Below are 230,686 nucleotides of genomic sequence, written 5' to 3'. Positions count from 1 at the left end.
TGACCGCGACGCGCTACGGGGCCTGGCCTCGGAGCATCCCGCGTTGGGGGATGTCGAGATCCTGGAGCTGGTCAAGGAAGCCTCGTGGCGAGGTTGCATCATGGCCGGGGCAACGCTTGCCGCGTCTTGCGGCTTGGCCAGGAGCGAACACGAAGAAATCGGCGCATGGCTGCAGACGCAGTCTTCAACCTGGGCCGAGGAAGGTAATCGGGCGCTGGAGGAAGGGCGCCTGCGGGACGCGGCCGAGCGCATCTGCGCGCACCGTCTGCTTAATCCCGACGCGCTGGCGGGTGCGCGGGCGCAGCGCGCGTTTGAGCGCGCAATGCGCCTGGGCGTTCGCGCCGCGCTGGTGGCGGGTAATCACAAGGAAGTGATGGACCTGACCAACCTGGCCATCGACACCAATGTGGACTTTCCCGAACTGCACGCCATGCGCGGCCGCGCTGCGGATGCGCTGGGGGACCAGGAAACCGCCATGCGACACCTGGAGCAGGCGGCGGCCGGCGAATCTGCGCCATTCAGCGCCAAGCTGTACTTCGCGCGGGTTGCCTTCAAAGGTGGCTGGTTCGGTGAAGCCATCGATGCGTACCAAGACGTGCTGGCCCATTCGTCCGCAGACCAGAATGCAAGAGACGAGGCGGAACGCCAGCTCGGCAGGCTGGGCCCGCGAGCTATCCGAGGCGCGCGCCAGATTCTGTCCCAAGGGGACCATCAGGCAGCCTGGAACGTGCTGGATCGCGTGGCGCAGTCGTGGCCCGAAATGCCGGAAGTGAGTCACGAAAAGCGGCGCATTCTGGCCTATCTGTACGCCGAAGCGCGCGCGCTGGAGTCGTCAAGCACGTCCGAGCGCCTGGCCCTGGGCGAGCGCATCGTGAACCTCGTGCCCGATGACCCCATCGGCCTGCGTCTGGCCGCAGTGGGCGCCATGCGGCTGCACCGCTTCGAGCAGGCCCTGGCGTATTGGAAAAAACTCCAGGAACATTCCGAGAATCCGGCGCAGTTCGACAATTACATAGAACGCTGCCAGGCATGGATCGAGAAGCTCAGCCGGAGGAAGGCGGCATGAGCCCACCACTGAGTACCGAGCCAGTGGACACCAGATCCGATCTTCAACAAGTTCAAGCCCAGCTGGAGGAAATCGTTACAGCGTCGGGGCGTGTACAAGCTGCACAGGAAAATCTGCTTCGGGCGAAGGTGCTGGCCGGAAATTTCCCGGACGACTCGAAGGTCCGCTTCCTGCTACTTCGGTTACAAGAATCGGCAGGCCTGAACGAGGGCATGGCCGATCAATGGGCGGCCTTGCTGCAAGATTGCCCGGACGATCTGAAGATCGTCCGCTATTGCGCCATGCGCCTGGTGAAGGAGCGTCGCCTCGAAGAGGCCATGTCGCTGGTCGATCACCATCTGCCCGAGTCAAACGATACCGAGCGCATGTTCGCGCGCGCAAAACTGTTGAGCGACATCCGGGCGCACGAACAGTCCGACGCGTTGTTCCGCCGGTTGATCTGGCAATCTACGGATCGAAATATGCGTGCCGAGTTTGCCAAGCGCCTGCGCAAGCGTGGCCTGTTGGCTGACGCGTTCGAGGTGATAGCGCCGGTCGCCAAACATTTGGCGCCGGGCAGCAAGGCGGCCGAACTGGCCCAGGGGCTGGCACGCGACTACGCGTTCTACCAGCGCTTCGAATCCGAAGATGCACTGGCGGGAAAAGACGTCCGGATCTTGTCGATGAAGCATGCGATCCTGCACTTTCGCGACAGGAAAATCGCCGAACATGCGCCGGACAAGTCCGTCTCCGTGGCGCTGGTTACCGGCAGCCTGGGTCCCGGCGGCGCCGAACGGCAACTGACGCGCCTGGCCGGCGAACTGACCCGCATGGCCGAGTCTTCCGACCAGCAGCCTACCGACATCTTCATGCGGCCCAGGAAGGTTGAAGTGCTGGTCAAGCAGCACACCGAACCGACCGGTACGCCCAAGAAACAGGACAATTTTTTCCTTCCCGTCCTGGTCAAGGCGCAGATTCCGGTCACGGAGATCAACCGCTTGCCGGCCGTCTCAGTGGCTCACCAGACCGTTCCGGAAGGAAACCTGGCTCGTCTTCTGGAGCACTTGCCACCGCCCGTCCATTATGGCGTGACACGCCTGGCCCCGGTGCTGCGGGCCAACCCGTTCGATGTGGTGAGCTTGTGGCAGGACGGCACCTGCCTGTTCGGCGCGCTGGCGGCGTTGCTGGCGGGCGCTCCGACCATCCACCTGGTGTTCCGCGGCTTGCCGCCGAATATCCGGAAGGATCGCTTCCGCGCCGAATATCCCGAGCTGTACCAGGCCCTGGCCCAGGTACCGGGGGTGGTCTTCGTCAGCAACAGCCGCAAGGCCGCAGAGGCGTACTCGGATTGGCTGGACATTCCCATCATGCGCTTTCACATCCTGTACAACGGTGTGCCTGACCTGGCGACCGACGCGTCGGTCGCCGACAAGGAAAAGTGGAAAGCCTTCCACGCCAGCACGGACGACGCCACGGAAACGATAGGGGGCGTATTCCGGCTTGAACCGGACAAGCGGCCGCAGCTGTGGATCAAGCTGGCCGCGCTGTACCTGAAAGAGCGTCCGCAGGCGCGTTTTGTCATCGTGGGCGATGGACGCCTGCGCGAGAACATCGAGGCGCTGGCGCACGAGCTGAATGTGACAGACCGGCTATTGCTGGTCGGCTTGTCGAACCATGTCGGGTATTGGTATTCGCAGATGGACGCCAGCGTGCTGCTGTCGCGCTACGAAGGCTTGCCGAACGTGCTGATCGAGGCTCAGTTGCTGGGCGTTCCGGTGATCTCCACGCCAGCTGGCGGCGCGGGCGAGTGCTTCGTGGAGAACGAGACTGGCCATCTGCTCAGCGACGTCGATCATCCGGATCTGCACGAGGCGTGCGAGAAGGTCACGTCGATGGTGGACAAGGGGTGCAGCAACGAGGACCTGAAGGTGCATAGCCGCCGCAGGGCGCAGACGCTGTTTTCACTGGAAGCAATGATCACCAAGTTCTTGAGTCTGTGTCTGCCTGCTGTATCCGGGAACGATGATCGCATCGATCTTGCACCCGTGGGCCTGTTGCAAGCGTGATTGGCGATTGCTTTTTTTCAAGTTGCTGAAGCTGAAGGATCTTATGCAAATAAAAGTCCCGGCCCTGAATTCTCGGCGCCATTCGACCCTGGCGATGCTGCTGCTTGCCGCACTGACCCTCGCGGGTTGCCAGCTTCCGCGGTCCGGTCCCATGCTTAGTGAAATGACGGCGGCGCACGATGACAAGGACGTCATCGTGATGCCCGTGACGCGCGAACTCGCACAAGACAGCCGAGTGCCCGAGGTGGCCGATTTTCCCGAGCGCTACCGCGACCTTACGCAAGCGGGCTTCGACAGCCTGGTGCCCGGCGACGGCATCAACGTAAAGGTGTGGGAGCGCGGTGGCCTGGGTGTGTTCGGGGCGGATCCGGCCGGGGCGAGCGACCTGGGCAACCAGGAAGTCGATCGTTCCGGCCATGTCTCGTTCCCCATCCTCGGCAAATTCCGCGCCGAGGGCCTGACTCTGGGACAGCTGCATGACGCCGTGGTGGCGCGTCTGAGCAAGTTGGTGGTCGGCGCCGACGTCAGCGTGACGCGTGCTGCTACGCGCGGGCAGATGGTGACGGTGCAGGGCAACCTGACCAAGCCTGGTATGTATCCCATCACGCAGACCTCCCAGTACCTGAGCAGCGCGTTGGCGCAGGCGGCGCCGGTGCAGGAGAACCCCGAGCAATTGATCATCAGCCTGCGCCGCGACAAGCAGGTGGCGTCGGTGCGCTTGTCGGATATTTACCGCAACCAGAACAACGACATCCTTTTGAGGTCGGGCGATGTCATTACTGTCTATGACTCCAAGCAGTTCCTGACTGTGCTGGGCGCTGCCGGCACTCAAGGGCGCGTGGCCATCAGCAAGCGCAATTACACCGTGCTGGATGCGCTGGCCGATTCCAGGGGCCTGGACGATAAGCTGGCGGATCCGCGTTCGGTGTTCCTGTTCACGCCCGCGAAGGCCGGGGCGGAAGGCAAGCCTGACCTGCTGCCCGTGGTCTACCAGTTTGACCTCACCCGTCCGGAGCAGGTGGCGCTGGCGCGCGAATTCACGGTGCGCGAAGGCCAGGCGATCTACATTTCGGACGCACCGTTCACGCAGGTGCAGAAGGTCCTGTCGGCCTTCCGCTTCACGATGAGCGCCGGTTTCAGCGCCACGAAGGCCATCGACAGCGATTCGGGAGCCAGTTCGTCCGTCCTGAGCCAATAGCCTGCCGATGAGCAACGAGGATCGGATCAAAGGCTGGCGATCGCGCCGTCAAGCCGGTAACTACACGGTAGGATCCGGCGTCGCGGCATGGCGGCTGGATCCGGCCACGCTATTCGAGGCCAAGGCCACGCCGGGCGTGCTGCTCAAGCCCCTGCTCGCCCGCTTGCAGGGAGAGCCGCACGATTCCGTGGCGGCCCGGCGGGCGGTGTACGAGGCGGTGCAGGCGGAGCTTGAGGCGGAGATTGCACGCAGCGCTGTCGACGAGAACCTGGCCGATTTTTCACGACGGCGCTTGCGCGTCATCGTGCGTCTCCTGGAGCAGGACATCCGCGCGGACGTGGCGGTATTCGCGCCGGGCTACTTGCCGGCCAAGCTGGTGGCCGAGGACGAGCGCCTTGCAGCGGCGCATGCGCGGCGCGCGGAGCGGCGCAAGCAGGACGAGGCGCGGGAAGCGCGGCGCCATGCGTCTCGCAACGACATTGCGCTGGAAATCGAGGTGGCCCGGGACGAAGAGGACGACCTGGCGATCCTGCGGGACCGCCTGCGCGGCTTGCACGAAGGGCACCCGCCGGACATGGCGGGCAGGTTCCAGCCTGTCGGGCGCACGCTGATGGCGATGTTCATCTACCAGTTGCACGTAATGCATGGCGAGAGCCGCATTGCACTGGTGTGGGCGCTGGTCGGCCCGGTGGTGCTGCTGACCTTGATTTCCTCGCTGTATATCCTGATGGGCATGCATTTCATCCTGGGCATGGATGTGCAGACATTCGCGCTGTTGGGAGCGACGACCTGGATTATGTTCAGGCAGATCGTCTTCCGCAGCAGCACGGCCTATGTCTCGGCCCGCGGCCTGCTGAACTTCCAGGGCGTCACGCCGTTGATGTGCGCCCTGGCGCAGTCGCTTATCTATGTATCGGTATATCTGGTGGTGTTTGCGGTATTGATCAGCGCTGGCCACGCGCTAGGCTTCGTAACGTTGCCGATAAGCTGGCCCGGCTCCATTCTTTTCGTCGTTCTGATGGGGTGTTGCGCTGCGGCGATGGGGGTGCTGTTCGGGTCGATCGCGACCTTCTGGCCCTTCTTTCTTCGGCTCGCGCCGATTATTGAACGGTTCCTGCAGATCTTCGCGGCCGTCTTTTTCGTATCGGAACAGTTGCCTGAACACTTACGCCCCTGGATGCTCTGGTCGCCGTTCGCGCATGGCATGCAGCTGCTGCGTTCGGCTTACTTCGAGGCCTACCAATCGACCGATGCCAGCCTCGGCTATTTCCTGACCTCGTTGGTATTCCTGATGATGGTCGCCCTGATCGGCGAGCGCCTGGCTCGCCCCAATGTCCAGCCGATGTGAGCCAGGACTTTTGCGGAGGCTACTTTTTTGATCCAACTCAATGGCGTTACCGACGAGCCCTATGCCTTCGGCAGCAGGCAAGCACTGCTGGCCGACGCCAATCTCGATATCCCGGTGGGGCGCTACGCCTTGCTGTCGTCCGCGCCGGAAATGCATCGCCAGTTGGTGGACATACTGTGCTGCCTGCGTCCGCCGCGCCAGGGCTTCGTCAAACACGATTCCAGCGTATCGTGGGCAATCGGCCGGCAAGGCTTCATCCGCGGCAAGGCGACCGGCCTGAGCATGATCGATTTCGTCAGCGACATATACGAGATCAATGCCGATGCGACGCACGAGCTGGTCGCGGACCTGGTCAGCGATCCCAAAGGTCTGGCCAAGCCCATGGAGCATTGGCCGCTGTACGCGCGGCAGGAGTTTTCGTTCGCTCTGGCGCTGGCGCCGGCGTTCGATGTCTACGTGATCGAAGGGAGTATTCCTTTCGAGCCTTGCCGCTTCACCCGTCTCTGGCTCGCCCTGTTCGAAGAACGGCTGGTGGGTCGGACACTTATTTTCTCCAGTTACCGCCAGAATCAGTTGGCGGACTATTGCATTAAAGGCTTGATCTATGAACGAAGCGCGCTCCGCATCGACGACGACCTCGACCAGTGCCTCAGCAGGTTCCCCCCAAGAAGATCACGGGGCGACTCCGGCACACGGGATGACGGCCTCGGGGGCGGCTTCGACGAGGGCCAGCTCGGGTTCTGAAAAGGAATCGGAGATCGAACGTCGAAGCCGCGAGCGGCAGGCCTCGCTGCGCGAGCGTCGCCGCCATCGCTGGATCAACGCGCTTATCGTCATTGCGCCGGTGGCGCTCACCCTGGTCTACGTGTGTTTCCTGGCCACGCCGCGCTATGAGGCGGAGTCGCGGTTTTTTGTGCAGTCGGCGTCCGGCCAGCAAGGCGGCGCGGGTGGGGCCGCCAGCCTGATCACCACTGGAAACTCGGGCGGCATGCTTGGTGGATTCGTGGACGGGTGGGCAGTCGCCGACTTCGTGAAATCGCGCGACAGTATGCAGCAACTGGACAAGAAGGTCGGTCTGCGCGGCTATCTGACCAACACTGGATGGGACCCGCTTAATCGTCTTTCCGAAGATTCCAGCGAGGACGACCTGTATCGCGCCTACCAGAAGTCCGTGCACATCTCGTTCAATGCGTTGGAGCAGATTGATGTGCTGCGGGTCAGCGCGTTCTCCTCGGAAGACGCGGCCATGCTATCTGCGGCGCTGATCGGCCTGACCGAGGAGTTCGTGAGCTCCATGAACGAAAAGGGCGTTGCCGACAAACTGAAGGTAAGCAAGGAGTCGGTCAGGCTGGCGGAACAGAAGGCGCTCGCGGCCCGCGACGCGCTCACGACCTGGCGCACGGAGCATGGAAACATCGATCCCGCTGCCACGGTGTCGATGCTGTTGAATCTGTCCAGCCAGTTGGAAGGGGAGCTCAGCACTGCGCAGGTGAGGCTGGACAAGATCCGGGCCCTGGGAAACAAAGAGCACTTCATGCTCGAGCCGGCCGAGATGCAAGTCGCCGCCCTGAACAAGCGGCTCGCGTCCGTACGCTATCGGTTAAGCGGGGACAGCAATGCGGAAGCCAAGCAGCTTAAAGCTTACGAGGCGCTGCGCAATGCCCAGGTGTTCGCCGATTCCAACCTGACCCTGGCTCAGCAATCCTACCAACACGCCATGACGGAGGCTTTAGGCTTGCAGCGGTATCTATCCATTATTGCGCAACCGGTACCCACCGATCGGCCCAGCAGCCCGCGAACGGGGCTCCTGTTGTTACAGGCACTGGCGCTGGGTTTTGCGCTGATGTTCATCGCTCGTGTGGCGATGGCTTTGTTGAGGGGGCTGCGTCATGGTTGACACACCTGGCGAAAGCCGTCGGCCGGTGGCCGGCACCGATGCGCAGGACGCCACCGCCCGCTTGCGCGAAATCATCGCGGAGATCCGGGGCGCGGCCGACCCCGAGGGCGGCATGGCGGCGCTCGAACCGGCGTTGCGGCAGGCCAAGGACGGCTGGCGCGATGTCCGGCGATTGCTGGTTTCGCCCTTCGTTCGCGAGGGCCGCCTCGGACCCGCGATCGCCGGGCTGGGCGTGCTGATTGCCGTCTATCCGTCGCGCGTCGACGATCGCCGCCTGCTCGCCAGTCTTCTCGGGCGCATGGGGCAGTGGGATAGGGCGATTGCCGAGTCGGATGCTGCCGCGGGTATCGAGCCCGGCGCTGCGGCGCTGCATGCCGTGCGGATTCAATTGCGCATGCAGGGGGGGCGGGTGGCCGAGGCGGCCGAAGTCGCCCGCGCGACCCTTGCCCTGGCCCAAAGCGAGCCAGGCGAAGCGTACCCCTGGATGATGGCTTTCGTGCGCAACGGCAATGCGGCCGAGGCGGCAGGCATCGCTGCGGCGCTGGATCCGGACAAGCTGCCAAATGAGCGCGTGGCCGCGATGGCCGTGCGTGCCCTGATGGAGGACGGCCGCATTATGGCAGCGATCCGGTTTGGCGACACCGCGGTGCGCGCGGGCCACGATTGCGCGGCGCTCCGTTCCTCGCTAGGGCTGTCGCATCTGCGGCGCGGCACGGAAGACGATCGCAAGGTACTTGCGGTCGCGCATTTCGAAGCAGGCTTGCAGGCGGCGCCGGAGGACGTCAGGCTGTTGACGCTTTATGGGGAAACCCTGCTGCGCGCGGGCCGCTACAAAGAAGCCGAGCCGCCGCTGGCGCGAGCCCTCGAACTGGCGCCGGACCTGGAGCAGGCGCGCGGCCTGTATGCCCGCGCCTTGCGCTACACCCAGCACTATGGCGATGCGGCCGATCAGCTGATGAAACTGGTCAAGAAGTCTCCGGACAAGCTGCTGTGGCAGCGGGCCGCCATCGGGGCGCTATCGCAGGCGGGTCGCAAGGAAGAGGCCGAGGCGCTGTTCGCGCGATACGTCGCCACACGTGGCGATCGGCTTCCGGACACGTTCCGGGAAGCCATGGCCCGTATGGAGGAAAATCTGGACACCGCGCCCATTCCGCAGGCGCGTCTGGATTGGGCCTGGTCGTTGCGCGGCGACACGTCCATCCACCGGGCGACCTGGGAGCGGCGGGCGCGCTGGGGTCATATGGTCGATCATCTGCTGTTCGACTGGCTCGAATGCCGCGAAGAACGCGCCGAAGAGGCCATGCAGCTGCTGGGCGAACTCGATACCGGCGAGCGCTTCTTTGCTCCGCTGCTGGCGGCGGGGCGCGGAGTTGTGGTCGCCACGGCGCACGTAGGCCCCATGTACGCCGGGTTGCTGGCCCTGGAGCTATTGGGCATTCCATCGCGCTGGTTGGCGACGGCGCCGAGCATCGCCCAGAGCGGGTATGCCGCCGCGCTGATTTCGACCGCAGACCAGACCGAAGCCCAGGTCGCCAAGGCCTGCATGCGTGCGATCCACTCGGGCTACGTACTGTGCCTGGCCATCGATGGCGCAGCCAACCCCGCCGCTCCGCGCACGACCTTCGAAGGCCAGAGCGTTACATACTCCAGCTTCGCGTCCCATTTGGCGCATCGTCTGGGCGTGCCGTCGGTCTTCTACGCGCCGCGCTGGGAGAGCGGTCGCGTGGCCTATACGTTGGAGATGCTGCCGGCGGCCAATCCGGGCGAGGATGCTCAAGCTTATTCGTTGCGCTGGCAGAAGGCGTATTTCGAACGGCTTCGGGAACACCTGGCCAGTCAGCCGGAGAACCTGCGCCTGAGCGGCGGCATCTGGCGCCATGTGGCGTCCGCGGATCGGTCCGCGCAGGAATAGGGAGCGGCTTAGGTGTTTGCACGGAACATGGCCATGACCTGGCTGCTGGTGCTTGCCGCGCTGTATGGCGGCCCAGCGACAGCGGGCGAGCGTTGCGCGGCGCCGGATGAAGATTGCTCATTCGTTGCCGCGTTGCTGCAACAGCGCGAGGGCTATGGTGCCAAGGCCACAGGCGGGCTGGGCGGCAGGTTCGTCGAGGTGACCTCGGACCATGACGCGGGGCCCGGCACCTTGCGTGCCGCGCTGGAGCAGGCCCGCGAAGGGCCGACGTGGATACGCTTCGCCTCCGACATGACTGTGGTCCTGGATTCGCAATTGCGTGTGCCGTCCAACACGACAATAGACGGACGCGGCAAACGGGTGACCTTGATCGATGACGGGCTGGGCGTATATGGAAGCCGCAACGTCATCCTGACGCATCTGACGATAGACGGGCGCCTGAACCGACTTACGCAAGCCGTGAATGTGGCCAACGGCAGTCGCGACGTATGGGTTGATCACATGGACCTGTCGCGGATGTCGGACCGCCTGCTCAATGTGAAAAACGGTTCGACCGACGTGACGATCTCGTGGACCAAGTTCCACAACTCGAACAAGGTCATGCTGCTGAACAACATTACCTCGAAGAACCTGTTTCACAACTATGAGCGCGATTCGATCGCTCGCGTGACGCTGCACCACAACTATTTTTTCAACACAGTGCAGCGGAACCCGAGGGCGCAGTTCGGCACCTTCCACCTGTTCAACAACTTGGTGGAGAACTGGGATTTCTACGGCATGAGCTTCAGCCTGGAGGCCAAAGCCCTGGTTGAAGGCAACATCTTCAAGAACGACTCCCAGCGCAAGTGCACGGAGCCTGCGTTCTTTCCTACGGTGCACGGCATCGATGTGAATTACTGCCGCTATATCTCCATCGCGCCAGAACGCAGTGCGCTGGGTAACGGCGAATCCGATCGCAAGGCCTACGAGCAACGGAAGTCGCAGTATGGCTATACCCGCGACTACAAAGCCTTTCTGCGGGTGAAAGACAACCAGTATCTTGGCGACGCGAAGCCAGTGCTGCAGGACTACCGCCCCGAATTGGCTCCTACGCCTCCGTACTGCTACGGGTATGAGAAGCCGACGCAGGACCTCGTCGACAAGATACGAAAGTTTGCGGGCAACCCGCCTGTGGAAGCCCCGCTACCGGCACCGCGTGACGGAAATAACCGACAGCGAGACAGTGGGTCAAGCCAGAAACGAGTTGGGCCGGGCGGGAATAGCCGCGTGCTTTCGGAAGGTGGGAGACATGCACGAGATCCCCGAAGACGACGACGCCATCTATCTGACATGGGGCGAAAAACACAAGCTCTCTGCTGGCGAAGTTTGGTTTATTCGGGGTGAGGAATTAGAAGCAGCGGAGAACGGCGCCGAGACGGCTTCCGCGATCTTTTGTGAATATGAGCAACATGCCGCTGCCCGTGTTCTGAAGGTCGTTACCGCCGATCCGCCCAAGCGCCAAAGCGCCACCGTGCTGTTCTCGGCCTTGCGGGGTCCAAGGGAGTACGGGGTAGTCACCAGCCCCGGGCTGGAAGCCAAGGCTTTGGAACAATTCGGCGAAATGCAGCTTCAGCGCCGCGCCAATTACTTCCTGGAGTGGCTGCAGATCGGACGCAAGCATTACGGCAAGACCGAAGCCGATGTCCAAGGATGCGCTGACGCAATCCAGGAAGCCAAACAAAGGCGAACGGACGATGCGGCCCGGAATCATCGGCTATTGAGAATAGCGGCAATCGAGTGTGAAGGCCGCTACCTTTTGATGGGCAATCCGGCTTGATCCTCAGATTCAGGCGCTTCCATTCGGCTTGCATGGCATATACAATATGGCATATACAAACGAGGTGACGCCATGACTACTCCCGTACCTTCTTCGAGATCTCGTGAGGCCAAGCTATTTCGAAATAACCGCAGCCAAGCTGTCCGCATTCCAGCCGAATTTGAACTGCCCGGCGATCGGGTGCTGATCCATCGTGAAGGAGCGAGGCTTATTATCGAGCCCGTATCCGGGCCAAGCAACATACTCGAGCTGCTGGCCGAATGGAAGAACGATGAGCCGCTCGGGCCAGAAGACTGGTTTCCTGAAATCTCAGACATGCCTGCGGCGCCGGAGGATATTTTGTGAACGGCTATTTGCTGGACACCAATATCCTCAGTGATCTGTTGCGCAATCCTGACGGCCTGGCGGCCCACCAAATACAGCGAGTCGGTCACCATGCGGTCTGTACCAGTATCGTCGTTGCCGCTGAGATGCGCTACGGGTGCGCCAAAAAGGGGTCCCCCAAGTTGCTGGCCAAGGTGCGGAGCTTGCTCGATACGCTGCCTGTGCTGCCTCTCGATCTACCGGTCGACGCGGCGTACGGGAGCATCCGGACTGAACTGGAAGCCGCAGGGCAGCCTATCGGCGCCAACGACCTGTTGATCGCTGCACACGCCCATACGCTAGGCCTAACACTTGTGACCGGCAACACCCGGGAGTTCGACCGTATTCGGGGGCTTGTCGTGGAAAATTGGTTGGTGTGAGCCGGCAGTAATCAGCCCAGCCGCCACTTCCATGCGATCAACACCACGGGCACGCCAAGCGCGGCCCATGACACCGCATCGTGCCATCCGTCGCCCACCAGGGCGGCGATCAAACCTACCGATGTAATTGCTGCTATGAGCAACGGGGCCAGCCACATCTGACGCATGTTGGTGTGTGAACGGTAGCTGTCCTCGGCTTTGGCGTGTTGCTTCATGCGCTCGCTTCCCATGCTTCGATAGTTCGGCCAGGGGCCTTACGGCGGCGTGCCAGCCACAGGTATAAGCCGCTGCCCAGCAAGATAATGGTGATGATGTCCAACACGGCCCACAGCACCTTCATGGGCAAGCCACCGTAGTCGCCAAAGTGCAGCGGCTCCGATATCAACAAGCCGGTCATGTACCAAGGCAGAGGACGGTTATCCGTTACTTGCAGCGTTCGCGCATCCACCAGCACGGGCTTCAACAGGCGAGATGTCAGCGGCTCGGTACCGCGCATGAAGACGGCATAGTGGTGCGGGCTGGACAAACCCGATCCGGGATACGCCACAAAACCCAGTTGCATGTTGGGTTCCAACTGCTGGGCCGCTTGTACGGCCTGCTCAAGCGAACCGGGCTGCGTAACCGGAGGCTGGCCGGCGTAAGGAGCTACCATTTCGGCCATTTGGTCGGCGCGCCATGCACCAACGATTAGGTCCGCCCAGGTAGTGATCATGCCCGTGGCGCCCACCGTGCCTATCCATACCAGGGTGACGATGCCCAATAAGTTGTGCAGATCCAGCCATTTCAGCCGCGTGGCCCGATCGCGACGCACCTCGCCGAAGCGCAGCCGCCGCATGAAAGGGGCATAGAGCACGACGCCCGATACGATGGCGGCCAGCAGCAAGAAAGCCATCAGGCCCAGGAATAGCTTGCCCGGCAGGCCTAGAAAGAGGTCGGTATGTAGCCGCAGCATGAAGGCCATGAAAGGGCTGCGTTGAGCCGAGGGGTCCAGCACTTGTCCGGTGTAATAGTCCACCGTCACTGTCTTGCGCGGGCCGCCGCCTGCCACCGTATCGGCCATGTTTACATACCAGAACCCATCGTCTGTAATGTCGCCGACGAACATCACGGACTTGTCAGGGGCTTCGGCTTTTGCGGCCGCGATGACCTGATCCATATTCGCCAGGGGCAGACCGGCTTCAGCGCTTGTGTGTTGAACACCATCGGTCAGGAAATGCTCGATCTCGTGCTCGAAGATCAGAGGCAGGCCGGTAAGGCACAGCATCAGGAGAAAAATCGTACTGATCAGGCTGGTCCATTTATGTACAAAGGACCACTTGCGCAAGGCTCCCGTCGACAACATTGTTAAGCCCCAGCCTGCGTCAGGGCGGCAGTGGCATACGACGCGGTAGGGCGTAAAGCAGCGGCTGAATCGAGGGACAAAAGACAGGTCATGGGCGTTTCCGAAAACGGGATGTGGAGCAGGAAAGTCGGGGCAAAATCTTATTGATAATGGTATTGAGAACGATTACTATCACCGTGCTTTGCGAAATTATACATAGATCAAGCAGGCACGCACGCAGTTTCTTTCAACCCGGCTTCCTACTTTTAAGAGTGATTTCATGTCCTACCGCCCCCTGTCTCGCCCGCCCATGCTGCGCCCCTTAGCGGCTGCCTTGCTGATCGCGTCTGGTGGGGGTGCGATGGCGCAGTCCGCGCCGCCGGCTACGGAACTGCCCGCAGTGGTGGTTCAAGGAAGCCGCGCTGGAGATCTGGAACCGGTTTACGCGGGCGGGCAAGTGGCGCGTGGCGGCGGCCTGGGTTTGCTGGGCACGGCAGATGTCATGGATACGCCGTTCAGCACGGTAAATTACACATCGGAACTGATAGAAGACATCCAGGCGCGTACGCTGGCCGACATCATTACCAATGATGCATCGGTGCGCACGACGACGTCGACTGGTGGGTTCGGAGAGGACTTCCAGATTCGCGGATTCAGTGTCGGAACCGGAGATGTGGGGATGAATGGGCTGTATGGCTTGTTGTCCGCCAACCGCCTGCCCCTGGAGTTTGTTGAGCGCGTCGAAGTTCTTAAAGGGCCCGGTACACTGATGCGTGGCATCCCGCCCAATGGGAGTATAGGCGGCAGCATCAACGTCGTAACCAAGCGCGCTCATGACGAGCCGCTAACCCGCTTGACGACCACCTACACCACCAAGGCCAATGTGGGTACCCACCTGGATGTGGGCAGGCGGTTTGGCGAGAACAACGAATGGGGCATACGCTTTAACGGTGTAGTGCGTGGCGGCGAGGCCTCGATTAATGATGGCCGCCAGGACTTGGGGCTGGGCGCGCTGGCTCTGGACTTCCGGGGGCAACGCCTGAGGTGGTCTCTGGATGCAATATATCAGGACGATGAGGTCGAGAATTTCCGGTCTCAGATCGGGTTCGCACCCAACATTACAGAGATCCCCACAGCACCGGATGGGCGCATCGCTTTCTATCCGGGCACGACACTGACACAGCGTGACAAGACGATAGCTTCAAGGCTGGAATACGACCTGACCGACAATCTTACGGGGCATGTTGCCTTGGGTTATCGGGATAACGTTGTGCGCCAGGTGTTCCCCATCTCGGTCAATCCGGCCACGTTGGCGCGTCGCGGGGTGGATGCCGACGGAAATTTCGGCGTCATGAATTCATATTACGACTCGTACTCCGAAACGCTTAGCAGCGACGTCGGGCTACAGGCGCGGTTTGACACCGGTACCGTTGGGCACGCACTTTCCGTCGGAGTGACACGCATGAGCCAAGAAGCCGGCAACGCCTACTCGCCGGGTACGACGGCCGTGTCATCAAATATCTACGACCCGTCACCGCTCCCTGCGAATGCATCTGTGCGCAACAGCATGAGGCGCGCGTCGGAAACGACATTGGACAGCATCGCTATTGCCGATACGCTGTCCTTTGCCCAAGACACTGTGTTGCTAACCCTGGGTGCGCGTAAGCAGACCGTAAAAACCGAGAGCTACAGCACGGGCACAGGCGCAAAAACTGGCAGCTACAAGGCAGACGCGGTCTCCCCGCTTGCCGGGATTGTGATCAAGCCGGTGGACAATGTCTCGGTATACGGCAATTTCACAGAGGGCTTGACGCCCGGACGGGTTGTAGGCCCTGGGTACGCCAATAGCGGCGAGGTACTCAGTCCTTACAAATCCAAGCAGTACGAGGCCGGTGTCAAAGTGGATTGGGGCAGCGTGACTACTAGCGCGGCAATCTTCCAGGTGGCGCGGCCTTCTGCTCAGGAAGATGGGGACTTCTACGGTTACTCGGGAGAGCAGCGCAACCGTGGGCTGGAGCTCAGCGCCTATGGCGAATTGCAGCCTGGTTTGCGTCTGATGGCCAGCGCCGCGTTCACGCAAGGTACGCTGACCAAAACGCAGGATGGCATTAACGACGGCAACAGGGCCCCGGGCGTACCGAGCCGGACATTCAACCTGGGCCTGGACTGGGATACACCCTGGGTGGAGGGGCTGAGTCTTAACGGGCGTGCTTCACACACCTCGTCCACCTATATTAGCGATGCCAACACGCTCAGCTTGCCAGCCGTCACAACTTTCGATGTAGGCGCCCGCTACCGGACCAAGGTCGCAGGAAAAAATGTAGTCCTGCGCGCCAACATCGATAATCTGACGGATAAAAAGTACTGGCTGGCCAGCGGTTCGTTCGCCACCAATGCTGCCGGCCGCAGCGTCATGTTGTCTGCCTCTGTCGACTTCTAGCACTGGGCATCGCCAGCGTCAGCGATTAACATGGGGTATTTGCCATGCACCCCGAAGATCTTGAACTGCTGGTGACGCGCATCATGCCCTTTGGCAAGTACCAGGGGCGTTTGATGGCCGACCTGCCCGGCCATTACTTGAACTGGTTCGCTCGCAACGGCTTTCCGAAGGGCGAAATCGGTCGCCTCCTGGCATTGATGCAAGAGCTGGATCATAATGGTTTGCGGCCCTTGTTGACGCCGCTGCGGCGATCCGCAACGAGCCGCGAAGACGATAGCAAGCCATAAGGAGAACATCCATGTTCAAGTATCTGAAGCCATTATTGCTGGGCATATGGCTGGCGATGTTCGCCGCTCCTGCGGCTGCGATCGAGGTGGGCGACATGGCCCCAGACTTTGAGCTGCCCGGCTCTGATGGCAAGGTGCATCGCCTGGCCGATTACCGCGGCAAGCAGGCGGTGGTGCTGGCCTGGTTTCCCAAGGCCTATACCTCGGGCTGCACCATCGAGTGCAAGTCGCTGGCCGAAAACGGCCACCTGATACGCGAGTTCGACGTCGCTTACTTTATGGCCAGCGTTGACCCGCTGGCAGACAACGAAGGCTTCGCAGCGGAGACCAAGGCTGACTTTCCCTTGCTTAGCGACGAAGACAAATCTGCAGCGAAAGCCTATGGGGTGCTGGGCATGTTGGGGGTGGCCAAGCGCCACACCATTTATATCGGCGAGGACGGCCGGGTGCTGAAAATAGATGCCAGCGTCAAGCCCGAGACTTCTGCCGAAGATATGGCCGCGACGCTGGCCGAACTGGGCGTCAGACGTCGTGCCCAGGCTGGCGCACTACCCTGATTGTTCCGCTGTCACCGCCGCCGCAAAAGAACTGGCCATGGCCACCCGATTCCAGCCCGGATACCCCCAACCCTGATGGCATATCCATGGGAACCTTACGTTGGCGTGGCGGGGGCGAGCACTTCTTGCGGATCGGGCTTGCCGTGCATGCACATCAGGGTTTGTTGGCCGATGGCCACCAGGGTACGCTTGCCGTCGGCTATGCCGAACACTTCCATTTGGCAGATCGTAAGGCTGCGCCCGGATCGCACAACCTTCCCGATGGCCTCAAGGAGTTCTCCTTGGGCCGGTGCCACCAGGTTGATCTTGAACTCGATCGTCAATACCGAGCTGTCATCCGGAAATAGGGTGTAGCCAGCATAGCCGCCCGCCGAATCGGCGATCGCGCTGGTTGCTCCGGCATGAAAGAAACCATGCTGCTGCGTGAGCTCTGAACGATAGGGCAGCCGTATTGTGACCAAGCCAGACTCGACCAGATGCAGTTCAGCGCCCAGGTGGCGCATCAGGCCCTGGCGAGCGAAGCTCGCGCGTACACGGGCTTCGCTTGCTGGATTCAGTATGCGGTCGGAACCGTGCTTCGGCATGGCGCTATACCGCTAGGCCACTGGCACGGGTTGAACGATGGCATCCAGTGCTGTTGCAAGGTGCTTGACCGTCCGGTCGACATTATGCAGCTTGTCCAGGCCGAAAAGGCCTATGCGAAACGTCTTGAAGTCGTCGCCTTCGTCGCATTGCAGGGGTACGCCAGCTGCCGCTTGCAGTCCGGCTTCGACGAATTTTTTGCCGGAGTGCAGCCCGGGATCGTCGGTGTAGCTTACGACCACGCCGGGGGCTTCGTAGCCGGGCGCGGCAACGCTTTGGAAGCCTCTTTCCTGCAACAGGGCTCGCACCTTGGTGCCCAGCTCTTGCTGCTCGGCGCGAACTTTCTCGAAGCCATAGTCTTTGGTTTCTTGCATCACGTTACGCAGCACGGTAAGACTGTCGGTCGGCATGGTGGCGTGGTAGCCGAAGCCGCCTGCCTCGTAGGCCTCCATGATTTGCAGCCATTTGCGTAAGTCGCAGGCAAAGCTTGTGCTGATCGTGGCGTCTATTTGCTTTCTGCCCTGGGCACCCAGCATGACCAGGCCGCAACAAGCCGGGCCGCTCCAGCCCTTTTGAGGAGCAGTGATCAGCACGTCAACACCAATGGCCTGCATATCGACCCAGATGGTGCCGGATGCGATGCAATCGAGTACAAACAGGCCACCGTGGGCATGCACGGCATCGGCGACCTGCCGCATATAGTCGTCGGGCAACATAATGCCGGCTGCCGTTTCCACGTGTGCGGCGAACACGACATCAGGCTTGCTTGCTTCAATCTCGGCGACGACCTCGTCTATGGGAGGGGGAGCGAATGGCGCTTGGCGGCCTGCTTGTATCGGTCGGGCCTTCAGCACTGTGGCGCTGGCGGGGATGGAGCCCATCTCGAAAATCTGTGTCCACCGATAGCTGAACCATCCGGTTCGGATCACCAGGCATTTTTTGTTGGTGGCAAACTGCCGCGCGACGGCTTCCATGCCGAAGGTCCCGCTGCCGGGTACAACGATGGCAGACTGTGCGCGGTATACATGCTTCAGGGTGCTGGAGATATCTCGCATGACGCCCTGGAAATTCTGCGACATATGGTTGACGGCACGATCGGTGTAGACCACCGAGTATTCGAGCAGCCCGTTGGGGTCGACGTCGGGTAGTAGGCTAGGCAAGATCTTCTCCAGGAGTGGTTACGGATCACTTAATCATAAGCGCAGTCGGGCGTAACGGATAGAGGCTGCGGCGGGCGAATGTCGCTGCGCACGGGTTGCCACCTCTGTATCTCGCGTGGGGATTCCAGTAAATCGGGAAGCGCCCGCCAGAAGGCCTGTCGGTATTCGCGATGTATCTGGACCTCGGCCAGGTCTTTCTCGTCCGTCCAGGTTTCGTACAGCATATAGCGATAGTCAGACGAAGGATCACGATGCAGGAAAGCGTTGGCAAATGTCGCTTCGTTGCGCATGGCGTCCAACAACGGTTCGAGCAAGCCCAGGAACTCGTCCTGTTGTCCGGGGCGGACGGTAAAAGTGATGACATAAGCTACAAGGCCTGAGCTGGAGTCAAGATGCATGATGGATGTCCTTGCAAAAGGGGTAGAAGGGATCGACGCGATGACCGACTTTGACGCTTTTTCGATCTGGCGTCGATTACCTGAGAGGTAATGCGGATGCTCACGCACTGCTATGCTTTCAATATGGATACTGTTCGGCGTCCCCTCGGGGCTCTCTTGCGTACCTGGCGCAACAGGCGTCGGCTTAGTCAGCTTGACCTTGCGCTGGAGGCTGGGATGTCGGCGCGCCATTTGAGTTTTATCGAGACGGGTCGCGCCCGGCCAAGTCGCGAAATGCTGTTGCGCCTGGCAGACTGCCTGCAAATTCCACCTCGGCCATGTAATGACGTATTGTTGGCCGCGGGATACGCGCCACGCTTTGCCGAGCGGCCATTGACCGACCCCGACATGCAATCGCTGGGGGCGTCGGTTCAGCTTTTGCTGGACGCCCACGATCCGTATCCCGCCCTGGCGGTCGACGGAAAATGGAATCTCGTCTTTGCCAATAAGGCCGTGGCGCCGCTACTGGCGGGTGTGTCGCCAAAGCTGCTCTCCCCACCCGTCAATGTATTGCGCTTAAGCTTGCACCCCGAAGGCATGGCCCCGCACATAGAGAACTTGTCTGAATGGCGTGCCAATGTATTGCTACGCTTGCAGCGCCAGGCAGAGGCCTCTGCCGACGAGTATCTGGATGACTTGCTTCGGGAACTGACCAGCTACCCAAGCCCGCGCGAAGCTCCCGAGGGCAGCCATGCTGTGGGACACAGCCCCATTGCCACGCCCTTACGCCTGCGTACTGAGTCGGGCAGTTTGGCCTTCCTCAGTACGACTATGGTTTTCGATTACCCGCTCGACATCAACGTGTCCGAGCTCTTGATCGAAGTGTTTCTGCCGGCCGATGCGGCGACGGCAGCGGCGCTGGCCCAGACTGCGGCTGGCCGATGATTACTCCGCTTTCTGCTTCTGGTTCAGGGCCTGTGCCATTTCAAGGTGGTGGCGCAGTGACGGCAACATGTCTTGCGCAAAGTCGCGAACGTCCGGGTCTTGAGCGTTGGCGGCAGCGGTTTCAAACTGCTGGATCGTTGCGGTATGGGCGGCAACACCAATGCGATCCACATACATCTTGTTGAAGGCGTTGCCCGACAGCAAGCTCAGGCTCTTCAGTTCGGTGCGCTGCACGATGGACGGCTCCATCGGTGGCACATAGCTTTTACGTTTGGCCAGAGCCGAGAGCTTCTCGCTCGCGCGGGTGTGTTCCCGGATCATGTTGGCGGCAAAGTCCAGTACGTCCTGGCTCGTTGCCTTTTCCTGGGCCATGCGACTGCCCTCGATCTCGGCATAATTGCCTTGGGCGGCGTTTTCCAAAAAGGTCTGGTCTGCCGCCGACAGCGGCGAATTGGCCTGGGGTGTGGAACATCCGGCCAGCGTAATCATGCTGGCGGCCAAGGAAATCAATAAGGTGGAGCGATAGCGGTTCATGGAAGGTCTCCCGGGGTGGCGTGGGTAGTGATCAGCCCCATAGCTAGCATGCGTCATGCCTGCTGTATGATTCTGAATCGTCAGCACCCGGCTGCGAGCCTCACTACGCCTTGCCATGAACGCCCCGGAAGAACGCGCACAGCCACTTTCATCAACGCCGCCCAGCCCCAGTCTCGCCGCCATGATTCTGCTTGGGCTCAGTCTGATGCTGATCGCTTTCAATCTGCGCCCGCTATTTGCCAGCCTTTCGGTACTGTTGCCGGACATCATAGGGTCCACCAGCCTGAGTTCTGCGGGGGCGGGCTACCTGACCACCTTGCCAGTACTGTGTCTGGGCTTGTTTGCGCCATTGGCTCCCAGGATCTCGCAGCGGGTGGGGCCGGAGCGCACTTTGCTCGCTGTCCTGTTTTTCCTGACTGTGGGGACGGCGATGCGGGGTATGGGCGGGATGGCCGCCTTATTCATAGGTTCGGCCCTGGCCGGCGCCGCCATTGCGACCGGCAATGTACTGCTGCCCAGTGTGGTCAAGCGCGACTTCCCGCATCAGGCCGCGCTGATGACGGGCTTGTACACCATGGCCCTCTGCGGGGGAGCTGCTTCGGCAGCGGCATTCACCCTGCCCATTGCTCATTTCTTTGATGACTCCTGGGCCGCCGGACTGGTTGTCTGGGCCTTGCCTGCAGCGCTGGTGTTGCTGATCTGGGCGCCGCAGTCCTTGCGTAGCGCGCATGGGTCTAGCCAGGTGAGGCGCAATGTGACGGGTCTGTGGCGCGATCCATTGGCATGGCAGGTAACGCTTTTCATGGGGCTGCAGTCGGCATTGGCTTATTGCCTCATGGGCTGGCTGGCGCCGATACTGCGCGAACGCGGTCTGGAGGGCGTAGAGGCCGGCCTGGTCGTATCGGTGTCCATTATGGTGCAGGTGGTCACATGCCTGCTGGTACCGCCGTTGGCGGTTCGATGTCGCAATCAAAGCCTGTTCAATGCCGCGCTTGCGCTGACCGCCGCCAGCGCCCTTATTGGCCTGTTGTTCGCGCCGGTATCCACGGTCTGGATCTGGGCTGTTTTGCAGGGCATAGGCCAAGGTGGCTTGTTTGCGATTGCGATGACTGTCATTGTCTTGCGTTCGCCTGATTCACATGTGGCTGCTCACTTGTCGGGCATGGCTCAAGGCGTGGGCTACGTGCTGGCTGCGCTGGGGCCCTTGCTGGTCGGTGTCCTGCATAGTCTCACGGGTAGCTTTGCTTCGTCGGGCTGGCTGTTCGCTGCTCTGGGTACGGGCGCGGCCATCAGCGGCTGGGGTGCGGGACGGACCATGTATGTGAAGGCCCGGAGCGAGGAAATCGGCTCGGCGGGCAGGCGCGCCTAAGCCGGTCAGCCTATGCTGCCCACGCCGCGCGCCATTAAAACGGCGCAAAGCACCAGGGCTGCTGTCAGCGCTATTTCGATATGAAGCACCCGTCGCAGACCGCGGATTTTTTCTGGTGGCGTAATGGGCGCCTGGCCCTTCTTGAGTGCACTGCGCCACGACAGGAATTCCTTGGTGGGCCCTGCGGACAACACACCGATGGCAATGAACAATGCAAGCTTTGCCAGAAAAGGAAGGTTGGTGAAATAGTACGCGGCCCCTTTCTCGAAGAAGAATACGCGTAGCAAGCCAACGAACAACACCGCGGCGGCCGATACGCCGAACATCAGGTCTGCAAGCAGTAAGCGTCGTGCGATCGTGGTGCTTAGCTTTTCCTTCAGCAAGACGAACTCGATGGCCAGGGCCGAGACCAAAGTAAATGCAGCGACATGATGCAAAAATGCAAAAAGGGAGCTCATGGTCGGTGTCTCGTACTTAATGAATGGCTGTCCTACAAAAAGCAAGGATGCCGCAACATCCAGCGCAAGTAAAGCAAGTTTACGTGTATCCCCGGCGACTCGAAAAGCGTACAATGAACCTCACAAGACAACAGGCACCTGGCGGCCAATTTTTTTGCTCATGGCTATAGCCGTACGCTATCGCTGGTATTGTATTAATCAATTTTACAAATGATGGCGTGGTGCCTATACTGATTACGTGTTCAATTTCTTTAACCACCACAAGGAAACGCAATGTCCCTGATTAACACCACAATCAAACCATTCAAAGCAACCGCCTACCACAATGGCAAGTTTGTTGACGTCAGCAATGAATCCATTGCCGGCAAATGGTCGATCTTCGTTTTCTACCCCGCCGACTTCACGTTCGTGTGCCCCACCGAACTGGAAGATCTGGCCGAGCAGTATGCTGAATTCCAAAAGATCGGCGCTGAGATCTACAGCGTTTCGACCGACACCCATTTCTCGCACAAAGCCTGGCACGACACTTCAGAAGCCATCGGTAAAGTGCAGTACCCCATGATTGCCGATCCTACCCAGGTGCTGGCCCGCAACTTCGAAGTTCTGATCGAAGAAGAAGGCATGGCGCTGCGCGGTACTTTCGTTGTCAATCCCGAAGGCCAGATCAAGGTCATGGAAGTGCACGACAACGGTATCGGTCGCGTTGCGTCCGAGCTGCTGCGCAAGGTAAAGGCTGCTCAGTACATTGCCGCCCACCCCGGCGAAGTATGCCCAGCCAAATGGGAAGAAGGCGCGAAAACCCTGACTCCTTCGCTGGACTTGGTCGGCAAGATCTAAGCATCATCTGCTTGCGATAAGCAGGTAAGTACTCATCCCGCCGCGTGTGGCCACGAGCCGGCGCGCGGCGCTTTCCGAAAATCCTCTTATCAATGAAGGTAGATAGCCATGCTGGATGCAACTTTGAAAACGCAATTGAACTCCTATATGGAAATGCTCAGGCAGCCGATCGAGATCGTTGCCTATTTGGACGACAGCCAAAAATCGACAGAGCTGCGCGATCTGCTGCGCGAAATCGATGGCATGTCGGACAAGATCACCCTGAGCGAGCGTGATGACGACAACCAGCGCAAGCCTTCATTCAGCATCAATCGCAGCGGGACCGATATCAGCGTGCAGTTCGCGGGCATTCCCATGGGGCACGAGTTCACCTCATTGGTCCTGGCACTGCTGCAGGTAGGCGGCCATCCTATCAAGCTGGATGAGACCGTGATTGAACAGATTCGTAATCTTGATGGCGATTACGCCTTCGAGACCTATTTTTCGCTGTCATGCCAGAACTGCCCGGATGTGGTTCAGGCGCTTAATACGATGTCCATCATCAACCCGCGTATCCGCCACGTGGCGATTGACGGGGCCCTGTATCAGGACGAGGTCGACGCACGCCAGATCATGTCGGTGCCCACCATGTTTCTGAACGGCGACGTCTTCGGCCAGGGGCGCTCCAGCGTGGAAGAGATCCTGGCCAGGCTGGACACCGGCGCGGCCGATCGCAAGGCGCAAGAGCTCAACGCCAAAGATCCTTACGACGTCCTTATTGTGGGCGGCGGGCCGGCAGGCGCAGCAGCTGCGGTTTACGCGGCCCGCAAGGGTATCCGTACCGGCGTGGTGGCCGAGCGTTTTGGTGGCCAGGTGCTCGACACCATGGCCATCGAGAACTTCATTTCCGTCAAGGAAACCGATGGCCCCAAGTTCGCAGCGGCGCTCGAGCAACACGTGCAGGCTTATGACGTAGACATCATGAACCTGCAGCAGGCCACTGAACTGGTTCCTGGCAAGCTGACCGAAATCAAGCTGGCCAACGGTGGGTCGCTGAAGGCGCGTACGGTCATATTGGCCACGGGTGCCCGCTGGCGCGAAATCAATGTGCCGGGCGAGCGCCAGTATCGCAACAACGGCGTGGCTTATTGCCCGCATTGCGACGGTCCATTGTTTAAGGGCAAGCGGGTCGCGGTCATTGGCGGCGGCAACTCGGGTGTTGAGGCCGCCATCGACCTGGCAGGCCTGGTCAAGCATGTAACGCTTATCGAGTATGGCAGCGCCTTGCGGGCTGACGCCGTTTTGCAGCGTAAGCTCAACTCTATGCCCAACGTCACCATCATCACTTCGGCCCAAACCACCGAGATCAATGGCGACGGCAAGAAGGTAAGCAGCCTGACCTATCAAGATCGTGCGGACAAGGAAATCCACACCATCGAGCTGGAAGGGGTGTTTGTGCAGATCGGCCTGGTGCCTAATACCGAGTGGCTGAAGGGTGGGGCGGTAGCCCTGTCCAAGCACGGCGAAATCGAAATAGACGCGCGGGGCCAAACCTCCGTGCCGGGTGTTTTCGCCGCGGGGGACTGCACGACCGTGCCCTACAAGCAGATCGTGATTTCTGCCGGCGATGGTGCCAAGGCAGCCTTAAGCGCCTTCGATCACCTGATCCGTACGTCGGTGTCCGAAGTCGAAGAGGCGGTCAGTCAAGCCGAGACAGCCGCAGCCTAACTCGATTTTTGGGGCCATTTGATGGGGCCGGGTTTTGCAATCGCACGCGCGATTGCAAAACCCGGCCCCGTTTGTTGGTGGCTCCCGTCATACAATCTAGCTCTCGTATAACAGCATGCAGGAAACAATATGCCGGAAAAAATCAGAGTTGGCATTGCCGGATACGGCAATCTGGGCCGTGGCGTGGAAGCCGCTATCGGCCAGAATCCAGACATGATGCTGGCGGGTGTCTTTACCCGTCGCGATCCCTCGCAATTGCAATTGCTGGACAGCGCTGTACCCGTGCATCCCTTGGATGGCATTGCCAACTTCAGGGACGAGATCGATGTACTTATCTTATGCGGCGGCTCGCGCGAAGATCTGCCGCAGCAGGGGCCGGCACTGGCGGCCATGTTCAATACCGTCGACAGCTTCGACACCCACGCCAAGATTCCTGCCTATTTCGACGCCGTCGACCAGGCGGCGGAGCCCAGCGGTCATACGGCGATTATTTCGGTGGGCTGGGACCCAGGCCTGTTTTCGCTAAACCGCTTGCTGGGTGAAGCAGTGTTGCCCGAAGGGCAGACTTACACATTTTGGGGCAAGGGCTTAAGCCAGGGTCATTCTGATGCCGTACGCCGTGTGCCAGGTGTAGCGGCCGCGGTGCAATACACCATTCCCGTACCCCAAGCCATCGAACGCGTGCGTAGCGGCTCGCTGCCCAGTTTGTCTACCCGCGAAAAGCATACGCGCGAATGCCATGTGGTGTTGGCTGAAGGCGCGGACGCGCAGTCCGTGAGGGAAGCCATCATCAGCATGCCTGACTATTTCGCGGATTACGACACGACCGTCAATTTCATTACCGCCGAGGAACTGCGCGAGCGCCATGCTGCAATGCCGCATGGCGGCTTTGTGATCCGCAGCGGGCAGACCGGCGCGAGCAACACCCAGGTGGTGGAATACGCTCTGAAGCTGGACAGCAACCCCGAATTCACCTCCAGCGTCCTGGTCTGCTATGCCCGCGCGGCATGGCGTCTGAATCGGCAGGGCATCACGGGCGCCAAAACGGTTTACGACGTTGCCCCCGGCCTGCTGTCCAGAAAAACACCACAGGAGCTTCGAAAAGAACTGCTTTAATGGCTGCAGGCAGTTGCTTGCGGTTTGTCGCGATCGCACCCGGGATCGCGGCTTGCTTCTCCCATAGGTCGGCCTCGCCGTGGTGCGACGCCATGGCAACCCAGGAGCAACGAACGTGCCTCGTTATGCAAAAATAATTCTATGGGCAGGCGCTGGGCTGGTGCTATTGATTGCGCTGGCGTTTGCTGTGTTGGCCACTTTTGACTGGAACAGCGCCAAGCCCTGGGTCAATCGCCAGGCAAGCGAACTGGCCGGGCGCCCGGTGGCCGTAAATGGTGATCTTGAAATCGACTGGCGCGATGCCGGCGCCGAAAGGGGCTGGAAGGGCTGGGTGCCGTGGCCCTACATCACGGCAAGTGATGTCACCGTGGGCAATCCCGAAGGCAGCCCAGCCGCTCGCGAGATGGCCCGAGTTTCGCGCTTGTCCGCCTTGATCAATCCCGTGGCATTGCTGGACCATACCGTGCAGATCGCGAGCCTGGAGATCGAGAAGGCCGACATACTGTTGCAGCGGGAGGCCGATGGCGCGGCCAACTGGACGTTCAAGAAAGACGAAGACGAAAACAAACAGCCCTCCAAGTGGGTGGTAGACCTGCAGGAGATCTCCTTGCAGAGCGTGCATGCCCAAGTGGTGGACGCTGCCAGCAAGCTCGATATGACCGCTGATCTGGACACCCTGGAAGATACCGACGGAGAGGGCTACGGCATCGGATGGAAGGCGTCTGGGTCCTATAACGACGCTGATGTCAGCGGGGAGGGCAAGACGGGCGGAATCTTATCGCTGCGCGAGGGCAGCGATCCCTTCCCGGTGCGTGGTAGCGTCAATGTCGGCACAACGACGATAGGGCTGGAGGGTTCGGTTACTCGTCCCCAGGCCCTGGCTTCACTGGACGTGCGCCTCAAGCTGGCCGGTGAGACCATGGCCGACCTTTTCCCCATTCTGGGCATCGCCCTGCCGAACACGCCGCCCTACAGCACCGAGGGTCGACTTATCGCCATGCTGGAGGGCGAAGACGACACGTGGCGTTATGAAGAGTTCAAGGGCATCGTCGGCAAAAGCGACCTGAACGGGACGCTGGTTTTTCATGCACGCGAGCCCAGGTCGCTATTGACCGGAGAAGTCGAGTCGAAATTGCTGCGGTTCGAAGATCTTGGGCCCCTGGTCGGCGCTGACACCAGTGATGTCAAATCGTCCAAAGATAAAGAGGTGAAGCAACCCTCAGGCAAGGCCCTGCCCGTTGAGCCCATCAATACTGAGCCTTGGGGCGCCATGGACGCCGATGTGAAGTTCAAGGGCCTGAAAATTGTCCGCGGCAAGGATCTGCCCCTGGACCACATCGAGGCGCACGTAAAGATGGCCAATAGCATACTGACGTTCACCCCCCTGAACTTCGGCGTGGCGGGCGGCACGCTGGCCAATACCATTACGCTTGATGGTAGCGGCCAGAAGATCAAGGCCCGGCTTAACACCGCGGCCCGCCACCTCAAGCTCAAGCAACTGTTCCCCGGGGCAGAGTCCATGGACGCCAGCTTTGGTGAGCTGCATGGCGATATCGAGCTCTCCGCCGAAGGAGGATCCATAGCAGAATTGCTGGGACGCTCCAATGGCGAGTTGAAGGCATTGGTCAGCCGCGGCACCATCAGCCAGTTCCTGCTTGAGGCGGCAGGGCTTAACGTCGCCAACATGGTGTTGGTCAAACTGTTTGGCGACGAACAAATCGTGCTCAATTGCCTGGCGGCCGACTTCAACGTTAAAAATGGCGTCATGACGGCCCAGGCCTTCAGGATGGAGACGGCCGATGCGGTCGTGGACATAACCGGAACCATCAATCTGGCCAAAGAGACACTGGACCTGGATATCAAGCCGGCAAACAAGACGGTCCGCATCTTTACCTTGCGGTCACCGCTCTATGCTCGCGGGTCGTTCAAGAATCCCGATGTAGGGGTGCAGACCGGGCCCCTGGCTGCCCGGGCGGGCGCTGCAATATTACTGGGCGTGGTTGCCACGCCCTTTGCTGCCCTGGTGCCTTTGCTTAACGTCGGCACAGACGAATCAGCCGGGTGCGCCACGCTCGAAGCAGCTGCAAAGGAAGACCCCAAGGCACCGCCGCCTGGCCAGGAGAAGAAAGCATCAGACGAGTCTGCTGCCGAAAAGGCAGCTGCCAGGGGCGACGACGAAAAAGAGAAGAAAAAGGACACAGCGACGAACGACGCGCCGGCTACGAATAAGCCGGGTGCAGTCAGTCTGGAACCCCAGCCTCATGTGTCCGAGCAGGAGAACTGGCCCGCTGCAAAGGCCCAGCCTTAACTTTCGTAGCGTCGGACGATGGCAAGAATGAACAAGGCCGCCAAGGTCGTGACGACGGCAGTCGCCTCGCGCCCCATGCCGGCCGCGATACCGATGCCCGCCGCCACCCAGATGCTGGCGGCCGTGGTCAAGCCCTTGACTTCGGGATCGCCACTTAGCTTGATGATGGCGCCGGCACCCAGGAAGCCGATGCCGGCAATGACGCCTTGAATGACGCGGCTCATGTCGGCGGCTTCAATGCCGCTTTGCAGCGGCACCAGTACAAAAATTGCCGCGCCGAGCGACACCAGCATATGTGTGCGCAGTCCGGCCGATTTGCCCTTGAGTTCACGCTCGTAGCCGATGGCTGCACCCAATAGTATGGCCATGGCCAAACGGGTTACTAGCCGTGTAGCTTCCGCAGCATCCGGGATGTCGGAGAACTCCTGGATCAGGGTATTCCAGATGATGCTTGCTGTTTCAGCCATGACGTCCTTATTGTCGCGTGAAGCTGCGGTTAGAATAGCAGCCAACCGAAACAACCGGCAATCAGTTTGACTCGCCTCGCGCTGAACCACATCACCAAACAGTACCCTGCCGTTGTGGCGAACGACGGGGTGAGTCTGGTCGTGCAGCCCGGAGAGATCCACGCCGTACTCGGCGAGAACGGGGCCGGCAAGTCCACGCTGATGAAAGTCATCTATGGCGTGATCCGCCCTGATGCCGGGTCCATCGCCTGGAATGGTCAACCCGTAACCATTGCAAGCCCTGCCATGGCGCGGCAGATGGGCATCGGCATGGTGTTCCAGCATTTTTCCCTGTTCGACACCCTGACGGTTGCCGAAAACATCGCATTGGGCTTGCCCAGCGGTACGCGCATCGACGAGCTCGAGCGGCGCATCGCCGACACGGCTGCCCAGTACGGCCTGGACCTCGAACCGCAACGCCACGTCCATACCTTATCGGTGGGTGAATGCCAGCGGGTAGAGATCGTCAGGGCGCTGTTGGGCAAGCCGCAGTTGCTGATACTGGACGAGCCAACCTCGGTCTTGACGCCGCAGGCGGTGGGCAAATTGTTCGATACCTTACGGCAACTGGCGGCTGAGGGCTGCAGTATTTTGTACATCAGCCACAAGCTGGACGAGATCCGTTCCCTCTGCCATACCTGCACCGTAATGCGGGGTGGCAAAGTCACCGGGGTCTGCGACCCGCGCGTCGAAACCGAAGCCAGTCTGTCGCGGCTCATGATAGGCGCCGAGCCGCCCGCCATTGATCACCAAGAGAAGCAAGCCGGCTCGGCCGTGCTGTCTGTGCGGCGACTGTCGCTACCGCGCGCGCATCCCTTTGCCACCGAATTGACGGACATCAGCTTCGATGTGCATGCCGGCGAGATCCTTGGCGTGGCTGGTATCTCGGGTAACGGGCAGCAGGAGTTGCTTGCCGTGCTATCCGGCGAAGATACGCGAGCACCGGCTGCTACGGTGGCATTGGATGACGCTGCGATAGGGCGCCGATCGGCAGCCTGGCGGCGCGCGCAGGGCCTGGCCTTCGTGCCCGAAGAGCGCCTGGGGCGCGGGGCGGTCCCCGAACTGACGCTGGCGCAAAACATATTGCTATCGCATCAGGGAAGCAGCGTGGTCAGCCGCGGTTTCATCCGCCAGCGGGCAACCGTGCAGCTGGCGGCCGGCATCATCAAGCGCTTCAACGTCAAGGCTGCTGGCCCGGGAGCGATAGCGTCCAGTTTGTCTGGCGGCAATTTGCAAAAGTACATTATTGGCCGCGAGGTGGCGCGTCAGCCCCGCGTGCTGCTGGTGGCCCAGCCCACATGGGGCGTCGATGTGGGTGCGGCGGCCCAGATCCGCACAGAGCTCCTGGCCTTGCGCGACGCCGGCTGCGCAGTGCTGGTCATTTCCGAAGAGCTCGACGAGCTGTTTGAAATCGCTGATCGCCTGGTCGTCATCGCCAAAGGTAAGGTGTCGCCGCCCATCAAGACCTCAGAAGCCGACCTTAACCTTATCGGGCGCTGGATGAGCGGGCTATGGCCGTCCGACCACAACGCAACGCAGAGTCGGGAGCCGATGCATGATTAAGCTGGAGCCGCGCGCGCAGCCTTCGGTGTGGATGTCATGGCTATCGCCCGTGTTTGCGGTGGCGCTTACTATGATGTGCGGCGTGGTGCTGTTTGTGGCCGTGGGCAAAGATCCACTGGCCAGCCTGGCGGTGTTTTTTCTTGAACCCATCAAAGACATGCACGGCTGGGCCGAGGTGGGCGTCAAGGTGGCGCCGCTGCTGCTGATATCGGTCGGCCTGGCCATGTGCTTTCGAGCCAACATTTTCAACATCGGCGCCGAAGGGCAGTTGGTCCTGGGCTCGATTGCCGCAGGGGCCGTTGTCTTGCAATTGGATGATGGCACTAACGGAGGCGCAGGCATGATTGCGCTGGCCTTGCTGGCGGGCGCCTGCGGCGGCATGTTGTGGGCTGCCATCGTTGCCTGGTTGCGCGACAGCTACAACGCCAACGAGATACTGGTTTCGCTGATGCTGGTCTATGTGGCGCAACTGCTCTTGAGTTATCTGGTGCACGGCATCTTGATGGATCCGGATGGCTTCGGCTTTCCGCAGTCGCAGTTGTTCTCTGATGGATTTTTGCTTCCCATGGTGCTGCCCGGCACGCGTCTGCATCTGGGCATCGTCCTGGCCGTAGCTGCGGCCTTGTTGGGGTGGCTGTATCTTTCGCGCAGCTTTGCAGGGTTCAAGCTGCAGGTCGGCGGGATGGCGCCGCTGGCGGCCCGCTACGCCGGCTTTTCGTCGCGCCGGTCTTTATGGACCTGTATGCTGATGTCCGGCGGCCTGGCCGGTCTGGCGGGTGCTTGCGAGGTGATGGGTCCCATCGGACAACTGACGCCGTCGGTATCGCCGGGTTACGGCTTTGCAGCCATTATCGTGGCCTTTGTGGGCCGCCTGCATCCCGTGGGCGTGATCTTTTCAAGCTTCATCATGGCCCTGCTTTATATCGGCGGCGAACTCTCGCAAAGCCGGTTGGGCATGCCCAGCGCGATTACCGGCATCTTTCAGGGGATACTGCTGTTTTCGCTGCTGGCCTGCGATGTGTTGATCCATAACCGACTGCGCTGGAGAAAGTAATGGAAGCCCTGGCACCGCTGCTTGCTTCAGCCATCAACGCGGGTACACCCCTGATGCTCGCCGCCCTTGGCTTGCTGGTAAACGAGAAGTCCGGCGTCATCAACCTGGGGTCCGAAGGCATGATGCTGGTCGCAGCGGTGGTCGGCTTCGCGATCTCCATCCACACCGGCAACGTGGCCCTGGGCTTTGCAGCAGGTGCACTGGCGGGCATGGTACTGGCGGGCTTTTTTGCCTGGCTGACCGTGTGGCTGGGCGCCAATCAGGTCGCCACCGGCTTGGCCCTGTCGCTTTTTGGCGTGGGGGCCTCGGCTTATATCGGCATCAGCTACGTGGGTGAAACCCTGCAAGCCGGCAAGTTCGGCATTCCCGTCTTGCAAGACATACCCTTTATTGGCGAGGCGCTTTTCCGGCATCATCCCATGGTGTACGTGTCGCTATTGCTCTGCGGCGGCATCGCCTGGTTCCTGACCCGCACACGACCGGGGCTGGTGCTGCGTGCCGTGGGCGAATCGCCTGCCTCGGCGCATTCGCTGGGGTATAACGTGCGCCGCATCCGCTTGGCCGCCTTGCTGTTCGGTGGCGCTTGTTGCGGCCTGGCGGGCGCATTCATGTCATTGGTCTATACGCCCATGTGGGTGGAAGGCATGGTCGCCGGGCGCGGGTGGATCGCACTGGCGCTGACCACTTTCGCCACCTGGCGCCCGGCACGCGTGCTGATAGGTGCTTATTTGTTTGGCGGAATCACCATTCTTTCCTATCATATGCAAGCGCTGGGTGTACCGATAGCCTCCCAGCTCTTATCCATGCTGCCGTATCTGGCCACCATACTGGTGCTGGTCCTGATTTCTCGAAACGCCAACTGGATCCGGCTTAATATGCCGGCGTCATTGGGGAAAAACTTCAACCCGAACCTCTAAGGAATATCATGTCTTCAACATTCATGCGCAAAGCGTTGTGGGCGGCGGCCCTGGTGCCGGCATTGACCCTGGCTGCGGGAACAGCCGCAGCGGCCGAGAAAGAACCACTCAAGATCGGTTTTGTTTATGTCAGCCCCATCGGCGAAGCCGGCTGGACCTGGCAGCAAGACATAGGTCGCAAGGAAATGGAGCAATCCCTGGGCGACAAGGTCAAGAGCACTTACGTCGAAGACGTCCCCGAAGGAGCCGACGCCGAGCGTGTCATCCGCGACCTGGCGCAGCAAGGCAACAAGCTGATCTTCACGACGTCCTTCGGTTATATGAACCCGACGCTTAAAGTGGCGAAGCAGTTTCCCGATGTGAAGTTCGTGCATTCCACCGGGTACAAGACAGCGCCCAACGTGGCCACGACCAATTCGCGTTTCTATGAAGCCCGCTACCTTGCCGGCATCCTGGCGGGCAAGATGACCAAGTCCAATGTGGCCGGTTATGTTGGCGCCTTCCCCATCCCCGAGGTGTTGCAGGGCATTAACGCTTTCACGCGTGGCATGCGCAGCGTCAACCCGCAAGCCGAGGTCCGTGTCATTTGGGTCAACAGCTGGTTCGATCCGGGTAAAGAGCGCGACGCTGCACTGGCGCTAATGGGCCAGGGGGCAGATATCGTCACCCATCATACTGACTCGACCGCCACCGTCCAGGCTGCGCAAGAGCAAGGCAAGTATGCCGTTGCCTATCACTCGGACATGAGCAAGTTCGGTCCCCAGGCGCAACTGGCGGCGGTTACCCATCATTGGGGCAAGTACTTCACCAAGTCGGCCCAAAGCGTGTTGGACGGCACCTGGAAGTCCGACAGCACATGGGGCGGTATCAAGGAAGGCATGGCGGCCATAGAGGGATTCGGGCCCGCCGTACCGGATGACGTCAAGCAATTGGTGTTGGACAAGCAAGCCGAAATCGTTGCAGGAACCTTGTCGCCCTTTGGCGCGCCGGTTACTGACAACGAAGGCAAAGTACGCCTGGAGTCCGGCGCGCTGGACGATGACGGCCTGAACAAGATGAACTATTACGTTCAGGGCGTTGCAGGCAAGCTGCCCACCAAGTAAAGCAATGTGCCGGCCCTGCACACTGGGTGTGCAGGGCTATGGCCTGTTAGCGGCCAAAGAAAGGGTAGCTGGGATCGTTAAAGCCCGGGGTGGAAGCATGCCCCGGTGCTACCAGACCATTTACCAGCGCTTCTTCCTCAGCGCTTACCTGTACTTCCAACGCAGGGTAGTAGTCTTCCAGCTGTGCCAGGGTACGTGGCCCGGCAATGACCGCGCTGACATGGCGGTTGGCAAGCACCCAGGCGGTGGCGAAATGCGCCAGCTTGATGCCGCGCTGCTCGCAATGCGCCTGCAAGGTTTGCGCAATCTGCAGCGACTCTTCCCTGAACTCGGTTTCCATCATGCGCTTGTCGTTGCGCCCCGCACGCGAGTCGGCGGAGGGGGCGCGCCCCGGTTGATACTTGCCGGTCAGTACGCCGCGTGCGATGGGGCTATAGGGCACGACCCCGAGGCCGTAATGGGCGCAGGCCGGAAGGATTTCCACCTCGGGTCCACGGTTAAGCAAGTTGTAGTACGGCTGGCAAACAATGGGTTGCGGTACATTCAATTGCTGGCATAGACGCATGATCTCGGCAATGCGCCAGCCCCGAAAATTGGACAGGCCGTAAGCCCGTATCTTGCCGTCCCGTATCAGATCGCCCAAGCTGCGCACGGCTTCTTCAAGGTTCTCTTGGTGGAAGTCGCGATGCAGATACAGGATGTCGATGTGTTCAGTAGCGAGGCGCTGCAGGCTGACCTCGACCTCTCGTATCATCCAGTGCCGCGAATAATGAGACTGATTCGGTGCCTTCGACATGGCGTTGCCTAATTTGGTGGCAAGTACCCAGTCGTGGCGCTTTGCCGCAATCAGCCGGCCTACCATTTGTTCCGACGCGCCCTTGCCGTAGACGTCGGCAGTGTCGATGAAGTTGATGCCATGGTCGGCGGCCGAATCGACAATGCGGGCGGCTTCGGCCTGGTCGGTTTGATCGCCGAACATCATCGAGCCCAGGCACAGGGCCGAAACTTGTAAATTGCTGTTTCCCAGTCGTCGGTATTGCATGATTCTCCTTGCGGCGTTTTGATCGTGGCAGCATAAACGATTTAACTGTGCTTAATGCGGCTGCGATGCATCCAGCGCAGGGTAAGCAGGACGGCAACCACAGTCAGACCGGTGGCCAAACCTATCCAGATGCCCGGCCCGCCCCAGCCCAAGATAAATGCCATGAAGGCGCCCGCGGGCACGCCCAGGCCCCAATAGCCCAGCGCTGCCAGTACCATGGGCGCCCGGGTGTCATGCAGGCCACGCAGCATGCCGGCCGCCACGGCCTGGGCGCCGTCGGCCAGTTGGAAGAGGGCAGCCAGCGCCAGAAATTGGACAGCCATGGCAATAACGGGCGCGTTTGAAGGCAAGGAGACGTCCAGAAACAAGCCAATCAAGGTAAGCGGCGCCAGCCACAAGCACAGTGCGGCGATAGCCATGAAGCCGACTCCCATGGCGTAGGATGCCCAGCCGGCGCGCCGCACATCGTGCCACTGGCCGCGGCCCGCTGCACGCCCGACCCTGATGGTGGCAACCTGCCCAAAACCCAGCGGCACCATGAAGGTGATCGTCACAATCTGCATGGCAATCGCATGCGCGGCGAGCTCGGTCGTGCCCAGCATACCCATCAACATGACCGCGGCGTAGAACACCAAGGTTTCCAGCGTGAAGGTAATGGCGATGGGGATGCCCAGGCGCCACAGCTCGGCCAGCCGTCGCAGGTCCACTTGCCAGAAGCGTCCCAGTAAATGGTAGCGTCGGAACCGCTTGTTGCGGCTGAGCAGCAGGGCCAGGCCTGCGAACATCAGCACGCTGGATGCTGTGCTGGCGATACCCGCGCCGGCGAGTCCCATTGCCGGGAAACCCCAGTTACCCAGGATAAGCAGCCATCCTGCCATGGCGTTGAAAGCAATCGCTGCCCCGGCCACAATCAAGGTCCAGGCCGGCTGCTCCATGGCGGCGAGAAAAGAGCGCAGCACGATGTAGCCCAGGTAGGGCAGCAGCGCCCATTGCAGCGTGCGCATCAGCTCGATTGCGCGGGCGGCCATGGCGGGATCTTGCCCCATTGCCACCAGTATGGCTTCGGCCTGCCAAAGGATGAGCCATACTGGGATGCAGATCAGCACGCTGGTCCAGAGGCCTTGGCGAACCGTGCGCCGTACCTCACGGACCGCGTGCCGGCGCCTGCCCAGCACGGTGGCCAACATCGGTATGGTCGCCGACACCAGGCCCAGACTGAAGATCATGAAGGTGTGGTAAAGACTGATGGACAGCGATGCTGCAGCCAGTTCCTCGGCACCCAGCCGGCCTATGTAAATCAGGTCTGTAGTCAGCAGCGCGATCTGCGCCAGATTGGTCAGGATCAACGGCCAGCCCAGGCGCAGCGACGCGCGCAACTCAGTTAGCCATATTTGGGTCCGCTTGTTTCTGGTGATCGCTTGCGGCATGTACAAGTGTCCGTCAATGGCGTCGATCGACGTGCTGGGTGCGCTTTAGGTTTCAGCTTCTGCGCGGCAAGGACCATGTACTGATGGCTTGCGCGACAGGTTCGCCGCCTGCAGCCGGAACCAGCAGCACTTCACCCGCCGCCATGCGACCGGTCTTCAGTATGCGTGCATGGGCGAGCACGCCACCAGGCGGCGTCTTGCGCAGGAAATTCATGGTGAGGCTGGCGGTGACCGCTTCGGCATTACCGGTGGCACCGACAATGGCGGCGTAAAGAGCCAGGTCGGCGAGCCCCATCAGCATCGGTCCGGCAATTGTGCCACCCAGTCGTTGATGTTCGCTGCGTTCGGGCAGCTTCAAGGTTGCGGTGCCATGGCCGATTTCAAGGATGTCGATCTCAAGGATAGCGGCAAAGGGATGATGGCCCTCCAGCAGGCGTTTGAAGTCAGCGACAGTCGTTTTTGGAGCGGGGTCGGGCATGATGGGACTGATGGATGGCATAACGGTCATCGAAGGAATGGAAGCATGGTCATAGTACACTTGCGCCCATGAGCAGGCACAGGAATAAGTCGTTTTCAGCAGGCGCGCGGCGTTCTTTCGCCGTGGTGCTGATGTTGCTGTTCCTGCTGCGTGCTTTCATTCCCATGGGATACATGCCAGCCCACGCTGCGGGCAACGGCGCCTTGCTGACCATGACGCTCTGCGTCAAGGGTTTGCCTTCAGGCGTGATCAAGACCTTGGCGTTGGACAGCAGCAACCAGCAAGCCGAGCCGCCGGCATTGCAGTGCGCGTTTGGCGCCGCCACTGACCAGTCCATCTTGCTGTTGGCTGCAATGGGCTTGGTCATTGCTCTGTTCTATGTGGCAGGTCGACTTTTACTGCGGCGGGCGCCGCCGGGGCTGCGTTATGTCTTGCTTGGCCCCCCCATAGGATCTCGCGCGCCGCCGCCCAACCCATCCCCCAGCCAGTTTGTTTTCTAATTAGCAAAATCTACAGGGATAGGTCATGAATAAACTAATCGTAGCAGCCATGCTAAGCCTTGGCGGTGCCGCCTTCTCGTGCTTCGCCCATGGAACCCACCAGCACACCCAAGCACCGGCGGATGCCGAGGTATCGAGCACGCTGAAAGTCAGCGGCTGCTGGATACGCTCGTTACCGGCGCCCGCGCCATCGGCCGGATACTTCATCATTGAGAATTCGGGCAAGACCGATGCCAAGCTGCAGTCAGCGGCATCGGCCACTTACGGCATGGTGATGTTGCACCAGACCACCCACAAAGACGGCATGAGCCGCATGTCGGAAACCCACGATGTGGCGATTCCGGCGCAGGGCCGGCTTGAGTTCAAACCGGGTGGCTATCATGCCATGCTCGAGCAGCCCCACGCTGCACCGGCCATAGGAAGCCAGGTCGCCATCGATTTCTTTTTCGACACCGGCGAGAAGGCCATGGCTCAGTGCGAGGTCAAGCCCGCCAATACGCAGGCTCATTAGGCAAAGCTTGCAAACGTCGCCCTCAGGATGCGCCATCCGGCGCTCCTGAGCGCTCGTCAGTCCAGCTTCGGCTCTGTCGGGCCCGTGCTCGCCAGGAACTCAGCCACGACGCGGTTGAACATTACCGGATTGGCCAAATTCATGCCATGCGCGGCCATCGGAATGGTGACGCGGGTGGCGCCCGGCAGGGCTGCCTGCAGAGCGTCCAGCCGGCTGTGATACCGAGCGGGGCTTTGTTCACCGCCTATCAGCAGCAGGGGGCAAGCCAGCTTGGCCATCTGCGCAAGATCTACCGGCTGCGGTGCTTCATGAACCTGCGAAACCAGGGTGTAGGCATTGTCGCGAACCATGGACTTGAACCAGCCCACCATTTTGCGCCAGGTGCCTGTCCCGTTGACGGTGTCAACAAAGGTGGCCAGCGCTTCCTCGACTTCTCCCGCTACCAGCCGATCCACGATCGACGCTTGAAACGACGTATGCAGTGCTTCGCCCCTAAGGGCGAAACCCGGGTCAGCCAGTGTCAAGCTGCGGATCCGCTCAGGCACACGGCAAGCTAACTCTACTGCCACCTGCGCCCCGCGGGAATGCCCCAACACATGGACCGGTCTGTCGCCAGCAATTTCATTAATGAAGGCAATGAGATCCTGTGCGTGCCGGGTAATACTGAACGACGGGTCTTCCTCTTTGATGGCATCCGGCCAGTAGCCCCGCAGGCTGGGCGCTACCGTGCGTATCTGCTGGGACAAGGCGGGCAGTTGCCAACGCCAATAGCGGTAGTCGCACAAAGATCCGTGGATCAGCAGCAGGATGTCGCCGGTGCCTGCCTCGGTGTAGTGCAATGGGGAATCGGTGGAGCGGGAAACGAATGCGGGAAGTGTTGCGGTGGAAGGCATAAAGTCGGATTAAAGTTGCATAAGATCATCGACCAGCACATTGGGGTAGCCCAGGCTGCAGGTCTCTACGCGAGCACGCACCGAAAAGGCCGTGCCGAGATAGTTGGGGGTAATCACGGTAAGGGGGTCGCCGCTGGCGATCAGGCGGCCCTGATGTAGCAACAAGGCTGTGTCGGCATAACGCAGTGCGATGTTCAAGTCGTGCACGACCAACACGATCAGCAGCTCGCTGTCGGCGGCCAGGCGCTTGAGCAACTGCATGGCATGGTGCTGATAGTTCAGGTCCAGTGAAGCCAGTGGTTCGTCCAGCAGCAGTACCGCCGGCTCATGAACCAGGGCCTGGGCCAAGCCGACCAATTGCTGCTGCCCGCCCGAAAGCTCATCGAGATAGCGCGCACCCAATGCCGCGATGCCCAGGCTGGAAAGAACAGCCTCGGCTTTGTCCAGCGCCTGGGGGGTGCGCGTGGCAGCGCGCGCATTCAAGGCCACCAGCATGGCTTCGATGACGGTCAGGTGGATGGCCTCGGGCAGGTGTTGGGGCAGGTAGCGCAATACCTCTGCACGGGCATGTGCGGGCAGGGCACCGAGATTTCGGTCGCCCAAGCGCAATACGTCGGCATGCGCGGTGACAAGCCCGGCCAGGCTCTTGAGCAAGGTTGACTTACCGCTGCCGTTCGGGCCCAGCAAAGCCACAAGTTGCCCCGCCGCCAGATCCGGCAGGCTGAGGTCTTCCAGCACCTGGCGGCGGCCCAGTCGGCACGACAGGCCATGCACTTGCAGCAATTCAGTAGGGGTGGGGGTTGCCATGAGTTTTACTGTAGCCTGCCGCGCATCAATGCCATGACAAAAAACGGAATGCCGACCAGCGTTGTGACGATACCCACGGGGATTACCGCGTTGCTGCTCAGCAGTTTTGCCACCACCGAAGCGGCGATCAGGATGGCGCTACCTATGCACGCACTGGCAGGCAGATACCACCGGTGGTCTTCGCCCCATAGTCTGCGAGCAATATGGGGCGCTATCAAGCCTATGAAACCAATGATGCCCACCAGGGCAACGGCAAGTGAGGCGAGGATGCTGACGCGTATGAGCGATGCCCGCCGGACCTTGCGCGGGTCGACACCGAAACTGGCCGCGCGGTCATCGCCGAAACGCAAGGCAGTCAGCCGCCACGCGTTGCTGATGGAAAATGGCAAGACCAGCACGAGGGCGATTGTCATCAAGCCCACACCGGGCCAGTCGCTGCGCTGCAGACTGCCCATCATCCAGAAGACTAGGTCTTGCAAGGCGCCGGCGTTGGCAGTGAGCTGAACCAGGGAAAGCAAGGCATTGAAAGTAAAGACCAGGGCGATGCCAAAAAGAACGATTCCCGCCATGCCGACTCGCGCCCGCCTGGCAACGGCATCCAGCAGCACGGAGCAGAGAAATGCCAGAATGAAGGCGTTGAAGGCCAACACATAGCGTGCGGGAATAAAACTGGGCTGCCAATCGAAAATCAGCGTGATGGCGGCGCCCAAGGCTGCAGCCGAAGATACGCCCAGCGTAAACGGGCTGGCCAGCGGGTTGTTGAGGACAGTTTGCATCTCTGCCCCCGCTACCCCCAGGGCGGCCCCCACCAGCACCGCCATCAGGGCCTGGGGCAGGCGTAGCTGCCACACTATCGTATGGAGGGTGGCGCTTGCGGCAGCAGGGTCGGCGAAATATGTCCACAGTGCCGCCCAGCCTATCTGGGCCGGGCCCATGGCAAGATCGACGGCCAGCAGGGCCAGCACCGAGGCGAACAGCAGCGACAGGAACAAGCCGCGCCGGCGCGATGCCAGCCGGTAAGCAGCGGCCGCGCTGCTGGCCGTAGCCGCCATTACAGTAGCTTCAGGCGGCTCGTAGCGGTTTCAGCGGCCGAAGTCTGGGGATATTCTTTCACGATGCGCTGCAGGCTTGCCTTGGCGCCAGCCATGTCGTTGACCTCGATCTGGCTTGCGGCAATGACCAGCAGGGCGTCCGGTGCGCGAGGATCGGTCGGGTTAGCCTGGACCATCTCTTTCAAGCCCTGGATGGCGCCCTTGAAATCTTTGCTGGCGTAGCGGCTGCTGCCTTGATAAAAGCGAGCCTCCGGGGCCAGTTGGCTGTTGGGATAGGCTTCCAGGAATGCAGCGAAGCTGGACGCCGCTTCTTTGTACTTGCCGCTACGGAACAAGCCCATGGGCCCCTCATAGGCGGCTTGCTCTTGCGGATCAGCAACCTGGGGGGTAGCGCCGCCGGACTGGTCCTGGCTGGAGCGCTGTGCAAGATCTGCCTGCCAGTTCAGCTTCTCGATCTGGCCGCGCATGCTGGCCATTTCGTGCCGAAGGGATTCCAGCTGATCGGCAAGTTGCAGGCGGGCTTGCCGGTTTTGCTCGGTAGTCTGGCGCAACTGTTCGCGCAACTCGAGGATGGCGCGGCGCGCCTCGTCGTCGGTGAATGCCTGGGCCGGGGCGACCATGCCCGCTGATAACGACAGGGCAACAAGCAGCACCAAGGTACGCAACGGGGTAGGGATTAGGCTCATTTTTGGTTCCGTTCAAATGAAAACGCCGCGGCGGAATGCCGCCACGGCGTTACAGCGACATGCGATCAGACATTATTGCTGATAGACGATATCCGCGCGACGGTTTTCGGCGTAGTCGGCTTCAGTACTGCCTGTAGCCTTGGGACGTTCTTTACCGAAGCTGATGGTTTCGATCTGGCTAGAGTTTACGCCCAGAAGCGTCATCATGCGAGATACGGCGTCTGAACGGCGCTGGCCCAATGCCAGGTTGTATTCAGAGCCGCCCCGTGCGTCGGCGTGGCCTTCGACACGCACGTTTTGCTGGGCATGGCTGGCCAGGTAGGACGCATGCATTTCGACCAGGCTGCGATACTGTTCAGGAACCGTATAGCTGTCGAACTCGAAGTAAACCGAACGCTGTTGGGCGAGCGGGCTTTGAGGGTTGAACGGGTCCATGATCTGCCCGGAGCTTGCAGAATCGGCGCCTGTGCCAGAGCCGCTGGTCGCGGACTGGTCCAATGGTACCGAGCTACAAGCAGCCAGGCTGGCTGCAAATACGGCGATGGTGAGGCTTCTTGCGATGCGCGAGCTCATTCTTAAGTTCCTTTGAAAAAGAGTCACACTGAAAATAATCAATTAGTAAATGGTCCCCACGTAGGTTCGCGTACCGTGCCGTTTAGAGCTGAGAGCGTTTGGCGCACCCGACCGTCTGTCGAGGTGACCGCTAGAACGCTACGGCCCCCTTGTACGGAACTGTAGAGAATCTGCATTCCGTTTGGTGCAAAACTTGGTGACTCGTCATCGGGCCCTGCGGTAAGCAGCTGTTCTGATCCTGACCCCATGTTTTGTATTGCAATACGGAAAGCACCATTTCTACGTGTAACGTACACCAGGTTGTTTCCGTCTGGCGAGAGGGCCGGTGAGATATTGTAACTTCCGTTAAAGGTAAGTCGCTGCGCATCGCCACCGTTTACCGGCACCCTATAGATATGTGGGCTGCCGCCGCGATCGCTGGTAAATACCAGAGATCCGCCATCTGGCGTATAGACCGGTTCGGTGTCGATCAGGGGCGAGCGCATCACGCGTCGCAGGCCCGATCCATCCGCATTGATGGTGTAGATCTGCGAGATGCCATCACGCGAGAGCACGATGGCCAGGCTCTGGCCATTTGGCGCCCATGCTGGTGCACTATTGTTGCCCTTGTAGTTCGCCAAGGGCACGCGCTGACCGGTAGCCAGCGTTTGTACATACACCACAGGCTTGCCGGTTTCGAAGCTCACGTAGGCCAGCCGCTGGCCATCGGGTGACCATGCCGGGGAAATAATCGAGTGCTTCGATCGCAACATTACTTGAGGATTTTGTCCGTCAGCATCTGCAATTTGTAACTCATAGCTGTTGCCGGTCTGCAACACATAGGCCAGGCGCGTTGAAAACACACCGCGTACGCCGGTAATTTTTTCGTAGATGCGATCGGCTATTTGGTGTGAAATTCGACGTAGTTCTTTCTCGGTGCCATTGAAAGCCACCCCATCAAGCTGAGTCTTGCGCACCGAGTCGACCAGACGGTAACTGACGCTGTACTGGCCACCCGACTGGGTGATCGAACCATAAGCCAGGTAATCAGCGCCACGGCTGCGCCATTCGTCGAAAGACACCGTGCTTTCGGTATTAAGGCTGGCACCGGTAGCATTCACCAGCCGGAATTGGCCGGAGCGGGTCAGGTCGGCGCGGATAACCTCAGCGACTGCCTGGCCTTGTGGGTCGCCCGAAAAATCGGCGATGGCGATGGGGTATTGCGTAGCGCCGACGCCGGAGATATCTACGCGCAATTGGGCCTGGACCGGATTGACGGCAAGAGCGCCCGCAGCTAGCACGAGTAGCCCCAAGGCCCACGTCCGCCACCGGGACGAGGTGGTTTGTACTGGAGTGACGGCTGTCATATCTACTATCTCCTGTTAGTCGTACATTCGGTAGTCACCCTCGATATGCGAGGGATATTTGCCCGATGGGGGTTGGGGGAAGGGAGAGCATCCGAGAATGCCTTTCCTGACCGCCTCATCGAAGCGGGGGTTGCCTGAAGACCGTCTGACATCGACGTTCTCGACCATACCGTCGGACTTGAGCTGTACCCTGTATTGTACTGTCGGGTTGGCTGATCCTTGTCGTGGCGGCACGTTATAAATGACCTTGGGTCGTACGCAGGCGCGAACCTGGGCGGCGTAGCCACTGCTGTCACCACCGCCGCCGGATTGATTGCGGTCAGCCGTGCCGCCAGGAAGTCCCGCAGCGCCCAGCGCATCGCTGCGCATGGCATCACGCAGCGCTTCCCGTTTGGCAGCCGCAGCCTTCTCGGCCGCAGCCTTCTTGGCGGCTGCTTCCTTGGCTTGCTTCTCGGCAGCGGCTTTCTTCTCGGCAGCGGCTTTCTGTGCGGCTTCTTGCGCTTTCGTCTCTGCGGCAGCTTTTTCAGCAGCGGCGGCTTTTTGGGCTGCAGCCTTCTCGGCAGCGGCTTTCTCTGCCGCCGCAGCTTTCGCCGCTGCGGCTTTCTCTGCTTCAGCTTTCTCCGCGGCTTCCTGAGCGGCAGCTTTTTCGGCCGCTGCCTTCTCAGCGGCGGCTTTCTCAGCTGCGGCTTTCTCAGCGGCCTTCTTCTTTTCTGCTTCTTCGCGGGCTTTCTGCTCGGCAGCCAGGCGGGCTTCTTTCTCAGCCGCCAGGCGCTTCTGTTCAGCTTCGCGAGCCGCCGCTACGCGCTCGGCCTCGGCCTTCTCGGCGGCGGCTTTCTCTGCGGCAGCCAAGGCGGCCTGTTGCTCTTTCTTCTCACGCTCTTTGCGCGCCTCTTCGATCGCGATATCGGGATCGATCTCCGGCTCGGGCTCGGGCAGCGGTTCGGCTTGCGGCTGGGGAGGCGTAGGCTCGGGTTCGGGAGCAGGTGGCGGTGGGGGCGGTGGCGGAGGTGTTTCGGGCTCCGGCTCCGGTGTGGGCTCGGGTTCCGGTTCTGGAGGCGTTTCGGCCTCGTCAGGCGTGTCGGGTTCAGTCGTGGGCTCGGCGGCCGTTGGGGTGGTGCCGTCCGCCCAGAGTTCTACCTGCACGGGATTCGGATTTTGTGGCGACGATACAAAGCCAAGCAGCATGAAGATCAACAAGGCGGCGTGTATGCCCACGGCATAGCCCAGCGCACGGCGTTCGTCGCGCTGCTCGGGCGTATGGGCATCAGCACCCTGTCGGTTCTTGTATCGCTGTTTCATTTTTTCCATCAAGGGGAACGATCGCAACATAGACCGCCGATCGTTCCTATTTTTCTACGGGTTTGGGCGCGGCCGACTGATCGACGAGCAAGCCCAGCCGCTGGATGCCGCTGGCGCGCAACTCGTCCATGACCTTCATCACGGTTTCGTAGGGGACGCGTCCGTCAGCCGCAATGATCACGGGGGTGTCGGCGGTAATGCGCGACCTGACCTCGGTGACCAAGCTTGCGCTGTTGATCTCAGCGAAGTCTTCGCCCGCGTCGCGCACCCGCAGCGAAATGGCGCCATCCTGTTCGATCTGGACTTCAACCGGCTTGGCCTGAATCTCGTTTGCGCTTCCGACCGTGGGCAGTTCGATCAGACCCGGGGTGATCATTGGGGCCGTGACCATGAAGATCACCAGCAACACCAGCATGACATCGATGTAGGGCACGACGTTGATGTCGTTCTTGAGGCGACGGCTGCGGCTGCTGCCGCGTGCTGATGGCATTAGCGCACCTGCCGCTGCAAGATGTTGAGGAACTCGTCGATGAAGCTGTCGAAGCGAATCGACAGTCGGTCGATCTCGTTGGTGTAGCGGTTATAGGCGACGACGGCGGGTATGGCGGCGAACAAGCCGATAGCCGTAGCGATCAGGGCTTCGGCAATGCCGGGGGCTACCGCAGCCAGGGTGGCTTGCTGCATGGACGACAAGCCAATGAAAGCGTGCATGATGCCCCACACCGTGCCCAGCAAACCAATATAGGGGCTGACGGATCCGGCCGACGCCAGGAAGTTCAGGTGAGCTTCCAGGGTGTCCATTTCGCGCTGGTAGGCTGCTCGCATGGCACGGCGAGGGCCGTCAAGCAGCGCGTCTCCGCCTCCGCCATTGGCGCGCCGCGCCTTCACGAATTCAGTCATGCCGGCATCGAAAATGCGAGCCAGCGCACCATGCTCGGCGCGGCGCGTGGCGACTGCCTGTTGCAGCACGGAAAGGTCGCCGCCTGCCCAGAAGTCGTCCTCGAATCGCCGAGTTTGTTCGTTGGCGCGCTTAAGGGCCGCCCGCTTGCTGAAAATATAGGTCCACGACAAAATCGAGATGCCCAGCAATATGAGCATGACCGCTTGTACGGGGATACTTGCATGGATCAGTAAGGTAAGCAACGATAGGTCGCTAGCGGCTTGCATGGTTAGTTCTTGGCCTTCTGCAGTAGGGTTCGGAGTTCAGTCGTTAGTGGGGCTGGACGTAAAGTACTGGCATCAACGCAACACACTTGGATATCGCTTCCGCACAACAGTTCCCCGTCGCGCTTGGCGAATTGCCTGAAGTTGATGGAGGCGGGGCCCACACGAACGATGGTGCTGTGTATGGCAAGCAGGTCATCCAGTCGGGCCGGTTTGCGGTATTGTATTTCAACGTTCTTGACAACAAATATGCGGCCTTCTTGTGCTGCCAGTGCAGATTGATTCACACCCAGGCGACGCAGCCATTCCGTCCGGCCTCTCTCGAAGAACTTCAGGTAGTTGGCGTAGTACATGACGCCGCCCGCGTCGGTGTCCTCGTAATATACGCGAATATCCAGAGTGGAGAACTGACTGGCTGCTTCCATGCGCATGTCTTTGGTTAAGTCGTGTGACATCCGCCTTATAGCGCTTCCAGACGTTGCAGCGCTACGGCTGCCGCTTGGGCCACATCGACCTTGTCGGCTTCGGGCTGGCGGCGTGTCTGGATCTCGACCACATTATCCTTAAGCCCACGGTCCCCGATCGTGATGCGCAGCGGCACACCGATCAGTTCCCAGTCTGCGAACATGATGCCTGGTCGGGTATCGCGATCATCCAGCATGACCTCGACCCCTTGCGCGCTCAGTTGGTCGTATAGCGCTTGGGCGGCGTTGCGAACTGTTTCACTTTTGTGCCAACCCATGGGACAGATGACGACTTCGAACGGTGCGATGGCGCGAGGCCAGACGATGCCCTTGTCGTCATGATTTTGCTCGATGGCTGCCGCAGCGATCCGGCTGATTCCAATCCCGTAGCAACCCATTTGCAGCATCGCCGGCTTGCCGTCGGTTTCCAGGAAGGTGGCGCCGAGCGCGCGCGAATACTTGTCGCCCAGGAAGAAAACGTGGCCGACCTCAATGCCCCGCTGTATGGCCAACCGGCCGCCCTGCGGATCGGGGTCGCCTGCGACCACATTACGCAAATCGGCCGATTGCGGCTCAGGCAGATCGCGGCCCCAGTTCACGCCGGTGTAGTGGAAGCCCTCTTGGTTGGCACCGCAGATGAAGTCGCTCATGTTGGCCACTGTGTGGTCCGCAATGATGTTCACCGGGCCGGGCGGGCTTATAGGGCCCAAGTAGCCGGGCACGCAGCCGAAGGTGTCTTGTATTTCGGTTTCCGTCGCAAAACGGTAGCCGTTCTCGAAACCAGGCAGCTTGCCGGTTTTAACTTCGTTCAGGTCGTGATCACCGCGCAGCAGCAGTAACCAGATCGTGGCCGGCTTGGCGGCGTCAGCATCTTCGGTTGCCAGAACGATGGACTTGACCGTATCCGCCAAAGGACGGCCCAGTTGTTCGGCGACGATTTCGCATTTGGGCGCTGCGGGTGTCGCGGCCTTGACCAGTTCGGCGGTGGGGGCCGCCCGTTGGGCAATGAGGCAGGGCGCCGCAGCCAGCTCGATGTTGGCCGCATACTGCGATTGCGGGTTGTACACGATCAGGTCTTCGCCGGTATCGGCAATAACCTGGAACTCGTGGCTGCGGGAGCCGCCGATGGCGCCGGTATCGGCCGCGACCGCGCGAAACTCGAGCCCCAACCGCTGGAAAATGCGCATATAGGCGTCATACATGGTGTCGTAACTGGCTTGTGCCGAGGCCTCGTCGCGGTCAAACGAGTAGGCGTCCTTCATGGTGAACTCACGGCCACGCATCAGCCCGAAGCGCGGGCGGCGCTCGTCCCGAAACTTGGTCTGGATATGATAGAAATTCAAGGGAAGCTGCCGCCAGCTATGAATTTCGTTGCGCGCGATGTCGGTGATCACTTCTTCCGAAGTGGGCTGCAGCACGAAATCACGTTGATGCCTGTCTTTCATGCGCAGCAATTCGGCGCCGTATTGTTCCCAGCGACCCGATTCCACCCACAGTTCGGCCGGTTGCACCACCGGCATCAGCAGCTCGATGGCGCCGGCACGATTCATTTCTTCGCGCACTACCGCTTCTATCTTGCGCAACACCCGCAGGCCCAGCGGCATATAGCTGTAGATGCCGCCGGCCACCTTGCGTATCATGCCGGCCCGCGTCATAAGCTGGTGGCTCTTGATTTCGGCTTCCGCCGGTGCTTCTTTCAGGGTGTTGATGTGATACTTGCTTGCATACATGGTGGGGATCTCGACAGATACGTATAATCAGCGTAATTGTATTGAATTCGCTTTGGGGTGGCCTATGTTAGACCGTGAAGGCTACCGTCCTAATGTCGGCATTATCCTCGTAAACCAAAAAAACGAGGTTTTCTGGGGTAAACGGATACGGGAGCACGCTTGGCAATTTCCGCAAGGGGGCATCAAGTACGGAGAAAGCCCCGTTCAAGCCATGTACCGCGAGCTGCACGAAGAGGTGGGCTTGCGGCCCGAACATGTTCGTATATTAGGGCGGACGCGCGACTGGCTGCGTTATAACGTACCGAACAACTTTATTCGGCGCGATTCACGCGGTCACTATAAAGGGCAGAAACAAATCTGGTTTCTGCTCCGAATGATAGGGCGCGATTCAGACGTCAGTCTGCGTGCTACGCATAGCCCCGAGTTCGACGCCTGGCGCTGGAGCCAGTATTGGGTGCCGCTGGATGCCGTCATCGAATTCAAGCGCGAGGTATACACGCTTGCGCTGAACGAACTCGCCGTTATTCTGTTCAAGCGCGGTCAAGAAACCCGTTACTTGCGACAGCGCGTGCAAAGCCAGCGCTCGCTGCCTGCAGCGGAGCCCAAGGGCCATGCGCGTACTGTTGGTTGAAGACGAGCAAGAAATGGCCGCCTGGCTAGAGCGCGCACTCGCCCAAAGCGGGTTCGTGCCGCATCATGCGCCCGATGCCCGTAGTGCCGAGCACCTGCTTTCGCGCAATGACTACGACGCCGTCATTATGGACCTGCGCCTGCCCGACAAGCACGGGCTGGTATTGCTGCGTGAAATGCGCTCGCGCGGCGATGTGACGCCCGTGCTCATACTGACGGCGCAGGGCGCCTTGCAGGATCGCGTGCGGGGGCTCAACCTGGGCGCCGACGACTTTCTCAGCAAGCCCTTTGCGCTGGAAGAGCTCGAGGCAAGGTTGGCCGCCTTGGTGCGACGCAGTCGCGGGCACCAATCGCCTCGCCTGGTTTGCGGCTCGCTCGAGTACGACGATGAAAGCCGCCTGTTTACGCTAGGGGGCGATCTCTTGCATCTCACGCCGCGTGAACATGCTGCGCTGGCGGTTCTCATTGGGCGTAGCGGCATGCCGGTAGAGAAAAGCCACTTGTTCAATCGGGTGTTTGATCACGATAGTGAAGCCAACGTTGATGCCATCGAAGTCGTGCTGCACCGCTTACGCAAGAAGCTGGCGGGCAGCGATGTGCATATTGTGACGGTGCGGGGAATGGGCTACATGCTAGAAAGCGTTACTGAAGAAACCTGATACATGAGCCGCACACAGCAGAACCCACGCGGAAGCATCCGCCATTGGCTCTTGGCTTTGCTTATACCGGGCACGATTGCTTTGTTGGTATACGACAGTCGCAACGACTATCTGGCGCTGACGGCAGTCACCCAGGAAGCCTATGACAGCGCGCTGCTTGAGCCAGCCAAGGTGCTCGAAACCAGTGTGGCATTCAATGAAGACGGCACCTTGCGCATCGACCCGCCGTTTTATGCCCAGGTGATGCTCGAGTCGCGGGCAGGCAGCCGCAAGTATTTTCGGGTGGAAGAGATTTCCCCCATGGTGCTCAGCCTGGCTGGGGCGCGCACCAAGGGCCTGACAGGGCAGACGCTGCTTGGCATGCGCGGTCTGCCGCGTCCGGAAGTGCTCGCCGACAACGAGGGCGTGCCCGTTTTCTACAATACCTTGTTCAGCAACGACGAGGTCCGTATGGTCGCCGTCTGGCGCGACCTGCACTTTCAGGGCACGCATCGCCAGGTGCTGATCATGGTGGGCGAAAGTCTGGACATGCGTCTTCGTACGCAACAGCAGGCCTGGCGCCAGGGCCTGTTCCGCGATGCCCGCATGCTGTTGCTGGTGGTGTTGCTGGTATGGTTCAGCGTGCAATGGGCATTGCGCCCGCTAGGCGAGCTGCGCCGCGAGATCAAGACGCGCAAGGTGGACGACTTGACGCCTCTGGATGCCGACCAGGTCCCGCGCGAGGTGGCTCCGCTGGTAGAGGCTGTGAATCACCACATCGATTTGTATCGTCGTGTGCTCGACAAGCAGGCGCAGTTCCTGGCCGATGCGTCGCATCAGTTGCGCACCCCTTTGGCGATTATGCGCACACAGGCGCAGTATGCCAGGCGAGAGCCCGACACCGACAGAATGCGCGAAACCCTGGACGCCATCATCAAGCAGTTGGGACAGACCTCGCGCTTGACTGAGCAATTACTGTCTTTGGCGCACGCCAGCCGCAAAGACGCTGCGGCACGAACCGAGATCGATCTTAACGCCCTGGCTCGCGAGGTCGTGCTGCAATACTTGCCGCTGGCGCGCGAACGTCACCAAGACCTGGGCTGGCTCGATACAACAGAGGGCGGTCAGGATGGTGACGACGCAGACGAAGGCCCCATCTGGGTGTTGGGAAACGAAGCCGAGCTGCACGAGTCCATTGCCAACCTAATCCATAACGCCATCAATCATTCGGGCACCGCTTCCATCATCACGGTGTCGGCGGGCATACGCGAGGGTTACGCCTATGTCAGTGTGTCCGATAACGGCGTGGGCCTGGATCCGTCTTTACGAGAAAGCGTCTTCATGCGCTTCGATCGTGGCGCGCGCCGCGGTCACACGGTCAGTCGGGGCGGCTCTGGATTGGGTCTGGCGATTGCACTGGCTTACGCCGAACGCAATCGCGGCACCATTGCCCTGGGCGACGGCGACCCGTCGCCGGGTGGCACAGGATTATGCGCCACCCTGAAGCTCCCGGCCATCCAGCCGGCTGCGGCTTAACTGCGCAAGCGTTTGATCAGGCTGGAGGTATCCCAGCGGTTGCCACCCATTTGCTGGACATCGGCGTAGAACTGATCGACCAGCGCGGTGACCGGGACGCGGGCTCCGTTGCGCCGTGCCTCCGAAAGTACGAGGCCCAGGTCTTTGCGCATCCAATCTACGGCAAAGCCGAAATCGAATTTGTCCTCGATCATGGTGGACCCGCGATTTTCCATTTGCCAGCTTTGTGCAGCGCCCTTGCTGATCACCTCAAGCACTTGCTTCATGTCGAGTTTGGCCGCCTGGCCGAAGGCGATGGCCTCGGACAGACCTTGTACCAGTCCGGCGATACATATCTGATTGACCATCTTGGCCAACTGGCCGGAGCCGGATTCACCCAGTAGCGTCACAGCCTGGGCAAAGTGATAGGCCAGGGGCTGGATGGTGTCGAACTGCGAGCGGTCGCCGCCGCACATGACAGTCAGTTTGCCATTGACGGCACCCGCCTGGCCGCCTGACACCGGGGCATCGATGAAACCGACGCCTTGCTGTTTGGCTTGCTGATAAAGTTCGCGTGCGATTTCCGCCGATGCGGTGGTGTGGTCCACGAATATCGCACCGGAGGCCATGCCGGCCAATGCGCCGTTCTCGCCCAGCACGACGCTGCGCAGGTCTTCGTCGTTACCGACGCAGCAAAACACGATACCAGCGTTGGCGGCCGCTTCCTTAGGGGTGCGCGCAGCTTTACCGCCGAACTCTGCGGCCCATGCTTCGGCCTTGCTGAATGTACGGTTGTAGACCGTGACCTTGTGTCCGGCCTTGGCCAAGTGGCCCGCCATGGGGAAGCCCATGACTCCCAGACCCAGAAAGGCGACTTCTGTTGAGGGGTGGTTATCGTAGGGCCTGGCATTGATGGAAGGCATTTTTTTTGGTCTCCGAAATTAATTATGGGGTGCTTGGCACCCCATAAGATTAACTCATTCAACCTTCCTCTACGAAGGTCTCGTCTCGCTTCTTCTTGATGGACGGCAAGGCAACGATGACGACCAATGCCGCTGCCACGACCAGCAAGGACAGCGATAGCGGCCGGGTTACGAAGGTTGTGTAGTCGCCCCGTGCCAACAACAGTGCGCGGCGGAAGTTCTCTTCCATCATGGGCCCAAGAACCAGACCGAGCAGCAAGGGCGCACCTTCACATTTGAGCTTGGCCCAGATGTAGCCAATGAGACCGAAGGCGGCGGTCATCCAGATGTCGAAGACGTTGTAGTTCAGGGAATAGACACCGATGGTGCAGAACACAAGAATGGCTGGAAACAGAATGCGGTAGGGCACTTTCAGCAACTTGATCCACAAGCCGACCAGCGGCAGGTTCAGCACGACCAGCATCAGGTTGCCGACCCACATCGATACGATCAGGCCCCAGAACAGATCGGGGTGGCTGGTCATCACCTGCGGACCGGGCTGGATATTATGGATGGTCATCGCGCCTATCATCAGCGCCGTCACGGCGTTGCCCGGTATGCCCAATGTAAGCAGGGGGATAAACGAGGTCTGTGCGGCGGCGTTGTTGGCGGACTCAGGTCCGGCCAGCCCGGCCGGGTGCCCCTTGCCAAAGCGTTCAGGGTTTTTGGAAAGTTTCTTTTCCAGCGTATACGAGGCAAACGACGACAGTACGGCGCCGCCACCTGGCAAGATGCCCAGAGCCGAACCCAAGGCAGTGCCGCGCACGCAGGCGGGCCAGGCTTCCTTGAATTCCTGTTTGTTCGGGTACAGGCTTCCGACCTTGCCCGTGATGTCGACGCGCTGGTCCTTGAGTTCCAGGTTGGTCATGATTTCGGCGAAACCAAACACGCCCATGGCAACGACAGCGAAGTCGATGCCATCTTGCAATTCGGGGATGCCGAAGTCATAACGAGCGACGCCCGAGTTGACGTCAGTGCCGACCATGCCGAACAGCAAGCCCAGCAAGATCATGCAGATCGCCTTGGGCAGCGAGCCCGAAGCCAATACGACCGCCCCGATCAAGCCTAATATCATTAGCGAGAAATACTCTGCCGGTCCGAACTTGAAGGCGACTTCGGCCAGCGGAGGCGCAAAGCCGGCCAACAGGACCGTGGCAACGCAACCGGCAAAGAAAGAACCGATGGCAGCGATGGCCAGCGCTGCGCCGGCTCGGCCATTGCGAGCCATCTGATGGCCGTCCAGTACGGTCACCACCGCAGAGGTTTCCCCCGGTAGCGCCACCAGAATGGCCGTGGTTGAGCCACCGTACTGCGCGCCATAATAAATACCGGCAAGCATGATCAGGCCCGCCACCGGTGGCAGCACATAAGTAATGGGCAGCAGCATCGCGATGGTGGGTACCGGGCCGATGCCGGGCAGTACACCGATCAGGGTGCCCAGCAGGCATCCCAACAAACAATAGGCGATATTTTCGTAGGACAGGGCAACAGAGAACCCTAGTGCCAGGTGATCTAACAATTCCATTTGGGGTTCCTTTAATTGCCGATGAAGCTAGGCCACAGCGGGAAGATAAGCCCCAAGCCTTTGATGAACGCCAGCCAAACAAACACGACCAGAGCCGTGGCGGTCGGTATGGCGATCTTCCAACTGAACTGGTGGCTGGCCATGCTGCTGAGAACCACCAGCAAAAATACAGAGATATAAACACCCAGGTAATTGAAAGCCAGGCCGCACAGCGCGACCGATCCGATCACGATGCCGGTAATCTTCCAGTCGAAGCGCTCCATTTCGACCTCTTCCGCCTTGCGTGAAAAAGCGCCTAGCGTCACTGTGGCGCCTAGCACTGCCAACAGCACCCCCAGCCAAAAGGGGAAATAGCCAGGTCCCATACGGGCCGATGTGCCCATGGAGTAGCTGGTTGCGCCCAGGGCGAAACCGACGCCCAGGGCGACGAACATAATGCCGGACCAGAAGTCCTGTTTGTTTCGAATTTGCATGTTGGTGTAGTCTCCAGACTGCAATTAAAGCTGATGCCAAACTACCAAAGGTGAAGCATGGTAATGGACGGCGACATGGCTGGAAACCCAGGATACCCCGCAAAACTCTAGGGTTTACCCTGGATTGGGGCAGATTTCGCCAGGCAGTCATGTAGCTTGCGCCATAAGTAGGCGGATTGAAAGAACATTGAAAGCCGTTGGAAAGGGTGGTGAAAGGTTATGATAGCGTTTCACTTTTTGCTAACCCGTTCACGGTTGGATGGTTTACGATAACGCCCATGTTGCAAGATCTCGATTCCCTAGCCGCCCGTATCAGCCAAATGGTGAAGTTCACTCGTCAGCTGCAAGACGAGCGTTCGACCATGCAGGCGCGCGTCCGTACGCTGGAGCAAGAGCGCGACGCGCTGCGCGACCAGTTGCAGCGGCGCGAGGCCGACTATTCGTCCGTGTCCGATCGCATCGCTGCGCACGAGGCCGAGCTGCAGTCTCTGCATGCACAGGCTCGCGCCACTCAGGCTACACTTGAAACAGACGTCGACCGCTACAAGACCGAGTGCGAAACCGTAAAACACAGGCTCGCGGCAACGCAGTCAGATGCCTCGCACTTGCGGCTGGTGGCCGACAAGGCAAAGAACCAGATTGATTCAATTTTAATGCGCCTGCCCGGCGCACCTCGGGAGTAAGCACCATGGAACGTGTCGACGTATCCATACTCGGGCGTGATTATTCATTAGCTTGCCTGCCGACGGAGAAAGAAGCATTGCTGGCGGCGGTGCGTCATGTAGACCAGCGCATGTTGGGCATCAAGGGCTCGGGCAAAGTCTCCAGCAACGAACGCATTGCCGTCATGGCTGCAATCCAGATCGCCGGAGAGCTCCTGTCCATGCGGGCTCCGGACGGCCCACTCGGTAATGTTGCGCTTGGCGATTTCAAGCGTAAAATTGATGACATGAACGACATGCTAGATCAATTGGCTGGCTCCGTCGCTCCGATCCAAAGGTAGGTATACTCCTTCATTTTCCGGATACGCCTTATGGCGTGTTCCACAGTTAGTCCCTGCCGTGTTCGTGACTTGGCCATACATTCCTTGAACCAATGCTTATGGCATACAGGTTGCTGGATTGACAAGTAGGCGTGACTGCCATTTTTATGGTGTTCCCGAAGCTTGACTGAAGGCGACCACCTTGGACCTCAGGTTCCAGGATGCCGGCCTAGACGGCACAGGCGGGGCAATTTCCAGAAAAGCTCGTCTTCGGACGAGCTTTTCCTTTATGAGCGACGAATATGATTCTCTCCTTGACGGTTCGTAAATATTTCTTATCCGTGGCGTTGATGGCGGTGTCAGGCGCCGTGGCCCTGCCGGCGTACGCGCAAGAAGCGCAACACAAAAAGCAGCAGTGGCCGCAAGCCAGTCTGCAGGCCGAAGCATCCGCCGAGGTGGTGCAAGATACGGTGCGCATCACGCTGGCTTCCGAGCTTAGCGACAGTTCACAAGCCGCAGTGGCCAATGTGCTCAGTAAAACGCTGGAAGACGTCATGATCGACGCCAAGGGTCATAACAAGATCAAGGTCAGTAGCGGCAACTACCGGATCTGGCCCATGAACGACCAGGATGGCAAGATCTCCAACTGGCGCGGGCGCGCTGAAATCGTCTTGGAGTCGCAAGATTTTGCGGCCGCTTCGCGTCTGGCGTCTGATCTGAACGAGCGCATGCCGATCGCCAACCTGCAGTTCTCGGTGTCGCCCAAGGCGCGCGCCGAAAAAGAGGCGGCATTGCTGACCCAGGCGGCGCAAGCCTTCCGCGATCGTGCACAAGCCCTGGCGCAAGCCTTTGGTTACGCCGGCTATGCCATCAAGGAAATCAATCTGGGCGGATCGGGTGCGCGTTATGAATCGGCGCCACGCATGTTGGCGATGTCAGCCAAGGCTGATGTACCGCTGGAAGCCGGTACCGAGACAGTCAGCGTGTCGGTGCAGGGTTCGATTTTCTTGAACTCAACACAAAAATAAGTATGCCGGCCGCGATCATGGGCAAGGATAGTAATTGGCCCATGGTAAGCCCGCCTGCAAGCAGGCCGAGGTAGTAGTCCGGTTCTCGGGTGTATTCGACCAGGAACCGGAAGACACCATATCCAGCCAGGAAGACAGCGCTGACCTGGCCCGTGCGGCGCGGCTTGCGTGCAAACCACCACACCAGCGCGAACAGCGCGAAGCCTTCCAGCCCCATCTCGTAAAGTTGCGAGGGATGGCGTGCCAGCCCGTCACCGCTTTGCGGAAAGACCATCGCCCACGGCACATCGGTCGGACGGCCCCAGAGTTCGCCATTTATAAAGTTGCCCAGTCGTCCCGCACCCAGGCCCAGCGGAATAAGCGGTGCTATGAAGTCTCCGACCTCCAGCAGCGACTTGTTGCGCTTACGCGCGAAGAGCATCAGGACGACGATGACACCGACCAATCCGCCGTGGAAAGACATGCCGCCTTCCCACAGGTAAAGGACCTCTAGCGGTTTGTGCAGGTAGTCGCCCGGCTTATAGAACAGCACATAGCCAAGCCGGCCGCCAATGACCACGCCCAGGACACAATAGAAGATCAGGTCTTCAAGGTCGCGCAACGTCAGATCCGTTTTGCCGTGGGCGATGCGCCATCGTCCCAGGATCCACACCAGTGCAAACCCAATCAGATACATCAGCCCATACCAGTGGATGGCGATAGGGCCTATCTGCAAGGCGACGGGATCGATTTGAGGATACTGAAGCATACGTAGTATTGTCCTGTTTGAATATCGCCGATAATACCGCGATACGCATTCACCCGGCCCGATGCGCGGGCCGATTCACCGTACGCAGGCAGGTGCAGTTCATGGTTTTTAGAAGGTATGCTGGGGTTTTCGTCGTGAGTAGTATCGTTGCAGTTGCCGCGCCGGCCGCCGCCCAGAGCGGTACCACCGGGCAGCAATTGGCCAGCTCAAAGAATTGTCTGGCTTGTCATCAGATAGACAGCAAGCGGGTCGGCCCCGCCTTCAATGTCATTGCGCAACGCTTTGTCAATCAGGACGGAGCCGCCGACTATCTGGCAGCGACGATACGCAGCGGGGGCCGTGGCCGGTGGGGTGCCGTTCCCATGCCTGCACAACCGCAAGTCAGCCCCGACGAGGCACAGCAACTGGCGGCCTGGATACTTTCACTTGCCGCCGATGCATCAAGTGCGGACTAACAAGGAGCGACAATGAACGAAATTGCAGTTTTGGGTGGTGGGTGCTTCTGGTGCACCGAATCCGTGTTTTTGTCGGTTCGTGGGGTCAGCGAGGTCACCTCCGGGTATAGCGGCGGCCATGTCGAGAACCCCAGCTACGAACAGGTGTGCGCCAAAAATACCGGGCACATCGAAGTCGTGCGTGTGGTGTTCGACCCCGCCGTTATCGATTACGAAGCCATACTCGAAATATTCTTCGGTACCCATGATCCCACCACGCTTGATAGGCAAGGCGGGGATGTTGGCCCGCAGTATGCGTCTGCCATTTTCTGCCAGTCGGCAGAGCAAAAAGCCATTGCAGAAAAGGTTATCGCGGGCGTGGAGGCCGAACTGGGCGAGAAGGTCGTAACCAAGGTACTGGACGCCGAACGCTTTTGGCCGGCAGAGCAATACCATCACGATTACTACACCCGCAACCCCAATCAAGGATATTGCCAGGTGGTGATTTCACCCAAGCTGTCCAAGTTTCGCCAGCGTTTCGCGCAATATTTGCGTGCCTAGGTTTGCTGTTGGGCAACGCGCGTCGTTGCCCAACTGCCGCGGTCGGTCAGTCGCGCCAACGCCGCGACGATAGCCAGCGTCACCGCAACACGCCCGACCAGCACCACCCACACGTCGGCACCCAACGCCATCAGCAGCAAGGTGTCCTCGATCAGCGAGTGTGACAAGGACAGCCACGACAGGGCCAGGAAACGTGTGCGTGGAGAAAAGTTCTGCTTTTCCGACTCTTCAATAATCAAGGCCCCGCCATAGGTCAGGCCCAACAGTACGCCCACGGTCGTAACCGGCGCGACCTGCGCATTCAGGCCTGATATCCGCAGCAAAGGCATCAGCGCTGCCGTAATGCGGCGCGTGATGCCCAGGCGATCCAGGGCGTCCAGTGCAAGTACCAGCACCAGAATAATGACGAAGGTCAGGACCAGGGAAAAGGCGGTGGCTTGTATCCAGGCAAAATAGCCGGTGTCGCCGCTGCCCGACATCATGGAAGATCCCCGCAGCCATTCAAATGACAAGGGTTCGGACAGGGTGCCGGTCCAATGGCAGATCCACGCTACGGCGCCGCCATACACAATAGCCGTGCCTATGCGTAGCGCCGCTGTCACGCCGAAGCTGGCACCTGCGCGTCGCACGATGGCTTGCTCCACCGGAATGGCATGGGCAAATAGCATCATTGCGCACAAGGCGCTGACCTGTGCGACGGTCATCTCGAAGGTGGGGGCCAGGGTGCTAAGCGAAGCAATGCCGCCGTAGATGCCGGTCAGCAGGGTGGTTGCCCAGATGATGCCGGCCTCCGGCGGTAGATGCAGCAGAGCCATTGCAGGCGCGATCAGACGGCCGATAAGATCGACCAGACCCAACTCCTGGCCGATCTGTACAATCACCATGACCGGCAGCATGACCTTGGTCACGGTGATGAACAGCCGCCAACTACGCTTGATCAGCGCTACTACGTATCCCAGCATCATGCTTCCCAATGGTTGTATGTGCCGGAGATTTTATCGGTTTCCCGATGGCGAGGTAAGCAGGCCGACAAGCACTGTGGTTTATTCAACCGTCTTGAGTACGCCCCGACGCATTTGGTCCAGTTCGATGGACTCGAACAAGGCTTTGAAGTTGCCTTCGCCGAAGCCATCATTGCCCTTGCGCTGGATGATCTCGAAGAAGATGGGGCCGATCTGGTTTTCGGTAAAGATCTGCAGCAGCAGGCCGCCTTCGGCTGCGCCGTCCAGCAGAATCTTGTTCTTCTGCAAGCGATCGACGTCTTCGCCATGATTCGGCAGGCGGCGATCAAGCAGCTCGTAATAGGTGTCTGGAGTGTCCAGAAACTTCAGTCCGGTGCCGCGCAGTTGCTCGACCGTCTTGTGGATGTCTTCGGTGGCCAGCGCAATATGCTGAATGCCTTCGCCGCGGTACAGATCCAGATACTCTTGAATTTGCCCTTTCTCGTCCGTGCCTTCTTCGTTGATCGGAATGCGGATGTTGCCGCAAGGCGAAGTCATGGCCTTGGATTTCACGCCGGTGACTTTGCCTTCAATGTCGAAATAACGAACTTCGCGGAAATTGAACAAGCGCTCATAGAACTCCGCCCATTCGTCCATGCGGCCTTTATGCACGTTGTGCGTCAGGTGGTCCACGATGGTCAGCCCGGCGCCCACGTGATGCAGGTCATCGTGTGCAGTTTCAACACTGAGCGGCTCGAAGTCGACGTCGTAGATGCTGATGTCGCCGATACCACCGTGGCCGGCCTTGCCTTGCCAGCGGTCCACCAGATAAATCAATGAGTCACCTATGCCTTTGATGGCGGGAATGTTCAGTTCCATGGGGCCGCTACCCGAGTCGAAGCCCCAAGCGCCCAACTCCAGCGCGCGCTTGTATGCCTTGGCCGCATCGTCCACGCGAAATGCGATGGCACAGATGGACGGCCCGTGCAGACGCGCGAAGCGTTGCGCGAACGAGTCGGGTTCGGCGTTGATCAGGAAGTTGATGCCGCCTTGGCGATAAAGCGTGACGTTCTTATTGCGGTGTTTCGCGATGGGCTTGAAGCCCAGGGTCTCGAATACTTTGCCCAGGGCGATGGGATCGGGCGCGGTGTATTCAATAAATTCGAAGCCGGCGGTGCCCATGGGATTTTCCCATGGCGTAGTGGTGGTCGGTGTCGTGTTCATGTTCTGGAACTCCATAAGAGTGTTGCGTACGGATGTCGTATGGAGAGATTTTAAGAAATATTGGATGGCAGGCGATTGCTAAAGTAGCTGATTGTTTGCCGGATTGGGCAATATAATTGCTTCGATTGTTTATCTAAGGGTGGTTTATGGCACAAAATGACTTGGACCGGGTGGATCGGCAAATTTTAATGGAGTTGCAGCGCAATGGACGCCTTAGCAATCAAGATCTGGCCGACAAGGTGGCGCTGTCTCCCAGCCCCTGCCTGCGACGTGTGCGCCGACTGGAGGAGGAGGGCTATATAGATAGCTATGTGGCTTTGGTTAATCCGGACAAGGTGGGGCTTAAGTTGCTGGCTTATGTGACGATCCGGCTGAACAAGGTGTTCCGGGCCAGTCATTCGCCAGTGTCGGATTTCGCGCGCGATGTACAAAGCTGGCCGGAGGTGGTGGAGTGTTATGCGATGTCCGGAGATATGGATTATCTGCTGCGGGTGCAAGTGGAGGACTTGACGCAGTTTTCGCGGTTCGCGATGGATAAGCTGATGCAGCATCCAGCTGTGGTTGACATGCGGTCAAGTTTTACGCTGCAAAGGATTAAGGAGACGACGGAGATTTCTGTCTAATCGTAGATGGCTCTCTTATGTGCTCGGGATCCAGCTTTTGGCCGCGTGCGTGCACTTGTTGAGCCTGGCCATATCGCAATTCTGATGTTCACTGCGATGGGCCTGGTAGCCCGAACTTGTGATGCGTTCTTCGTCAATGCGGCTTTGCTATTACGATGCGCTGTTCCTATTGCGTTGCGTTGCTCCTATTGCGATTCGCTGCTTCTATTGCGCGCGGCGCGGCGTGGGGGCACGGGCTGGGCTAGACGGTCACGGCCCCGGCTTGCGCCGTGGCAAACCTTGCGTCAGGGCCACGGCGGGGCGCCTGCGGAACTCGCAACGTCGGGGCAGTGCCCCGACACCCGTGTTGCTCGGACACCCGCAGGCTTGCCTCCCCGCCGCAGCCCTGCCACAAGGCGTGCCCTAAAGCCGCCCAGCCCGTGCCCCCACGCCACACCGCGAGTCTGTAGTGATTGTGACGGCGTGGGTAGCCTTCTGACTGGAGCGGCTAGGGCGTCGGTGTGTCTTCCCTCTATATATAGGTAACGTATAGATATAGGTAGCGTGGAGATATAGGCCAGCGTGACGGCGCTGCGTCGTTTATAGCGGGGACCTTTGATAGCCAGGCAGGCATTATCAAAACGAGTAGCGAAGCAGCGAGGGTGAATGCCTTTGAGGCCCCGGCTTCTCGAGATTGCAGCGACATTGGAAGGAGAGGAGGGGCGGCCAATGCAGGGTCAGGCTCGTGGCCGCGCCATTCTGGCACTTCTTAGCCATATTCCGCGGCTGGCGGCGCTTTGCTGTCTTGGGACGGGCGCCAAAGTAATCCGTATTGCCTGCATGGACCCTTTATATATGGCCTCTCAGTATCCGCCTTCGCTATATCGGAGCGATGCAGGACGGAGATGATATATAGAGAGGGCAGCGCCCAACGGCATGGGGAAAGAATGCGAAATCCCCCAACGCGCCAGCTTATCCCTATCGGTCCGCCCTATGAATAGTCCAGGCCCGAGGTGTGGGGCAGCGGTTGCGCGATTTGTCGGCCCCGCCGCGGGTCGGCGCTGCACGGGGAGGCAAGCCTGCGGCTGTTCGACCAACGCGGGTGTCGGGGCACTGCCCCGACGTTGGAAGTTCCGCAGGCGCCCCGTGCAGCGTTGACCCGCGGGCAGCCCTGGCGCAAGCCAGGGCCGGGGTCGATGAGCGCAACCGCTGCCCCACACCTCAGGCAGGGTTTACTGCACAGTACGTGGCAATAAGATTCAAACACCAGCGCGACAAGCGCTTTATAGCGGCGCCTTAATCGTTAACAGCCTCTTCGCCCAGGTAAAAAGCGTGCTTTCCCATGGAATTTAGCCCCGCCGCCAAACTATTTTCACCTCGCCCAAAAAAACATTCCACCAGTATTTCAACAGCTTATCTGTCTAGCCGTCATCAGCGCGTCACAAAACCGTGCTTTTGCCCGCAAAGCGAGTTGCACGGCCTAAAAACCCTGTGCTATAGTTCTGTTCTTCGCAGCACACGCGACTGGGGTTAACCCTAGTTAGCAACCGGCACTAAGGCTTTGAAAATAAAGCAGTTTTACCGGGCAAGTGGGTTGCAAGGGCAGTAAAACAGGTAGCGAAAAACTTCTCGGATTATGGTATGATTTCGGTCTTGCCAAAAAACGGCAAGGTAGAGGACAAAGCAGCGGCGCTTTAAGGTAGTTTTTAAAGCGCGCTGGCAGCAAGGGTGAGGGTAGTGTGAAGTTTGTGGCGTTAAGCCCGACCGAACCACCCCAACTTGACAGGCCAGAAAAACTGCTTCATAATCTCGCTTCTTTGCTCGAGGCACACACGGCCAGCCACACGCTGCCAGGTGGGTTAGCCGAGCAGGCAGTAGTACAGAATTTAGTACCCGAGGGGTTGTTCGCACAAAACGCCTCACACGCTCTTTAACAATTTAACAGCCGATAAGTGTGGGCGCTTGGAATGAGTGTGCAGCCTTCTCACGAGGGTTCGCCAAAATTATCAAGTGCTCGCACATTGAAAAAGTAAAGGTTTGAAGTAATTTAAACCGGTCTTTTTCTTTGAGCAGACGCGACGTATGACCTGCCGGGTTCTTAGGAGCTCGGTTTGGAAATTACGATTTATACAGAGATTGAACTGAAGAGTTTGATCCTGGCTCAGATTGAACGCTAGCGGGATGCTTTACACATGCAAGTCGAACGGCAGCGCGGGTCTTCGGACCTGGCGGCGAGTGGCGAACGGGTGAGTAATATATCGGAACGTGCCCAGTAGCGGGGGATAACTACGCGAAAGCGTGGCTAATACCGCATACGCCCTACGGGGGAAAGGGGGGGATCGCAAGACCTCTCACTATTGGAGCGGCCGATATCGGATTAGCTAGTTGGTGAGGTAAAGGCTCACCAAGGCTGCGATCCGTAGCTGGTTTGAGAGGACGACCAGCCACACTGGGACTGAGACACGGCCCAGACTCCTACGGGAGGCAGCAGTGGGGAATTTTGGACAATGGGGGAAACCCTGATCCAGCCATCCCGCGTGTGCGATGAAGGCCTTCGGGTTGTAAAGCACTTTTGGCAGGGAAGAAACGGCGCCGGATAATACCTGGCGCAACTGACGGTACCTGCAGAATAAGCACCGGCTAACTACGTGCCAGCAGCCGCGGTAATACGTAGGGTGCAAGCGTTAATCGGAATTACTGGGCGTAAAGCGTGCGCAGGCGGTTCGGAAAGAAAGATGTGAAATCCCAGAGCTTAACTTTGGAACTGCATTTTTAACTGCCGAGCTAGAGTATGTCAGAGGGGGGTAGAATTCCACGTGTAGCAGTGAAATGCGTAGAGATGTGGAGGAATACCGATGGCGAAGGCAGCCCCCTGGGATAATACTGACGCTCATGCACGAAAGCGTGGGGAGCAAACAGGATTAGATACCCTGGTAGTCCACGCCCTAAACGATGTCAACTAGCTGTTGGGGCCTTCGGGCCTTAGTAGCGCAGCTAACGCGTGAAGTTGACCGCCTGGGGAGTACGGTCGCAAGATTAAAACTCAAAGGAATTGACGGGGACCCGCACAAGCGGTGGATGATGTGGATTAATTCGATGCAACGCGAAAAACCTTACCTACCCTTGACATGTCTGGAAGCTTTAAGAGATTAAAGTGTGCTCGCAAGAGAACCGGAACACAGGTGCTGCATGGCTGTCGTCAGCTCGTGTCGTGAGATGTTGGGTTAAGTCCCGCAACGAGCGCAACCCTTGTCATTAGTTGCTACGAAAGGGCACTCTAATGAGACTGCCGGTGACAAACCGGAGGAAGGTGGGGATGACGTCAAGTCCTCATGGCCCTTATGGGTAGGGCTTCACACGTCATACAATGGTCGGGACAGAGGGTCGCCAACCCGCAAGGGGGAGCCAATCCCAGAAACCCGATCGTAGTCCGGATTGCAGGCTGCAACTCGCCTGCATGAAGTCGGAATCGCTAGTAATCGCGGATCAGAATGTCGCGGTGAATACGTTCCCGGGTCTTGTACACACCGCCCGTCACACCATGGGAGTGGGTTTTACCAGAAGTAGTTAGCCTAACCGCAAGGAGGGCGATTACCACGGTAGGATTCATGACTGGGGTGAAGTCGTAACAAGGTAGCCGTATCGGAAGGTGCGGCTGGATCACCTCCTTTCAGAGCGAAGCACACGAAGCGAAAGCGTCCACACTTATTGGCTGTTTGATTAGAAAGAGTAAGCCACGACAAGGTTACGGGTCATGCTGCAGGGCATGGCGCGCACACTGGGTCAGTAGCTCAGTCGGTTAGAGCACCGTCTTGATAAGGCGGGGGTCGTTGGTTCGATTCCAACTTGACCCACCAGTACGGTTTTTATCGGTGCGGGGGATTAGCTCAGCTGGGAGAGCACCTGCTTTGCAAGCAGGGGGTCGTCGGTTCGATCCCGTCATCCTCCACCAAGCTTCTTTTAGGTATTAAAAGGAAGGCGCGGTCCGAGCGTGCGGGTTGGACGAAAGCAGCAGCGGTGCACTTGTCGGCTGGATGGAGTTAACGAACAGGGCTTTGGGCTCTGGCGCGCACACACAGTGCGTACCGGAAGTCAGAGCGCTGCTCGTTAAGTCTACGGATTTAATGGTTTTACTCGTTCTTTAACAATCTGGAAGAAGCACAACGAAGTAATTTATGGATGGTGCCGCGCCTTCAGAAGCGCTGCACCAGTAAGTAAAGTACGGGTTGTGATTGCATTATTAAATTAGTTCAAGTAGTTCTCAAAAGCGGGTCATGCGGGTAGCAGTATCGCACGCGTGACACGAGCTTTGAAAGCGATGAACGGCACAACACACGCTAAACTCAAGTGTTTCTATAACCTATAAAGTTATAGGATCAAGCGACTAAGTGCACATGGTGGATGCCTTGGCGATCACAGGCGATGAAGGACGTTGTAGCCTGCGAAAAGCTGCGGGGAGCTGGCAAACAAGCTTTGATCCGCAGATATCCGAATGGGGAAACCCACGCCCGCAAGGGCGTATCCCGCACTGAATACATAGGTGCGTGGAGGCGAACCGGGTGAACTGAAACATCTCAGTAGCTCGAGGAAAAGAAATCAACCGAGATTCCGATAGTAGCGGCGAGCGAACTCGGATCAGCCTTGACGTTTTAGCACGTACGATAATCGAACGCGATGGAAAGCGCGGCCATAGCAGGTGATAGCCCTGTAGATGAAATCGTGCGTGTGGAACTAGGCGTCAGACAAGTAGGGCGGGACACGTGAAATCCTGTCTGAACATGGGGGGACCATCCTCCAAGGCTAAATACTCGTGATCGACCGATAGTGAACCAGTACCGTGAGGGAAAGGCGAAAAGAACCCCGGAAGGGGAGTGAAATAGATCCTGAAACCGTGTGCATACAAACAGTAGGAGCGGGCTTGTCCCGTGACTGCGTACCTTTTGTATAATGGGTCAGCGACTTACATTCAGTGGCAAGCTTAACCGAATAGGGAAGGCGCAGCGAAAGCGAGTCCGAATAGGGCGATTTAGTCGCTGGGTGTAGACCCGAAACCAAGCGATCTATCCATGGCCAGGTTGAAGGCACGGTAACACGTGCTGGAGGACCGAACCCACTAATGTTGAAAAATTAGGGGATGAGCTGTGGATAGGGGTGAAAGGCTAAACAAGCTTGGAAATAGCTGGTTCTCTCCGAAAACTATTTAGGTAGTGCCTCACGTATTGCTGCCGGGGGTAGAGCACTGTTATAGCTAGGGGGTCATGGCGACTTACCAACCTATGGCAAACTCCGAATACCGGCAAGTATGAGCGTGGGAGACAGAGCACCGGGTGCTAACGTCCGGACTCAAGAGGGAAACAACCCAGACCGCCAGCTAAGGTCCCTAACTATGGCTAAGTGGGAAACGAAGTGGGAAGGCATAGACAGTCAGGAGGTTGGCTTAGAAGCAGCCATCCTTTAAAGAAAGCGTAATAGCTCACTGATCGAGTCGTCCTGCGCGGAAGATGTAACGGGGCTAAGCCATAGACCGAAGCTGCGGGTGTGTATCTTGATTGATATACGCGGTAGGAGAGCGTTCTGTAAGCCTGCGAAGGTGTCTTGTAAAGGATGCTGGAGGTATCAGAAGTGCGAATGCTGACATGAGTAGCGATAAAGGGGGTGAAAAGCCCCCTCGCCGTAAGTCCAAGGTTTCCTGCGCAACGTTCATCGGCGCAGGGTGAGTCGGCCCCTAAGGCGAGGCAGAGATGCGTAGCTGATGGGAAGCTGGTTAATATTCCAGCACCGTCGTGAAATGCGATGGGGGGACGGATTGCGGAAAGTCATCGGGGTGTTGGATGTCCCCGTTGTTGCACTATAGAAGGCGCCCAGGCAAATCCGGGCGCGTAATTCAAGGGTGTGACTGGATAGGACTTCGGTCCTAAACTGATCCGAAGCAGTTCCAAGAAAAGCCTCTAAGCTTCAGTTTCACGAGACCGTACCGCAAACCGACACAGGTGGACGGGATGAATATTCCAAGGCGCTTGAGAGAACTCAGGAGAAGGAACTCGGCAAATTAATACCGTAACTTCGGGAGAAGGTATACCCCGGTAGTGTGAAGGGCCCGCGCCCTGAGCATGAAGGGGTCGCAGAGAATCGGTGGCTGCGACTGTTTATTAAAAACACAGCACTCTGCTAAGACGAAAGTCGACGTATAGGGTGTGACGCCTGCCCGGTGCCGGAAGGTTAAGTGATGGGGTGCAAGCTCTTGATCGAAGCCCCGGTAAACGGCGGCCGTAACTATAACGGTCCTAAGGTAGCGAAATTCCTTGTCGGGTAAGTTCCGACCTGCACGAATGGCGTAACGATGGCCACACTGTCTCCTCCTGAGACTCAGCGAAGTTGAAGTGGTTGTGATGATGCAATCTACCCGCGGCTAGACGGAAAGACCCCATGAACCTTTACTGTAGCTTTGCATTGGACTGTGAACCGGCCTGTGTAGGATAGGTGGGAGGCGTTGAAAGTGAGTCGCTAGATTCGCTGGAGCCAACCTTGAAATACCACCCTGGTCTGTTTGCGGTTCTAACCTTGGCCCGTTATCCGGGTTGGGGACAGTGCATGGTGGGCAGTTTGACTGGGGCGGTCTCCTCCTAAAGCGTAACGGAGGAGTTCGAAGGTACGCTAGGTACGGTCGGAAATCGTGCTGATAGTGCAATGGCATAAGCGTGCTTGACTGTGAGACTGACACGTCGAACAGGTGCGAAAGCAGGACATAGTGATCCGGTGGTTCTGAATGGAAGGGCCATCGCTCAACGGATAAAAGGTACTCTGGGGATAACAGGCTGATACCGCCCAAGAGTTCATATCGACGGCGGTGTTTGGCACCTCGATGTCGGCTCATCTCATCCTGGGGCTGTAGCCGGTCCCAAGGGTATGGCTGTTCGCCATTTAAAGAGGTACGTGAGCTGGGTTTAAAACGTCGTGAGACAGTTTGGTCCCTATCTGCCGTGGGCGTTGGATACTTGACGGAGCCTGCTCCTAGTACGAGAGGACCGGAGTGGACGTACCGCTGGTGTATCGGTTGTCATGCCAATGGCATTGCCGAGTAGCTATGTACGGAAGAGATAACCGCTGAAGGCATCTAAGCGGGAAACTCGTCTGAAGATTAGGTATCCCGGGGGCTAGACCCCCCTGAAGGGTCGTTCGAGACCAGGACGTTGATAGGCTGGGTGTGTAAGTGCAGTAATGTACGTAGCTAACCAGTACTAATTGCCCGTGCGGCTTGATCCTATAACCTTGTAGGTTATGCGTTTCAAGTGTCGTTCAAACAAATTGATGTAACAATCGCGAACCCGTACCCAACACACAAATCCATACGTTACACCCCTGGCGGTCAGCCCAACGGCTGGCACGCGAAGGCGCGGTGTGCTTCTTCTTAAGATTGGCCTTAGGGCCAGGCTGGCAACAGCTTGGCCACAAGGCAAACCAGTTACGCTTGACGACCATAGCAAGGTGGTCCCACGCCTTCCCATCCCGAACAGGACCGTGAAACGCCTTCGCGCCGATGATAGTGGACGTACGTCTGTGAAAGTAGGTCATCGTCAGGCTCTTATACCCCAAACCCCCATCCGCTCACCGCGGGTGGGGGTTTGTCTTTGGGCGACGGGTTTAGCGCCTGCCCCCGCTAGCGCCCCGGTCTCGAGTAAAATACGCGCTTGGCGTTGTAACGCCCGCTTTTTTCTTACTATTGTTTCCGGAGGTTAGTATGACCCAGGCATATCCGCCAGAAGGCGGCACGGGCATGTCGATGCGCAATTTAACGCATCTAATTTATGGCCTATTTGCATTGGGCCTGCTTAGTGCCGGCTTCTTTGGCATTGCCACCATTGCTGCCATTGTTCTGGCTTATCTTAAACGCGGCGAAGCAGCCGGCACCATATACGCCGGCCATTTCGACTGGGTGATCAAGACGTTCTGGTGGGGCCTGCTGTGGGTCGTCCTAAGCGGCCTGGCGACCTTTATTTTTATCGGCTGGATCACCGGCGTTATTGCACTGGTCTGGATCGTGTATCGTCTGATCAAGGGTTGGTTGGCCCTGGCGTCCGGACAGCCGCCTATTGCCGAGTACTGATAGTTGCCCATAAAAAAACGCTGCCGTTAATCGTGCAGCGTTTTTCTTTGGGGCGGGTATAAGTCGTGGTGCTTACTTCAGGTGGCCGCTGACCAATTTGGTAAGCTCGAACATCGATACCTGCTCTTTGCCGAACAAGGGGCGCAGCTTGTCGTCTGCGTTGATATTGCGACGGTTTTTAGGGTCTTGCAGATCGTGCTTCTTGATGTAGTCCCAGATTTTCTTGGTGACTTCCGTGCGTGGGACGGCCTCGGGCCCGATAATGGCAGCTAAGGTAGCGCTAGGGGTAAGTGGCTTCATGAACGCCGCGTTGGGTTTGCGGGCGGGTTTCTCGGTTGTTGCCATAGAATAGGGCTCCTAACTGATAGTTGAAAAAACGCTTCTCCAGCAGCATAACGTGAGAATCCTCTAAAGACAAAGTAATTTGTGCACAAGAATATGTCGGGGAAATGCCGATAGCCGCAGGAGCCTTTAGCTGATGTATGCCAAAAACGTATTTGAAAAGATCAGTCTTTTCCATAGTGACCTGACCGCCCTACGGCAGGATCTGCACGCGCATCCCGAACTGGGCTTCCAAGAGCACAGAACGTCCGACATCGTCGCCAAGGCATTAACGGCCCTGGGCTACCAAGTGCATCGCAAAATCGGTAAGACGGGCGTTGTAGGGCTATTGGATGGGCAGCGCAACGATAGCGGGCGGTCCATAGGGCTGCGTGCCGACATGGATGCCTTGCCTATTCTCGAGCAAGGGGCCGTGCCCTACGCTTCCACCAATGTGGGTGTCATGCATGCCTGCGGGCATGATGGTCACACGACCGTCTTGTTGGGTGCTGCACGCTACTTGGCAGAAACACGTAATTTCAATGGTCGCGTCGTGCTGATTTTTCAGCCGGCCGAAGAAGGGCTGGGCGGCGCCCAGGCCATGTTGGATGACGGATTGTTCGACCGTTTTCCCTGCGACGCGATCTATGGCCTGCATAACTGGCCCGGGCTGCCGCCCGGCGTCATCGGTGTGAACCCAGGGCCCATGATGGCGGCGGCCGACCACTTCGAGATCCATATCGAGGGTCGCGGCGGGCATGGTGCACATGCTTATCAAACGAATGACCCGGTCGTTATTGCGGCGCAGTTGATCACCGCCTTGCAGACTATTGTTTCTCGGAATGTGCCGGCGCCCGAGTCGGCTGTCGTTACGGTGGCGGCCGTCAATGCCGGAAACCTGCAAGCCATGAATGTCATACCGCGAGACGCCCGTATGGTGGGCACGGTGCGCACATTCAGCCCTGTGGTGCAAGAACAAGTCATTCAGCGCATGCAGGAAGTGGTGGATGGGATCGCCGCCGCCTTCAAGGCCAAGATCACGCTTCGTTATCATCGGCTGTTTCCGGCCACAGTCAATACGCCCGAGCATGCGCACTTTGTGGCTGATGTGGCTACCGAACTGTTCGGTGCCGACCGGGTGGTGGCCAACCTTACGCCCTCGATGGGCTCGGAAGACTTCTCTTTCATGCTGCAGCAAAGACCAGGCGCTTATTTTCGCTTGGGCCAGGGCGGAGCCGAGCACGGCTGCGTGTTGCATAATGCAGCCTTCGATTTCAATGACGCAGTCATACCCGTGGGTAGCGCCATGTTCTGCCGGCTGGTAGAGCGCAGCATGCCTATGGCAGACGCCGTCTGATTGCACCAGGGGCCTTATGCAGACCGCTACAGACACGCTTACGATTATCCGACCCGACGACTGGCACGTGCATTTGCGCGATGGCGCTGTGATGGCCTCGGTCGTCGCCGATACGGCACGCCAGTTTGCGCGCGCCATCATCATGCCCAATATCCGGCCTCCGGTAACCACTACAGAATTGGCCCAGGCTTATCGTCAGCGCATTATGACGTCGCTGGAGCAAGCGGGTATCGCCCAGGAAAGCTTCACACCCTTAATGACGCTGTACCTCACCGACAACACCAGTGCCGACGAAGTCGTCCGCGCCAGCCAGTCGGGTATCGTGCATGGCATCAAGCTGTACCCCGCCGGCGCCACCACCAATTCCGATGCGGGTGTCACAGACCTGCTCGGACGCTGCACGCCCGCGCTCGAGGCCATGGAGCGTGTTGGCATGCCCTTGCTGGTCCATGGCGAGGTAACCGATCCGGCGGTAGATCTATTTGATCGTGAGGCCGTGTTTATCGATCGCGTCATGCTGCCCTTGCGCCGCGCCTTCCCCGGGTTAAAGGTTGTGTTCGAGCACCTGACCACCCGGGATGGCGTCGACTACGTGCGGGATGCCGACGGCCCGATCGCCGCCACCATCACTGCGCATCATTTGTTGTACAACCGCAATGCGTTGTTCCTGGGCGGTGTGCGTCCGCACTGGTATTGCTTGCCGGTGCTCAAGCGAGAAACTCACCGCCTTGCTTTGGTCGAGGCTGCTACAGGTGACAGTCCGCGATTTTTTCTAGGCACCGACAGTGCGCCGCATCCGCGCGGTCTCAAAGAGCACGCCTGCGGCTGTGCGGGCTGCTATACCGCCTTGCACGCCATGGAGCTCTATGCCACGGCATTCGATGCCGCCGGCCGCCTGGACAGGCTAGAGGCCTTTGCCAGCCTGAACGGCCCTGCCTTTTACGGCTTGCCGGTCAACACGGGAAAGCTGGTGTTGCAACGTGCCGAATATTCAATACCGGCCGAGCTACCGATGGCCGATACCACGGTGGTTCCGCTGGCGGCCGGAGAGTCCCTGGGCTGGGCGGTGCAGGCTTAAGGCTAGTCGCCGGCCTGTGCGCGGCCCTAGCGCGCAGCTTGCGGCGCTAGCCCGCGCTGCCTTGTTTTTCGTCCAGGGCTTCCCAGCGCGCGAATAGTGTCGTCATCTGGCTTTCGATTTCTTGCAGTTGCGTATTGATGGTGTCGATTTCCTCGGGGGCATCGCGATACAGGCTGCCATCTGCCAGGCGCGCGGTCAGTTCAGCTTGCTTGGCCTCCAATTGCGCAATGGTCTCGGGTATTTCGGCCAGCTCGCGCGCTTCCCATGAGGTGATGCGTGAGGCTTTTGGCGCCGGTGCCGCAGCCACTGCAGGTGGCGGAGCAGCAACCGGCTTGGTGCCTGGCTTGGCGGTATCCTGATCCGAGGGCTCGGGCCGTTGAGCCAGCCACTCGTCGTAGCCGCCGACATACTCCTGCCAGTGCCCATCGCCTTCAAACGCGATGGTTTGCGTGATGACGTTGTTCAGGAACTCGCGATCGTGGCTCACGAGCAATACGGTGCCAGGGTAGTCCTGCAGCAGCTCTTCGAGCAGTTCCAGGGTTTCGATATCAAGATCGTTGGTGGGCTCGTCCAGAACCAGGACGTTGGTTGGGCGAGCGAACATGCGAGCCAGTACGAGGCGCGCGCGTTCGCCGCCAGACAAGCTTTTTACCGGCGAATTCGCCCGAGCCGGCGGGAAAAGAAAATCTTCCAGATAGCTCATGACGTGTTTGCGCTGGTTGCCGATTTCTATCCACTCGCTGCCCGGGTTGATGGTATCGGCCAGGGTGGCCGACTCGTCCAGTTGTGCGCGCATCTGGTCGAAGTAGCCCACGGTAAGATTCACGCCCAGGCGCACCTGGCCGCTGTCCGGCTTGAGCTGCCCAAGTATGATCTTGAGCAATGTCGTCTTGCCCGCGCCGTTCGGACCGATAAGCCCGATGCGATCCTTGCGCATCAGCATGGTCGAGAAGTCGCGGACGATGACCTTGTCACCAAAGCTGTGCGAGACATTCTCGAGCTCTGCCACCAGCTTGCCCGAGCGTTGGCCTTCCGCCACGGCCAGGTTGACGCTGCCTTGCCGCTCGCGTCGTGCCGATCTTTCGCGGCGCAGTTGCTCCAGCCGCCGGACCCGTCCTTCGTTGCGCGTGCGCCGGGCTTCGACGCCCTGGCGTATCCATGCTTCTTCCTGTGCCAGCACCTTGTCGAACTTGGCGTTCTGCTGCTTCTCGGCTTGCAGCCATTCGGCCTTGCGCTCTTGCCACTGGGTGAAATTACCGGGGAAGCTGAACAGCTTGCCGCGGTCCAGCTCGACAATACGTGTGGACACGGCATCCAGGAAGCGCCTGTCGTGGGTGATGATGACCACGCTGCAACGGGCGTTGAGCAGCAGGCTTTCCAGCCAAGCGATGCCGATGAAATCCAGATGGTTGGTGGGTTCGTCCAGGAGCAGCAAGTCGGGTTGGTCTGCCAGTGCGCGGGCCAGTGCCACGCGCTTGCGTGTGCCGCCCGAAAGCTTGGCGATCCGCGCGTCGGGCTCCAGGCCCAACTGCTCGATCAGTGCATCGGTTCGCGATGGACGTAGCCAGTCTTCGCTTTCGGAGATGTCGCCGCATATGGTCTCGAATACGGTCAGGTCCTCATCGAGCTCGGGCTCTTGCTCGACCGTGGCCGTCGTCAAGCCGCCCAGGCGCATGATGTCGCCGTCGTCGGGTTGGTTGCGTCCATCCAGCAAGCGCAGTAATGAAGACTTGCCGGCGCCATTGCGGCCGATCAGGCCGATGCGTTCGCCTGGCTGGATTGCCAGGTCGGCGTGGTCGAGCAAGGGGTGGTGCCCATAGGCCAACTGCACGTTGGTAAGGGTAATAAGAGTATTGGCTGCCATAAAACGAATTCAGTTCTTCAGTCGGTGTAAGCCCCTATTGTCGCAGGTTACAATGCAGCGGTGAGGCAGGTCGGGCAATCGCGGTGCCAGTCATCGAGGAAGGTCCGGACTCCACAGAGCGGGGTAGCGGCTAACGGCCGTCCAGCAAGCGGGCACAGCAATGTGTTCGTAAGCTGAGGAACAGGGCCACAGAGACGAGTCTGCGGCGCGGGCATGTTCACACATGCACCGACACGGCCATCTCCGTGTTGCGTAGTCGGGAAACCGGCTGCGGCGCGGCAGGGTGAAACGCGGCAACCTCTACCCGGAGCAACATCAAATAGGCATGCGCTTGGCTTTCGGGCCAGACGGGCGGCTCGTTCGAGCATGCGGGTAGATGGCTAGAGCCCGGCAGTAATGCCGGGCCCAGAGGAATGATTGCCCGCCGGGTCTCCCGGCGTACAGAATCCGGCCTATAGACCTGTCTCACCTTAATTCCTTCTACACCGACCGGCATGGTCAGCAAATGCAAACACCCCATTCCACGCCGGGGCCTGTTTTGCGTGACAAAGGACTTGCAGTTGCACGTCCAATTTCTTGATTTACTTACGTATTTTTCCTGGACCGCTTCCGCAAAACCGCGCTAAGTGCTTGTTGTAATTGAAAAAATTGCAACTTTGCGCTTGACCTGCGCTAATCCATACCTTAGAGTGGGGAAAAGTAGGTTTTTGTGCAAAAAAGTGGGGAAGAATAGTGTTTCAAGGGTGTAGTGCTCTCACGTTGGATGCCAAGGGGCGGATTTCGATTCCGACCCGGCACCGTGACGCCCTGCTTTCCCAGGTGGAAGGGCGTTTGACGCTCACCCGCCACCCCGATGGTTGTCTCCTGGTGTACCCCCGTGCAGTGTGGGAAAAGAAGCGCGAACAGATCGCCAACTTCCCGATGTCAGCCCGCCCGCTGCAACGACTGCTGCTGGGTAACGCACTGGATGTGGATATGGACGGCTCCGGCCGGATCCTGGTTTCGCCCGAACTGCGCTCGGCCGCCAGCCTGACCCGCGAGGTCATGCTGCTGGGCATGGGCAGTCATTTCGAGCTTTGGGATTCCGCCGAATGGGCGCGACGCGAGGCTGAAGACCTGGCCAAGGGCATGCCCGAGGTTCTGGCAGAGTTTTCCTTCTGAACCCGACTATGGAGTTTTCACACCGATCCGTGCTGTTGGAGCCAACAGTCCATGCATTGCTTGATCCTGCTTTCGGACGTAAGGGTAAGCCCGCGCAAGATGCGCCTGCCGCTGACCGTCGCGCTGGTGTGTTCGTCGATGGAACCTTCGGGCGAGGAGGGCACAGTGGTCGTTTGCTGGAGCTTCTTGCACCGCAAGGCAGGTTGGTGGTTTTTGATAAGGATCCCGAAGCAGTCGCCGTCGCGAACGCTTTGCGGCAGCAGGATGCTCGCGTCACGGTAGTGCATGCCGGCTTTGGATCCATGCCGGAGCAACTGCAGCAATTGGGAATCGACAAGGTCGACGGTGTGATGCTGGATCTGGGCATGTCGTCGCCCCAGATTGATGATGCCAGTCGAGGTTTTTCGTTCATGCGGGAAGGCCCGCTGGACATGCGTATGGATACGAGCAGCGGACAGACCGCTGCACAGTGGCTGGCAGAAGTCAGCTTGGAAGAGTTAAGGGAGGTCATAGCAAAATATGGCGAAGAACGGTTTGCTTTCCAGATTGCAAAGGCGGTTGTTGCTCGCCGCGAATCCAGGCCGCTGCGTACAACGCTCGACCTCGCCGAGCTCGTCGCCAGTGTCGTCCGTACGCGCGAAAAGGGCCAACATCCGGCCACTCGTACCTTTCAAGCTATACGGATTTACCTCAATCAGGAACTCGAAGAACTCGCGCTCGCCCTCGAGGCAGTTCTAAAGGTTCTGGCTCCCGGAGGGCGCTTGGCGGTGATCAGCTTCCATTCTCTAGAAGACCGCATGGTCAAGCAATGCATCGCGGCGGCCGCCAGGCCGGCAGCGGTGCATGCGCGCCTGCCGATCTACGAGAAGGACATGCCGCAGCCCATACTTAACTCGCTCGGGCGGGTCTTGCCGACCGATGCTGAAGCGAGAGAGAACGTGCGCGCACGCTCGGCCGTGCTGCGCGTTGCCGAGCGCACCGCCACGCCCTTGCCGCCAGACCAGGGCGCCTCGTTCGTCAAGGCGATGAAGTTGGTGGCGCACACGTCACCCGGCAAACAGAAGGGGCGGGCCCGATGAGCCGCCTCAGTATTCTGTTTGCCGCGCTGCTGATGATTTCGGCGCTTTCCCTGGTGACCGCGCGCTTCCAGTCGCGCCAATTGTTCGTACAACTGGACCAGCTTGAAGACAAGGCGCGCGACCTCGATACGGATTGGCGGCGCCTGCAGTTGGAGCGTGCCGAACTGGCTCGCAACGCGCGCATCGACGCCGTGGCGCGTGATGAGCTCAAGATGGTCAACGCGACGCCGGATCGGACCATTTATATCCAGGGGGTGGCTCCCACCGCGAGCGGCCAGGCAGCGGTGGAGGGCCGGCCATGAAGCGCGTACGGTTCTACGACAGCCCGGTGCTGGATGTGCAAATGCCGCTATGGCGCTCGCGCCTGGTGCTTATTCTGTTGTTGATGGGCTTTTGCGCGCTGGCCGTCAAGGCCTTGATTCTGCAGGGTCTGACTACCGAGTTTTTGCAGCAGCAGGGCGAGCGTCGCTACGAGCGTACGCTGGTGCTGCCGGCGACCCGGGGCAAGATCTTCGATCGTAGTGGTTCGGTCGTACTGGCCTCCAGCGTGCCGGTACGCGCCATCTGGGCCATTCCTGAAGACGCACGCAACGCGTCCGAAGACCAGTTAAGCAAGTTGGCAGGCCTGCTTGGAATGTCCGTCAAGTCTATTAAAAGTCGGCTGGTCGATGAGGACAAATCCTTTGTCTATGTGAAGCGCCAGGTCTCGATGGACGTTGCCGAGCAGATCAAGGACCTTAAGGTTCCGGGCTTCCATCAGCAGGCCGAGATGCGCAGGTTCTACCCGGAAGGCGAGATGGCCGCGCACATCATCGGCTTTACCAATATAGAAGACCGTGGTCTGGAAGGTGTCGAGCTCGCCTTCAATGAAGAGCTGTCCGGCACGCCCGGATCGCGTCGCGTCATCAAGGACCGGCTGGGCCGTGTCGTCGAAGATGTGCAGGCCATCATCCCGCCGGTCAATGGCAAGGACTTGAAGTTGTCGATCGATGCCGGGCTGCAGTTCGATACCTTCACGGCGCTCAGCAAGGCATTGGCCGAGCACAAGGCGAAGTCGGGCGCCGCCATCGTCATTGATGTGCATACGGGCGAGGTGCTGGCACTGGTCAACTTGCCCACTTACGACCCCAATGACCGCAGCGATCGCAAGGGCCCGGCACTGCGTAATCGAGCAATGACGGACACCTTCGAGCCGGGTTCGATCATGAAGCCGTTCACGGTCGGGCTGGCACTGGACATTGGGCGCGTTACCCCCTCCACCATGTTCGATACGGGCAACGGCCATTATCGTTATCAGGGCTCGACGATTTCCGACGTCAGCCGTAACGGGATGCTTAACGTAGCGGGCATACTCAGGCGCTCCAGCAATATTGGCATGACCAAGCTGTCGGAGTTGCTTACCTCGGAAGAGATGTGGACCAAGTTCACCGAGCTGGGCTTTGGCCGTGCGCCGCAAGCGAACTTCCCCGGCGTGGCTTCTGGCAAGCTGCGTCCCTGGGACCGATGGCGGCCCATCGAGCGGGCCACCATGGCTTACGGCTATGGCTTGTCGGTTTCCCTATTGCAGATGGCTCACGCCTATACGGCTTTCGCGCGCAATGGCGATATGGTGTCGCTTACCTTGCTCAAGCGCGAAGGCAAGCCCACCAGCGTCCAGGTGTATACGCCCAAGGTTGCCGGCCAGGTGCGCGCCATGCTGGAAGCGGCCGCAGGACCTGACGGAGCAAAGCTTGCGCAGGTGCAGGGTTACCGCGTGGCCGGTAAAAGCGGCACGGCACGAAAAATTGTTGATGGCAAGTACAGCACTTCACTCTATCGCGGGTCCTTTGTGGGATTTGCGCCGGTATCAGACCCGCGCGTCGTTGTCGCGATCACGATCGATGAGCCGCACTCCGAGCATTACTACGGCGGCCGCATCGCAGCGCCCGTCTTTGCCAATATCGTAGCCAGCACCTTGCGGCGCATGGGCGTCCAGCCCGATGCGCCCATCGAGTCGCTGGTGGCGGTTGGGCCGGACCGGGAGAAGAGAGAATGAGCGCCGCGGATATCGTCGCCTGGCTGAGCCGGCATGTGGCCGATAGTGCGCACTTGTGCATGGACACGCGCCAGCTCCAGGCTGGCGATGTGTTTTTTGCTTGCCCCGGACTAAGCAGCGATGGGCGCAGTTACATGGAACAGGCTGTGGCGCTGGGTGCCGCAGCGATCGTCGCTGAAGCTGATGCCGGCCGGAATTTTTCCGAGATGAAAGTGCCCGTGCTGCAGGTGCCCGCGCTTGCGTCCCTTTTGGGCGCCGTCGGGCATCTTTGGTATAAGGCCCCCTCGGCCGACATGACGATCGTGGCGGTCACGGGCACCAATGGCAAGACCACGTGCGTGCAGTGGTTGGCTGCCGCTCTGGCTGCCGAGGCGGTGCCCTGCGGAACGATAGGGACGCTGGGCGTTTTTCTGCCTGATGGCCAGGCCCTGGGCGGCATGCTGACCACACCCGATGTCTTGACGGTGCACCGCAGTCTGGCCGCGATGCGCCAGGCCGGCGCGCATGTCGTGGCTCTGGAGGCCTCGTCCATCGGATTGGACCAGGGTCGGCTGGACGGCGTCATGGTCGACATTGCCGGCTTTACCAATCTGACGCACGATCATCTCGACTATCACCACACGCTGGACGCCTACAAGGCCGCAAAATTTGCACTTTTCCAGCGTGCCGGCTTGCGCCGCGCCATCATCAACGCGGACGATAGCGCAGGCGCCGAGCTGCTGGCCAGCCTGCCACCGACATTGGCTGTTTCTTATTCCTGTCAGGCGTCTTCAAGTGCTGACTTGCAGGCCCTGGACGTGCACACGGGATCGTACGGTTTGGTTTTCAATCTGCGGGCGTCCGATGGCACCGCGCAACTGCTAACCCGCCTGATTGCCGAGCATAATGTCTCCAACCTGTTATTGGTTGCGGGTGTATTGCACGAACTGGGCTGGGATCTGCACAAGGTGGTTCGTACCTTGGCCACCTTGCAATCGGTTGAAGGACGCCTCCAGATCATCGAGTCGGCCACTCGCCGTCCCGGCGAGGCTCCTTTGCCTTTGGTCGTGGTGGATTACGCCCATACGCCTGATGCCCTCGAAAGGGCGTTGCAGGCCTTGCGTACGACTGCCACGGTACGGGGCGGAAAAATCATTTGCGTATTTGGCTGCGGCGGCAACCGCGATCATGCCAAGCGTCCCATCATGGGGCGCATCGCGGCCGAGTTCGCCGACACGGTGGTGCTGACAACGGACAACCCGCGCATGGAAACCCCGCGGGAGATCATTGTCGGGATCGTGGCGGGCATGCCGGCTGTTCCGGCCATCGAGCCGGATCGCGCACTGGCGATCCTTGCTGCTGTGTGGCAGGCCGAACCGCAGGACGTCGTTCTGATTGCCGGCAAAGGCCATGAGACTTATCAAGAGGTCCAAGGTGTGCGTGCCGTTTTTGATGATCGGCAGTGGGCGGGCCTTGCCCTGACCTGGCTCGGTTGTGCGGGAGTTTCGACGGACTCGCGCACGCTGGCTGCCAACGAGCTTTTTGTGGCTTTGCGCGGCGAGTCCTTTGACGGACATGCGTATCTTGCCAAGGTGCAACAGGCCAGTGCCTGCGCCGCAGTGGTCGAGCAGGCTGATGCCGCTGTCGTCTTGCCGCAGTTTGTGGTGGGCGACACCCAGCAAGCCTTGATACGCATGGGGACGGCCTGGCGTCGCCGCTATTCGCTGCCTGTTATCGCTGTTACCGGCAGCAATGGGAAAACCACAACCAAGGAAATGATCGCGTCCATTCTGCGCCAGGGCGTGGGCGAGGCCGCCAGCCTGGCGACGCGTGGCAACCTGAACAACCACATTGGTGTGCCGCTAACAGTGTTGCGCCTGCGGGACAGCCATCGTGCTGCCGTCGTCGAGCTGGGCATGAACCATCCGGGCGAAATCGCCTTGCTCGCCGACATTGCGCAGGCCACGGTAGCGCTGGTCAATAATGCCCAACGCGAACACCAGGAATTCATGCACACCGTCGAGGCCGTCGCTCACGAGAATGGCGCTGTCATTTCCGCCTTGCCGCAAGATGGCGTGGCAGTGTTTCCGGGCGACGACACCTATACCGCGCTGTGGTCCGAAATGGCCGGCAACCGTCGTGTCTTGCGCTTCGGTTTCCAGCCCGACTTCGAAGTGTATGCGGACCAGATTCAGGCCGAGACCGCCAGGACGGTATTTCAGGTGCACACGCCGATGGGATCTGGCGCAGTCGCGCTGGCCGTACCCGGCTCGCACAATCTGCGTAATGCGCTTGCCGCTGCCGCTTGCTGCGTAGCCGCCGGCCTGCCGCTGTCGGCCATCATCAGCGGACTGGAAGCTTTCAATCCGGTGGCGGGCCGCATGCAGCCCCGCGCGCTGAGCGGTGGCTACCAGCTTATTGACGACACCTATAACGCCAACCCCGACTCGGTACGTGCCGCCATAGATGTGCTGGCGAGCTTGCCGGCTCCGCGGGTACTGGTATTGGGAGACATGGGCGAAATCGGCGCGAACAGCCACGCCATGCATGCCGAGGTCGGGGCGTATGCACGCGAGCGCGGTATCGAGGCCTTGCTGGCTTTCGGCCCGGCTTGCGCACATGCCGCCCAGGCATTCGGCCCGGCGGCCTGCGCCTTTGATTCCATCGAGGCGCTGTCCGCCAACCTGGCCACGCGCATGCCGGCAAACATACTCGTCAAGGGCTCGCGCAGCACGCGCATGGAACGGGTCATCAAGGCGCTGGACACAACATCAATAAACCACGAAGAAGGGGCTGGCCATGCTACTTGAGCTTGCGCGTTGGCTGTCAGAATCGCACATACGCGCTTTTAGCGTGTTCGAGTACATCACCTTCCGCGCCGTACTGGCTTGCGGGACGGCCCTACTCATAGGCTTGTTTGCAGGCCCTTCGGTCATCCGCAAGCTGACCGAATTGAAGATAGGCCAGGCGGTGCGCGCCTACGGACCTGAGTCGCATCTGCAAAAGAACGGCACACCGACCATGGGCGGCGCCCTGATCCTGATTTCGATCGGCGTGAGCACCCTGATGTGGGCGGACTGGACCAACCGGTTTGTTTGGGTGGTGTTGCTGGTGACCTTCGGCTTCGGTTGGATAGGCTGGGCCGATGATTACAGAAAGGTGGTTCACCGCGACCCGGAAGGCATGTCGTCCAGGCGTAAGTTCTTTTGGCAGGCCCTGATAGGCATTGTTGCCGCGGTGTATCTCAGCTTTGCCGTATCTGCGCCTGCCACGGCTGACCTGTGGCCGTTGTTTCGCGATTGGGTGCTTAGCGGCTTTACCATGCCACTGCCTACGCGCGCCGACCTCATCGTGCCCTTTTTCAAGTCTGTAAGCTACCCCCTGGGCGTGTTCGGCTTTGTGGCGCTGACCTGGCTGGTGATTGTGGGGTCCAGCAACGCGGTGAACCTGACCGATGGCCTGGACGGCCTGGCGATCATGCCGACCGTCATGGTGGGCAGCGCCTTGGGTATCTTCGCTTACGTTGTCGGACGCGTCGACTATTCCAAATACTTGTTGTTCCCCTATATACCCGGGGCGTCCGAGCTGATGGTGCTTTGCGCGGCCATCGCCGGGGCCGGGCTGGCCTTCCTGTGGTTCAACGCCTACCCCGCTCAGGTATTCATGGGCGATGTCGGCGCCCTGGCTCTGGGTGGCGCATTGGGCACGATTGCAGTGATTGTTCGCCAGGAGATCGTGCTGTTCATCATGGGCGGCGTGTTCGTGGTCGAAACCCTTTCGGTGATGATCCAGGTGGTCTGGTTCAAGTACACCAAGAGACGATACGGGGAAGGCCGGCGGATATTCCGCATGGCGCCCTTGCATCACCATTTTGAAGTGACCGGCTGGAAGGAAACCCAGGTGGTCGTACGGTTCTGGATCATCAGCATGATGCTGGTGCTTATCGGTTTGGCGAGCTTGAAGTTGCGATGAAAAAATTGTCTTTCCCCTCCTTGCGCACGGATGGCCTGACCCTGATCCTGGGTCTGGGTGAGACCGGTGCAGCGGCGGCGCTATGGTGCGCGCAGCACGGGGCCAGCTTGCGTGTGCTCGACACCCGCCAGCAGCCGGGGGGATTGTTGGCCTTGCAAGCCGAGCTGGACACCACGATGGTCGACTACCGCCTGGGGCCAGAAGCCTTTACCGAAGCGGCGCTGGCTCAGGTTCACACCATTGTGCTCAGCCCAGGCCTATCGCCACTGGCCGAGCCGGTGAAGTCGCTCCTGGCGCTGGCGGCAACGCGCGAAATAGAAGTGCTCGGCGAAGTCGAGTTGTTCGCGCGGGCGCTTGCCGATCTGTCGACGCAAGGCTATACGCCTCGAGTGCTTGCTGTAACAGGCACCAATGGCAAAACAACGGTAACCGCGATGGCGCGCCAGTTGGTAGAGGCCAGCGGGCTGACCGCCCGGGCTGCCGGCAATATTGGTCCGGCGGCGCTGAGCGCACTGCGCGATGCGCTGGCAGCCGATGCCTTGCCGGATGTGTGGGTGCTGGAGCTATCCAGCTTCCAACTGGAAACCCTGAGTTCGCTGGCGGCAGACGCTGCAGTCGTACTTAATATCTCGCAGGACCATCTGGACTGGCACGGCGACCTGCAGGCTTATGTGCAGGCCAAGGCGCGCTTGTTAAGCATGACGCGCCTTGCCATCGTCAATCGTGACGATCCGCTGGTCGCCGGCATGGTGTCTGCCCTGTCCGCCTTGAACGTGCGCAGCTTTGGTCGCGGCGCACCAGTGCTTGAAGGCGATCTGGGCCTGGATAACGGCAACGGCATGTTGTGGCTTGCTGCGGCCGAGAACTCGGATTTTGACCTGCCGCCGCCAACCAGCAAGCGCAAGAAAGCGGCGGAGCCGCTGCCGCGGGCCGAGGGTCGCATCAGCCGTCTGATGCCCATGGATGTATTGCGCATTCGCGGCCTGCATAACGCACTGAATGCCTTGGCAGCCTTGGCGCTGGCGCGCGCACTTGGGCTGGGTTGGGCAAGCATGCTGACGGCGCTGGGTGAGTATCGCGGCGAGCCGCATCGCACCTACTTTGTCAGAAATATTGGCGGCGTCGATTTCGTCGACGACAGTAAAGGAACCAACGTAGGCGCTACGGTAGCTGCCCTGGATGGCATGGGTGCGCGTACCGTGCTGATCGCCGGCGGCCTGGGCAAGGGCCAGGACTTCACGCCGCTGTGCAAGGCCGTGCGCGAGCATGCCCGCGCAGTGATACTGATCGGCCAGGACGCAGCGCAGATCGAAGCGGCACTGGCGCCCTCCGGCGTAGCCGTCCAGCATGCCGCCTCCATGCAAGCGGCTGTCAATGCCGCCCTGGCTGTGGCGCAGGCCGGCGATACCGTGCTCTTGTCACCCGCCTGCGCGAGCATGGATATGTTCAAGAACTATGTTCATCGCGGCGAGTGCTTCATAGAGCAGGTCAACGAACTGGCGCTAAGCCGCGGGGAGGTCGCATGAGCTTATTCGCCGACCTGACATCCGGAGTGAACGCCGTGCGCCCGGGCCGCACGTCCATGCCCAGCATAGACATCTCCATGCTGGTTGCGACAAGCACATTGGTGTTGTTCGGCTTGTTGATGGTGTATTCGGCCTCCATCGCGTTGGCCGATGGGCCCCGTTACGAAAGCTACGGCCGCTTTTACTTCGTGTTGCGGCATGCCGTGTTCATACTTATCGGAACGTTTGCCGCCTTGTGCGCGGCAAGCATCCCCATGAGGGTGTGGCAGAAGCTTGCTGTGCCGCTGTTCCTGGCCTGCCTGGTATTGCTGCTGATTGTGTTGATCCCCAGCATAGGCAGGGAAGTGAACGGCGCAAGGCGTTGGCTGCCGCTGGGGCCGGTCAACTTCCAGCCGTCGGAGCTGATGAAGATAGGGGTATTGCTGTATGCCGCCGACTATACCGTGCGCAAGCAGCAGCATATGCACGACTTCGGCAGGGGCTTCCTGCCGATGGCATGCGCACTGGCAGTCGTAGGGCTGGTGTTGTTGATGGAGCCCGATCTGGGCGCCTTCATGGTGATAGTCGCCATTGCGGTTGGCATCCTGTTTATCGGCGGCATCAACGGCAAGCTCTTCTCTGTTCTGCTGTCGTTTCTGGTGGGCAGCTTTTTGCTCCTGATCTGGCTGTCTCCGTGGCGTCGCGAGCGCCTGTTCGTTTATCTGGACCCCTGGAATCCGGACAACGCCTACGGTAGCGCCTACCAATTGTCCCATTCCCTGATTGCCTTGGGTCGAGGCGAATGGTTTGGGGTGGGGCTGGGCGCCAGTATCGAAAAACTGCATTACTTGCCTGAAGCGCATACCGATTTCATCGTGGCGGTGATCGGCGAGGAGCTCGGCTTTGTGGGGCTGGCCTGCCTGATAGCCCTATTTACCTTTGTGGTTTGGCGCGGCTTTGAGATCGGCCGCCAGGCCATCGCCATGGAGCGCATATTCAATGGCCTGGTAGCGCAAGGAGTCGCACTGTGGTTCGGGGTTCAGGCTTTCATCAATATGGGTGTGTGCCTGGGCTTGTTGCCAACGAAAGGTCTGACCTTGCCGATGGTCAGCTACGGCGGCACCGGGATCGTAATGAATCTGGTTGCCATGGCCTTGCTGTTCCGTGTTGATTTCGAGAACCGCAACCTGATGCGAGGCAAGCGCACATGACGACCAAGACCTTGCTGATCATGGCTGGCGGAACGGGTGGGCACATCATGCCCGGCCTGGCGGTTGCGCACGAGATGCAGTCGCGCGGATGGCGCGTGCTGTGGCTGGGTCACCCTGATCGCATGGAAGGGCGGCTGGTGCCACCCCAGGGGATAGACCTGCTGCCGGTGCACTTTACGGGCCTGCGGGGCAAGGGTGTCGCTGCGCTGATAAAGCTGCCGTTAACCTTGACCCGAGCCTGCGTGCAGGCCGGTCGTCACTTTGCCCGGGTGCGGCCGGATGTTGTGCTGGGCATGGGCGGCTACGTTGCTTTTCCTGGCGGGCTCATGGCCGCGCTACGTCGCGTGCCTTTGGTAATACACGAACAAAACGCAGTTGCGGGCACAGCGAACCGCTGGCTGGCCAAGCTGGCCAGCAAGGTACTGGTAGGCTTTCCCGGCGCCTTGCCTGGGGCGGTGATGGTTGGCAATCCGGTACGGCATACCATCGCGCAGGTCAGTCCCGCTGCAGAGCGCTACGCGTCCAGGGAAGGCCCTTTGAGGGTGCTGGTCGTGGGCGGCAGCCTGGGTGCCGCTGCGCTGAACAGCGTGTTGCCGCAGGCATTAGCCCAACTGGCCGAAGCCGAGCGCCCCTTGGTTACGCACCAGGCTGGCGAGCAGCACCTGGCAACACTGCGCGCCAGCTACGAGTCGCACGGTGTTCAGGCGGTATGCCACGCTTTTATCGACGATATGGCCAAGGCCTTGTCGGATGCCGACCTCGTGATTTGCCGGGCAGGCGCCATGACCGTCGCCGAAGTCGCTGCCGTTGGCGTGGCTGCGCTTTTCGTGCCACTGCCGCATGCCATAGACGACCATCAAACTGCCAATGCCCGCTATCTGAGCGAATGCCAGGGGGCCTGGCTGCAGAAGCAGCCGGCCTTCACGGCCGAGTGGCTAAGCGGCTGGTTGCGCAGCGTAACGCGTAAAGAACTTGCCCAGGTGGCGGTGCACGCGCATGAGCACGCCAGCCTGAACTCGACGGCCCTGATCGCCGATGCATGTGAACAACTAACAAGGAGTCAGGCGTGAAGCACCGGATACAGAGCATCCATTTCGTGGGCATAGGCGGCTCGGGGATGAGTGGCATTGCAGAGGTATTGCTGAACCTGGGTTACTCCATCAGCGGTTCCGATATCCAGGATTCAGCCGTCACACGCCGTCTGGCAAGCCTGGGCGCGCGCATCGCCATCGGTCATAGCGCCGAGCACGTGAAAGGTATGGGCGCCATTGTGACGTCTACGGCTGTATCGGCCGACAACCCCGAAGTGCTCGCCGCCCGGGCTGCGCGTATTCCGGTAGTGCCTCGTGCCCTGATGCTGGCCGAACTGATGCGCCTGAAGCGCGGCATTGCTGTGGCCGGCACGCATGGCAAGACGACGACCACCAGCCTGGTGGCCAGTGTGCTGGCTGCCGGCGATCTGGACCCCACTTTCGTGATCGGTGGCCGCTTGACTTCTGCGGGCGCCAACGCGCGCTTGGGCCAGGGCGAATTCATTGTGGTCGAGGCGGACGAGTCGGACGCGTCCTTCCTCAACCTGTTGCCCGTCATGGCCATCGTGACGAATATCGATGTGGATCACATGGATACCTACGGGCACGATGTGGCCAAGCTGAAAAGCGCCTTTATCGAGTTTACGCAGCGGTTGCCGTTTTATGGGTCCGCCGTGTTGTGCAGCGACGATGCCAATGTGCGTGAGATCATTCCTTTCGTGTCGCGGCCGGTCACGACATATGGAATTACCAGCGACGCGCAGGTGCGCGCGCACAACGTTCGCGCGGATGGCACGGTGATGCACTTCGACGTCGAACGCCAGGGCGCCACAGGGGCCTTGCCGGCCATGTCCGTCGTCCTGAATTTGCCCGGCCATCACAATGTGCTCAATGCGCTTGCGGCGATTGCCGTCGCCACCGAGCTTGGCGTGGCAGACAGCGCCATCAGCGGCGCACTGAACGCGTTTCGCGGTGTGGGTCGGCGCTTCACACAGGTGGGCGATTTTGCCGTCGCGGCGCAACGTGGAGGCGGAACCTTCACCGTCATTGACGACTACGGCCATCATCCGGTCGAGATGGCTGCCACCCTGTCTGCAGCGCGGGGCGCCTGGCCGGATCGCCGTATCGTGCTGGCCTTTCAACCGCACCGCTACACCCGCACCCGCGATTGCTTCGAAGACTTTGTGCATGTGCTTGGACGCGCCGATGCCGTACTGCTGACTGATGTGTATGCAGCAGGCGAGCAGCCGCTGGTTGCGGCGGACGGCCGGGCGCTGGCGCGCGCCCTGCGCGTGGCCGGCAAGGTCGAGCCGGTGTTCGTGCAAGACGTCGCCGATCTGCCTCAGGCCATCCGGGATTTTGCACAGGACGGCGACGTGATCGTGGTGATGGGCGCAGGCTCGATCAGCCGCGTCCCGGCCCAATTGGGAGTAACAGTATGACTATGAACTTCGGCCGGGTCGGCGTGTTGTACGGCGGACGCTCCGCCGAGCGTGAAGTGTCCTTGATGTCGGGGCAGGGCGTACACGAGGCCCTGCGCGGCCAGGGCATCGACGCCCACCTGTTCGACACCGGCCGCTATACGCTGGTTGATCTGATCAATGCGGGTTTTGATCGGGTGTTCATTGCCCTGCACGGGCGCCATGGCGAGGACGGTACCTTGCAGGGAGCTCTCGAATTATTGGGCTTGCCCTATACGGGTAGTGGCCCACTGGCTTCCAGCCTGGCGATGGACAAGATCATGACCAAGAAGGTTTGGTTGCACGAAGGCTTGCCCACCCCCGCGTACGCGGTACTGACCGCGGATTCGGATCTGGACAAGGTAGCCGCGCAGCTGGGCTTGCCGCTGATCATCAAGCCGCCGCATGAGGGGTCCACGCTGGGTGTGACCAAGGTGCAGGCTTTGCCTGAATTGCGCGAGGCCTACGAGCTGGCTGCCCGCTACGATGCGCAGGTGCTTGCAGAGCAGTTCATCAACGGGCGCGAGTTGACTGTGCCTGTGCTGGGGGCTGGCAAGAGCGTGCGCGCCTTGCCGGTTATCGAGATCGTTGCTCCGGGTGGCAACTACGACTACGAGCACAAGTATGTGTCCAACGACACCCAATACATATGTCCCGCCGATCTGGATGCGGCGCTGACCGAACAATTGCTGCGCATCGCCGAACAATCCTATGTGACCTTGGGCTGCGAGGGCTGGGGCCGTGCGGACTTCATGCTTGATCAAAGCGGTCGCCCCTGGTTGCTGGAGATGAACACGTCGCCCGGCATGACCAGCCATTCGTTGGTGCCCATGGGGGCGGCAGCCGCCGGCATGAGCTACGCCGAGCTGTGTGTTGCCATTTTGTCCACTGCATCCTGCAAGGTGCAGGCGCCACCGTCCAAATAAGGAGCCCTTTGTGTTGACCGACCCCCGACTAACCAATCTGATCGCGAACGCGCTGGCATTGCTGGCTGTGGCGTCTATGGTTGCGGGCGTCGTGGTCTGGATTGCACAGCGGCCTTACTTTGCCATCACCGAAATGCAGATCGGTTCCATGCAGGGCGAACACCTGAACTTCGTCTCCACGGCAACGGTCAGCGCAACGATAGCGGGGCGGGTGCAGGCCAATTTCTTCTCTGTGTCGCTGGATGACACCCGCGACCTGATCGAGACCGTGCCCTGGGTGCGCCATGCGCGTGTACGCCGCGTGTGGCCCGATACCCTGAAGGTGCAGATCGAAGAGCAGCAACCATTGGCGCTGTGGAATGAGAACCAGATGATCAACACCTGGGGCGAGGCATTCTCGGCCAACCAGGGTGAACTTGCCGATGACGCGGTGCTGCCCCAACTGAACGGGCCGGCCAGCTCTGAACGCCTGGTGGTGCAGCGCTATGCCGAACTGGCCCGGTGGTTTGCGCCGCTGCAACTACGGGTGCAGCAAGTGACGCTTAGTCCCCGCTATGCGTGGGAGGTCCATTTGTCCAATGGCGTGCACCTTAGCCTGGGGCGCGACCCGGCCGCCGATGTAGCCGATCCGCATGGGCGTTCGGGAGCCCTGCCGTTTGCCTCGCGCATTGAACGCTTTGTCCAGGCCTGGCCCACACTGGCCCAGCGGCTGGATGGCCAGCCGATAAGCAGTGCCGATTTACGTTATGCCAACGGTTTTGCAATCACCCTGGCCCCTGTTTCCAATACCTCTACGAAGTAAAAAGACTATGACTCGTGACATCAAGGACCTGATCGTTGCACTCGATATCGGCACCAGTAAAGTGGTGGCCGTGGTGGCGGAAATTTTGCCTGAAGGCCGTTTCGAGGTACTGGGCCTGGGACAGCATGAATCCCAGGGCATGCGCAAAGGGGTGGTGGTCAATATCGAATCCACCGTCAACTCCATACAGCGGGCCCTCGAAGAAGCCGAGCTGATGGCCGACTGCAAGATCCGCGAGGTCTACACCGGCATTGCAGGCAGCCACATCACCAGCTTCAACTCCAGCGGCATGGTCGCCGTCAAAGACAAGGAAGTCACCGCCACCGATGTGGCCCGCGTGATCGAGACGGCCAAGGCGGTAAATATTCCTACCGATCAGCAAGTGCTGCACGTGTTGACCCAGGAGTTCATTGTCGACTCCCAGGAAGATATCCGCGAGCCCATCGGCATGAGCGGCCTGCGCCTGGAGGTCCGTGTGCATATCGTGACGGGCGCCGTCAGTGCGGCGCAGAACATCGTCAAGTGCGTGCGGCGCTGCGGCCTGGAAGTGCAAGATCTTATCCTTCAACCCCTGGCTTCCAGCCTTGCCTGCCTGACATCCGACGAAAAGGAGTTGGGCGTGGTGTTGGTCGACGTGGGCGGTGGCACGACAGACATCGCCATCTTTACCGGAGGCGCCATACGCCACACGGCTGTTGTGCCCATCGCGGGCGACCAGATCACCAGCGACATTGCGGCCATGTTGCGTACGCCCACGCCGGATGCCGAAGAGATCAAGCTGCGCTTTGGCATTGCCAAGCAAGTGCTGGCCAATGCCGACGAGCACATCGAAGTGCCGGGCTTGGGTGATCGTCCCAACCGGCAGGTCAAGCGCCAGGCTCTGGGTGCCGTCATCGAGCCCCGTATTGAAGAACTCTTTACTTTTGTGCAGCAGATCGTCCGCGAGTCGGGTTACGAAGATTTGTTGGCATCCGGGGTCGTGCTCACGGGCGGCACCTCGCTGATGCCCGGCATCGTCGAGCTGGCGGAAGACGTCTTCCTCAAGCCGGTGCGGGTTGCCGTTCCGGCTTACGAGGGCAGCTTGGCCGATGTCATGCACAATCCACGATTTTCCACAGTGATGGGCTTGCTGGCCGAAGCCCGTTTGCAGCGTGCCAGGGGGCGCAAGGTGGCCCAGCAGAAGGGCAGTTTCCGAACTCTGCTGGCACGCATGAAAGAGTGGTTCATGAATTAGGGCGCAACACAGCCCTGATGAACAGGCGGGACAAGCCTGTTCCGGAGGAGCTTCAAACCAGGTGCGAGCAGCATCGTTGGCATTTCTTTTGAAGCCGTTCCGAACAATAAGCAGTACTGGGGAATTTTAGTTTTTTAGTTTTTTGGATATGTGAGGGAGTCAATCATGATGAATTTTGAAATGCTCGATACCAGCAGCAACGGTACCGTAATCAAAGTAGTGGGAGTGGGCGGCGCGGGTGGTAACGCGGTGTCCCATATGATCCGTTCCGGCGTGAGCGGCGTAGAGTTCATTTGCGCCAATACTGACGCGCAGGCACTGGCAACCAGCGAAGCGCCGGTTCAGATCCGTCTGGGCCGCACGGGTCTGGGCGCAGGCGCCCGTCCGGAGCAAGGACGTGCAGCTGCGGAAACCGCCAGGGAGGAAATCCGGGCAGCCCTGACAGGTGCCAACATGGTGTTCATTACCGCCGGCATGGGCGGCGGCACAGGTACGGGTGCAGGTCCGGTGGTCGCGGAAGTGGCCAAAGAGCTGGGCATTCTTACTGTAGGGGTGGTCACCAAACCCTTTGCATTCGAAGGCGCCAAACGCCTGAAGATGGCCGAGGAGGGGATATCCGAGCTGTCCAAGCACGTGCATTCCTTGATTGTCGTTCTGAACGAAAACCTGTATGACCTGATGGACGAAGACGCTACACAGGAAGATTGCTTCAAATCGGCCGACGACGTCTTGCACAACGCTTGCGCCGGCATCGCCGAAATCATCAATGTCGAGGGCAACGTCAACGTCGACTTCGAGGACGTCAAGACCATTATGGGCGAGCAGGGTCAGGCCATGATGGGCACGTCGATCGCGGCGGGTCAGGATCGTGCCAAGGTGGCCGCCGAGCGCGCTATCGCCTGCCCATTGCTGGAAGGAGTCGATCTGCACGGTGCACGTGGCATGCTGGTCAACATCACAGCCAGCCGCACGCTGAAAATGCGCGAAACGCGCGAGATCATGGATACCATTCGCAGCTACGCCGCCGACGAAGCAACCATCGTCTTCGGTACGGCCTACGATGAGTCCATGGGCGAGAACCTGCGCGTGACTGTTGTCGCAACTGGCCTTGGCCGCGCTGCTGCCACGCGTCCGCAGTTGGTACAGAACACCGCCCAGGAGCTGCGCACCGGTACTGACAATATGTCCGCCATGGGTGGATACGAATACGGCAACAGCGAAGTACCTGCTGTGATCCGTAATCCACGCAGCCAGGCTTCGGCCCAGGTGCGTGCCCTGGAAACCGCCGGTATGGATCACTTCGACATCCCGGCTTTCTTGCGCAAGCAGGCGGACTGACAGCCCAGCAATATTAATAAATAAAGCCTCTCACATGCCTGGCCGGTGTCATGCCCCGGCGGGCCCGGTCGCGCGATTCCCTCTTTCCCCAGGGAGGCGCGCGGCCGCGTTTTGTCGGCATGCAGGCGAGCAGATTGAAGCGCCTTGAAATACAAATTTTTAGTGGTAAACCCTCCACTCGGTTACACTGTTACCTTCTTTCCTGAAGCGAGATCCATCACTATGCATGGGCCGCGTTAAATATTTATGTTACGTCAGCGCACAATACAAAAAGCCATCAGTACCAAAGGGGTGGGCCTGCATTCGGGTCGACGGGTCGAGATCACTTTGCGACCGGCCGCGCCCAATACGGGTATTGTGTTTCATCGCGTTGACCTTCCCGAAGTTGTCGATCTTCCCGCGCGGGCCGATCAGGTGGGCAATACCCGCATGGCCTCAGTGTTGCAGCAGGGCGATGTGCGCGTTTCTACTGTAGAGCACCTGATGTCTGCCCTGGCCGGTCTGGGTATCGATAACCTGCACGTCGACCTTACCGCCGAAGAAGTCCCCATCATGGACGGCAGCGCCGGTACTTTCATATATTTGCTTCGTTCCGCAGGGCTGGAAGAGCAATCTGCGCCCAAGCAGTTCCTGCGCGTCCTGAAAACCATCGAAGTCCAAGAGGGCGAGGGCTCTGACCTGAAATGGGCCCGTCTTGAACCGTACGACGGCTTTGCCCTGTCGTTTGCGATCGACTTTCATCACCCGGCCATCGACTCCACGGCCAATTTCGCCGAGGTCGATTTCGCCACAGACTCGTACGTCAAGACGATCGCACGCGCGCGCACTTTCGGTTTCGTCAGCGAAGTCGAAGCCTTGCGTGCAGCGGGTCTTGCGCGTGGGGGCAGCCTGGACAACGCCATCGTGATGGACGAGTATCGGGTACTTAACACCGACGGCTTGCGCTACGACGACGAATTCGTCAAACACAAGATCCTCGACGCCATTGGCGACCTTTACCTTATTGGCAAGCCCTTGGTGGCGCGCTACGTGGCGTGCAAGTCGGGACACGGCCTGAACAACCAGTTGGCCAGGGCGCTACTGGCGCAGCAAGATGCCTGGGAGCTCATCACCTACGAGTCCACCGCGACCGCTCCCAAGGCTTTCACCCACGAGTGGAAGTTCGCCTGACTCCCCGGCTTGTTGGGGGCATCTGACGCCTATTTTCGGTGGTGCCCCAGCAATCGTTCGATGGCATCCGTAAGCGGCCCCGGCCGCAAGGACCGCTGCAGGTCCTCGAAGGCCTGCAATGCGGTTTCGTCCAGCGGCACGACCTCCCTGGACGATGTTTTTGTCTGGCTTTGTAACAACCCGGCTTGAACCCTGACACTGACTTCGGTAACGTTCCATCCGTCCTCGCTCAGGGCCCGCGCAATGCGCGGTGCCAGTTGCCGCAGTTTGGATGCGTGCGCCGCGCCGGGAACCGCCAGGGTTATTTGCTGTCTGTCTATACGGGCCACCTTGCAAACCTGCGCCAGCGCAGGGGGCAGCAAGCCCTTGGTGGCCTGCTCCATTGCCAGCATGTTCTGCGCGGTTTGCAGCACCTGAGCGCCTTGCTGATCACTACCCAGCCACGCGAGCGCCAATACGGCGGGGGCGGCGTCGCTTTGTGATCGTCGAGCAGCGGGTTTAGACATGCCTAGTATTTTTCAATGAAGTTTTAGTGAGATTTTGACTATGAGCAACGGTAACGTTGATTCTAACGCCAGAGGGTTCCGGACCGTGACCATCGCCCTTGCGGCGATCCTCGCCCTGGGGGCTTCGGCGGCCGCAGGAGCCTGGATGCAGTCACAGCTTAACAGGCAGCCGGTACTGTCGCCCGATCAAGAGCACGCGATCGCAGAACAGGTATCGCGAGACTCCACCTATGTGCGTCACAACGTGAACTTGCTGGCGAGCAAAGTGGGCGACCTGCAGGCTAAGCTCATTGCCATGGACAGCCTCAGCAAGCGCGTGGCAGAGGTCGCCGGCGTGTCTTATACCGATCCGGAGATCCATGCCAGCCTGGAGGAAGGCTCGGCGCCTGTCATGGACTACATTACCGCCGAAGAGGGCGCTGGCTGGTCGGCCGAGGGGCTGGGGCGCCAACTCGATGCCCTGACTCAGCAGATTTCCGAGCAGAAAGACTGGTTGGCCATGCTTGATCTGGTATTGACCAAACGCGTGGGCGTGCAAGCCGGCCTGCCCACCCTCATGCCGGTCAGCTATCCATTTCTGAGTTCGTCCTTCGGCTGGCGGCGCAATCCGGTTACCGGGCGCCATGCCATGCACGAGGGGCTGGATTTCGCGGCCCCCAAGGGTACCCCCATACATGCTTCCTCGGGCGGCGTCGTCACCGAGGCCCGCTATGTGCCCGGCTACGGCAAGATGGTCGAAATCAACCATGGCAACGGCCTGGTTACGCGCTATGCGCACGCGTCTTCCATTAATGTGAAGCAAGGAGATCTGATCGAGAAGGGGCAGATGATTGCTCGGGTCGGGTCTTCCGGCCGCTCAACCGGCGCCCACCTGCATTTCGAGGTGCGTATTGCCGGGCACCCCCTGGATCCGCGGCTGTTCCTTGCACAGGCCGGGGGCAATGAGCAATTGATCGCAAGCGCCATGCAAGAGACCGATACTGCCCAGACTCAGGTGCGTTAAACTGTATCGTTTTCCTGCGGATCAACCGCCAACCACAACGACAAGCATGACGATCCGGCGCGCAAGCGCAGGGGCCGCATCGACGACAAAAGAATGGTTTCTTTGCTAAAAAAGATTATTGGCAGCCGTAACGACCGCATACTGAAGCAGTTTCGCAAGCAGGTTGTGCAGATCAACGCGCTGGAAGCCGGCATGGCGGAACTTTCCGATCAGGAGCTTACCGCCAAAACGTCGGCCTTCCGAGAGCGCGTAGCGCAAGGCCAGTCACTGGACCAACTGTTGCCGGAAGCCTTCGCGGTAGTTCGCGAGGCCAGCAAGCGGGTATTCGGGATGCGGCACTTCGACGTGCAGCTACTGGGTGCAATCGCGCTGCACAATGGCAAGATCGCTGAAATGCGCACGGGTGAGGGCAAGACGCTCATGGCGACACTTGCTGTGTACCTGAATGCCTTGGCCGGTAAGGGCGTCCATGTTGTTACGGTCAACGACTATCTGGCACGGCGCGATGCCGAATGGATGGGTCGTCTGTATAACTTCCTGGGCATGAGCGTGGGTGTGGTCGTCCCCCAGCAAGAGAACGAAGAGAAGCGCGCCGCCTACACGGCGGACATCACCTACGGTACGAATAACGAATACGGCTTCGACTACCTGCGCGACAACATGGAGTACCGACCGGAAGACCGCCGTCAGCGTCCCTTGTTTTACGCCATTGTCGACGAAGTGGACTCCATCCTGATCGACGAAGCGCGCACGCCGCTGATCATTTCCGGGCAAGCCGAAGACAACACCGAACTGTACCTGGGCATGAATGCCGTGCCGCCCATGCTTACGCGCATGCCATCCGAACCCAAGCCGCACGAGCCCGAGCCCGAAGGAGACTTCTGGGTCGACGAGAAAGGCCAGCAAGTGCACTTGTCGGAAGCCGGCCAGATCAAGTCCGAACAGATCCTCGTCAAGGTCGGTTTGCTGCCCGAAGGCGAATCCCTTTACGATCCGCGTCATATCTCGCTGGTGCACCATCTGATGGTGGCGCTGCGTGCGCACAATCTGTTCTTCCGTGATCAACAGTATGTGGTCCAGGACAACGAAGTTGTCATTGTCGACGAGTTCACTGGCCGCCTGATGGCAGGCCGACGCTGGTCCGACGGTCTGCACCAGGCAGTGGAGGCGAAAGAAGGCGTAAAGATCCAGAACGAGAACCAGACGCTGGCATCCATTACCTTCCAGAACTATTTCCGCATGTACGAGAAGCTGGCCGGCATGACCGGCACGGCCGATACGGAAGCCTACGAGTTTCAGGAAATTTATCAGCTTGAAACGGTCATCATCCCGACCAACCGTCCCATGGCGCGGGACGACCAGAACGACCAGGTCTTCAAGACCGATGTCGAAAAATACAACGCCATTCTTGCAGACATCAAAGACTGCCACGAGCGTGGGCAGCCGGTGTTGGTGGGAACCACCAGCATCGAGAACTCCGAACTGCTCTCCGGCTTGCTGAACAAGTCCGGCCTGAAGCACGAAGTCCTGAATGCCAAGCAACATGCGCGCGAGGCCGAGATCGTTGCCGAGGCCGGCAAGCCCGGCCACATCACCATCGCCACGAATATGGCGGGTCGGGGAACCGACATCGTGCTGGGCGGCAGCGTTGAAAAGCAAGTGGACATCATCCGCGCCGACGACGCTATTTCGGCGGACGAAAAAGAGCGGCGCATTGCGATCATCAAGAGCGAATGGGCGCCTGCCAACGCCGCAGTGAAGGCGGCAGGCGGTTTACGCATCATCGGCACAGAGCGGCACGAATCGCGCCGTATCGACAACCAGTTGCGTGGCCGGGCCGGCCGCCAGGGCGATCCGGGCTCGTCGCGTTTCTATCTGTCGCTGGAAGACTCCCTGATGCGCATTTTTGCGGGCGACCGCGTGCGTTCCATCATGGAGCGACTGCGCCTGCCCGAGGGCGAGCCCATCGAGGCCAAGATGGTATCGCGCTCTATCGAGTCGGCACAGCGCAAGGTGGAAGGCCGCAACTTCGACATACGCAAGCAATTGCTCGAGTATGACGACGTTGCCAACGACCAGCGCAAGGTGCTTTACTCGCAACGCAACGAAGTATTGGAATCGACCGATGTGTCGGCGACCATCGCCGGCTTGCGCGATGCTGCCATTACCGAGCAGTTCCGGGCTTATGTCCCCGAAGAGACCATGGAAGAGCAGTGGGACGTTCCCGCGTTGCAAAATGCGCTCGAGTCCGAGTGGCAGCTATCGTTGCAACTGGTCGACATGCTCGAGCAAGAGCCCAACCTTACCGACGACGATCTGCTTGAGCGCGTGCTGGCCGAAGCGGCCCGCGTATACCAGGCCAAGGTCGATATGGTGGGCAAGGAAGGCTGGGCGCCATTCGAGCGCTCCATGTTGCTTCAGTCCATCGACACGCATTGGCGCAGCCACTTGTCGGCGCTGGACCACCTGCGCCAGGGCATACACCTGCGCGGCTACGCCCAGAAAGATCCCAAGCAAGAATACAAGCGCGAGGCTTTCGAGCTGTTCTCCGACATGCTCGATCGCATACGCAACGAAGTTGTGCGGGTCTTGATGACGGTGCGCATTCAGTCGCCCGAGCAGGTCGAAGTAGAAGAATCCGAACCCCGGCTCGATAACGTCACTTATCACCACTCTGACTACGACGCTGCACTCAGCGGAGAGGACCCCGGGCTGGATCAACAGCCGGCGGCCAAGGCGCAGGTGCCTGCGGGCGCTGTACCCAAGGTGGGACGCAACGAGCCTTGTCCTTGTGGCAGCGGCAAGAAGTACAAGCACTGCCACGGCAAGCTGGCCTGACGGCCGGGCTTGCCGCCGCCTAGACCAGGAATATCGTCGCCAGGCCCAGGAACACGAAAAAGCCTAAAGAGTCGGTGGCAAAGGTCAGCAGCACCGAGGACCCTATTGCGGGGTCTTTGCCGAAACGGTCGCGCAGCATGGGGATCAGCACCCCCAGTGCTGCGCCGATCAGCATATTGCAAATCATGGCCGCCATCATGACGGCGGCAATCGCCACCGATCCGGATATCGCCCAGGCAAAGCAGGCCGCCACCAGGCTGCCGCATACGCCTACCAGAAACGTGACGGTCATCTCGCGCTTTACCAATTGCCATGAGTTCGAGCCCGTCACGCGGCCTACCGCCAGCGCGCGTATGATCATGGTCATGGTCTGATTGCCAGAGTTACCGGCTATGCCTGCTACGATGGACATCAGAAACGCCAGGATCACAATGTGGCTGACGGTGTCCTCGAAGCGCGACGCAACAAACGCGGCCGTTGATGCCGTGCACAGGTTGACCAGCAACCATGGCGCGCGGTTACGCAAGGCGTCCGCGACAGGCGCGAAAATGTCTTCTTCCTGCAAGCCGGCGCGCGACAGTGCTTGCTCTTGCGAGTCTTCCTGGATCACGTCCACGACCTCGGCGATGGTGACTCGACCGATCAGCCGGCCCTGATCATCAATGACGGGTGCCGACACCAGATCGTAGCGTTCGAAGGCGCCCGCAGCATCCGCGTCGGAGTCCAGCGGATTAAGTGTCAGGTAGTCGGTCACCATGACATCGGACACCAGGACGTCCGGTTCGCGTACGAGCAGCGTGGTCAGCGGCAACGAGCCCTGCAGCTTGTCATCGCGATCGACGACAAAGATCTGATCGGTGTGGTCAGGCAGCTCGTGCAGGCGGCGCAGATAGCGCAGTACGACCTCCAGCGAGACATCTTCCCGCACGCGGACCATCTCGAAGTCCATGATGGCGCCGACGGTGTCCTCGGGATAGCCCATGGCTTCGATAAGCTGGGCGCGCTCGGCGTCCGTCAAGCCTTTTTGAACTTCCGCAATCACGTCGGCCGGCAGGTCAGCAGCCAGGTCGGCGATCTCGTCGGCGTCCATGGTGCCGGTCGCGGCGATCAGGTCCTGGTGGTCCATGGACTCGATCAGGGATTCACGCGCCCAGTCGTCGACCTCGAGCAGCACGTCGGCGTCGTGCTCCGCGCTGACTAATTGCCAGACTGCCTGACGTTCCTGGACAGGAAGCGACTCCAGGATGAAAGCGATGTCGGCGGGATGCAGATCGTTGACGATCGCCTTGATCTCGTTCTCGTGCTGACGATGCAGCAAGCCTTCGAGCAAATTGGACTTGTCGTCGTCCTCGTACTGTCGCTGCGCAAGCGTTTCCACGACCTCTTGGCGCTTGAGTATGCTCTGCAGGCGTTGCAGTGCCATCTGCGCGTCCTCGGGATCGAGCCGGCGCGGAATGGTAATGGGCACGCTTTCAGCCTGCACTTCGGAATCCGTCATACGCAAAACCTTGGGTTAGGCTGGTGGAAGGGGGCGGCGCTTGCGATCCTCGTCGGTAGCGACGTAGGTCAGTATGGCTTCAGTAACCTTGACGACTTCCAGTTCCATGCGTTGGCGTTCGGCATAGACTTCTACGGAAACCGTCACTGAGGTGGTGCCGATCTTGATGATCTCGGCGTAAAAGCTTAGCAAGTCCCCGACAAAGACGGGCTGCTTGAACGTGAAGGAGTTGACTGCGACCGTGGCGACCCGGCCGGCGGCGCGACGGGTGGCCGGGATCGAGCCGGCGATATCCACCTGAGCCATGATCCAGCCGCCGAATACGTCGCCATGTATGTTCGAGTCGGCCGGCTGCGGCATGACGCGCAGCACGGCGTGGCGCTCTGGGGGTGGCAGGACGGTGTAGGTGCTGGTCTCGCTCAAGTGCGGCTCCGGTAAGGGCTAATGAACCGCGGTTCAGCTATGGGACGAGGTCAGCCATTGTTTGGCTAGCTCGACCCAGTACGTTGCACCCAGCGGGATCAGGTTGTCGTTGAAATCGTAGCTGCCATTATGGAGCATGCAAGGTCCCGTGCCATGGCCTTCGCTGCGATGGCCTCCCAGGCCGTTGCCTATCCAGACATAACAGCCTGGTTTCTCGCGCAGCATGAAGGCGAAGTCTTCCGCGCCCATGGAGGGCGGGATGCCGCGATCGACGTTCTCGGCCCCCACAATGCCATTGAGCACCTGGGCGCAGAAATCGGCCTCTTTTTCGTGATTGATGGTGGGCGGGTAGTTGCGCTGGAAGGAGAACTCGGCCTTGCAGTTCAGTGCCTGGCTGGTGTGTTCGGTGATTTCGGCCATCCGGGTTTCTATCAGGTCGAGCGTCTCGTCGGTGAACGTGCGCACCGTGCCTCGTATGATGGCGTCGTTGGGGATGACGTTGTCGGCCGACCCGGTATGAATTTGGGTAATGCTGAGCACCGCGGGTTGCAGCGGATTGCGATCACGCGTGATGATGGTTTGCAGCGATTGCGCCAATTGCACTGCGGCCATGACCGGGTCAACGCCCAGGTGCGGCATGGCGCCGTGCGCACCCTTGCCCTCCAGGCGGATGTGAAAGGTGTTACTGGATGCCATGACGGGGCCGGCCACCACGCCGAAGCTGCCTTCGGCCATGCCCGGCCAGTTATGCATCCCGAATACGGCATCCATGGGAAACAGCGAGAACAGGCCGTCGTCTATCATCGCCTTGGCGCCGCCGTGTCCTTCTTCGGCCGGCTGGAAGATAACGTAGACGGTACCTTCGAAATCGCGGTGTTCGGCAAGGTAGCGGGCGGCTGCCAGCAACATGGCGGTATGCCCATCATGCCCACAGGCGTGCATCTTGCCTTCGTGCTTGCTGGCGTGGCCAAAAGTATTGGCCTCTTGCATGGGCAGGGCATCCATATCGGCCCGCAACCCTACGGCACGGCCATTTTGCGTCTTGCCCTCGATGGTACCGACGACCCCGGTGATGCCCAGGCCGCGATGTACGGGGATGCCCCAGGACTCGAGCTTCTGTGCCACGACGTCGGCGGTGCGGACTTCCTCATAGGCCAGTTCCGGATGAGTATGCAGGTCGCGTCGTATGGCGACAATCTCGGGGGCCCAACCAACAATAGCGTCTGCCAGCTTCATGTTTGCTTATCCCGTGTAAGGTGTGGCTGTATCATCGCGTCCAGTGCCGGTGCCGTGTGCAGGTTGCCGGCGTAGACGTACCCTTTGATAGGCCAGGGATCGCGATGATGGATGTCTTCGCAAATGCCGCCCGCTTCGCGGACAATGACGGTACCCGCAGCGACGTCCCATGGCGCCAGGCCCATTTCCCAATAGCCATCGTAGCGGCCGCAAGCTACCCATGCCAAGTCCAATGCCGCGGCGCCCAGGCGGCGTACGCCCCGAGTGACGTTGATGGCGTGGTGCAAGGTGGGCATGTATTGTTCGGAAAACGAAAAATCACGAAACGGAAAGCCCGTGGCGACGACGGATTCAGCCAGCGTTTCGGTAGGCGAACAATGAATGCGCCGCTCGTTAAGCCAGGCACCCACGCCCAGCATGCCGGTGAACAGCTCTTCGCGATTGGGGTCGTAAATGACGCCGATGACGGGCGTGTCATGTTCAAGCGGCGTGTCGCCTGCGACGATGGTGCCGGCATGCGCAATCAAGGCGATAGACACGGCGTACTGCGGAATGCCATGCAGGAAATTAGTGGTGCCGTCCAGAGGATCGATATACCAGGTGGCCAGCCCCGATGTGTTGCCGCCGCTTTCTTCGGCGACGATGCCCAGGTCTGGACAACGCTCGCGCAGGATTTGTATGACGGCCTCTTCGGCTTCCCGGTCGGCTTGCGACACCAGGTCGTTACGCATTTTGGTGTCTATGACCAGCTCGGCCCTATTGTGCGAGTAGGCTTGTAAAATAGCAGCAGCTGCGTGAGCGGCGGTTACGGCTGCATCCAGGCAGTCGCTTAGAGGAAGGCGGTTGGATTGCATACAGTCAGGGCCTCAGATCAAACAAGAGCGTCGCTCGCTCATACACGCATCATTGTACGTGATGGTTTTGCATGTCCAGCAACTACCAGCCACTGACGCCGGCCACGGTTGCCTTCAATGAACAAGGGGTGCCGGTGCACCCACACTACGGCGATGTCTATCATCCGCCGTGGGGTGCGCTCGAGCAGGCCGCGCGGGTTTTTCTGCGCGGCAACGGCCTGCCGCAGCGCTGGCAGGGCCGGGATACTTTCACGGTGTGCGAAACCGGCTTCGGGCTCGGGCATAACTTTTTGGCCTTGTGGCAGTCCTGGCGCACCGACCCACAACGATGCCGTCATTTGCACGTGGTGTCATTCGAGGCGCACCCCTTCAACCGAGGCGATCTCGCGCAATTACTGGGGCGCCTGACCGGGGCCGAGTGCGGCCTTGCCGATCAACTGATTCAGGCCTGGCCCCCATTGCTGCCCGGCCTGCACCGGCTGGAGTTCGAGGGCGGGCACTTGACGCTTACGCTGGCATTTGGGCAGATCGAGCGCCTGGCCAGGCAAGTGACGGCTCGCGTCGACGCATTCTTCCTGGATGGCTTCGCGCCCCGGGTCAACCCGCAGATGTGGTCGCGCTCGCTGTTTGGCCAACTGGTGCGTATTGCCAGTGTCGGCGCCACTGCAGCAAGTTGGTGTTGCGCCGGTGAGGTTCGGCGATCGCTGCGAGATGCTGGCTTTCTCGTCTCGAAAGCCGCGGGCTACGGCGGCAAACGGGAGATCATGGTGGCCACCCTACGCCCGGGCTTGGGTCGTCCCGTTGTCGATACCCGCCGCCGCGATCCCGTCATGATCGTCGGTGGCGGCATCGCGGCTGCTGGTGTCGCGCAAGCGCTGTCGCTGCGTGGCCATGCCGTCACTGTGCTTGACCCCGTATTCACTGCGGGACTGGGGGCGGCTCAGCGCGGTCATATCGCTGTGGCGCTCAGCCCGGTCATCAGCCGGGGCGACGACCTGAGGGCGCGGCTGGCCCGTGCCGGGGTGTCGCGCGCGCTGCAGCGCTGGCAAGGGCTCACAGGGCGGGCGCGCCCCTGGCGTTGCGGCACGCTGCAGCTTGCCACGACGCAGGCCGACGCTCTTGAACAGCAACGAGCATTAAAAGAGCTTGCTTTCCCTTCGGACTGGGTGAAGTGGCTGGACGCAGAGGCGGCGGCACAGCAGGCTGGCGTCCCGCTTTCCAGGGGTGGATTGTGGTTCGCAGACGGGCAGCGGGCGCAGCCCGAACGCTTGCTGGAGGCCTTGTTTACGCTGCCAGAGGTATACTGTATAGGGAAAGCGGTCGCAAGGCTGGGTCAAACCGACACCGGCGACTGGGCGGCGTTCGACGCTCAGGGGTCATTGCTGGCGACGGCGACTCAGCTTGTGCTTGCCAATTCGTCGGCCGTTTCTTCACTGCTGGCAACGCTTACGCAGCCGGTAAGTTTACCGAAAGTGGCAGCGATGCGCCGTATTGCAGGCCAGGTCGCTTATTTCCAGGGCGGCAAGGCCGGGGAGGCCCACAGCGTTGTTGCGGGCAACGGATATTGGTTGCCTGCAGTGACCGGACTATGTACCGCAGGCAGCACATATTTGCCGGATGCGGAGGCCAGTCGCTTAAGCGAGAAGGCCTTGGCCCAGATCGCACAGCAGGCGAGCGCGCTGTTGGGGCTGGCGCAACAGGATCTCGGCGCAAGGCCGGGCAACAATAAGGGGTGGGCCGGATGGCGCGCCGCAGTAAGCGACCGTCTGCCTGTCATTGGACGTATTGACGGCTACCCCGGTTTATGGCTTGCTAGCGGATATGGATCGCGTGGCCTTACCTGGTCTGCCTTGGCGGGCGACGTGATCGCGGCAGAGCTGCGGGGCGAGCCGGCCATTCTGGAACGTGAATTGCTGCGAAAAATTGCTCCTCGATAAGAGCAGCAACCCAAACAGGAGGTAATACTAGCCGTGCGATTTTATTTTATAGCTCAAATCCGTCAGAATAATGACTTTTGAATGCTTTTTGGGCCTAAGCCCCGAGGATTGCGCTGTGCCGCCCAAGTCTGACCTTGCTCACGTGACGCAACTAGCTTCCCTTAATTTCCTGGCCTCCAAGGCAACGCGGGCCGAGTTCTCGCTCGGGGACGCCGGCCTGCAGCTGCACATCGAACCGCACGCGCCTGGCGTTTACCGACTGCGTGCCGGGCTACCGGCGGCCTTGCTTCCCGAAAAGCCATCGGCGCGCGCCAAGGCTCACGCCGAGATGCTGCTCGCCCGCGAAGAGCCTATCAGCGAGCTCTTTGTCAGCTCGATCGCGGACGGCACCCAGGACGGATGGCGGCTCGAGCAAGGCGACACGGTGCTCGAACTATCGCATTCACCTCTGCAGTTTGCGGTGTACCGCAACGAAGACTGCGTCATGCAGACTCGCCTCGGTTCGACGCTGGCGCATGGCTCTGACGGTCAGGGCAACGCGTGGCAGTTCGATATCGAACTGGATGGCGACGATGCGCTGCACGGAGCAGGCCTGAGCGACGGCGAACTCGACCGCCGCGGTACCGAGATCATTTCGGACGTGCCGACCGATCGTGCGCTGCCGCTGCTCTGGAGCACCAAAGGTTGGGGTGTTTATGCCAGCAGCGTAGATCGAATTCAACACGACATTGGCCGTAGCGATGCAGACCTTTACCGTTTGACCGTACAAGGCGATGTGCTCGATCTGTTCCTGTTTGTCGGCGAGCCGGCTGAAATCCTTAATCAATACACGGCTCTTACGGGTCGTGCCGGCCAGCCCGGGCTATGGCCCATGGGTGTCTGGCTCGATCAGGCACCCGGTCAGTCGGTGGACGAAACGCTGGCGATCGTACGTCGGTTCCGAGAACAGCAGTGGGGCCTGGATGTAGTGCAATTGGCCCAACCCGCGCCGTTTGGCTTTCAGGCCGACAAACCTGCGTTTGAATGGAATGCTGACCGCGTCCCCGATCCGCGCCAGCTCATTACACAGTTTCAAGAGGCCAACATCCAACTTGTGGCCCCATCTTTCCCCGGCGTCCTGGCTGGCACTGAACTCTTCGACGAATGGGAAGATCGAGGCTGGCTACTGATCGACGACGACGGCAACGCGCTGGCATTGCCAGGTTGCGAAGCCAGCGGCGGCCGTCCATTCGGTTTGCTGGACCTGACCAACAAGGATGTTTATAAGCTGTGGTCCGAACGGCATCGTCAATTATTCGACGATGGGTTGGGCGGCCCCACCTGCGATGCGCAGTTCGATATTCCCGACGGCATTACCGCCCGGGGCGGAGAATCCGGCGCGGTGCTGCGCACGGTTTACCCGATGCTGGCACGCCAGGCCTTGTTCGACGCGGTGGCGGGCCACAAGACGCCACAGGAAGGCATAGTCTGTAGCGCCGATCTCTTTCCTTCGGTGCAGCGTTTTGCCTGGCAAACCGGCCCGCAAACCGGCAACGACTGGCAGGCGCTCGAGCACACATTGCGTACTGCCTTGTCGCTGGGCGATAGCGGTGTTCCGTTCCAGGCACATAGCCTGGGCTCGGCCGCTCACTCCACGGCCGGCATGACGCCCGAGCTGTATATCCGCTGGCTGGCCATGTCGGTGTTCTCGGCCAACTTCAGCTTTCAGTCGCTACCCGCATTGTTGCCTGATGCCTTCGATGCCGAAACGCGCGAACTGGTTCGCCATTGGCTGCAGTGGCGCTATCGACTTATTCCGTACGTGCTGGGTATTATTGAAGATGCGGTCCGCAGCGGCCAGCCGGTTCAGCGTTCGATGGCCCTGGCGTTCCCGAATGATCCGGTGGCGCAAGTCTGGGACACCCAGTATCTGTTGGGCCCGGCCTTGCTGGTGGCGCCGCCGTTGCGCCCGGGCAAGCAGGTGCAGGTTTACCTGCCCGAGGGCGACGCCTGGTGGGACTTGAACACCGGCTGGCGCTACGAAGGCGGCACAACCTGGACGATCGAGGCTGGCCTGGACACGCTACCTGTATTTGGCCGCGAAGGCCATATGCTGTGCCTGGGACCAACGGCGCAACATTCCGGCGAGTTCAATTCTGCCCGCATTCTTGATGAAGTCTGGATGTTCGGCATGCCCGAACACAGCCCTGTGGTCATGCGCAACAAAATACGCGTGATGCAGATGCAGGGGTCCAGTTACATCAAGGGTCTGGAAGGCTTGCGCATACTTCCATCCGAGGGGTTGGAAGTGAAACGCCGGGGCGCTGAAGTCAGGATATCTCGGGCGCGCTAGACGCCAACATCAATAGTCAGTTCTGCGTTAAAGAAGGGGTTTTCGTTAACCCCTTCTTTCGCATAGCCGCGCGGATTGCAGACTACTCGGGTGCCCTTGACTGAATAGTCGTAGCTGTCATGAGTATGACCGTGTATCCACAGGACGACGCGATCGCCTCCCATCAGGTGCTCGCTATCCGACACAAAACAGGTGTTGATCAAAGAGCCCTCGAACCGGGGATGTATGCTTTTGGTTGATGGCGCATGGTGGGTGATGACCACGGTAGGCCCGTCGAAAGGCGTGTTCAGGCTGTCGTCCAGCCATGCACAATTACGCTGGAATAGGGTTTCGAGTTCGTTCGGCGACAGGCAGGCGCTGGGGTCCTGGTCTGATTGAATACGAACGAAATCCCGGATAAATTTCAGGGCCTCGGCGATCGCCTGCTCGCGCTGCGGGCCCTTACCGTAAAGATTGAAATCGTTCCACAAGGTGCTGCCCAGAAACCGGACGCCGCCTATGACCACCTGTTGGTTGTCAAGAACCTGGATAGGTGTTTCGCGCGCGTAGTGGCGCATTTGGGCGACGGTATTACGGATGCTGCTGCCGTAGAACTCGTGGTTGCCAGGTACATAAAGCACCGGTTTGTCGAAGCCCGAGGCCCACGCCGCGGCTTGCTGTGGCCGACTGATATCGCCGGCCAATACAACAATGTCTGCGTCGGTTTGCGGTAGCGCTAAGCCGCCTTGACCCAGATGTAAATCGGAAAGGATATTAAGTCGCAGGCGCTTGGATGAGGGCATAGGCTGATTTGACAGCCTTTTTAATTGGCGTCATAATCTCGTTCTTCGGTTGGGTCGTTAGCTCAGTTGGTAGAGCACCGGACTTTTAATCCGTTGGTCGCGCGTTCGAGCCGCGCACGACCCACCAGCCGAGATATCAAGCCAGCCTTATAAATATTATGAGGCTGGTTTTTTATTGCGGCCAGCAATCTTGGCGCGCCCGATTGTTTTAACATAACTTGCCGTAAGCGGCCAGCTTCCCGCACGCGCCGTATATTTTCATATAGCTTAAAACCATTAGGGGCCGGCAATTTCGGGCTAGTGGTTATGTTAAATTGTGACGCTGCCTAGTCTGCGGGGTTCAACTTGATCCGCCTTAAAAACATCCATAAAACCTATCACTCGCCCGGCCGCGTTTCGCATGCGCTGGCGGGGGTGGACCTGCACATTCGGCAGGGCGAGGTTTTCGGGATCATAGGGCGGTCGGGCGCAGGCAAGAGCACCCTGATACGCATGCTGAACCTGCTCGAGCACCCCACGCAGGGCGAAGTATGGGTAGGTGGACAGAACATTACCGCGATGTCGGACGCCCAGCTGCGCCGCTTTCGGCATGGCGTCGGTATGGTGTTCCAGCATTTCAACTTGCTGCGGTCCCGCACTGTTCTGGATAATGTGTGTTTTCCATTACGCCTGACCGGCATGGCCAGGCGCGAGCAATTGCAGCGCGCCTACGAAGTGTTGGAGCTGGTCGGTTTGACCGACCATGCCGCCAAGTACCCCCGGCAATTGTCCGGCGGCCAACAGCAGCGCGTAGGCATTGCGCGTGCCTTGGCGAACCGCCCCGAGCTGCTGCTCTGCGACGAAGCCACCTCTGCCCTTGATCCCGAAACCACCCAATCCATATTACGGCTATTGCTGGATATCAATAGCCGTTTGGGCATCACCATCGTGCTGATTACGCATGGCATGGATGTGATACGCAGTGTCTGCGACCGTGTGGCCGTGATCGACGCCGGCTTTCTTGTAGAGGTTGGCGATGTTCTGGACGTTTTCCTGCACCCTACTCATCCGGTTACCCAATCGCTATTGTCTGAAAGCGGGGTGGACGCGGAAGGATGGCGCAGCATGGCAGAAGGCATAGAAGGCAAACTGATACGCCTGAGCTTTCGCGGTGACGCCACCGTCCAGCCCATGCTTAGCCGGGCCAGCCGCGAACTGGCTCTGGACTTGAGCATACTGCAGGGCGCTGTCGGCCGAATCAAGGACACGCCCTACGGCCAGTTGGTCATTGCGGTCAATGGCGATGTACAGGCTCAGGAGCAACTGGCCGGACTGCTGGCGGGCGAAGGCGTAGAGTGCGAGGTGCTGCGGCCATGATCTTTGCCAACATGGATTGGCCCTTAATCGGCATCGCCACGCTGGACACCCTGCTGATGACGGGCTTTGCGCTGGTGTTCACTGTCATTATCGGCTTGCCGCTGGGCATAGTGTTGTTCCTTACCAGCAAGAACCAGATGCTGGATAACGGGCCGGTGTACCAGGTACTGTCTTTTGTGGTGAACGTGCTGCGCTCCGTGCCGTTTATCATCCTTCTTATTGTCATGATCCCGCTGACTCGCGTGCTCGCGGGCACTTCGCTGGGTGTGCAGGGGGCGATTCCCCCCTTGGTCGTCAGTGCCGCGCCGTTTTTTGCCCGTCTGGTCGAGAATGTGCTGCGCGAACTCGATCCCGGGGTGTCTGAAGCGTGTCGCGCGATGGGGGCAAATTCGCGCCAGACCGTACTGATGGCGCTGGTGCCCGAGGCAACGACCGGTATCGTGGCCGCAATCATCGTGACGGCCATTGCCCTGGTCGGCTATTCGGCGATGTCGGGCGTCATTGGCGGCGGCGGCCTGGGTGACCTTGCACTGCGTTTTGGGTATCAGCGCTATCAGACCGATGTGATGGTCGTGACCGTTGTCATTCTTGTTGTGATGGTTCAGATTTTGCAGGTATTTGGCGATCGGCTGGTTGCCCGCTTGAACCGTAAATAACCTTATCAAGGAGTCTTACATGCTATTGAAAAAAATTGCGCCCGCGTTGGCTGTTGGCGTTGCACTGTTGTTTGGCGCTGCCGCGGCGCAGGCCGCCACACTAAGTGTTGCGGCCACCCCCGTGCCACACGCCGAGTTGCTCGAATTCGTGAAGCCCGCGCTTGCCAAGGACGGCATCGAGCTGGACATCAAGGTGTTTACGGATTACGTGCAGCCCAACCAGCAGGTGGCAGACGGCCATATCGACGTCAATTTCTTTCAGCACCAGCCTTATCTGGATTCGTTCAATAAAGAGCGCGGCACCAAGTTGGTGACGGTTGGGCTGGTACACGTCGAGCCCTTCGGCGCCTACTCGTCCAAGATTAAAGATATCAAGGACCTGAAGGATGGTGCCCTGGTCGCCCTGCCTAACGATCCTTCCAACGGTGCACGCGCCTTGTTGTTGCTGCAAAAGGAAGGCTTGATCAAGTTGAAGGACCCCACGAATATCCTGGCCACGTCGCGCGATATTTCCGAGAACCCCAAGAAGCTTAAGTTCAAAGAGCTGGAAGCCGCCACGCTGCCCCGCATCCTGCCTGACGTCGATCTGGCATTGATCAACACCAACTATGCCCTGGAAGCTGGTCTGAACCCTGTCAAGGATGCCTTGTTCATTGAGGGCGCCGAGTCCCCCTACGCGAATATTATCGTCACGGACGAATCGCGCAAGGACGATGCATCCATCGCCAGCCTGGTCAAAGCCTTGAATACGCCCGAGGTGAAAAAATTCATTGAAGAGCAGTACAAGGGTGCGATTGTTCCTGCTTTCTAAGCGGGCTCCTGGCATTCTGGCGTCATGAGAAAGCGGCTTAGGGCCGCTTTTTTTCGGTTACCATACGTGTTTTACCAGCTGCCACAAGCGGCGCCATTGAAGATGCTCGCACCTGGAGCGCCAGCAAACAAGGAGTCCCATCATGTTCAAAAACAAAATCAAGGCCGCATTGGCCGGTTTGACACTGGCCATGGCATTGCCTGCGGCAACGACCGCTCTCGCGCAAGACAAGCAACTGCTGGTCGCGACCGACACGGCTTTCGTGCCTTTCGAGTTCAAGCAGGACGGCAAGTACACCGGCTTCGATATCGAACTGTGGGAAGCCATCGCCAAAGAGGCAGGCTTCAAATACGAACTGCGCCCGATGGACTTCAATGGCATTATTCCGGGCCTGCAAACGCGCAATATCGATGCAGCCCTCGCGGGCATCACCATACGCGATGATCGCAAGCAAGTTATTGACTTCTCCGATCCTTACTACGAAAGCGGTCTTGCCATTCTGGTAAACAAGGACAACAACGACATCAAGACGGCCAAGGATCTGGAAGGCAAGATGGTGGCGGTCAAGATCGGGACGGCAACGGTCGACTACCTGAAAGATAACGTGCCCGACGCCAAGCTAAAGCTGTTCCCCAATATCGACAACGCTTTTCTTGAGCTGGCCACAGGCCGTGTCGACGCGGTGGTACACGACACGCCCAACCTTCAGTACTTTGCCAAGACGGGCGGCGAAGGCCGCGTGAAGGTCGTCGGCTCGCTCAAAAGCGGCGATTACTACGGCATCGGCTTCCCCAAAGGAAGCGAGCTGGTTCCGGCAGTCAACGAGGCCTTGAAGACGCTCAAGTCTAACGGTACCTACGACGCGCTGTATACCAAATGGTTTGGTGCCAAGGTCGAATAGGCCTCAGTCCAGTCCAAACGGCGATCAGGTGCACAGGCACTGGATCGCCGTTTTCTTTTTGTCGGCTCTCATCAGTGCCTGATGACCCGCTCCATTTTTGAAGGCGATCAACGTGACATTTGAATGGTCAGTCATTTGGGCCGCCATGCCCAGCCTGCTTGAAGGCGCCAAGATGACGGTGCAGATTACCTTGCTGGGCTTGATCGGCGGTACGATCATCGGTTTCCTGACAGGTGTCATTACCACCTACGTCAAGGTGCTGGTCACCTGGAAGACCACGGCGATCGCCGTAGCCACGCTGGTGGCGCTGTATACCTTGGGCAGTCTGGCGTCATGGGTTGGCGGCCGCTACCTGGGCGCGGTACCCGATTGGGCATGGCTGGCCCTGCAGGTATTGATCGCGATTGCCGTATTGTGGCGCTTCGCGGCGTATATTCCTGTTGCCTTGTCTTTCCTGGCGCAGGTCTACATCTTGGTCATACGCGGCACGCCCATCGTCGTTCAGGTCATGTTTATTTATTTTGCCTTGCCGCTCATCGCGGGCTGGCGTATCGACGCAGTGATGGCGGCTATCTTTACGCTGGTCATTAATTCGGGCGCCTATATTGCCGAGATCGTGCGCGGCGCCTTGCTATCTGTGCCCAAGGGGCTGAAGGAAGCGGGCCAGGCCATGGGCTTGCCCTTCTACAAGATACTGACTTTCATCATCGGCCCGGTGGCCTTGCGCCGAATGATTCCGGCCATGGGCAATCAATGCATCATCAGCCTGAAAGACTCGTCCTTGTTCATTGTGATCGGCGTAGCCGAACTGACCCGTCAGGGCCAGGAGATCATCGCCAGTAATTTCCGTTCGGTCGAAATCTGGGGCGCCGTTGCCGTGCTGTACCTGATACTTACCGGCATCATTGCCCTGACACTGAAATTCGTCGAACACAGGACGCAAATCGTATGAGCATTGTTGAATTCAAAAAAGTCGTCAAGCGGTTTGGCGCAAGCACCGTACTGGACGAAATCGATCTTACGATCGACAAGGGAGAAGTGGTTGTTATTGTTGGCCCGTCCGGGTCCGGCAAGTCTACCTTGCTGCGTTGTATCAACGTACTCGAGACCATCGAAAGCGGCGACATCGTCGTCAATGGATTAAGCGTGCGTGGCAGTGGCGCCGAGGTGCGCGAGCTGCGCCGCGAGGCAGGTATGGTGTTCCAGCAGTTCAACCTGTTTCCTCAGCTTACCGCGCTTGAAAACGTCATGTTCGGACCTGTGCACACGCGTGGAACAGCCCGCAGCCAGGCTCGTGAAGAGGCCCGGGCCTTGCTCGACAAGGTAGGTCTGGCCGAGAAAACCGACAACTATCCGGGGCAGTTGTCGGGTGGTCAGCAACAGCGTGTGGCAATAGCGCGCGCGCTGGCCATTCGTCCGCAACTGATGTTGTTCGACGAGCCCACGTCGGCGCTTGATCCCGAGCTCAGGCACGAAGTGCTGAAGGTGATGCAGGACGTGGCCGAAGAGGGCATGACGATGATCGTGGTCACGCACGAAATGGAGTTCGCCCGCAAAGTCGGTACCCGGCTGTTGTTCATTGACCAGGGCAAGATCTCTGAAGACGGACCTCCCAACGAGTTGCTGAGCAATCCGCCCAGCCAGCGCCTGCGCGACTTTCTACAGCACGTCTCTTGAACGATAGAAGTTGATCAGCCCGCGACGCGTATGGTGCGGGTGGCCACCACCTTGTCGGACCCATCGCGCATGATCTGGATGGTGACCTGGCGCGGCGTGAAGCCTTCAGGCAGCGGCAGGGCGCCCCTGGCATGGGTGTAGCGTTCCAGCGAAATATCGAACTCGGGCAGGTCAATATTGCCGGAACGGCGATTGGCGTGGCGCCCCGCTACGACCAGCTTGACCTTGCCGGTGAAGCGATCCGTCTTGCCTTCGTCCTGCATGATAAGGATGGCGTAGTTCAGGGTGTCGGCTTCGGCGTCAAAAGAGGCAGCCCGTATGCCGGGGGATGTTCCCCTGGGATCGGCGGGCATGGCCGCCGCAAATAACTCTACATCTTTCGCCAGCGTTTCGACCTGGGCTTTCGCTTGCTCGAGTCCAGCGGACTGGTCGTTCAGTCGTGCGCGAAGATCAGTCAGTTCGCGGCCCTGGCGGTTCAGGTCCGATTGCAGTCGCTGTCTGTCCATGTTGACGCTGTTCAGGTCGTAGTGCAGTTGTTCGGACTGCTCTACAGTCAGGCGCACCGGACCGTAACTCTTTTGCAGGAAAAGCAGGCCGCCGGCGCCCAGGACCACGCCGGCCAGCATAAGCACCAGCCATCGCGGAATGCGGCGCTGACGGCGCGTTGTGCCATATGCCGTGGGCTTGAAGACGTGGCGTTTGTTGGAACCGAACATGAGCTATCCTGTATTGCAGGCGTGACCGCGTTATAAGGGTCAACACCGAAAAACCCTAAAGCATAGACCCCTAAGGCGTCGCCGTCAGCGATTGGAGGCCTTGGTTTCTCCTTGCAGGGTTTTGAAACGTTTGTATCAAATGCACACGCGACAGTGTAGCTGCGATCCGGCTTACGAGTGCGCGCCAAGTGCCGCATCCAACTCGGCCAGGCGCTGGGGCGTGCCTACGTCTACCCATAGGCCCGCATGATGCGCCCCAATGACTCGACCGGCCTGCATTGCAGCACGAAGCAATGGAGCCAGCGGTGCTGGCTTACCGGCAGCGAGTCCGGCAAACAAGGACGGCTGGTACAGGCCGATGCCTGCAAAAGTATAGGTCGCAGCGTCGGCAGCAGCCAAGTCATATATGCGGCCCGTTCCATCCATGGCAAAGTCGCCAGCAGGGTTATGGCTGGGGTTGTCGACCAACAGCAGCCAGGCCTGGGCGCTCGCCCGTTGCATGGCTGCAAGCGCCGCCTTGGCTTGGGTCGGGTCCCAATCGCACCATACGTCGCCATTTACGACAAGAAAGGGCTGCTCGTCAAAAAAAGGCAGCGCCTTGACGATGCCGCCGGCGGTCTCGAGCGCCTCGGTTTCGGGCGAGTAGGTGATGTGGGCGCCGTACCGGCTGCCGTCTCCCAAAGCCTCTTCTATTTTGGCGCCCAGCCAGGCGTGGTTGACGATCAAGTGCTTGATGCCGGCCGCTACCAGGCGCTCGACTTGCCATTGGATCAAGGACTTTCCGCCTACCGGCAGCAGGGGCTTGGGCAAGGTGTCTGTAAGCGGCCGCATGCGTTCGCCGCGGCCGGCCGCAAGTATCATGGCCCGCATCAGAAGGTATAGCCTGTGATGATTTGTCGATTCTCGATCTTGTCGATCAGGCGTAGCAGCTTGCCAAAAGCGACGTAGCGGCTGGCAACCTGCCTGACATAGGCGCTGACCCGTGGCAGATGATCCAGGTAATGGTGTTTGCCATCGCGATGGGAAAGCCGGGCAAACACGCCCAAGATACGCAGGTTGCGCTGCAAGCCCATCCATTCGTAGGCGCGGTGGAAGCTTGCGAAGTCCTCCGGTACCGGCAGGCCGGTTGCCTTGGCGGCCTCCCAGTAGCGTATGGCCCAGTCCAGTTGCTGCGGTTCTTCCCAGGTGGTGCGCGCGTCCATGACCAGCGACGCTATGTCGTAAGCGATGGGCCCACACAGGGCGTCCTGGTAATCGATGATGCCGGGGTCCGCGTCGTCCGAGCCCACCATCAGGTTGGGCGAATGAAAGTCCCGGTGCACCAGCACGGTAGGCTGCTTGACATTGTCGTCCACCAGCAAGGCAAAGGCGTCCTGCATGACAGCGCGATCGGCATCGGTAAGTTGGACGCCGCAGTGGCGGTCCACATACCATACGGGGAAGACCTCGAGCTCTGCATGCAGCCGGGCGGCATCGTACTGCGGCAGATCGTTGCAGGAAGCATGCTGCAAACGCACCAGGGCACCCAGGGCTTCCCGGTAGAGCCTTTGCAAACGCAGGTCGGAAAGCCCCGCCGTGATGGCTTGAAAATAGGTCTGCTCGCCCAGGTCGGAAAGCAGCAGGAAGCCATCCTGACGGTTCTCGGCGTGGATGGCCGGAACCCGCAGGCCCGCCTGCTGCAGAAGCTTGCTTACATGCAAGAATGGCCCGCAATCTTCGCGGTCGGGCGGGGCGTCCATGACGATCAGGGTAGTGGTGCCGGCCTGGACGCGAAAATAGCGGCGGAAGCTCGCGTCGGCGGAAGCGGGCTGCAGCGTATCAAGTGCAAGTTGATGCTGGCTGGCAATGCCCTGCAGCCACTTGCGCAGCAGGACGAGTCGGTTATCGCTGGAGTTCAAAGTCGGTTCCATGGTAGAAGGTGTGGGGCCGGCAAAGGTCAAGCCGAAGGTTTTACCGCGCTTGGGCTGGCTTCTCTATAATACCGGGTCGCCAATCGATACGGTTTGGCAGCTGTGCCAAAATATAGTCTGTTTTCAGGAGACAGTTACTCGTGCGTTCGGTTTGGTGGGCAGTACTTTTCGCTGTGGGCGGTGCATCGGCAGTGCAGGCGCAGCAGCCTGACGCGCCGGCCCGGGCACGCGCGCCTGTCGCCGAACTTCGCGTGGCGCCGAATCTGCAAATACATCGCAACGTCAACGAAGACGATATGTCGGCTTTTTTGGTGGCCGACAAGATGGAAACCGACGAGAACGACAAAATCATCCTGACTGGCTCGGCCCAGGTGCGCCGTATCGATTCCATCGTCAAGGGCGATCATATCGACTACGAGCGTTCGACCGGTCAGGTTCACGTACGCGGCAACGGGCTCATTCTGCGCGACGCCAGCGTCATCAAGGGGCCCAAGCTTACTTATAACGTCGACAGTGAAACCGGTCAGATCAGTGACCCGAATTTCTGGCTGGGCGCCACAGGCGGTGCGGGCACCGCTACGCAGGCCGATATCTACAGCCGCGACCACATGCGCTTAAGCGACGTGACTTATTCGGGCTGCCCTTGCCCCGATCCATCGTGGTATATCGAATCGCCGCAGGTGGATCTGCATTTCGACGACAACGAGGGGATTGCTCGGCACGGCGTGCTGTATTTCAAGGACGTGCCCATTCTGTATTCACCCTGGCTAAGCTTCCCGATCAAGAAAGAGCGCAAGTCAGGCTTCTTGCTACCCACTTACGGAACATCAAGCTCGGGCGGCTTCGAGCTGACCTTGCCCTACTACTTCAATATCGCGCCCAATTACGACGCGACCATCACGCCGCGCTATATGGCCAAGCGCGGCATGCAGTTGGGCGCAGAGTTCCGTTATCTGGGCGAAGGCTATTCGGGCCAGGTGTATGGCACCTACCTGACCAATGATCAGGTGGCAGATCGCAAGCGCTGGTACTACGCCTTCCAGCATGCGCACAGCCTGGGGGGCGGGGTGAATGCCTCCTTCGATATTCGGCGCGTATCCGACGACGACTATTTTCGGGATTTCTCTTCATTCGGCCTGAACGAAGCCAGCTACACCTACTTGCCCAGCAGCGCCGGCCTGACCTGGAGCGGTGCCAAGTATTTCAGCACGTCGTTGTATGCATACTCGTACCAAACCCTGCAAGATCGCACGTCGTCGTATCTGCTGCCGCAGTACGACAAGTTGCCAGAGCTTTACGTTCGGGGTGCACGTTACAACTGGGGCGGCTTCGATGTGCAGTCGGACAACTACGCAACACGCTTCGTGATGCCCAAGTTCAAGTACAACACGCACGACTATCCTGGTCCGGTTGGTCTTGAGCCATACCAATCGTATGACGGGACCCGGTTCAGCTCGTATACCTCGGTAGCCTATCCCATTGTCAGGGCCGGATGGTATGTCACACCCAAGGTCGGCGTGCACATGAGCCAGTACAACATGGACTGGCATGGTTTTTCGCAGCCTTTCGTTGCCGCAACCGGGCCGCAATCGAAGACACAGTCGCGCGTGCTGCCGATTATGTCCCTGGATACCGGCATGACTTTTGAGCGCGACGCCAGCCTGTTCGGCAACGACAGCATCCAGACGCTGGAGCCACGTCTTTATTATTTGCGTGTTCCCTATCGCGATCAGTCCGAGCTGCCGATATTCGACACGTATTATGCAGACTTCAACTTTGCGCAAGCTTTCGACGAGAACGTCTTCAGCGGCGGATGGGACCGCATTGCCGATGCGGATCAGCTTACTGTGGGCCTGACCACCCGCTGGCTGGACGCCGGTTCGGGGTTCGAGCGTCTGTCGCTGTCAGCCGCCCAGCGCATTTATTTTCGAGACCAACTCGTCACCTTGTATCCCGGCGACAAAGGGCGTACCGACACGAAGTCTGACTACCTGGTCGGCGCCGCGGCGGCCCTTACCGATACCTTGAGCGTACGATTTGGCGCGCAGTTCAATCCCGAGTCCAGGGACAGAAACCGCATGACGGCCGGATTCCGATGGGTGCCCAAGCGGCTGGCCACGATATCGGCGTCATATCGCTACAAGCGCGACCCGGTTCAAATCACCGACCCCTTCGTCGTATATGGCCCCGGCTATATCGACAACAGCCAAGAGCAAGTCTCTGTAGCCAGTCAATGGCCGTTGACGAATAAAATATATGCGCTGGGGCGCTACGATTACTCCCTGCAGGAAAAACGCGGAACGCAGTCCATTTTGGGGCTGGAGTACCGTGGCGACTGCTGCTGGACGGCTCGGGTAGTCATGCAGCGCTACGCGGTTTCTCGCGAAAAGGCCAACACTGCCATGTTCTTCCAGTTAGAGCTTTCCGGCCTCGGTTCGCTGGGCACCGACCCCATGCGCTTGTTGCGTGAGCGGATTTCCGGTTACGAAACCATCACTCCACCAGTACCCGAAAAAACCACCTTCGAGAGGTATGAATAATGCGTAGTCTGCATGCTAAGCGCTGGCTTGTGCTCGCTCTGATGGGCGTCGCCGGCATCTTGTCAGTCGGCGCAGCACTGGCCGCGACGCCGGCCACCCCGGCCCCGGCGCCTGCGTCGCAGCAATTTGTCGACGGCATCGCCGCTGTCGTCAACAAGCAGGTCATTACCCTGCAGCAGGTCAATACTCAGGCGCAAGAAGCGCAGGAGCAGTTGCGCCGCCAGAACATACCACTGCCCGACTACAGTGTGCTGCAAAAGCAGGTGCTGCAACGGATGATCACCGAAGAGCTTCAGCGCCAGGAGGCCGAGCGACTGGGCATCAGGGTGTCGGACGCCCAACTGCAGCAGGCGGTGTTGACCATTGCCCAGCGCAATCGCCTCAATGTCGATCAATTGCGCCAGGAAATCGAAAAGTCCGGCGTCAACTGGGATACCTATCTGAGCAATGTGCGTCAGGAAGTGCGCATGGATATGTTGCGCCAGCGCACTGTGGACAGCACCATCAATATTTCCGATGCCGAGATCGATTCATTCCTGAAAAGCCAGGGCCGGCAGATGAATGCGGCGCCGGCTGTCGCACCCCCGGCAGCTCCTGTGCCGGCGCAGCAGAGTGGTCCGCAGGTACTTGGGCTGGCCCAGATACTCGTTACGGTACCCGAAGGCTCGACTGCTGCTACGGTGCAGGAACTGCGTCAAAAGGCCGAGGGCCTGCTGGCGCGCGTACGGGGCGGGGCTGACTTCGCCGGCGTTGCGGCTTCCTCGTCCGACGGGCCCCGCGCTCTTGAGGGCGGCGAACTCGGCGTACGTCCGGTCGAAGGCTGGCCCGACTTGTTCGTCAATGCCACGCGCGATCTGCAGGCAGGCGAGATCAGCGATATTGTCCAAAGCGGCAACGGTTTTCATATCCTGAAGGTGCTCACCCGTGGTCAGCCGGCGCAAGGCCAGCCTGCAGCCAACCGGCCGCTGGACATCCGCCAGCAAGCTCCTGCGCAAGCACAAGGCCCCATGATGGTGACCCAGACCCATGCACGGCACATACTCGTCAAGACCACGCAAGTGATGTCCGACGACAAAGCGCGGACCCGTCTCGAGCAGTTGCGCCAGCGACTGGTCAACGGCGAAAGCTTCGAGGACTTGGCCAAGCGATATTCCGAAGACGTCTCGGCGCCACAGGGCGGAGACCTGGGCTGGCTGACGCCCGGAGAGACCGTACCGGCCTTCGAGCAAGCCATGAACGCCCTGCAGCCCAGCCAGATCAGCGAGCCGATCAAGTCGCAGTTTGGATGGCATCTGATCCAGGTGCTCGAGCGCCGTACCAAGAACATGGAAGAAGAGTTCAAGCGCATGCAGGCGCGCCAAATGCTGTTCGAGCGACGCGTCGAGCCGGCCTATGAAGACTGGCTGAGCCAGTTGCGCGGCGGGGCCTATATCGACAATCGCCTGGATCCGCAATCGAACCGTAATCAACGCTGATATGGCCCATCAGGCCCGTAAACGCTTTGGACAGCACTTCCTGGTCGATGAAGGAGTCATCGAGGCCATTGTGCGCGGTATCGCGCCACGGCCTGATGACGCCATGATCGAGATCGGTCCGGGTCTGTCGGCATTGACGGCACCGTTGATGCGGGCGCTCGATCATCTGACTGTGGTCGAGATCGACCGCGACCTGGCCGCCGGCCTGCGCCGGCGTTACCCGGAAGACCGACTGACCGTATTGCAGGCAGACGCCCTGACGGTGGACTTTGCCGCCCTGGGCCAGAACCTGCGCATCGTCGGCAATCTGCCCTACAACATATCCAGCCCGCTATTGTTTCACCTGATCGGCTGTGCCGAACAGGTGCAGGACCAGCACTTCATGCTGCAGCGCGAAGTCATAGACCGCATGGTGGCGGCGCCGTCGTCGGGCGATTACGGCCGCTTGTCCGTCATGCTGCAGTCGCGGTACCGGATGGACAAGCTGTTCGATGTATCACCCGAGGCCTTCGACCCGCCGCCGCGTGTGGTCTCGGCCGTAGTGCGTATGGTGCCCTTGCCTGATAGTCGCTTGAAGCCGAAAAGCCACAAGGCCTTCGAGCAGCTGGTCGCGCGCGCGTTTGCGCAGCGGCGCAAGATGTTGCGCCGGGGTCTTGCCGACTGGTCGGCATTGATTGATTGGGATGGTCTGGGCATTGCGCCCACAGCCCGGGCGGAAGCCTTAAGCGTGGCGCAGTTCATCGCCTTGAGCGACCACCTGCTGGCTGCAGGCGTGCTGTCGGCATAGCTGGACCGTACTACCCGAAGAACCAGTAGCACACGCCGATGGCGGCAATGACGCCGGCCAGGTCGGCAAGCAGCGCGCAGCCCACCGCGTGGCGGGCCCGCTGGATGCCCACAGCCCCGAAGTACACCGCCAACACATAGAAGGTGGTTTCTGTGCTGCCTTGTACCGTCGCCGCTGCCAGCGCAGGAAAGCTGTCGACACCGAAATGCTGCATGGTTTCGATCAGCATGGCGCGGGCGGCACTGCCAGAAAACGGCTTGACCAGCGCGGTGGGTAGCGCGTCGACAAAGCGGGTATCCATGCCTACGCCACTTATGGCCCAGCGCAGTCCCTCCAGGGCCACATCCAGAGCACCCGAGGCGCGCAATACGCCGATGGCACAGAGCATGGCGACCAGATAGGGCAAGAGGTTCTTCGAAATGTCGAAGCCCTCGCGCGCGCCCTCGATAAAGCACTCGTAAACGGGCAGCTTCTTGTACACCCCTACGGCAAGAAAGCACATGATGATGCCAAAGAGTGTCAGGTTGCCCATCACGGAAGAGGTGGCGGCCAGGGTCGCGCTGCTCATCGTGGCCAGCAAGCCCATGAAGCTGCCCAGGATCAGGACGAGGCCGCCCAGCCAGGCCAGGACGACCGGATCGTGCAGCTTGATTCTTTGCATGAAGGCCACCGCCAGCAGGCCGACGAAAGACGAGGCGCTGGTTGCCAGCAGGATAGGCAGAAAGATAAGGGCCGGATCGGCGGCGCCTTGCTGGGCGCGGTACATGAATATCGTGACAGGCAGCAGTGTCAGTGAGGACGCGTTCAGGACAAGAAAGAGGATCTGGGCGTTGCTCGCGGATTTGGGATCAGGGTTCAGGGTTTGCAACTCGCGCATGGCGCGCAGGCCTATTGGGGTGGCGGCGTTATCCAGGCCCAGTCCGTTGGCCGCGAAGTTCAGTGTGATCAGGCCCAGGGCAGGGTGGCCTGGCGGTACTTCGGGCATCAGCCTGCAAAGCAGCGGCGTCAGCAGGCGGCTGAGGCGATCGATCAGTCCGGCAGTCTCGGCAATGCGCAAAAATCCCAGCCACAGCGTCAAGGTGCCGAACAGCAATATCATCAGTTGGACCGACAGTTCCGCCATGTCGAACAAGCTGAGGACGATGCGCGCAAAGACCTCTGCGTCCTGCAGTACCACCCACTGGTACAGGCCGGAAACTGCGGCCACGGCAAAGAAAGCAAACCAAAGTGTATTGAGCATGGAGCGTCGCGAAAGGCGTTGATCGTCAGTGCATGATTGTCGCAGAGTATGCCTGTCAGGAGTGGCCGGACCGTCTTGTGCTATTCAGGCGTTGCACTTTCAGGGGATAATCAGTACTAAGCAACAATGCACAGTAAGGGAGCATCATGAACTGGAGAGCCTGGCGTCGTCAGTGGCTGACAGAGCCTTTATACCGGATGGCGCTGGACGCCATGCCGCGGCTATCGTCCACCGAGCAAGAGGCCATCGAGGCCGGTGACGTTTGGTGGGATGCCCAACTGTTCTCCGGCAAGCCCGATTGGAACGTCTTGCTGGACACGCCGCCCGTGGCCTTGACCAATGCCGAGCAGGCTTTCCTGGATGGCCCGGTGGCGCAACTGTGTCGCATGCTGAACGATTGGCAAATATCGTGGCAGGACGGCGATCTATCACCCGAGGTATGGGCATTCCTGAAGCAGGAAGGTTTCTTTGGCATGATCATCCCGACCGAGTACGGCGGGCTGGGGTTCTCCGCCTATGCCCATTCTGAAGTCGTACGCCAGATTTCGGTGCGTTCTGCGACGGCCGCCGTCACCGTCATGGTGCCCAACTCGTTGGGCCCCGGCGAGCTTCTGATGCAGTTTGGTACGCAGGCGCAGCGCGATTACTGGTTGCCTCGACTGGCCCGAGGGCAAGAAGTGCCCTGCTTTGGGCTTACCAGCCCCGAAGCGGGTTCTGATGCGGCGTCCATGGTAGACACCGGTGTGGTCTGCCATCGCGAGATCGATGGGGTAGTCACCCTGGGCATACTGCTTAATTGGCGCAAGCGCTACATCACGCTTAGTCCGGTCGCGACCGTGCTGGGCCTGGCGTTCAAACTATACGACCCGGACGGCCTGATAGGCACAGAGCCCGAACCCGGCATCTCGGTGGCCCTGGTGCCAACGAATTTACCTGGCGTGCAGACGGGTCGTCGGCACCTGCCATCCATGCAGGCATTCCAGAACGGCCCCACAGAGGGTAAAGACGTATTCGTACCGCTGGATGCGCTCATCGGCGGCGTCGAGCAGGCAGGCAAAGGCTGGCAGATGCTCATGAGCGCGCTTGCGGCCGGGCGCGGAATATCCCTGCCTTCGCTTTCCGCCGCCGCGTGCACCTTTACCGCGCATACTTCCGGCGCTTATGCGCGTGTGCGTACCCAGTTTGGCATTCCTATCGGCAAGTTCGAGGGAGTGCAGGAAAAACTGGGCCGACTGGCAGCCAATGCCTATGTGGTCGAGGCGGCACGACGCTATACCTGCGCGGGCCTGGCGCTGGGCTACAAACCCGCTGTGGTGTCGGCCATCATGAAGCTGCACGCCACCGAGCGCATGAGGCAGTCAGTCAATGATGCCATGGACATCCATGCCGGCAAGGCCGTCATCGACGGACCCTCCAACTACCTGGGCAATCTGTATCGCGCAATCCCGGTCGCCATTACCGTGGAAGGCGCCAATATCCTGACGCGCAACCTGATTGTGTTCGGCCAGGGGGCGATCCGCGCCCATCCTTATCTCATGCAGGAAGTCCTCGCGCTGGCGAATCCCGACCAGACAGCAGGCGAAGATGCCTTCGATGCGGTCATCTGGCGGCATCTGGCCCACAGCACCCGGAATATGCTGCGTGCCACGGGCCAGGCCTGGACAGCCGGGCTGTTCGCCTCCGTGCCGCGCGGGGCGGGTGCTGCCGCCAAGTACTACCGGCGGCTGTCACGTTATGCTGCCGGCTTTGCCTTGGTTTCCGAAGTTGCCCTGTTGACCCTGGGTGGATCACTGAAGCGCAAAGAGATGCTGTCGGCCCGACTGGGCGACATCCTGGCCGAATTATTCCTGGTGTCTGCAGTGCTCAAACGCTGGCATGACGAGGGACGTCATGAGTCCGACCTGCCCCTGGTGCGATGGTGTGCCCTGCAAGGCTATGCCACGATCGAAAAGCGCATGGACGAAGTCTTGCTGAATTTCCCGTCGCAGGCGCTTGCCGTGGTGCTGCGGGCGCTGCTGTTGCCCCCGGGTACGCGAGCAGGCATGCCGCCAGACAAGCTCACCGCGGCATGCGCCAACATACTGCTAGAACCCTCCGATACCCGCGATCGCCTGGTGGGCGCGGTATGGGAAGGCCATGATAGCCGCAGCGTCGAGCAACTGGAGCGCGCCTTTGGCCTGGTGGTTCATGCCCAGCCGCTGCTCGATCGTATCCGCAACGCGGGCTTGAAGGACTGGCGATTGGCGCATGCCAAGGGCGCCATCACCGACGAGCAGGCAAAGATGCTGGAAGCCGTCGAGGCTGCGGTGGCCGAAGTCATCGAGGTGGACGATTTTGCGCCGGGCGAATTTGCACGCCACCCGGCACAGGCGGACGGCCCGGTTTAGTCTTGCCGGTCCTTACGCTGTATCAGCTCGATCTTATAGCCGTCCGGGTCTTCCACGAATGCAATGACAGTCTGTCCATGCTTCATGGGGCCCGCCTCGCGCGTGACATTGCCGCCTTTTTCCTTGATGCGGGCACAGGCGTCGTAGGCGTTTTCGACTTCCAGCGCGATATGGCCATAGCCGTTGCCCAGGTCATAGGAAGAGGTGTCCCAGTTATGGGTCAGCTCGATGGCCGCGCCTTCGCTTTCGTCCTGATAGCCGACGAAAGCCAGCGTGAACTTACCGTCGGGGTAGTCTTTCCGGCGCAGCAGTTTCATGCCGAGCACGTCGGTGTAGAAGGCCAGCGAGCGATCCAGATCGCCCACGCGTAACATGGTGTGGAGTAAACGCATCTTGGTTTCCTAAAAAGCGTGGTTTCAGATCAGCGGCAGCGAGCCCGGATCGTGCTTGCGCAGCGCATCGCGCGCGCGTTCGAAGCCGGGCAAGATACGCTCGAGCTCGCGCCAGAATTCCTTGCTGTGATTCATCTGGCGCAAATGAGCGACCTCGTGCGCAACGACGTAGTCGATGATGTCATGCTCAAAGTGTATCAGCCGCCAGTTCAGCATAATGTTTCCATCCGAACTGCACGAGCCCCAACGGGTGGCGGCTGACGAGAGTCGCCAGCGCCGGATGCGCAGGTCATTCTGCTCGAGGAAGTAGTGCAGGCGCTGCTCGAACCATGCTTGTGCCTGCTGTTGCAGCCAGGTATGTACGGTGTCCCGAACCCGGTGCCGATCGGCGTCGGCCGGCAAGGCCAGGCGCAAGGCGTCGCCGTCTTGCGGCGCGTACGGCTGCCCCTCGAACACGGCTGTTTGCTGTGCGCCATCCAGCAGCAATGAGATGCGCTTTCCCAGATACGGCACGCTGCCGCCATGCTGCCATAAGGTGTCAGCCGTGGCCAGATGCGTTTGGCGCTCCTGACGTGCCCGCAGCTTGCGCAAAATCCACGCCGCTTTCTCGATGACGGCGGAGTCTATGTGGCCTAGCGTCACCCAGGTCGGGGCGGTGACTTGCAAGCCGTCGTCGTTGACCATCAGGCCTATGCTTTTCCTGCGCGAGCGCTGCAAGACGTAGCCGATGACCTGCTGCGGAGCCTGCACCTCCCGCCAGCGTGCATTGGCCGGCAAGCTCGGTGGGCGCGGCGTGGGCGTTGCTTCAGAGACGGGGTGCAATAAAGCTACGGGCGGGGGCGCCTGGCGGCTCGCCGGCGCCGGGTTGTCCGGAAACAGATCCAATTGTTCAGTCAGGTCCATAGCGTTCGGGATTCAGCACGCGCATTTCCGCTTCTATCCAGTCTCGGACGCGCGCATTGACCGCTTCGGCGCTTTCGCCATTCGGATGAATCAGGGGACCGATCGAGACGGTGATCAGGCCGGGCTTCTTGATGAAAGCTTTGCGGCGCCAGCATTCGCCGGCGTTGTGGGCCACGGGAATAATCGGCGTATCGGTGCGGGTGGCAAGCAGGGCACCCCCCATTTTGTAGCGCCCCGCCTTGCCGGGTGCGATGCGGGTGCCTTCGGGAAACAATATCGGCCAGCGACCGGCGTCGATGCGCTGCCGGCCCACCCGCACAACCTGCTCGAAGGCGTCTCGTCCTTTGGACCGGTCTATGGGTATCATGCGCAACAGTGCCAGGCCCCAGCCAAAAAAGGGCACCCAATGGAGCTCTCTTTTATAGACGAAGCATAGTTCGCGCGGCATGTAGGCCGGGAAAAACAAGGTCTCCCAGGCAGACTGGTGCTTGGACAGCAGGATGGCAGGGCCGTCCGGCAGGTTTTCTGCGCCTTTCAGCTGCCATCGGATGCCCAAAATGACTTTGGCGCCCCAGACGGCCAGCCTGGGCCAGCCCACCGTCAGCCGGTAACGCCAGCGCAGCGGCAGGGGCGACCACAACACGCAGGCGAAGGCGTAGGGAATGACCGTGATGATGAGGAAAAGCTGATAAAGCGTCGCACGCAGCACGGCCATCACGAGTCCCCGGCCAGCCATTGGTCGACGATTGCGGCCAGGTCGGCAGCCATGCGCGTGCCGGCGGGCAAATCGCCGTTGTCCCAGGTTTTTCGCCCGTTGCCCGTCATGACGAGCCAGGGGTGGCAACCGGCGTCGGCAGCGGCCTGCAGGTCGCGCAAAGAGTCGCCAACGGCGGGTACGCCTGTCAGGTCGATATCGTAGCGGCGGGCGATATCGCGGAACATGCCGGGCTTGGGCTTGCGACAATCACAGGCATCATCAGGGCCATGAGGGCAAACAAAAATGGCATCTATCATGCCGCCGGCCTGAATGACTTCGCGGCGCAGCTTTGCATGGATGGCGTTGAGCCCATCCATGTCGAACAGGCCGCGAGCGATGCCTGACTGGTTGCTGGCAATGACCACGCGCCAATTTGCCTGTGACAGTCGGGCGATGGCGTCCAGGCTGCCTGGCAGGGCCACCCATTCGTCGGGGTGCTTGACGAAGGCGGCGCTGTCCTGATTGATGACGCCGTCGCGATCCAGTATGACAAGTTTCACTGCGCCAGCCTCGATATGTCGGCAACTTGGTTCATGACCTGATGCAGGCTGTTCAGCAGCGCAAGCCGGTTGGCCCGTACTGCGGGGTCCTCTGCCATGACCATGACATCGTTGAAAAAAGCGTCGACGGCGTCTCGCGCCTGCGCCATGGTGGCCAGGCTGCCGACGAAGTCTCCGTTGGCAAACTGCTGGCGGGCCTGCGGCTCGAGCCGTCCCATGACATCGGCCAGCGCCTGTTCCGCCGGTTCGTGCAATTGTGCCAGATCGACCTGCGTCGGCACGTCATCGGCTTTCTTGAGCAGATTGCCTATGCGCTTGTTGGCCGCGGCGAGGCTGGCTGCTTCCGGCTGCTTGGCAAAGTGCTCGCACGCGCGTATGCGTTCGTGCACCTGATGCAAGGGCGGCTCAAGCGCCAGTACGGCGTCGACGACACTGCGGTCGTGGTCGTTGGCCAACTGGTTGCGATAGCGTTCGAAAATGAAGGCCTGCACCTGCGTTGCCGTGTCTGCTGCCAGCGTGCCCGGCGCATAAAGCCCCGCAGTAAAGGCCAGCAGTTCGTTCAGGCCCAGCGAAAGGCTGTTGCTGACCTTCAGATAAGCGCCTTCGCGCAACTGCTCGTAGGCGTTGATCAGCCCGAGCGCGGCGCGCCGCATGCCATAGGGGTCGCGTTCGCCGGTGGGAACCAGGCCTATGCCCCAGATGCCAACAAGGGTCTCGCAGCGCTCGGCCATGAACAGGACAGCGGAAGTCAGGGTATCGGCCTGGACGGGAGCGTCCAGCCGGATGCGGTACTGTGTTTTCAGGGCTTGGACAACGTCCGGGTGTTCGCCATCGGCGGCGGCGTAATAGGCGCCCATGACACCCTGCAGCTCTGGAAACTCGGCCACCATGTTGGTACCCAGGTCGGCCTTGGCCAGCAAGGCTGCCCGTTCGCACTTGCCTGCATCAGCGCCCAGCTGGCCTGCGATATAGGCGGCGATTTTCTGTACGCGGGCCACGCGCTCCAGCTGCGTACCGAGCTTGTTATGGTAGATGCTGGTTGCGAGAGCGGGAACGCGCTCGGCCAGCGGCAGCTTGCGATCGGTTTCAAAGAAGAACTGTGCGTCGGCCAGCCGGGGGCGGACCACCCGCTGATTGCCTTCGATGATGTTGACCGGATCGTCGACCTGCATATTGCTGACAATCAGGAAGCGATGCGTCAGCCGACCCATGCCCGGCTCGAACAGCGGAAAGTACTTCTGATTCAGGCGCATGGTAAGGATGAGGCATTCCGGCGGAACCCGCAGGAACGCTTGCTCAAATTCGCCAAGATAGACGCAGGGGAACTCGACCAGGGCAGTGACCTCGTCCAGCAATGCGTGCACTTCGGGATCATCGCCTATCGTTGCATCCAGCGCGGCTGCCTGGGCATGCAGCGCTTGCTCGATCAACTGTCGCCGGGCACTGAACGAAGCCACGACCTTGCCTTCGTCTTGCAGTTGCTGTGCGTACGTATCGGGCGAAGTAATGACTAGCGGGTGGGCGCACATGAAGCGATGTCCCAGGGTCGTGCGTCCGGCCGGCAAACCGAGCGCCTGCACGTCGATGATGTCTGAGCCCCAAAGCGCCATCAGTTGGTGGGCGGGGCGCACGAACTTCACACTCGTCCGGCCATCGGCCAATTGGTATTTCATGACCTTCGGAATGGGCAGGTGGCCAATGGCGTAGTCCAGCGCCTCTTGCAAGCCCTGGGTCAGCGTGCTGCCGCTGGTCAAGCCGCGGGCGTAGAGGTAGTCTTGCTTGCCGTCTGACTCATGGACGAGATCGTCTGCAGTCAGGTGGCCCAGACCTTTGGCTGTCAACTTCTTGGACAGCGCCGGGCTGATCTGGCCATCTTCGGTCAAGCCGATCTTGGCAGGCATCAGTTTTTCGGTATAAGCCTGCTCTGGCGCCAGCCCCAGTACCGCATCAAGATGCACGGCCAGCCGCCGGGGTGTGGCGAAATCGCGCACGGCGCAGTCAGTGGCCAGCAGGTGGTGGGCAGCCAGCGTTTTGCGTATGCCCTCGGCAAAAGCCAGGCCGAGTTTTTGCAGGGCTTTGGGAGGAAGCTCTTCGGTAAGCAGTTCTATAAGCAGCGGTTGCGGGGTCTGGTCCATCATAGGACTGCCTCCGCGTCGCCGGTTTGCACGAGCATGGGGAATCCTAGTTTCTCGCGGGAATCGTAATAGGCTTGCGCGACGGCGCGCGACAGATTGCGTATGCGGCCGATGTAGGCCGCTCTTTCCGTTACGCTGATGGCGTTTCTGGCGTCCAGCATATTGAAGGTATGGGCCGCCTTTAGCGTAGCTTCGTAGGCGGGCAGAGCCAGCGGCACATCGATCAGGCGCTTGGCCTCGCCTTCGTAGTCGTTAAAGTGGGCAAACAACATCTTGGTGTCGGCATGCTCGAAGTTATAGGTGGACTGCTCTACTTCATTCTGGTGGAAGACGTCGCGGTAGAGTATTTTTTGGCCATTGTCCGATTGGGTCCAGACCAGGTCGTAAACGCTTTGCACGTCTTGCAGGTACATGGCCAAGCGCTCCAGGCCATAGGTGATCTCTCCCATGGTGGGCGTGCAGTCCAGGCCGCCTACTTGTTGGAAGTAAGTGAACTGCGTGACTTCCATGCCATTGAGCCAAACTTCCCAGCCCAGTCCCCAGGCGCCTAGGGTCGGGTTTTCCCAGTCGTCCTCGACAAAGCGAATGTCATGCACCAGGGGGTCGATGCCCAAGGCCTTGAGGGACCCTATATACAAGTCGATGATGTCGGGCGGCGCGGGTTTCAGGACGACCTGGTACTGATAGTAGTGCTGCAGCCGGTTGGGGTTGTTGCCGTAGCGACCGTCCTTGGGACGGCGCGAAGGCTGTACATAGGCGGCTCGCCATGGCTCGGGTCCGATGGCGCGCAGGAAGGTGGCGGTGTGCGAGGTGCCCGCGCCGACCTCCATGTCGTAGGGCTGGAGCAGCGCGCAGCCTTGTCGGTCCCAATACTGTTGTAGGGTTAAAATTATTTGCTGAAATGTGAGCATGTACGATGGCCAGTAAAGCGAAAAGCCGCAAAGTCCTGGATTTTAACCGGTTCGCGCCAGCACTAGGGCAGCCTGGCGTGACCGCCTGAACGATCATGCTTCATTTGGTCGTATGATGATAGGTTCTCGACCTCAAAAACGCGCGGCCCTGGCGCCGCCTTTTCTTTAGGAAGGCTTGGATGTCTGATCTCGTAAAAGTCGAGGTAATCGACCGCACGCAAATCATTACCGTGAATCGTCCGCAGGCTCGCAATGCGATCAATTATGAAACCGCCCACGAGCTGGCTGCGGCCTTTGATCGACTGGATGCCAATGACGACGTAGTCGTAGGCATACTGACTGGCGCCGGCAATACGTTCTCGTCAGGTATGGACCTGAAGGCTTTCGCGCTTAACGGGCAGCGTCCGTTAGTGGAGGGCCGAGGCTTTGCCGGGCTTTGTGAGCGTGCGCCTCGTAAACCCATGATAGCCGCCGTGGAAGGCTATGCCCTGGCCGGCGGCTTCGAGATGGCTCTGGCCTGCGACCTGATCGTGGCCGCCGACAACGCCAACTTTGGCCTGCCCGAGGTCAAGCGCGGCATCGTGGCCGGCTCGGGCGGCATGTTGCGCCTGCCCAGCAGGATGCCCTATCACCTGGCCATGGAAGTCGTGCTTACCGGCGAGATGCTGCCGGCGGCACGCGCCCATGCACACGGCTTGGTCAACCGCCTGGTAGAGCCCGGCAAGGCGCTCGACGTTGCGCTGGAACTGGCGCGCATCATTGCGGCCAACGGGCCCTTGGCTGTACAAACAGCCAAGAAGGTCGTGACCGAATCGCGCGACTGGCGTCAGGCCGATATGTTCGACCTCCAACGTCCCCGCGTTGCGCACATCTTCACGTCAGCCGACGCCAAGGAAGGCGCCACTGCCTTTGCAGAGAAGCGCGCTCCAGTGTGGCGCGGCAAGTAAGCACGCCATCAGCCTTTTTTTGATAGCCCAAGCACATGACAACCATAATCAAAGAAGACGACCTCATTCAGTCGATAGCCGACGCGGTCCAGTTCATCAGTTTTTATCATCCGGCCGATTACATACGCCATCTGGCGCGTGCGTACGAGCGAGAGGAAAGCCCTGCCGCCAAGGACGCCATTGCACAGATCCTGACCAACTCCCGGATGTGCGCCGAAGGCCACCGCCCCATTTGCCAGGACACCGGCGTCGTCAACGTCTTCCTGAAGGTCGGCATGGACGTGCGTTTCGATACGCGGCGCAGCATGCAGGAAGTCTGCGACGAAGGCGTGCGCAGGGGCTACCTTGATCCGGACAACCCCTTGCGGGCCTCCATCCTTGCCGATCCTCTCTTCACGCGGAAAAACACGCGCGACAACACACCCTGTATTGTCAGTGTGGAGCTGGTTGCGGGCGACAAGGTCGATGTTCAGGTGGCGGCCAAAGGCGGCGGCTCCGAAAACAAGGCCAAGTTCGCGATGCTCAATCCGAGCGATTCGCTGGTCGATTGGGTGCTCAAGACGGTGCCCCTGATGGGTGCGGGCTGGTGCCCGCCCGGCATGCTGGGCATAGGCGTGGGTGGCACGGCCGAAAAAGCCATGCTGATGGCCAAGCAGTCGCTGATGGAAGACATCGATATGTACGAACTGTTGCAGCGCGGGCCACAAAACAAACTCGAAGAATTGCGTATCGACCTTTACCACAAGGTCAATGCCTTGGGCATAGGCGCGCAGGGCCTGGGCGGCTTGACCACGGTGCTGGACGTCAAGATCCATACCTTCCCGACGCATGCGGCATCCAAGCCGGTAGCGATGATCCCCAACTGCGCCGCCACACGCCACGTGCATTTCGAACTGGACGGCAGCGGACCGGTGCAACTTACGCCGCCTTCGCTGGCGGACTGGCCCGATGTGCATTGGGCGCCCGACTACAACAAGTCGCAGCAGGTCGACCTGAACACGCTGACCAAAGAGCAGGTGGCAAGCTGGAAGCCTGGCCAAACACTATTGCTGTCGGGCAAGATGCTTACGGGTCGCGACGCGGCGCATAAGCGCATTCAGGAAATGCTCGAGCGTGGCGAAACGCTGCCCGTCGACTTCACCAACCGCGTCATCTACTACGTGGGCCCAGTCGACCCCGTCCGCGATGAAGTCGTCGGCCCGGCCGGCCCCACGACCGCCACTCGCATGGACCAGTTCACCGACATGATGTTGGCCCGGACCGGCCTCATCTCCATGATAGGCAAAGCCGAGCGTGGCCCCGTGGCGATCGAATCCATCCGCCGACACCAGTCGGCTTACCTGATGGCCGTGGGCGGCTCTGCTTATTTGGTTTCCAAGGCCATACGCAACGCGCGCGTTGTGGGTTTCGAAGACCTGGGCATGGAGGCAATTTACGAGTTCGATGTCAAGGACATGCCGGTAACCGTGGCGGTCGATTCCAGCGGCGTATCGGTACACCAGACCGGACCCGCGCAGTGGCAAGCACGCATTGCCGATATACCGTTGGTTCCCGTGTAAGTACTGTCCGCAAGCCCGGTTTGGCGTCGCCAAACTTGCCCTTATCAAAATACGAATTCATTTATTTCGCATTAACAGGCAAGCTATATGCTGATTTACCTTAGCGGACCCGGGAAAGAGGACATGAGTATTACAGACCTAGAGTCATGGATAGGGCGCAAAGAGCATTGCGACGACAACATCGACGAGGGGCATATACAAAAGATGGCGCTTAGTCTGGACACTCCCGCTCCTGTGGCGGGAGACGCGCTGCCGGCGTTGTGGCAGTGGGGCTTGTTCATTAATGCGCTACCTTATCGAGAACTGGGCGATGACGGACATCCCAGGCGTGGCGGCGGCTTCCTGCCGCCAGCGGACGACCGCAATCGCATGTGGGCCGGCGGCCGCGTAGAGTTCCTGCGACCGATGCGCGTCGGCGTGAAGGGCCACCGCGAGTCCACCATCGCATCGATCACCGAGAAAGACGGGCGCACCGGCAAGCTGTTGTTTGTTACCGTCAAGCACGAATACTCCCAGAACGACACCGTTTGCGTGTCTGAAGAGCAGGACATCGTCTACCGCGAACCCAGCCCGCCCAAGCTGGAAGGTAGCCTGATAGCGCCGCATGCACAATGGTCCGAAGTAGTGGTGCCTGATCCGGTCATGCTGTTTCGCTATTCCGCCGTGACCTTCAATGGGCACCGTATCCATTACGACCAGTCTTATGCGACCCAGTCCGAAGGCTATCCCGGGCTCGTCGTCCATGGACCCATGATAGCCACGCTGATGTGCCGCGCCTTTACCAATGCGCATCCCGACAAGATCATCACTTTCCTGTCGTATCGGGGCTTGCGTCCGCTGATTTCCCCGCGACCGTTTCATGTGGCTGGCGCGCTCAGCGGCAAAGGCAGCGCTCAACTATGGGCTGAACAGGGCGGCACACTGGCCCATCAGGCCGATATCAGGTTCAAGTCATGACCATCACATCTTCTCCATCTCAGTCCGGCGATGCAGCCACTCGTGCTGGCGCACCGCGTCCGCTGGACGGTATTACTGTCGTTAGCCTGGAACACGCCATCGCCGCGCCTTTCTGCACCCGCCAGTTGGCAGACATGGGTGCTCGCGTCATCAAGGTCGAACGCCCCGGCGTAGGGGACTTTGCTCGCGGCTACGACGAGCGCGTCAAGGGGCTGGCCTCGCACTTCGTCTGGACCAACCGCTCCAAGGAAAGCCTCACGCTGGATCTGAAGCACCCCGATGCTGCAGTCATTCTGGGCCAGTTGCTGGGTCAGGCCGACGTGCTGGTCCAGAATCTCGCCCCGGGGGCTGCAGCGCGCCTGGGCCTGTCTTACGATGCCCTGCGTGAAGCCCATCCACGCCTTATTGTTTGCGATATTTCCGGTTATGGCGAAGGCGGACCTTATCAAGATAAGAAAGCCTACGACTTGCTCATACAGAGCGAGAGCGGTTTCCTGTCGGTAACGGGCAATCCCGACAGTCCGGCCAAGGCGGGCTGTTCCATTTCGGACATTGCGGCCGGCATGTATGCCTATAGCAGCATTCTTTCCGCCCTGATGCTGCGCGAACGTACCGGCGTGGGCAGCAGGTTGGATGTATCGATGCTGGAAAGCATGGTCGAGTGGATGGGTTTTCCCTTGTATTACGCCTTCGATGGCGCGGCGCCGCCACCGCGCGCCGGCGCTTCGCACGCCACGATTTATCCCTACGGACCTTTCCCGGTCGGCGACGGCAGCGAGGTCATGCTGGGTCTGCAAAACGAACGCGAATGGGCAGCCTTTTGCCGCACTGTCCTGCAGCAGCCCGAGCTCGCCGAAGATGGCCGCTTTGCATCCAACACACTGCGGGTGAAAAACAAGGAGGCATTGCGGGTGCTGATTGTCACGACATTTGCCAGCCTGTCGCGCTCGCAGGTCATCGACCGCCTCGAAGCCGCCAGCATCGCCAATGCGGGGGTCAACACCATGCACGACGTCTGGAATCACCCCCAGCTTGCGCAGCGTGATCGATGGCGGCAGGTGGACAGCGCCGCCGGACCTATCCCGGCGCTTATTCCTCCGGCTACCAGCTCGGCATTCGAGGCACGCATGGACGCCATCCCGGCGCTGGGCGAGAACTCCCGACATATTCTTGCCGAATTAGGCTATACCGACGCGCAAATAAGTATTTTCAGCGACGAGGGCGTTATCTAATGCAGCCCACACTGCGCAGCGCACTGTTTGTACCGGCCACACGCCCCGAACGCTATGCCAAGGCATTGGCTGCCGGCGCCGACATCGTCATCATCGATCTGGAAGACGCCGTTGCACCGTCCTTGAAGGCCGAGGCGCGGCGGCACATCGATGACTTCGCGGCGCAATTCCCGCAGGCGAGATTCCTGGTGCGTGTCAATGACGCCACCACTTCATGGTTTGACGACGATCTGGCGCTATGTGCGCAGCATACGGGCATCGTGGGCCTGATGCTGCCCAAGGCCGAGTCGGCCGAACAGATCAAACGTGCTGCCAGCATCGGCAAGCCCGTGGTCCCCATTATTGAAAGCGCCCGGGGCGTACTCGATCTGTCTTCCATCGCTGCGGCGCAGGGCGTCGATCGCCTGTCCTTCGGCGCGCTGGATCTCATGCTGCAGTTGGGAACCCGGCCCGACACCACCGGTGCCAGCCTGATGCTGGACCACATACGCTGCCAGATATTGCTGCACAGCGCCGCCCATGGGCTGGCTGCGGCACTCGACGGCGTGTACCCAGACTTCTCCGATGCCCAGGGCCTGACCGCGATCGCGACGCAAGTACGCGATATGGGCTTTGGCGGCATGCTGTGCATACATCCGGCGCAGTTGGCCGCTGTGCATGCCGTGTTCGCTCCCACACCCGCCGAATTGGACTGGGCGGAGCGGGTTGTGGCGCATGCCGATGAAAGCGGCACTGCGGCTTTTCAAGTGGATGGCAAGATGGTCGATGCGCCGGTCATCGCACGGGCGCGTCGGCTGCTCAGCGCTCAGTAATCGTCCAAGGGCGATACTTGCTGGTCCTGGCAGGCGGATAGCAGCACGGAAAGTTCTCCCTGCGCCAGTCGCAAGTCAGGCGCCAGATCGGCCAACGGCCTGAGCACAAAGGCACGTAAATGCATGCGGGGATGCGGCACGGTCAGTTCGCTGTCATCAATCGCCTGCTCGCCGAACAACAGCAGATCCAGGTCCAGCGTACGCGGTGCATGGCGATAAGGCCGCAAACGGCCGTGCCGGTCTTCGATGCCTTGCAGCATGCGCAGCAAGGCATGAGCGTTCAATGAGGTGGTGATGGCGGCGACGGCATTGACGTAGTCCGGTCCGCCGGCATCCACAGGCGAGCTGCGATACAAACGCGACAGGCGAAGCTTGTGCACGCCAGCGGTTGCGGCCAGTTCTGCAGCGGCTTGTTGCAGGCTTTCCCGGGCATTGCCCAGGTTGGCCCCCAAGCCAACATAAGCCTGAATCACGCCGGTCGGACGGCCGCCTTGTTGGCGGGACGCTTGCGCGGGCGGCGGCGCTTGCCTGTCGTAGACCGGCCCCGGTTCTCAGACTGATAGGCTTCGATCATCTCGGCGCGGTCCGCGTCGGCCGCATCGGCAAGATCCATCCACCACTGGGCCTGGACGCTATCCACTTCGCGAGCCTCGGCCCGTAATTGCAGAAAGTCCACTGCGGCGCGGAACCGTGGCTGTTCCAGCATGCGCCAGATGGATTTCGCGTTGGCATGTTCAAAGCGCGCCTGCATGAACCAGATTTCGCGCATATCGGCCTGGAAGCGGCGTTGTATGGCGAGCTTGCGGGTTTGCTCTTCCACCACCGAGTCGGCGGCGCTCATCAGGGCCTGTGCGGTGTGCTCGCCCGCCGCGCGGTTCTCTTGCCAGCGCTTGTTTACCAGCTTCCAGAGCAGGGCGGCAAAAAGAAAGCTGGGGCTGACGGTCTTGCCGGCGCGCACACGCGCGTCGGTTCGAGCAAGGGCGAGCTCGACGAACTCTTCGCCGCCTTCTTCTGCGAAGATCAGGTCGATCAGTGGCAGCATGCCGTGGTGCAGGCCCACGGACTGCATTTGACGCAGGCAGTCCATGGCGTGGCCGCAGGTAAGCAGCTTGAGCATTTCGTCGAACAGACGCGAGGCGGGTACGTTTTCGATCAGTGACGACATGCGTGCGATGGGCTCGCGTGTGGCCGGGTCGATGGTGCCGTCCAGCTTCGCGGCAAAGCGCAGCGCTCGCAACATGCGCACCGGATCTTCCCGGTACCGTTTTTCGGGGTCGCCTATCATGCGCACCACGCGCTTCTTCAGGTCTGCCACCCCCCGGTGGTAGTCGATGACTTCCTCGTTGATGGGGTCGTAATACAAGGCGTTGAGGGCGAAGTCGCGACGCGCGGCATCTTCTTCCTGCGTGCCGAAGAGGTTGTCGCGCAGGATGCGGCCGTGCTCGTCGGTATCTTCGTCGGCGCTTGCGTTGGCGCGAAAGGTAGAGGTTTCTATTATCTCTTGGCCGAACACCACATGGACCAACTGGAACCGCTTGCCGATGATGCGGGCGCGGCGAAACAGGGGCTTGACCTGGTTGGGCGTGGCATTGGTTGCCACATCGAAGTCCTTCGGGACCAGGCCGACAATCAGGTCGCGTACGGCACCGCCCACGATGTAGGCGTCAAAGCCTTCGTGGCGCAGCACTTCGCACACTTTGATCGCATGCCGCGACACATTGCGACGGTCAATACCGTGCTTGTCGCGGGATAAACGTTCTGGCCCCCGCTGGGGCGCCGAGAATAAACGACTGACAAAGTTTTTTATTGTGTCTTTAAGCATGGGGTATTTTATGACTTTGCATCGTGCATGTCCTTGAACAAGTCAAGAATCTTCCATCCACGCTCTTGCGCGATACTGCGCAGCACCGGGCTGGGGTTGGTCGCAATGGGGTGGCTGACCACTTCCAGCAGTGGCAGGTCGTTGGGCGAATCGCTGTAAAAGTAGGTGGTCTCGAAGTCCGAGAACTGACGGCCCATGGTTTCCAGCCAGTCATTGACACGTGTGATCTTGCCTGCCTGGAAGCTGGGAACCCCCTGTATGCGTCCTGTATAGCGGCCCTTGTCCATTTCGGCAATGGTGGCAATCAAATGCGGTATGCCGAAAGCGCGGGCGATCGGTGCCGCCACAAAGTCGTTGGTGGCCGTCACGATGGCGCACAGGTCACCGCGTTCCATGTGCTCCTGCACCAGGTTCTCGGCTATGGGCTGGATGGCAGGGCGCACGACTTCGGCCATGTAGGCTTCGTGCCACTGCGCCAACTCTACGGCTTCGGCGCGGCTTAGCAGGCCCAGCATGAATTCTGCGGACTGCTCGGCGGTCAACTGGCCAGCGTTGTAGCGTTCCATCAGTTCGTTGTTGCGGCGCTGCGCTTCGGCGGGATCTCCGGCCCTGCCGGTGCGGGCCAGGAAGTCCGCCCATTGGTAGTCGCTGTCCAGCGGCAATAGTGTGTGATCGAGGTCGAACAGGGCCAATCGGGTAGGCTTCATAAGGTATCGGATTCGTTATCAGGCCGGCCACTGGCCAGCAATTCTTTTAATAAGGGAAGGGTAATGGCGCGGTGCTTCTCTAGTGAATAGCGATCCAGCGCGTCCACCAGTGCGCTCAGGTGGCTCATGTCGCGTGCATAGTGCGTCAATACCCAGTTAATGACCTCAGGCGACAGTTGCAGGCCCCGGTCAGACGCTTGCCGGCGCAAGGCCTGCGCGCGGTCCGCATCAGAAAGCATCTGTAGCCGGAACACGAGGTCCCAGCCCAGGCGAGTGCGCAGGTCTTCACGCAGGGGCATGGCCATGGGTGCGCGGTCGCCGGCGACGATCAGTGCGAAAGCAGCCGGTGCGCTGGCCAGCTCGCGCCAGCGATTGTACAGGCTGAACAGCGCCGCCTGCCCGTCAGGGCTCAGGCGTTGCACGTCGTCGATGGCAATAAGCCGATAAGGCTGGCTGTCGGCGGCCGCTATCGACTTCAGCTCGGAAGGCAGGCCATCAGGCCCAAAATAGTAGGCGTCCGGTAGGCCGGCCAGGGCTTTCAGCAGGTGGGAGCGCCCCGCGCCGTCGGGGCCCCATAGGTAGATTGCCCTGCCAGGCTCGCAGTGGCGCAGCGCGTCGACGGCTGCCGCATTATCGCCCGACACGAAGTTGTCCAGTGTCGGAGGCGGGTAGGGCAGGACGTCGAGAATCAATTGTTGAGTCATGGTGTTTGCGGCATCAGGGCGCAAGAGCGGCGTTCATCGTAAAATCGACCCTGCTTGTTCATCCAACCCGCAATTCTTGCACATCCCACGGCATTTCTCATGACAAACAAACATTCCGCTACTCTCACCTACCGCGACGCAGGGGTCGACATCGATGCCGGCGAAGCGTTGGTCGACCGCATCAAGCCCCTTGCAGCCAAGACGATGCGGCCTGGCGTGATGGCCGGCATAGGTGGTTTCGGTGCGCTGTTCCAGGTGCCTGCTCATTTGAAGGAACCCGTTCTTGTTTCGGGAACGGACGGCGTGGGTACCAAATTGCGCCTGGCTTTCGATTGGAAACGCCACGACACGGTGGGCATCGATCTGGTCGCCATGAGCGTCAACGATATTCTGGTGCAAGGTGCAGAGCCCTTGTTCTTCCTTGATTATTTCGCTTGCGGCAAGCTGTCGGTCGATACGGCGGCCAGCGTTGTGGGCGGCATAGCCAAGGGGTGCGAGCTCGCAGGCTGCGCCCTGATCGGCGGCGAAACTGCCGAGATGCCGGGCATGTATCCCGACGGCGAGTACGACCTTGCCGGCTTCGCGGTCGGGGCGGTCGAGAAGGCGCGCATCATCGACGGTAAATCGATCACCCAAGGAGACGTCGTGCTGGGCCTGGCTTCCAGCGGCGCTCATTCCAATGGCTATTCGTTGTTGCGCAAGATCCTTACGCACGCCAACGCCAGGCCGGGCCAGGAGCTCGATGGCCGCCCGTTGGAAGACGTCGTCATGGAACCCACGCGCATTTACGTCAAATCGGTGCTGGCAGCGCTGGCCGAGCACGGCCCGGCCATCAAGGGCCTGGCCCACATCACGGGCGGCGGCCTGCTGGACAACATACCGCGCATCTTGCAGCCCGAATGGTGCGCACGCCTGCACCGCGATGCCTGGACCATGCCGGCGCTGTTTACCTGGCTGCAGGAAAACGGTGGCGTGGCCGACGCGGAAATGCATCGGGTGTTCAATTGCGGTATTGGCATGGTCATGGTGGTGGCCGCGCAGCAGGCCGACGCGGTGGTAGCCACCCTGCAAGCGCATGGCGAAGCAGTCAGTCGTTTAGGCGAAATCGTTGCGCGCGACGCGCCCGACGCGCCCCAAACGGTCATTCTCTAGGCGGGTCGGCCGCCCATATGGCGGCTGCCGCATCGACGACCAGTCCGGCGACATTTGGCGCCAGGCAATCGATCACCACGCGATCAGGTTCAGACCGCAACCAGGTCAGTTGACGTTTGGCCAACTGGCGCGTGGCCGCGATGGCTTGCTCTATGGCCAGATCTTTGGAAACTGCGCCGTCCAGGTAGTCCCATAGCTGCCGGTAGCCCACGCAGCGCACCGATGGCAGGCCCGGGTGCAAGTCGCCGCGGGCATACAAGGCTTGCACTTCCTGGACCAAGCCGGCTGCGATCATTTGCTGATAGCGCTGCTTGATGCGGGCGTGCAGGGCCAGTCGGTCCGAGGGTTCCAGGCTGACAGTCTGAAAGCGCAGGCCACCCGCCTGCCGGTGCCGGGTATCTTGCAGCCAGTCCGACATGGGCCGACCGCTGACGCGATAGATTTCGATGGCCCTCTGCAGCCGTTGGCTGTCATTGGGCGCCAGCCTTGCCGCTGTTGCGGGGTCGTAGGCCTGGAGCTGGCTGTGCAGGGCGGGCCATCCCAGCACGGCCGCCTCGGCTTCGATGGCTGCTCGCACGGCGACATCCGCTACAGGCAAGGCGTTCAGGCCTTCCCGCAAAGCCTTGTAGTACAGCATGGTCCCGCCGCACAGTACCGGTAACTTGCCGCGAGCTTGTATTTGCGCGATCAGGCCGCTGGCATCACGCTCGAACTCGGCGGCGGAGTAAGTTTGCGCCGGGTCGCGGATATCAAGCAAATGATGGGGCATTTGTTGTTGCTCATCCGGCGTGGGCTTGGCGGTTCCGATGTCCATGTCGCGATAGATGGTGGCGGAATCCACATTGATGATTTCTATCGGCCAGCGCTGCGCCAGCGCAAGAGTCGCCGCGCTTTTTCCTGCTGCCGTCGGACCGGCCAGACACAGAATCGGGCTGCTCATTGGCCGCGCATGAACAGCTTGTCCAGGTCTCCGATTTTCCATTGCATCCAGGTCGGTCGGCCATGGTTGCATTGATCCGCCCGTTCAGTCTGCTCCATCTTGCGCAACAGGCCGTTCATCTCTTCCAGCGTGAGGCGGCGGTTGGCACGTACGGAGCCATGGCAAGCCATGGTCGAGAGCAACTCGTTGCGCTGTTCGGTCAGCCGGGGCGACACGCCCACGCTTGCCAAATCCCGCAGCACGTTACGCGCCAGCGACTCGATGTCGCCGCCCGCAAGCAATGCCGGTACGGCGCGCACCGCGACAGAGGCTGGCCCCGCCGCACGCAGGTCCAGTCCAAGCTCGTCAAGCGTGGATGCGTGTTCGTCGATCAGTGCCACGTCTTTTTCGCTGACGCTGAACACCACGGGTACGAGGAGCTCTTGGCGCGGAAGGCTTTGGCGATCCATCGCCAGCTTGAGCTGTTCGTACATCACACGCTCATGTGCCGCGTGCATATCCACCAGAACCAGGCCAGCCTGGTTCTGCGCCAGAATATAAATGCCGTGCAACTGGCCCAGCGCCATACCCAGCGGGAATTCGGAGCTCGCGGGGGCAGTCGGGGCCGCGTCGCCGATGGGATCGCCAGCCTCCAGCGGCCGGTAAAGTGTTTGCCATGTCGCGCCGGCGCCGGAATCAGGACGATGGTCGCGCAGGCGGAACGCTTGCTGGTGTTGTGGCGTCGGGAAAAACGGCTGCGGCGCGTAGCCGGGGTATGTCGCAGCAGACGCTTGCGCCGCATACTCCACATCGTTCGCGGGAGCACCCAAGGCGGCGCCCGTACCATCGGCATAGGGCATGGGCGGAGCAGCCTGTTCAGGGCTGGGGGCATGTCCGCCTGCGGCGGCCAGCGTGTGGCCCAGGGTCTGGCTTACGAAGCGATGCAGGGCGCCGCTATCGCGAAAGCGCACCTCGCTCTTGGCGGGATGCACATTGACATCGACGGTAGAGGGGTCGACCAAGAGGAACAGGACGTAGGCCGCCTGCCTATCGCCATGCAGCACATCGGCGTAGGCCTGGCGTATGGCATGGGAGACCGTGCGGTCCTTGACGTAGCGGCCATTGACATACAGGTACTGCCTGTCGGCGCGGCTGCGCGCATGCGTCGGGCGGGTAATGACGCCATGCAGCGAGACCAAGCCCTGCTCTCTGTTGACCTCCAGGCCTTGTTCAATAAATTCCACGCCCAACACGTCGCGAACGCGTTGGCCGATGTCGGCGGCCCGCCAGTTGCGCTGCGCCTTGTCGTTGTGGAACAGTCGGAAAGCGATGTGCGGATGCGCCAAGGCGATGCGCTCGAGGGCATCAACGCAATGACCATACTCCGTGTTCTCGGCTCGCAGGAACTTGCGGCGAGCCGGCACATCGTCAAATAGCTGGCGGACGTCGATGGTGGTTCCTACCGAGCCGGATGCCGGCACGGGCTGGCTGCTGCCGGGCTGAATCTGCCAAGCGTGGGGCGCGGTTGCGGTTCGGGACGTCAGTGTCAGTCGGGCGACCGAGGCAATGGAGGCCAGCGCTTCGCCCCGAAAACCCATCGAGTTGACGGACTCGAGCTCGGCCAGCGAGGCAATTTTGCTGGTGGCATGGCGCGTCAGTGCCAGGGCAAGCTCAGCCTCCGGGATGCCGCCACCATCGTCGCTGACAGAGATCCTTCGTATGCCGCCGCCATCCAGCCGCACTTCAATAGCGCGCGCACCCGCGTCTATCGAGTTCTCGAGCAGTTCTTTCAGAACCGATGCCGGCCTCTCGATCACTTCTCCGGCAGCGATCTGGCTGATCAACATGTCGGGGAGGGGAGCAATAGAGCGGCGTTCAGACATACCCGGGGGTTCCAATAAGCAGGTTCGAAGCTATGATTTTAGCCCGTACGACCCGGCTGTTCTTTTGCTGTCTCTTCTAACGGAGTATATTGCGGTAACTTTTTTCAAATAGCCGCTATGCTTGATTTTCTGAATATGATTGTCCATATAGACCAGTATCTTGGGGTCTGGGTCGCACAATATGGAGCGTGGATTTACCTGGTGCTGTTCCTGATTATTTTTGGCGAGACCGGCCTGGTGGTCCTGCCCTTTCTACCGGGTGATTCTCTATTGTTCATCGCCGGGGCATTTGGTGCATCGGGATTGCTGGACCCGGTGCTACTGGCGGCGCTACTGGTGTTCGCCGCGATACTGGGCAACACAGTCAATTATCACATCGGCCGGTTCATAGGCCCGCGCGTATTCGTCAAGAATTATCGTTTTCTAGACCGCAAGGCCTTGATGAAGACGCATGCTTTTTACGAGAAGCATGGTGGAAAAACCATCGTGCTGTCCCGCTTTCTGCCGATTTTCCGTACCTTTGCGCCCTTCGTTGCCGGTGTCGCCGCCATGAACGTACTGCGCTTTCAGTTGTTCAATATTTCAGGCGCCATACTGTGGGTGGTCGGCTTCGTGACCCTGGGCTATTTCTTTGGCAACGTGCCCATTATCAAAGAGCACCTGAATACCATCGTGTTGATAGGCATAAGCGCCGCCGCCGTCCCCGTGGCGGTGGGCGCAATCTGGAAGCTGTTCAGTCGCAAGACGCCGTCGTAGTGCGCTAGGCGTTGCGCGCCAGGGTTGGGCTATCGGCAAAGTAGCCGTTGATGCCGGTCAGCATGGCTCGCGCGATGCTCTCCTGGTATTTGGGGCTCTTGAGCAGGCGTTCTTCCTGAGGGTTGCTGATGAATGCGGTCTCAACCAGGATAGACGGGATATCCGGCGCCTTCAGGACCGCAAAGCCCGCGCGCTCGACATGCTTTTTATGCAGCCGATTGATCTTGCCGATTTCTCCCAGGATACGGCCACCAACTCGCATCGAGTCGTTGATCTGTGCGGCCGTCGATAGATCAAGCAGCACCTGCGCGACTTGTTTGTTGTGCGACCCCAGGTCGACGCCGCCGATCAAGTCCGCCTGGTTTTCTCGTTGTGCCATCAGCCTTGCTGCAGCACTGGTTGCGCCGTTCTGCGACAGGGCAAAGACGGAAGAGCCGCGCGCGCTGGGTTTGATCCACGCATCGGCGTGTATGGAGATGAACAGGTCGGCCTTTACACGGCGCGCCTTTTGTACCCGCACATGCAGCGGTACGAAATAATCATTGTCTCGCGTCAGATAGGCCTGCATCCCGGGCTGCGCATCAATCAGTTTTTTCAGCCGTCGCGCGATGCTCAGTACGATGTCTTTCTCTTTGGTGCCGCTACGCCCGACGGCCCCGGGGTCTTCGCCTCCGTGGCCGGGATCCAGGGCGACGAGGAGGGGACGGTTGCGGCGCGGCTCGCTTGCTGTGGGCGGCGGCTGGGGTGGTGCCTTGGGTGTTTTGGCAATGGGCGGGAGTTGCTGGCCGGGCACTGACGGGACGGGCGCTTGTCCTTCGGCACCGCGCGCCAGATCTTCCAGCACTTCGGCAAGCGGGTCGCTGTCTGCATTATTCAGGATGGCCATCAAGGGATCCTGGGCAACCTGCGGGTACAGGTCCAGCACCAGTCGGTATTTGTACTCGCCGATAGGCTTGAGCGTGAATACTTGCGGCGCGATAGGCTGTTTCAGGTCGAGCACCAGCCGAACTACATCGGGCCGGTTCTGGCCGACCCGTACCGAGCCGATGTAGGGGTCGTTGGGACGGATCTTGGAAACCAGGTCGTTGATGGTGCCGTTCATGCGCAGACCTTCAATATCCACGACCAGCCGATCCGGATTGTCCAGTATGAAATGGTCTGCCTTCAGTTCGCTGTCCATCTCCAACGTGACGCGGGTGTATTCGTCCGCAGGCCAGGTGCGCACCGCCACAATCGATGCGGCATGCGCCAACGTTGGAATGACTGGAATGACGAGCAGGGTCCCTGCGGTGGCTATGAGTCGGCGTCGTGAGGCGCCTGTCGCAGAGATTGCTGGGGGGCAAGGGCAAGTGTCGTCAGCCATAGTTTTCCTTTTTCGCTGTGGGCCGTCAGCTTGGCGCGCCGCCCAGTGTCCGCATAATCGAGCTTGATATCCAGGTCCGGAGGCGGCAATAAAGCGCCTGCATGCTCCGGCCATTCGATCAATACGACGGCATTTTTGTCCAGAATTTCTCGGAATCCGGCATCCATCCATTCTCGAGGATCGCTAAATCTATAAAAATCAAGATGATAGAAGTATAAGTTAGAAAGATTATAGCTTTCAAGTAGCGCATAGCTGGGACTTTTTATTCTGCCGGTGATGCCACAGGCCCGCAGGAAGGCCCTGGCGAAGCTGGTTTTCCCCGCTCCCAGATCGCCGCGCAGATGGATCCGGCCGCCGGGCGCCGTGTTATCAGCGATAGCCGGCGGTTCAGCAAGCATGGGGGCAAGCTGACGAGCGAGCGCTATCGTGGCCGCTTCGTCAGGCAAATCGACGCTAAGTTCCGCTAAAGGATGGGTATTCATAAAGTTGACCTTTTTCAGGGCGTAGGACCGGCCATGAGCCACATGGGGATGGTCACCGCCGACAGAAGGGTGCCGATCGACATGGTAACGGCGACCAGCCGTCCATTGCCGCCCATCCGGGCCGCCAGCACATAGGCTGACGAGGCAGTCGGCAAGGCGCCAAAAAGCAACACCATCTGCCGCTCCATGGGCGGCAGATCCAGCGCCCACGCAATAAATATGGCTGCGGCCGGCGTCAACAGCAGCTTGACGCCTATCATCCAGCTGACCAGTGGAGCAGATCCGCGTCCGCCTTTAAGGGACAGCGTCGCGCCCACGCACATCAGGCCGATGGCGATGGCGCAGGCGCCAAGCCGGCCTAGCGTTGCATCGATAGCTGCAGGTATGGGCACGCGAAAGATATTGCATAGCAGCGCCACCGCCGTGGCAATGATGAAGGGGTTGCGGACTATTTCGCCCAATACCCTGCCTCCGGTCTGGCGTGCCAGGCCATGTACGGCGGCCATATTAGAAATGGGCACGGCAAAGCCCACCAGCACTGCCATGATGGTCTGCCCGGCGGAGCCGGCCAGGCCGCCGGCCAACGACAAACCGATATAAGTATTGAACCGATAGGCGCATTGCGCTGTCGACGCATGGTCCAGCAGGTCGGGTCGCAGCAGCGGTACGGCGAGCCACGCCATGGCGATGCTGAATCCCATGAGGGCCAGCGTAGCCAGCAGCAGGACATAAGTGCCGGAAAGGCTTAGCGGCGTCTGTGTGATGGAGTGGAACAGCAGGGCGGGAAACAGGATGAAGTAAACGAGTTTCTCTGCACCGCGGAAGAATTCGCTGGAGAACTTCAGCTTGTGAAATAGCATCCACCCAAGCCCGATAAGCAAAAAATCGGGCAGCACCAGTTGAATGACGGACATAGGGAGGGATTTATAAATTACTATTGTTTGGCGGCGGAATGGAGGCAGCTTAGCGCATATCGCCTCTGTCGTAATTCTAATAAGTTCACTATCCAGGAGGCTTCACTATGACAAAAACCACCAGACTCGCAGCATTGGCGCTGGCGGCAGGTGTGGCATCGGCGTTGGGTGCGACGGCCGTACAGGCTGCCGACTACCCCACGCAACCCATACGCGTCATTGTTCCCTTCGCGCCGGGCGGCTCGACCGACATCGTGGCCCGCATTGTCACGCAGCGCATGGGCCAGGAGCTTGGGCAAACCATGGTGGTCGAAAACAAGGGCGGCGCCGGCGGCGCCATTGGCGCGGCAGAGGCCGCGCGCGCCAATCCGGACGGCTATACATTGTCTATCGCCACCGTGTCCACGCTGGCAGTGAACCCCGCCTGCCGTCCTGATGACCTTACCTATGAACCCTTGACCGACTTCCTGCCGGTCACCAATTTTGCCAATGTGCCCAACGTCATCGAGGTCAACCCGAAATTCCCGGCCAAGAACTTCAAGGAGTTCGTGCAAACGCTGAAGGATAATCCGGGCAAGTACACGCATGGCAGCTCGGGCACTTGCTCGGTATTGCACCTGTTTGGCGAAGCCTTCAAGCAGGCCACAGGCACCGAAGCGGTTCACGTGCCCTATAAAGGGTCGGGTCCTGCTGTGACGGATGCCGTGGGCGGTCAGATCGACAGCATGTTCGACAATCTTCCGTCGTCCATGGGTCAGATCAAGGCGGGCAAGTTGCGTGCGCTGGCAGTGGCATGGCCAGAACGCCTGGCAACCTTGCCGGACGTGCCAACACTGGCTGAAGAGGGCTATCCCCAACTGAACCAGCCCGCATGGTATGGCTTGCTGGCACCGAAGGGCACACCACCGGAAATCATCAAAATCCTGCGTGACGCCGCCGTTGTCGCGCTGAAGGACCCCAAGGTTATCGAGACCCTCGAAAAGCAAGGTGCTGCGCCATCGGGCAATACACCGGAAGAGTTCGCCAAAGAGATCAAAGAACAGTACGACTGGGCGAAAGAGGTGGTTGCCAAGGGCAATATCAAGCTTCAATAAAGCGTTTTTGCGGCCTGCTTTATAATCGCAGGCCGCATGCGTCCCTGTAGTTAAATGGATATAACTTTCCCCTCCTAAGGGAAGATTGCAGGTTCGATTCCTGCCGGGGACGCCAGCTAATCGTGCCGCGTCATGGGCAGGCTTGCCGTGACCGTCTTGGCACCCAGCAAACTTGCCAGCATCGCCGGGTCCACGCCTATCAGATAGCCGCGCCGGCCACCGTTGACATAGATCTTCGGAAAAGCCAGCAGGCCGGCTTCGATCCACACCGGCATTTTCTTTCTTGTGGCAAATGGCGACGTGCCTCCGACCAGGTAGCCGGAGTGTTTCTGCGCCACGTCAGGAGAGCATGGGTTGATGCGCTTGGCGCCGGTCTGGCGTGCCAGGTTCTTGGTCGACACCTCACAGTCTCCGTGCATCAGCACCACCAGCGGTTTGGCGTTCTCGTCTTCCATGATCAGCGTTTTGCCCACTTGATGCGGGTCCAGGCCCAGTTGCCTTGCGGCTTCGCCCGCGCCGCCGTGGTCAACGTAATGGTAAGTATGCTCGGTAAAGACGACTTTGCTTCGCCGCAGCAACTGTGTGGCGGGCGTCTCGGATACATGTTTTTCTTTGGTCATGATGGTTTGCTACGCAGAGGCGCGCGGGTGATGGCGAGCATGCAGCGCTTTCAGCCGCTCCCGCGCCACATGGGTATAAATCTGGGTAGTCGAAATATCGGCATGGCCTAGCAGCATTTGCACCACCCGCAGGTCGGCACCGTGATTAAGCAAATGTGTGGCAAATGCATGGCGCAGCACGTGTGGCGACAAGGGCACTTGTATATCAGCCAGGGCCGCGTATTTTTTTACGATCAGCCAGAAGGCCTGGCGGGTCATGCCGGCGGCCCGCCCGGTGACGAACAGGGCATCGCAACGGCGCTGCCCAAGTAATTCCGGTCGTGATTGCTGCAGATATAGGGCGATCCAGTGCTGCGCTTCGCTGCCCAGCGGTACCAGTCTGTCCTTGCCCCCCTTGCCCAGCGTCACGCGCACCACGCCCTCGTCCAGGTTGACTTCCAGCAGGCCCAGCGAGGTCAGTTCGGTGACTCGCAGGCCGGTGGCGTACAGGGTTTCCAGCATGGCTCTATCCCGCAGGCCCAGTGTGCTGCGGGTGTCGGGTGCCTGCAGCAGGGCTTCCACCTGCTCTTCGGACAGCGTCTTGGGAAAGCGCGCGGCCTGCTTGGCGGCACGCAAGCTCAGGCATGGATCGCGGCTGATCAGGCCGTGACGCAAGGCCCAAAGATAGTAGCGCCGCAGCGCCGCCAGGCGACGGTTGGCGGTGGTCGCCTTGCTGCTTGCGTGCTTGGCGGCAAACCATTCCTGTATGTCGGCCTCGTCGGCCTGCGTCAGCGATTTGCCATGCTTGGCTGACAGCCATTGTGCAAAGGCGGTCAAGTCACGGCGATAAGCGGCCAGGGTGTTCTGAGCCAGGCCATCTTGCAGCCACACGGCGTCCAGGAAGTTGTCTATCGTAGCGGGTGAGGGTGTAGCCATGATGCTGGGATAGTAGCGTAGACGAGGGTTTGACGCTGCGTTATATACCTCTGTATATTACGCAAGGAAGGCTGCCGCGCTAAGTGGTTGCCGCCACATCCGGAGGACGGCATGGCACTGAAACGATATCTCGTCATTGCAGCGATTGCGCTGCTTGGAGCACCAACCGCGGCCAGCGCTCAAGACATCTTGGTAGCAGCGGCGTCCAGTCTGACCAATGCCTTTACTGAGTTGGCCATAGGTTTTCAGCAGCAACACCCCGGCACCAAAGTATTGATGAGTTTTGCGGGTTCGGATGCGCTTGCGCAGCAGGTGGTGCACGGGGCTCCCATTGATGTGTTCGCATCGGCCGACAGCCAGGCGATGGACACCGCAGAGCAAGCCGGTAATATTGTGCCCGGCAGTCGTCGCGATTTCGCACGCAACGAAATTGTGCTGATCGTGCCCTCGGATAATCCGCAAAACATCTCGGGCCTTGCCGATCTGGCAGGGGGCGCCATCGGACGAGTTGCCTTTGGCAACCCCGCCACCGTACCGGCGGGTCGCTATACCCGGACGGCGTTGGAACACGCCGGCAGTTGGGATACCGTGAAGAAAAATGAAGTATTGGGCCAGAATGTGCGCCAGGTATTAAGCTACGTCGCACGCGGCGAGGTCGACGCCGGCTTTGTCTTTGCCACAGATGCGGCCGCCATGGCGGATCGCGTCAAGGTGGTTACCGCCCTGACGTCACCGTCGCCGGTTCTGTATCCCATCGCCTTGGTCGAACGCAGCGGCCGTCACCCCCAGGCGGCCGAATTTCTTTCTTACGTGAATTCGCCCGCCGGGCAGCAGGTTCTTCAGAAGCACGGGTTTTCTGCGCCGTGATGATGCAGCATGTCTGAGGTCAGCATTCCCTTGTTGCTGTCTCTGAAGGTGGCCGGATGGGCGACTTTCTTTTCTGCACTGCTGGGCACCGCCGCGGCTTATGGCTTGTCGCGATGGCGCTCGCCTGGGCGCGATCTTGTCGATGCCGCCCTGACTTTGCCGCTGGTCTTGCCGCCCACCGTTATCGGCTACTACCTGCTGGTGCTGCTTGGGCGACGGGGCTGGCTGGGGGAGTTTCTTTCTGGCTGGGGCATAGAGCTGGTGTTCACCTGGCAAGGAGCGGTCATCGCGGCTACGGTGGTGGCTTTCCCCATGGTGCTGAAAGCGGCGCGCGCGGCCTTCGAAGAGGTCGATCCAGGGTTGGAGCATGCCGCCGCCGTGTTGGGCATCAGCGCTGCCGGCGTCTTCTTTCGCGTGACGTTGCCGCTCGCCATGCGCGGTATTTTGGCGGGGGTGTTTCTTGCCTTTGCTCGCGCGCTGGGCGAATTTGGCGCGACGCTGATGATAGCCGGGAGTATTCCGGGCCAGACGCAGACGCTTTCCATTGCCATCTATGAGGCGGTCCAGGCGGGCAACGACAGTGCAGCCGCTACCCTGGTCCTGACCACATCGCTGACATGCATAGTCGTCCTGTGGGCCGCCGTCCGGCTGATGCCCAATCGTCTGCGGATGACCGGCCCGAGGAGGGCGGGATCATGATGCGCATCCATGTCACGAAATCGCTACGTGCCGGCAACCGTGAGTTCTTGCTGGATGTTCATCTTGATGCATCGGCCCGCCGCATTGCCCTGGTGGGCCCTTCGGGCTCAGGAAAATCCTTGACGCTGCGTGCTATTGCAGGTCTGTTGCGTCCGGATGCCGGCATGGTCAGCATAGGCGACAAGGTGTTGTTCGACGCCGCACAAGGCATCGCTCTGACCCCACGCGACCGGCGGCTGGGCTACTTGCAGCAGGATTATGGCTTGTTTCCTCACTTGACCGTTGCTCAGAACATCGAGTTCGGCCTGAAGCCCGGGTGGCGCAACTCTCCTCGCAGCACGGTCGGCCCTGCCGCCCGTCGCTGGGTCGAGGCTTTCGGTCTGCAAGGGGTGCTGGAGAGCTACCCCGCAGAAATTTCAGGCGGGCAGCAGCAGCGTGTCGCCCTGGCGCGCGCCTTGGCGGTACAACCCCGCTTGTTACTGCTGGACGAGCCCTTGTCCGCGCTGGACGCGGGGTTGCGCAAGGCCATGCGTGCAGAACTGGCCGCCGTGCAGATGGGGCTGGATATTCCTTCCATACTGATCACCCATGATCCCGAGGACGCGCGGGTGCTGGCTGATCGTGTATTCGAAATTGAGGACGGTCGCATCGTCCGGGAGAGCTCCCGCGATGAATACGCCTTGCATCAATCCAGCACGCCCAGCATCACGCTTGATGCCTTGAAAATGGCGTAGACCTCCATGTGCTCGGCCAACTTCATGTCGGCGATGCCGTCGCGGCTGACCATGGCGGCAATCGTAGGGCCTGAATCCAATTGAATGCTGACTTCCGCATTGACGGCGCCCTGCGTGATGCGGACGATGCGCCCCGGTAGCTGATTGCGCGCGGACAAGACCATGGACCCAGCGCCCAGCCCCACTATGATGGACGAGGCTTTGATGAAAGCCAGTGCCCGCTTGCCAGGGTGCAGATTCAGATTCGAGGCGCTTTCGCTGGTGATGGACGCCACGATTTCGCTGCCATCGCCCACCTTCAGGATGACTTCGTCGTTGACCGCGCCGTGCACGACCCGGTCGACCGTGCCAGGAAGTTTGTTGCGCGCTGAAGTCTGTATCATCATGTGCTGGATCAGCTCGAGGTTACGGGACGATGGGCCGCCTCCCGCGGCAAGCTGCGCCATGAAGCGTTCATGCTCACGGCTTAGCGCTTGATAGAGGTTAATCAGCTCGCGGGCGCGGGCAGTAAGCGTGGCACCGCCACCGCGCGAGCCACCCGTGCTTCGATTTACCAGGGGCTCGCCGGCAAGGTTGTTCATGGTGTCCACGGCATCCCATGCCGCCTTATAGCTCAGGCCCACTCTTTTGGCCGCCGCCGTAATAGAGCCTTCGTCGTCTATGGCGGCCAGCAAGGCCATGCGCTTTTCGCTGCCCCATTTCTGGTCGCCCGAACTGAACCAGATCGAGCCGTCCAGTGCGATGGTGGACTTTTCAGAGACAGGTTTGGGCTTGGTTGACATCAATCTAGTTTAAGCTGCACCTTGCGTTTGTGCACAAGAGAGGCATCAGGGAATGATCGCGACGCTGGACGAAATCACGGTGGACGAACTTTCCGGGCTCGATGCCCAGAAGGTCCTTGTCTTGACGGTCAATAATCGCCATGCGCGGCGTGTGCTGGCCGAGTTCTCGGCGGCCCTGGGCGACGAACGACGCGTCATGCCGGTTCCCGATATCGTGCCCTTGTCAGGCTGGCTGCGGCGGCTGGCCGACCAGTTGTCATTCATGCCGCAGGCTCAATTGGCCTCGCATACTGTCGATGCCTTTGGCGCGCAATTGCTGTGGCAGCGTGTCATCAAGGAGGTCGAGGCCGATCGTGCCTTGCTGGATGTCGCGCAGGCAGCCAAGCTTGCTGCCGACGCGGATCGCTTGCTGGATGATTGGCGCATTCAGGTGCCCGATCAGGGCCTGACCGTCGACTACCAGCGTTTCCAGCTTTGGCGCGAACGCTACCGCAGCGTCTTGAACGAGATGGATGCAGAAGACAGCAATCTGGCATACGAGCGCATCCATGCTGCGATCTGCTGCGGCGCGATGCCGGCAGTCGTTCCCGTTTTGGTCATGGCCGGGTTCAACGAGATTTCGCCGCGCCTGGCCGCCATCCTGGAAGCTCAGCGGGAGCAGGGTGTAAGCATCCTGCGGCTGTCTCAAGCCGGGGCGCCAGCACAGAAAGTGCAGCGCATCGCGGCACCCGACCCCGATACCGAATGGCGTTACGCGGCATTGTGGGCAGCCAACCGTTTGCGCGAAGATCCCGCCGGTCGATATGCCATCGTTGCCGCACAGCTCGAAGCCGATGTGCCGCTGGTCCATCGCTACCTGCGTGCCGCACTGGGTGTTGACCAGAGCGGGCGCGCCATGCCGTACAACGTCGCGGTGGCGCGACCGCTGGCCGAGTGGGCGGTGGTCCGCGCGGCGCTGGCCTGGTTGCAGGTGCTGTCGCGATACGCCAGAAAACGGCCGTGCGAGCCGGCCGAGTTGGGACCGGCCTTGCTGGCCGGTGCTTGTGTCGGCGATGCATCGGAGGCCGGCGGGCGGGCGGCGCTGGACGCCTATTGGCGCCGCCAGGCCACCGTCAGTGTTACCGCCACCCAGTTTGCGGCCTCGCTTGATCGTCACGCGCCACGGCTTGCCGCCGCATGGCGTGACTGCCTCAGCGCCGCGACCGAGCATTCGAGCGCGGCCCTGGTGTCTGATTGGGCTCAGCAGTTCCGGCGCATGCTGCATGGCCTGGGCTTCCCGGGGCAAGGCGCGTTGGGCAGCCACGCCTTCCAGGCGCTGGAGGCTTTTGATGAGGCCCTGGATCGGCTGGGCCGCCTCGCGCCAGTGACAGGGCCAGTCAGTTTTAGCGCGGCGATCAGCCTGCTGCGCCGGCTGCTGCGCGAAACACCTTTTCAACCGCAGCGCGATCCTGCCGCACGGCTGGACGTATTGGGGTTTCTGGAGTCGGAAGGCGGACGTTGGGACGGGGTGTGGGTATTGGGCCTCACGGACGAGGTATTGCCGGCAGTACCCCGACCGAATCCGTTTATTCCCTTGGCAGCCTTGCGTCAGGCGCAAGCGCCGCGGGCGACGCCCGACCGCGAACTGCAGTGGGCAAAGACCTTGTACGCATCCTTGCTGGCCTGCGCGCCCCAGGTATGGCTCAGTCACGCGCTGTACGAGGGTGAGCGCCAGTTGCGCCCCAGTCCGTGCATTGCCGAACTACCGCTGACTGACTACGCCCTGTCCAGTCCGTCCAGCACGCCCTGCACCATGGACTATCTGCTGGACGAGTCGGGGCCTGCCCTGCAGTCGGGCAGCAGCACGCGTGGCGGGATCGCCGTCATCGACACGCAGGCGCGCAACCCGCTATGGGCTTTCGTCAAATATCGCCTGGGCGCCAGACGTCTCGACGCTTATGCCGACATCTCGGATCAGAATGCGCGCGGCGTGCTTCTGCATCGCGCGGCGGAATTGGTGTGGCGCATACTGCCCGATCAACAGGCCTTGACCGACCTGCACCAGCGCGATGGCGTCCTCGCCATGCTGGAGGAAGTCGTCGCGCAGGCGGCCGATGAGTGTTTACAGGATTATGGGCAGGCGCTGCGCGAACTCGAGTGCCGGCGGGCCATCCGCGTCATGCATACGTGGCTGATGCGCGAGCTGCAGCGTGCACCCTTCGAAGTACGTGACGTCGAGCAGCGCTACGAATGGCAGCACGGGCCCCTGGAGCTAAGCCTGCGCCTGGATCGCATCGATTGCCTGCACGACGGTCGCTTGGCCGTCATCGATTACAAATCCGGAAATGGTGCTATCGACCCTCGCCCCGACTGGATGCGCGAGCGTCCGGTAAATCTGCAGCTTCCGTTCTATGCGGCGGTGTTGGCCCAGGGCAATGAACAGATCGCCGCGCTGGTGCTGGCTCGCCTGCATGCTCGCGAGGTCGAGATCAAGGGCTTGGCAGACGGCGACTTCGGCATGGAGGGTCTATCCGCGCTGTCCGACTGGCCGGACTTCGCCACGCTCAGTTGGGAGCAACTGATGGCCAAGTGGCGCGAGACCATACAAGGCCTGGCTGACGAGTACGCGTCAGGCTACGCCCGCAACCACAGCCTGCGGGCAGACGACTTGCAGTATTGCGATGTGCTTCCCTTCTTGCGGCTTACCGAGGATATTGCCCGTGTCGATTAAACATCCCAGCGACAGTGCGGTACGCGCCGCCGCCGTCGATCCGGCGCACTCGTTTCTTATCCAGGCACCCGCAGGGTCCGGCAAGACCGAACTGCTTACCGATCGCATACTGGCCCTGTTGGCCACTGTAAAGCGTCCCGAAGAGATCGTGGCCATTACCTTTACGCGCAAGGCCGCCTCGGAAATGCATGCGCGTGTGTTGGCCAAGCTGCGGGCGGGTGCGGGCCCGCAACCGACCGAGCCCTACAAGCTGCGTAGCTGGGAGCTGGCGCGCAAGGCCTTGCAACGCAACAACGAACTGGGCTGGAATCTATTCGAGTATCCGGCGCGCCTGGGCATACGCACCATCGATTCGTTCTGTGCTTACCTGGTCCGTGCCATGCCGTGGCTAAGCTCCTTGGGCGGGGTGCCGGCCATTACCGACGATGCGCGCGTACACTTCGAGGCGGCTGCCCGGGCCACGCTGGCCATGGCTGACGAGAACGCTTCTGTCGCGGCGCTCATCGAGCATCTGGATGTCGACGTAGCCTATACCCAGGATCTGATCGTCGACATGCTGGGCAGTCGCGACCAATGGTTGCCCTTGCTGGCGGACAGCGCCGACATCGAGCGCTTGCTGCACAGCTTGGATGCGGCCATCGAGGCGGACCTGGTTCGCCTGCTGGCCGCCATGCCGCCGGGCTGGGCCGCGAGTCTTGCGCCTTGTGTTTCGCGCGCCGCGCAGGTGCTGGCCGAGAAAGGAGGCGACCCGGACCTTGCCTTGCTGCACGACTGGGACGGCGCGCCGCTGGATGCCGACGCGTCCTGTGTGGCGCAGTGGCAGGCGCTTGCACGAATGCTGCTCACCAAAAGCGGAAGCCTGCGCAAGCGGGTGACCATCAAAGAGGGCTTTGAAGCCAAGGCAGCTTACAAGGACGATTTCCTCGCATGGGTGCAGGCCGTGCCCGAGTCCGAGCCCTGGATCGCAGCGCTTGCCGACATCCGCCATGCGCCGTCCACCGGCTATAGCGATGAACAGCAGCGGGTGCTGCGCCTGCTTATCGAGGTGTTGTGGATGGCAGCTGCACAGTTGCAATTGCGCTTTGCCGAGGCCGGTGAAGTCGACTTCACCGAGATCTCGCAACGCGCGCTGCAGGCGTTGGGCGATGCCGACGATCCCAGCGATTTGCTGCTGGCACTGGACACTTCCATACGTCATATCTTGGTCGACGAGTTCCAGGACACCAGCCAATCTCAGATCCAGTTACTGGAGCGCCTGACGGCCGGCTGGACATCTGACGATGGCCGCAGCCTGTTTCTGGTCGGCGATCCCATGCAGTCCATTTATCGATTCCGCAAGGCCGACGTCGGAGGCTTCCTGAAGGTAAAGGCGCAAGGCCTGGGTGCCTTGTCCCTCAAAGCGCTGGAGCTCACGGACAACTTCCGTTCCCAGGCGCATTTGGTTGATTGGGTCAACACAACTTGCGGCCCCGTCTTTCCCAAGGAAGACAGCCCGGGGTTGGGGGCGATCAAGTACACGCGGTCGGTAGCTTTCAATGACGGCGTGCAAGGCCTGGGCGTTGAGTTCCACCCGATATGGATACGCGCCGACCGGACTGGCGCCGAGGCGGACGAGGCCATCGTGACGGCCGAGTCGGTTGCGATCTCGCTGGCCAAGCAGGCCCTGGCTCAGCATCCAGACAGTGAGCATCCGGTGGCCATCCTGGTTCGCGCGCGCAGTCACCTTGACGCCATGGTGCATCGGTTGGCCGAGCAGGGCGTGCCGTGCCGGGCGGTAGAGCTTGTGTCGCTGAAGTCGCGGCAAGTGGTGATCGATCTGGCCCAGTTGGCCCGCGCCTTGTCTCATCCCGGGGATCGGCTTGCATGGTTGTCGGTACTGCGTTCACCTTTATGCGGCCTTACCTTGAACACGCTGCATGCGCTCTGTGGCCATGACTTCCAGTCCAGCGTGCCTGCGCTATTGGCACCCTATCTCCGGTCGGATCAGGCCGATAATCCGCTAATCGATGGCGCGGAACTGACACGGCTGCGGGCAGCGGCTGCCATCCTTCTGGACGGCACGAATGCTGCCGGTTCGGTCCCTTTCGCGGCATGGCTGGAAGACTGCTGGACGAGGCTGGGCGGTCCGCTTTTGTACCCCAACGCGAACGACAAGGCCGATGCCGAGCGCCTGTTTCGCCTGATCGAACAACTGGCCCCCTACGGCAACCTGGATCCCGTATCGCTGGAAGATCGCCTGGATAAGCTTTACGCGGCGCCACAAGGCAGCGGCCGCGCTGTCGAGGTCATGACCATCCATAAGTCCAAGGGGCTGGAGTTCGACACCGTCATCCTGGCCGGCCTGCATCGCCGTCCACGTGCCGACCGCGCGCCCTTGTTGCGCTTCGAGCATAACGACGGAGAGCTCTTGCTTGGGCCCATCAAACCGCGGGCGGCAGGCGATCACGATCCTGTCTCCGTGTATCTGGCAGAGCGCGACAAAAAGCGCGCAGCGTACGAAACCGACCGCATGCTCTATGTGGCGCTGACCCGGGCCAAACAGCAGCTGCATCTGGTGGGCGCTGTTCAACTGGATGAGGACATGGCCATCAAGAGTCCGGCCAATACCTCTTTGCTGGGCCGTTTGTGGGATTACATGGGCAAGCCGTCGGTACCGAGCGCGGACGAGTTGCCGGAGGCGACGATCGATCTGCGCGGGGCGACCGAAGGCCAGCGTTTTCTGGTTCGGCGGTCCGAACCACCAGAAGTGGCCGATATTCCCCAGGCAACCGCCACAGCCGGCTCCGCCGCCTGGAGATGGAAGCCTGATGGCGGCTTCGAGAACCTCATAGGCACGGTTGCCCACGCCTGGCTCGAGAGGGTGGGCAAGGAAGGGGCTGATGCATGGACAGTGCAGAGACTGGACGACTGCCTGCCTCTGTTTGCCAGGCAATTGACACGGGCCGGCGTACCGGATGGGGGCGCTGCGGCCGCCGCCCGTATCGTGCGCGACACTCTGGCCGCCACGCTGGCCAGTGAACGGGGGCTCTGGCTGCTGCAAGCGGCAAGCGCCCATCGGGAATGGTCGCTGCTGGATCTCTCCGGACGTGTGTCGGTGATTGACCTGGCAATCTCACAGGAGCAGAACTGGTTGGTGGTCGACTACAAGACTGGTGTGCCGGCCGAAGGCGAAACCATGGAAGACTACGCGACGCGGATGCGCGAGCGATACCGCGAACAGATGGAGCGCTATTGCGCCCATGTGTCGGCGCTGGATGGCCGACCAGCCCGTGGCGCCTTGTATTTCCCGCGCGTCGATGTGTGGATCGATTATTCCCCTTCGCCGGCCGCGCAGCTGGGCAAGTCCTGTTAAACTCTTATTCGGCGGGCCCCTTCGCATGGTTCGGCGGTGAAACTGGTCAGGTCGGGAACGAAGCAGCCATAGTCGCTCAGAGTCAGTGCCGAAGTCAGGCTCGCCCCTCATCCTCCATGGCATCGCCCCAAATGCCCCAAGTGACGTCGAATCCGGTACACTTTTTGTTTACCCTTCGATAGCTCCCCGTTTTCAAGCCCCTGCATGACATATCTGGTTCTGGCACGTAAATGGCGGCCACGTTCGTTTGATACCCTGATCGGCCAGGACCACGTGGTTCGTGCACTGACGCACGCCCTCGAAACCCAGCGCCTGCATCATGCCTGGCTGTTTACCGGAACGCGCGGCGTCGGCAAGACGACCTTGTCCCGCATATTGGCCAAATCGCTGAACTGCCAGGGTGGGATCACGGCGAAGCCTTGTGGGGTTTGCCAGGCCTGCACCGAAATCGATACCGGCCGTTTCGTTGACTATGTCGAACTGGATGCCGCATCGAACCGCGGCGTCGACGAAATGACGCAATTGCTGGAGCAAGCCGTCTATGCGCCCAGCAGCGGTCGCTTCAAGGTCTACATGATCGACGAAGTCCACATGTTGACCGGGCACGCTTTCAACGCCATGCTCAAGACCCTCGAAGAGCCGCCGCCGCATGTCAAGTTCATTCTGGCCACGACCGACCCACAAAAGATACCCGTAACCGTCTTGTCGCGCTGCTTGCAGTTCAATCTGAAGCAGATGACGGCCGAAGCAATAGTCGGTCACTTGCAGGAAGTGCTGGGCCAGGAAGGCCTGCCCTACGAGGGTCCGGCGCTGCGCTTGCTGGCACAGGCGGCCTCCGGGTCCATGCGCGATGCGCTTTCCCTTACCGATCAGGCCATTGCCTACAGTGCCGGCAATCTAAGCAGCGACGCGGTGCAGGGCATGCTGGGCACCATAGACCAGCGTCACCTGGTGTACTTGCTTCAGGCTCTGGCCGCTGGCGATGCCAAGCAAGTTGTGGCCGTTGCGGACGAGCTTGCGTCTCGAGGGTTGTCCTATTCAGGCGCCCTGGCCGATCTGGCCGTGCTGCTGTCGCGCATAGCCATCCAGCAGCGCTTGCCCGACATGCCGGCCCAGGAAGACCCCTTGGCCGAAGACCTCATTGCATTGGCCGCGGCGATTCATCCCGATCTGGTGCAATTGTTTTACTCGGTGGCGGTTCACAGCCGTCACGAGCTGTCCCTGGCACCGGACGAGTACGCCGGCTTTGTGATGGCCTGCCTGCGCATGCTGGCGTTGGCGCCCACCGATCCGGCTCCGCCGGTCCCGCCCCGGCCCGACAGCAAGGCGCAGGCTATTGCGCCGCCGGCAACGGTGGCACCGGTCGCAGCCGCGCCTTCGGCCGCAGCGCCGGCAACTTCGGCTTCGGCTTCGGCTTCGGCTTCGGCTTCGGCTTCGGCTTCGGCTTCGGCTTCGGCTTCGGCTTCGGCTTCGGCTTCGGCTTCGGCGGAGCCCGCAAGCGCGCAGGCGCCCGCAGCGTCGGTAGCGCCCCAGGCCCCGCCCGTCGTGGTGACGCCGGTGGCTCCAGTTGTTCCCATTGTGCCCGTTGCGCAAGAGACGCCGCCTGCTGACCAACACGATGTCCCCGCCTGGGAAGACTTGCCCGCTACGCCGCCGCCCACCGCGATCCCATCGACAAAGTCGCCACAGCCCCCCAAAGCCGCAGCGGTACAAGCGGACCGGGCAACGGCTGAAGCCGACTTCGAGACCATGCATGGTGCCGACGATGACGCCGGGTTCGACGATGCGCGGTTCGAGCCTGCCGATGCGGACGGCTTCGATGACGAGTTCACGCAAGAACAGGCTGCGATCGATGGCGAAGTCATACCCGCCGCTTTGGCGCCGGAGCGCAAGAAGACCAAGTCGGCGCGCATACGAGACATGACAGCGCAACAATGGCCGACGCTGGCAGCCAGTTTGCCGCTTACCGGCCTGGCTGCCGAGCTGGCCCGGCAAAGCGAGTGGCTGGGCGGGCAGGGCGAGCAGATCAACCTGCGAGTCGCCGTAAGATCACTGGCCGAGAGCCCAGGGCAATCACGCCTGCGCACCGTGCTTTCCGAGCACTTCGGTACGGTCGTGCAGCTGAATGTGGAGTACGGCGCTACCGGCGACGACACGGCGCATGCGGTAGAGCAGGCACAACGCCAGCTGCGCCAGCAAGCCGCCGAGCAGGCCGTTGCCAACGATCCATTCGTGCTGGCGCTGATCACCGACTTTGGGGCGCAGGTTGTGCCCGGATCCGTCAGTGCGACGCCACGCGACCGCGCCGCTTGAACGCCATTTTTTAACTATTTTCAGGACAGCCACACCATGATGAAAGGTCAGATAGCCGGATTGATGCGCCAAGCGCAGCAAATGCAGGAAAACATGAAGAAGGCGCAGGACGCCCTTGCCGAAATTATTGTCGAAGGCGAGTCGGGCGGCGGTCTGGTCAAGGTCTCGATGACCTGCAGGCACGATGTCAAGCGCGTCACCATAGATCCTACGCTGCTGGCCGACGACAAAGACATGCTGGAAGACCTCGTCGCCGCTGCTTTTAACGACGCGCTGCGCAAAGCGGAAACCACTTCGCAAGAAAAGATGTCGTCCGTGACGGCCGGCATGCCTTTGCCTCCGGGAATGAAGCTACCCTTCTGATGGAAGCGCCCTTACCCGAGCCCGAGCCGCTAAAAGCGTTGATCGAAGCCTTGCGACGCCTGCCTGGTGTCGGGGTCAGATCGGCGCGTCGTATGGCGTATCACCTGCTGCAGCACGATATTTCTGGGGCCGAGCAACTTGGCCAGGCGCTGGCAGCTGCCGTGCGCGACCTGCGCCATTGCGCGCGCTGCAACGGTTTCAGCGAAGCCGAGGTCTGCCCGACGTGCAGCAATCCCAAGCGGGATGCAAGCGTGTTGTGCGTGGTCGAGACACCCGCCGACCAGAACATGATTGAGTCCAGCCATGGTTACCGGGGTCTTTATTATGTCTTGATGGGACGCCTGGCGCCGCTGGAAGGCATAGGCCCCCAGGACCTGCAGTTCGACCGCTTGTTAAGGCGCGCCGGTGACGGGCAGGTGCAGGAGGTCATTCTCGCCACCAACTTCACGGCCGAGGGTGAAACCACCGCTCATTATCTGTCAGAGCTGCTGCGCGCCCAGGGGCTGTCGGTCAGCCGGCTGGCGCGTGGCGTGCCCGCGGGCAGCGAGCTCGAATACGTCGATGCGGGCACGATAGCCTGGGCACTGATGGAAAGACGCAGCACTTGAACAGGGTGGTGGCTTACTGCTTGCGCGCGGCCGCAATCAGGGTGTCCAGCTTGACGGCATCAGCCGCAAACGCCCGTATGCCTTCAGCCAGTTTCTCTGTGGCCATGGGGTCTTGATTCAGTTCAGTGCGGAAAGCCACTTCGTTGCTTGCCAACCACTCGGGCGCATCTTGCTTGGCGCTTTGCGGATCCAGCTGCCTTGCCAGGGGCTCGGTATTGTGCGCCAGTTCGTCCAGCAGATCGGGGCTGATGGTAAGCAGGTCGCAACCGGCCAGAGCCCGGATTTGCCCGATATTGCGAAAGCTCGCGCCCATGATCTCAGTCGGAATGTCGTAAGCCTTGTAGTACTGGTAGATGCGCCTGACCGACTGCACGCCCGGGTCGTTGGCGCCGGCGCTGGCCGCTTCATCCCATGAGTCGCCCGCAGCCTTCTTATGCCAGTCGTAAATGCGCCCAACGAAGGGGGAAATCAGCTGCGCCTTGGCCTGGGCGCAAGCAATGGCTTGGGGCAGGCAAAACAGCAGGGTCATGTTGCAGCGTATCCCTTCGGACTGCAGCACACGCGCAGCTTGTATGCCTTCCCAAGTTGAAGCCAGTTTGATCAGCACCCGTTCAGGGTTGACGCCGGCGCGTTGGTACATCTGGATAATTTGGCGTGCCCGCTCTATGCTGGCTTGTGTGTCGAAAGACAGGCGGGCATCCACTTCAGTAGAGACGCGGCCCGGGATAATCGCAAGGATTTCGCGTCCGAAGGCCACCAGCAACTGATCAACCAGCTCGCTGCTGGAAGCGTTGGCATGGTCGCGGATAACTTGCTGTACAAGTTCGCGGTTTTGTTCGTTCTGAACGGCCTTGAGAATCAGCGAGGGATTAGTCGTGGCGTCGGTCGGCCGATGCTTGCGCATGGTGTCGAAATCGCCAGTGTCGGCGACTACGGTGGTGAATTGACGCAGGGCTTCTAGTTGGTTCGACATAAGCTTTACACCAGTTAACACAATACGGAACAGAGCCTGTTACTGTAGACCATTTTCCGCCTGCGGACAGGCGGGCGCCTTGATCTGACGGCCCCTTACATAAGGACCGGCCGCCGCAAGGTATAATCGAAAGGTTTAATTACTGACTTTATAACCGGGGTTTACAGTGCTGCCGTCACTACTATCAGAGGGGTCCAAAGGGGCTCCTTCAGCTATCCTCGCCTTGGCGGACGGTACCATCTTCAAGGGTGTCTCTATCGGCGCCGATGGGTATTGCGTCGCCGAAATCGTCTTCAACACCGCCATGACGGGCTATCAGGAAATCCTGACCGACCCGAGCTACAGCGGCCAGATCATCACACTGACCTATCCTCATATCGGTAACACGGGTGTCAACGAGGAAGACGTCGAGTCCACTCACGTTCATGCAGCCGGTCTGGTGGTGCGCGATTGCTCGCTGCGGGTATCGAATTTCCGCGCCACGCAGTCGCTGCCCGACTATCTGAAAGAGCAGGGTACAGTCGCCATTGCCGGTGTCGATACGCGTAAGCTCACGCGCATACTAAGCCAGCGGGGCGCGCAAGGCGCTTGTATCATGGTGGGCGACGACGTCGGCCATGCCGTGCAAATGGCACGTGACTTCCCCGGCATGTCGGGCCAGGATTTAGCCAAGACCGTCTCCATCAAAAGCGCTGACAACTGGCGTTCGGGCACTTGGCAGATGGGCAAGGGCTTTTCCGAACCCACTGGCGCCACCTACCACGTCGTCGCCTACGATTACGGCATCAAAACCAACATCCTGCGCCTGCTGGTCGATCGCGGTTGCCGCGTTACCCTGGTGCCGGCCCAAACCCCTGTGCAAGATGTGCTCGACCTGAAACCCGACGGCATCTTTCTGTCCAACGGCCCCGGCGATCCCGAACCCTGCCTTTACGCCATCGACACCTGCAAGGCGGCACTTGAGCAAAAGATCCCCTTGTTCGGCATTTGCCTGGGCCAGCAGATACTCGGGCTGGGCCTGGGTGCGAAAACCGTCAAAATGAAAACCGGCCATCACGGCGCCAACCACCCGGTACAAGACCTGGATACCGGGCGGGTCTTCATTACCAGCCAGAATCACGGTTTCAATGTAGACGCCGACTCTTTGCCCGCCAATGCCCGCGCCACGCACGTGTCGCTGTTCGATGGCAGCTTGCAGGGTTTCGAGCTTACCGATACCCCCGCCTTCTGCTTCCAGGGTCATCCTGAAGCCAGCCCCGGCCCGCACGACATCGTTGTGCTCTTCGATAAATTCATCAGCCTTATGGCCGGAAAAAAATAATCCCGCACTATGCCAAAGCGTACAGACCTAAACAGCATTCTCATCATTGGTGCCGGCCCCATCATCATCGGGCAGGCATGCGAGTTCGACTACTCCGGCGCCCAGGCCTGCAAGGCCCTGAAAGCCGAGGGTTTCCGCACCATTCTGGTCAATAGCAATCCCGCCACCATCATGACCGACCCGGAAACGGCTGACGTCACCTACATCGAGCCCATTACCTGGCAAGCGGTCGAAAAAATCATCGAGCGCGAAAGGCCAGATGCGCTGCTACCGACCATGGGTGGGCAGACGGCACTTAACTGTGCACTGGATCTCGTGCGCGAAGGCGTACTCGAGAAGCACGGCGTGGAACTGATAGGCGCGAATGCGCAGGCCATCGAAAAGGCCGAAGACCGCATGAAGTTCAAAGACGCCATGAGCAGTATCGGCCTCGAGTCAGCCAAGTCGGGCGTAGCGCACTCCATGGAAGCAGCCTGGGAAGTCCAGCGCCGCATCGGCGACGAGGCGGGCACGTCCGGCTTCCCCGTTGTGATCCGCCCCAGCTTCACCATGGGCGGGTCGGGTGGCGGTATTGCCTATAACAGCGAAGAGTTCGAGGCCATCTGCCGTCGCGGCCTGGAGGCATCGCCTACTAACGAACTCTTGATCGAAGAGTCCCTGCTGGGCTGGAAAGAATTCGAAATGGAAGTCGTGCGCGACAGCGCCGACAACTGCATTATTGTGTGCTCCATCGAAAACCTGGACCCCATGGGTGTGCACACTGGCGATTCCATCACGGTGGCCCCGGCCCAAACGCTGACCGACAAGGAATACCAGATCATGCGCAATGCATCGATCGCGGTGTTGCGCGAAATCGGCGTGGACACCGGTGGTTCCAACGTCCAGTTTGCAGTCAACCCCGCCGATGGGCGGATGATCGTCATCGAGATGAACCCGCGCGTGTCGCGCTCGTCGGCCCTGGCGTCCAAGGCCACGGGTTTCCCCATCGCCAAGGTTGCCGCCCGCCTGGCGGTCGGCTATACGCTGGATGAACTGAAAAACGAAATCACGGGGGGCGCGACGCCCGCATCTTTCGAGCCCACGATCGATTACGTCGTCACGAAGGTGCCGCGTTTTGCCTTCGAGAAATTCCCAACCGCCGATTCGCGCCTGACCACGCAAATGAAGTCGGTGGGCGAAGTCATGGCCATAGGCCGTACCTTCCAGGAATCCTTCCAGAAAGCCTTGCGCGGTCTGGAAGTCGGTGTGGACGGACTCAATCAAAAGACCACCGACCGCGAGAAGCTGCAGATCGAGCTTGGCGAACCGGGCCCCGAGCGCATCTGGTACGTGGGCGACGCCTTTGCCCAGGGCTTCAGCCTTGACGAGGTTCACAGCCTGACCAGTATCGACCCGTGGTTCCTGGCCCAGATCAAAGAGATCGTCGATATCGAACTGGCGCTCGAGCAAAAGACGCTGGCCGACCTGGACTACGACACCGTCTGGCAACTGAAGCGCCGCGGGTTTTCCGATCGCCGCCTGGCCTTTCTGCTTGACACCTCCGAGGCCGAAGTTCGCAAGCTGCGTCATCAACTGGGTGTGCGCCCCGTATACAAACGCGTAGACACCTGCGCCGCCGAGTTTCCCACCGATACGGCGTACATGTATTCAACGTACGAAGACGAATGCGAGGCGGCCCCTACGGACCGCAAAAAGATCATCGTGCTGGGTGGCGGGCCCAACCGTATTGGCCAAGGCATCGAGTTCGACTATTGCTGCGTGCACGCCGCGCTGGCATTGCGCGAAGATGGCTATGAAACCATTATGGTCAACTGCAACCCGGAAACCGTCTCCACCGATTACGACACGTCCGACCGCCTCTATTTCGAGCCGCTAACCCTGGAAGACGTGCTCGAGATCGTGCACAAGGAAAACCCGGTAGGCATGATCGTGCAGTACGGCGGACAAACCCCGCTCAAGCTGGCACGCGCGCTCGAAGCCAACGGTGTGCCCATTATCGGCACCAGCCCCGAATCCATCGACGTGGCCGAAGATCGCGAGCGCTTCCAGAAGCTGCTGACCAAGCTGGGTTTGCGCCAGCCCCCCAACCGTACCGCTCGTACCGAAGGCGAGGCCCTGATACACGCCGCCGAGATCGGCTACCCGCTGGTTGTGCGCCCCAGTTATGTGCTGGGTGGCCGCGCCATGGAAATCGTACACGAGCAACAGGATCTCGAGCGCTACATGCGCGAAGCCGTCAAGGTCAGCAATGACTCGCCGGTATTGCTGGATCATTTCCTGAACAATGCCACCGAGGTCGATGTCGATTGCGTGGCCGATGGCGAAACCGTCTTTATCGGCGGCGTCATGGAGCACATCGAGCAAGCCGGCGTGCACTCGGGTGATTCCGCCTGCAGCCTGCCGCCTTACTCGCTGTCCGACGAGGTCATTGCCGAGATTAAGCGCCAGACGGCACTCATGGCACGCGCCCTGAATGTAAAGGGCTTGATGAACGTACAGTTTGCCATTCAAGATGGCGACGTCTACGTGCTCGAAGTCAACCCGCGTGCGTCCCGCACCGTTCCTTACGTGTCCAAGGCCACTGGCTTGCAGTTGGCCAAGATCGGCGCACGCGCCATGGCCGGCAAGACCCTGGCCGAGCAGGGCATACGCAAAGAAGTGGTGCCGCACTATTACTCCGTCAAGGAGGCTGTCTTCCCCTTCGTGAAGTTCCCGGGCGTAGACACCATACTGGGCCCCGAAATGAAGTCCACCGGCGAAGTCATGGGCGTAGGCGAGAGCTTTGGCGAGGCCTTCGTCAAATCGCAGCTTGCGGCCAGCGTGTCCTTGCCTGAATCAGGTACGGCCTTCATCAGTGTGCGCGGCCAAGACAAACCACGCGCCGTCGAAGTGGCGCGCGGTTTAAGCGCGCTCGGGTTCAAGATTGTCGCTACGCGTGGCACGGCTGCCGCCATCGAGGCTTCCGGGTTGGAAGTTCAGGTGGTCAACAAGGTAACTGAAGGACGGCCTCACATTGTGGACATGATCAAGAACGGCGAGATCGCGCTGGTGATCAACACCGTTGAAGAGCGGCGCAATGCCATTGCCGACTCGCGCATGATACGCACCAACGCACTGGCCGCGCGCGTTACCTTCTTCACCACGATCGCCGGAGCACGCGCCGCTGTCGAGGGCTTGCAGTATCTGCGTCATGGTGGCGGACTGAAGGTCTATTCCCTGCAGGATCTTCATGCTTCCCTGCCGCCCCAGTAAAGGCGGCGCGCCTTGACCCAGCGCGTATTCATCACCGGAGCGAGCAGCGGCATAGGGGCCGCCCTCGCTTCTTTTTATGCGGCGCAGGGCGCGCAGCTGGGATTGCTGGGTCGCCGGGCGGACGCCCTGCAGGCTATTCAGGCCGGCCTGCCTGGCCAGCATGAAATCTATGTAGTTGACGTCCGGGACAGGGCGGCGCTGCACGCCGCCGCCCGTGACTTCTTGGCGGGCGGGCCGGTGGACATCGTGATTGCCAGCGCAGGAATCAGCGCCGGCACACTGACTGAAGAGCCCGATGACTTTCAGGTTTTCGAAGCCATCATCGCCACCAACCTGCACGCCACCGTGGCAACCTTCGAGCCGTTTATACCGTCGATGAAACAGCGGGGTGTGGGTCGCCTGGTCGGTATCAGCAGCGTTGCCGCTGTACGCGGTCTGCCGGGCGCCGGCGCCTACAGCGCGTCCAAGGCAGCGCTGCGCGCTTACTGCGAAAGCCTGAGGGTTGAGCTTGGCCCGACCGGTGTGCAAGTGGTAACGCTGGTGCCCGGGTTTATCCGGACACCCATGACGGCCGTGAATCCGTACAAGATGCCCTTCCTGATGCCGGTTGAGCAATTTGCCGCGGCGGCCGTGAAGGCCATTGAAAACGGTGTGTCATATACCGTCATTCCGTGGCAAATGGGCGTGGTGGCCAAACTGCTGCGGCTGGTGCCCGACGCTTTGTACGATTACTTTGCGGTACGGCGGGAACGCAAGCCGCGGTTGCAGCATCCGCCACGTTGATCGCCCAAACGCTATAGGACGTCGTCCAGAGCTGGCGCATGCAGGTGACTGCCCAGGCCCCAATCCAGCAGATGCCACTTTCGGTCAATGTCGATAGCCAGGCAATTGATGCTGGCATTCAAGATGGGGCCGTTACGCGGGGCTGAAAGTCCGACGCCCGCAGCCTGGCGCCAGGCAATATCGATCACGCCGCCATGGGAAAATACCAGTACATTGCGCCCGGGGTGCTCCTGCGCGAGCCGCTCGAAGGCCCGGGCTATGCGCGTGGCAAACTCGGGCAGGGTTTCGCCGTCTTCGACTTCTTGGGCAGGATCACGAAAATTGACATAGTGCGACCCCACCTGCTCGCCTTCAAGCATGGCCCAATCCCGGCCCTCGTAAATGCCGTAGCAGCGTTCGCGCAGCTGCTTGTCGCGCATGATGGGCAGCGGGAGGTGCGCGGCGGCAATCCGGGCCGTTTCGTAGGCGCGCCCCAGGTCGCTGCTGATCACCACGTCGATGTCCACATCGAAGTCGGCCGATTGCAAATGGCTGGACACGCGGCGGGCTTGCTCCAGGCCCACAGTGTTCAGCGGGATGTCCAGCCAGCCTTGCAGCCGTCTTTCGGCATTCCACTGGGTTTCTCCGTGGCGTATCAGCCAGAATCTTGTTGCATTAGTCATGGTTCAGTATAGGCGGTGGTAACTATCTTGTTGCACCTTGCAGGCCTGCGCCCGTACACTCTCGCCTGGCCTGTCGCCCCATTTTAATAAGAAAGGGAATTCCTCCATGTCGAACACCTATTTTCCACGCTGGCGCCTCGTGCGAGGCGGCACAGACGGCGTTGTCGTGCAACCGGACGAACGGTTGTCCTGGCCGCAGAACGTGGCCATGGGCGCCCAGCACGTGGTGGCCATGTTCGGTTCGACCATTTTGGCGCCGCTGCTAATGGGCTTCGATGCCAATGTGGCTATCTTGATGTCCGGCGTGGGCACCCTGGTGTTCTTCTTGTTCGTGGGCGGCCGAGTGCCCAGTTACCTGGGCTCCAGCTTTGCTTTCATCGGCGGTGTCATAGCCGTGACCGGTTACGCGGGCGGGGGTGCAAACGCCAATATCGGTGTTGCGTTGGGGGCCATCATTGCCTGTGGCTTCGTCTATACCCTGATCGGCTTGCTGGTGTGGTGGATGAATGCGCGCTCCGGCGGCGCGGCTGAATGGATCAATAATTGGATGCCGCCTGTGGTGACCGGTGCCATTGTTGCCGTCATTGGCCTGAATCTCGCGCCCATTGCCGCCAAGGGCGCCATGGGCGGTTCGACCTTTGACGCGCTGATGGCGCTGATGACTGTCCTTTGTGTGGGAGGCGTTGCGGTCTATACGCGTGGCACCACCCAACGCCTGCTGATACTGGTGGGCCTGCTGCTGGCCTGCGTGATCTACGGTGTTTTGACCAACGGTATGGGTCTGGGCGCGCCGATTGATTTCAGCGCTGTTGCCTCGGCAGCATGGGTGGGTTTGCCGGCGTTTGCCGCGCCGGTTTTCGAGGTACACGCCATGAGCGTGATTGTGCCCGTGGCGATTATTCTGGTCGCCGAGAACCTGGGGCACATCAAGGCGGTCAGTGCCATGACCGGACAGAACCTGGATGTCTATCTGGGCCGCGCTTTCGCTGGCGACGGCGTTGCTACCATGATCTCTGGTGCGGTCGGTGGCACCGGTGTTACGACCTACGCCGAGAATATCGGTGTCATGACCGTCACGCGGATTTATTCCACATTGGTATTCGTGATTGCCGCCATCATTGCGATACTGCTGGGCTTTTCGCCAAAATTCGGTGCGCTGATCCAGACCATACCGGGACCGGTCCTGGGCGGCATGTCTATCGTGGTATTCGGCTTGATTGCCGTGGCCGGCGCACGCATCTGGGTGGTGAACCAGGTCGACTTCAGCGATAACCGTAACCTGATTGTTGCGGCCGTCACGCTGGTGCTGGGCGCAGGTAACTTTACCGTACAGTTCGGTGCTTTCAAGCTAGACGGCATCGGGACGGCAACCTTCGGCGCAATTATCTTGTACGCCCTGCTGCGCATGGGGTCGCGCGGTAAAGCCCGGGCGATCTGACAGCGGCGCCCAAGCGGCATATCGTCATGCCTTGCTACAAAATAATTATCGGTCAGTAGCCGGGCGTCTTTATTGGCTATACCGCCTTGCGCGGTAGGGCGGGGCTTGCAATTTGCCCGAAGTTTACCGACAATAGTCCCATATCCCCGGTTTCTGTCCAGGCCGGGGGTTTTATTTTGAGCCTGGCCACTGTTGTTCACAGCTAAAAGAAACCAGCAGTTCGCTTAGTTCACTTCTACGGGCGGCGGTCGCCGCCCCTGGCACGACTTTTTATCAGGCGCTCCATTGTGCGAGCGTCTTTTTACTTTTGATTCAGGAATATTATGTCTGCGATACCGTTGACAGCACGCGGCGCTGAGCGTCTGCAAGCCGAACTACACCGTTTGAAAACCGTGGAACGTCCCTCGGTCATTAACGCCATCGCCGAAGCACGCGCTCAGGGAGACCTGTCCGAAAACGCCGAATACGACGCTGCCCGCGAGCGCCAGGCCTTCGTTGAGGGCCGCATCCAAGAGCTGGAAGGTACCCTGTCCAACGCGCAGATCATTGATCCGGCCGCGTTGGATGTAGACGGCAAGGCCGTCTTCGGCGCTACCGTTGAGATCGAAGATCTGGAGTCGGGCGAACGCCTCAAATACCAGATCGTGGGCGATGTCGAAGCCGACATCCGCGCCAATATGATTTCCGTTTCCAGCCCTGTGGCGCGGGCGCTGATAGGCAAGGGCGAGGGCGATGTGGTCTCGGTGCAAGCGCCAGCCGGCGTGCGCGAATTCGAAGTGCTTAACGTCAGCTATATCTGATCTTGCGCCACGCTACGGCACAAGATACAACAGGCGCCATGCCCAGCGGCATGGCGCCTGATCATTTATACTTTTGGTTTGGTGGGACGCAGGTTGCGCCGGGCGCCCGCGCGTAAAGACATGGCGCTGCCGGGGCGTCGCGGTATGCCGTGTACCGGGGCCGCTGCAGCCGGAGCCGCCGCACGGCGGGCGCGAGGCGCGGCGGTTTCGGCCTGCTCTGCCTTTTGGGCCGAACGTTTCGCTTTTTCAGTACGCCGCGTACGCGTAACACCGGTTGCCGCTAATTTTTTCGGCGTATGCGGTTCGGACGGCTTGCGTATGGCACGGGTGCTGTACTCGGCTTCGGCCTTGGCGCGTTCGGCAGCAAGGTCGGGGCGATAAAGAATAAGCGTCTTACCCAGATGGTGTACCAGCCCACACGATAGTGTGTCGCAAATGGTTTCCAGCATGGCATTGCGCGCGTCGCGTTCTTCGCCCGCAATGCGTACCTTGATCAATTGATGCGCATTCAGGTTAAGGTCGATTTCTTTCAGCACCGATTCCGACAGCCCACGATCGCCGATAAGGACGACGGGGCGCAAAGGGTGGGCGGCGGCGCGTAAGGCGCTGCGCTCTTGGGAAGTAAAGTCAAGTTTTGCCATATAGAGATTGTACGGGAATGGCCAAGAAAAAATTCTCCAAAGACTGGATACATCAGCATATCAATGACCCATACGTTAAAATGGCGCAACAAAAAGGCTACCGCGCCCGTGCCGCCTTCAAACTGTCCGAAATCGTCGACACCGAAAAACTGTTGCGCCCCGGCGATGTTGTGGTTGATCTCGGTTCCGCACCCGGTAGTTGGTCACAAATAGCGCGCGAGCGGCTGGTCGGTCCGGGCGGTGTTATCAAAGGGCGCATCATTGCGCTGGACATGCTGCCCATGGAGCCCATCGAGGGCGTCGAGTTCATGTTGGGCGATTTCCGCGAAGACGCCGTACTGAACCAGCTAAAAGAATTGCTGGGCGACGCTAGGGTAGACCTTGTGATTTCCGACATGGCCCCCAATCTATCCGGTGTGAGTTCGGCCGATTCGGCCCGCATTCAGCACGTATGCGATCTGGCGCTCGATTTCGCTTGCCATCACCTGGCCCCCGACGGTGCTCTTATCGTCAAGGCATTTCATGGCAGCGGGTTCTCCCAGACCGTCGAATTATTCAAGCGACATTTCCACCGAGTCGTCGAACGCAAGCCTAAAGCCTCACGGGTGAAATCCTCTGAAACTTTTCTGGTCGCAAGACGGTTGAAAGCTTAGCGTTTCCTGAACAGAAATTCTGCTATCAGGTAGAATGATTCTATTGACATACTTGTTCTGCTGCCGTTGTCGCGGGGGTAAGGCAAGCCGAAGTTACAAGTAGGAGGTTGGCTTTGAACAACTCGTTTTCCAAGGTCGCGATCTGGATGGTGATCGCGCTGGTCCTGTTCACTGTTTTCAAGCAGTTCGACGGGCGCGCGACCACGGCCGAAACCGTGACATACACGCAGTTCATCAACGATGCACAAGCTGGCCGTATCAGCAAGGTCGACATTCAGGGCGACACCTTATATGTTACGCCCGATACTGGCCGTCCTTATAGCCTGACTTCACCTGGCGACCTCTGGATGGTCCCCGAACTGGTCAAGTCCGGCGTTCAGGTATCCGGCAAGGCCCGCGAAGAGCCATCCTTCCTCACCAGCCTGTTCATATCGTGGTTCCCCATGCTGCTGCTTATCGGCGTGTGGATCTTCTTCATGCGTCAGATGCAAGGTGGCGGCAAGGGCGGGGCATTCAGCTTTGGAAAATCCCGCGCCCGCATGATGGACGAAAACACCAATCACATCACTTTTGCCGACGTTGCTGGTTGCGACGAAGCCAAGGAAGACGTGCAAGAGCTCGTCGACTTCCTGCGCGACCCCACCAAATTCCAGCGTCTGGGCGGTCGTATCCCGCGTGGCGTACTCATGGTGGGTTCGCCCGGTACCGGTAAAACCTTGCTGGCCAAGGCGATTGCCGGCGAAGCAAAGGTGCCTTTTTTCAGCATTTCGGGTTCTGACTTCGTTGAAATGTTCGTGGGTGTGGGCGCCGCCCGCGTTCGCGACATGTTTGAAAACGCCAAGAAGCAGGCTCCCTGCATCATCTTCATCGACGAAATCGATGCTGTTGGACGTCAGCGGGGTGCCGGCCTGGGTGGTGGCAACGACGAACGCGAACAAACGCTTAACCAGTTGTTGGTCGAAATGGACGGTTTTGAAACCGGCCAGGGTGTGCTGGTTATCGCCGCCACCAACCGTCCCGACGTCCTGGATCCCGCCTTGTTGCGTCCGGGCCGCTTCGACCGTCAGGTGGTGGTGTCGCTGCCCGATATTCGTGGCCGCGAACAAATCCTGAAAGTCCATATGCGCAAGGTGCCCTTGGCCACCAACGTCGACGCCATGGTCCTGGCGCGAGGCACACCGGGCTTTTCCGGTGCTGACCTGGCCAACCTGGTTAACGAAGCTGCCTTGTTTGCCGCACGCCGCAGTGGGCGCACGGTCGAAATGAGCGACTTCGAAAAAGCCAAAGACAAAATCATCATGGGTGCCGAGCGCCGTTCGCTCATCATGCCCGAAGAAGAGCGCCGCAATACGGCGTATCACGAGTCCGGCCACGCCCTGGTGGCGCGCATGCTGCCCAAGACCGACCCCGTCCACAAGGTCACCATCATTCCTCGTGGCCGCGCGTTGGGCGTAACCATGCAGTTGCCGGAAGGCGATCGCTACAGCATGGACAAAGACCGTCTGCTCAACACCATCGCGGTCCTGTTCGGTGGCCGTATCGCCGAAGAAGTGTTCATGAACCAAATGACCACTGGGGCTTCCAACGACTTCGAGCGGGCCACGGCCATTGCGCGCGATATCGTCACGCGTTATGGCATGACCGATTCTTTGGGTCCTGTGGTTTACGCCGAGAACGAGGGCGAAGTCTTCCTGGGTCGCAGCGTTACCAAGACCACGCATGTTTCCGAAGCGACCATGCAAAAGGTCGACCACGAGATCCGCGCCATTATCGATCAGCAATATCAGGTGGCTCGCAAGATCATCGAAGAGAACCGCGACAAGATCGAAGCTATGACGGCAGCGCTGCTCGAATGGGAAACCATCGATGCCGACCAGATCAACGACATCATCGAGGGTCGTCCGCCACGGGCACCGCAGCCACCATCGTCCAGTAACGACACGTCCGACCACACGCCGCCCACCGGGCTGACGTCGGCCGGAGGCAGTGCCGCGGCAACACCTGTATAGGCCGAACGTACTCCATCATGAGTCCTGGCTTGCTTTGTGGGCGCTTCGAGCTCGATCTCGAGCGCCCATTAATTATGGGCATCGTCAATGTCACCCCCGACTCGTTCTCGGATGGTGCCCAGCACCTTGAGGCCGATGCAGCCATCGCGCACGCGCGCTCGCTGATCGCGCAGGGTGCCGACATCCTTGATATTGGCGGTGAGTCCACCCGCCCAGGCGCCGAACCCGTGCCCGCCGAAGTCGAACTCGCACGCATTTTGCCGCTGATCGAGGCGCTGCGCACGGCCGACATTCCCCTGTCCATCGATACCTTCAAGCCCGAGGTCATGCGTGCCGCATTGGCTGCCGGCGCCGATATGATCAACGACATCTATGGGTTCAGGCGGCCTGGTGCCCTGGACGCTGTCGCCGGCAGTGGCTGCGGGCTTTGTGTGATGCATATGCAGGGCGAACCCAAAACCATGCAGCAAGCCCCGCAGTACGGCGATCTGGTGCACGACGTCGAGGCCTTCCTGCATGACCGGGTAAGAGCCATACGCGCCTGCGGCATCGACAGCGGCCGTATTGTTCTCGACCCTGGCTTCGGCTTTGGCAAGACGGCTGCACAAAATTATCTTTTATTGCGTCGACTGGACGAAATGGACAGCCTGGGCTGCCCATGGCTGATCGGAGTGTCGCGCAAATCCATGATAGGCCACGTAAGCGGCGGAACGCCGAGCGAACGTGTACCCGGCAGCATAGCGGCCGCGCTGGCGGGCATCGCCCGCGGTGTGCACATCGTGCGGGTGCACGATGTGCGCGCCACCGCCGAAGCGGTCAAGGTTTGGCGCGCCATCGAACACGGAGACTTTTTATGACAGAGCGCAGGTATTTCGGTACAGACGGCGTGCGGGGCGAAGTGGGCGGACCCACCATCAATGCGGCGTTTGCGCTGCGTCTGGGCTATGCGGCGGGGCGCGTGCTCGCACGCCAGTATCCGGGCCGGGGTCGGCCGGCAGTCATCATCGGCAAAGACACGCGTATTTCTGGGTATATGCTCGAGTCCGCACTGGAAGCCGGCTTGTCGGCAGCGGGCATCGATGTGCTTCTGGCCGGGCCAGTGCCCACGCCGGCCGTCGCTTACCTTACGCGCGCCCTACGGCTGGTTGCCGGCATAGTCATCAGTGCCTCGCATAATCCTTTTCAAGATAACGGCATCAAGTTCTTTTCGGCCCAGGGCATGAAATTGCCCGACGAAATCGAAGCCCAGATCGAAGCCGAGATAGATCAGCCGGTGGGTTGCGTCGGATCCGAGGCACTGGGCCGGGCCCGGCGCATCGACGATGCTGCCGGCCGTTATATCGAGTTCTGCAAAAGCACCTTCCCCAACGAACTGGACTTATCCGGCTTGCGTATTGTGGTGGATGCCGCGCACGGCGCTGCCTACCATATTGCGCCGCATGTCTTTCGCGAATTGGGCGCCGAGGTATTTGCCATAGGCTGCCAGCCTGATGGCTTCAATATCAACGAGAAGGTCGGCGCGATGCACCCCGAAGCCCTGGTCGAGGAGGTCCGGCTACGGGGCGCCGATCTGGGCATTGCGCTTGATGGCGATGCCGACAGATTGCAGATGGTGGATGGTACTGGCCGCCTGTACAACGGCGACGAACTGCTCTACGCCATCGTGTGCGACCGCATGAAGCAAAAGCCTGTAGAGGGCGTGGTAGGCACCCTGATGACCAATCTGGGCTTCGAGAAACAAATGCAAGCCCTGGGGGTAGGTTTCGAGCGAGCCAAGGTGGGGGATCGCTACGTACTGGAAGCCATGCAGCGCCGCGGCTGGCTTTATGGCGGCGAAAGCTCAGGCCATCTGCTGTGCCTCGATTGTCACACGACCGGCGATGGCATCATTGCCGCCTTGCAGGTGCTGACGGCCATGAGCCGCAGCGGCAAGAGCCTGGACGAACTCGTTTCAGAACTGAAAATGTATCCTCAGAAGATGGTCAACGTCCCCTTGGCTCCAGGCGTCAAATGGCAGGCGCATCGCGGCTTGCAAGCGGCGCGCGAGGCAGTAGAGAAGCAACTGGGCGATCGGGGCAGGGTGCTGATCCGGGCATCCGGCACTGAGCCCAAGCTGCGACTGATGGTTGAAGCAGACGAGTTGGCCCTGGTTGAAGACGGCCTACGCGAGTTGGTCGCGGTGAATCTGGCCATCGACTAGGTTTTCAAGAAGCTGCAACATTCCGTAGACATACTGGCACTATGTTTACGGAGTGACACCATGCTAGAGCTTGCAGCCAACCAGCCTCGAAAGGGGCCGGGCCCACACCTTACCTGGGAAGCCCCGCCGGGCACCGGTCTTGTACTGACGCTGGCGCGCAGCCATCAAGACCTCGAGGCAATTCAACGTTTGCGTTACGACGTCTTTACCGAAGAAATGGGCGCGGTCTTTCCGGATGGCAGCAATGGTCTGGACGCCGACCGCTACGACCCCTGGTGTGAACACTTCCTGGTAAAAGAGCAGCCCAGTGGCCGGGTCGTGGGTACTTACCGGCTGTTGACCCCGGCCAATGCGCGCAAGGCGGGTGCCTACTACGCCGAGTCAGAGTTCGATCTGTCGGGGTTGGGGTCCATTCAAGAAAATATTGTGGAAGTCGGCAGGGCGTGCACGCATCCCGACTACCGCAACGGTTCAGTCATCATGCTGCTTTGGTCGGGCCTCGCCAGAAAGGTGGAACAACTGGGCTGCAGGTATGTGTTGGGCTGTGCCAGTGTCAGTTTGCGCGATGACGGCGCCACCGCTGCCAAGGTCTGGCGTTCCAGTTCGGCAGCCATGCCCGCATGCCATTTACCGCGCGTTACGCCTCTACACCGATACCCGGTAGAGCGCCTGGACAGCATGTTGCCCGCGCGTACCCCGGCACTGATCAAGGGCTATCTGAAGCTGGGCGCCACGATTTGCGGCGAGCCGGCATGGGACCCGGACTTCAATACCGCAGACTTTCCAGTGCTGCTGGATATGCAGAAAATGGATGCACGCTATCGGCGACATTTTGGACTCGCACCGGTCGCCGTCGCTGCGTAAGGCGAGATCAGCCGGAGTGCAGCCGTCCGCTGGAGTAGCCGCTGACAGGTATTCAGGTCTCGATCAGTTCGAGATCGATGCCGGCCTTGCGCCATTCCTTCTGTTCGGCCCGCAGCGAATACTCTGACAAGGCATGGTCGTCCAGCCAGGCTTTGTTTACGTGCATTTTTATGCCTTTTCCGTTGGCGGCAAGCGAGATCGGCAGCGACTTCTGATCTTCGCGTCGCCGGCATAGCAGGACGGCAAGGCGCAGGCACAGCAAAGTAAGCCAGCGGCCGCGCGTTGGATCATGCAGTGACAGCTTGCTGACCTTACCCTGATGGCCCAGCACGATCAGCGCCAGTAGCTCTTGGTCGTCGTTTGAAAACCCGGGCATATCGGCGTGTTCGAGAATGTAGGCGCTATGCTTGTGATACTGCGCATGCGTAATACTGATGCCGACTTCATGCAGGTCGGCCGCCCATCCAAGCGTGCGCTCCAGCTCTTGCTTCTCGGTTGGATCGTAGAGTTCGAGTTGAGAAAACAGGCTCAGGGCAACCTGCTTCACGCGCTCGCATTGGCGCACATCCACATGATAGCGTTTGATGAACTGGCGTACGGTCTCGTGGCGCTTGTCGTGTGCAGAGTCGCGGCCCAGCAGGTCATACAGCACGCCTACCCGCAAAGCGCCTTCACCGGGCGCCATCACTTTGATGTTCAGTTCCTTGAACGCGGCGATCATGATGGCCAGGCCGCCGCTTAACACCAACGAGCGATCGTGTTTCAGGCCCGGAAGCTCGCCCATGACGACTTGGCCGTCATGGATAAGCTTGGCTTTGAGCTTTTCCAGCCCTTCCAGGGTGATGCCCTTACGCGACATCCCGCCTTCCAGCAATACCGCCAGCAGTCCCTTGGCTGTGCCGGAAGAGCCATAGGCCTCTTGCCAGCCGGTACGGCGATAGACGCGCGATATGGCTTCCAGTTCGCGCCTTGCCGCCAGTTCCGCCTGCTGCATGCGCGACGCCGTGATGACGCCGTCGGGGAAGAACTTCCGCGTAAAGCTGACGCAGCCCATATACAAGGAGGACAGATGCAGGGGCTGGAAGCCTTTGCCGATGATCACCTCGGTGGAACCACCTCCGATGTCTATCATGAGCCGCCGATGTTCTGAAGGAGGCAGCTCGTTCGTGATACCCGAGAAGATCAGGCGGGCTTCCTCACGGCCCGAGATGACCTCGACCGGAAAGCCCAGCGCAGCTTCGACACGCGGCAGAAATTCCGACACGTTCTTCGCGACGCGAAAGGTGTTGGTCGCCACTGCCCGTACCCGATTGGGATGGAAGCCGCTGAGCCGCTCGCCGAAGCGCTTGAGCACAGTGATGGCCCGCTCTATGGCTTCTTCATCGATGATCTTGTCGTCGCCCAGGCCCGCAGCCAGGCGCACGGACTCTTTGAGGCGGTCTATGGCGTAGATTTGCGCGATGCCGTCTTGTTGCACGACCCGCCCGATCGAAAGCCGGAAGCTGTTAGAGCCCAGGTCGACCGCAGCCAGTAGATGATCCATTATGTAGGTACCAGGATGAATATGCAGCGATTATAGAGACCGGGACGCCATACCGCGACAAGCGCGCCAGATTCGCCACGCCAGTGGGCAAATCGTACTCAGGCTGCCCGCTGTCTGGCAAACTGTCATGAAGCCGTCATCCAATTGAAGTAAAACAACAGGTAACACTCCAGGGCTCGCCTATGCTTCCTTCCCCGACCGACCCGACCTTGCTTAATCGCGAGTTGTCGCTGCTCAAGTTTAACGAGCGTGTGCTGGCCATGGCCCAGAACCCGTCCACGCCCCTGCTAGAGCAACTGCGTTACCTGTGCATAGTCAGCTCCAACCTGGACGAGTTCTTCGAGATCCGTATTTCGAGCCTGAAAGAGCAGCAGCGCCAGACGCCCGCGCTGGTGGGGCCGGACGGCTACACCCCGGGCGAGGCCTTCGAACGCGTGCAGGCTGCAGCGCATTTGTTGGTGGAACAGCAAAATGTGGTGCTGACCGACCATGTCTTGCCGCGCCTCGAGGCCGAAGGCATCGCCTTGCTTGAGCCTGCCAACTGGAGCGACGCGCTGCGCGATTGGGCCTACGCCGGCTTCCAGAGCGATGTCATGCCCATGCTCACGCCGATAGGGCTGGATCCCGCCCATCCCTTCCCCCGGGTATACAACAAAAGCCTGAATTTCATCGTGGCCCTGTCCGGGCAGGACGCCTTTGGTCGCAGCGCCTCCATCGCCATCGTGCAGGCGCCGCGGGCCTTGCCGCGCGTCATCAAGATCCCGCCCGAAATCTCGGGCATACCTCATGGTTATTTATTGCTCACGGCACTGATCAGTGCCTTTGTCGGCGATCTTTTCCCCGGTTTGGACGTCAAGGGGGTTTATCAGTGGCGCGTCACACGCAATAGCGACTTGTTCGTGGACGAAGAAGAAATCACCAATCTGCGCCACGCCCTGCAAGGGGAGCTGTCGCAGCGCAATTTCGGCGCGGCGGTGCGGCTCGAGATCGACGAAGACATGCCGACCGACCTGGAAGTCTTCCTGCAGCAGGAATTCCTGTTGCAGCCACAGGACACCTACCGCGTCAGCGGGCCGGTCAATTTGTCGCGCCTGATGCAGCTTTGCAATGTCGTTGGGCGGCCCGAGCTCTTGTTCCCTGACCATAGACCGGAAATTCCGCCGCCTTTCGATGCGGTGTCCGACAGTCCTGACGCCTTGTTCGGCGCCATTGCACAGCAGGACCGCTTGCTGCACCATCCGTATCAGTCCTTCCAGCCGGTACTGAACTTCCTGACGGCAGCCGCCATGGATCCGTCGGTCGTTGCCATCAAGCAAACCATTTATCGCACCGGCGAAGATTCCGAACTGATGCGCTTGCTGCTTGCAGCCGCCAAGGCCGGCAAGGAAGTTACCGTGATCGTCGAACTGATGGCGCGCTTTGACGAGCAGACCAATATCAATTGGGCCGCAAGGCTGGAAGAAGTCGGCGCCCATGTCAGTTACGGCGTGGTGGGCCACAAGACCCACGCCAAGATGGCCCTGGTGCTGCGGCGCGAGAAAGGCCACATCCGGCGCTATGGGCACTTGGGTACCGGCAATTATCACCCTCGCACGGCGCGCCTGTATACCGACTTCGGCTTGCTTACCGCCGACCAGAAGCTGTGCGAAGACATGGATAAGGTGTTCTCGCTGCTTACCGGTCTGGGGGCGCGTCGCCCCTTGAAGCTGCTGCTGCAGTCGCCCTTTACCTTGCACGAGACCATGCTGGCGCTAATACGCAACGAAGTGGTCAACGCCAAGGCGGGCAAGAAGGCGCGCATCATGGCCAAGATGAATTCCTTGCTGGAGCCCATCATTATCGAGGCGCTCTATCGAGCCAGCCAGGCTGGCGTGAAAATTGATCTGATCGTGCGAGGCGCCTGTGCCCTGCGTGCCGGCGTACTGGGCTTGTCCGAGAACATCAGGGTGCGCTCGATTATCGGGCGCTTCCTGGAGCATTCGCGGGTTTTTTACTTTTATAACGATGGTGCCGAGAACCTGTATTTGTCATCGGCCGACTGGATGGACCGCAACTTCTTCCGCCGGGTGGAGATCAGTTTCCCCATTCTGGATAAAGCGCTTAAAAAGCGTGTGATCGACGAGGCTTTCACCTATGCCTTACGCGATAACCAGCTCGCGTGGCGGGCTTTGCCCGACGGGTGTTATGTGAAAGTAAAAAACAGCAGCAAGCCGTTCAGCCTGCAGGATCATCTGACGCGATAGGGTTGCTTGGAGAAAAGTCGGCCACTGTCACGAACATGTCACATTGGCGTCTTACCATGTTGGTTGTGCAGGTTTGAACCTGACTTAACCAGAACAGATCGAGGACTTCTTTATGTTAAAGCGCGTTTTATTACAGGTTTCGGTCGGGGTCGCCATGGGCGCGGCCGCACTGACGACACATGCCGCAGACATCACGGGCGCTGGCGCCTCGTTTCCGTATCCCATCTATGCCAAGTGGGCAGACCAATACAACAAGGAAACCGGTAACCGCGTCAATTACCAGTCCATCGGCTCGGGTGGCGGTCAGCAGCAGATCATTGCCAAGACGGTCGATTTCGGCGCTTCCGATGACCCGATGAAGGGCGATGCACTCGAGAAAAACGACCTGTTCCAGTTCCCGGCCATCATCGGCGGCACGGTGCCTGTGGTCAACATTGAGGGCATCAAGCCTGGCGAACTGAAGTTGTCCGGCGACGTCATCGCCGATATTTTCCTCGCCAAGATCAAGAAATGGGACGACGCTGCCATCAAGGCGCTTAACCCCGACCTGAAACTGCCTTCGGCGTCCATTATTGTGGTTCACCGCTCAGACGGTTCGGGCACCACATTTGGCTGGACCAACTACCTGTCCAAAGTATCGCCAGCCTGGAAAGAGCAGGTCGGTGAAGGCAAGGCTGTAAAATGGCCCACCGGTCAGGGAGGCAAGGGCAACGAAGGCGTCGCCGCCTACGTCCGCCAACTGAAGAACTCTATCGGTTACGTCGAATACGCCTATGCCAAGCAGAACGGCCTGTCATGGACCCAACTGCGCAACAAGGATGGTCAATTTGTGCAGCCTACGCAAGAAGCTTTCGCTGCTGCCGCCGCGAATGCCGACTGGAACAGCGTGCCTGGCATGGGCGTGGTTCTGACGGAAGAGCCGGGTGCAGAATCGTGGCCGGTTACCTCCGCCAGCTTCATCCTGATGCAGAAGCAGCAGGACAAGCCCGAGACAGCCAAGGAAGTGCTGGCGTTTTTCGACTGGGCCTTCAAGAACGGTGACGCCATGGCTGCAGAACTGGACTACGTGCCGCTGCCTGATAGCGTGACCAAGCAAATCGGCGAAGCCTGGAAGACCGAGATCAAAGGCACGGATGGTTCAGTAGTCTGGAAATAAGTGCATTTGGCGGTGCTCGAGCCGCAGGATGAGTAACAAAGGACGGTGCCATCGGGATGGTGCCGTCCTTCTTGTGTAAAAATCGAAGCTTCGGTTATGGTTCAATGCTTCCCGGCGCTCATGCGTCTATAGTAATGCCCACCCATGAAATGCAACATCACAAGACATGAAAAATAATCGGAACGCGCTCATGGACGCCGTGTTCAAGAACCTGACTCGAAGTTTCGCGTTTCTGGTTTTTATTCTGCTCGGCGCCATCACCGTATCGCTGTTGTACGGCAGCCGCGAGTCCATTGCCGAGTACGGTATCGCGTTTCTCTGGACCAACAACTGGGATCCAGTCCAGAACATCTACGGTGCACTGGTGCCTATCACCGGCACTTTGCTGACTTCCTTCATTGCGTTGGTCATTGCCGTGCCGGTGTCTTTCGGGATCGCGATGTTCCTGACCGAGTTGTCGCCCGTGTGGCTGCGCCGCCCGCTGGGCACGGCCATCGAAATGCTCGCGGCCATCCCGTCCATCATTTATGGCATGTGGGGGCTGTTTGTCTTCGTGCCGATTTTTCAGCAGTACATACAGCCTTACGTCATTGACTTCTTCGAGGGCGTTCCGGTGCTGGAGCAAGTATTTGCCGGGCCGCCTTTCGGCATCGGTGTCTTCACCGCCGGCCTGATTCTGTCCATTATGGTCATCCCCTTCATTACGGCAGTCATGCGTGATGTATTCGAGCTGGTACCGCCTCTATTGAAAGAGTCGGCATACGGCTTGGGCAGCACAACTTGGGAAGTCGTCTGGAAAGTCGTGCTGCCCTATACCAGAAGCGGCGTGATCGGCGGCATCATGCTCGGTCTGGGCCGCGCGCTGGGCGAGACCATGGCCGTTACCTTCGTGATCGGCAATGCCTTCAACCTGCCGGCGTCGGTTTTTTCGCCATCCAATTCCATTGCGTCCGCGTTGGCGAACGAGTTCAACGAAGCTGGCGGCATGCAAAAGTCTGCCTTGCTTGAACTGGGCCTGATCCTGTTCCTGATCACCACCGTGGTGTTGGCCTTGTCCAAGCTGCTTCTACTTCGCCTGGCGAAAGCCGAGGGCACGCACTAGGTATCGAATCCAGCCATGTTCTCTTCCGACTCCATCGTCAACCTGTCCAACCCCGTATACCGGCGGCGGCAGCGCTTCAATACGCTGATGCTGACCCTGTCGGCGGCCACTGTCATTTTCGGCCTGTTCTGGCTCAGCTGGATCATACTGACGCTTTTCGTCAAAGGTGGCTCGGCCCTGTCATTGACACTGCTGACGCAAAGCACGCCCCCGCCCGGTGCCGATGGCGGCTTGCTCAATGCCATCATAGGCAGTGTGATGATGGCCGCGGTGGCGACGCTTATTGGTACCCCCATAGGGGTATTGGCGGGCACCTACTTGGCCGAGTATGGCCAGCGAGGCTGGCTGGCGCCGGCAACGCGCTTCCTTAACGACGTGTTGCTCTCGGCGCCGTCCATCGTCATCGGCCTGTTCATTTATGCCACCTATGTGGCGCAGGTCGGCCATTATTCCGGCTGGGCTGGTGCGCTGGCGCTTGCCATTCTGGTGATCCCCGTGGTGGTGCGCGCCACCGACAATATGCTCCTGCTGGTGCCGAACAGCCTGCGCGAGGCGGCGGCCGCCCTGGGTTGCCCGCAGTGGCGCGTTATCATGTTCATCAGTTATCGTGCAGCACGGTCCGGCATCATTACCGGTGTCCTGCTGGCCGTTGCGCGTATTTCCGGTGAGACAGCACCGCTGCTGTTTACCGCTTTGAACAATCAATTCATGTCCTTGAACATGAATGCCCCGATCGCCAATCTTCCGGTCGTCATCTTCCAGTACGCTGCCAGCCCCTTCGAGGACTGGAATCGGCTGGCATGGGCGGGCGCCGTTTTGATCACACTGCTAGTACTGGGCATCAACATCGCCGCTCGCAGCCTCTTTCGAAAATAATACTGTGCCGGAAGGGCTTGCAGGCCCTTTCAGCCGGGAACGACTATGCAATCAAACCCCAACGCCGAACGCACCAAGCTCGAAGTCAAGAACCTGAACTTCTACTATGGCAACTACCAGGCCATCAAGGACGTCAACCTGTCCATCAAGGAGAACAAGGTCACGGCATTCATCGGGCCATCAGGTTGCGGAAAGTCCACCTTGTTGCGCACCTTCAATCGCATGTTCGAGCTTTATCCCGGACAGCGCGCCGAGGGTGAGATCATCCTGGACGGCGAGAACCTGCTGTCGTCGCGCATGGATATCTCATTGATACGCGCCAAAGTGGGCATGGTGTTCCAGAAACCCACGCCTTTTCCCATGAGCATCTACGACAACATTGCATTTGGCGTCCGGCTGTTCGAAAGGCTCAGCAAGGGTGAGATGGACGAACGCGTCGAGTGGGCCCTGACCAAGGCGGCGCTCTGGAACGAAGTCAAAGACAAACTTGCTCAAAGCGGCAACGGGCTGTCGGGCGGCCAGCAACAGCGCTTATGCATAGCGCGCGGTATTGCCATCAAACCGGAAATCATGCTGCTGGACGAGCCGTGTTCGGCGCTGGATCCTATTTCCACGGCAAAAATCGAAGAGCTGATAGCCGAACTGAAGTCCGACTACACCGTGGTGATCGTGACCCACAACATGCAGCAGGCGGCGCGGTGCTCCGACTACACGGCATACATGTATTTGGGCGAACTCATGGAGTTCGGCGAGACCGACCAGGTGTTCGTCAAACCCGCAAGAAAAGAGACCGAAGACTACATCACGGGCCGCTTCGGTTAAGCTAAAAACCACTTGCCCCAGCCTGTTCACGAAGCCCCTTTTCTGGGGCTTTTCCTTTGTTCTTCCGGGCTTTCCTTATTAACGTTAACCCTTTAGTTTTTCGCGAAAGTCTGAATCGAGACACTTAATGTCCTTTCCGGGTGAGTTTCAGTGTTTCGCATTTGATAATCTTCGCCACATCCGTACCCAAACACACAAATAGAAACAACAGACGGATTGTCGTTACGCACGGCAGACTAAGCATCTTGCGGCGCCACACGCGACGCGGGGCACAAAACTTCCCAGGCAGTGACCTTTTTTTTCCCGATTTTCGGGGGGGCGCAGCTTGGCCTGAGAAGTCGGGGGGATGTGGTTTTGCACGTCAATCAGAAGTACTAAAGGAGATATAAGTGAAAGACATCAACACACAAAAAAATGATACCGGCTCGACGGATCGTCGTAGCTTCCTGAAGACCGGCTCGGCCGTCGCAGGGGGCCTGCTGGTTCCGGGCGCGTACAGCGCTACAGCGTCAGCACAGGAGAAAAAATACCCCAAACTGGGCAACTACCCTGAAGGCGTAGCAGGCGATACCGTCGTAGCCGGCCTCACCCTGGATCTTACCGGCCCCTACTCGGCTGAAGGCGCAGGACAGAAGCGCGGCTTCGAATTGGCGGCAGAGATGATCAACAATGGCGATCCACGCATCAAGAAGATATCGCCGCTGACCAAAACAGGCATTCTGGGCAAGAAAATTGTGCTCGCCATCGGCGACGCCGAAACCAAGCCCAACAGCGCCGTGCAAGCCGCAACGCGTTTCATCCGCCAGGACAAGGCCATGATGATCTCCGGCAGCGTCAGCAGCTCGGTAGCCATCGCCTTGCAAAACACCTGCGAGCGCGCCAAGACGCTTTACTTCCCCGTCATCAGCGGCTCCAGCGATACCACCGGGAAAGACTGCCGTCGCTACGGCTTCCGTCTTTGCCATCACGCCTACACGGCATCCAAGGCCATCGCACCTGTGCTGGCTGAAGCCTACGGCAAGAACATGAAGGCCATCTACCTGGTTCCTGACTACAACTATGGCCACTCCATTCATGACCACATGCGCGAGTTCACCGAAGCGCAGGGCTGGACCACCATCGACAACCCGCAGATCCACCCACTGGGCGCCACCGACTACAGTGCCTATCTGCTCAACGTCGCCAACAGCGGCGCCGACATCCTGATCAACCTGGATTACGGTGCAGACGCGGTCAACTCGGCCAAGCAGGCTCACCAGTTCGGCGTACTCAAGAACATGAAGATGTGCGTGCCCTACATGCCCGCCTACATGCTTGAAGAAGTCGGCCCGGAAATCATGGAAGGTGTGCACGGCACCATGGTGTTCTGGTGGACCCAGATGGAGAAAAACGAAATCGCCAAGGACTTCGTAGAAGCCTATGAAGCCAAGTTTGGTGCCAAGCCTCGCGACCCCGAGCACAATGCCTACATGACCATGGTGCTTTGGGCTGATGCGATCGAACGTGCAGGCACTTTCTATCCGGCAGCAGTGGTGGAAGCCCTCGAAGACGGGATCAACCACAAGCGTCCTTACACCATGGGTGGCGAGGTCTACTTCCGCGCAGAAGATCACGACGGCGCAGCCGACTTCGCAGTGGTACGCGGCAAGAAGCCATCCGAGATCAAAAACAAGGACGATCTCGTGGACATCGTTGCGATTGCAAGCGGCGTTGACACACTGCCGCCGATTGGCTATGCCGGCTGCAAGATGGCGCCTGCTGCGTAAACCTTTCGTATATCGCTTGTTTCTATAAGAAAAGAGGGGGACTAGTATGCCTAGCCTGGGCCTATTCATGTCACAAGTTTTCAATGGTCTCGCGCTGGGGGTGCTGCTCTCCCTCATAGCGGCTGGCCTGACCATTATCTACGGCACGCTTGGCGTGATCAATTTCGCGCACGGCGCGCTGTTCGTAGTGGGCGCCTATGCCGGTTTTTCAATCTTCACGGTTACCGATTCATTCACCATCAGCATTATCGGCGGTGCAGTGGCCGCCATGCTCGTGGGCTTGATCATGGAACGTGGATTGATCAAACGTTTCTATAACCGCCCGGTCGAAGACCAGATACTTGTCACCTTCGGTGTCAGTATCGTTATTGTCGAAATCGTTCGGGCAATATTCGGTGGGGTCGGACAACGTGTACCCATCCCGACCTGGGGCGAAGGCGTTGTCGATATGGGGTTTGTCGTCTACCCCCTGTATCGCATCCAGATCCTGGGCATTGCCGCAGCAGCCTTGTTCCTTTGCTGGCTGGTGCTGTACCGCACGCGTCTGGGCCTGATCATACGATCGGGCATCGAAGACGCGCTCATGACAAGACTGCTGGGGATCAACATCCAGCGGGCCTTCCTGGTGGTATTCGGTGTGGGCGCGGCGGCAGCCGGCTTCGCGGGTGTCATCTACGGGCCTATCGTCTCGATCGTGCCCGACATGGGTTTCCGTGTCCTGATTCAGTCCTTTGTTGTCGTGGTGCTGGGCGGTGTCGGTTCCTTCCCGGGGGCAATACTTGGTGGATTGATTGCGGGCCAGATACTTAGCCTGACTTCGCTGTTCAATCCGGTTTATTCCGACGTCATGCTGTTTGCAGCCATGGCGCTGGTACTTATTTTGCGACCACAAGGTCTGTTGGGTGTGGAGGGCAGAGCATGAGCCAGTCTGATAATTCTGTTGCGATCGAGAGCGGAGCAGCTCCGCACGCATCTAGCCAGGGCGCCAGCGCCCTGCCACCCGGCGCCATGCGTCGCCGCTATGGGGTAGAGGTCATTACCGGTATCGTGCTTTGCATGGCACCGTTCCTGGCCCCCCTGATCGGCGCAGGCCCCGACTTGTTGGGTCGGGTGCTTATCTGGGGCCTGTTCGGCCTTGGGTTTGACCTGCTCTTTGGCTATGCCGGCCTGCTGTCTTTCGGTCAGGCGGCCTTTTATGGAACCGGCAGTTTCGTTACGGCCTATCTTCTGACGACGGGGATCATCCCCAACATGCTGCTCGCTTTGGCGGCAGGCATGATCGTCGCGTCGTTGCTGGGCCTGATCATCGGCTATCTCACCCTGCGTCGCAGTGGCATCTACTTTGCCATGAGCACCTTGGCGTTTGCCGAGATGATCTACTTCCTCGAGTTCGGTCCCTTACGAGACTGGACAGGTGGCGAGAACGGCATTCCGGGCATACCCGAGCCGTCCATCGACTTCGGCTTCTATCACCTGGTTATTCAGCCGGGCTGGCCGATGTATACCTTCCTGGCCGTCATGTTCTTCCTGGGCTTTATCATTGCCCGCCGCATCTCGCTTTCACCCTTCGGTGTCATCCTTACGGCCATCCGGGGCAACCCCGTCCGTGCCATGGCTGTGGGCCACAAGATCCAGCGCTACAAACTGGCTGTATTCGTGGTTGCTGCGGCTTATGGCGGTGTTGCAGGCGGCTTGCTGGGTCTGTTCCAGGGCTATATGCCACCCGATGCCTTCAACCTGCATACGTCGGCCGAGCTGGTCATCCAGACCGTCATGGGTGGGGCCGGTACGTTGTTCGGGCCACTATTGGGTGCACTGATCTGGCTGTATCTGTTCGAAGTCCTGCAGTTTGTTGATTCGGTCGGTCCCTACTGGCGACTGATCCTGGGCGTGATCTTCGTTATCCTGGTTACCGTGTTTCGGCGTGGTATCTGCGGGGAGTTCATCGCCTGGCGTGACAAGCGCATGACAAATCGTCTTAATCGTGCCATGGACAACAATCCGGCCAAGGCCGGAACGGGAGCGGCATCCAACAGGCCCGCACCCCAACTGGTCATGCGCGAATCGCCCCACGTCGCCAAGGGTACGCCCGTATTGCGTGCCGATAACATCGCCAAGCATTACGGCGGGCTCAAGGCAGTCAAGGGGGTGTCGATTGCCGTCGAAGAAGGCGAGCTGCGCGGCCTCATCGGTCCTAACGGCGCCGGCAAGTCCACGTTCTTCAAGATGCTGGCTGGCGAGATCGAGCCGACCCTGGGCGAAGTCTATCTGCGCGGCGACAAGATCACCGGCATAGGCGTGACGCAGGTTTGCCAGATGGGCATGAGCAAAAGCTATCAGGTCAACGAGCTTTTCGATGCGCTCACTGTGCGCCAGAACATCCTGATGTCCGTGCTGGGGCAAAAGCGTGGTTCATTCCGCTTCGACGCTTTGGTCAGTCTGCACAGGGTCAAGGGTTGCGCCGAGCAAGTCGAGGCCGCCATGGCGCTGGTCGAGCTTTCCCATAGGGCAGATACCCCTGTACACGAGCTCTCATACGGTGAAAAGCGTCGGGTCGAAATTGGCTTGGCACTGGCTACTGGCGCCAATGTCCTGCTGCTGGACGAACCATTGGCAGGCATGAGCCCCGAAGAGCGCGTGCATGCCATCGCCTTGCTCAAGAGCATACGCCGCGGCCGCACCGTGCTGATCGTAGAGCACGACATGGACGCCATGTTCGAACTGGCCGACAAGATCACCGTCTTGTACGACGGCAATTTCCTCGCCGAAGGCACGCCTGACGAAATCAAGGCCAGCAAGGCAGTGCAGGACGCTTACCTGGGAGGCGTAGAAGAATCATGAGTTTGCTTAAAGCAGAAGGTCTCAATACCTATTACGGCGATTCCCATATCCTTTTCGATGTTTCGCTCGAAATCAACGAGAACGAGGTCGTTGCGCTGCTGGGGCGCAACGGCGCGGGCAAGTCCACATTATTGAAGACGCTGGCGGGGGCCTTGACCCCCAAGTCCGGCACCATAAGCTTTAACGGTACGCCCATCGAAAAAATGCCTGCGCACGAGATTGCGCGGCTGGGGCTGCAATTGGTCCCCGAAGAGCGACGCATCATAGGTGGCATTACGGTTCACGAGAATCTCCAGTTGGCCGCCATGACGGCCAAGGCGCCACTGAGCTACGAAGAGATTTACCGTACCTTCCCGCGTCTTGACGAGCGGCGTACCAATAAGGGGCGCGAGCTATCAGGAGGCGAGCAGCAGATGGTCGCCATTGCCCGCGCCATGATCCGCGATGCCAAACTGATTTTGCTCGATGAGCCCTTTGAAGGGCTGGCGCCTCTGATCGTGCGCGACCTCATGGGCGTATGCCAAGAGCTCGCGCGCCAAGGTCGCACCATCGTCGTCGTCGAGCAGAACGTGAAGGCCGCGTTGTCTATGGCCAGCCGCTGCTATCTGCTCAATACCGGGCAGGTGGTCTTCTCAGGTACCTCGGAAGAGCTGCAGCAGAAGCCCGAGATCACTAATCGGTATCTCGGGGCAGCAGCGTGATGTCCATGTTCTTGTAGAAGTTAGGAGTACTAGTTATGTCGTCCACCATAGATTCCATTCTTATTGAAAGCCGTGTGTTTCCTCCTGCGCGCAAAATTGTCGCGGGCGCCACGGTTTCGGGTATGGAAAGTTACAAGGCTCTTTGCGATGAGGCAGAGCGCGACCACGATGGTTTCTGGGCTCGCCATGCCCAGGAACACCTGAAGTGGCGCAAGCCATTTACCAAAGTTCTCGATGAGTCCAATGCGCCGTTCTATACCTGGTTCGAGGATGGCGAACTGAACGTCTCCGAGAACTGCCTGGACGTCCACCTGGAAAACGGCAATGCCGATAAGACCGCCATCATCTTCGAAGCCGACGACGGCAAGGTCGAGAAAGCGACCTATCGGCAGTTGCATGCCCGCGTCTGCCGTATCGCCAATGGTTTCAAGGCCTTGGGTTATACGAAGGCAGACAGGGCCATCATCTATCTGCCGATGTCCATCGAAGCCATCGCCACCATGCAGGCCTGCGCCCGACTGGGCATTACGCACTCTGTTGTTTTTGGCGGATTCTCGGCAAAAAGCTTGCATCAGCGGGTCGTCGACGTGGGCGCCACGCTGCTTGTAACGGCCGATGCCCAGATGCGGGGCGGACGGGCTATTCCGCTCAAGTCCGCGGTCGATGAAGCCCTGGCCGACGAGGGTGGCGACATCGTCCGTAAAGTGGTGGTGTATCGCCGCGCCGGCACGCAGGTGGCCTGGAACAACGAGCGCGACGTCTGGCTGCACGACATCGAAGCAGGGCAGCCGGATGTCTGCGAGGCCGTTACGGTGTCCGCCGAGCATCCTCTGTTCGTACTTTATACGTCGGGCTCCACGGGTAAACCTAAGGGCGTGCAGCACTCGTCAGCGGGCTATCTGCTGTGGGCCAAGCTCACCACGGAATGGGTGTTCGACACCCGTCCGGACGATGTGTTCTGGTGCACCGCAGACGTAGGCTGGGTAACCGGTCATTCCTACATCGCCTACGGCACGCTCGCCGCCGGACTGACGCAGATTGTCTTCGAAGGTGTTCCCACCTACCCGAACGCGGGACGCTTCTGGGACATGATCCAGCGGCACAAGGTCAGCATTTTCTACACAGCGCCCACCGCCATCCGTTCGCTCATCAAGGCGGCGCAAGCCGACCCGGCCACTCACCCCCAGCGCTACGATCTTTCCAGCCTGCGCTTGTTGGGATCTGTCGGCGAACCGATCAACCCGGAAGCCTGGATCTGGTATTACAACAACGTGGGTAACGGCAAGTGTCCCATCGTGGACACCTGGTGGCAGACGGAAACGGGCGGGCACATCCTGGCTCCGCTACCAGGAGCCACGCCGCTCAAGCCGGGTTCCTGCACCTTGCCACTGCCGGGTATCAGCACGGGTGTGGTCGACGAGCTGGGCAACGAGGTCGCTGAAGGACGCGGCGGCTTCCTGGTCATCAAGAAGCCATGGCCGGCCATGATACGCGCAGTCTGGGGCGACGAAGAACGGTTCAAGTCCGGCTACTTCCCGCCAGAACTCAAAGGCTATTACCTGGCGGGCGACAACGCCCAGCGCGATGCTGACGGTTATTACTGGATACTGGGCCGTACGGACGATGTGCTCAGCATATCGGGTCACCGTCTGGGTGGCACCGAAATCGAATCGGCATTGGTGGCACACGATCTGGTTGCCGAGGCAGCCGTCGTCGGTCGTCCCGACGCGACAACGGGCGAGGCCATCGTGGCTTTCATCATGCTTAAAGATCCGGTTCCCGAAGGCGACAAGGCCGAAGCCATCGCAGCGCAGTTGCGCGATTGGGTTGCCAACCAGGTTGGTCCCATAGCAAAACCGCGCGACATCCGCTTTGGCAACAACTTGCCCAAGACTCGATCAGGCAAGATCATGCGCCGTTTGTTGCGTGTGGTAGCCGAGGGCAACGAGGTCACCCAGGACGTCTCCACGCTGGAAAACCCCGACGTGCTGAAGCAGTTTACGGGTGTGTACTGACCACCGTGATGGCGCCATAAAAAAGCAAGAGACGTACGCCTGTGTGGGGCAGGCGTTCGTCAAAACTTGCTACTGGGGTTTTCCTTCATGGATATAACTTTTGCTCTGACTAGAATCAAGGCATGAAACACCGTAGCGGATCGCGCGGTCATCTTGATCATTATGTGTTGTACGGCCATTGTGGTTTAGGGGGAGGTCGATTCGTCATGGAGTCGCTATCAAACAGCGGCGTGCTGGAGCGCACCGGCGTGCTGGGCGGAAGCCTAAGCCGTGATTTCGCTGATTCCACCATTCTGTCCGACCATATGCACGACATGGGCCAACTTAAGTTTGCGCTCAGCGGCGTCATGGTTATTGCCAGTACAGACGGCCATTGGGTAGTCCCGCCCACGCGCGCCTTGTGGCTGGCACCCAAGGTAAGACACCGCGTCCGTATGCTGGGTAAGGTCCAGCTGCGTTCTGTTTTTGTCAACCCCGAGTATTCGCATGGCTTGCCCACGCGCAGTTGCCTGCTGCCGGTTACACCGTTGTTTCGCGAGCTTATCGCAGCGGTTGCCACGTCAAGCCCAAGCGATGCCCGCAGCCGCCGCACCCGTCTGCTAATGGATCTGTTGCTGGAAGAAGTCAGCCAGGACTGCGGCCTGCCGCTGCACTTACCCACGCCGCGTGATCATCGCCTGGCAACCATTTGCACGCATATCCAGGAGCATCTGGACGACATGAAAACCCTGCACGAGTGGGCAAAAGATCTCGGCTACGACCAGCGTACGCTCCATCGCCTGTTCATGAGCGAACTGGGTATGTCGTTCGTGCAATGGCGCCAGCAGGCAAAGCTGCTGACCGCCCTTGAATGGCTGGCCGAAGGCCGCCAGGTGCTGAGTATTGCGCTCGATCTGGGCTACCAGACGCAAAGCGCCTTTACGGCCATGTTCCGCCGGAACCTGCACATGACGCCCAGCGAGTTCCTGAAGGCCATGGCACCGTAGTGGTGCGCGGGCAGCAAGCCCGCGCCAACCCGGTTTAGTTCCAACGGCCGCCGCGCGCGCCTATGGCGTATCGGCCGGCACCCAGTAGCGCGATGGCCAAGCCACCAAACAGCAGCAAACCTTGGTGTTCCAGTTGCCATGCGCCTGAACTGGCCAGTTGGAAAATCTGGCTGCTATGCGCCAGGGCAATTGCCACCACCATATTGGCAACCACCAGCCAGCCACCCAGTCGGGTATAGATGCCCAGGATGATCAATATGGGCGCCACGACTTCGCCCAAATAAACCGCCCAGGCAAAGAAGGCAGGCATGCCGGCGGCAACGACCATGCCTTCTATGCCGGAGATGCCATTCATCAGTTTGGACAGACCGTGCATTAACAAGAACACGCCCAGGGAAAGTCTTAAAACGAGTTTACCGAGGTCATCTAGTGTGTTTGGGGACATGGTCCGCTCCGTTGATAAGGTTAGTGTGTGCGTGCAAAAGATGGTGGCGCACGAAAAAAAAGCGTGCGTATTATAGAGTGGTGTCCGCCGGGGCCTGTTCCGGGCCGAAGCGCAGCGGCTCTTGCCCACGGTAGGTAAGTACCAAGCCGGGGAACTGGTTGAAATTTATCTTCATGTCGTCATGGCAGGGGATAACCTCGCTGCCGGCATCATCAACAATGACCGAGGTGGGGTAGGTGGCATTAAGGATGTCGAACATCTCCTGCGGACTGCCTCGCACGCCCAACGGCACCAGGATCTTCCCGGCCGCCAGGATGGCCATGACGCTGACCAGGTACTCGGGGCAATTCTCGGCACACAGGATGACACGCGACCCTGGGGTCGGATCATTGGCTTGCAGTGCGACGGCAAGCGCATTCACAGCGGTGGTCAGTTCGTTATGGCTGATTTCGCTGTCGACGTCGTCCAGAGCTATGGCCTCGCCATAGGGGTCGGCCATCTTTTTCAGGAAATCCAGTGTCTGTAGCATGCGGGACCTCATAGCAATTTCAATGTGAAACGAGTATAGAGACCCTGTTGACGGATTGCGGAGAAAATTGATCAGGGTTTTCCCGTTGAATTGGCACTGCGGGGGCCTTTGCGCCGGCGTTACTATATCGACACCACACGACCGATGATCGAGGTTCAGTCCATGTTGCCACAGTCGCCGAGCAGTTATGAAGATATCAACAGCCGTTTCAACTGGAACATACCGCTGCGCTACAACATCGGCGTGGACGCTTGTGCCAAGTGGGCAGAGCAAGATACTGATCGGCTGGCGCTGATTCATGTGGGTCAGGATGGCGGGGTGCAACACTATAGCTTCGGCCAGATTCATCAGTCATCTAACCAGGTGGCCAACCTGTTCCGCGCTATCGGCCTGGAGCCTGGCGAGCGTATAGGCATACTCCTGCCCCAGGCCCCCGAGACGGCCATTGCACATATTGCGGCCTACAAGGCAGGCTGTATTGCTATTCCGTTATTTACCTTGTTCGGCGCTGAGGCCTTGCGCTTTCGCCTGCAAGACAGCGGGGCAAGGCTGGTTATTACCAATGCCGAAGGAGCCGCAAAAATTGCCGGGATCCGCGATTCCTTGCCGGCATTGCAGTCGGTGTACTGCATAGACGGCGAGCAGCATGGCGCTGCGGACCTGCATCGCGATATGCGCCATCACAGCACGGACTTCGTTCCTTTCGACACGGCTGCCGACGACCCGGCCGTCATTATTTATACCTCGGGCACGACTGGCCAACCCAAAGGTGCCCTGCATGCGCAGCGTGTGTTGCTGGGACATTTGCCGGGCGTTGAGATCTCTCATAACTTGTTCCCCCAGGACGATGACCGCATGTGGACGCCGGCGGACTGGGCCTGGATAGGCGGCTTGTTCGATGTGCTGCTGCCGGCCTGGCATCATGGCGTCGCGGTCGTTGCGCATCGATTCCAGAAGTTCACGCCCGAAGCCGCCTTTCAGTTTTTGCAGGATTTCCAGATACGCAATACGTTTTTGCCGCCGACGGCCCTGAAGATGATGCGCACCGTACCCGATCCGCAAAAGCGCTGGAACTATCGATTGCGTTCCGTGGCCAGCGGTGGCGAATCGCTGGGCGCCGAGCTGCTCGATTGGGGTCAGCGCAGCTTCGGTCTGACCATTAATGAGTTCTACGGCCAAACCGAATGCAACATGACGGTGTCCTCTTGCGCCGAGGTGTTTCCGGCCATGCCGGGCGCTATCGGGCGGCCCGTGCCGGGACACCATGTGGCCATTATCGACGACACCGGCAAGGCGATGGCAACAGGCCGAACGGGCAATATTGCCGTGCGTAGCCCCGATCCGGTGATGTTCCTGCAGTATTGGAACAACGACAAGGCGACTAAGGAAAAGCACCTGGGCGAATGGCTGCTTACCGGCGATACCGGCAGTATGGACGAACAGGGCTATGTGCACTTTGTCGGCCGCAACGACGACGTGATCACCTCGGCCGGGTATCGGATAGGCCCCGGAGAAATCGAAGACAGCATATTGCAGCACCCGGCTGTCAAAATGGTTGCTGTCGTGGGCGCGCCGGATGCCCAGCGCACCGAAATCGTCGTTGCCATTGTGGTGTTGCAGGACGGCCGAACAGGAAGCGATGCGCTCAAGCTCGAGATCCAGGAGCATGTGAAGCAGCGACTGGCGGCTCACGAGTACCCACGCGAAGTCTTCTTCGTGGAAGAATTGCCCATGACCACAACCGGCAAGGTTATACGCCGCGAGTTGCGGGTCATGGTAGATCAATGGATAAAAGACGCCCGTCAGGGGCGCCAGCCTGGAGATACAAAGTAATGCACAAGCGCGCAGTGATAGTCGGCTGGGCCCATACCCCATTTGGCAAGCTGGACGACCCCGATATCGAGAGCCTTATCGCCCGCGTATCGCGTGGCGCCCTGGACCACGCCCAGCTCGGTCCGCAAGACGTCGACATGATAACGGTGGGGGTCTACAACAACGGGCTGACGCCTCAAGGCTTCGAAGGCGCCTTGGTGGCGCTGGGCGAACCGGCCTTGCGTTTCACCCCTGCCGTCCACGTTGAAAACGCGTGCGCCACTGGCACCGCCGCCCTGTATCGCGCCATGGATTTCATCGAGAGCGGGCGCGGGCGTGTCGCTTTGGCGATAGGCGCCGAAAAGATGACGGCAATACCTGCGCGCGAAGTCGGCGAAGTGCTCCTCAGTGGCTGCTATCGAAAGGAAGAAGAGAACCCCGCCGGTTTTGCGGGGATTTTCGCGCAGATTGCGCAAGCCTATTTCGAACGCTACGGCGATCACAGCGCCGAGATGGCCATGATTGCAGCCAAGAACCATCAAAACGGCATGGCCAACCCCTACGCGCATGTGCGCAAAGATGTCGGTTTCGATTTCTGCAATACCGTGTCTGACAAGAATCCTATCGTCGTTGGACCACTGCGTCGTACCGATTGCTCTATGGTCTCGGACGGCGCTGCGGCTTTGGTGGTGACCGACGAAGAGACCGCGGCCGGCCTGGCGCGTGCCATACGCTTTCGGGCACGCAGTCATGTTAATGACATCATGCCGTTGTCGCGACGCGATCCGATCGCATTCGAGGGCGCTCGCCGTGCATGGCAGCAAGCGCTGTCAGACGCCGGGGCGAGCTTGCACGATCTTAGCCTGGTCGAAACGCACGACTGCTTCACCATTGCCGAAATGATCGAGTACGAAGCCATGGGCCTGGCCAAGCCGGGGGAAGGCTGGAAGGCCATACGCGAAGGCATTACCGCCAAAGACGGGCGGCTGCCTGTGAACGTGTCAGGCGGGCTGAAAGCCAAGGGGCACCCATTGGGCGCCACCGGCATTTCCATGCATGTCATGGCTGCCATGCAGCTGATGCAAGAGGCCGGCGACATGCAGGTGCCGGGCGCCTCCCTGGCAGGGGTGTTCAACATGGGCGGCGCGGCGGTGGCCAACTACGTTTCCATTCTGGAGCGGGTCAGGTGAGCGTAATCGAGCAAAGCCCGGTGTCGCGTCGGGTGATGAACCTGGCATATTGGCTGACACAGAATGCGCGTCGCTTGCCCAACCGGCCTGCTCTCGTCTGGCGCGAGCAAACCTGGAGCTGGACCGAGCTTGATGCTCGCGTCTCGGCGCTTGCATCGGTGCTGGCGGCAAAAGGGGTGGCACCAAAGTCGGCCGTACTGGTGCATAGCAAGAACAGCAACGAGATGCTCGAGTCCATGCTGGCTTGCTTCAGGTTGGGTGCCGTGTGGGTGCCCACCAACTTCCGGATCATGCCCGACGAGATCGTCTACATGGCTGACGTTGCACAGCCGCGTGTGCTGTTGTGCCAGACCGACTTCCCGGAACACGCCGCTGCGGTGAAGGCTGCCCGGCCAGATACGGACATCCTGTGGCTGGTGGGCGAGCAAGCGGCCGCTGCCGACTACCCCTTGCTGGCGGATCTACTGCAAGAGCGGCTCGGCACACACATGGAAGACGCTCCGGTCGAGTCCGACGCCGCCTGCTGGCTGTTCTTCACGTCGGGTACGACAGGCCGACCCAAGGCCGCTGTGCTCACTCACGGACAAATGGCTTTTGTGATTACCAATCACTTGTGCGATTTACTGCCAGGCAGCACCGAGAGGGATGGCTCCTTGGTGGTGGCCCCCTTGTCGCATGGCGCGGGGGTGCATCAGTTGAACATGATCGCCAGGGGCGGGCAGACCGTGTTGTTGTCCACCGAAAGGTTCGATGTGGACGAGGCGTTCGAACTGATCGAACGGCACCGACTAAGCAATATGTTTACCGTGCCCACCGTATTGAAGCTCATGGTCGAGCACCCGGCGGCACAGCAGCGCGATCACTCCAGTTTGCGCTATGTGATCTACGCAGGAGCTCCCATGTATGCTGAAGACCAGAAGCGGGCCTTGGCCTGCCTGGGCAAGGTGCTGGTGCAGTATTACGGCCTGGGCGAAGTCACCGGTAATATCACGGTGCTGCCTGCCCATGAGCACGAAGCAGACGGGCGCCCGGGCACCTGTGGCTACGAACGCACGGGCATGCAGGTATCGGTGCAAGACGACGAGGGCAACGAGCTGGGCAATGGCCAGACCGGCGAGCTTTGCGTGATCGGCCCTGCCGTTTTTGCCGGGTATTACAACAATCCCGACGCCAATGCCCAGGCCTTTCGCAATGGCTGGTTCCGTACCGGCGACCTGGGCTACCGGGATGCCGAAGGCTATCTGTACATTACCGGCCGGGCTTCCGATATGTATATCTCGGGCGGCTCCAATATCTATCCTCGCGAGATAGAAGAGAAGATACTGACCCACGAAGCTATTTCCGAGGTGGCGATTGTCGGTGTACCGGACCCCAAATGGGGCGAGGTCGGGATAGCCGTCTGCGTTTGTTATGCCGGACACCAGGTGTCGGAAGCCGAGTTGCTGGCCTGGATGGCCGAACGCATCGCCAAATACAAGCTGCCCCGCAAAGTGGTGTTTTGGGATGCGCTGCCTAAATCGGCTTACGGAAAGGTACCGAAAAGGCTGGTAAAGGACGAGCTCGAGCGGCGCGGCGTGGTGCTTGCGTCTGCTGCGCCGGCCGCAGCCAGCAAAGACGGAGCGCGTCGTGCGGCACATTAAGCATCCCGGCCCGGTTGGGCAGCAGCGCAGCACTGTCGTTGATGTGGGCATCGAGGCTGTGTCGCTGCGTTTGCCGGCAGGACGCAGCTTGCTGGACGCGCTGGCCGATGTGCTGGGCGATCACGAAGCAGGCAGCGCCGTCCTGACTTTGCATCGGGGCGCCTTCCATCCTTTTTCCTTTGTGATGCCGGCCTTGTCTTCATCGCCCGACCATGCGGTGTATTTCAGCGGCCGTCATGATCCCGAGGGTGAGGCCACGCTGGCCGGTGGCTGCATCACGTTTGGGCGGCGGGGCGACGCGCCCTGGCTGCATTGCCATGCATTATGGAATGAGGCCGATGGCAGGCAGGGTTGCGGGCATGTCTTGCCCAATGACGCCCTCATCAGTGCCAGCGTTGAGGCATCGGCGTGGCTGATGCGGGGTGCCGACTTTGCCGTGCTGCCCGATGCCGAGACCAATTTTTCCTTGTTTCAGCCGGTGCAATCCGGCGCATTGCCTGCGGCCGCGCAAGCAATGCCGGCATTGGCGGTCCGTATCGCCCCTAACGAAGACCTGTGCACAGCCATCGAAGAAATCTGCGCGCGTCGCGGGATACGCGAGGCCGTATTACGCGGGGGCGTGGGCAGCTTGGTGGGGGCGGTTTTTGATGATGGCCGCCGGGTGGACCCGTTTGTGACCGAGGTCTTCATAGAGCGCGGTGTTGTCTCGCAAGGTAACGACGGTCAGTTGCGTGCCGATATCGACATCCATCTGGTCGACCATACCGGCCCTATTGCCCAGGGGCGCTTGCAGCGTGGCGCCAACGCGGTGCTGGTCACTTTCGAGCTGATTGTCCAGCCCCAATAAGACAAGGGCTTACAAGACATAGTCTTGTAAGCCCTTGATGTATTGGTCGGGGCGAAAGGATTCGAACCTTCGACCCTCTGGTCCCAAACCAGATGCGCTACCAGGCTGCGCTACGCCCCGAATTACTGCCAAGCCAGCTAATATAGCACAAAGTCTTACGCTGCGTCTGGCGCTTCCAGTGGTCCATCGGGTAAGGTCCGTTGCACCAGGACCTTGGCGATGCGCCGGCCTTTCAGTTGCAAGACCTGAAATCGATAATTGGCCTCGGGCCGCTCGAAGCTCAGGGCCTCGCCGACCTCGGGAAGGCGTCCAAACCGGCGCAGCATATAGCCGGCCAACGTGCTGTATTCGTCCGTATCGTCCGTCAGGCCTTCGGTCTCCAGCGTTTGTTCAAATTGGTGCAGGTCGGCAGCGCCATCAACGATCCAGCGGTCGTTGCCGTCGGCAATGATGTCCGGTGCCTCGTCTTCATCGGGGAAGTCGCCCGCGATGGCCTCAAAAACGTCGATCGGCGTTACCAGGCCTTCCACTGTCCCGAACTCGTCGATAACCAGCACGAGTTGTCCACGCGCCGACTTAAGCGTATTCATCAGGTCCAGGATGCCGATGGTGTCGTGTACCAATATGGGGGGACGCAGCTTGCGCTCGTCCAGGCGCCCTTGCCGCAGCAGTTCTGCGATGATGTCCTTGGAACGTGCGGTACCGACAATGTCGTCCAGCGAACCGCGGCAGACGGGAAAGAAGCCATGGGGTGATTGGCTGACTTGCTTGCGCAAGGTTTGCGCGTCGTCGTCCAGATTGATCCAGGTAACATCATTGCGCGGTGTCATGATGGAGCGCACATTGCGATCGGCCAGACGCAGTACGCCGCTGACCATGTTGCGCTCTTCGGCACCGAAGGGTGCTTCTTCAATCTGGGCGTGCGGGTCAGCCGCGGGCTCGCCTTCATCGTGTTGCCGCTTGCCCAGCATGCGCAGTATGCCCTCGGCCGTGCGTTCGCGCATTGGACGCTGCGCCTGGCGGCTGGCCCGGTTGCGGCGGGCAAGCTGGTTAAGGGATTCGATGACGACGGAAAAACCGATGGCCGCGTACAGGTAGCCTTTGGGCACTTTGAAGCCAAACCCTTCGGCGATCAGCGCAAAGCCTATCATCAGCAGGAATCCCAGGCACAGGATCACGACCGTGGGATGCGCGTTGACGAAGCGGGTCAGCGGGCGCGAAGCGACCAGCATGACACCCATGGCAATGATGACGGCGGCCATCATGACTTCCAGGTGATCGACCATGCCGACGGCGGTAATCACAGCATCCAGCGAGAACACGGCATCCAACACCACGATCTGCGTCACAATTACCCAGAAGCTGGCATAGATGTGCGAGCCTGAGGCCTTTTCCGCCTTGCTCTCGACGCGCTCGTGCATTTCCATCGTGGCTTTCAGCACCAGAAAGAACCCGCCTGCGATCAGGATCAGGTCGCGCCCCGAGAAGGCCATGGCCCCCAGCGAGAACAGCGGTTGCGTCAGCTGGAACAGCCACGAGATGACGGACAGCAAGCCCAGTCGCATGATCAACGCAAGCGACAGGCCAATGACGCGTGCGCGATCACGCTGCGCGGGCGGGAGCTTGTCGGCCAGTATGGCGATGAAAATCAGGTTGTCGATGCCCAGGACGATTTCCAGGACGACCAGTGTCAGCAAGCCGACCCACATCGTCGGGTCTAGCAGCAGCTCCATCAGCATGTCTCTTTCAGTTAGTTGTCAGTATTGTATCGTGCCGGCGTGCGTAGTTCCGGCAAGGTATAAGCCTGGTTCTGATAAACATGGTTGGGCCATAAGACATGAGCCAGCGCCTCACGGGCCAGCGCCGGGTCGAGCGCCATGGGCGTATAGCTTGCCGGCGCGGTGTACTGATATTGCGTGGCATCGCGGTGCGGTTCAAGCACCACCAGGGCGTCGTTCTTCAAGTACCCATAGTTTTCGCTGTATTGCATCATCGCTCTTCCGCCGCCTTCGCCCGTCAGGTCATGTCCTATCATGGGGTGATCGCAGGCGAGCCCCATCAGGGAAAGCAGCGTGGTCGGCAGGTCGATCTGGCTGATCAACCTGTCGTCGCGTCGCGGCACGACGTCTGCGCCGACGATCAAGGCCGGTATGTGGAAATGCCGCAAAGGCACCAGGCTGGCCCCGCCGACGCGCGAATCATGGTCGGCAACAACCAGGAAGAGCGTGTCTTTCCAGTAGTCTGACTTGCGCGCCCGATCGAAAAACTGACCAATGGCCCAGTCGGCGTATCGGACGGTGTTTTCCACTGTGGCCGGATCGCCATCCGGGTCGATACGCCCCGCTGGATATTCCCAGGGCGAGTGGTTGCTGACGGAAAAGGCCAAGGTAAAGGTGGGCTGATCGCCAGCTTCGTCCAGCAGGCTGTGCAACTGGTTGAACATGTCTTCATCGCTGGCGCCCCAGGTGCCCACGAAAGCGGGGTTCCGGAATGTGGGCAGGTCGTAAAGCTCATCGAAACCATTGCCCAGAAAGAAGCTTTTCATGTTGTCGAAATGCGCTTCCCCGCCGTAGATGAAACGCGAGCGGTAGCCCTGCTGCTTCAATACCTGCGCCAGGGTGAAGAAGTTGCTTTGCGCGCCCGACAAGCGCAAGGCCGCATCCGATATGGTGGGCGGAAAGCCGGCGACGACGGCTTCCAACCCACGCACGGAGCGGGTGCCGGTGGCATAGGCCCGTGTGAAGTTCCATGCCGTAGCGGCCAAGGCATCAAGGCAGGGGGTCAGCGCGGCACCGCCTAAGTTTCCTACGAACTGGGCGCCCAGGCTTTCTTCCACGATCATCACGACATTAAGCGGGCGGGCACGCGTGGAGGTCGGCACATGGCTATGTAGCGTGGGTATGTCGTCCGGCCCGGGTTGCAGCCCGGCGCCTTTCCTGACGATATCGTGCATCTCTTGGGCGGGCATGTGACCATAGACATCGGCCGCGGACCGCTCGTTCTTCATGCTGTAGATGGCGTAGGCCACGCTGTAGAGGGAATTGAGCGGCAAGGTGTTCAGCATGCTGTCGCCGCAGTAGGCGACCGTGGACGGATTGATGGGCCGATGTCCCAGGGTGCCTCGTATGGCCAGAAAGACCAGTACCGCGACAATCAGGGTGAAGGCGATGCGTTGCCACCACACCATCAGCGTGTCGGGCTGCCCTTGTCCGAACAAGACGGCGCCCGCCCAGAGCGCGGCCCCAAGCCCCAACACGGCAGCCACAATCATGAGCTTGTAGCCTTTCCATAGCATGCCGAAGACTTCGCGGGGGTGCTTCAGATATTCGACATACAGGCGATTGGGCCGGGTGTCGTACTCGTAGATAAACTGAGGCGTCGATACCTCGAGCAGCACCAACAGGAACCACGCAAACTGGAACCACCAGCCCGTGACCTCGACGGCTATCGGCCAATGGCCGATCCAGGGCGCAAGCATCAGGGGTATGCCGACAATGATGGCGATCTGGTTGGCGTCGATGCGCAGGCCCCCACGCAGTATGGGTACCATGCCGCCTGCCTGCTTCACGCGCGGGTACTGCCACGCCGCCAGCAGGCATCGGCTAAGCGTCAGCAAACACAGGCTGGCTACAATAAACAGAAGGCTCAGGTCGCGCATGGGTAGGGCATAAAAATCAGGACCGCACTAGTGTAATTGCTTATTCCTTTCGTGCTGCCCGTTATTGCGTACAATTTATTGCGTTCTTTCTTCTGCTCTGCTCAGTACAGGACTCTCTTATGTTTTCCCCCAGGTCTATTGTGTATCTCTTAAGCGCCGCTGCGCTGATGCTCTCGAACACCGGCACGCTGGCGCAGGATGTCATCAAAATCGGTGAGTTGAACAGCTACAAAACCCAGCCTGCATTTCTCGGCCCCTACAAGAAAGGCATGGAGCTGGCCGTAGAGCAGATCAACGCTGCGGGCGGTGTCAACGGGAAGCAGCTGCAACTGATTATTGCCGACGACAACTCCAACCCGGGCGATGCCGTGCGAGCCGCTCAGGAGCTGCTCACGCGCGAGAAGGTCGACGTACTGACGGGCACCTTCCTGTCGCATATCGGCCTGGCTGTCACGGACTTCGCCAAACATCAGAAGCGGTTCTTCCTGGCCAGCGAACCCCTCACGGACAAAATCGTGTGGGAAGAGGGCAACCACTACACCTTCCGCCTGCGCAACTCGACCTACATGCAGGTCGCCATGTTGATTCCCGCTGCTGTCCAGATGAACAAGAAGCGTTGGGCGATCGTCTATCCCAATTACGAGTATGGCCAGTCAGCCGTAGCCACGTTCAAGACCCTGCTGAAGCAGGCGCAGCCGGACGTTGAGTTCGTGGCCGAGCAAGCCACGCCGCTGGGCAAGATTGACGCCGGCAACGTGGTGCAGGCGCTGGCCGACGCCAAGCCGGACGCCATGTTCAACGTGTTGTTCGCTACTGATCTGGCCAAGTTCGTGCGCGCCGGCACGCAGCGCAATTTCTTCGAAGACCTGTCTGTGGTCAGCCTATTGACTGGCGAGCCGGAGTATCTTGACCCCTTGGGTAAAGAGACTCCGGTGGGCTGGGTGGTTACCGGCTACCCCTGGTATGCCATCGACACACCCGAGCACGATGCTTTCCTGAAGGCCTACCAGGAGCGCTTCAACGACTATCCGCGCCTGGGTACGGTCGTTGGCTACAACACCATACTGTCATTGGCGGCTGGTATTGCCAAGGCGGGCACGACGGATACTGAACCGCTGGTGCAGGCATTCAAGGGCTTGCAACTGGACACCCCCTTTGGTCCCATTACCTACCGCGCCATCGATCACCAGTCGACCATGGGTGCCTATGTTGGCAAGCTGGCCATCAAGGATGGCAAGGGCATCATGACGGATTTCCATTACGCAGATGGCGCCAGCGTCCAGCCGACGGACGAGCAGGTCAGGCAATGGCGTCCCGCCTCTGCCGACTGATATCTAATACGGCGCCTTAGGGCGCCGTCAAATTATGAACCTGACCGGTTTTATTGTTCAGTTCCTCAATGGCCTGGCGGAGGCCTCGTCGCTGTTCATGGTGGCCGCCGGCCTGACCCTGATTTTCGGCGTCACCCGTATTGTGAATTTTGCGCATGGGTCGCTGTACATGTTGGGCATCTACATTGCCTATTCCATCGTGCAATATACGGGCGGCGGTGTATTGGGGTTCTGGGGCAGTATCCTGGCCGCCGCCCTGCTGGTGGCGGCGCTGGGCGCGCTGATCGAGATCTTGCTGTTGCGGCGCATTTACCATGCGCCGGAGATGTTCCAGTTATTGGCCACTTTCGCCCTGGTGCTGGTCTTCAATGACATGGCACTATGGCTTTGGGGCCCGGACGATCTGCTCGGCCCGTTGGCGCCGGGGCTGGAAGGCGCCGTCCCGCTGTTCGACCGCTATCTGCCGCTGTATGACCTGGTCCTGATGGTGCTGGGGCCACTGGTCCTGCTGGTGTTGTGGCTGATGCTGACGCGCAGCCGCTGGGGCACCCTGATACGCGCCGCCACACAAGATCGCGACATGCTGGGGGCGCTGGGCGTAAACCAGGCTTGGCTGTTTACCGGGGTTTTCGCACTGGGCGCTGGCTTGGCCGCGCTGGGTGGTGCCCTGCAACTGCCCCGCCAGCCGGCCAGCCTGATGCTGGACCTCAGCTTGATTGGTGATGCCTTCGTGGTGGTTGTGGTGGGCGGCATGGGTTCGATACCCGGCGCCTACTTGGCAGCGCTGATCATTGCCCAACTGAAGGCGCTGTGTATTGGTCTGGGTATCGTTGAATTTGCCGGCATCACCATCGCCTTTCCCAAGTTGACCCTGGTCGTTGAGTTCATTTTCATGGCACTCGTGCTGGTGTTTCGTCCCTGGGGACTTTGCGGCAAGCCGCTGGCGATGGCGCGCGGCAGCGGCGAGCAGCATCCACCCTTGCGCTCGCCCACCACGGCATTTCACGTATTTGCCGTGGTGCTGATTGCCGTTTTTGCCATCTTGCCCTTGCTGTCCGGCATGTTTCCCTATGCGGCTGTGCTGGCACAAGATATGTTGGTCGCCATGCTGTTTGCCGTCAGCCTGCACTTCATGATGGGCCTGGGCGGGATGCCCTCTTTTGGGCATGCGGCTTACTTTGGTATTGGCGCGTATGCCGCCGCCATGCTGTTCAAGTCGGCGGGCTTGGGCATGATGGGTTCTTTCGTCGCCGCGCCTGTGGTGGCTGCGATCGCGGCGCTGGTGTTCGGCTGGTTTTGCATACGCCTGACCGGCGTGTACCTGGCCATGTTGACGCTGGCGTTTGCGCAAATCGTGTGGTCTGTGGTCTACCAATGGGATGACGTTACAGGCGGCTCAAACGGGATTGTCGGTATCTGGCCCGAAGCCTGGCTTTCGGGCACGGCGTATTACTACTTCACCTTGGCCATCGTGGTGCTGGCCATCCTTGTCGTCAGACGCATGGCTTACGCGCCATTTGGCTATGTGTTGCGTGCCGTGCGCGACTCAGCCCTGCGAGCAGATGCCATTGGCGTACATACGAAGGGCGTTCAATGGACCGCCTTCATCGTGGCCGGAACATTTGCCGGCCTGGCCGGTGCGCTTTACGTTTTCTCCAAAGGCAGTACGTCGCCGGAGGTCATTACGGTGGGCAAGTCGGTTGATGGCCTGGTCATGGTTTTGTTGGGTGGCATACAAACGCTGTTCGGACCCGTAGTGGGGGCTGCCATCTTTACCCTGATGCAAGACTACTTCGTGGGAATCACAGAGTACTGGCGAGCCTTGTTCGGCGCGGTGATTTTGTTGATCGTGTTGGCATTTCCGCAAGGCATTGCCGGATATGCGGGTGGTTTGCTGGCAACCAGGAGGCAACATGGCTCTCCTTGAAGTACGTGGCCTGGTCAAGCGGTTCGGCGGCAATACTGCGGTTGATGATATCGGGTTTGATCTGCACGAGGGCGAGCTGCTGGCGCTGATCGGGCCGAACGGAGCCGGCAAGTCCACCACCTTCAATATGGTCGGCGGGCAATTGCCCGCTACCCGCGGTTCCGTGAAGTTGCAGGGCACAGAGCTGCTGGGCATGCCGTCGCGCAAGATCGCCCGTTTGGGGGTCGGACGCAGCTTCCAGATTGCCGCTACCTTTCCCTCGCTGACTGTGCTTGAGAATGTGCAAACGGCCTTGATCGCGCATCGCAGAAAGGTTTATTCGTTCTGGCGCTCCGCCCGCGACCTGTATGTGCAAGAGGCCAGGGCGCTGCTGCAACAGGTCGGCATGAGCGAGCAGGCCACGCGACCTTGCAAGGAACTGGCCTACGGCGATGTGAAGCGTGTGGAATTGGCGATGAGTCTGGCCGGAAGCCCGCGCTTGCTGCTGATGGACGAACCCACTGCCGGCATGGCGCCTGCCGAGCGCAATGCCTTGGTGGGTCTGGTAAAGAAACTGGTCCGGGAACGCAACATGGCTGTGCTGTTCACCGAGCACAGCATGGACGTCGTGTTTGCTTACGCCGACCGCGTGATTGTGCTGGCTCGGGGCCAGTTGATAGCCCAGGGCAGTGTCGAGGAAGTGCGCCGTCACCCCAAAGTGCAGGAGGTGTATTTCGGCACCGGTCGCAGTTTTCAGGATGCCAATAAGGAAACCTTGCCATGAGCACCGTAACGGAACCTCAGGGCGCGCCCTTGTTGGCCGTGGATGGGCTTAATGCCTGGTATGGCGCTGCACACATCTTGCATGACATAGGCCTGGAAGTCAGGCGCGGCGAAGTCGTGGCCTTGATGGGGCGCAACGGGGCGGGCAAGTCGACCACACTGAAGTCCATCATGGGCCTGCTGCCGTCCCGTGTGGGCCGGCTGCAATTCATGGGGCATGCCATAGACCGACTGCAGCCTTATCAAATAGCCAGGCTGGGCCTGGGCTACGTGCCGGAAGATCGGCGTGTTTTCACTGAGCTGACAGTACGCGAAAACCTGATGACAGGACGGCAGGCCGAACGCGTCTGGCCCGATGGTGGCGCGGGGCTGAACTGGTCGCTGGACGCGGTGCTTGAGCTGTTTCCCAACCTGGCCGACATGCAGCATCGGCAGGCCGGCACGCTTAGCGGCGGCGAGCAGCAGATGCTGACGGTAGCGCGCACCCTGATGGGCAATCCCTTCGTGCTGCTGCTGGACGAGCCCTCGGAAGGTGTTGCGCCACTTATCATCGAACAGATGGCCGAGATGATCTTGGCACTGAAGGCGCGCGGCGCAAGCGTCTTGCTGTCCGAGCAAAACATTCATTTTGCGGCCTGGGTATCAGACCGCGCCTACGTGCTCGAGAAGGGCCAGATTCGCCACACCTCGACCATGGCCGCATTGCAAGACAACGTGCAGATCCGGCAAGCCTATCTGGCCTTGTAGGGCCCCGCTTTCAGGCCACCTTGTCCAGCGGCGCAGCTTGCCGATAGCTGTCCAGCAACTGATCTCGCCGCTGCGCGGCAGCTTGCATGTTGCGCTCTTTGATGTGGCCAAAGCCGCGGATATCGTCCGGCAACTTCGCAAGCTCGATGGCGGCGGCCAGGTTCTGGTGAGTCAGGCTGCGTTTGAATTCGTCGATGAGGTCAAAGTAGTCGGCGATAAGCTGCCTTTCCTGACGGCGCTCGTGGGTCTTGCCGAAGAGATCCAGCGGCGTGCCGCGTAGCCCTTTAAACCGTGCGAGCACCTTGAAGGCCGACATGATCCAGGGGCCGTACTTGCGTTTGATCAGTTCGCCCTTGTCGTTCTTTTTCGAAAACAGCGGCGGCGCCAAGTGAAAGTGCAACTGGTAGTCCTTGCCGGGTTCGCCGTCGAACTGGGCACGCAGCTTATCTGTGAAAGCCGGGTCGGCATACAAGCGCGCGACCTCGTACTCGTCCTTGTATGCCATCAGCTTGGCCAGGTTGGCCGCTACGGCGCGGGTCAGGGGCAAGCGGTCGCGGCCTGTCAGGGCGGTTTCCTTCTCGCGTATGCCTTGCACCGCGTCCAGATAGCGCTGAGCATACCTGGCGTGCTGATAATCGGTGAGCCAAACACGGTTGCGTTCGAGGGTGGCAGTGAGCGTTTCCGGCATGGAGATAAGTTGCGCAGTCGCAGGCGTGCCGGCAGGCATAAGGGCTGACGCGCCCAGATGTGCCGCCGCGCGGCCCCACTCGAATGCGATCCGGTTGTTCTCGATCATGACGCCATTCAGTTCAATAGCGCGCATCAGGCTGTCGTGGGATAGCGGGATCCAGCCTTGTTGCCAGGCATAGCCCAGCAGCAAGGGGTTGGCATAGATGGCGTCGCCCAGCACATGCAGCGCCAGGGCGTTGGCGTCCAGGAACTGGCACAAGCTGCCCATGGCGTCGGACAGCAAGCGTTCGGATGAGGCGGCGGGGAATTCCCATTTGGGGTTGTGGATGAACTGGGCCGTGGGGATGCGTGCGGTGTTGATGGCAGCCCGCGTCAGGCCATTCTGGGCCCGTGACAAGACGTCGCTGGCTGTGGAAACAATGGCGTCGCAACCAATAATGACTTGCGCTTCACCCGTGGCGACGCGCGTGGCGTGGATGTCATCCGGTTGATGGGCGATCTGCACATGGCTTAACACTGCGCCGCCTTTCTGCGCCAGGCCGGCCATATCGAGCACCGTTACGCCTTTGCCTTCCAGGTGCGCCGCCATGCCGAGCAGGCCGCCGATGGTAACCACGCCCGTGCCGCCTATGCCGGTAACCAGAATACCGTAGGTGTCGGCAATGGCAGGAAGCTCGGGCTGGGGCAATGCCACATCGGGCAAGGCGGCTTTTCCGGCTTGCTTGTCGGGCCGGCGCAACTGCGCGCCTTCGGCTGTAATAAAGCTGGGACAGAAGCCGTTGACGCAGGAAAAATCCTTATTGCAGGAAGACTGATTGATCTTGCGCTTGACGCCTAGCGGTGTCTGTAGTGGCTCGACCGACAGGCAGTTGGATTTGACCGAGCAATCGCCACAGGCTTCACAGACCGTATCGTTGATGAACACGCGTCGCGCCGGATCCGGGTAGGTGCCGCGCTTGCGGCGCCGGCGCTTCTCGGTGGCACAGGTCTGATCGTAGACCAGGACGGTCGTGCCTTCGACTTCGCGCAGTTCACGCTGTACGCGATCGAGTTCATCGCGGTGATACACGGGTGGGTTGCCCACCAGCTTCATGCCTTGGTATTTTTCGGGTTCGTCGGTAACCACGACGACCTTGCGGGCGCCTTCGGCATGCACCTGGGCGATCACATCGGTGACCTTCAGGATGCCGTCCACCGGCTGTCCGCCTGTCATGGCCACGGCGTCGTTGTAGAGTATTTTGTAGGTAATGTTGGCGTTGGCCGCAATGGCGGCCCGGATTGCCAGGATGCCGGAATGGAAATACGTGCCGTCGCCCAGATTGGCAAAAACATGCTTTTCAGTTGTGAAGGACTTTTGGCCTATCCACGCTGCGCCTTCGCCGCCCATATGGCTGAAGGTTGCCGTGTTGCGGTCCATCCAGATGCTCATGTAGTGGCAGCCTATGCCCGCCAAGGCGCGCGAGCCTTCCGGCACGCGGGTGGAGGTATTATGCGGACAGCCGGAACAAAACCAGGGCTTGCGATCGGTCGTTACCGTGGGCGTGTTCAGCTCTCGTTCTTTGGCATCGATGATGGCGATACGTGCGGCGATGCCGGCGCGCACTTGCGCCGGCAACTGGAATTGCTCGAGCCGCCGCGCGATGGCCTTGGCGATCAATGCCGGCGAGAGCTCCCCGCGCGCGGGCAGCAGCCACTGGCCGCGCGGAACCGACCACTCGCCGCCGGCATTGTCTTTTTCGTCGAACTTGCCATAGACCCTGGGGCGTACGTCGTCGCGCCAGTTGTATAGCTCTTCCTTCAGTGCGTACTCGAGGATCTGGCGTTTTTCTTCGACCACCAGGATTTCGTCCAGGCCTGTTGCGAACTCGCGGGCATCTTGGGCGTTAAGCGGCCAGACGCAGCCGACCTTCATCAGCCGTATGCCTATTTGTGCACAGGTCTCTTCGTCCAGGCCCAGGTCGGCCAGGGCCTGGCGTGTATCCAGATAAGCTTTGCCGGCAGTCATGATGCCCAGGCGTGGCTGGGGCGCATCGATGACGATGCGGTTAAGCTTGTTTGCCCGCGTATAGGCCAGTGCTGCATACCACTTGTAGTCGATCAGCCGCGCCTCTTGCACCAGTGGAGGATCGGGCCAACGTATGCTCAGGCCATCGGGTGGGAGGATGAAGTCCTGCGGGATGACGATGCGCGCCCGGTCCGGATCGATGTCGACGGATGCCGTAGACTCGACGACCTCGGTGACGCATTTCATGGCGACCCACAGCCCCGAGTAGCGGCTCATGGCCCAGCCATGCAGGCCGTAATCCAGGTATTCCTGCACATTGGCGGGATAGAGCACCGGTATGCCGGCCGCCTGGAAGTCATGTTCGGACTGGTGTGCGACAGTTGACGATTTGGCGCCGTGGTCGTCTCCGGCCAGCAGCAACACCCCGCCATGGGGCGAGGTGCCCGCCGAGTTTGCATGCTTGAAAACGTCCATGGACCGGTCCACGCCCGGTCCTTTGCCGTACCACATGCCAAAGACGCCGTCGCGCGTGGCGTCGGGGTAGAGCGTGACCTGTTGCGTGCCCCAGACCGAGGTCGCGGCCAGGTCTTCGTTCAGGCCCGGCTGAAAGACGATGTCGTTGTCCGCCAGGTGCGTCTTGGCTTTCCAGAGGGCCTGGTCCAGCGCGCCTAGTGGCGAGCCGCGGTAACCGGAAATGAAGCCGGCGGTGTTCAGACCGGCGCGCCGGTCGCGCGCCTTCTGCAACATGGGAAGCCGTACCAAGGCTTGAGTGCCGCTCATGTAGGCGCGGCCTTTCTCCAGGGTGTACTTGTCGTCGAGTGTCACCGTGCCGAGTGCCGACAGCACCGCCTGATCAAGGGGAGCGTTCATCGGGTCAGTCTCCTGTAGAAGGATGTTCTATGGTCCCGACTAGTGTAGGTGCTTTCAAGGCACCAGGGAAATGCCCAGACGCACTTGAGGGTCGCTTTTCTGCTTGTAGCCCAATATGGTCTCGCCATAGCCCTCAAAATACTGCACATGCAGGTAGCCGTTCATGTTGAGGAAGGTGCGGCGCAAGGGCCAGGCCGCTTCAACCTGTGCGGTATGCCGGCCTTTGTGGCCTTGTCGATACATGCCCGACAGGACCAGCCCGTTGTCCTGCGCCCAGCGCAGCTTCCAGTCGACATGCCCGGCATAGTCGGGATAGTCGGCGTTGTTGCGCATGGAGAAATAGCTCTTCAGGCGCGGAGCGAAGGTCAGTGTGCTGCCGCCATCGAAGCGGTAGTTGAACTCGGGCTGTATGTAGGCGAAATTCAAGGAGCGCGAATCGTCGCCGCTCTTGCCGTTGGACTCATGCTCTACACCAGACTGCAGCCCCATGAACCAGTCTTTCTGTTCTGCCTGCCACAAGGCGTCCTTGCGCCAGAACAGGCTGGGCTTGAACGAAGTGTCGATGAAAGGGTGCGACTCGGAGTGCAAATCCCACAGCGCCGTCTGGGTGTAGCCCAGATAAATGTTGTCGGAGAAGTCCGGGTTCATCGGGTCGTCGGGCGTGAAGATCCGGTACTTGAAGCTGACCTGGTAGCGAGCATTGCGGCCGCCCTTGTTGCCTACGTCGAAATAGATGGGCTCGTACGGCGAAATGGCGCTGCGGAAGTTGTCGAACGCAGATGACGGCGCCTTCAGACTTTGGGTGGAGTTGATTGCTGGCCCAGAACTTACCGACGCTCCTGTTGCGGCAACCACGTTGGCCGGAAGAGGGGGGTCGCTTAAACCTGTGCCCTGGGCCGCACCCGCATCAACTACAGGCCCGATGGCTCGGGTCCCGGCTATCGAGCTGTTTTCCAGCGGGCTGGTATCCAGCGCCAACAAGGTGGGCTGGCCCTCGATGTTAAGCGCCTGCAACCCGGTGATGCCGGTGGGGACCACAGCTTTCCATGACAGTTTCACAAAATTGTTTACCGGCACATTCAGCGGCGTCCGAGCCTGTTCCAGATACGCGAGAGTGCGCACTGCCTGGCCTTGCGGGCCTCGCCACTGCAGAACGAGGTTTTGCGGCGGCGTCCAATCCATCAAGGTGTCGGAGTCGTTGAACAGCACTGCGCGTATGTTGATGGTCTCACCTGCAACCGCGTGGGTTTGCTGCAAGGAATAGGTGATGCCGGAGATCGCTACACCGGGCAAGGCGAGAAGGGCTGCGATGGTCGCCTGGGCGAATATATTGTTATAGCGGCGGACGTTGATCATGAAGCTGAGTGAATTGTTATTGGCAAAGGAAGAAACTGTAGCACCAGTCTTGTACGCGCTCGCTACCTAATGTAAGCATGTTGCGCAGCGGCCTCGAGCAGCAATCACCATGCCGCTGTTTGATCTGTAAGCTGGCGACGCTACAGGCTTTTTTCGGTATCGGGGCCACGGGGTAAAATGCGGCGTTGCAGTGCACACAAGCGGCAGTAGCTCAGCTGGATAGAGCACGGGCCTTCTAAGCCCGGGGTCGGGGGTTCGAGCCCCTCCTGCCGCGCCATGGTTACTTCGAGGCAAGCAAATGGAAAACCCCATTCTCCCGTCCATCGACGCAACACAGCAACTGGCTTTGAGCGCCTCCGAGGCGGTCGCTGCCATCGCCAGCGGCAGACTCAGTGCCGAGGCGTACGTGACCACACTGCTGGACCGCGCCGAACAACAGGCCTCCTTGGGCAGCATCATCGCCTTGGACCGGGAGGGCGCGTTGGCTCAGGCGCGCCGCGTCGACACAGCACGGGCGGCGGGACAGGCACTGGGGCCCTTGGCTGGCCTGCCCATCATCATCAAAGACAACATCAACACCGCCGGCCTGCCAACGACAGGCGGCACGCCGGCGCTGCAGCATTTCCGTCCAGCAGCTAACGCCCCAGTGGTGCAATCCCTGGTCGATGCAGGCGCCATCATTTTGGGCAAGTCCAACTTGCACGAACTGGCCTTTGGCATCACCACAACCAATTTCTCGTCCTTTGCGGGCGTAGCCCGAAATCCCTACGATCCTGCGCGTATCGCGGGCGGGTCGTCGGGCGGTACCGGAGCGGCCATCGCCGCCCGTATTGTTCCTGCCGGCTTGGGTACGGACACCGGTGGCTCGGTTAGGGTGCCTTCAGCATTCAATGGGATCGCCGGCTTGCGCCCTTCAGTGGGCAATGGGGCGGAACAGCGGCGCTACTCGGGCCATGGTGTATTGCCGATAGCGCATACGCTGGACACGGTGGGGCCCATGGGGCGTACTGTTGCCGATGTAGCGCTGCTGGACGCCGTCGTAAGCGGCGCACAAGTGCCAGCACCCGCCGCCCTGACTGGCTTGCGTCTGGGCATCCCGGCCGCTTTCTGGGCCGGCCTGGAAGATGACGTCGCGGCCGCCATGCAGACCGCCAAAGACAAACTGTCTGCCGCCGGTGTGGCGTTTGTAGAGGTCGACATACCGGACGTCCTTGAGTTGGGCGCGCAGGTCGTGTTTCCGGTGGCCCTGCATGAGCCTATCCAGGATATACCGGCATACCTGCACACCTATGGCGCCACGGGCATCAGTTTGCAGAGCATAGCGGCGCAGATAGCCAGCCCTGACGTCAAGGCGACGTTCGACGGGCCCATCTTGAATGATGCCTTTGCTGACGCATACACAGTGGCCATTCAAGTGCACAGGCCTCAGTTGCAGAAGCTGTACGCAGACTGTTTCCAGGCTCACAAGCTGGACGCGCTGTTCTTTCCGACCACACCGGTTGCATCGGTTGCCATCGACTTCGAGCAAGGCTCGTCCACGCTGTCCATCAATGGCGGCCCGCCCGTCGACACCTTCGGCACAGTCACCCGCAATGCTGCGGCTGCATCTGCGGCGGGCTTGCCGGGGTTGGCGCTACCGGTGGGCATGACGCCCGGTGGCATGCCCGTCGGCGCAGAGCTGGATGGGCTGGTGGGCAGCGATCAAAAGCTGTTGTCTATCGGCATGGCAATCGAAGCCGTGCTGGGCTCTGTGCCGGCGCCTCAGTGCTGAATAAGAGGTAGGTCGCCCTGCAGTGGCGGCTCTGTATCGCCTTCGATCGAGTGTCCCGCATCCACCCAAGCCGCTATGCCGCCGGCCAGCGGCCGGACTCTGCCATAACCCTTTTGCATCAGCTGTTTTGCGACGACGGCCGCGGATGCGTCATTGGGACAATCGCAGTACACGATGACTTCGCTTGCTGGGACCTCGCTGCGTGCGATGTCTCCGGCGGTAAGGAAAATAGCGCCGGGAATCCGTCCCTGCCCCTGCGCAAGCGGCGATCGCACATCAACAATGATGGGGTGGTTTCCTGACTCCAGCATGTCGTGCAGTTCGGAGACGCTGACGCGCTCCATACTTAAAGATTTGATAAAGCGTTTGCGCTGCCACCACTTGTTGGCGACGAAAAGTGCCAGCGCGATGCCCAGCAGCAGCACGCCCAGCAGGCCCAGGTTGATCAGGACATCAAGCAGCTCGTCGACCGCCGTGCTGAACAGGGACCCCAGGTAAATGGCCGAGCCCGCCCATATTGCCGCGCCTATGCTGTCAAACAGCAGAAAACTTCTTTTGGGCGTTCCGACGGCGCCTGCAAGCACACTGGCAATCGATGCAAAGCCCGGAATGAACTTGGCCACCATTAAGGACGGCGGCCCCCAGCGCAGGTAAATGGATTCTGTTTGCCTGACGCATGAATCGGGCGACAGTGAAATACGACATAGCGTCGTAAGCATCTTGCGGCCATAACGTCGGCCGGCCAGATACCAGCCAAGGTCGGCAAGCAGCGCACCGAAGACGGCAACGCCCAGCAGGGCGAATGCGGAATAACCGCTGGTATCGAGTAGCGCGCCGGTGATGACCAGAATGGGGTAAGCGGGTATGGGTGCACCCGCCTGCTCCACAAGCACGTTAAGGAATACGATGGCAAGGCCGTATTCCTCGATAAGCTGCAATATGGATTGCATCATGGCATGCTTGGGTAACCCTGGGGCTTAGGTGCGTCGTACGTGGCTTTCGTTAAGTTTACCCGGCCTTAGTGCTGTGCAGGCAAATCGAACATCAGGATCTCGGCGTTTAGCGCCCCTGAAACAGTCACTTGTGGCTCGTTGACAAGTTTCAGGGCGTCACCCGCTTGCAATGCGATGCCGTTTACCATGATCGTGCCGCGGACCACATGCACATAGGCGCGCCGGCCTTCAGCGATGATGTGTTCCAGCGCGTCGTCGCCGTCGAGGATAGCTGCATACATATACGCGTCCTGGTGTATCAAGACCGACCCATCCCGCCCGTCGGGCGACGCGATAAGCCGCCATTGCCCTTGCTTGCTCGCAGGGTCGAAATACTTCTCTTCGTAGCTGGGGTCTATGTTGCGGACATTGGGTGCGATCCATATTTGCAGAAAGTGGACTGGATCGGACTGAGAATGATTGAATTCGCTATGGGCGACGCCGCTGCCGGCGCTCATGCGCTGGACATGTCCGTACTGGATGACCGACCCTGTGCCCATGTTGTCTTTATGCTCGAGCGCGCCATCAAGTACATAGGAAATAATTTCCATGTCCCGATGACTATGGGCGCCAAAGCCACGCCCGGGCTGTACGCGGTCTTCGTTGATGACCAATAATGGGCCGAAACCGGTGTGGCGGGGGTCGTGATAATTTGCGAACGAGAATGAGTGCCGCGAGCTTAACCAGCCATGTTCGGCGACACCGCGATCTTCACTTTTTCGGATTTCCAACATGCTTGCTCTCCTTTGATCAGTCCAGATTCAGTAGGGGCCCTGCCGGCACGATGCCGTTAGGGTTGATGCTGTGATGACTGCGGTAATAGTGCTGCTTGATATGATCGAAATTCACTGTCGATGCGACACCCGGCCATTGGTAGAGCTCGCGGGTGTAGCGCCACAAATTCGGGTAGTCGGCGATGCGTTTCAGGTTGCACTTGAAGTGACCGTGATAGACCGCATCGAAGCGAATCAGCGTGGTAAACAAACGCCAGTCAGCCTCGGTGACCACGTCGCCCAACAGATAGCGCTGCTGCCCCAATGTGGCTTCCAGCTTGTCGAGAGCCGCAAATAGCTGCTGGACTTCCTGTTCGTATACCGCTTGCTCGGTCGCAAAGCCGACCTTGTATACGCCGTTGTTGATGGCATCGTAGATTTCGGCATTGATGGCATCGATTTGCGGCAGCAGGTCTTGCGGCGCGTAGTCGCCTTCGCTGGCGCAGATGCCGTCGAATGCGGAATTGAACATGCGGATGATCTCCGACGACTCATTGCTGACTATCGTGTCGCGCTCAAGGTCCCACAGCACGGGAACGGTTACGCGTCCGCTATAGCCGGGTTGTGCCCGCAGATAGACTTCGTACAAATACTGGGCTTGGGCGACGGGATCGGCCACCACGCCGGGGCCGGGCTCGAAGGTCCAGCCGTTTTCTCCCATATAGGGGTGGACCACCGACACGCTGATCATCTGTTCCAGGCCTTTCAAGGCGCGCAGGATCAGTGTGCGATTGGCCCAGGGGCAGGCCAGGGAAACGTAAAGGTGGTAGCGGCCGGGCTCGGCGCGAAATCCACCCGTACCGCTGGGCCCGGGACGGCCATCAGCGGTGATCCAGTTGCGAAACTGCGCATCGCTGCGTATGAAACGTCCACCGGTGCTGGCTGTGTCGTACCACTGGTCTTGCCATTTTCCGTCTACGAGTAGTCCCATGATGACTCCTTGTCCTTGATGGCATGCCGGCATGGGCATGCGCTAGAAATTGATAGCGTTCGCTTATTCAACAATGGCTTCCAGGGCGATATCCAGCGTCACTTCGTCGCCCACTGCGGGGGCGTACATGCCGGCATTGAATTCGCTGCGCTTGATGACGCCGGTGGCACTGGCACCGACGGCGTCTTTCTCCAACATGGGGTGTGGGCCACTGAAGAACGAGTTCACGGTAAGGGTTATCGGCTTGGTAATGCCCTTGATGGTCAGGTCACCCTCGATGCTGATGGGCTGGTCGCCCTGGAAGTTGACTTTGGTGGACTTGAAGGTGGCCGTGGGGTAGGTGGCGGTGTCCAGGAAGTCCGTGCCCTGGATGTGCTCGTCGAACTCGTCAAAGCCGGTGTCGATGGAAGTCATGTCTATCGTGACGTCGACCTTGGCTTGCTTGGCTTCCTTGTCCAGTACGACGGTACCGGTGGTCTTGTTGAAGCGCAGTATTTGTTTGGACATCCCCATGTGATCGTAAGAAAAACGAGGGAAAGAGTGGGTGGGGTCCAGCACATAGGTTTGCGGGGCGGCGAGGGCCTGGCCAGCAAACAAGGTGGCAAAAGCGAGGGCAATGGCACTGGCGTTAGTACGTATCATGATGGGGGTGTCCTTGTAAGAGTCTAGCGATGCATCCACTGTAAGGCTTCCTGGATAAACAATAAATAGATAGAATAGTCATGATCTATTCCGATATATGGAATAATGTGTTTTTTCGCAGGAGCGATCATGGATCAGTTGGTAGCGATGCAGGTGTTCGAGCGTGTAGCGGACGAAAGCGGCTTTGCCGCGGCGGCGCGGGCGATGGATATGTCTCCGCCCGCTGTCACGCGCGTGATTGCCGAGCTCGAAGCCTATCTGGGCACGCGCCTGTTTCAGCGCACCACGCGCAAAGTGTCGCTTACAGAAGCGGGTCAGGCTTATCTCGGTCGAGTTCGCCAGATTCTGCAGGACGTCCAGGAAGCCGATGCCGTGGCCAGCGCGCATACCAACACGCTGGTCGGTCAACTGCGGGTCCATACAGAGCCTGTCCTGGCCAGTTATGTGATCGCCCCCATGCTTGCCGAATTTCGCCGCGCTCATCCGGGTATTGTGGTTGATATCGAGGTCGAGGCGCACCGGGATCCTCCTATCGAAGATTTTGACGTCACCCTGATGGGTACCGATGTCAGTTTCAATGCCGATATCGTTGCCCGCAAGATCATCGAGTCCGATGTCATTCTTGTTGCCTCGCCGTCTTATATAAACCGTCGCGGCGCCTTGAAGGTGCCGCAGGATCTCACCCAGCACGATTGCCTGCGTCTCAGAAGGCCGGACAGGCCGTTGCGCGCATGGAAGATGTGGTCCGCCGGAAAGCCGCGGCGTGTGGTGGAGCTCAATGTCGATCCGGTGCTTATTGCCAACCATACTGACACGCTGTTGCGCGCCGCCCTGGATGGGGCCGGTATTACATCCATATCGCTCGATATTGTGGCGCCGTATTTGGCGCGCGGCGATCTGGTCCGAGTACTGCATCCCTGGATCAACGGGCGGCTGGCGATGTATGCGGCGCTGCCCAGCCGCAAGTTCATTCCGGAGCGTACCCGTGTGTTCCTGGATTATCTCGCCCAGCACACCCGCGCGCAAAATGACCAAGCCTTGAAGGTCTTCGCCGTTTCCTAGTCGACCAAACATTCCGGCGCGCACACCGCCGGGCTGGCGTGCTATTGTCAAGTATCCTCATGTCGACGAGAGGACTTCATGCCGAACACCCAGCAAGCGACGACAGGCCGTTACCTGGTATTGTTGCGCACAGACCGACCCCAAGAAAGTGCCAAGAGGCTGTCTGACCTGGCCCAGGTCAGCATCGCATCGGTTGGCGAGCGCGAAAGCGGCAAGGCAGGTGCCCTGCAAGAACACTGCGCCCTGGTTTTTGATCATATCGGTGTGGCGCTGATACGTTGCACGCCAGACAGGCTGCAACGCGTCACAGACGCGGTGGCGGCCAACGATAGCGCCATCCTCGCCATCGAACCCGAGCGCACGGTCTACGCCATTTCGGCCCATGCCGGCGTCACAGCAATGCTGGGCGATACCGGCGGCGACGAGTCTGGATCGCCATGGGGCGTCCAGGCGGTCGGAGCGGCCAGTTCTCCCTATACCGGCAAGGGCATACGCATTGCAGTGCTCGATACCGGGCTGGACCTGCGCCATCCCGACTTCGCAAGCCGGGCCATCACTGCACGTTCCTTTATTGACGGCCAGACGGTGCAGGATGCCCACGGGCACGGCACTCACTGCGCAGGGATTGCGGCGGGTCCGGCCGGCACGGACGCCCGCCCTCGTTATGGCGTGGCCAGTGGGGCCGAGCTGTATATCGGCAAGGTCCTGGGCGATGAAGGCAGCGGGGTGGACGGGGACATCCTGGAAGCCATGGACTGGGCCGTCGCAAACGGATGTCACATCGTTTCGATGTCGCTGGGCAGCTCGGTCGAGCCAGGGCAGGCTTATTCCACTATTTTCGAAGCGGTGGCCAAGCGGGCGCTGGCGGCGGGAACGCTTATCGTGGCTGCTGCCGGCAACGACAGCAGCCGTCCCGAAAAGATCGCGCCGGTGGGTCATCCGGCCAACTGCCCGTCCATCATGGCTGTGGCAGCTGTGGACCGGGATCTGCGAGTAGCGACATTTTCCAGCGGCGGCTTGCACGAGAACGGCGGCAAGGTTGATATCGCAGCGCCGGGTGTGGATATTCTGTCTGCCTGGCCCGAGCCGGAACAATACCGGACCATCAGCGGCACCAGCATGGCTGCACCGTTTGTCGCAGGCGTGGCGGCGCTTTATGCCGAGGCAGATTCCGCTGCGCGCGCCGACCGTCTTATGACGATACTGGCCCGGGGATCCCGGCATCTGGAAGACCCCGAGCGCGATATCGGCGCTGGTCTGGTGCAAGCGCCGCAAGCGGCTGAAAAGGCATAGCCATGGCTCAGATCAGACTGACAATACTCGTGCACGAGACCTGGCTGGATCGCTACCTGGATGTCGTGGAGCGCTGCAGGCAGGCGGGCATGAAGGTCGAAAAAGAACTGGCGACGCTGGGGGCAATTACGGGCTGCATCGAGCAAGACCGGCTTGCCACCCTGACCGATGTCGAAGGGGTATCGGCGGTGGAGCCGCAAAGAACCAGCCGTACCCTTAGGTAGCGCGTGCTACATCAGCGACGGCCAGCGCCTGCCCCAAATCGGCCTTCAGATCGTCGATATGCTCGATCCCCACTGACATCCGCACGAAATTGGGTTCGATGCCGGCGGCAATCATTTGTGCCGGCGTCATGGTTCCGGCCCACATTGCCGCCGTGTGCACGGCCAGCGTCTCGACCCCGCCCAGACTGACGGCGTGCGTGGCCAGCTTCAGTGCCGACACAAAGCGGCTGGTTGCATCGAAGTCGCCTTTTACCGAAAAGGCAATAACCGCGCCGTAGCCTTTCATTTGTTTTTTCGCCAAGGCATGTTGCGGATGGCTGGCCAGTCCTGGATAGAACACGGCCTGGATTTGTGGCTGGCTTTCCAGCCATTGAGCCAGAGCCAGTGCGTTGGCATTGATGCGCTCGACGCGCAAGGGCAAGGTGCGCATGCCGCGCAGCAATAGCCAGGCGTCCATGGGGGACAACACGGCGCCCAGTGTGGTGTGCATATCCCATATTTTTGCGGCGTGTTCGTTGCTGCAGCAGACGGCGCCAGCGGTAATGTCGTGGTGGCCGCCCAGGTATTTGGTTGCGCTGTGCACGACGATGTCTATCCCCAGCGTATGCGGCTTCTGATTCAGCGGCGACGCAAAGGTATTGTCTGCCACGGTAATAATGCCGCGGGGCTTGGCCAACCGGGCAACGGCGGCAAGATCAGTGAGCGACAGGGTAGGGTTGACCGGCGTCTCGACCATGATCAGGCGGGTGTTGGGACGGATGGCATCCGCCAGCGCCTGGGTATCGGTCTGATCCACAACGGTGTAGCTGACGCCGAAGCGCGGCAGCACTTCCTCGAACATGCGCGAGGTGCTCATGTAATGACGCTGCTGTGCGATCACGTGGTCGCCAGCAGAAACCAGCGCAAGCAAGGTCGTGCTGATGGCGCCCATGCCCGACGCCATCAGCAAGGCTGTTTCTGTCTCTTCCAGCTCGGCCAGCACGGCCTCGACGCGTTTGTGCACCGGATTGCCGTAACGCGTGTAAAAGCTTGGGGAGCGCGGAGTGTTTGCCATCTCGGCAAACTGCTCGGCGCTGTCGGCGCGAAAGGTGGCGCTGTAATGAATGGGCGGCACAACCGAACTGTCCGTCGCCAATGATGCGTCGCCATGCAGCACGGTGGTCTCATCGTGCCACGCTGCCGGGTCTTCATGCGAGGGGATGGGCGTTTCGGCCTTCATTACGTTTTCTCCAGTAAGTTTGCGCAGGGGGCTGGGGACAGCGCGCCCCAACGGCTAGGGCTTAATGATACGCCGCAGCCTGACCCTATTAGGGAAAACTATAGGAGGTGCAGGGTTTGCAGCCCGCTACGACTTCGCCATAATTATGAATTATGAGGTCGGCTGACGGAGTCGCAATGAGCAAGCGTATTGTCCAGCAGGTGCTATACCAAGAGGTGGCCGACCGACTGCGCGCGATGATACAGGCGCGCGAGCTGCAGGCGGGCGAATGGATAGACGAGGTCCGCCTTACGCAAAGCCTGGGCATCTCGCGCACGCCGTTACGCGAGGCCCTTAAGGTGCTGGTGGCCGAAGGCTTGTTGCGCCTGGAGCCTCGGCGGGGCTGCTTCGTCAACGAGCTCTCCATGCACGACATGGACCAGATCTTCCCGCTGATGGCGATGCTGGAAGGTCGTTGCGCCTACGAGGCGGCCAGCAAGGTCAGCGACCAGGACCTGCATCGCCTGCAGCCCCTGCATGATCGGCTGCAAGAGCATGCCTCGCTTGGCGATATCGATCAGTACTACGCCAGTAACGCCCTCATACACGAAGCGGTGCAAGAGCTGGCCGACAATCGCTGGCTATCGGACTTGATCGACAATCTTCGCAAGCTGCTCAGCCTGTCGCGACACAAAAGCCTGGCCTATCCGGGCCGCGTGGCCGAGTCCTGTGCCGAGCACCTGGCCATCTTCGCCGCGCTCAAGGCGCGCGATCCGGACGGCGCCGAAGCATTGACCCGCAAACATTTGATGCGTCAGCTTGACGCTTTGCATGCGCTTGCCCAGGAAGCCGGGCAGCCAGACGACCGCCCCGGTGCGCATGAGCCTGCGGCTGACGCCTTGCCCCATACAGGAGTCTATTAATGGCAACGACACACTCTCCGACTGCGGCCGACGCGACCCGCGAGGCGGAAAACCTCCCGGCCGACGGCGCCGAAACGCAAGGCCTGATGGCGCGCCTTGGCCGCTGGCTCGAGCGCGACCCCTGGCCCAGCGCACAAGAGGTGCTATCGCTATTTACTGCCCGCTTGACCGACGTGGCGGCCAATCGCCTGGCCAAGCAATGGAGCCAACGTTATCTTGCCGCCGATGGTAAAGAGCGGCGTACATTTCTGGCCGGGCTGGCGCATGCCAGCGCCACCCTGGAGCCGCGTGGCGAGCTGGGCCTGCATGTCTTCCGCCGTCTCTATGCGCAAGCCGATAACTTGCGCCTGCTGGTCGAGTTGCGCGCCGACATGCTGCGCTGGCGTAACCAGGTCGCCGGCCTGTCGGTCATGGAGCGCGAGCTGGAAGGACTTTTATCCAACTGGTTCGACGTCGGCATGCTGGAACTGCGGCCCATCAATTGGGACTCGCCCGCTTCACTGCTCGAAAAGCTCATCCAGTATGAAGCCGTGCACGAGATCCGCTCGTGGGAGGAGCTGCGTCACCGTGTTGCGGCGCACCGACGCTGCTACGCCTTCTTTCATCCTCGCATGAACGACGAGCCGCTGATCTTCGTTGAGGTCGCCTTCTCGGCACAAATGGTTGGCAACGTTCAAACACTGCTGGACCCTCATGTCCCGGACGGCGACCCCAGCAAGGCGCGCTGGGCCATTTTTTATTCCATTTCGAATACCCAGCCGGGTTTGCGCGGCATCAGCTTTGGCAACTTCCTGCTCAAGCGGGTCATCGACGAATTGCTGCGCGAGCTGCCGCGGCTCAAGTCTTTCGCTACCTTGTCCCCCATGCCGGGCTTTGTGGCTTGGTTAAGCAAACAGGATGGCAAGGCCTTGCAGTCCGTCCTGCCCGACAAGGCCGATCGACAAGCCTTGTTGGACGATCCGCAGGCCGGCCAGAAATGGGTGGAGCGGCTGCAGGCTGCTGCAGCCGGGCAGGACGCCGATTCAGTCCAGCGCACTGGCCTGCGCCTGGCGACGCACTACCTGAAATCCATGAAGAACGGCCAGCCGCTTGATCCGGTCGCACGCTTTCATCTGGGTAACGGTGCTCGCATTGAACGGCTGAACTGGGCGGCCGACTGCTCGGCCAAGGGTATGGCGCAATCCTGCGGGTTGATGGCCAACTATCTGTACGAACTGGACCAGCTTGATGACAATCTGGCTCAGTTGGCGGCCGGCAAACCTAAAACGGGACTGAACTTGCGATGGCTATGAACGACAACCGCGACGCTGCCGCCACAGGCCGCGTGCTTTGCGAGCGTCAAGGCGCGATCGCCTGGGTCACGCTAAGCCATCCGGGTCGCCTGAACGCAATCACCGTGGCGATGTGGGGCCAGCTTGCCGAAATTTTCGGCGGTTTGTCCGCTGACATGGATCTGCGCTGCGTGGTGCTCCGCGGCGAAGGCGGCAACTTTGCAGCCGGGGCGGATATCCGCGAATTTCCGCAAGAGCGTGGGAAGCTGGCCAGCGTCATGCACTATCACATGCAAGTTATTGCGCCGGCGCTTGCAGCCGTCGCAGCTTGCCCGCATCCCGTCCTGGCTCAGATCGAGGGGGTATGCGTAGGCGGCGGACTCGAGATCGCAAGCCAGTGTGACTTGCGTATTGCGGGCCAGTCGGCGCGCCTGGGCGTGCCGATCAACCAACTTGGTTTTCCCATGGCGCCGGAAGAGATGCGCGGGCTGCTGGCGCTTGCCGGTCGCGCGACCACGCTGGAGATCTTGCTGGAGGGACGGATCTTTAATGCATCCCAGGCCCTCGCCAAGGGCTTGCTGACCCGAGTGTTGCCCGACGCTGACCTGGCACAAGATGTCATGCGGACTGCCGGGCGGCTGGCGCAAGGTGCGCCACTTGCCGCGCGTCTGAACAAACAGACGATTAACCGTTTGAGTGTTCAACCCGAACCGCTGACGCATGATGAATTGCAGTCGCTATTCAGCTATGCACAAAGTCGCGATCACCAAGAAGGTGTACGCGCATTTCTGGCGGGTGAGCCGCCCGTCTTTTCTGGAGAATGACTTGGAAGGCAACGCCAATTTGTATGCTCTGCTTGCTTCCGGCTTTCCTGCCGACCGCTCGCAGATCGCCATCGAGACCCCCGACCAGAATTACAGCTGGAACGACATTGAACAAATGAGCGCCAGGCTGGCGAATCTGTTGCTTGCGCTCGATCTGCCGTCGGGTGCGCGCGTGGCGGTGCAGGTGGAAAAGTCTCCGACAGCGCTGATGCTTTATCTGGCCACGGTGCGTGCGGGTCTGGTCTATTTGCCATTGAACACGGCCTATAAGGCCGCGGAGGTCGAGTACTTCCTGACTGACGCCGAACCTTCCGTCGTGGTGTGCGATAGTCGCAACCTGGAATGGATCACGCAGCTGGCCGACAAGACCGGCACCGCACATGTCTACACGCTGGATGACGACGGCAGCGGCAGCCTGGCGGTGGCCGCCGCCAGCCAGGGCGACCAGTTCGAGTCCGTGCCGCGGCAAACCGATGATCTGGCTGCCATTTTGTACACCTCCGGCACGACGGGGCGCAGCAAGGGCGCCATGCTGACCCACGGCAACCTGTCATCCAATGCACAGGTATTGCACCGTTACTGGGGGTGGCGTGCGGACGATGTGCTGCTGCACATGCTGCCGATCTTTCATGTGCACGGCTTGTTCGTCGCCTCGCACGGCGCCTTGCTGGCCGGCGCCAGGATGATATGGCTGCCCAAGCTGAATATAGACCAGGCCATCCACTACTTGCCGCTAAGCACCATCATGATGGGCGTGCCCACTTATTACGTCCGGCTGCTGGCAGATCAGCGCTTCAATCGTGAGGTCTGTCGCAACATCCGCTTATTCATCTCCGGGTCCGCGCCGCTGCTCAAGGAAACCTTCAATGCTTTTGTCGAGCGTAGCGGCCACACTATCCTGGAGCGCTATGGCATGAGCGAAACCATCATGCTTACCTCCAATCCGTATGATCCGGCCGTCGGCCAACGGATTGGCGGTACGGTCGGCCAGGCATTGCCCGGCGTATCTGTGCGGGTGGTGGATGATGCCGCTGCACCGCTGGCGCCGGGCCAGGTGGGCAATGTGCAGGTGCGCGGGCCCAACGTCTTCAAGGGCTACTGGCGCATGCCGGAAAAAACACGTGAGGAGTTCACCCAGGACGGCTGGTTCCGCACGGGCGACGTGGGGCAGTGGGGCGGCGATGGTGTCCCCGATAACTACTTGACCATCGTTGGCCGCAGCAAGGATTTGATCATCTCTGGTGGCTATAACGTCTATCCCAAAGAGATAGAGTTGGTCATCGACGAGATGCCGGGGGTGGACGAGTCGGCCGTAATCGGCGTGCCGCATCCCGAATTTGGCGAGGCCGTAGTGGCGGTGGTGGTGCCGCGCGCCGGACACACAATAGATATCAAGTCACTCGAGGCGGCGCTGAAATCCCGGCTCGCCAATTTCAAGATACCCAAGCGCATCCATGTGGTGGATCAACTGGTGCGCAATACCATGGGCAAGGTGCAAAAGAACGTGCTGCGCGAGCAGTACAAAGACCTTTAACGACTACGACGGCACAGGAGGCATACGACAACACCGTCGACCACAGCAGTTCAGGCAGCAAGGCAACTCCACATAGCAAGCAATCCTTACAAATAAATCCAGGAGACAACTATGAAAAGCCTATTTAGCATCGTAGCGGTAGCTGCGGTATTGGCCACGGCAGCACCCGTATCGGCGCAGACCACGCTGCGCGCTTCTCATCAATTCCCGGGCGGGCAAGGCGATCCGCGCGACGAGATGGTGCAGATCATTGCCCGCGAAGTTGAAGCGGCCAACGTCGGTTTGAAGATACAGGTGTTCCCGTCGTCGTCGCTGTATAAAGCCAACGAGCAGTGGGGCGCCATTACGCGGGGCCAGCTCGATATGTCGGCCTTTCCGCTGGACTACGCTTCCGGACGCGTGCCGCAGTTTTCCGCCACGCTCATGCCGGGGCTGGTGCGCAACTATGATCATGCGCAACGCCTTAACCAGTCCGACTTCATGAAGGACATCAAGGCGCTGGTCGAAGAAAGCGGGGCTGTGGTCATTGCCGATGCATGGCTGGCGGGCGGCTTTGCGTCCAAGCAAACTTGCATCACCAGCCCCGACACTATCAAGGGCCAGGTGATACGCGCAGCGGGTCCGGCCTTCGAGCAAATGCTTGCGGCAGCCGGCGCCTCTATCTCTTCCATGCCATCATCCGAGATCTACACCGCCATGCAGACTGGCGTGCTGGATGCCACCAATACGTCGAACGACAGCTTTGTGTCGTACCGGATCTACGAGCAGGTCAAGTGCCTGACGGCGCCCGGCGAGAACGCGTTGTGGTTCATGTACGAGCCGGTAATCATGTCCAAGAAGGTGTACGACGGACTCAAGCCCGAGCAGCAAAAGGCCATACTCGACGCGGCCAAGAAGGCCGAAGACTACTTCACGGCAGAGTCGCGTAAGGGTGAGCAGAAGATGGTCGACACCTTCACCAAGGCTGGTGTCCAGGTTGTCACCATGAGCGAAGCCGATTTCAATGCCTGGATGGATGTGGCCAAATCGTCGTCCTACAAGAACTTTGCCGAAAAAGTCAAAGGCGGTGATGAGTTGCTCAAGAAGGCGCTGGCCGTCAAGTAGTCGTAGCGGCTTCGGCCGAAAGTTACCTGGGCAGCTTGGTAGCTGCCCAGGTAATGCGTCGGGGGCGCAACCCCATAACAAAGGATTCCTATGATTCGACGATACATCAGCATGGTCGAGACGCTGTCGCGCGCCTGCGGCGTCCTTTCGGCGCTGCTGCTGACCTTTTCCATGGTCGTAGTTTGCCAGATGATCTTGATGCGCTATGTGTTTCGTGCCGCCACCATCTGGCAGACTGAAGCGGTCGTCTTCAGTGCGACTGCCGCTATTTTTTTGGGCGCTCCTTATGTATTGCTCAAGGGCGGCCACGTGGGCGTGGATGTCGTCAAGCTCTTGGCGCGGCCGCGCACTCAGATAAGGCTGGGCATTATCGGATCCGTCATGGGGTTGCTGTTTTGCCTGATTATGGTTGTTGGCACCGGCATACATCTTTACGAGGCGTTGGAGGGCGGCTGGACGACCCCCAGCGTGGCGGCGGTGCCCTTATGGATGCCATTGACGCCCATGCTGGCCGGTTTCATATTGCTATGCCTGCAGTACATCGCTGAAATCATCAAACTGGCAGGAGAGCCATCATGACACCGACCATGGCTGGTATTGCGCTTGTCGTAGGCCTTTGCGTGCTGCTGGCAACCGGCATGCCGATCGCGTTTGCCCTGGGCCTGGCGGCTCTGACGGGGTTGTTGCTCGATATGGGACTGGACGTCATCTACGTTACTGCCGAAACCATGTTTGCCGGCATTGCCAACCTTGCGTATGTGGCGATTCCGATGTTCGTGCTGATGGGGGCCATAGTTGCGGGAACACCTGCTGGTGGTGATCTGTATCGATCGCTGGATCGATGGCTATACAAGGTGCCGGGCGGCTTGGTGCTGTCCAATATCGGAGCCTGCGCGATTTTTTCGGGCATGACCGGTTCTAGTCCGGCCACATGCGCGGCCATCGGCAAGATGGGCATACCCGAGATGCAAAAGCGCGGCTACCCCAACTCGGTGGCGACGGGTTCCATCGCAGCAGGGGGGACGCTTGGTATCTTGATTCCTCCATCGGTCACCATGATTGTGTATGGAATTTCCACCCAAACCTCGATAGGGCGCTTGTTTCTTGCCGGCGTGCTGCCCGGCCTGATGTTGACGGCGATGTTCATGGCGTGGGCCTTGATCGATGCGCGGCGCAAGGGCTTTCATTTCCGGGTCGAAGGGTTGCACTACAGCTGGAAGGAAAAGTTCGCTTCCTTGCCTCGTGTTCTCCCCTTGCTGCTCATCATCGCCGGGATGTTGTTCGTGCTGTACGGCGGCGTGGCAACACCTTCCGAGGCTGCGGGTGCCGGGGCCTTTCTGACATTGGTTGTCGTGATACTGGTGTACCGCTTGTATCGCATTCAACCTTTTATCGGCATATTTGGTTCAGCAATGCGCGAAAGCGTGATGATCATGATGATTATGGCGTCGGCCGAGCTTTTCGCTTTCGCTCTGTCGTCGCTCTACATCACCCAGTCGCTGGCCGGTGCAATTGCCGCCCTGGAGATCAATCGGTGGGCCTTGATGGGGCTTATTAATGTCTTCCTGTTGGTATCGGGCATGTTCCTGCCGCCGGTTGCCATTATCGTGATGTCGGCACCGCTGCTGTTTCCCATCATTACGCAGGCCGGGTTTGATCCCTATTGGTTCGCGGTGGTGTTGACCATCAACATGGAAATCGGCCTGATTACCCCGCCAGTCGGACTGAATTTGTTCGTTATCAACTCAATCGCACCCAATGTACCAACCAAGGAAATATTGTGGGGCGCCTTGCCTTACGTGCTGGTGATGTTGTTAGCCATACTGGTGTTGTGTGTATTCCCGGAAATCGTCACCTGGCTACCCGAAGTCGTGATGGGACCGGCGATATAAGCGGCCGTGCCCCTGCCGTTTACAGGTAGGGGCTGGCCAGCCAGATTATGCGGTTGCGCAGGCGCTTGCGAAACGGAATGGACGCCAGGCTTTCCAGGGTCACCATTTCGGACTGCTCGATCTCGGCATCGATCAGCGCCTCGATCTGGCCGGCCAGATCGCGACTGTAGACTTCCATGTCCAGCTCGAAGTTCAGGCGCAGGCTGCGCGGATCCAGATTGGAAGAGCCCACATACGACCACGCCCCATCGATGGTGATGAGTTTGGAGTGATTGAAGTTGCCGCCGGCCAGCCATACGCGACATCCGCTGCGTATGACCTGGTCCAGTTGTGCAGTCATGGCGTAACTGACCAGGCGCAGGTTGTTGCTACCGGGTATGACGATGTCTACGGTGATACCCCGGCGCGCTGCCGTATTGATGGCGCCCAGCAGGCTTTGATCAGGCAGGAAATACGGCGACTGTATGCGTATATGCTTTTGCGCTACGGCGAAGGCTCCCAGCAGCATGTTATGCGTGCCAACGATAAATCGGTCGGGGCCCGAACGCACACAGCGTGCCGGCACATGCGGCATTGGCGCCTCCCAGGTATCGCAGCACCAGATGTCGTAAGGCAGGGTTTCCTTGGTGGTGAATTCCCAGTCGTGCGCAAACACTGAAATCAGTTGCAACACCACAGGACCTATGACCATGAAATGGGTGTCAGCAGCAGTCGCTGCACCCGCCACCGCCGTGACAAAGCCCTCGCGTATGTTCATGCCACCGGTGAAGGCCGTGCAGCCATCGATCACCAGTATCTTGCGGTGGCTGCGCAGGTTGGCGTATGGCATGCGCAAACCCAGCGGGTTGGTCATGAATAGCGCGCATGGAATACCGCGCTTGCGCAGCAGCCGGATAACCGGCGGGCGCGAATACTTCGAACCGACGGCGTCTATCAGTACGCGCACCTGTACGCCTCGTTCGTGCGCACGTGACAAGGCGTCGACGATCTTGCGGCCTTCGCTGTCGTTGTCAAAAATATAGGATTGCAAGGCGATGGATCGCTTGGCCTTGTCGATGGCTTCGATCATGGCCGGGTAGGTTTCGTCTCCGCCCAGCAGCATCCGAATATGGTTGCCATCGCGCAGCGGAAAGCGGCTGATGCGGTCACCCAATACCCGCAACGAGGCGAACTGCGGCGCAGCGGCCACCGCAACGTCCACATCTGACGCCTCATGCGTAGGGGCATAGTCTTTCAGGCTTTTATTGCGCTGCTCGGAGATGTGGTCCTGACGAATGCGGTTGATGCCGGCCACCAGATAGATCATGGGACCGAGCAGCGGCGACATCATGATGACCCCTACCCAGCCTATGGCGGCGCGCACATCGTTTTTGGTCATGGCGGCATGGGTGGCGGCCGTCCCGCCGATGGCCAGACTCAATACGAAGGCAAGATGCGGCCAGTACTCAGAAACGAGATATTGCAGGGATTCCATATTCAGCGCCATAAGGTCGTTGTGCCGGAAGGTGTGAGCTAAGTATATAGAGTAGCGGGTGTTCGGGCATCTCTAGCCGGGACGTTGTCTAAGCGTGTCGTGCCACGCCGCATTCGGTTGGCCCTGTCCCGCATACTGCTGTGCACGTGAAGGGGCGCGCCAGACACCGCCACCTATGCCCAGTTGTGGGGCCACGGCATACCAGAACCAGCGGCCGTCTTCGTCCTGCGCGGCCCAGTCCCAGCCGGCGGGCGCGTCGGACCAGTTCAAGATGAAGTCAGCCACAGCGGCCTCTGACCCAGGTCATGTAGGTAGCACAGCCCGGCCAGACGGGTCTGTTAATTGCTGCAGGCGTTACCCCAGCATTTATTCCAGGAGATTCTATGCGCATAGGTTTTAATGTGCGGCTTTTAATGGTGCCAGCCACGGTGGCGGCATTATTTGCCTTGCCTGCACTCGCGCAGTATACGGGGCCATCCACCATAAACGAAGGCAGTGTCGCGGCAATATTGGCCGACCCGCAAGACGATCAGGCCGTGCAGTTGCAAGGGCATCTGTTGCGTCGGACGTCGCACGATCAGTATATTTTTTCGGACGGTAGTGGCGAGATCGTTGCCGAGATCGACGACAAGCGTTTTCCTGCTCAAGCAGTCAGCGAGAAAACCAAGGTAGAGATTATCGGTGAGGTCGATACCGGTTTGACGCGGCCTCCCGAGATAGAAGTGGATTCTATTCGGGTTATTCAGTAAGGCGGAGGGCGTAAGCAGCCAATTTGGGGTGACCGACGGGGCTCGAACCCGCGACAACCGGAATCACAATCCGGGACTCTACCAACTGAGCTACGGTCACCATTGATGCAGCAAAGATCGACCAAAAAGTATAGCATCTTTCGGTCGCACTTTGCCTGCTCGAAGAGAACGGGATTCTAGCATATCCCGCGGGACCATCCTAAGGATGCATGCGTGGCCGCCGTGACGGTTTGAAACGTTTGCGGGTTCACCCGTACGGCCGTTTCCTCTACGATAAATGTTCAGCAATCTTTCAATGAAGGAGCTCGCTATCATGAAAACAGTGCACAAGACCATTTTGATAACCGCCTTGCTGGCCGCACCCTTTGCGGTGGCGCAGGCGCACGACGACGCTGCGGCACATCAATCATGGCTCGAACGCCAGAAGATCGATATTCAGCCCACCCTGGAAATCACTGAGACCGAGATTCCAGTCGGTTCATCGGCCACAACGACGTCTCCGGGCATGTCCAATCAGGGCTCATCCATGCCTTCGACGGGAGCAGGTAGCGGCGGCATGAACTCCGGTAGCTCGGGCTCGGGCAGCATGGGAACCGGCGGGATGAATTCCGGAGGGACGAATTCTGGAGGCATGAATTCCGGCGGCATGAACTCCGGCGGCATGGGTACCGGTGGTTCGGGCAGCGGCGGCATGGGCGGCGGTATGGGCACCGGCGCGGGGGGCGGCTCGCAATAACGCGTCCGGCAGTGGATGTTTACTTATGAGACGATACAGGCTGGCTTCATCTGTATCGTCTCACTGTAAACTTGACCACCTGAATGTTAGGATATGCGTATGGCCCAGTTTTTCGAAGTACATCCAGAAAACCCACAGCCACGCCTGCTCAAGCAGGCTGGTCAGCTATTAAACGATGGCGGCTTGCTCGCCATCCCCACCGATTCCAGCTATGCCGTAGTCGCCCGCCTGGACGACAAGACAGCCGCCGATGCGCTGCGCCGCTTGCGCGGCCTGGACGAGCGCCACCACCTTACCTTGCTGTGTCGCGACTTGGCCGAGATCGGCCACTTCGCACGCGTGGACAATCGCCAGTACCGTTTACTGAAGCTGGCGACGCCCGGTCCGTGGACTTTCATTCTTGAGGCGACCCGAGAGGTTCCGCGCCGCGTCTCACATCCATCGCGTAAGACGATAGGTATCCGCGTGCCCAAGCACAAGATTACCCTGGCATTGCTGGAAGCCGCAGGTTCTCCCCTGATGTCGACCACCCTGATCCCCGAGGGGGAAGACTTGCCCATGAACGACGCGCAGGCCATTTTCGACCGCTATGCCAACCAGTTGGCCGGCGTGATCGATGGTGGCGCATGTCCGTTCGAGTCCACCACCGTTATCGACCTCAGCGGCCCCACGCCGGAAATCGTGCGGCGCGGGCAGGGCGACCTGGCCACCCTCGGCCTGGATTAAACTTTTTGCCGCTCTGAATGCCTAACGTACAGGCCGCCGGTTTTACCGGGCGGCCTTTTCACGGAACCCCATGGAATCGCTGATACAGACCATTACCGTTTACGCCTTGCCTGTGCTCTTTGGCATTACCCTGCACGAGGCGGCGCACGGCTACGTGGCTCGCATGTTCGGCGATCCCACCGCGTGGCAGGCCGGCCGGATCAGCTTGAATCCCATCCGTCACGTCGACATGGTGGGAACCATCATCGTCCCGCTGGTCTTGTTATTCAGTACGAAGCTGATGGGCGGGGCAGGCCTGCTGTTCGGTTGGGCCAAGCCGGTGCCGGTCGATTGGAGCCGTCTGCGCAACCCCAAGCGCGACATGTTGTGGGTGGCGCTAGCGGGACCGGGCTCCAACCTGGTGATGGCCATCATCTGGACACTAAGCTTGCGCTTATTGGCCGGAACCGGGGCCGCGCCGGGCGACTTCTGGGTGCAAATGGCCATAGCAGGCATACAGGTCAATTTGATCCTGATGGCACTGAACATGGTGCCGCTGCCGCCCCTGGATGGCGGGCGCGTGGTGTTCAGCTTGCTGCCCAGCCGGATGGCCTGGCAGTACTCACGCATAGAGCCCTATGGCTTGCTGATCCTGATTATCCTGATGTTTACCGGGGTTTTGTGGATCGTGCTGGAACCTCTGCTGGCATTCGGGCAACTAATTGTCAATTGGTTCTTATAATATCGCGCGCTTATCCGGTAAACTTGCGAGTTAATTGCGGCTAGGCACGTTCACGATTACCAGGAGATGATTGCTACTATGGCAACAACCGCGGATACGACGACTCCAACCTTTCAGGGCAGCATGGTTGCGCTAATCACGCCCATGCATCCCGATGGCAGTCTGGACTACGACTCGTATCGAAAATTGATCGACTGGCATGTAGAGCAGGACACCGATGGCTTGGTCGTCGTGGGTACCTCCGGCGAATCGCCGACCGTGACAGTGGAAGAGCATGTCGAGCTGATCAGGGTGGCGGTCGAGCATGCGGCGGGGCGTTTGCCCGTCATCGCCGGTATCGGCGGCAACTCCACCTCGGAAGCCATCGAACTGTCGCGCCATGCCAAATCGGTGGGGGCGCAAGCAGGCTTGTCTGTGGTGCCGTATTACAACAAGCCCACCCAGGAAGGGCTGTATCAGCACTTTAAAACGATCGCTGAAGCGGTCGATCTGCCGGCCATCCTGTACAACGTACCCGGGCGCACTGTTGCCGACATGTCCAATGAGACCATCTTGCGGCTCGCGCAGGTAGACGGCATCGTCGGCATCAAGGATGCCACGGGCGATATCGGCAAGGGTGCCTTGCTTCTGCGC

203 protein-coding genes, 7 tRNA genes, 3 rRNA genes, 3 other RNA genes and 1 pseudogene (2 of these 217 running past the window's edge) are annotated in these 230,686 nt (G+C 60.0%); 139 read left to right on the top strand and 78 right to left on the bottom strand.

Annotated elements, in window-relative coordinates; genetic code table 11:
• The 11 genes from CKA81_RS10120 to CKA81_RS10070 all read left to right on the top strand — a co-directional run.
• Positions 1-1,066, top strand: partial view of a hypothetical protein gene (locus CKA81_RS10120; protein ID WP_128355149.1) — the 3' end only. It extends 1,415 nt beyond the left edge of the window; only the last 1,066 of its 2,481 coding nucleotides appear in the window; the start codon falls outside the window, past its left edge; it ends in the stop codon at positions 1,064-1,066.
• Positions 1,063-3,111 (top strand): glycosyltransferase, encoded by a 2,049-nt coding sequence (locus tag CKA81_RS10115; protein ID WP_128355148.1) that lies wholly within the window; start codon positions 1,063-1,065, stop codon positions 3,109-3,111. Before CKA81_RS10120 ends, CKA81_RS10115 begins: the two co-directional genes overlap by 4 nt.
• A gap of 43 nt (positions 3,112-3,154) precedes the next feature.
• Positions 3,155-4,309, top strand: a complete 1,155-nt coding sequence (locus CKA81_RS10110) for a polysaccharide biosynthesis/export family protein (protein ID WP_128355147.1) — start codon at positions 3,155-3,157, stop codon at positions 4,307-4,309.
• Between the two features lie 7 nt (positions 4,310-4,316).
• Positions 4,317-5,657 carry an ABC transporter permease gene (locus CKA81_RS10105; RefSeq protein WP_128355146.1) on the top strand — a complete coding sequence of 447 codons (1,341 nt, stop codon included), beginning with the start codon at positions 4,317-4,319 and terminating at the stop codon, positions 5,655-5,657.
• A gap of 27 nt (positions 5,658-5,684) precedes the next feature.
• On the top strand, positions 5,685-6,401 hold the full coding sequence (locus CKA81_RS10100; protein ID WP_128355145.1) for a P-loop NTPase family protein: 717 nt from the start codon (positions 5,685-5,687) through the stop codon (positions 6,399-6,401).
• Complete coding sequence (locus tag CKA81_RS10095; RefSeq protein ID WP_228255701.1) at positions 6,355-7,554, top strand: sugar ABC transporter; 1,200 nt, start codon at positions 6,355-6,357, stop codon at positions 7,552-7,554. The genes CKA81_RS10100 and CKA81_RS10095 overlap by 47 nt, the downstream gene beginning before the upstream one ends.
• A complete protein-coding gene (locus CKA81_RS10090) occupies positions 7,547-9,466 on the top strand; it encodes a tetratricopeptide repeat protein (protein ID WP_128355144.1) in 1,920 nt (639 codons plus the stop codon). The genes CKA81_RS10095 and CKA81_RS10090 overlap by 8 nt, the downstream gene beginning before the upstream one ends.
• Positions 9,467-9,493: 27 nt before the next feature.
• Positions 9,494-10,849: a pectate lyase family protein gene (locus tag CKA81_RS10085; protein WP_128356739.1), complete on the top strand. Its 1,356-nt coding sequence runs from the start codon at positions 9,494-9,496 to the stop codon at positions 10,847-10,849.
• Complete coding sequence (locus tag CKA81_RS10080) at positions 10,755-11,282, top strand: hypothetical protein (protein ID WP_128355143.1); 528 nt, start codon at positions 10,755-10,757, stop codon at positions 11,280-11,282. Before CKA81_RS10085 ends, CKA81_RS10080 begins: the two co-directional genes overlap by 95 nt.
• A 72-nt stretch (positions 11,283-11,354) precedes the next feature.
• Positions 11,355-11,627: an antitoxin gene (locus CKA81_RS10075; protein WP_128355142.1), complete on the top strand. Its 273-nt coding sequence runs from the start codon at positions 11,355-11,357 to the stop codon at positions 11,625-11,627.
• A complete protein-coding gene (locus CKA81_RS10070) occupies positions 11,624-12,025 on the top strand; it encodes a type II toxin-antitoxin system VapC family toxin (RefSeq protein ID WP_128355141.1) in 402 nt (133 codons plus the stop codon). The genes CKA81_RS10075 and CKA81_RS10070 overlap by 4 nt, the downstream gene beginning before the upstream one ends.
• A gap of 11 nt (positions 12,026-12,036) precedes the next feature.
• Here CKA81_RS10070 and CKA81_RS10065 read toward each other — a convergent pair whose 3' ends face one another.
• Positions 12,037-12,240, bottom strand: a complete 204-nt coding sequence (locus CKA81_RS10065; protein ID WP_128355140.1) for a hypothetical protein — start codon at positions 12,238-12,240, stop codon at positions 12,037-12,039.
• On the bottom strand, positions 12,237-13,367 hold the full coding sequence (locus CKA81_RS10060; protein ID WP_128355139.1) for a PepSY-associated TM helix domain-containing protein: 1,131 nt from the start codon (positions 13,365-13,367) through the stop codon (positions 12,237-12,239). The genes CKA81_RS10065 and CKA81_RS10060 overlap by 4 nt, the downstream gene beginning before the upstream one ends.
• Positions 13,368-13,626: 259 nt before the next feature.
• Between CKA81_RS10060 and CKA81_RS10055 the strand changes: the two genes are divergently transcribed.
• From CKA81_RS10055 to CKA81_RS10045, 3 genes are read left to right on the top strand one after another with little or no spacing between them, the layout of a single operon-like run.
• Positions 13,627-15,786: a TonB-dependent receptor gene (locus CKA81_RS10055; protein WP_128355138.1), complete on the top strand. Its 2,160-nt coding sequence runs from the start codon at positions 13,627-13,629 to the stop codon at positions 15,784-15,786.
• Between the two features lie 44 nt (positions 15,787-15,830).
• Complete coding sequence (locus tag CKA81_RS10050) at positions 15,831-16,073, top strand: DUF3820 family protein (RefSeq protein WP_128355137.1); 243 nt, start codon at positions 15,831-15,833, stop codon at positions 16,071-16,073.
• 11 nt (positions 16,074-16,084) lie between these two features.
• A complete protein-coding gene (locus CKA81_RS10045; RefSeq protein WP_128355136.1) occupies positions 16,085-16,630 on the top strand; it encodes a peroxiredoxin in 546 nt (181 codons plus the stop codon).
• Here the strand turns inward: CKA81_RS10045 and CKA81_RS17310 are convergent.
• The 4 genes and pseudogenes from CKA81_RS17310 to CKA81_RS10025 all read right to left on the bottom strand — a co-directional run.
• A pseudogene (locus tag CKA81_RS17310) lies at positions 16,596-16,718 on the bottom strand (glutamine cyclotransferase); the annotation flags it as partial. The gene CKA81_RS10045 and the pseudogene CKA81_RS17310 sit on opposite strands and share 35 nt — an antisense overlap.
• A 7-nt stretch (positions 16,719-16,725) precedes the next feature.
• A complete protein-coding gene (locus CKA81_RS10035) occupies positions 16,726-17,214 on the bottom strand; it encodes a PaaI family thioesterase (RefSeq protein ID WP_128355135.1) in 489 nt (162 codons plus the stop codon).
• Positions 17,215-17,226: 12 nt separating this feature from the next.
• Positions 17,227-18,372: an aminotransferase class V-fold PLP-dependent enzyme gene (locus CKA81_RS10030; protein ID WP_128355134.1), complete on the bottom strand. Its 1,146-nt coding sequence runs from the start codon at positions 18,370-18,372 to the stop codon at positions 17,227-17,229.
• Between the two features lie 29 nt (positions 18,373-18,401).
• Positions 18,402-18,770 carry a putative quinol monooxygenase gene (locus CKA81_RS10025; RefSeq protein WP_128355133.1) on the bottom strand — a complete coding sequence of 123 codons (369 nt, stop codon included), beginning with the start codon at positions 18,768-18,770 and terminating at the stop codon, positions 18,402-18,404.
• 90 nt (positions 18,771-18,860) lie between these two features.
• On the opposite strand from CKA81_RS10025, the gene CKA81_RS10020 reads away from it, so the two are divergent.
• Positions 18,861-19,694, top strand: a complete 834-nt coding sequence (locus tag CKA81_RS10020) for a helix-turn-helix domain-containing protein (RefSeq protein WP_199287531.1) — start codon at positions 18,861-18,863, stop codon at positions 19,692-19,694.
• On the opposite strand, the gene CKA81_RS10015 is transcribed toward CKA81_RS10020, so the two are convergent.
• Entirely contained in the window at positions 19,695-20,228 is a 534-nt protein-coding gene (locus tag CKA81_RS10015; protein ID WP_164878374.1) for a DUF4142 domain-containing protein, read from the bottom strand. It lies immediately after the preceding gene.
• A gap of 115 nt (positions 20,229-20,343) precedes the next feature.
• Between CKA81_RS10015 and CKA81_RS10010 the strand changes: the two genes are divergently transcribed.
• The gene (locus CKA81_RS10010; RefSeq protein ID WP_128355130.1) at positions 20,344-21,597 is read left to right on the top strand and encodes a CynX/NimT family MFS transporter; all 1,254 of its coding nucleotides are present in this window, start codon (positions 20,344-20,346) and stop codon (positions 21,595-21,597) included.
• Between the two features lie 5 nt (positions 21,598-21,602).
• Here CKA81_RS10010 and CKA81_RS10005 read toward each other — a convergent pair whose 3' ends face one another.
• Entirely contained in the window at positions 21,603-22,055 is a 453-nt protein-coding gene (locus CKA81_RS10005) for a DUF2214 family protein (RefSeq protein WP_128355129.1), read from the bottom strand.
• A gap of 273 nt (positions 22,056-22,328) precedes the next feature.
• Between CKA81_RS10005 and ahpC the strand changes: the two genes are divergently transcribed.
• The 4 genes from ahpC (at position 22,329) to CKA81_RS09985 (ending at position 28,023) form a co-directional block, all read left to right on the top strand.
• Positions 22,329-22,892 (top strand): alkyl hydroperoxide reductase subunit C, encoded by a 564-nt coding sequence (gene ahpC, locus CKA81_RS10000; protein WP_128355128.1) that lies wholly within the window; start codon positions 22,329-22,331, stop codon positions 22,890-22,892.
• A gap of 108 nt (positions 22,893-23,000) precedes the next feature.
• On the top strand, positions 23,001-24,599 hold the full coding sequence (ahpF, locus tag CKA81_RS09995) for an alkyl hydroperoxide reductase subunit F (protein ID WP_128355127.1): 1,599 nt from the start codon (positions 23,001-23,003) through the stop codon (positions 24,597-24,599).
• A gap of 129 nt (positions 24,600-24,728) precedes the next feature.
• Positions 24,729-25,715, top strand: coding sequence for a diaminopimelate dehydrogenase (locus CKA81_RS09990; protein WP_128355126.1), 987 nt, complete (start codon positions 24,729-24,731; stop codon positions 25,713-25,715).
• A gap of 115 nt (positions 25,716-25,830) precedes the next feature.
• Positions 25,831-28,023: an AsmA family protein gene (locus tag CKA81_RS09985; protein ID WP_128355125.1), complete on the top strand. Its 2,193-nt coding sequence runs from the start codon at positions 25,831-25,833 to the stop codon at positions 28,021-28,023.
• Here CKA81_RS09985 and CKA81_RS09980 read toward each other — a convergent pair.
• Complete coding sequence (locus tag CKA81_RS09980; RefSeq protein WP_128355124.1) at positions 28,020-28,490, bottom strand: MgtC/SapB family protein; 471 nt, start codon at positions 28,488-28,490, stop codon at positions 28,020-28,022. The two genes, CKA81_RS09985 and CKA81_RS09980, sit on opposite strands and share 4 nt — an antisense overlap.
• Positions 28,491-28,556: 66 nt before the next feature.
• Here CKA81_RS09980 and CKA81_RS09975 point away from each other — a divergent pair, with 66 nt between their 5' ends.
• From CKA81_RS09975 to CKA81_RS09960, 4 genes are read left to right on the top strand one after another with little or no spacing between them, the layout of a single operon-like run.
• Positions 28,557-30,092 (top strand): ABC transporter ATP-binding protein, encoded by a 1,536-nt coding sequence (locus CKA81_RS09975; RefSeq protein ID WP_128355123.1) that lies wholly within the window; start codon positions 28,557-28,559, stop codon positions 30,090-30,092.
• A complete protein-coding gene (locus CKA81_RS09970; protein WP_128355122.1) occupies positions 30,085-31,146 on the top strand; it encodes an ABC transporter permease in 1,062 nt (353 codons plus the stop codon). Before CKA81_RS09975 ends, CKA81_RS09970 begins: the two co-directional genes overlap by 8 nt.
• Positions 31,146-32,063, top strand: a complete 918-nt coding sequence (locus tag CKA81_RS09965; protein ID WP_128355121.1) for an ABC transporter permease — start codon at positions 31,146-31,148, stop codon at positions 32,061-32,063. Before CKA81_RS09970 ends, CKA81_RS09965 begins: the two co-directional genes overlap by 1 nt.
• 8 nt (positions 32,064-32,071) lie before the next feature.
• A complete protein-coding gene (locus CKA81_RS09960) occupies positions 32,072-33,166 on the top strand; it encodes a BMP family ABC transporter substrate-binding protein (protein ID WP_228255700.1) in 1,095 nt (364 codons plus the stop codon).
• A gap of 46 nt (positions 33,167-33,212) precedes the next feature.
• Here CKA81_RS09960 and CKA81_RS09955 read toward each other — a convergent pair whose 3' ends face one another.
• The 3 genes from CKA81_RS09955 to CKA81_RS09945 are packed head-to-tail and all read right to left on the bottom strand — an operon-like array spanning position 33,213 to position 36,134.
• Complete coding sequence (locus tag CKA81_RS09955) at positions 33,213-34,208, bottom strand: aldo/keto reductase (RefSeq protein ID WP_128355120.1); 996 nt, start codon at positions 34,206-34,208, stop codon at positions 33,213-33,215.
• A gap of 41 nt (positions 34,209-34,249) precedes the next feature.
• Positions 34,250-35,635 (bottom strand): MATE family efflux transporter, encoded by a 1,386-nt coding sequence (locus CKA81_RS09950; RefSeq protein ID WP_128355119.1) that lies wholly within the window; start codon positions 35,633-35,635, stop codon positions 34,250-34,252.
• Positions 35,636-35,687: 52 nt separating this feature from the next.
• Complete coding sequence (locus tag CKA81_RS09945) at positions 35,688-36,134, bottom strand: PaaI family thioesterase (protein WP_228255699.1); 447 nt, start codon at positions 36,132-36,134, stop codon at positions 35,688-35,690.
• A gap of 47 nt (positions 36,135-36,181) precedes the next feature.
• Here CKA81_RS09945 and CKA81_RS09940 point away from each other — a divergent pair, with 47 nt between their 5' ends.
• Positions 36,182-36,613 (top strand): hypothetical protein, encoded by a 432-nt coding sequence (locus CKA81_RS09940; protein WP_128355118.1) that lies wholly within the window; start codon positions 36,182-36,184, stop codon positions 36,611-36,613.
• A gap of 25 nt (positions 36,614-36,638) precedes the next feature.
• Positions 36,639-37,124 carry a copper chaperone PCu(A)C gene (locus tag CKA81_RS09935; RefSeq protein ID WP_128355117.1) on the top strand — a complete coding sequence of 162 codons (486 nt, stop codon included), beginning with the start codon at positions 36,639-36,641 and terminating at the stop codon, positions 37,122-37,124.
• Positions 37,125-37,180: 56 nt separating this feature from the next.
• Here the strand turns inward: CKA81_RS09935 and CKA81_RS09930 are convergent, their stop codons facing one another.
• From CKA81_RS09930 to CKA81_RS09880, 11 genes are all read right to left on the bottom strand, one after another.
• Complete coding sequence (locus tag CKA81_RS09930) at positions 37,181-38,017, bottom strand: alpha/beta fold hydrolase (protein ID WP_128355116.1); 837 nt, start codon at positions 38,015-38,017, stop codon at positions 37,181-37,183.
• Positions 38,018-38,026: 9 nt separating this feature from the next.
• A complete protein-coding gene (locus tag CKA81_RS09925; protein WP_128355115.1) occupies positions 38,027-38,824 on the bottom strand; it encodes an ABC transporter ATP-binding protein in 798 nt (265 codons plus the stop codon).
• A gap of 5 nt (positions 38,825-38,829) precedes the next feature.
• Positions 38,830-39,876: a FecCD family ABC transporter permease gene (locus CKA81_RS09920; protein WP_128355114.1), complete on the bottom strand. Its 1,047-nt coding sequence runs from the start codon at positions 39,874-39,876 to the stop codon at positions 38,830-38,832.
• Positions 39,876-40,562, bottom strand: coding sequence for a tol-pal system protein YbgF (gene ybgF / locus CKA81_RS09915; protein WP_128355113.1), 687 nt, complete (start codon positions 40,560-40,562; stop codon positions 39,876-39,878). The genes CKA81_RS09920 and ybgF overlap by 1 nt, the downstream gene beginning before the upstream one ends.
• 72 nt (positions 40,563-40,634) lie before the next feature.
• Positions 40,635-41,135 (bottom strand): peptidoglycan-associated lipoprotein Pal, encoded by a 501-nt coding sequence (pal, locus tag CKA81_RS09910; RefSeq protein WP_128355112.1) that lies wholly within the window; start codon positions 41,133-41,135, stop codon positions 40,635-40,637.
• A gap of 38 nt (positions 41,136-41,173) precedes the next feature.
• Positions 41,174-42,481 carry a Tol-Pal system beta propeller repeat protein TolB gene (gene tolB / locus CKA81_RS09905; RefSeq protein WP_128355111.1) on the bottom strand — a complete coding sequence of 436 codons (1,308 nt, stop codon included), beginning with the start codon at positions 42,479-42,481 and terminating at the stop codon, positions 41,174-41,176.
• 15 nt (positions 42,482-42,496) lie between these two features.
• A complete protein-coding gene (gene tolA, locus CKA81_RS09900; protein ID WP_128355110.1) occupies positions 42,497-43,780 on the bottom strand; it encodes a cell envelope integrity protein TolA in 1,284 nt (427 codons plus the stop codon).
• A gap of 46 nt (positions 43,781-43,826) precedes the next feature.
• Positions 43,827-44,270 (bottom strand): protein TolR, encoded by a 444-nt coding sequence (tolR, locus tag CKA81_RS09895; protein ID WP_128355109.1) that lies wholly within the window; start codon positions 44,268-44,270, stop codon positions 43,827-43,829.
• Positions 44,270-44,947 carry a protein TolQ gene (tolQ, locus tag CKA81_RS09890; RefSeq protein ID WP_128355108.1) on the bottom strand — a complete coding sequence of 226 codons (678 nt, stop codon included), beginning with the start codon at positions 44,945-44,947 and terminating at the stop codon, positions 44,270-44,272. The genes tolR and tolQ overlap by 1 nt, the downstream gene beginning before the upstream one ends.
• Before the next feature lie 2 nt (positions 44,948-44,949).
• The gene (gene ybgC / locus CKA81_RS09885; protein WP_228255698.1) at positions 44,950-45,399 is read right to left on the bottom strand and encodes a tol-pal system-associated acyl-CoA thioesterase; all 450 of its coding nucleotides are present in this window, start codon (positions 45,397-45,399) and stop codon (positions 44,950-44,952) included.
• 5 nt (positions 45,400-45,404) lie between these two features.
• Positions 45,405-47,138, bottom strand: a complete 1,734-nt coding sequence (locus CKA81_RS09880) for a proline--tRNA ligase (protein WP_128355107.1) — start codon at positions 47,136-47,138, stop codon at positions 45,405-45,407.
• Positions 47,139-47,202: 64 nt separating this feature from the next.
• Between CKA81_RS09880 and CKA81_RS09875 the strand changes: the two genes are divergently transcribed.
• Genes CKA81_RS09875 through CKA81_RS09865 form a run of 3 tightly spaced genes read left to right on the top strand, consistent with a single transcriptional unit; the run spans position 47,203 to position 49,942 of the window.
• A complete protein-coding gene (locus CKA81_RS09875; protein ID WP_128355106.1) occupies positions 47,203-47,769 on the top strand; it encodes an RNA pyrophosphohydrolase in 567 nt (188 codons plus the stop codon).
• Positions 47,750-48,427: a response regulator gene (locus tag CKA81_RS09870; protein WP_128355105.1), complete on the top strand. Its 678-nt coding sequence runs from the start codon at positions 47,750-47,752 to the stop codon at positions 48,425-48,427. The genes CKA81_RS09875 and CKA81_RS09870 overlap by 20 nt, the downstream gene beginning before the upstream one ends.
• A 3-nt stretch (positions 48,428-48,430) precedes the next feature.
• Positions 48,431-49,942 (top strand): sensor histidine kinase, encoded by a 1,512-nt coding sequence (locus tag CKA81_RS09865; protein WP_128355104.1) that lies wholly within the window; start codon positions 48,431-48,433, stop codon positions 49,940-49,942.
• Here the strand turns inward: CKA81_RS09865 and CKA81_RS09860 are convergent.
• From CKA81_RS09860 to CKA81_RS09850, 3 genes are read right to left on the bottom strand one after another with little or no spacing between them, the layout of a single operon-like run.
• A complete protein-coding gene (locus CKA81_RS09860) occupies positions 49,939-50,844 on the bottom strand; it encodes an NAD(P)-dependent oxidoreductase (protein WP_128355103.1) in 906 nt (301 codons plus the stop codon). The genes CKA81_RS09865 and CKA81_RS09860 overlap by 4 nt on opposite strands.
• Before the next feature lie 58 nt (positions 50,845-50,902).
• Positions 50,903-52,408: a tripartite tricarboxylate transporter permease gene (locus CKA81_RS09855; RefSeq protein WP_128355102.1), complete on the bottom strand. Its 1,506-nt coding sequence runs from the start codon at positions 52,406-52,408 to the stop codon at positions 50,903-50,905.
• An 11-nt stretch (positions 52,409-52,419) separates the two neighbouring features.
• Entirely contained in the window at positions 52,420-52,881 is a 462-nt protein-coding gene (locus CKA81_RS09850; RefSeq protein ID WP_128355101.1) for a tripartite tricarboxylate transporter TctB family protein, read from the bottom strand.
• A gap of 278 nt (positions 52,882-53,159) precedes the next feature.
• On the opposite strand from CKA81_RS09850, the gene CKA81_RS09845 reads away from it, so the two are divergent.
• The 4 genes from CKA81_RS09845 to CKA81_RS09830 all read left to right on the top strand — a co-directional run bounded on the left by CKA81_RS09845 (position 53,160) and on the right by CKA81_RS09830 (position 54,891).
• On the top strand, positions 53,160-53,564 hold the full coding sequence (locus CKA81_RS09845; protein ID WP_128355100.1) for a hypothetical protein: 405 nt from the start codon (positions 53,160-53,162) through the stop codon (positions 53,562-53,564).
• A 5-nt stretch (positions 53,565-53,569) separates the two neighbouring features.
• Positions 53,570-53,884 carry a cell division protein ZapA gene (locus CKA81_RS09840; RefSeq protein ID WP_128355099.1) on the top strand — a complete coding sequence of 105 codons (315 nt, stop codon included), beginning with the start codon at positions 53,570-53,572 and terminating at the stop codon, positions 53,882-53,884.
• 47 nt (positions 53,885-53,931) lie between these two features.
• Positions 53,932-54,116, top strand: a non-coding RNA gene (ssrS, locus tag CKA81_RS09835) — 6S RNA.
• Positions 54,117-54,165: 49 nt separating this feature from the next.
• A complete protein-coding gene (locus CKA81_RS09830; RefSeq protein ID WP_164878373.1) occupies positions 54,166-54,891 on the top strand; it encodes an SIMPL domain-containing protein in 726 nt (241 codons plus the stop codon).
• Here the strand turns inward: CKA81_RS09830 and lgt are convergent.
• Positions 54,842-55,639 carry a prolipoprotein diacylglyceryl transferase gene (gene lgt / locus CKA81_RS09825; RefSeq protein WP_128355098.1) on the bottom strand — a complete coding sequence of 266 codons (798 nt, stop codon included), beginning with the start codon at positions 55,637-55,639 and terminating at the stop codon, positions 54,842-54,844. The two genes, CKA81_RS09830 and lgt, sit on opposite strands and share 50 nt — an antisense overlap.
• A 101-nt stretch (positions 55,640-55,740) precedes the next feature.
• On the opposite strand from lgt, the gene CKA81_RS09820 reads away from it, so the two are divergent.
• Positions 55,741-56,094, top strand: coding sequence for a c-type cytochrome (locus CKA81_RS09820; RefSeq protein WP_128355097.1), 354 nt, complete (start codon positions 55,741-55,743; stop codon positions 56,092-56,094).
• A gap of 12 nt (positions 56,095-56,106) precedes the next feature.
• Positions 56,107-56,634 carry a peptide-methionine (S)-S-oxide reductase MsrA gene (gene msrA, locus CKA81_RS09815; RefSeq protein WP_128355096.1) on the top strand — a complete coding sequence of 176 codons (528 nt, stop codon included), beginning with the start codon at positions 56,107-56,109 and terminating at the stop codon, positions 56,632-56,634.
• Here the strand turns inward: msrA and CKA81_RS09810 are convergent.
• Together CKA81_RS09810 and hppD are read right to left on the bottom strand one after the other, a co-directional pair.
• Entirely contained in the window at positions 56,631-57,599 is a 969-nt protein-coding gene (locus CKA81_RS09810) for a nucleoside recognition domain-containing protein (RefSeq protein ID WP_228255696.1), read from the bottom strand. The two genes, msrA and CKA81_RS09810, sit on opposite strands and share 4 nt — an antisense overlap.
• 78 nt (positions 57,600-57,677) lie before the next feature.
• Entirely contained in the window at positions 57,678-58,799 is a 1,122-nt protein-coding gene (hppD, locus tag CKA81_RS09805) for a 4-hydroxyphenylpyruvate dioxygenase (protein ID WP_128355095.1), read from the bottom strand.
• 146 nt (positions 58,800-58,945) lie between these two features.
• On the opposite strand from hppD, the gene CKA81_RS09800 reads away from it, so the two are divergent.
• The 7 genes from CKA81_RS09800 (at position 58,946) to CKA81_RS09770 (ending at position 67,505) form a co-directional block, all read left to right on the top strand.
• The gene (locus tag CKA81_RS09800) at positions 58,946-59,422 is read left to right on the top strand and encodes an Lrp/AsnC family transcriptional regulator (RefSeq protein WP_128355094.1); all 477 of its coding nucleotides are present in this window, start codon (positions 58,946-58,948) and stop codon (positions 59,420-59,422) included.
• 2,117 nt (positions 59,423-61,539) lie between these two features.
• Positions 61,540-63,072: ribosomal RNA gene (locus CKA81_RS09795) — 16S ribosomal RNA — on the top strand.
• A gap of 109 nt (positions 63,073-63,181) precedes the next feature.
• Positions 63,182-63,258: transfer RNA gene (locus CKA81_RS09790), tRNA-Ile, on the top strand.
• A gap of 19 nt (positions 63,259-63,277) precedes the next feature.
• A tRNA-Ala gene (locus tag CKA81_RS09785) sits at positions 63,278-63,353 on the top strand.
• Positions 63,354-63,775: 422 nt separating this feature from the next.
• Positions 63,776-66,664, top strand: a 23S ribosomal RNA gene (locus CKA81_RS09780).
• 204 nt (positions 66,665-66,868) lie between these two features.
• A 5S ribosomal RNA gene (gene rrf / locus CKA81_RS09775) occupies positions 66,869-66,981 on the top strand.
• The 16S, 23S and 5S rRNA genes sit together here with 2 tRNA genes alongside, the layout of an rRNA operon.
• Positions 66,982-67,139: 158 nt before the next feature.
• Positions 67,140-67,505, top strand: a complete 366-nt coding sequence (locus tag CKA81_RS09770; RefSeq protein WP_128355093.1) for a DUF4870 family protein — start codon at positions 67,140-67,142, stop codon at positions 67,503-67,505.
• Between the two features lie 72 nt (positions 67,506-67,577).
• Here CKA81_RS09770 and CKA81_RS09765 read toward each other — a convergent pair whose 3' ends face one another.
• A complete protein-coding gene (locus CKA81_RS09765) occupies positions 67,578-67,850 on the bottom strand; it encodes an SWIB/MDM2 domain-containing protein (protein ID WP_013744750.1) in 273 nt (90 codons plus the stop codon).
• A gap of 133 nt (positions 67,851-67,983) precedes the next feature.
• Here CKA81_RS09765 and CKA81_RS09760 point away from each other — a divergent pair, with 133 nt between their 5' ends.
• Positions 67,984-69,183 carry a M20 aminoacylase family protein gene (locus CKA81_RS09760; RefSeq protein ID WP_128355092.1) on the top strand — a complete coding sequence of 400 codons (1,200 nt, stop codon included), beginning with the start codon at positions 67,984-67,986 and terminating at the stop codon, positions 69,181-69,183.
• A gap of 16 nt (positions 69,184-69,199) precedes the next feature.
• On the top strand, positions 69,200-70,261 hold the full coding sequence (gene pyrC / locus CKA81_RS09755; protein WP_128355091.1) for a dihydroorotase: 1,062 nt from the start codon (positions 69,200-69,202) through the stop codon (positions 70,259-70,261).
• 46 nt (positions 70,262-70,307) lie between these two features.
• Here the strand turns inward: pyrC and CKA81_RS09750 are convergent, their stop codons facing one another.
• On the bottom strand, positions 70,308-72,125 hold the full coding sequence (locus CKA81_RS09750) for an ATP-binding cassette domain-containing protein (RefSeq protein WP_128355090.1): 1,818 nt from the start codon (positions 72,123-72,125) through the stop codon (positions 70,308-70,310).
• Between the two features lie 62 nt (positions 72,126-72,187).
• On the opposite strand from CKA81_RS09750, the gene rnpB reads away from it, so the two are divergent.
• The 16 genes from rnpB (at position 72,188) to lpxC (ending at position 91,028) form a co-directional block, all read left to right on the top strand.
• Positions 72,188-72,596, top strand: an RNA gene (rnpB, locus tag CKA81_RS09745) — RNase P RNA component class A.
• A 261-nt stretch (positions 72,597-72,857) separates the two neighbouring features.
• Positions 72,858-73,286 (top strand): division/cell wall cluster transcriptional repressor MraZ, encoded by a 429-nt coding sequence (gene mraZ / locus CKA81_RS09740; protein ID WP_128355089.1) that lies wholly within the window; start codon positions 72,858-72,860, stop codon positions 73,284-73,286.
• A gap of 8 nt (positions 73,287-73,294) precedes the next feature.
• Entirely contained in the window at positions 73,295-74,365 is a 1,071-nt protein-coding gene (gene rsmH / locus CKA81_RS09735; RefSeq protein WP_128355088.1) for a 16S rRNA (cytosine(1402)-N(4))-methyltransferase RsmH, read from the top strand.
• Positions 74,362-74,667: a cell division protein FtsL gene (ftsL, locus tag CKA81_RS09730; RefSeq protein ID WP_128355087.1), complete on the top strand. Its 306-nt coding sequence runs from the start codon at positions 74,362-74,364 to the stop codon at positions 74,665-74,667. The genes rsmH and ftsL overlap by 4 nt, the downstream gene beginning before the upstream one ends.
• Positions 74,664-76,400, top strand: a complete 1,737-nt coding sequence (locus tag CKA81_RS09725; protein ID WP_128355086.1) for a peptidoglycan D,D-transpeptidase FtsI family protein — start codon at positions 74,664-74,666, stop codon at positions 76,398-76,400. The genes ftsL and CKA81_RS09725 overlap by 4 nt, the downstream gene beginning before the upstream one ends.
• Positions 76,397-79,189: a bifunctional UDP-N-acetylmuramoyl-L-alanyl-D-glutamate--2,6-diaminopimelate ligase MurE/UDP-N-acetylmuramoyl-tripeptide--D-alanyl-D-alanine ligase MurF gene (murF, locus tag CKA81_RS09720; RefSeq protein ID WP_128355085.1), complete on the top strand. Its 2,793-nt coding sequence runs from the start codon at positions 76,397-76,399 to the stop codon at positions 79,187-79,189. Before CKA81_RS09725 ends, murF begins: the two co-directional genes overlap by 4 nt.
• A complete protein-coding gene (gene mraY, locus CKA81_RS09715) occupies positions 79,179-80,351 on the top strand; it encodes a phospho-N-acetylmuramoyl-pentapeptide-transferase (protein WP_128355084.1) in 1,173 nt (390 codons plus the stop codon). The genes murF and mraY overlap by 11 nt, the downstream gene beginning before the upstream one ends.
• On the top strand, positions 80,348-81,877 hold the full coding sequence (gene murD, locus CKA81_RS09710; protein WP_128355083.1) for a UDP-N-acetylmuramoyl-L-alanine--D-glutamate ligase: 1,530 nt from the start codon (positions 80,348-80,350) through the stop codon (positions 81,875-81,877). The genes mraY and murD overlap by 4 nt, the downstream gene beginning before the upstream one ends.
• A complete protein-coding gene (gene ftsW, locus CKA81_RS09705; protein WP_128355082.1) occupies positions 81,874-83,067 on the top strand; it encodes a putative lipid II flippase FtsW in 1,194 nt (397 codons plus the stop codon). The genes murD and ftsW overlap by 4 nt, the downstream gene beginning before the upstream one ends.
• Positions 83,064-84,137 carry an undecaprenyldiphospho-muramoylpentapeptide beta-N-acetylglucosaminyltransferase gene (gene murG, locus CKA81_RS09700; RefSeq protein ID WP_128355081.1) on the top strand — a complete coding sequence of 358 codons (1,074 nt, stop codon included), beginning with the start codon at positions 83,064-83,066 and terminating at the stop codon, positions 84,135-84,137. The genes ftsW and murG overlap by 4 nt, the downstream gene beginning before the upstream one ends.
• On the top strand, positions 84,134-85,540 hold the full coding sequence (murC, locus tag CKA81_RS09695) for a UDP-N-acetylmuramate--L-alanine ligase (protein WP_128355080.1): 1,407 nt from the start codon (positions 84,134-84,136) through the stop codon (positions 85,538-85,540). The genes murG and murC overlap by 4 nt, the downstream gene beginning before the upstream one ends.
• A complete protein-coding gene (locus tag CKA81_RS09690; RefSeq protein WP_128355079.1) occupies positions 85,537-86,484 on the top strand; it encodes a D-alanine--D-alanine ligase in 948 nt (315 codons plus the stop codon). The genes murC and CKA81_RS09690 overlap by 4 nt, the downstream gene beginning before the upstream one ends.
• 10 nt (positions 86,485-86,494) lie before the next feature.
• Positions 86,495-87,286 (top strand): cell division protein FtsQ/DivIB, encoded by a 792-nt coding sequence (locus CKA81_RS09685; protein WP_128355078.1) that lies wholly within the window; start codon positions 86,495-86,497, stop codon positions 87,284-87,286.
• A 7-nt stretch (positions 87,287-87,293) separates the two neighbouring features.
• Entirely contained in the window at positions 87,294-88,520 is a 1,227-nt protein-coding gene (gene ftsA / locus CKA81_RS09680; protein WP_128355077.1) for a cell division protein FtsA, read from the top strand.
• A 165-nt stretch (positions 88,521-88,685) separates the two neighbouring features.
• Positions 88,686-89,858 carry a cell division protein FtsZ gene (gene ftsZ, locus CKA81_RS09675; protein ID WP_128355076.1) on the top strand — a complete coding sequence of 391 codons (1,173 nt, stop codon included), beginning with the start codon at positions 88,686-88,688 and terminating at the stop codon, positions 89,856-89,858.
• Between the two features lie 246 nt (positions 89,859-90,104).
• The gene (gene lpxC / locus CKA81_RS09670) at positions 90,105-91,028 is read left to right on the top strand and encodes a UDP-3-O-acyl-N-acetylglucosamine deacetylase (protein WP_128355075.1); all 924 of its coding nucleotides are present in this window, start codon (positions 90,105-90,107) and stop codon (positions 91,026-91,028) included.
• A gap of 29 nt (positions 91,029-91,057) precedes the next feature.
• On the opposite strand, the gene CKA81_RS09665 is transcribed toward lpxC, so the two are convergent.
• Positions 91,058-91,534 (bottom strand): DciA family protein, encoded by a 477-nt coding sequence (locus CKA81_RS09665; protein ID WP_128355074.1) that lies wholly within the window; start codon positions 91,532-91,534, stop codon positions 91,058-91,060.
• A 91-nt stretch (positions 91,535-91,625) separates the two neighbouring features.
• Here CKA81_RS09665 and CKA81_RS09660 point away from each other — a divergent pair, with 91 nt between their 5' ends.
• On the top strand, positions 91,626-92,537 hold the full coding sequence (locus CKA81_RS09660; protein WP_394342553.1) for a M23 family metallopeptidase: 912 nt from the start codon (positions 91,626-91,628) through the stop codon (positions 92,535-92,537).
• A 93-nt stretch (positions 92,538-92,630) separates the two neighbouring features.
• Positions 92,631-95,375: a preprotein translocase subunit SecA gene (gene secA, locus CKA81_RS09655; protein WP_128355072.1), complete on the top strand. Its 2,745-nt coding sequence runs from the start codon at positions 92,631-92,633 to the stop codon at positions 95,373-95,375.
• A 19-nt stretch (positions 95,376-95,394) separates the two neighbouring features.
• On the opposite strand, the gene mgtE is transcribed toward secA, so the two are convergent.
• The 4 genes from mgtE to CKA81_RS09635 all read right to left on the bottom strand — a co-directional run bounded on the left by mgtE (position 95,395) and on the right by CKA81_RS09635 (position 99,386).
• Positions 95,395-96,873, bottom strand: a complete 1,479-nt coding sequence (gene mgtE, locus CKA81_RS09650) for a magnesium transporter (RefSeq protein ID WP_128355071.1) — start codon at positions 96,871-96,873, stop codon at positions 95,395-95,397.
• Between the two features lie 15 nt (positions 96,874-96,888).
• Entirely contained in the window at positions 96,889-97,233 is a 345-nt protein-coding gene (locus tag CKA81_RS09645) for an acyl-CoA thioesterase (RefSeq protein ID WP_228255846.1), read from the bottom strand.
• 96 nt (positions 97,234-97,329) lie between these two features.
• Positions 97,330-98,532 carry a M20 aminoacylase family protein gene (locus CKA81_RS09640; protein ID WP_128355069.1) on the bottom strand — a complete coding sequence of 401 codons (1,203 nt, stop codon included), beginning with the start codon at positions 98,530-98,532 and terminating at the stop codon, positions 97,330-97,332.
• Entirely contained in the window at positions 98,529-99,386 is an 858-nt protein-coding gene (locus CKA81_RS09635; RefSeq protein WP_128355068.1) for an inositol monophosphatase family protein, read from the bottom strand. The genes CKA81_RS09640 and CKA81_RS09635 overlap by 4 nt, the downstream gene beginning before the upstream one ends.
• Before the next feature lie 71 nt (positions 99,387-99,457).
• Between CKA81_RS09635 and mnmC the strand changes: the two genes are divergently transcribed.
• Both mnmC and CKA81_RS09625 read left to right on the top strand, forming a co-directional pair.
• Positions 99,458-101,323 carry an FAD-dependent 5-carboxymethylaminomethyl-2-thiouridine(34) oxidoreductase MnmC gene (gene mnmC, locus CKA81_RS09630; protein WP_128355067.1) on the top strand — a complete coding sequence of 622 codons (1,866 nt, stop codon included), beginning with the start codon at positions 99,458-99,460 and terminating at the stop codon, positions 101,321-101,323.
• Positions 101,324-101,438: 115 nt separating this feature from the next.
• Positions 101,439-103,655 (top strand): glycoside hydrolase family 31 protein, encoded by a 2,217-nt coding sequence (locus CKA81_RS09625; RefSeq protein ID WP_128355066.1) that lies wholly within the window; start codon positions 101,439-101,441, stop codon positions 103,653-103,655.
• On the opposite strand, the gene CKA81_RS09620 is transcribed toward CKA81_RS09625, so the two are convergent.
• Positions 103,652-104,437, bottom strand: a complete 786-nt coding sequence (locus tag CKA81_RS09620; protein ID WP_228255695.1) for a metallophosphoesterase — start codon at positions 104,435-104,437, stop codon at positions 103,652-103,654. The two genes, CKA81_RS09625 and CKA81_RS09620, sit on opposite strands and share 4 nt — an antisense overlap.
• Before the next feature lie 51 nt (positions 104,438-104,488).
• Here CKA81_RS09620 and CKA81_RS09615 point away from each other — a divergent pair.
• From CKA81_RS09615 to glnQ, 7 genes are all read left to right on the top strand, one after another.
• Positions 104,489-104,564 (top strand) — tRNA-Lys (locus tag CKA81_RS09615).
• A gap of 218 nt (positions 104,565-104,782) precedes the next feature.
• Positions 104,783-105,793: a methionine ABC transporter ATP-binding protein gene (locus CKA81_RS09610; protein ID WP_128355065.1), complete on the top strand. Its 1,011-nt coding sequence runs from the start codon at positions 104,783-104,785 to the stop codon at positions 105,791-105,793.
• Positions 105,790-106,449, top strand: a complete 660-nt coding sequence (locus CKA81_RS09605) for a methionine ABC transporter permease (RefSeq protein ID WP_128355064.1) — start codon at positions 105,790-105,792, stop codon at positions 106,447-106,449. Before CKA81_RS09610 ends, CKA81_RS09605 begins: the two co-directional genes overlap by 4 nt.
• A gap of 19 nt (positions 106,450-106,468) precedes the next feature.
• A complete protein-coding gene (locus tag CKA81_RS09600; protein WP_128355063.1) occupies positions 106,469-107,260 on the top strand; it encodes a MetQ/NlpA family ABC transporter substrate-binding protein in 792 nt (263 codons plus the stop codon).
• A gap of 142 nt (positions 107,261-107,402) precedes the next feature.
• Positions 107,403-108,161 carry a glutamine ABC transporter substrate-binding protein GlnH gene (gene glnH / locus CKA81_RS09595; protein ID WP_128355062.1) on the top strand — a complete coding sequence of 253 codons (759 nt, stop codon included), beginning with the start codon at positions 107,403-107,405 and terminating at the stop codon, positions 108,159-108,161.
• Between the two features lie 112 nt (positions 108,162-108,273).
• Positions 108,274-109,113 (top strand): ABC transporter permease subunit, encoded by an 840-nt coding sequence (locus CKA81_RS09590; RefSeq protein ID WP_317135160.1) that lies wholly within the window; start codon positions 108,274-108,276, stop codon positions 109,111-109,113.
• Positions 109,110-109,838 carry a glutamine ABC transporter ATP-binding protein GlnQ gene (glnQ, locus tag CKA81_RS09585; protein ID WP_128355061.1) on the top strand — a complete coding sequence of 243 codons (729 nt, stop codon included), beginning with the start codon at positions 109,110-109,112 and terminating at the stop codon, positions 109,836-109,838. Before CKA81_RS09590 ends, glnQ begins: the two co-directional genes overlap by 4 nt.
• Positions 109,839-109,852: 14 nt before the next feature.
• Here the strand turns inward: glnQ and CKA81_RS09580 are convergent, their stop codons facing one another.
• The 3 genes from CKA81_RS09580 to CKA81_RS09570 form a co-directional block, all read right to left on the bottom strand.
• Positions 109,853-110,554, bottom strand: coding sequence for a DUF6776 family protein (locus CKA81_RS09580; protein ID WP_128355060.1), 702 nt, complete (start codon positions 110,552-110,554; stop codon positions 109,853-109,855).
• A 171-nt stretch (positions 110,555-110,725) separates the two neighbouring features.
• Positions 110,726-111,424: an N-acetylmuramate alpha-1-phosphate uridylyltransferase MurU gene (gene murU / locus CKA81_RS09575; protein ID WP_128355059.1), complete on the bottom strand. Its 699-nt coding sequence runs from the start codon at positions 111,422-111,424 to the stop codon at positions 110,726-110,728.
• A complete protein-coding gene (locus tag CKA81_RS09570; RefSeq protein WP_128355058.1) occupies positions 111,424-112,464 on the bottom strand; it encodes an aminoglycoside phosphotransferase family protein in 1,041 nt (346 codons plus the stop codon). The genes murU and CKA81_RS09570 overlap by 1 nt, the downstream gene beginning before the upstream one ends.
• Before the next feature lie 140 nt (positions 112,465-112,604).
• On the opposite strand from CKA81_RS09570, the gene CKA81_RS09565 reads away from it, so the two are divergent.
• The 3 genes from CKA81_RS09565 to rsmA are packed head-to-tail and all read left to right on the top strand — an operon-like array spanning position 112,605 to position 117,266.
• Positions 112,605-115,004, top strand: coding sequence for an LPS-assembly protein LptD (locus tag CKA81_RS09565; RefSeq protein ID WP_128355057.1), 2,400 nt, complete (start codon positions 112,605-112,607; stop codon positions 115,002-115,004).
• Complete coding sequence (locus CKA81_RS09560) at positions 115,001-116,479, top strand: peptidylprolyl isomerase (protein WP_164878460.1); 1,479 nt, start codon at positions 115,001-115,003, stop codon at positions 116,477-116,479. Before CKA81_RS09565 ends, CKA81_RS09560 begins: the two co-directional genes overlap by 4 nt.
• Position 116,480: 1 nt before the next feature.
• On the top strand, positions 116,481-117,266 hold the full coding sequence (gene rsmA, locus CKA81_RS09555; protein WP_128355055.1) for a 16S rRNA (adenine(1518)-N(6)/adenine(1519)-N(6))-dimethyltransferase RsmA: 786 nt from the start codon (positions 116,481-116,483) through the stop codon (positions 117,264-117,266).
• 10 nt (positions 117,267-117,276) lie between these two features.
• Here rsmA and CKA81_RS09550 read toward each other — a convergent pair whose 3' ends face one another.
• Complete coding sequence (locus CKA81_RS09550) at positions 117,277-118,506, bottom strand: nucleoside recognition domain-containing protein (protein ID WP_128355054.1); 1,230 nt, start codon at positions 118,504-118,506, stop codon at positions 117,277-117,279.
• Between the two features lie 146 nt (positions 118,507-118,652).
• On the opposite strand from CKA81_RS09550, the gene CKA81_RS09545 reads away from it, so the two are divergent.
• Positions 118,653-120,893, top strand: a complete 2,241-nt coding sequence (locus tag CKA81_RS09545) for an acyl-CoA dehydrogenase (RefSeq protein ID WP_128355053.1) — start codon at positions 118,653-118,655, stop codon at positions 120,891-120,893.
• Here CKA81_RS09545 and gloA read toward each other — a convergent pair.
• From gloA to glyQ, 6 genes are read right to left on the bottom strand one after another with little or no spacing between them, the layout of a single operon-like run.
• Complete coding sequence (gene gloA / locus CKA81_RS09540) at positions 120,890-121,285, bottom strand: lactoylglutathione lyase (RefSeq protein ID WP_128355052.1); 396 nt, start codon at positions 121,283-121,285, stop codon at positions 120,890-120,892. The genes CKA81_RS09545 and gloA overlap by 4 nt on opposite strands.
• Before the next feature lie 24 nt (positions 121,286-121,309).
• On the bottom strand, positions 121,310-122,188 hold the full coding sequence (locus tag CKA81_RS09535; protein WP_128355051.1) for a M48 family metallopeptidase: 879 nt from the start codon (positions 122,186-122,188) through the stop codon (positions 121,310-121,312).
• On the bottom strand, positions 122,175-122,903 hold the full coding sequence (locus CKA81_RS09530) for a lysophospholipid acyltransferase family protein (RefSeq protein ID WP_128355050.1): 729 nt from the start codon (positions 122,901-122,903) through the stop codon (positions 122,175-122,177). The genes CKA81_RS09535 and CKA81_RS09530 overlap by 14 nt, the downstream gene beginning before the upstream one ends.
• A complete protein-coding gene (gmhB, locus tag CKA81_RS09525; RefSeq protein ID WP_128355049.1) occupies positions 122,903-123,445 on the bottom strand; it encodes a D-glycero-beta-D-manno-heptose 1,7-bisphosphate 7-phosphatase in 543 nt (180 codons plus the stop codon). The genes CKA81_RS09530 and gmhB overlap by 1 nt, the downstream gene beginning before the upstream one ends.
• On the bottom strand, positions 123,442-125,580 hold the full coding sequence (gene glyS, locus CKA81_RS09520) for a glycine--tRNA ligase subunit beta (RefSeq protein ID WP_164878459.1): 2,139 nt from the start codon (positions 125,578-125,580) through the stop codon (positions 123,442-123,444). The genes gmhB and glyS overlap by 4 nt, the downstream gene beginning before the upstream one ends.
• Positions 125,580-126,491, bottom strand: a complete 912-nt coding sequence (gene glyQ, locus CKA81_RS09515; RefSeq protein WP_128355047.1) for a glycine--tRNA ligase subunit alpha — start codon at positions 126,489-126,491, stop codon at positions 125,580-125,582. The genes glyS and glyQ overlap by 1 nt, the downstream gene beginning before the upstream one ends.
• A gap of 179 nt (positions 126,492-126,670) precedes the next feature.
• Here glyQ and CKA81_RS09510 point away from each other — a divergent pair, with 179 nt between their 5' ends.
• The 5 genes from CKA81_RS09510 (at position 126,671) to CKA81_RS09490 (ending at position 131,998) form a co-directional block, all read left to right on the top strand.
• The gene (locus CKA81_RS09510; protein ID WP_128355046.1) at positions 126,671-127,438 is read left to right on the top strand and encodes a crotonase/enoyl-CoA hydratase family protein; all 768 of its coding nucleotides are present in this window, start codon (positions 126,671-126,673) and stop codon (positions 127,436-127,438) included.
• Positions 127,439-127,473: 35 nt separating this feature from the next.
• The gene (locus CKA81_RS09505) at positions 127,474-128,997 is read left to right on the top strand and encodes a fumarate hydratase (protein ID WP_128355045.1); all 1,524 of its coding nucleotides are present in this window, start codon (positions 127,474-127,476) and stop codon (positions 128,995-128,997) included.
• A 123-nt stretch (positions 128,998-129,120) separates the two neighbouring features.
• The gene (locus CKA81_RS09500) at positions 129,121-129,954 is read left to right on the top strand and encodes an FAS1-like dehydratase domain-containing protein (protein WP_128355044.1); all 834 of its coding nucleotides are present in this window, start codon (positions 129,121-129,123) and stop codon (positions 129,952-129,954) included.
• Positions 129,951-131,186: a CaiB/BaiF CoA transferase family protein gene (locus tag CKA81_RS09495; protein WP_128355043.1), complete on the top strand. Its 1,236-nt coding sequence runs from the start codon at positions 129,951-129,953 to the stop codon at positions 131,184-131,186. The genes CKA81_RS09500 and CKA81_RS09495 overlap by 4 nt, the downstream gene beginning before the upstream one ends.
• Positions 131,186-131,998: an HpcH/HpaI aldolase/citrate lyase family protein gene (locus tag CKA81_RS09490; RefSeq protein WP_128355042.1), complete on the top strand. Its 813-nt coding sequence runs from the start codon at positions 131,186-131,188 to the stop codon at positions 131,996-131,998. Before CKA81_RS09495 ends, CKA81_RS09490 begins: the two co-directional genes overlap by 1 nt.
• Here the strand turns inward: CKA81_RS09490 and folK are convergent.
• From folK to hda, 4 genes are read right to left on the bottom strand one after another with little or no spacing between them, the layout of a single operon-like run.
• Positions 131,992-132,471: a 2-amino-4-hydroxy-6-hydroxymethyldihydropteridine diphosphokinase gene (gene folK / locus CKA81_RS09485; protein ID WP_128355041.1), complete on the bottom strand. Its 480-nt coding sequence runs from the start codon at positions 132,469-132,471 to the stop codon at positions 131,992-131,994. The genes CKA81_RS09490 and folK overlap by 7 nt on opposite strands.
• A complete protein-coding gene (gene pcnB, locus CKA81_RS09480) occupies positions 132,468-133,820 on the bottom strand; it encodes a polynucleotide adenylyltransferase PcnB (RefSeq protein ID WP_128355040.1) in 1,353 nt (450 codons plus the stop codon). The genes folK and pcnB overlap by 4 nt, the downstream gene beginning before the upstream one ends.
• A gap of 8 nt (positions 133,821-133,828) precedes the next feature.
• A complete protein-coding gene (locus CKA81_RS09475; RefSeq protein WP_128355039.1) occupies positions 133,829-134,527 on the bottom strand; it encodes an HAD family hydrolase in 699 nt (232 codons plus the stop codon).
• A complete protein-coding gene (hda, locus tag CKA81_RS09470; protein WP_128355038.1) occupies positions 134,524-135,231 on the bottom strand; it encodes a DnaA regulatory inactivator Hda in 708 nt (235 codons plus the stop codon). The genes CKA81_RS09475 and hda overlap by 4 nt, the downstream gene beginning before the upstream one ends.
• 99 nt (positions 135,232-135,330) lie before the next feature.
• On the opposite strand from hda, the gene purM reads away from it, so the two are divergent.
• On the top strand, positions 135,331-136,383 hold the full coding sequence (gene purM / locus CKA81_RS09465) for a phosphoribosylformylglycinamidine cyclo-ligase (RefSeq protein WP_128355037.1): 1,053 nt from the start codon (positions 135,331-135,333) through the stop codon (positions 136,381-136,383).
• Here the strand turns inward: purM and miaA are convergent.
• Together miaA and mutL are read right to left on the bottom strand one after the other, a co-directional pair.
• Positions 136,373-137,323, bottom strand: coding sequence for a tRNA (adenosine(37)-N6)-dimethylallyltransferase MiaA (gene miaA / locus CKA81_RS09460; RefSeq protein ID WP_128355036.1), 951 nt, complete (start codon positions 137,321-137,323; stop codon positions 136,373-136,375). The genes purM and miaA overlap by 11 nt on opposite strands.
• The gene (gene mutL / locus CKA81_RS09455) at positions 137,320-139,185 is read right to left on the bottom strand and encodes a DNA mismatch repair endonuclease MutL (RefSeq protein WP_128355035.1); all 1,866 of its coding nucleotides are present in this window, start codon (positions 139,183-139,185) and stop codon (positions 137,320-137,322) included. Before mutL ends, miaA begins: the two co-directional genes overlap by 4 nt.
• A 117-nt stretch (positions 139,186-139,302) precedes the next feature.
• Here mutL and CKA81_RS09450 point away from each other — a divergent pair, with 117 nt between their 5' ends.
• Positions 139,303-139,941, top strand: a complete 639-nt coding sequence (locus CKA81_RS09450) for a VTT domain-containing protein (protein ID WP_128355034.1) — start codon at positions 139,303-139,305, stop codon at positions 139,939-139,941.
• 4 nt (positions 139,942-139,945) lie between these two features.
• Here the strand turns inward: CKA81_RS09450 and CKA81_RS09445 are convergent, their stop codons facing one another.
• The 3 genes from CKA81_RS09445 to CKA81_RS09435 are packed head-to-tail and all read right to left on the bottom strand — an operon-like array spanning position 139,946 to position 142,700.
• Positions 139,946-141,304 (bottom strand): N-acetylmuramoyl-L-alanine amidase, encoded by a 1,359-nt coding sequence (locus tag CKA81_RS09445; protein WP_128355033.1) that lies wholly within the window; start codon positions 141,302-141,304, stop codon positions 139,946-139,948.
• The gene (gene tsaE / locus CKA81_RS09440) at positions 141,235-141,786 is read right to left on the bottom strand and encodes a tRNA (adenosine(37)-N6)-threonylcarbamoyltransferase complex ATPase subunit type 1 TsaE (RefSeq protein WP_128355032.1); all 552 of its coding nucleotides are present in this window, start codon (positions 141,784-141,786) and stop codon (positions 141,235-141,237) included. Before tsaE ends, CKA81_RS09445 begins: the two co-directional genes overlap by 70 nt.
• A gap of 14 nt (positions 141,787-141,800) precedes the next feature.
• Positions 141,801-142,700, bottom strand: a complete 900-nt coding sequence (locus CKA81_RS09435) for an AEC family transporter (protein ID WP_128355031.1) — start codon at positions 142,698-142,700, stop codon at positions 141,801-141,803.
• A gap of 107 nt (positions 142,701-142,807) precedes the next feature.
• Here CKA81_RS09435 and CKA81_RS09430 point away from each other — a divergent pair, with 107 nt between their 5' ends.
• Positions 142,808-143,794: a tripartite tricarboxylate transporter substrate binding protein BugE gene (locus CKA81_RS09430; protein ID WP_128355030.1), complete on the top strand. Its 987-nt coding sequence runs from the start codon at positions 142,808-142,810 to the stop codon at positions 143,792-143,794.
• Between the two features lie 40 nt (positions 143,795-143,834).
• A tRNA-Arg gene (locus CKA81_RS09425) sits at positions 143,835-143,909 on the top strand.
• 1 nt (position 143,910) lies between these two features.
• On the opposite strand, the gene CKA81_RS09420 is transcribed toward CKA81_RS09425, so the two are convergent.
• Together CKA81_RS09420 and xerD are read right to left on the bottom strand one after the other, a co-directional pair.
• Positions 143,911-144,414, bottom strand: a complete 504-nt coding sequence (locus CKA81_RS09420) for an aminoacyl-tRNA deacylase (RefSeq protein WP_128355029.1) — start codon at positions 144,412-144,414, stop codon at positions 143,911-143,913.
• A gap of 9 nt (positions 144,415-144,423) precedes the next feature.
• Entirely contained in the window at positions 144,424-145,329 is a 906-nt protein-coding gene (xerD, locus tag CKA81_RS09415; protein WP_128355028.1) for a site-specific tyrosine recombinase XerD, read from the bottom strand.
• A gap of 111 nt (positions 145,330-145,440) precedes the next feature.
• On the opposite strand from xerD, the gene modA reads away from it, so the two are divergent.
• Genes modA through CKA81_RS09400 form a run of 3 tightly spaced genes read left to right on the top strand, consistent with a single transcriptional unit; the run spans position 145,441 to position 147,629 of the window.
• Positions 145,441-146,196, top strand: coding sequence for a molybdate ABC transporter substrate-binding protein (modA, locus tag CKA81_RS09410; RefSeq protein WP_128355027.1), 756 nt, complete (start codon positions 145,441-145,443; stop codon positions 146,194-146,196).
• A gap of 9 nt (positions 146,197-146,205) precedes the next feature.
• Positions 146,206-146,895 (top strand): molybdate ABC transporter permease subunit, encoded by a 690-nt coding sequence (gene modB / locus CKA81_RS09405; RefSeq protein ID WP_128355026.1) that lies wholly within the window; start codon positions 146,206-146,208, stop codon positions 146,893-146,895.
• Positions 146,895-147,629 (top strand): sulfate/molybdate ABC transporter ATP-binding protein, encoded by a 735-nt coding sequence (locus CKA81_RS09400; protein WP_394342552.1) that lies wholly within the window; start codon positions 146,895-146,897, stop codon positions 147,627-147,629. Before modB ends, CKA81_RS09400 begins: the two co-directional genes overlap by 1 nt.
• Here CKA81_RS09400 and CKA81_RS09395 read toward each other — a convergent pair.
• Positions 147,581-148,411, bottom strand: coding sequence for a TOBE domain-containing protein (locus tag CKA81_RS09395; protein ID WP_128355025.1), 831 nt, complete (start codon positions 148,409-148,411; stop codon positions 147,581-147,583). The two genes, CKA81_RS09400 and CKA81_RS09395, sit on opposite strands and share 49 nt — an antisense overlap.
• A 52-nt stretch (positions 148,412-148,463) precedes the next feature.
• On the opposite strand from CKA81_RS09395, the gene CKA81_RS09390 reads away from it, so the two are divergent.
• The 6 genes from CKA81_RS09390 to recR all read left to right on the top strand — a co-directional run bounded on the left by CKA81_RS09390 (position 148,464) and on the right by recR (position 157,757).
• A complete protein-coding gene (locus CKA81_RS09390) occupies positions 148,464-151,121 on the top strand; it encodes a PD-(D/E)XK nuclease family protein (RefSeq protein ID WP_128355024.1) in 2,658 nt (885 codons plus the stop codon).
• The gene (locus CKA81_RS09385; RefSeq protein WP_228255694.1) at positions 151,111-154,473 is read left to right on the top strand and encodes a UvrD-helicase domain-containing protein; all 3,363 of its coding nucleotides are present in this window, start codon (positions 151,111-151,113) and stop codon (positions 154,471-154,473) included. The genes CKA81_RS09390 and CKA81_RS09385 overlap by 11 nt, the downstream gene beginning before the upstream one ends.
• Positions 154,474-154,483: 10 nt before the next feature.
• Positions 154,484-154,581, top strand: an RNA gene (ffs, locus tag CKA81_RS09380) — signal recognition particle sRNA small type.
• Between the two features lie 96 nt (positions 154,582-154,677).
• Positions 154,678-156,786, top strand: a complete 2,109-nt coding sequence (locus CKA81_RS09375) for a DNA polymerase III subunit gamma/tau (protein WP_128355022.1) — start codon at positions 154,678-154,680, stop codon at positions 156,784-156,786.
• A gap of 36 nt (positions 156,787-156,822) precedes the next feature.
• A complete protein-coding gene (locus tag CKA81_RS09370) occupies positions 156,823-157,149 on the top strand; it encodes a YbaB/EbfC family nucleoid-associated protein (protein WP_128355021.1) in 327 nt (108 codons plus the stop codon).
• Positions 157,149-157,757, top strand: coding sequence for a recombination mediator RecR (gene recR / locus CKA81_RS09365; protein ID WP_128355020.1), 609 nt, complete (start codon positions 157,149-157,151; stop codon positions 157,755-157,757). Before CKA81_RS09370 ends, recR begins: the two co-directional genes overlap by 1 nt.
• Positions 157,758-157,770: 13 nt before the next feature.
• Here recR and tal read toward each other — a convergent pair whose 3' ends face one another.
• Entirely contained in the window at positions 157,771-158,730 is a 960-nt protein-coding gene (gene tal, locus CKA81_RS09360; RefSeq protein ID WP_128355019.1) for a transaldolase, read from the bottom strand.
• 166 nt (positions 158,731-158,896) lie between these two features.
• Between tal and carA the strand changes: the two genes are divergently transcribed.
• Genes carA through CKA81_RS09345 form a run of 3 tightly spaced genes read left to right on the top strand, consistent with a single transcriptional unit; the run spans position 158,897 to position 164,086 of the window.
• Entirely contained in the window at positions 158,897-160,051 is a 1,155-nt protein-coding gene (carA, locus tag CKA81_RS09355) for a glutamine-hydrolyzing carbamoyl-phosphate synthase small subunit (protein ID WP_128355018.1), read from the top strand.
• A gap of 9 nt (positions 160,052-160,060) precedes the next feature.
• Positions 160,061-163,303 (top strand): carbamoyl-phosphate synthase large subunit, encoded by a 3,243-nt coding sequence (gene carB, locus CKA81_RS09350; RefSeq protein WP_128355017.1) that lies wholly within the window; start codon positions 160,061-160,063, stop codon positions 163,301-163,303.
• 12 nt (positions 163,304-163,315) lie between these two features.
• A complete protein-coding gene (locus CKA81_RS09345; RefSeq protein WP_128355016.1) occupies positions 163,316-164,086 on the top strand; it encodes an SDR family oxidoreductase in 771 nt (256 codons plus the stop codon).
• A gap of 11 nt (positions 164,087-164,097) precedes the next feature.
• Here CKA81_RS09345 and CKA81_RS09340 read toward each other — a convergent pair whose 3' ends face one another.
• Positions 164,098-164,748 (bottom strand): histidine phosphatase family protein, encoded by a 651-nt coding sequence (locus tag CKA81_RS09340; protein ID WP_128355015.1) that lies wholly within the window; start codon positions 164,746-164,748, stop codon positions 164,098-164,100.
• A 106-nt stretch (positions 164,749-164,854) separates the two neighbouring features.
• On the opposite strand from CKA81_RS09340, the gene CKA81_RS09335 reads away from it, so the two are divergent.
• Together CKA81_RS09335 and greA are read left to right on the top strand one after the other, a co-directional pair.
• Positions 164,855-166,186 (top strand): solute carrier family 23 protein, encoded by a 1,332-nt coding sequence (locus CKA81_RS09335; protein ID WP_128355014.1) that lies wholly within the window; start codon positions 164,855-164,857, stop codon positions 166,184-166,186.
• A gap of 323 nt (positions 166,187-166,509) precedes the next feature.
• Entirely contained in the window at positions 166,510-166,986 is a 477-nt protein-coding gene (gene greA, locus CKA81_RS09330) for a transcription elongation factor GreA (RefSeq protein WP_128355013.1), read from the top strand.
• Between the two features lie 65 nt (positions 166,987-167,051).
• On the opposite strand, the gene CKA81_RS09325 is transcribed toward greA, so the two are convergent.
• A complete protein-coding gene (locus CKA81_RS09325; RefSeq protein ID WP_128355012.1) occupies positions 167,052-167,627 on the bottom strand; it encodes a YhbY family RNA-binding protein in 576 nt (191 codons plus the stop codon).
• Between the two features lie 17 nt (positions 167,628-167,644).
• Here CKA81_RS09325 and CKA81_RS09320 point away from each other — a divergent pair, with 17 nt between their 5' ends.
• The 5 genes from CKA81_RS09320 (at position 167,645) to CKA81_RS09300 (ending at position 173,353) form a co-directional block, all read left to right on the top strand.
• A complete protein-coding gene (locus CKA81_RS09320) occupies positions 167,645-168,280 on the top strand; it encodes an RlmE family RNA methyltransferase (protein ID WP_128355011.1) in 636 nt (211 codons plus the stop codon).
• 113 nt (positions 168,281-168,393) lie between these two features.
• Positions 168,394-170,289, top strand: coding sequence for an ATP-dependent zinc metalloprotease FtsH (ftsH, locus tag CKA81_RS09315; protein ID WP_128355010.1), 1,896 nt, complete (start codon positions 168,394-168,396; stop codon positions 170,287-170,289).
• Between the two features lie 17 nt (positions 170,290-170,306).
• Complete coding sequence (folP, locus tag CKA81_RS09310) at positions 170,307-171,146, top strand: dihydropteroate synthase (protein ID WP_128355009.1); 840 nt, start codon at positions 170,307-170,309, stop codon at positions 171,144-171,146.
• On the top strand, positions 171,143-172,489 hold the full coding sequence (gene glmM, locus CKA81_RS09305) for a phosphoglucosamine mutase (protein ID WP_128355008.1): 1,347 nt from the start codon (positions 171,143-171,145) through the stop codon (positions 172,487-172,489). The genes folP and glmM overlap by 4 nt, the downstream gene beginning before the upstream one ends.
• A gap of 60 nt (positions 172,490-172,549) precedes the next feature.
• Positions 172,550-173,353, top strand: a complete 804-nt coding sequence (locus CKA81_RS09300) for a GNAT family N-acetyltransferase (protein ID WP_128355007.1) — start codon at positions 172,550-172,552, stop codon at positions 173,351-173,353.
• Positions 173,354-173,405: 52 nt separating this feature from the next.
• Here CKA81_RS09300 and CKA81_RS09295 read toward each other — a convergent pair whose 3' ends face one another.
• Positions 173,406-174,896 (bottom strand): Ppx/GppA phosphatase family protein, encoded by a 1,491-nt coding sequence (locus CKA81_RS09295; RefSeq protein ID WP_128355006.1) that lies wholly within the window; start codon positions 174,894-174,896, stop codon positions 173,406-173,408.
• 182 nt (positions 174,897-175,078) lie between these two features.
• Here CKA81_RS09295 and ppk1 point away from each other — a divergent pair, with 182 nt between their 5' ends.
• The 11 genes from ppk1 (at position 175,079) to CKA81_RS09240 (ending at position 189,404) form a co-directional block, all read left to right on the top strand.
• The gene (gene ppk1 / locus CKA81_RS09290; RefSeq protein WP_128355005.1) at positions 175,079-177,139 is read left to right on the top strand and encodes a polyphosphate kinase 1; all 2,061 of its coding nucleotides are present in this window, start codon (positions 175,079-175,081) and stop codon (positions 177,137-177,139) included.
• A 112-nt stretch (positions 177,140-177,251) separates the two neighbouring features.
• Entirely contained in the window at positions 177,252-178,295 is a 1,044-nt protein-coding gene (gene pstS, locus CKA81_RS09285; protein WP_128355004.1) for a phosphate ABC transporter substrate-binding protein PstS, read from the top strand.
• A gap of 166 nt (positions 178,296-178,461) precedes the next feature.
• Positions 178,462-179,397 (top strand): phosphate ABC transporter permease subunit PstC, encoded by a 936-nt coding sequence (gene pstC, locus CKA81_RS09280; RefSeq protein WP_128355003.1) that lies wholly within the window; start codon positions 178,462-178,464, stop codon positions 179,395-179,397.
• Between the two features lie 15 nt (positions 179,398-179,412).
• The gene (gene pstA, locus CKA81_RS09275) at positions 179,413-180,273 is read left to right on the top strand and encodes a phosphate ABC transporter permease PstA (RefSeq protein ID WP_128355002.1); all 861 of its coding nucleotides are present in this window, start codon (positions 179,413-179,415) and stop codon (positions 180,271-180,273) included.
• 45 nt (positions 180,274-180,318) lie between these two features.
• Positions 180,319-181,095: a phosphate ABC transporter ATP-binding protein PstB gene (pstB, locus tag CKA81_RS09270; protein WP_128355001.1), complete on the top strand. Its 777-nt coding sequence runs from the start codon at positions 180,319-180,321 to the stop codon at positions 181,093-181,095.
• Positions 181,096-181,484: 389 nt separating this feature from the next.
• Positions 181,485-182,861 (top strand): substrate-binding protein, encoded by a 1,377-nt coding sequence (locus CKA81_RS09265; RefSeq protein WP_228255693.1) that lies wholly within the window; start codon positions 181,485-181,487, stop codon positions 182,859-182,861.
• A 67-nt stretch (positions 182,862-182,928) separates the two neighbouring features.
• Positions 182,929-183,783: a branched-chain amino acid ABC transporter permease gene (locus CKA81_RS09260; protein ID WP_228255692.1), complete on the top strand. Its 855-nt coding sequence runs from the start codon at positions 182,929-182,931 to the stop codon at positions 183,781-183,783.
• Positions 183,780-185,702 (top strand): branched-chain amino acid ABC transporter ATP-binding protein/permease, encoded by a 1,923-nt coding sequence (locus tag CKA81_RS09255; RefSeq protein WP_228255691.1) that lies wholly within the window; start codon positions 183,780-183,782, stop codon positions 185,700-185,702. Before CKA81_RS09260 ends, CKA81_RS09255 begins: the two co-directional genes overlap by 4 nt.
• Positions 185,699-186,403 (top strand): ABC transporter ATP-binding protein, encoded by a 705-nt coding sequence (locus tag CKA81_RS09250; protein ID WP_128354999.1) that lies wholly within the window; start codon positions 185,699-185,701, stop codon positions 186,401-186,403. The genes CKA81_RS09255 and CKA81_RS09250 overlap by 4 nt, the downstream gene beginning before the upstream one ends.
• A gap of 35 nt (positions 186,404-186,438) precedes the next feature.
• Positions 186,439-188,418 (top strand): acetate--CoA ligase, encoded by a 1,980-nt coding sequence (gene acs / locus CKA81_RS09245; RefSeq protein WP_128354998.1) that lies wholly within the window; start codon positions 186,439-186,441, stop codon positions 188,416-188,418.
• Between the two features lie 122 nt (positions 188,419-188,540).
• Positions 188,541-189,404: an AraC family transcriptional regulator gene (locus CKA81_RS09240; protein WP_128354997.1), complete on the top strand. Its 864-nt coding sequence runs from the start codon at positions 188,541-188,543 to the stop codon at positions 189,402-189,404.
• A 34-nt stretch (positions 189,405-189,438) separates the two neighbouring features.
• Here the strand turns inward: CKA81_RS09240 and CKA81_RS09235 are convergent, their stop codons facing one another.
• Positions 189,439-189,849, bottom strand: coding sequence for a DoxX family protein (locus tag CKA81_RS09235; protein ID WP_128354996.1), 411 nt, complete (start codon positions 189,847-189,849; stop codon positions 189,439-189,441).
• Positions 189,850-189,919: 70 nt separating this feature from the next.
• Complete coding sequence (locus CKA81_RS09230; RefSeq protein ID WP_164878372.1) at positions 189,920-190,378, bottom strand: AMP-binding protein; 459 nt, start codon at positions 190,376-190,378, stop codon at positions 189,920-189,922.
• 162 nt (positions 190,379-190,540) lie between these two features.
• Between CKA81_RS09230 and CKA81_RS09225 the strand changes: the two genes are divergently transcribed.
• The 4 genes from CKA81_RS09225 to CKA81_RS09210 are packed head-to-tail and all read left to right on the top strand — an operon-like array spanning position 190,541 to position 195,867.
• Entirely contained in the window at positions 190,541-192,211 is a 1,671-nt protein-coding gene (locus CKA81_RS09225) for an acyl-CoA synthetase (protein ID WP_128354994.1), read from the top strand.
• Positions 192,211-193,380 carry an acetyl-CoA acetyltransferase gene (locus CKA81_RS09220; RefSeq protein ID WP_128354993.1) on the top strand — a complete coding sequence of 390 codons (1,170 nt, stop codon included), beginning with the start codon at positions 192,211-192,213 and terminating at the stop codon, positions 193,378-193,380. Before CKA81_RS09225 ends, CKA81_RS09220 begins: the two co-directional genes overlap by 1 nt.
• Positions 193,377-195,020, top strand: a complete 1,644-nt coding sequence (locus CKA81_RS09215) for an acyl-CoA synthetase (protein ID WP_228255690.1) — start codon at positions 193,377-193,379, stop codon at positions 195,018-195,020. The genes CKA81_RS09220 and CKA81_RS09215 overlap by 4 nt, the downstream gene beginning before the upstream one ends.
• Entirely contained in the window at positions 195,007-195,867 is an 861-nt protein-coding gene (locus tag CKA81_RS09210) for a PCC domain-containing protein (RefSeq protein WP_128354992.1), read from the top strand. The genes CKA81_RS09215 and CKA81_RS09210 overlap by 14 nt, the downstream gene beginning before the upstream one ends.
• 43 nt (positions 195,868-195,910) lie before the next feature.
• On the opposite strand, the gene CKA81_RS09205 is transcribed toward CKA81_RS09210, so the two are convergent.
• The 3 genes from CKA81_RS09205 to CKA81_RS09195 all read right to left on the bottom strand — a co-directional run bounded on the left by CKA81_RS09205 (position 195,911) and on the right by CKA81_RS09195 (position 199,525).
• Positions 195,911-195,987 (bottom strand) — tRNA-Pro (locus CKA81_RS09205).
• A 35-nt stretch (positions 195,988-196,022) separates the two neighbouring features.
• Positions 196,023-197,600 (bottom strand): TerC family protein, encoded by a 1,578-nt coding sequence (locus CKA81_RS09200; RefSeq protein ID WP_128354991.1) that lies wholly within the window; start codon positions 197,598-197,600, stop codon positions 196,023-196,025.
• Positions 197,601-197,617: 17 nt separating this feature from the next.
• Complete coding sequence (locus CKA81_RS09195; protein WP_128354990.1) at positions 197,618-199,525, bottom strand: LTA synthase family protein; 1,908 nt, start codon at positions 199,523-199,525, stop codon at positions 197,618-197,620.
• A gap of 167 nt (positions 199,526-199,692) precedes the next feature.
• On the opposite strand from CKA81_RS09195, the gene CKA81_RS09190 reads away from it, so the two are divergent.
• The 4 genes from CKA81_RS09190 to CKA81_RS09175 are packed head-to-tail and all read left to right on the top strand — an operon-like array spanning position 199,693 to position 204,292.
• Positions 199,693-200,856, top strand: a complete 1,164-nt coding sequence (locus CKA81_RS09190; RefSeq protein WP_128356712.1) for an ABC transporter substrate-binding protein — start codon at positions 199,693-199,695, stop codon at positions 200,854-200,856.
• Between the two features lie 34 nt (positions 200,857-200,890).
• On the top strand, positions 200,891-202,783 hold the full coding sequence (locus tag CKA81_RS09185; protein ID WP_128354989.1) for an ABC transporter permease: 1,893 nt from the start codon (positions 200,891-200,893) through the stop codon (positions 202,781-202,783).
• The gene (locus CKA81_RS09180; RefSeq protein ID WP_128354988.1) at positions 202,770-203,546 is read left to right on the top strand and encodes an ABC transporter ATP-binding protein; all 777 of its coding nucleotides are present in this window, start codon (positions 202,770-202,772) and stop codon (positions 203,544-203,546) included. The genes CKA81_RS09185 and CKA81_RS09180 overlap by 14 nt, the downstream gene beginning before the upstream one ends.
• Complete coding sequence (locus CKA81_RS09175) at positions 203,543-204,292, top strand: ABC transporter ATP-binding protein (RefSeq protein ID WP_128354987.1); 750 nt, start codon at positions 203,543-203,545, stop codon at positions 204,290-204,292. Before CKA81_RS09180 ends, CKA81_RS09175 begins: the two co-directional genes overlap by 4 nt.
• 10 nt (positions 204,293-204,302) lie before the next feature.
• Here the strand turns inward: CKA81_RS09175 and CKA81_RS09170 are convergent, their stop codons facing one another.
• Together CKA81_RS09170 and CKA81_RS09165 are read right to left on the bottom strand one after the other, a co-directional pair.
• On the bottom strand, positions 204,303-207,857 hold the full coding sequence (locus CKA81_RS09170; RefSeq protein ID WP_128354986.1) for an indolepyruvate ferredoxin oxidoreductase family protein: 3,555 nt from the start codon (positions 207,855-207,857) through the stop codon (positions 204,303-204,305).
• A 54-nt stretch (positions 207,858-207,911) separates the two neighbouring features.
• Positions 207,912-209,213 carry a phospholipase A gene (locus CKA81_RS09165; protein ID WP_128354985.1) on the bottom strand — a complete coding sequence of 434 codons (1,302 nt, stop codon included), beginning with the start codon at positions 209,211-209,213 and terminating at the stop codon, positions 207,912-207,914.
• A gap of 200 nt (positions 209,214-209,413) precedes the next feature.
• Here CKA81_RS09165 and CKA81_RS09160 point away from each other — a divergent pair.
• Together CKA81_RS09160 and iaaH are read left to right on the top strand one after the other, a co-directional pair.
• A tRNA-Arg gene (locus CKA81_RS09160) sits at positions 209,414-209,490 on the top strand.
• 21 nt (positions 209,491-209,511) lie between these two features.
• A complete protein-coding gene (iaaH, locus tag CKA81_RS09155; protein ID WP_128354984.1) occupies positions 209,512-210,984 on the top strand; it encodes an indoleacetamide hydrolase in 1,473 nt (490 codons plus the stop codon).
• Here the strand turns inward: iaaH and CKA81_RS09150 are convergent.
• From CKA81_RS09150 to CKA81_RS09135, 4 genes are all read right to left on the bottom strand, one after another.
• Positions 210,975-211,934: a rhodanese-like domain-containing protein gene (locus CKA81_RS09150; protein ID WP_128356708.1), complete on the bottom strand. Its 960-nt coding sequence runs from the start codon at positions 211,932-211,934 to the stop codon at positions 210,975-210,977. The two genes, iaaH and CKA81_RS09150, sit on opposite strands and share 10 nt — an antisense overlap.
• A 68-nt stretch (positions 211,935-212,002) precedes the next feature.
• A complete protein-coding gene (locus CKA81_RS09145) occupies positions 212,003-212,710 on the bottom strand; it encodes a pirin family protein (RefSeq protein WP_128354983.1) in 708 nt (235 codons plus the stop codon).
• Between the two features lie 16 nt (positions 212,711-212,726).
• Positions 212,727-213,680, bottom strand: coding sequence for a glutathione S-transferase family protein (locus CKA81_RS09140; RefSeq protein ID WP_128354982.1), 954 nt, complete (start codon positions 213,678-213,680; stop codon positions 212,727-212,729).
• A gap of 63 nt (positions 213,681-213,743) precedes the next feature.
• Positions 213,744-214,322 (bottom strand): YceI family protein, encoded by a 579-nt coding sequence (locus CKA81_RS09135; protein ID WP_128354981.1) that lies wholly within the window; start codon positions 214,320-214,322, stop codon positions 213,744-213,746.
• Between the two features lie 129 nt (positions 214,323-214,451).
• Between CKA81_RS09135 and CKA81_RS09130 the strand changes: the two genes are divergently transcribed.
• The 3 genes from CKA81_RS09130 (at position 214,452) to CKA81_RS09120 (ending at position 216,901) form a co-directional block, all read left to right on the top strand.
• A complete protein-coding gene (locus CKA81_RS09130) occupies positions 214,452-215,384 on the top strand; it encodes a LysR family transcriptional regulator (RefSeq protein WP_128354980.1) in 933 nt (310 codons plus the stop codon).
• A gap of 78 nt (positions 215,385-215,462) precedes the next feature.
• Complete coding sequence (locus tag CKA81_RS09125) at positions 215,463-216,677, top strand: S8 family peptidase (protein ID WP_128354979.1); 1,215 nt, start codon at positions 215,463-215,465, stop codon at positions 216,675-216,677.
• A gap of 2 nt (positions 216,678-216,679) precedes the next feature.
• Complete coding sequence (locus CKA81_RS09120) at positions 216,680-216,901, top strand: hypothetical protein (protein WP_128354978.1); 222 nt, start codon at positions 216,680-216,682, stop codon at positions 216,899-216,901.
• Here CKA81_RS09120 and CKA81_RS09115 read toward each other — a convergent pair.
• The gene (locus CKA81_RS09115) at positions 216,894-218,120 is read right to left on the bottom strand and encodes a trans-sulfuration enzyme family protein (protein ID WP_128354977.1); all 1,227 of its coding nucleotides are present in this window, start codon (positions 218,118-218,120) and stop codon (positions 216,894-216,896) included. The two genes, CKA81_RS09120 and CKA81_RS09115, sit on opposite strands and share 8 nt — an antisense overlap.
• A 176-nt stretch (positions 218,121-218,296) precedes the next feature.
• Between CKA81_RS09115 and CKA81_RS09110 the strand changes: the two genes are divergently transcribed.
• The 7 genes from CKA81_RS09110 (at position 218,297) to CKA81_RS09080 (ending at position 225,647) form a co-directional block, all read left to right on the top strand.
• The gene (locus tag CKA81_RS09110; RefSeq protein ID WP_128354976.1) at positions 218,297-219,022 is read left to right on the top strand and encodes a GntR family transcriptional regulator; all 726 of its coding nucleotides are present in this window, start codon (positions 218,297-218,299) and stop codon (positions 219,020-219,022) included.
• Complete coding sequence (locus CKA81_RS09105) at positions 219,022-220,314, top strand: malonyl-CoA decarboxylase domain-containing protein (protein ID WP_128354975.1); 1,293 nt, start codon at positions 219,022-219,024, stop codon at positions 220,312-220,314. Before CKA81_RS09110 ends, CKA81_RS09105 begins: the two co-directional genes overlap by 1 nt.
• Positions 220,311-221,117 (top strand): enoyl-CoA hydratase/isomerase family protein, encoded by an 807-nt coding sequence (locus CKA81_RS09100; protein ID WP_128354974.1) that lies wholly within the window; start codon positions 220,311-220,313, stop codon positions 221,115-221,117. The genes CKA81_RS09105 and CKA81_RS09100 overlap by 4 nt, the downstream gene beginning before the upstream one ends.
• Position 221,118: 1 nt before the next feature.
• Positions 221,119-222,651 carry a malonate--CoA ligase gene (locus tag CKA81_RS09095; protein WP_228255689.1) on the top strand — a complete coding sequence of 511 codons (1,533 nt, stop codon included), beginning with the start codon at positions 221,119-221,121 and terminating at the stop codon, positions 222,649-222,651.
• 111 nt (positions 222,652-222,762) lie between these two features.
• Positions 222,763-223,755 carry a TRAP transporter substrate-binding protein gene (locus CKA81_RS09090; protein WP_128354972.1) on the top strand — a complete coding sequence of 331 codons (993 nt, stop codon included), beginning with the start codon at positions 222,763-222,765 and terminating at the stop codon, positions 223,753-223,755.
• Between the two features lie 90 nt (positions 223,756-223,845).
• Positions 223,846-224,334: a TRAP transporter small permease subunit gene (locus CKA81_RS09085; protein ID WP_128354971.1), complete on the top strand. Its 489-nt coding sequence runs from the start codon at positions 223,846-223,848 to the stop codon at positions 224,332-224,334.
• Positions 224,331-225,647: a TRAP transporter large permease gene (locus CKA81_RS09080; RefSeq protein WP_128354970.1), complete on the top strand. Its 1,317-nt coding sequence runs from the start codon at positions 224,331-224,333 to the stop codon at positions 225,645-225,647. The genes CKA81_RS09085 and CKA81_RS09080 overlap by 4 nt, the downstream gene beginning before the upstream one ends.
• 19 nt (positions 225,648-225,666) lie before the next feature.
• Here the strand turns inward: CKA81_RS09080 and CKA81_RS09075 are convergent, their stop codons facing one another.
• Entirely contained in the window at positions 225,667-227,121 is a 1,455-nt protein-coding gene (locus tag CKA81_RS09075) for a phospholipase D-like domain-containing protein (protein WP_128354969.1), read from the bottom strand.
• Positions 227,122-227,193: 72 nt separating this feature from the next.
• On the bottom strand, positions 227,194-227,406 hold the full coding sequence (locus tag CKA81_RS09070; RefSeq protein ID WP_128354968.1) for a hypothetical protein: 213 nt from the start codon (positions 227,404-227,406) through the stop codon (positions 227,194-227,196).
• Positions 227,407-227,504: 98 nt separating this feature from the next.
• Here CKA81_RS09070 and CKA81_RS09065 point away from each other — a divergent pair, with 98 nt between their 5' ends.
• Positions 227,505-227,870 carry a YgiW/YdeI family stress tolerance OB fold protein gene (locus CKA81_RS09065; protein WP_128354967.1) on the top strand — a complete coding sequence of 122 codons (366 nt, stop codon included), beginning with the start codon at positions 227,505-227,507 and terminating at the stop codon, positions 227,868-227,870.
• 24 nt (positions 227,871-227,894) lie between these two features.
• On the opposite strand, the gene CKA81_RS09060 is transcribed toward CKA81_RS09065, so the two are convergent.
• Positions 227,895-227,970: transfer RNA gene (locus CKA81_RS09060), tRNA-His, on the bottom strand.
• A 213-nt stretch (positions 227,971-228,183) separates the two neighbouring features.
• Between CKA81_RS09060 and CKA81_RS09055 the strand changes: the two genes are divergently transcribed.
• From CKA81_RS09055 to dapA, 4 genes are all read left to right on the top strand, one after another.
• The gene (locus tag CKA81_RS09055) at positions 228,184-228,606 is read left to right on the top strand and encodes a hypothetical protein (protein ID WP_128354966.1); all 423 of its coding nucleotides are present in this window, start codon (positions 228,184-228,186) and stop codon (positions 228,604-228,606) included.
• A gap of 99 nt (positions 228,607-228,705) precedes the next feature.
• On the top strand, positions 228,706-229,332 hold the full coding sequence (locus CKA81_RS09050; RefSeq protein WP_128354965.1) for an L-threonylcarbamoyladenylate synthase: 627 nt from the start codon (positions 228,706-228,708) through the stop codon (positions 229,330-229,332).
• Between the two features lie 70 nt (positions 229,333-229,402).
• On the top strand, positions 229,403-230,053 hold the full coding sequence (locus CKA81_RS09045; protein ID WP_128354964.1) for a site-2 protease family protein: 651 nt from the start codon (positions 229,403-229,405) through the stop codon (positions 230,051-230,053).
• A 78-nt stretch (positions 230,054-230,131) separates the two neighbouring features.
• Positions 230,132-230,686 carry the 5' portion of a 4-hydroxy-tetrahydrodipicolinate synthase gene (gene dapA, locus CKA81_RS09040; RefSeq protein ID WP_128354963.1) on the top strand. Its footprint extends 351 nt past the window's final position, so 555 of the gene's 906 nt are visible here — the first part of the coding sequence; the start codon lies at positions 230,132-230,134; the stop codon falls past the right edge of the window.

It is taken from the genome of Pollutimonas thiosulfatoxidans (assembly GCF_004022565.1).
In the GTDB taxonomy this organism is placed as follows: domain Bacteria; phylum Pseudomonadota; class Gammaproteobacteria; order Burkholderiales; family Burkholderiaceae_B; genus Pusillimonas_D; species Pusillimonas_D thiosulfatoxidans.
This window is presented reverse-complemented; position numbering and strand designations above follow the sequence as displayed.

Bases quoted from the DNA above. Each gene is read 5' to 3' on its own strand.
- CKA81_RS10115 (WP_128355148.1), top strand. From the start codon at position 1,063: ATGAGCCCACCACTGAGTACCGAGCCAGTGGACACCAGATCCGATCTT.
- CKA81_RS10110 (WP_128355147.1), top strand. From the start codon at position 3,155: ATGCAAATAAAAGTCCCGGCCCTGAATTCTCGGCGCCATTCGACCCTG.
- CKA81_RS10105 (WP_128355146.1), top strand. From the start codon at position 4,317: ATGAGCAACGAGGATCGGATCAAAGGCTGGCGATCGCGCCGTCAAGCC.
- CKA81_RS10095 (WP_228255701.1), top strand. From the start codon at position 6,355: ATGACGGCCTCGGGGGCGGCTTCGACGAGGGCCAGCTCGGGTTCTGAA.
- CKA81_RS10090 (WP_128355144.1), top strand. From the start codon at position 7,547: ATGGTTGACACACCTGGCGAAAGCCGTCGGCCGGTGGCCGGCACCGAT.
- CKA81_RS10085 (WP_128356739.1), top strand. From the start codon at position 9,494: ATGGCCATGACCTGGCTGCTGGTGCTTGCCGCGCTGTATGGCGGCCCA.
- CKA81_RS10080 (WP_128355143.1), top strand. From the start codon at position 10,755: ATGCACGAGATCCCCGAAGACGACGACGCCATCTATCTGACATGGGGC.
- CKA81_RS10075 (WP_128355142.1), top strand. From the start codon at position 11,355: ATGACTACTCCCGTACCTTCTTCGAGATCTCGTGAGGCCAAGCTATTT.
- CKA81_RS10065 (WP_128355140.1), bottom strand. From the start codon at position 12,240: ATGAAGCAACACGCCAAAGCCGAGGACAGCTACCGTTCACACACCAAC.
- CKA81_RS10060 (WP_128355139.1), bottom strand. From the start codon at position 13,367: ATGTTGTCGACGGGAGCCTTGCGCAAGTGGTCCTTTGTACATAAATGG.
- CKA81_RS10055 (WP_128355138.1), top strand. From the start codon at position 13,627: ATGTCCTACCGCCCCCTGTCTCGCCCGCCCATGCTGCGCCCCTTAGCG.
- CKA81_RS10050 (WP_128355137.1), top strand. From the start codon at position 15,831: ATGCACCCCGAAGATCTTGAACTGCTGGTGACGCGCATCATGCCCTTT.
- CKA81_RS10045 (WP_128355136.1), top strand. From the start codon at position 16,085: ATGTTCAAGTATCTGAAGCCATTATTGCTGGGCATATGGCTGGCGATG.
- CKA81_RS10035 (WP_128355135.1), bottom strand. From the start codon at position 17,214: ATGCCGAAGCACGGTTCCGACCGCATACTGAATCCAGCAAGCGAAGCC.
- CKA81_RS10025 (WP_128355133.1), bottom strand. From the start codon at position 18,770: ATGCATCTTGACTCCAGCTCAGGCCTTGTAGCTTATGTCATCACTTTT.
- CKA81_RS10020 (WP_199287531.1), top strand. From the start codon at position 18,861: ATGCGGATGCTCACGCACTGCTATGCTTTCAATATGGATACTGTTCGG.
- CKA81_RS10015 (WP_164878374.1), bottom strand. From the start codon at position 20,228: ATGAACCGCTATCGCTCCACCTTATTGATTTCCTTGGCCGCCAGCATG.
- CKA81_RS10010 (WP_128355130.1), top strand. From the start codon at position 20,344: ATGAACGCCCCGGAAGAACGCGCACAGCCACTTTCATCAACGCCGCCC.
- CKA81_RS10005 (WP_128355129.1), bottom strand. From the start codon at position 22,055: ATGAGCTCCCTTTTTGCATTTTTGCATCATGTCGCTGCATTTACTTTG.
- ahpC (WP_128355128.1), top strand. From the start codon at position 22,329: ATGTCCCTGATTAACACCACAATCAAACCATTCAAAGCAACCGCCTAC.
- ahpF (WP_128355127.1), top strand. From the start codon at position 23,001: ATGCTGGATGCAACTTTGAAAACGCAATTGAACTCCTATATGGAAATG.
- CKA81_RS09990 (WP_128355126.1), top strand. From the start codon at position 24,729: ATGCCGGAAAAAATCAGAGTTGGCATTGCCGGATACGGCAATCTGGGC.
- CKA81_RS09980 (WP_128355124.1), bottom strand. From the start codon at position 28,490: ATGGCTGAAACAGCAAGCATCATCTGGAATACCCTGATCCAGGAGTTC.
- CKA81_RS09970 (WP_128355122.1), top strand. From the start codon at position 30,085: ATGATTAAGCTGGAGCCGCGCGCGCAGCCTTCGGTGTGGATGTCATGG.
- CKA81_RS09965 (WP_128355121.1), top strand. From the start codon at position 31,146: ATGGAAGCCCTGGCACCGCTGCTTGCTTCAGCCATCAACGCGGGTACA.
- CKA81_RS09960 (WP_228255700.1), top strand. From the start codon at position 32,072: ATGTCTTCAACATTCATGCGCAAAGCGTTGTGGGCGGCGGCCCTGGTG.
- CKA81_RS09955 (WP_128355120.1), bottom strand. From the start codon at position 34,208: ATGCAATACCGACGACTGGGAAACAGCAATTTACAAGTTTCGGCCCTG.
- CKA81_RS09950 (WP_128355119.1), bottom strand. From the start codon at position 35,635: ATGCCGCAAGCGATCACCAGAAACAAGCGGACCCAAATATGGCTAACT.
- CKA81_RS09945 (WP_228255699.1), bottom strand. From the start codon at position 36,134: ATGCCATCCATCAGTCCCATCATGCCCGACCCCGCTCCAAAAACGACT.
- CKA81_RS09940 (WP_128355118.1), top strand. From the start codon at position 36,182: ATGAGCAGGCACAGGAATAAGTCGTTTTCAGCAGGCGCGCGGCGTTCT.
- CKA81_RS09935 (WP_128355117.1), top strand. From the start codon at position 36,639: ATGAATAAACTAATCGTAGCAGCCATGCTAAGCCTTGGCGGTGCCGCC.
- CKA81_RS09930 (WP_128355116.1), bottom strand. From the start codon at position 38,017: ATGCCTTCCACCGCAACACTTCCCGCATTCGTTTCCCGCTCCACCGAT.
- CKA81_RS09925 (WP_128355115.1), bottom strand. From the start codon at position 38,824: ATGGCAACCCCCACCCCTACTGAATTGCTGCAAGTGCATGGCCTGTCG.
- CKA81_RS09920 (WP_128355114.1), bottom strand. From the start codon at position 39,876: ATGGCGGCTACGGCCAGCAGCGCGGCCGCTGCTTACCGGCTGGCATCG.
- ybgF (WP_128355113.1), bottom strand. From the start codon at position 40,562: ATGAGCCTAATCCCTACCCCGTTGCGTACCTTGGTGCTGCTTGTTGCC.
- pal (WP_128355112.1), bottom strand. From the start codon at position 41,135: ATGAGCTCGCGCATCGCAAGAAGCCTCACCATCGCCGTATTTGCAGCC.
- tolB (WP_128355111.1), bottom strand. From the start codon at position 42,481: ATGACAGCCGTCACTCCAGTACAAACCACCTCGTCCCGGTGGCGGACG.
- tolA (WP_128355110.1), bottom strand. From the start codon at position 43,780: ATGAAACAGCGATACAAGAACCGACAGGGTGCTGATGCCCATACGCCC.
- tolR (WP_128355109.1), bottom strand. From the start codon at position 44,270: ATGCCATCAGCACGCGGCAGCAGCCGCAGCCGTCGCCTCAAGAACGAC.
- tolQ (WP_128355108.1), bottom strand. From the start codon at position 44,947: ATGCAAGCCGCTAGCGACCTATCGTTGCTTACCTTACTGATCCATGCA.
- ybgC (WP_228255698.1), bottom strand. From the start codon at position 45,399: ATGTCACACGACTTAACCAAAGACATGCGCATGGAAGCAGCCAGTCAG.
- CKA81_RS09880 (WP_128355107.1), bottom strand. From the start codon at position 47,138: ATGTATGCAAGCAAGTATCACATCAACACCCTGAAAGAAGCACCGGCG.
- CKA81_RS09875 (WP_128355106.1), top strand. From the start codon at position 47,203: ATGTTAGACCGTGAAGGCTACCGTCCTAATGTCGGCATTATCCTCGTA.
- CKA81_RS09870 (WP_128355105.1), top strand. From the start codon at position 47,750: ATGCGCGTACTGTTGGTTGAAGACGAGCAAGAAATGGCCGCCTGGCTA.
- CKA81_RS09865 (WP_128355104.1), top strand. From the start codon at position 48,431: ATGAGCCGCACACAGCAGAACCCACGCGGAAGCATCCGCCATTGGCTC.
- CKA81_RS09860 (WP_128355103.1), bottom strand. From the start codon at position 50,844: ATGCCTTCCATCAATGCCAGGCCCTACGATAACCACCCCTCAACAGAA.
- CKA81_RS09855 (WP_128355102.1), bottom strand. From the start codon at position 52,408: ATGGAATTGTTAGATCACCTGGCACTAGGGTTCTCTGTTGCCCTGTCC.
- CKA81_RS09850 (WP_128355101.1), bottom strand. From the start codon at position 52,881: ATGCAAATTCGAAACAAACAGGACTTCTGGTCCGGCATTATGTTCGTC.
- CKA81_RS09845 (WP_128355100.1), top strand. From the start codon at position 53,160: ATGTTGCAAGATCTCGATTCCCTAGCCGCCCGTATCAGCCAAATGGTG.
- CKA81_RS09840 (WP_128355099.1), top strand. From the start codon at position 53,570: ATGGAACGTGTCGACGTATCCATACTCGGGCGTGATTATTCATTAGCT.
- CKA81_RS09830 (WP_164878373.1), top strand. From the start codon at position 54,166: ATGATTCTCTCCTTGACGGTTCGTAAATATTTCTTATCCGTGGCGTTG.
- lgt (WP_128355098.1), bottom strand. From the start codon at position 55,639: ATGCTTCAGTATCCTCAAATCGATCCCGTCGCCTTGCAGATAGGCCCT.
- CKA81_RS09820 (WP_128355097.1), top strand. From the start codon at position 55,741: ATGGTTTTTAGAAGGTATGCTGGGGTTTTCGTCGTGAGTAGTATCGTT.
- msrA (WP_128355096.1), top strand. From the start codon at position 56,107: ATGAACGAAATTGCAGTTTTGGGTGGTGGGTGCTTCTGGTGCACCGAA.
- CKA81_RS09810 (WP_228255696.1), bottom strand. From the start codon at position 57,599: ATGATGCTGGGATACGTAGTAGCGCTGATCAAGCGTAGTTGGCGGCTG.
- hppD (WP_128355095.1), bottom strand. From the start codon at position 58,799: ATGAACACGACACCGACCACCACTACGCCATGGGAAAATCCCATGGGC.
- CKA81_RS09800 (WP_128355094.1), top strand. From the start codon at position 58,946: ATGGCACAAAATGACTTGGACCGGGTGGATCGGCAAATTTTAATGGAG.
- CKA81_RS09770 (WP_128355093.1), top strand. From the start codon at position 67,140: ATGACCCAGGCATATCCGCCAGAAGGCGGCACGGGCATGTCGATGCGC.
- CKA81_RS09765 (WP_013744750.1), bottom strand. From the start codon at position 67,850: ATGGCAACAACCGAGAAACCCGCCCGCAAACCCAACGCGGCGTTCATG.
- CKA81_RS09760 (WP_128355092.1), top strand. From the start codon at position 67,984: ATGTATGCCAAAAACGTATTTGAAAAGATCAGTCTTTTCCATAGTGAC.
- pyrC (WP_128355091.1), top strand. From the start codon at position 69,200: ATGCAGACCGCTACAGACACGCTTACGATTATCCGACCCGACGACTGG.
- CKA81_RS09750 (WP_128355090.1), bottom strand. From the start codon at position 72,125: ATGGCAGCCAATACTCTTATTACCCTTACCAACGTGCAGTTGGCCTAT.
- rsmH (WP_128355088.1), top strand. From the start codon at position 73,295: ATGGAGTTTTCACACCGATCCGTGCTGTTGGAGCCAACAGTCCATGCA.
- ftsL (WP_128355087.1), top strand. From the start codon at position 74,362: ATGAGCCGCCTCAGTATTCTGTTTGCCGCGCTGCTGATGATTTCGGCG.
- CKA81_RS09725 (WP_128355086.1), top strand. From the start codon at position 74,664: ATGAAGCGCGTACGGTTCTACGACAGCCCGGTGCTGGATGTGCAAATG.
- murF (WP_128355085.1), top strand. From the start codon at position 76,397: ATGAGCGCCGCGGATATCGTCGCCTGGCTGAGCCGGCATGTGGCCGAT.
- mraY (WP_128355084.1), top strand. From the start codon at position 79,179: ATGCTACTTGAGCTTGCGCGTTGGCTGTCAGAATCGCACATACGCGCT.
- murD (WP_128355083.1), top strand. From the start codon at position 80,348: ATGAAAAAATTGTCTTTCCCCTCCTTGCGCACGGATGGCCTGACCCTG.
- ftsW (WP_128355082.1), top strand. From the start codon at position 81,874: ATGAGCTTATTCGCCGACCTGACATCCGGAGTGAACGCCGTGCGCCCG.
- murG (WP_128355081.1), top strand. From the start codon at position 83,064: ATGACGACCAAGACCTTGCTGATCATGGCTGGCGGAACGGGTGGGCAC.
- CKA81_RS09690 (WP_128355079.1), top strand. From the start codon at position 85,537: ATGACTATGAACTTCGGCCGGGTCGGCGTGTTGTACGGCGGACGCTCC.
- ftsA (WP_128355077.1), top strand. From the start codon at position 87,294: ATGACTCGTGACATCAAGGACCTGATCGTTGCACTCGATATCGGCACC.
- ftsZ (WP_128355076.1), top strand. From the start codon at position 88,686: ATGATGAATTTTGAAATGCTCGATACCAGCAGCAACGGTACCGTAATC.
- lpxC (WP_128355075.1), top strand. From the start codon at position 90,105: ATGTTACGTCAGCGCACAATACAAAAAGCCATCAGTACCAAAGGGGTG.
- CKA81_RS09665 (WP_128355074.1), bottom strand. From the start codon at position 91,534: ATGTCTAAACCCGCTGCTCGACGATCACAAAGCGACGCCGCCCCCGCC.
- secA (WP_128355072.1), top strand. From the start codon at position 92,631: ATGGTTTCTTTGCTAAAAAAGATTATTGGCAGCCGTAACGACCGCATA.
- mgtE (WP_128355071.1), bottom strand. From the start codon at position 96,873: ATGACGGATTCCGAAGTGCAGGCTGAAAGCGTGCCCATTACCATTCCG.
- CKA81_RS09645 (WP_228255846.1), bottom strand. From the start codon at position 97,233: ATGCCGCAGCCGGCCGACTCGAACATACATGGCGACGTATTCGGCGGC.
- CKA81_RS09640 (WP_128355069.1), bottom strand. From the start codon at position 98,532: ATGAAGCTGGCAGACGCTATTGTTGGTTGGGCCCCCGAGATTGTCGCC.
- CKA81_RS09635 (WP_128355068.1), bottom strand. From the start codon at position 99,386: ATGCAATCCAACCGCCTTCCTCTAAGCGACTGCCTGGATGCAGCCGTA.
- mnmC (WP_128355067.1), top strand. From the start codon at position 99,458: ATGTCCAGCAACTACCAGCCACTGACGCCGGCCACGGTTGCCTTCAAT.
- CKA81_RS09620 (WP_228255695.1), bottom strand. From the start codon at position 104,437: ATGCCCTCATCCAAGCGCCTGCGACTTAATATCCTTTCCGATTTACAT.
- CKA81_RS09605 (WP_128355064.1), top strand. From the start codon at position 105,790: ATGATCTTTGCCAACATGGATTGGCCCTTAATCGGCATCGCCACGCTG.
- CKA81_RS09600 (WP_128355063.1), top strand. From the start codon at position 106,469: ATGCTATTGAAAAAAATTGCGCCCGCGTTGGCTGTTGGCGTTGCACTG.
- glnH (WP_128355062.1), top strand. From the start codon at position 107,403: ATGTTCAAAAACAAAATCAAGGCCGCATTGGCCGGTTTGACACTGGCC.
- glnQ (WP_128355061.1), top strand. From the start codon at position 109,110: ATGAGCATTGTTGAATTCAAAAAAGTCGTCAAGCGGTTTGGCGCAAGC.
- CKA81_RS09580 (WP_128355060.1), bottom strand. From the start codon at position 110,554: ATGTTCGGTTCCAACAAACGCCACGTCTTCAAGCCCACGGCATATGGC.
- murU (WP_128355059.1), bottom strand. From the start codon at position 111,424: ATGCGGGCCATGATACTTGCGGCCGGCCGCGGCGAACGCATGCGGCCG.
- CKA81_RS09570 (WP_128355058.1), bottom strand. From the start codon at position 112,464: ATGGAACCGACTTTGAACTCCAGCGATAACCGACTCGTCCTGCTGCGC.
- rsmA (WP_128355055.1), top strand. From the start codon at position 116,481: ATGGCCCATCAGGCCCGTAAACGCTTTGGACAGCACTTCCTGGTCGAT.
- CKA81_RS09550 (WP_128355054.1), bottom strand. From the start codon at position 118,506: ATGCTCAATACACTTTGGTTTGCTTTCTTTGCCGTGGCCGCAGTTTCC.
- CKA81_RS09545 (WP_128355053.1), top strand. From the start codon at position 118,653: ATGAACTGGAGAGCCTGGCGTCGTCAGTGGCTGACAGAGCCTTTATAC.
- gloA (WP_128355052.1), bottom strand. From the start codon at position 121,285: ATGCGTTTACTCCACACCATGTTACGCGTGGGCGATCTGGATCGCTCG.
- CKA81_RS09535 (WP_128355051.1), bottom strand. From the start codon at position 122,188: ATGGACCTGACTGAACAATTGGATCTGTTTCCGGACAACCCGGCGCCG.
- CKA81_RS09530 (WP_128355050.1), bottom strand. From the start codon at position 122,903: ATGGCCGTGCTGCGTGCGACGCTTTATCAGCTTTTCCTCATCATCACG.
- glyS (WP_164878459.1), bottom strand. From the start codon at position 125,580: ATGGACCAGACCCCGCAACCGCTGCTTATAGAACTGCTTACCGAAGAG.
- glyQ (WP_128355047.1), bottom strand. From the start codon at position 126,491: ATGCTCACATTTCAGCAAATAATTTTAACCCTACAACAGTATTGGGAC.
- CKA81_RS09510 (WP_128355046.1), top strand. From the start codon at position 126,671: ATGTCTGATCTCGTAAAAGTCGAGGTAATCGACCGCACGCAAATCATT.
- CKA81_RS09505 (WP_128355045.1), top strand. From the start codon at position 127,474: ATGACAACCATAATCAAAGAAGACGACCTCATTCAGTCGATAGCCGAC.
- CKA81_RS09500 (WP_128355044.1), top strand. From the start codon at position 129,121: ATGAGTATTACAGACCTAGAGTCATGGATAGGGCGCAAAGAGCATTGC.
- CKA81_RS09495 (WP_128355043.1), top strand. From the start codon at position 129,951: ATGACCATCACATCTTCTCCATCTCAGTCCGGCGATGCAGCCACTCGT.
- CKA81_RS09490 (WP_128355042.1), top strand. From the start codon at position 131,186: ATGCAGCCCACACTGCGCAGCGCACTGTTTGTACCGGCCACACGCCCC.
- pcnB (WP_128355040.1), bottom strand. From the start codon at position 133,820: ATGCTTAAAGACACAATAAAAAACTTTGTCAGTCGTTTATTCTCGGCG.
- CKA81_RS09475 (WP_128355039.1), bottom strand. From the start codon at position 134,527: ATGAAGCCTACCCGATTGGCCCTGTTCGACCTCGATCACACACTATTG.
- hda (WP_128355038.1), bottom strand. From the start codon at position 135,231: ATGACTCAACAATTGATTCTCGACGTCCTGCCCTACCCGCCTCCGACA.
- purM (WP_128355037.1), top strand. From the start codon at position 135,331: ATGACAAACAAACATTCCGCTACTCTCACCTACCGCGACGCAGGGGTC.
- miaA (WP_128355036.1), bottom strand. From the start codon at position 137,323: ATGAGCAGCCCGATTCTGTGTCTGGCCGGTCCGACGGCAGCAGGAAAA.
- mutL (WP_128355035.1), bottom strand. From the start codon at position 139,185: ATGTCTGAACGCCGCTCTATTGCTCCCCTCCCCGACATGTTGATCAGC.
- CKA81_RS09450 (WP_128355034.1), top strand. From the start codon at position 139,303: ATGCTTGATTTTCTGAATATGATTGTCCATATAGACCAGTATCTTGGG.
- CKA81_RS09445 (WP_128355033.1), bottom strand. From the start codon at position 141,304: ATGGCTGACGACACTTGCCCTTGCCCCCCAGCAATCTCTGCGACAGGC.
- tsaE (WP_128355032.1), bottom strand. From the start codon at position 141,786: ATGAATACCCATCCTTTAGCGGAACTTAGCGTCGATTTGCCTGACGAA.
- CKA81_RS09435 (WP_128355031.1), bottom strand. From the start codon at position 142,700: ATGTCCGTCATTCAACTGGTGCTGCCCGATTTTTTGCTTATCGGGCTT.
- CKA81_RS09430 (WP_128355030.1), top strand. From the start codon at position 142,808: ATGACAAAAACCACCAGACTCGCAGCATTGGCGCTGGCGGCAGGTGTG.
- CKA81_RS09420 (WP_128355029.1), bottom strand. From the start codon at position 144,414: ATGACCAAAGAAAAACATGTATCCGAGACGCCCGCCACACAGTTGCTG.
- xerD (WP_128355028.1), bottom strand. From the start codon at position 145,329: ATGGCTACACCCTCACCCGCTACGATAGACAACTTCCTGGACGCCGTG.
- modA (WP_128355027.1), top strand. From the start codon at position 145,441: ATGGCACTGAAACGATATCTCGTCATTGCAGCGATTGCGCTGCTTGGA.
- modB (WP_128355026.1), top strand. From the start codon at position 146,206: ATGTCTGAGGTCAGCATTCCCTTGTTGCTGTCTCTGAAGGTGGCCGGA.
- CKA81_RS09400 (WP_394342552.1), top strand. From the start codon at position 146,895: ATGCGCATCCATGTCACGAAATCGCTACGTGCCGGCAACCGTGAGTTC.
- CKA81_RS09395 (WP_128355025.1), bottom strand. From the start codon at position 148,411: ATGTCAACCAAGCCCAAACCTGTCTCTGAAAAGTCCACCATCGCACTG.
- CKA81_RS09390 (WP_128355024.1), top strand. From the start codon at position 148,464: ATGATCGCGACGCTGGACGAAATCACGGTGGACGAACTTTCCGGGCTC.
- CKA81_RS09375 (WP_128355022.1), top strand. From the start codon at position 154,678: ATGACATATCTGGTTCTGGCACGTAAATGGCGGCCACGTTCGTTTGAT.
- CKA81_RS09370 (WP_128355021.1), top strand. From the start codon at position 156,823: ATGATGAAAGGTCAGATAGCCGGATTGATGCGCCAAGCGCAGCAAATG.
- recR (WP_128355020.1), top strand. From the start codon at position 157,149: ATGGAAGCGCCCTTACCCGAGCCCGAGCCGCTAAAAGCGTTGATCGAA.
- tal (WP_128355019.1), bottom strand. From the start codon at position 158,730: ATGTCGAACCAACTAGAAGCCCTGCGTCAATTCACCACCGTAGTCGCC.
- carB (WP_128355017.1), top strand. From the start codon at position 160,061: ATGCCAAAGCGTACAGACCTAAACAGCATTCTCATCATTGGTGCCGGC.
- CKA81_RS09340 (WP_128355015.1), bottom strand. From the start codon at position 164,748: ATGACTAATGCAACAAGATTCTGGCTGATACGCCACGGAGAAACCCAG.
- CKA81_RS09335 (WP_128355014.1), top strand. From the start codon at position 164,855: ATGTCGAACACCTATTTTCCACGCTGGCGCCTCGTGCGAGGCGGCACA.
- greA (WP_128355013.1), top strand. From the start codon at position 166,510: ATGTCTGCGATACCGTTGACAGCACGCGGCGCTGAGCGTCTGCAAGCC.
- CKA81_RS09325 (WP_128355012.1), bottom strand. From the start codon at position 167,627: ATGGCAAAACTTGACTTTACTTCCCAAGAGCGCAGCGCCTTACGCGCC.
- CKA81_RS09320 (WP_128355011.1), top strand. From the start codon at position 167,645: ATGGCCAAGAAAAAATTCTCCAAAGACTGGATACATCAGCATATCAAT.
- folP (WP_128355009.1), top strand. From the start codon at position 170,307: ATGAGTCCTGGCTTGCTTTGTGGGCGCTTCGAGCTCGATCTCGAGCGC.
- glmM (WP_128355008.1), top strand. From the start codon at position 171,143: ATGACAGAGCGCAGGTATTTCGGTACAGACGGCGTGCGGGGCGAAGTG.
- CKA81_RS09300 (WP_128355007.1), top strand. From the start codon at position 172,550: ATGCTAGAGCTTGCAGCCAACCAGCCTCGAAAGGGGCCGGGCCCACAC.
- CKA81_RS09295 (WP_128355006.1), bottom strand. From the start codon at position 174,896: ATGGATCATCTACTGGCTGCGGTCGACCTGGGCTCTAACAGCTTCCGG.
- ppk1 (WP_128355005.1), top strand. From the start codon at position 175,079: ATGCTTCCTTCCCCGACCGACCCGACCTTGCTTAATCGCGAGTTGTCG.
- pstS (WP_128355004.1), top strand. From the start codon at position 177,252: ATGTTAAAGCGCGTTTTATTACAGGTTTCGGTCGGGGTCGCCATGGGC.
- pstC (WP_128355003.1), top strand. From the start codon at position 178,462: ATGAAAAATAATCGGAACGCGCTCATGGACGCCGTGTTCAAGAACCTG.
- pstA (WP_128355002.1), top strand. From the start codon at position 179,413: ATGTTCTCTTCCGACTCCATCGTCAACCTGTCCAACCCCGTATACCGG.
- pstB (WP_128355001.1), top strand. From the start codon at position 180,319: ATGCAATCAAACCCCAACGCCGAACGCACCAAGCTCGAAGTCAAGAAC.
- CKA81_RS09260 (WP_228255692.1), top strand. From the start codon at position 182,929: ATGTCACAAGTTTTCAATGGTCTCGCGCTGGGGGTGCTGCTCTCCCTC.
- CKA81_RS09255 (WP_228255691.1), top strand. From the start codon at position 183,780: ATGAGCCAGTCTGATAATTCTGTTGCGATCGAGAGCGGAGCAGCTCCG.
- CKA81_RS09250 (WP_128354999.1), top strand. From the start codon at position 185,699: ATGAGTTTGCTTAAAGCAGAAGGTCTCAATACCTATTACGGCGATTCC.
- acs (WP_128354998.1), top strand. From the start codon at position 186,439: ATGTCGTCCACCATAGATTCCATTCTTATTGAAAGCCGTGTGTTTCCT.
- CKA81_RS09240 (WP_128354997.1), top strand. From the start codon at position 188,541: ATGAAACACCGTAGCGGATCGCGCGGTCATCTTGATCATTATGTGTTG.
- CKA81_RS09235 (WP_128354996.1), bottom strand. From the start codon at position 189,849: ATGTCCCCAAACACACTAGATGACCTCGGTAAACTCGTTTTAAGACTT.
- CKA81_RS09230 (WP_164878372.1), bottom strand. From the start codon at position 190,378: ATGCTACAGACACTGGATTTCCTGAAAAAGATGGCCGACCCCTATGGC.
- CKA81_RS09225 (WP_128354994.1), top strand. From the start codon at position 190,541: ATGTTGCCACAGTCGCCGAGCAGTTATGAAGATATCAACAGCCGTTTC.
- CKA81_RS09220 (WP_128354993.1), top strand. From the start codon at position 192,211: ATGCACAAGCGCGCAGTGATAGTCGGCTGGGCCCATACCCCATTTGGC.
- CKA81_RS09200 (WP_128354991.1), bottom strand. From the start codon at position 197,600: ATGGAGCTGCTGCTAGACCCGACGATGTGGGTCGGCTTGCTGACACTG.
- CKA81_RS09195 (WP_128354990.1), bottom strand. From the start codon at position 199,525: ATGCGCGACCTGAGCCTTCTGTTTATTGTAGCCAGCCTGTGTTTGCTG.
- CKA81_RS09190 (WP_128356712.1), top strand. From the start codon at position 199,693: ATGCTCTCGAACACCGGCACGCTGGCGCAGGATGTCATCAAAATCGGT.
- CKA81_RS09185 (WP_128354989.1), top strand. From the start codon at position 200,891: ATGAACCTGACCGGTTTTATTGTTCAGTTCCTCAATGGCCTGGCGGAG.
- CKA81_RS09180 (WP_128354988.1), top strand. From the start codon at position 202,770: ATGGCTCTCCTTGAAGTACGTGGCCTGGTCAAGCGGTTCGGCGGCAAT.
- CKA81_RS09175 (WP_128354987.1), top strand. From the start codon at position 203,543: ATGAGCACCGTAACGGAACCTCAGGGCGCGCCCTTGTTGGCCGTGGAT.
- CKA81_RS09170 (WP_128354986.1), bottom strand. From the start codon at position 207,857: ATGAACGCTCCCCTTGATCAGGCGGTGCTGTCGGCACTCGGCACGGTG.
- CKA81_RS09165 (WP_128354985.1), bottom strand. From the start codon at position 209,213: ATGATCAACGTCCGCCGCTATAACAATATATTCGCCCAGGCGACCATC.
- iaaH (WP_128354984.1), top strand. From the start codon at position 209,512: ATGGAAAACCCCATTCTCCCGTCCATCGACGCAACACAGCAACTGGCT.
- CKA81_RS09150 (WP_128356708.1), bottom strand. From the start codon at position 211,934: ATGCAATCCATATTGCAGCTTATCGAGGAATACGGCCTTGCCATCGTA.
- CKA81_RS09145 (WP_128354983.1), bottom strand. From the start codon at position 212,710: ATGTTGGAAATCCGAAAAAGTGAAGATCGCGGTGTCGCCGAACATGGC.
- CKA81_RS09140 (WP_128354982.1), bottom strand. From the start codon at position 213,680: ATGGGACTACTCGTAGACGGAAAATGGCAAGACCAGTGGTACGACACA.
- CKA81_RS09135 (WP_128354981.1), bottom strand. From the start codon at position 214,322: ATGATACGTACTAACGCCAGTGCCATTGCCCTCGCTTTTGCCACCTTG.
- CKA81_RS09130 (WP_128354980.1), top strand. From the start codon at position 214,452: ATGGATCAGTTGGTAGCGATGCAGGTGTTCGAGCGTGTAGCGGACGAA.
- CKA81_RS09125 (WP_128354979.1), top strand. From the start codon at position 215,463: ATGCCGAACACCCAGCAAGCGACGACAGGCCGTTACCTGGTATTGTTG.
- CKA81_RS09120 (WP_128354978.1), top strand. From the start codon at position 216,680: ATGGCTCAGATCAGACTGACAATACTCGTGCACGAGACCTGGCTGGAT.
- CKA81_RS09115 (WP_128354977.1), bottom strand. From the start codon at position 218,120: ATGAAGGCCGAAACGCCCATCCCCTCGCATGAAGACCCGGCAGCGTGG.
- CKA81_RS09110 (WP_128354976.1), top strand. From the start codon at position 218,297: ATGAGCAAGCGTATTGTCCAGCAGGTGCTATACCAAGAGGTGGCCGAC.
- CKA81_RS09105 (WP_128354975.1), top strand. From the start codon at position 219,022: ATGGCAACGACACACTCTCCGACTGCGGCCGACGCGACCCGCGAGGCG.
- CKA81_RS09100 (WP_128354974.1), top strand. From the start codon at position 220,311: ATGAACGACAACCGCGACGCTGCCGCCACAGGCCGCGTGCTTTGCGAG.
- CKA81_RS09090 (WP_128354972.1), top strand. From the start codon at position 222,763: ATGAAAAGCCTATTTAGCATCGTAGCGGTAGCTGCGGTATTGGCCACG.
- CKA81_RS09085 (WP_128354971.1), top strand. From the start codon at position 223,846: ATGATTCGACGATACATCAGCATGGTCGAGACGCTGTCGCGCGCCTGC.
- CKA81_RS09080 (WP_128354970.1), top strand. From the start codon at position 224,331: ATGACACCGACCATGGCTGGTATTGCGCTTGTCGTAGGCCTTTGCGTG.
- CKA81_RS09075 (WP_128354969.1), bottom strand. From the start codon at position 227,121: ATGGAATCCCTGCAATATCTCGTTTCTGAGTACTGGCCGCATCTTGCC.
- CKA81_RS09065 (WP_128354967.1), top strand. From the start codon at position 227,505: ATGCGCATAGGTTTTAATGTGCGGCTTTTAATGGTGCCAGCCACGGTG.
- CKA81_RS09055 (WP_128354966.1), top strand. From the start codon at position 228,184: ATGAAAACAGTGCACAAGACCATTTTGATAACCGCCTTGCTGGCCGCA.
- CKA81_RS09050 (WP_128354965.1), top strand. From the start codon at position 228,706: ATGGCCCAGTTTTTCGAAGTACATCCAGAAAACCCACAGCCACGCCTG.
- CKA81_RS09045 (WP_128354964.1), top strand. From the start codon at position 229,403: ATGGAATCGCTGATACAGACCATTACCGTTTACGCCTTGCCTGTGCTC.